149 protein-coding genes, 5 tRNA genes and 5 pseudogenes are annotated in these 163,440 nt (G+C 58.9%); 71 read left to right on the top strand and 88 right to left on the bottom strand.

Annotated features, from left to right (window positions below; genetic code table 11):
* Positions 1-407: 407 nt before the first annotated feature.
* Positions 408-1,214 (bottom strand): sulfite exporter TauE/SafE family protein, encoded by an 807-nt coding sequence (locus ABIE32_RS12985; RefSeq protein WP_429016688.1) that lies wholly within the window; start codon positions 1,212-1,214, stop codon positions 408-410.
* A gap of 106 nt (positions 1,215-1,320) precedes the next feature.
* Here ABIE32_RS12985 and ABIE32_RS12980 point away from each other — a divergent pair, with 106 nt between their 5' ends.
* Positions 1,321-2,106 carry an AraC family transcriptional regulator gene (locus ABIE32_RS12980; protein ID WP_429016686.1) on the top strand — a complete coding sequence of 262 codons (786 nt, stop codon included), beginning with the start codon at positions 1,321-1,323 and terminating at the stop codon, positions 2,104-2,106.
* Positions 2,107-2,136: 30 nt separating this feature from the next.
* On the opposite strand, the gene ABIE32_RS12975 is transcribed toward ABIE32_RS12980, so the two are convergent.
* A complete protein-coding gene (locus ABIE32_RS12975) occupies positions 2,137-2,796 on the bottom strand; it encodes a siderophore-interacting protein (RefSeq protein ID WP_429016684.1) in 660 nt (219 codons plus the stop codon).
* Between the two features lie 219 nt (positions 2,797-3,015).
* Here ABIE32_RS12975 and ABIE32_RS12970 point away from each other — a divergent pair, with 219 nt between their 5' ends.
* Both ABIE32_RS12970 and ABIE32_RS12965 read left to right on the top strand, forming a co-directional pair.
* Positions 3,016-3,678 carry a TetR/AcrR family transcriptional regulator gene (locus tag ABIE32_RS12970; protein WP_429016683.1) on the top strand — a complete coding sequence of 221 codons (663 nt, stop codon included), beginning with the start codon at positions 3,016-3,018 and terminating at the stop codon, positions 3,676-3,678.
* Positions 3,679-3,766: 88 nt separating this feature from the next.
* Positions 3,767-4,156, top strand: a complete 390-nt coding sequence (locus ABIE32_RS12965) for a nuclear transport factor 2 family protein (RefSeq protein ID WP_429016681.1) — start codon at positions 3,767-3,769, stop codon at positions 4,154-4,156.
* Positions 4,157-4,241: 85 nt separating this feature from the next.
* Here the strand turns inward: ABIE32_RS12965 and ABIE32_RS12960 are convergent, their stop codons facing one another.
* Positions 4,242-4,763: an IclR family transcriptional regulator domain-containing protein gene (locus ABIE32_RS12960; protein ID WP_429016680.1), complete on the bottom strand. Its 522-nt coding sequence runs from the start codon at positions 4,761-4,763 to the stop codon at positions 4,242-4,244.
* A gap of 276 nt (positions 4,764-5,039) precedes the next feature.
* Between ABIE32_RS12960 and ABIE32_RS12955 the strand changes: the two genes are divergently transcribed.
* The gene (locus ABIE32_RS12955) at positions 5,040-5,399 is read left to right on the top strand and encodes a PRC-barrel domain-containing protein (RefSeq protein ID WP_429016678.1); all 360 of its coding nucleotides are present in this window, start codon (positions 5,040-5,042) and stop codon (positions 5,397-5,399) included.
* A 244-nt stretch (positions 5,400-5,643) separates the two neighbouring features.
* On the opposite strand, the gene ABIE32_RS12950 is transcribed toward ABIE32_RS12955, so the two are convergent.
* Together ABIE32_RS12950 and ABIE32_RS12945 are read right to left on the bottom strand one after the other, a co-directional pair.
* A complete protein-coding gene (locus ABIE32_RS12950; protein ID WP_224149564.1) occupies positions 5,644-5,793 on the bottom strand; it encodes a hypothetical protein in 150 nt (49 codons plus the stop codon).
* 116 nt (positions 5,794-5,909) lie between these two features.
* The gene (locus tag ABIE32_RS12945) at positions 5,910-6,380 is read right to left on the bottom strand and encodes a CopD family protein (protein WP_224149563.1); all 471 of its coding nucleotides are present in this window, start codon (positions 6,378-6,380) and stop codon (positions 5,910-5,912) included.
* Positions 6,381-6,861: 481 nt separating this feature from the next.
* On the opposite strand from ABIE32_RS12945, the gene ABIE32_RS12940 reads away from it, so the two are divergent.
* Positions 6,862-7,734 carry a hypothetical protein gene (locus ABIE32_RS12940; RefSeq protein ID WP_429016676.1) on the top strand — a complete coding sequence of 291 codons (873 nt, stop codon included), beginning with the start codon at positions 6,862-6,864 and terminating at the stop codon, positions 7,732-7,734.
* Between the two features lie 70 nt (positions 7,735-7,804).
* On the opposite strand, the gene ABIE32_RS12935 is transcribed toward ABIE32_RS12940, so the two are convergent.
* Positions 7,805-8,302, bottom strand: a complete 498-nt coding sequence (locus ABIE32_RS12935; RefSeq protein ID WP_429016675.1) for a flavodoxin family protein — start codon at positions 8,300-8,302, stop codon at positions 7,805-7,807.
* Positions 8,303-8,428: 126 nt separating this feature from the next.
* On the opposite strand from ABIE32_RS12935, the gene ABIE32_RS12930 reads away from it, so the two are divergent.
* Positions 8,429-8,854: a PaaI family thioesterase gene (locus ABIE32_RS12930; RefSeq protein ID WP_224149560.1), complete on the top strand. Its 426-nt coding sequence runs from the start codon at positions 8,429-8,431 to the stop codon at positions 8,852-8,854.
* A 73-nt stretch (positions 8,855-8,927) separates the two neighbouring features.
* Here the strand turns inward: ABIE32_RS12930 and ABIE32_RS12925 are convergent, their stop codons facing one another.
* Both ABIE32_RS12925 and ABIE32_RS12920 read right to left on the bottom strand, forming a co-directional pair.
* Complete coding sequence (locus ABIE32_RS12925) at positions 8,928-9,716, bottom strand: enoyl-CoA hydratase/isomerase family protein (protein ID WP_429016672.1); 789 nt, start codon at positions 9,714-9,716, stop codon at positions 8,928-8,930.
* A 40-nt stretch (positions 9,717-9,756) separates the two neighbouring features.
* Positions 9,757-10,680, bottom strand: a complete 924-nt coding sequence (locus tag ABIE32_RS12920; RefSeq protein WP_429016701.1) for a Bug family tripartite tricarboxylate transporter substrate binding protein — start codon at positions 10,678-10,680, stop codon at positions 9,757-9,759.
* Positions 10,681-11,272: 592 nt separating this feature from the next.
* Between ABIE32_RS12920 and ABIE32_RS12915 the strand changes: the two genes are divergently transcribed.
* Entirely contained in the window at positions 11,273-12,067 is a 795-nt protein-coding gene (locus ABIE32_RS12915) for a crotonase/enoyl-CoA hydratase family protein (protein WP_395026040.1), read from the top strand.
* A 305-nt stretch (positions 12,068-12,372) separates the two neighbouring features.
* Here ABIE32_RS12915 and ABIE32_RS12910 read toward each other — a convergent pair whose 3' ends face one another.
* Both ABIE32_RS12910 and lexA read right to left on the bottom strand, forming a co-directional pair.
* A complete protein-coding gene (locus ABIE32_RS12910; RefSeq protein WP_429016669.1) occupies positions 12,373-12,909 on the bottom strand; it encodes a hypothetical protein in 537 nt (178 codons plus the stop codon).
* Between the two features lie 128 nt (positions 12,910-13,037).
* On the bottom strand, positions 13,038-13,766 hold the full coding sequence (lexA, locus tag ABIE32_RS12905; RefSeq protein ID WP_224149557.1) for a transcriptional repressor LexA: 729 nt from the start codon (positions 13,764-13,766) through the stop codon (positions 13,038-13,040).
* Positions 13,767-13,881: 115 nt separating this feature from the next.
* On the opposite strand from lexA, the gene ABIE32_RS12900 reads away from it, so the two are divergent.
* Both ABIE32_RS12900 and gloA2 read left to right on the top strand, forming a co-directional pair.
* A complete protein-coding gene (locus ABIE32_RS12900; protein ID WP_429016667.1) occupies positions 13,882-14,880 on the top strand; it encodes an asparaginase in 999 nt (332 codons plus the stop codon).
* Positions 14,881-14,891: 11 nt separating this feature from the next.
* The gene (gene gloA2 / locus ABIE32_RS12895; protein ID WP_429016665.1) at positions 14,892-15,350 is read left to right on the top strand and encodes an SMU1112c/YaeR family gloxylase I-like metalloprotein; all 459 of its coding nucleotides are present in this window, start codon (positions 14,892-14,894) and stop codon (positions 15,348-15,350) included.
* Between the two features lie 93 nt (positions 15,351-15,443).
* Here the strand turns inward: gloA2 and ABIE32_RS12890 are convergent, their stop codons facing one another.
* The 8 genes from ABIE32_RS12890 to ABIE32_RS12855 form a co-directional block, all read right to left on the bottom strand.
* Positions 15,444-15,686: a hypothetical protein gene (locus ABIE32_RS12890; protein WP_429016663.1), complete on the bottom strand. Its 243-nt coding sequence runs from the start codon at positions 15,684-15,686 to the stop codon at positions 15,444-15,446.
* Between the two features lie 259 nt (positions 15,687-15,945).
* Entirely contained in the window at positions 15,946-16,602 is a 657-nt protein-coding gene (gene adk, locus ABIE32_RS12885; RefSeq protein WP_429016661.1) for an adenylate kinase, read from the bottom strand.
* 251 nt (positions 16,603-16,853) lie between these two features.
* Positions 16,854-17,654 (bottom strand): 3-deoxy-manno-octulosonate cytidylyltransferase, encoded by an 801-nt coding sequence (gene kdsB / locus ABIE32_RS12880; protein WP_429016660.1) that lies wholly within the window; start codon positions 17,652-17,654, stop codon positions 16,854-16,856.
* 99 nt (positions 17,655-17,753) lie between these two features.
* Positions 17,754-18,386 (bottom strand): hypothetical protein, encoded by a 633-nt coding sequence (locus ABIE32_RS12875; protein ID WP_429016658.1) that lies wholly within the window; start codon positions 18,384-18,386, stop codon positions 17,754-17,756.
* A gap of 205 nt (positions 18,387-18,591) precedes the next feature.
* The gene (locus ABIE32_RS12870) at positions 18,592-18,801 is read right to left on the bottom strand and encodes a Trm112 family protein (RefSeq protein WP_429016655.1); all 210 of its coding nucleotides are present in this window, start codon (positions 18,799-18,801) and stop codon (positions 18,592-18,594) included.
* A gap of 8 nt (positions 18,802-18,809) precedes the next feature.
* The gene (gene lpxK / locus ABIE32_RS12865) at positions 18,810-19,934 is read right to left on the bottom strand and encodes a tetraacyldisaccharide 4'-kinase (protein WP_429016653.1); all 1,125 of its coding nucleotides are present in this window, start codon (positions 19,932-19,934) and stop codon (positions 18,810-18,812) included.
* Positions 19,935-19,988: 54 nt separating this feature from the next.
* Positions 19,989-20,408, bottom strand: a complete 420-nt coding sequence (locus tag ABIE32_RS12860; RefSeq protein ID WP_224149547.1) for an ExbD/TolR family protein — start codon at positions 20,406-20,408, stop codon at positions 19,989-19,991.
* Positions 20,409-20,426: 18 nt separating this feature from the next.
* Positions 20,427-21,047 (bottom strand): MotA/TolQ/ExbB proton channel family protein, encoded by a 621-nt coding sequence (locus ABIE32_RS12855; RefSeq protein WP_224149546.1) that lies wholly within the window; start codon positions 21,045-21,047, stop codon positions 20,427-20,429.
* Between ABIE32_RS12855 and ABIE32_RS12850 the strand changes: the two genes are divergently transcribed.
* The 3 genes from ABIE32_RS12850 (at position 21,037) to ABIE32_RS12840 (ending at position 23,794) form a co-directional block, all read left to right on the top strand.
* The gene (locus tag ABIE32_RS12850; RefSeq protein WP_429016650.1) at positions 21,037-21,339 is read left to right on the top strand and encodes a hypothetical protein; all 303 of its coding nucleotides are present in this window, start codon (positions 21,037-21,039) and stop codon (positions 21,337-21,339) included. The two genes, ABIE32_RS12855 and ABIE32_RS12850, sit on opposite strands and share 11 nt — an antisense overlap.
* 264 nt (positions 21,340-21,603) lie before the next feature.
* Positions 21,604-22,941 (top strand): exodeoxyribonuclease VII large subunit, encoded by a 1,338-nt coding sequence (gene xseA / locus ABIE32_RS12845; RefSeq protein WP_429016648.1) that lies wholly within the window; start codon positions 21,604-21,606, stop codon positions 22,939-22,941.
* Positions 22,942-23,212: 271 nt separating this feature from the next.
* On the top strand, positions 23,213-23,794 hold the full coding sequence (locus ABIE32_RS12840) for a superoxide dismutase (protein ID WP_429016646.1): 582 nt from the start codon (positions 23,213-23,215) through the stop codon (positions 23,792-23,794).
* A gap of 94 nt (positions 23,795-23,888) precedes the next feature.
* Here the strand turns inward: ABIE32_RS12840 and ABIE32_RS12835 are convergent, their stop codons facing one another.
* Positions 23,889-24,797: a LysR family transcriptional regulator gene (locus ABIE32_RS12835; RefSeq protein ID WP_224149542.1), complete on the bottom strand. Its 909-nt coding sequence runs from the start codon at positions 24,795-24,797 to the stop codon at positions 23,889-23,891.
* 96 nt (positions 24,798-24,893) lie between these two features.
* On the opposite strand from ABIE32_RS12835, the gene ABIE32_RS12830 reads away from it, so the two are divergent.
* Positions 24,894-25,910, top strand: a complete 1,017-nt coding sequence (locus tag ABIE32_RS12830) for an aldo/keto reductase (protein ID WP_429016644.1) — start codon at positions 24,894-24,896, stop codon at positions 25,908-25,910.
* 21 nt (positions 25,911-25,931) lie between these two features.
* Here ABIE32_RS12830 and arfB read toward each other — a convergent pair whose 3' ends face one another.
* Entirely contained in the window at positions 25,932-26,348 is a 417-nt protein-coding gene (arfB, locus tag ABIE32_RS12825) for an alternative ribosome rescue aminoacyl-tRNA hydrolase ArfB (RefSeq protein ID WP_224149540.1), read from the bottom strand.
* A gap of 338 nt (positions 26,349-26,686) precedes the next feature.
* Here arfB and ABIE32_RS12820 point away from each other — a divergent pair, with 338 nt between their 5' ends.
* On the top strand, positions 26,687-28,918 hold the full coding sequence (locus tag ABIE32_RS12820; protein WP_429016642.1) for an NADP-dependent isocitrate dehydrogenase: 2,232 nt from the start codon (positions 26,687-26,689) through the stop codon (positions 28,916-28,918).
* Between the two features lie 233 nt (positions 28,919-29,151).
* Here the strand turns inward: ABIE32_RS12820 and ABIE32_RS12815 are convergent, their stop codons facing one another.
* Positions 29,152-29,628, bottom strand: coding sequence for a DUF192 domain-containing protein (locus ABIE32_RS12815; RefSeq protein ID WP_429016640.1), 477 nt, complete (start codon positions 29,626-29,628; stop codon positions 29,152-29,154).
* Between the two features lie 213 nt (positions 29,629-29,841).
* Between ABIE32_RS12815 and icd the strand changes: the two genes are divergently transcribed.
* Complete coding sequence (icd, locus tag ABIE32_RS12810) at positions 29,842-31,098, top strand: NADP-dependent isocitrate dehydrogenase (RefSeq protein WP_429016637.1); 1,257 nt, start codon at positions 29,842-29,844, stop codon at positions 31,096-31,098.
* 323 nt (positions 31,099-31,421) lie between these two features.
* Here icd and ABIE32_RS12805 read toward each other — a convergent pair whose 3' ends face one another.
* From ABIE32_RS12805 to ABIE32_RS12795, 3 genes are all read right to left on the bottom strand, one after another.
* Positions 31,422-31,619, bottom strand: a complete 198-nt coding sequence (locus tag ABIE32_RS12805) for a CsbD family protein (RefSeq protein ID WP_224149536.1) — start codon at positions 31,617-31,619, stop codon at positions 31,422-31,424.
* A 142-nt stretch (positions 31,620-31,761) separates the two neighbouring features.
* On the bottom strand, positions 31,762-32,991 hold the full coding sequence (locus ABIE32_RS12800) for a GNAT family N-acetyltransferase (RefSeq protein ID WP_429016635.1): 1,230 nt from the start codon (positions 32,989-32,991) through the stop codon (positions 31,762-31,764).
* A gap of 46 nt (positions 32,992-33,037) precedes the next feature.
* Complete coding sequence (locus tag ABIE32_RS12795; protein WP_429016633.1) at positions 33,038-34,105, bottom strand: threonine aldolase family protein; 1,068 nt, start codon at positions 34,103-34,105, stop codon at positions 33,038-33,040.
* 235 nt (positions 34,106-34,340) lie between these two features.
* On the opposite strand from ABIE32_RS12795, the gene ABIE32_RS12790 reads away from it, so the two are divergent.
* Positions 34,341-35,996, top strand: coding sequence for an NAD+ synthase (locus tag ABIE32_RS12790; RefSeq protein ID WP_429016631.1), 1,656 nt, complete (start codon positions 34,341-34,343; stop codon positions 35,994-35,996).
* Between the two features lie 103 nt (positions 35,997-36,099).
* A complete protein-coding gene (gene glnK / locus ABIE32_RS12785) occupies positions 36,100-36,438 on the top strand; it encodes a P-II family nitrogen regulator (RefSeq protein ID WP_224149532.1) in 339 nt (112 codons plus the stop codon).
* Between the two features lie 168 nt (positions 36,439-36,606).
* Here glnK and ABIE32_RS12780 read toward each other — a convergent pair whose 3' ends face one another.
* Positions 36,607-37,236, bottom strand: a complete 630-nt coding sequence (locus ABIE32_RS12780) for a helix-turn-helix domain-containing protein (protein WP_429016629.1) — start codon at positions 37,234-37,236, stop codon at positions 36,607-36,609.
* A 206-nt stretch (positions 37,237-37,442) separates the two neighbouring features.
* Between ABIE32_RS12780 and ABIE32_RS12775 the strand changes: the two genes are divergently transcribed.
* Positions 37,443-38,390: an ornithine cyclodeaminase family protein gene (locus ABIE32_RS12775; RefSeq protein ID WP_429016627.1), complete on the top strand. Its 948-nt coding sequence runs from the start codon at positions 37,443-37,445 to the stop codon at positions 38,388-38,390.
* A gap of 117 nt (positions 38,391-38,507) precedes the next feature.
* Complete coding sequence (locus ABIE32_RS12770; RefSeq protein WP_224149529.1) at positions 38,508-39,803, top strand: MFS transporter; 1,296 nt, start codon at positions 38,508-38,510, stop codon at positions 39,801-39,803.
* Between the two features lie 229 nt (positions 39,804-40,032).
* Here ABIE32_RS12770 and ABIE32_RS12765 read toward each other — a convergent pair whose 3' ends face one another.
* The 6 genes from ABIE32_RS12765 to ABIE32_RS12740 form a co-directional block, all read right to left on the bottom strand.
* A complete protein-coding gene (locus tag ABIE32_RS12765; protein ID WP_429016625.1) occupies positions 40,033-40,626 on the bottom strand; it encodes a TIGR00730 family Rossman fold protein in 594 nt (197 codons plus the stop codon).
* Positions 40,627-40,628: 2 nt separating this feature from the next.
* Positions 40,629-41,102 carry a diacylglycerol kinase gene (locus ABIE32_RS12760; protein WP_317986705.1) on the bottom strand — a complete coding sequence of 158 codons (474 nt, stop codon included), beginning with the start codon at positions 41,100-41,102 and terminating at the stop codon, positions 40,629-40,631.
* A gap of 235 nt (positions 41,103-41,337) precedes the next feature.
* Positions 41,338-41,886: an RDD family protein gene (locus ABIE32_RS12755; protein ID WP_429016622.1), complete on the bottom strand. Its 549-nt coding sequence runs from the start codon at positions 41,884-41,886 to the stop codon at positions 41,338-41,340.
* A gap of 10 nt (positions 41,887-41,896) precedes the next feature.
* Entirely contained in the window at positions 41,897-42,832 is a 936-nt protein-coding gene (locus ABIE32_RS12750) for a DUF3106 domain-containing protein (protein WP_224149526.1), read from the bottom strand.
* Positions 42,829-43,278 carry a DUF3619 family protein gene (locus tag ABIE32_RS12745; RefSeq protein WP_224149525.1) on the bottom strand — a complete coding sequence of 150 codons (450 nt, stop codon included), beginning with the start codon at positions 43,276-43,278 and terminating at the stop codon, positions 42,829-42,831. The genes ABIE32_RS12750 and ABIE32_RS12745 overlap by 4 nt, the downstream gene beginning before the upstream one ends.
* Positions 43,275-43,841, bottom strand: coding sequence for an RNA polymerase sigma factor (locus tag ABIE32_RS12740; protein WP_224149524.1), 567 nt, complete (start codon positions 43,839-43,841; stop codon positions 43,275-43,277). The genes ABIE32_RS12745 and ABIE32_RS12740 overlap by 4 nt, the downstream gene beginning before the upstream one ends.
* A gap of 309 nt (positions 43,842-44,150) precedes the next feature.
* Here ABIE32_RS12740 and ABIE32_RS12735 point away from each other — a divergent pair, with 309 nt between their 5' ends.
* The 6 genes from ABIE32_RS12735 to ABIE32_RS12710 all read left to right on the top strand — a co-directional run bounded on the left by ABIE32_RS12735 (position 44,151) and on the right by ABIE32_RS12710 (position 52,773).
* Positions 44,151-45,944, top strand: coding sequence for an acetolactate synthase 3 catalytic subunit (locus ABIE32_RS12735; RefSeq protein WP_429016619.1), 1,794 nt, complete (start codon positions 44,151-44,153; stop codon positions 45,942-45,944).
* A 143-nt stretch (positions 45,945-46,087) separates the two neighbouring features.
* Positions 46,088-46,579 (top strand): acetolactate synthase small subunit, encoded by a 492-nt coding sequence (gene ilvN / locus ABIE32_RS12730; RefSeq protein WP_184707821.1) that lies wholly within the window; start codon positions 46,088-46,090, stop codon positions 46,577-46,579.
* A 354-nt stretch (positions 46,580-46,933) separates the two neighbouring features.
* A complete protein-coding gene (ilvC, locus tag ABIE32_RS12725) occupies positions 46,934-47,950 on the top strand; it encodes a ketol-acid reductoisomerase (protein ID WP_224149522.1) in 1,017 nt (338 codons plus the stop codon).
* 315 nt (positions 47,951-48,265) lie between these two features.
* Complete coding sequence (gene pssA / locus ABIE32_RS12720; RefSeq protein WP_224149521.1) at positions 48,266-49,153, top strand: CDP-diacylglycerol--serine O-phosphatidyltransferase; 888 nt, start codon at positions 48,266-48,268, stop codon at positions 49,151-49,153.
* Between the two features lie 223 nt (positions 49,154-49,376).
* The gene (leuA, locus tag ABIE32_RS12715) at positions 49,377-51,116 is read left to right on the top strand and encodes a 2-isopropylmalate synthase (protein WP_429016617.1); all 1,740 of its coding nucleotides are present in this window, start codon (positions 49,377-49,379) and stop codon (positions 51,114-51,116) included.
* 118 nt (positions 51,117-51,234) lie between these two features.
* Entirely contained in the window at positions 51,235-52,773 is a 1,539-nt protein-coding gene (locus ABIE32_RS12710) for a 2-isopropylmalate synthase (protein ID WP_429016615.1), read from the top strand.
* Between the two features lie 17 nt (positions 52,774-52,790).
* Here ABIE32_RS12710 and ABIE32_RS12705 read toward each other — a convergent pair whose 3' ends face one another.
* Positions 52,791-52,970, bottom strand: a complete 180-nt coding sequence (locus ABIE32_RS12705) for a hypothetical protein (protein ID WP_224152867.1) — start codon at positions 52,968-52,970, stop codon at positions 52,791-52,793.
* On the opposite strand from ABIE32_RS12705, the gene ABIE32_RS12700 reads away from it, so the two are divergent.
* Positions 52,891-54,102: a serine hydrolase gene (locus tag ABIE32_RS12700; RefSeq protein ID WP_429016613.1), complete on the top strand. Its 1,212-nt coding sequence runs from the start codon at positions 52,891-52,893 to the stop codon at positions 54,100-54,102. The genes ABIE32_RS12705 and ABIE32_RS12700 overlap by 80 nt on opposite strands.
* Before the next feature lie 110 nt (positions 54,103-54,212).
* On the opposite strand, the gene ABIE32_RS12695 is transcribed toward ABIE32_RS12700, so the two are convergent.
* From ABIE32_RS12695 to ABIE32_RS12660, 8 genes are all read right to left on the bottom strand, one after another.
* Positions 54,213-55,010 (bottom strand): IclR family transcriptional regulator, encoded by a 798-nt coding sequence (locus ABIE32_RS12695; RefSeq protein ID WP_224149517.1) that lies wholly within the window; start codon positions 55,008-55,010, stop codon positions 54,213-54,215.
* Between the two features lie 63 nt (positions 55,011-55,073).
* Positions 55,074-55,835 (bottom strand): arginyltransferase, encoded by a 762-nt coding sequence (locus ABIE32_RS12690; protein WP_429016612.1) that lies wholly within the window; start codon positions 55,833-55,835, stop codon positions 55,074-55,076.
* Positions 55,828-56,616, bottom strand: a complete 789-nt coding sequence (aat, locus tag ABIE32_RS12685; protein WP_429016610.1) for a leucyl/phenylalanyl-tRNA--protein transferase — start codon at positions 56,614-56,616, stop codon at positions 55,828-55,830. Before aat ends, ABIE32_RS12690 begins: the two co-directional genes overlap by 8 nt.
* 136 nt (positions 56,617-56,752) lie before the next feature.
* A tRNA-Asn gene (locus ABIE32_RS12680) sits at positions 56,753-56,828 on the bottom strand.
* 54 nt (positions 56,829-56,882) lie between these two features.
* Positions 56,883-56,958 (bottom strand) — tRNA-Asn (locus tag ABIE32_RS12675).
* Positions 56,959-57,007: 49 nt separating this feature from the next.
* Positions 57,008-57,083, bottom strand: a tRNA-Asn gene (locus ABIE32_RS12670).
* Between the two features lie 48 nt (positions 57,084-57,131).
* Positions 57,132-57,207 (bottom strand) — tRNA-Asn (locus tag ABIE32_RS12665).
* A 49-nt stretch (positions 57,208-57,256) separates the two neighbouring features.
* Positions 57,257-57,724 carry a YbaN family protein gene (locus ABIE32_RS12660; RefSeq protein ID WP_429016608.1) on the bottom strand — a complete coding sequence of 156 codons (468 nt, stop codon included), beginning with the start codon at positions 57,722-57,724 and terminating at the stop codon, positions 57,257-57,259.
* A gap of 107 nt (positions 57,725-57,831) precedes the next feature.
* Between ABIE32_RS12660 and def the strand changes: the two genes are divergently transcribed.
* The gene (gene def, locus ABIE32_RS12655) at positions 57,832-58,371 is read left to right on the top strand and encodes a peptide deformylase (RefSeq protein WP_429016606.1); all 540 of its coding nucleotides are present in this window, start codon (positions 57,832-57,834) and stop codon (positions 58,369-58,371) included.
* 67 nt (positions 58,372-58,438) lie between these two features.
* On the opposite strand, the gene ABIE32_RS12650 is transcribed toward def, so the two are convergent.
* Together ABIE32_RS12650 and map are read right to left on the bottom strand one after the other, a co-directional pair.
* Positions 58,439-61,042 (bottom strand): [protein-PII] uridylyltransferase, encoded by a 2,604-nt coding sequence (locus tag ABIE32_RS12650; RefSeq protein WP_429016605.1) that lies wholly within the window; start codon positions 61,040-61,042, stop codon positions 58,439-58,441.
* A 167-nt stretch (positions 61,043-61,209) separates the two neighbouring features.
* On the bottom strand, positions 61,210-62,025 hold the full coding sequence (gene map, locus ABIE32_RS12645; protein ID WP_224149511.1) for a type I methionyl aminopeptidase: 816 nt from the start codon (positions 62,023-62,025) through the stop codon (positions 61,210-61,212).
* A gap of 180 nt (positions 62,026-62,205) precedes the next feature.
* Between map and purL the strand changes: the two genes are divergently transcribed.
* The 6 genes from purL to ABIE32_RS12615 all read left to right on the top strand — a co-directional run bounded on the left by purL (position 62,206) and on the right by ABIE32_RS12615 (position 77,595).
* Positions 62,206-66,228, top strand: a complete 4,023-nt coding sequence (purL, locus tag ABIE32_RS12640; RefSeq protein ID WP_429016603.1) for a phosphoribosylformylglycinamidine synthase — start codon at positions 62,206-62,208, stop codon at positions 66,226-66,228.
* A gap of 994 nt (positions 66,229-67,222) precedes the next feature.
* Positions 67,223-71,983 (top strand): PAS domain S-box protein, encoded by a 4,761-nt coding sequence (locus tag ABIE32_RS12635; protein WP_429016601.1) that lies wholly within the window; start codon positions 67,223-67,225, stop codon positions 71,981-71,983.
* Positions 71,980-72,888 carry a GGDEF domain-containing response regulator gene (locus ABIE32_RS12630; protein ID WP_224149508.1) on the top strand — a complete coding sequence of 303 codons (909 nt, stop codon included), beginning with the start codon at positions 71,980-71,982 and terminating at the stop codon, positions 72,886-72,888. The genes ABIE32_RS12635 and ABIE32_RS12630 overlap by 4 nt, the downstream gene beginning before the upstream one ends.
* A 182-nt stretch (positions 72,889-73,070) precedes the next feature.
* The gene (locus ABIE32_RS12625; RefSeq protein WP_429016599.1) at positions 73,071-75,293 is read left to right on the top strand and encodes a 3-hydroxybutyrate oligomer hydrolase family protein; all 2,223 of its coding nucleotides are present in this window, start codon (positions 73,071-73,073) and stop codon (positions 75,291-75,293) included.
* Between the two features lie 450 nt (positions 75,294-75,743).
* Positions 75,744-76,745: a DUF808 domain-containing protein gene (locus ABIE32_RS12620; protein WP_429016597.1), complete on the top strand. Its 1,002-nt coding sequence runs from the start codon at positions 75,744-75,746 to the stop codon at positions 76,743-76,745.
* 238 nt (positions 76,746-76,983) lie between these two features.
* Positions 76,984-77,595, top strand: a complete 612-nt coding sequence (locus ABIE32_RS12615; protein ID WP_377779645.1) for an OmpW/AlkL family protein — start codon at positions 76,984-76,986, stop codon at positions 77,593-77,595.
* A gap of 111 nt (positions 77,596-77,706) precedes the next feature.
* On the opposite strand, the gene ABIE32_RS12610 is transcribed toward ABIE32_RS12615, so the two are convergent.
* Positions 77,707-78,984: an O-acetylhomoserine aminocarboxypropyltransferase/cysteine synthase family protein gene (locus ABIE32_RS12610; RefSeq protein ID WP_224149505.1), complete on the bottom strand. Its 1,278-nt coding sequence runs from the start codon at positions 78,982-78,984 to the stop codon at positions 77,707-77,709.
* A gap of 145 nt (positions 78,985-79,129) precedes the next feature.
* Positions 79,130-80,248: a YeiH family protein gene (locus tag ABIE32_RS12605; protein ID WP_429016594.1), complete on the bottom strand. Its 1,119-nt coding sequence runs from the start codon at positions 80,246-80,248 to the stop codon at positions 79,130-79,132.
* A gap of 218 nt (positions 80,249-80,466) precedes the next feature.
* Here ABIE32_RS12605 and ABIE32_RS12600 point away from each other — a divergent pair, with 218 nt between their 5' ends.
* Entirely contained in the window at positions 80,467-81,366 is a 900-nt protein-coding gene (locus ABIE32_RS12600) for a LysR family transcriptional regulator (RefSeq protein ID WP_429016592.1), read from the top strand.
* A 125-nt stretch (positions 81,367-81,491) separates the two neighbouring features.
* On the opposite strand, the gene ABIE32_RS12595 is transcribed toward ABIE32_RS12600, so the two are convergent.
* From ABIE32_RS12595 to cyoA, 7 genes are all read right to left on the bottom strand, one after another.
* The gene (locus ABIE32_RS12595; RefSeq protein ID WP_429016590.1) at positions 81,492-82,034 is read right to left on the bottom strand and encodes a response regulator transcription factor; all 543 of its coding nucleotides are present in this window, start codon (positions 82,032-82,034) and stop codon (positions 81,492-81,494) included.
* Complete coding sequence (locus tag ABIE32_RS12590; protein ID WP_429016589.1) at positions 81,997-83,373, bottom strand: ATP-binding protein; 1,377 nt, start codon at positions 83,371-83,373, stop codon at positions 81,997-81,999. The genes ABIE32_RS12595 and ABIE32_RS12590 overlap by 38 nt, the downstream gene beginning before the upstream one ends.
* Positions 83,374-83,552: 179 nt before the next feature.
* Positions 83,553-84,329, bottom strand: a complete 777-nt coding sequence (locus ABIE32_RS12585) for an SURF1 family protein (RefSeq protein ID WP_429016698.1) — start codon at positions 84,327-84,329, stop codon at positions 83,553-83,555.
* Between the two features lie 69 nt (positions 84,330-84,398).
* Entirely contained in the window at positions 84,399-84,818 is a 420-nt protein-coding gene (gene cyoD / locus ABIE32_RS12580) for a cytochrome o ubiquinol oxidase subunit IV (protein WP_224149499.1), read from the bottom strand.
* The gene (cyoC, locus tag ABIE32_RS12575) at positions 84,819-85,442 is read right to left on the bottom strand and encodes a cytochrome o ubiquinol oxidase subunit III (RefSeq protein ID WP_184707881.1); all 624 of its coding nucleotides are present in this window, start codon (positions 85,440-85,442) and stop codon (positions 84,819-84,821) included.
* Entirely contained in the window at positions 85,435-87,438 is a 2,004-nt protein-coding gene (cyoB, locus tag ABIE32_RS12570) for a cytochrome o ubiquinol oxidase subunit I (RefSeq protein ID WP_224149497.1), read from the bottom strand. Before cyoB ends, cyoC begins: the two co-directional genes overlap by 8 nt.
* A 29-nt stretch (positions 87,439-87,467) precedes the next feature.
* Complete coding sequence (gene cyoA / locus ABIE32_RS12565) at positions 87,468-88,523, bottom strand: ubiquinol oxidase subunit II (RefSeq protein ID WP_429016587.1); 1,056 nt, start codon at positions 88,521-88,523, stop codon at positions 87,468-87,470.
* Between the two features lie 186 nt (positions 88,524-88,709).
* Here cyoA and ABIE32_RS12560 point away from each other — a divergent pair, with 186 nt between their 5' ends.
* Positions 88,710-90,059: an MFS transporter gene (locus tag ABIE32_RS12560; protein WP_224149495.1), complete on the top strand. Its 1,350-nt coding sequence runs from the start codon at positions 88,710-88,712 to the stop codon at positions 90,057-90,059.
* Between the two features lie 131 nt (positions 90,060-90,190).
* Here ABIE32_RS12560 and ABIE32_RS12555 read toward each other — a convergent pair whose 3' ends face one another.
* Positions 90,191-92,203 carry a peptidase U32 family protein gene (locus ABIE32_RS12555; protein WP_429016585.1) on the bottom strand — a complete coding sequence of 671 codons (2,013 nt, stop codon included), beginning with the start codon at positions 92,201-92,203 and terminating at the stop codon, positions 90,191-90,193.
* 270 nt (positions 92,204-92,473) lie between these two features.
* On the opposite strand from ABIE32_RS12555, the gene ABIE32_RS12550 reads away from it, so the two are divergent.
* The 3 genes from ABIE32_RS12550 (at position 92,474) to ABIE32_RS12540 (ending at position 95,799) form a co-directional block, all read left to right on the top strand.
* Positions 92,474-92,728: a hypothetical protein gene (locus ABIE32_RS12550; RefSeq protein WP_224149493.1), complete on the top strand. Its 255-nt coding sequence runs from the start codon at positions 92,474-92,476 to the stop codon at positions 92,726-92,728.
* Positions 92,729-92,907: 179 nt separating this feature from the next.
* Positions 92,908-94,362 carry a tRNA adenosine(34) deaminase TadA gene (gene tadA, locus ABIE32_RS12545; RefSeq protein WP_429016584.1) on the top strand — a complete coding sequence of 485 codons (1,455 nt, stop codon included), beginning with the start codon at positions 92,908-92,910 and terminating at the stop codon, positions 94,360-94,362.
* A 189-nt stretch (positions 94,363-94,551) separates the two neighbouring features.
* On the top strand, positions 94,552-95,799 hold the full coding sequence (locus tag ABIE32_RS12540) for a PLP-dependent transferase (protein ID WP_224149491.1): 1,248 nt from the start codon (positions 94,552-94,554) through the stop codon (positions 95,797-95,799).
* Between the two features lie 64 nt (positions 95,800-95,863).
* On the opposite strand, the gene ABIE32_RS12535 is transcribed toward ABIE32_RS12540, so the two are convergent.
* Entirely contained in the window at positions 95,864-96,457 is a 594-nt protein-coding gene (locus ABIE32_RS12535; protein WP_429016583.1) for an arylesterase, read from the bottom strand.
* A gap of 97 nt (positions 96,458-96,554) precedes the next feature.
* Here ABIE32_RS12535 and ABIE32_RS12530 point away from each other — a divergent pair, with 97 nt between their 5' ends.
* From ABIE32_RS12530 to ABIE32_RS12510, 5 genes are all read left to right on the top strand, one after another.
* Positions 96,555-97,274: an ABC transporter ATP-binding protein gene (locus ABIE32_RS12530; protein ID WP_224149489.1), complete on the top strand. Its 720-nt coding sequence runs from the start codon at positions 96,555-96,557 to the stop codon at positions 97,272-97,274.
* A gap of 129 nt (positions 97,275-97,403) precedes the next feature.
* Positions 97,404-98,000: a phosphatase PAP2 family protein gene (locus tag ABIE32_RS12525; protein WP_224149488.1), complete on the top strand. Its 597-nt coding sequence runs from the start codon at positions 97,404-97,406 to the stop codon at positions 97,998-98,000.
* A gap of 3 nt (positions 98,001-98,003) precedes the next feature.
* On the top strand, positions 98,004-99,653 hold the full coding sequence (locus ABIE32_RS12520; protein WP_429016578.1) for an ArnT family glycosyltransferase: 1,650 nt from the start codon (positions 98,004-98,006) through the stop codon (positions 99,651-99,653).
* A gap of 105 nt (positions 99,654-99,758) precedes the next feature.
* Complete coding sequence (locus tag ABIE32_RS12515) at positions 99,759-100,316, top strand: NADPH-dependent FMN reductase (protein ID WP_224149486.1); 558 nt, start codon at positions 99,759-99,761, stop codon at positions 100,314-100,316.
* Positions 100,317-100,431: 115 nt separating this feature from the next.
* The gene (locus ABIE32_RS12510) at positions 100,432-101,100 is read left to right on the top strand and encodes an alpha/beta hydrolase (protein WP_224149485.1); all 669 of its coding nucleotides are present in this window, start codon (positions 100,432-100,434) and stop codon (positions 101,098-101,100) included.
* Between the two features lie 10 nt (positions 101,101-101,110).
* Here ABIE32_RS12510 and ABIE32_RS12505 read toward each other — a convergent pair whose 3' ends face one another.
* From ABIE32_RS12505 to ABIE32_RS12485, 5 genes are all read right to left on the bottom strand, one after another.
* Entirely contained in the window at positions 101,111-101,947 is an 837-nt protein-coding gene (locus ABIE32_RS12505; RefSeq protein ID WP_224149484.1) for a zinc-dependent peptidase, read from the bottom strand.
* A gap of 3 nt (positions 101,948-101,950) precedes the next feature.
* The gene (locus ABIE32_RS12500) at positions 101,951-102,811 is read right to left on the bottom strand and encodes a UDP-2,3-diacylglucosamine diphosphatase (protein ID WP_429016576.1); all 861 of its coding nucleotides are present in this window, start codon (positions 102,809-102,811) and stop codon (positions 101,951-101,953) included.
* A 31-nt stretch (positions 102,812-102,842) separates the two neighbouring features.
* A complete protein-coding gene (locus ABIE32_RS12495) occupies positions 102,843-103,349 on the bottom strand; it encodes a peptidylprolyl isomerase (RefSeq protein WP_224149482.1) in 507 nt (168 codons plus the stop codon).
* 71 nt (positions 103,350-103,420) lie between these two features.
* Entirely contained in the window at positions 103,421-103,984 is a 564-nt protein-coding gene (locus ABIE32_RS12490; RefSeq protein ID WP_429016695.1) for a peptidylprolyl isomerase, read from the bottom strand.
* A 158-nt stretch (positions 103,985-104,142) separates the two neighbouring features.
* On the bottom strand, positions 104,143-104,730 hold the full coding sequence (locus ABIE32_RS12485) for a tetratricopeptide repeat protein (protein WP_429016574.1): 588 nt from the start codon (positions 104,728-104,730) through the stop codon (positions 104,143-104,145).
* A gap of 220 nt (positions 104,731-104,950) precedes the next feature.
* Here ABIE32_RS12485 and cysS point away from each other — a divergent pair, with 220 nt between their 5' ends.
* The 6 genes from cysS (at position 104,951) to ABIE32_RS12455 (ending at position 110,630) form a co-directional block, all read left to right on the top strand.
* Positions 104,951-106,336: a cysteine--tRNA ligase gene (gene cysS / locus ABIE32_RS12480; RefSeq protein WP_429016573.1), complete on the top strand. Its 1,386-nt coding sequence runs from the start codon at positions 104,951-104,953 to the stop codon at positions 106,334-106,336.
* A 61-nt stretch (positions 106,337-106,397) separates the two neighbouring features.
* Positions 106,398-107,048, top strand: a complete 651-nt coding sequence (locus ABIE32_RS12475; RefSeq protein ID WP_429016572.1) for a DNA-3-methyladenine glycosylase family protein — start codon at positions 106,398-106,400, stop codon at positions 107,046-107,048.
* A 79-nt stretch (positions 107,049-107,127) separates the two neighbouring features.
* Positions 107,128-108,102, top strand: coding sequence for an acetyl-CoA carboxylase carboxyltransferase subunit alpha (locus ABIE32_RS12470; RefSeq protein WP_224149478.1), 975 nt, complete (start codon positions 107,128-107,130; stop codon positions 108,100-108,102).
* Between the two features lie 72 nt (positions 108,103-108,174).
* A complete protein-coding gene (gene tilS / locus ABIE32_RS12465; protein WP_429016571.1) occupies positions 108,175-109,155 on the top strand; it encodes a tRNA lysidine(34) synthetase TilS in 981 nt (326 codons plus the stop codon).
* A gap of 77 nt (positions 109,156-109,232) precedes the next feature.
* Positions 109,233-110,513 carry an aspartate kinase gene (locus tag ABIE32_RS12460; RefSeq protein ID WP_224149476.1) on the top strand — a complete coding sequence of 427 codons (1,281 nt, stop codon included), beginning with the start codon at positions 109,233-109,235 and terminating at the stop codon, positions 110,511-110,513.
* A gap of 24 nt (positions 110,514-110,537) precedes the next feature.
* Positions 110,538-110,630, top strand: a tRNA-Ser gene (locus ABIE32_RS12455).
* A 162-nt stretch (positions 110,631-110,792) separates the two neighbouring features.
* On the opposite strand, the gene ABIE32_RS12450 is transcribed toward ABIE32_RS12455, so the two are convergent.
* On the bottom strand, positions 110,793-111,953 hold the full coding sequence (locus tag ABIE32_RS12450) for an IS30 family transposase (RefSeq protein WP_429016568.1): 1,161 nt from the start codon (positions 111,951-111,953) through the stop codon (positions 110,793-110,795).
* A gap of 151 nt (positions 111,954-112,104) precedes the next feature.
* Here ABIE32_RS12450 and ABIE32_RS12445 point away from each other — a divergent pair.
* Together ABIE32_RS12445 and ABIE32_RS12440 are read left to right on the top strand one after the other, a co-directional pair.
* A pseudogene (locus tag ABIE32_RS12445) lies at positions 112,105-113,200 on the top strand (IS3 family transposase).
* Between the two features lie 30 nt (positions 113,201-113,230).
* Positions 113,231-113,332 (top strand): annotated as a pseudogene (locus ABIE32_RS12440) (IS3 family transposase); the annotation flags it as partial.
* A gap of 53 nt (positions 113,333-113,385) precedes the next feature.
* Here the strand turns inward: ABIE32_RS12440 and ABIE32_RS12435 are convergent.
* The 5 genes from ABIE32_RS12435 to ABIE32_RS12415 form a co-directional block, all read right to left on the bottom strand.
* Positions 113,386-114,771, bottom strand: coding sequence for an Ig-like domain-containing protein (locus ABIE32_RS12435; protein WP_429016567.1), 1,386 nt, complete (start codon positions 114,769-114,771; stop codon positions 113,386-113,388).
* Between the two features lie 765 nt (positions 114,772-115,536).
* Complete coding sequence (locus ABIE32_RS12430; protein WP_429016564.1) at positions 115,537-116,922, bottom strand: IPTL-CTERM sorting domain-containing protein; 1,386 nt, start codon at positions 116,920-116,922, stop codon at positions 115,537-115,539.
* A 216-nt stretch (positions 116,923-117,138) separates the two neighbouring features.
* Positions 117,139-118,071 (bottom strand): IS5 family transposase, encoded by a 933-nt coding sequence (locus ABIE32_RS12425; RefSeq protein ID WP_429016561.1) that lies wholly within the window; start codon positions 118,069-118,071, stop codon positions 117,139-117,141.
* Between the two features lie 9 nt (positions 118,072-118,080).
* Positions 118,081-118,410 carry a GlcG/HbpS family heme-binding protein gene (locus ABIE32_RS12420; RefSeq protein ID WP_429016559.1) on the bottom strand — a complete coding sequence of 110 codons (330 nt, stop codon included), beginning with the start codon at positions 118,408-118,410 and terminating at the stop codon, positions 118,081-118,083.
* Positions 118,403-119,179: an SDR family oxidoreductase gene (locus ABIE32_RS12415; RefSeq protein WP_429016557.1), complete on the bottom strand. Its 777-nt coding sequence runs from the start codon at positions 119,177-119,179 to the stop codon at positions 118,403-118,405. Before ABIE32_RS12415 ends, ABIE32_RS12420 begins: the two co-directional genes overlap by 8 nt.
* 80 nt (positions 119,180-119,259) lie before the next feature.
* On the opposite strand from ABIE32_RS12415, the gene ABIE32_RS12410 reads away from it, so the two are divergent.
* Entirely contained in the window at positions 119,260-120,165 is a 906-nt protein-coding gene (locus tag ABIE32_RS12410; RefSeq protein ID WP_429016554.1) for a LysR family transcriptional regulator, read from the top strand.
* A pseudogene (locus ABIE32_RS12405) lies at positions 120,164-120,409 on the top strand (IS3 family transposase); the annotation flags it as partial. The gene ABIE32_RS12410 and the pseudogene ABIE32_RS12405, both read left to right, overlap by 2 nt.
* A 180-nt stretch (positions 120,410-120,589) precedes the next feature.
* On the opposite strand, the gene ABIE32_RS12400 reads toward ABIE32_RS12405, so the two are convergent.
* Together ABIE32_RS12400 and ABIE32_RS12395 are read right to left on the bottom strand one after the other, a co-directional pair.
* On the bottom strand, positions 120,590-121,426 hold the full coding sequence (locus tag ABIE32_RS12400) for a hypothetical protein (protein WP_429016551.1): 837 nt from the start codon (positions 121,424-121,426) through the stop codon (positions 120,590-120,592).
* A gap of 782 nt (positions 121,427-122,208) precedes the next feature.
* The gene (locus ABIE32_RS12395; protein ID WP_429016550.1) at positions 122,209-122,688 is read right to left on the bottom strand and encodes a hypothetical protein; all 480 of its coding nucleotides are present in this window, start codon (positions 122,686-122,688) and stop codon (positions 122,209-122,211) included.
* Positions 122,689-125,221: 2,533 nt separating this feature from the next.
* Between ABIE32_RS12395 and ABIE32_RS12390 the strand changes: the two genes are divergently transcribed.
* The gene (locus ABIE32_RS12390; RefSeq protein ID WP_429016548.1) at positions 125,222-126,121 is read left to right on the top strand and encodes a hypothetical protein; all 900 of its coding nucleotides are present in this window, start codon (positions 125,222-125,224) and stop codon (positions 126,119-126,121) included.
* A 43-nt stretch (positions 126,122-126,164) separates the two neighbouring features.
* Here ABIE32_RS12390 and ABIE32_RS12385 read toward each other — a convergent pair whose 3' ends face one another.
* From ABIE32_RS12385 to ABIE32_RS12375, 3 genes are all read right to left on the bottom strand, one after another.
* Positions 126,165-126,818, bottom strand: a complete 654-nt coding sequence (locus tag ABIE32_RS12385) for an inovirus Gp2 family protein (RefSeq protein WP_429016545.1) — start codon at positions 126,816-126,818, stop codon at positions 126,165-126,167.
* Positions 126,819-127,294: 476 nt separating this feature from the next.
* Positions 127,295-128,890, bottom strand: a complete 1,596-nt coding sequence (locus ABIE32_RS12380; protein WP_429016543.1) for a YfjI family protein — start codon at positions 128,888-128,890, stop codon at positions 127,295-127,297.
* A gap of 209 nt (positions 128,891-129,099) precedes the next feature.
* Positions 129,100-129,585 (bottom strand): AlpA family phage regulatory protein, encoded by a 486-nt coding sequence (locus tag ABIE32_RS12375; RefSeq protein WP_429016541.1) that lies wholly within the window; start codon positions 129,583-129,585, stop codon positions 129,100-129,102.
* A 145-nt stretch (positions 129,586-129,730) separates the two neighbouring features.
* Between ABIE32_RS12375 and ABIE32_RS12370 the strand changes: the two genes are divergently transcribed.
* The 5 genes from ABIE32_RS12370 to ABIE32_RS12350 all read left to right on the top strand — a co-directional run bounded on the left by ABIE32_RS12370 (position 129,731) and on the right by ABIE32_RS12350 (position 134,322).
* A complete protein-coding gene (locus tag ABIE32_RS12370; protein ID WP_429016538.1) occupies positions 129,731-130,054 on the top strand; it encodes a hypothetical protein in 324 nt (107 codons plus the stop codon).
* Positions 130,055-130,069: 15 nt separating this feature from the next.
* Positions 130,070-131,065, top strand: coding sequence for a DUF932 domain-containing protein (locus ABIE32_RS12365; RefSeq protein ID WP_429016535.1), 996 nt, complete (start codon positions 130,070-130,072; stop codon positions 131,063-131,065).
* A gap of 218 nt (positions 131,066-131,283) precedes the next feature.
* Positions 131,284-132,297: a YqaJ viral recombinase family protein gene (locus tag ABIE32_RS12360; protein ID WP_429016534.1), complete on the top strand. Its 1,014-nt coding sequence runs from the start codon at positions 131,284-131,286 to the stop codon at positions 132,295-132,297.
* Positions 132,298-132,506: 209 nt separating this feature from the next.
* Positions 132,507-133,646, top strand: a complete 1,140-nt coding sequence (locus ABIE32_RS12355; RefSeq protein ID WP_429016533.1) for a phage capsid protein — start codon at positions 132,507-132,509, stop codon at positions 133,644-133,646.
* Complete coding sequence (locus ABIE32_RS12350; protein ID WP_429016530.1) at positions 133,639-134,322, top strand: hypothetical protein; 684 nt, start codon at positions 133,639-133,641, stop codon at positions 134,320-134,322. The genes ABIE32_RS12355 and ABIE32_RS12350 overlap by 8 nt, the downstream gene beginning before the upstream one ends.
* Before the next feature lie 84 nt (positions 134,323-134,406).
* Here ABIE32_RS12350 and ABIE32_RS12345 read toward each other — a convergent pair whose 3' ends face one another.
* Entirely contained in the window at positions 134,407-134,670 is a 264-nt protein-coding gene (locus ABIE32_RS12345) for a helix-turn-helix domain-containing protein (protein ID WP_021027136.1), read from the bottom strand.
* 129 nt (positions 134,671-134,799) lie between these two features.
* On the opposite strand from ABIE32_RS12345, the gene ABIE32_RS12340 reads away from it, so the two are divergent.
* The 4 genes from ABIE32_RS12340 (at position 134,800) to ABIE32_RS12325 (ending at position 138,423) form a co-directional block, all read left to right on the top strand.
* Positions 134,800-135,105: a hypothetical protein gene (locus ABIE32_RS12340; protein ID WP_429016527.1), complete on the top strand. Its 306-nt coding sequence runs from the start codon at positions 134,800-134,802 to the stop codon at positions 135,103-135,105.
* 363 nt (positions 135,106-135,468) lie between these two features.
* Positions 135,469-136,317 carry a DUF2628 domain-containing protein gene (locus ABIE32_RS12335; protein ID WP_429016524.1) on the top strand — a complete coding sequence of 283 codons (849 nt, stop codon included), beginning with the start codon at positions 135,469-135,471 and terminating at the stop codon, positions 136,315-136,317.
* Between the two features lie 166 nt (positions 136,318-136,483).
* On the top strand, positions 136,484-137,497 hold the full coding sequence (locus ABIE32_RS12330; RefSeq protein WP_429016521.1) for a hypothetical protein: 1,014 nt from the start codon (positions 136,484-136,486) through the stop codon (positions 137,495-137,497).
* Between the two features lie 92 nt (positions 137,498-137,589).
* The gene (locus tag ABIE32_RS12325) at positions 137,590-138,423 is read left to right on the top strand and encodes a hypothetical protein (RefSeq protein ID WP_429016518.1); all 834 of its coding nucleotides are present in this window, start codon (positions 137,590-137,592) and stop codon (positions 138,421-138,423) included.
* Positions 138,424-138,627: 204 nt separating this feature from the next.
* Here the strand turns inward: ABIE32_RS12325 and ABIE32_RS12320 are convergent, their stop codons facing one another.
* The 7 genes from ABIE32_RS12320 to ABIE32_RS12290 form a co-directional block, all read right to left on the bottom strand.
* Positions 138,628-139,989 carry an HdeD family acid-resistance protein gene (locus ABIE32_RS12320; RefSeq protein ID WP_429016516.1) on the bottom strand — a complete coding sequence of 454 codons (1,362 nt, stop codon included), beginning with the start codon at positions 139,987-139,989 and terminating at the stop codon, positions 138,628-138,630.
* A 227-nt stretch (positions 139,990-140,216) separates the two neighbouring features.
* A complete protein-coding gene (locus tag ABIE32_RS12315; protein WP_429016514.1) occupies positions 140,217-141,596 on the bottom strand; it encodes an LssY C-terminal domain-containing protein in 1,380 nt (459 codons plus the stop codon).
* A complete protein-coding gene (locus ABIE32_RS12310; RefSeq protein ID WP_429016511.1) occupies positions 141,589-142,737 on the bottom strand; it encodes a hypothetical protein in 1,149 nt (382 codons plus the stop codon). Before ABIE32_RS12310 ends, ABIE32_RS12315 begins: the two co-directional genes overlap by 8 nt.
* A gap of 133 nt (positions 142,738-142,870) precedes the next feature.
* Complete coding sequence (locus tag ABIE32_RS12305) at positions 142,871-143,287, bottom strand: hypothetical protein (protein WP_429016508.1); 417 nt, start codon at positions 143,285-143,287, stop codon at positions 142,871-142,873.
* 112 nt (positions 143,288-143,399) lie between these two features.
* Positions 143,400-143,834: a lysozyme inhibitor LprI family protein gene (locus tag ABIE32_RS12300; protein ID WP_429016505.1), complete on the bottom strand. Its 435-nt coding sequence runs from the start codon at positions 143,832-143,834 to the stop codon at positions 143,400-143,402.
* A 23-nt stretch (positions 143,835-143,857) separates the two neighbouring features.
* Positions 143,858-144,451 carry a hypothetical protein gene (locus tag ABIE32_RS12295; protein ID WP_429016503.1) on the bottom strand — a complete coding sequence of 198 codons (594 nt, stop codon included), beginning with the start codon at positions 144,449-144,451 and terminating at the stop codon, positions 143,858-143,860.
* An 11-nt stretch (positions 144,452-144,462) separates the two neighbouring features.
* A complete protein-coding gene (locus ABIE32_RS12290; protein ID WP_429016500.1) occupies positions 144,463-144,966 on the bottom strand; it encodes a DUF3011 domain-containing protein in 504 nt (167 codons plus the stop codon).
* A 760-nt stretch (positions 144,967-145,726) separates the two neighbouring features.
* Between ABIE32_RS12290 and ABIE32_RS12285 the strand changes: the two genes are divergently transcribed.
* Positions 145,727-146,065, top strand: a complete 339-nt coding sequence (locus ABIE32_RS12285) for a hypothetical protein (RefSeq protein WP_429016498.1) — start codon at positions 145,727-145,729, stop codon at positions 146,063-146,065.
* A gap of 396 nt (positions 146,066-146,461) precedes the next feature.
* Here ABIE32_RS12285 and ABIE32_RS12280 read toward each other — a convergent pair whose 3' ends face one another.
* Complete coding sequence (locus ABIE32_RS12280; RefSeq protein ID WP_429016496.1) at positions 146,462-147,118, bottom strand: phosphatase PAP2 family protein; 657 nt, start codon at positions 147,116-147,118, stop codon at positions 146,462-146,464.
* 137 nt (positions 147,119-147,255) lie between these two features.
* Positions 147,256-148,121: pseudogene (locus tag ABIE32_RS12275) on the bottom strand (IS5 family transposase).
* A 230-nt stretch (positions 148,122-148,351) separates the two neighbouring features.
* On the opposite strand from ABIE32_RS12275, the gene ABIE32_RS12270 reads away from it, so the two are divergent.
* The 4 genes from ABIE32_RS12270 to ABIE32_RS12255 all read left to right on the top strand — a co-directional run bounded on the left by ABIE32_RS12270 (position 148,352) and on the right by ABIE32_RS12255 (position 153,090).
* Positions 148,352-149,725, top strand: coding sequence for an aspartate aminotransferase family protein (locus tag ABIE32_RS12270; RefSeq protein ID WP_429016493.1), 1,374 nt, complete (start codon positions 148,352-148,354; stop codon positions 149,723-149,725).
* A gap of 83 nt (positions 149,726-149,808) precedes the next feature.
* Positions 149,809-150,876: a GNAT family N-acetyltransferase gene (locus tag ABIE32_RS12265; RefSeq protein ID WP_429016692.1), complete on the top strand. Its 1,068-nt coding sequence runs from the start codon at positions 149,809-149,811 to the stop codon at positions 150,874-150,876.
* Positions 150,873-151,781, top strand: coding sequence for a hypothetical protein (locus ABIE32_RS12260; protein ID WP_429016490.1), 909 nt, complete (start codon positions 150,873-150,875; stop codon positions 151,779-151,781). Before ABIE32_RS12265 ends, ABIE32_RS12260 begins: the two co-directional genes overlap by 4 nt.
* 22 nt (positions 151,782-151,803) lie before the next feature.
* Positions 151,804-153,090, top strand: coding sequence for a class I SAM-dependent methyltransferase (locus ABIE32_RS12255; protein ID WP_429016487.1), 1,287 nt, complete (start codon positions 151,804-151,806; stop codon positions 153,088-153,090).
* On the opposite strand, the gene ABIE32_RS12250 is transcribed toward ABIE32_RS12255, so the two are convergent.
* The 9 genes from ABIE32_RS12250 to ABIE32_RS12210 are packed head-to-tail and all read right to left on the bottom strand — an operon-like array spanning position 153,026 to position 161,022.
* Positions 153,026-154,258: a DegT/DnrJ/EryC1/StrS family aminotransferase gene (locus ABIE32_RS12250; RefSeq protein ID WP_429016485.1), complete on the bottom strand. Its 1,233-nt coding sequence runs from the start codon at positions 154,256-154,258 to the stop codon at positions 153,026-153,028. The two genes, ABIE32_RS12255 and ABIE32_RS12250, sit on opposite strands and share 65 nt — an antisense overlap.
* Positions 154,259-154,261: 3 nt before the next feature.
* Positions 154,262-154,693, bottom strand: a complete 432-nt coding sequence (locus ABIE32_RS12245) for a DMT family transporter (protein WP_429016483.1) — start codon at positions 154,691-154,693, stop codon at positions 154,262-154,264.
* Complete coding sequence (locus tag ABIE32_RS12240) at positions 154,690-155,064, bottom strand: hypothetical protein (RefSeq protein ID WP_429016480.1); 375 nt, start codon at positions 155,062-155,064, stop codon at positions 154,690-154,692. The genes ABIE32_RS12245 and ABIE32_RS12240 overlap by 4 nt, the downstream gene beginning before the upstream one ends.
* Complete coding sequence (locus ABIE32_RS12235) at positions 155,054-155,980, bottom strand: alpha/beta hydrolase (RefSeq protein ID WP_429016478.1); 927 nt, start codon at positions 155,978-155,980, stop codon at positions 155,054-155,056. Before ABIE32_RS12235 ends, ABIE32_RS12240 begins: the two co-directional genes overlap by 11 nt.
* Entirely contained in the window at positions 155,977-156,675 is a 699-nt protein-coding gene (locus ABIE32_RS12230) for an MtnX-like HAD-IB family phosphatase (RefSeq protein WP_429016476.1), read from the bottom strand. The genes ABIE32_RS12235 and ABIE32_RS12230 overlap by 4 nt, the downstream gene beginning before the upstream one ends.
* A complete protein-coding gene (locus ABIE32_RS12225; RefSeq protein WP_429016473.1) occupies positions 156,668-157,621 on the bottom strand; it encodes an efflux RND transporter periplasmic adaptor subunit in 954 nt (317 codons plus the stop codon). Before ABIE32_RS12225 ends, ABIE32_RS12230 begins: the two co-directional genes overlap by 8 nt.
* Positions 157,618-158,394: an ABC transporter ATP-binding protein gene (locus ABIE32_RS12220; protein ID WP_429016470.1), complete on the bottom strand. Its 777-nt coding sequence runs from the start codon at positions 158,392-158,394 to the stop codon at positions 157,618-157,620. The genes ABIE32_RS12225 and ABIE32_RS12220 overlap by 4 nt, the downstream gene beginning before the upstream one ends.
* A 22-nt stretch (positions 158,395-158,416) precedes the next feature.
* Positions 158,417-159,562, bottom strand: coding sequence for an ABC transporter permease (locus ABIE32_RS12215; RefSeq protein WP_429016467.1), 1,146 nt, complete (start codon positions 159,560-159,562; stop codon positions 158,417-158,419).
* A complete protein-coding gene (locus ABIE32_RS12210) occupies positions 159,559-161,022 on the bottom strand; it encodes a TolC family protein (RefSeq protein WP_429016465.1) in 1,464 nt (487 codons plus the stop codon). The genes ABIE32_RS12215 and ABIE32_RS12210 overlap by 4 nt, the downstream gene beginning before the upstream one ends.
* A gap of 268 nt (positions 161,023-161,290) precedes the next feature.
* Here ABIE32_RS12210 and ABIE32_RS12205 point away from each other — a divergent pair, with 268 nt between their 5' ends.
* The 3 genes and pseudogenes from ABIE32_RS12205 to ABIE32_RS12195 all read left to right on the top strand — a co-directional run.
* The gene (locus ABIE32_RS12205; RefSeq protein WP_429016691.1) at positions 161,291-162,016 is read left to right on the top strand and encodes a response regulator; all 726 of its coding nucleotides are present in this window, start codon (positions 161,291-161,293) and stop codon (positions 162,014-162,016) included.
* Entirely contained in the window at positions 162,001-163,167 is a 1,167-nt protein-coding gene (locus ABIE32_RS12200; RefSeq protein ID WP_429016463.1) for a sensor histidine kinase, read from the top strand. The genes ABIE32_RS12205 and ABIE32_RS12200 overlap by 16 nt, the downstream gene beginning before the upstream one ends.
* Positions 163,168-163,321: 154 nt before the next feature.
* Positions 163,322-163,440, top strand: a pseudogene (locus ABIE32_RS12195) (IS5/IS1182 family transposase); the annotation flags it as partial.

The raw sequence follows: 163,440 nt of genomic DNA, 5'->3' as shown, positions 1-163,440 counted from the left end.
ACCGAGCTGGGCACGCCCCAAACGGTGGCCGTGGCATAACTACGTCTGGGGTTTGGGGAGACTCAGTCCCAAACCGATTTATGCAACAAGGCCACTTGACAGAACCAAGAAAGGTGTCAACCCAATTCAGGACGGGTCACATACGTCAGAAAGGGGGGCTTGGAACGAAGAAAAGCCCGCCAGAGGCGGGCCAAAGTCTGTCCATGAAGAGACTCCAGTATAGAGGATGGCTCTGCGTTTGTATCATCGATAGTTACAAACAATACGGGGGAGAAGATGGGTGAATCGGCGGCTCTTGGGAAATTGGGGTAAGTCCGGCGCTTAGCGAGACGGCGGAGGCTCCTTCAGCAAAGGTGGCGCAGCAGACGGGTCTGCCTCCATAGACTGATTGGCTGTGGCACACCGAGCTAGCTTGCCAGCATCACCAGGAGAACCGTGCATAGCAAGGCAACATAGACCTTGGCGTGGATGCCGTCGGGAATCTTGCCGATCCATAGCGAGCCCAGCCGAATGCCAACCCACGATCCCAGTACCAAAGCCATGCATGCACGCACATCGATGTAACCGACATGCCATGCTCCCAGCGCAGCTGCACGCCATGCGAGCAATGCATAGGTGGCCGAGCCAACGATGGCCATCGGCAGCGACAGTGGATTGGCGGCAGCTGTTGCTGCCGTCATGCTGGCACCGCGGCGGCGCATCAGCGGAACCGTCATCACGCTTCCGCCCACACCCAGAAACGCCGCGATTGCGCCAATCGACAGGCCGGCCATGGCCGCTACGGATTTTTCCAGAGGGCGAATCTGTAGTGCGGCACCCCGGGTGAAGCCGGGGCGAAGGAGGCTGTCGAGAATGGTCAGCCCTAGATAAATGATGAACGCCCAGCGCACCCAGCTACCGCTCAGCATAAGCGCGGCAATGGCGCCGGGCACCGCGCCAAGGGCGATGTAGCCCATGAGTGGGCGCACCTGCCTCCATGGCACGGTGCGTGCCTTGTGGTGCCGCAGCGTAGCCATTCCAGCCCCGAAAACCATCACACAGGTAGAGGTGGCGACGGCGACATGCATGGCGGCCCGGCCCATTTCGCTATCGGCGCCATACACAGCCAAGAGTACCGAGTACAGGACAGGAACGACGACAAAGCCGCCTCCAAAACCAAACAAGACGGTAGTAACGCCAGCGAGCACACCAAAAAACAAGATCAGAAAATACATGGGAGGCAGTCATCGAGATGTTGCAAAGCTCCACGATAGAAAGAAGTGGTTTGGCTGGCATTCGATAATGAGTCAATGACCCTTGCTTTTAGGCCAGACTGTTCCGATGCACAACATTCCTCTTGATTCCGTGGATGCAGTGGCGCGGCCTTTGCTGGCCATTGGCACTGACTATCCGCCCGGCACGCTGCTGGACACCCATACCCATCGTCGTGCGCAGGTGCTCTATGGGATGTCAGGGTTGATGGAGGTGGAAACCGACGATGGCGCGTGGGTCATTCCCCCCTACAGCGGGGTATGGATTCCTGCGGGCAAGCGGCATCGGGTACGTATGCAGGGCGTCAGCACGCGCAGCCTCTATATCGAACCTGGTGCCGCTCCGAGAGCGGGCGCGCATTGCGAGGCCCTGGTGATCACTCCGCTGCTGCATCAGCTGCTCCTGGCATCGCTTGCCATGCCTGCACTCTATGACGAGCAGGGGCGAGACGGCGCATTGGCCCAACTGCTTTTGCACGAGGTGCGTCTGGCGCAGACCATGCCGCTATATACACCGATTCCACAGGATGGGGCGCTTGCCGGGCTGTGCAAGGCGTTCCTGAAATCTCCGTGCATTCAGGTGGCGCCGCAGGAATGGGCAGATCAGTTGCACAAGAGCTTGCGCACTTTCACGAGGCTGTTCAGGCTGCAGACCGGAATGAGCTTTGGTGCCTGGAGGCAGCAGGCATGTTTGCTTGCTGCTCTGCCCAGGTTGACGGCGGGGCAATCGGTTACGCAGGTAGCACTTGATCTGGGTTACGACAGTCCCAGTGCGTTTTCGACCATGTTCCGCAAGCGGCTCGGGCGGGTGCCGAGCGATTTCATCCGGTCGGCACCTTCAGACCCGAATCCGTGAGCTCCAGGGGGGCGGGCGGCGTCGCTGCGGCTATGCGTCTCGGTGATCGGCCTCTCCGGCTTTCCAGTATCCCTTGGCGCTGAGGCAGTGGCGAGGAATGTCCCGCTCCTGCAGGTAGTGCATTTTCAGTCTCCGGATGGCAGCCGATTCTCCCGCTATCCAGATATAACCGGCCCCTGTCGGCAATGGGCGGTGCAACAGCGACTGGCACAGGGAGAGGCCGTGCTCCGCTTGTGCTTGGATCCATTGGGTGCGCAGTTTGGCCGGGCTGTCGATTGGCTGCTGATCTTCCGGCGAAGACACCTCCGCATAGATCTTTACGTTGATATCAGCGGGCAATCGGCTGGCAATGCTCTGAATGCCGGGCAGGGCGGTTGCGTCTCCCGCCAGCATGACCCAGCTTGCATTGCCAGGCAGAAGGAACCCGCCGCTGCGTGGCCCCGCAATCCCCAGGTGTTCGCCAACCGATGCGTGAGAGGCCCAGGCAGAGGCGGGGCCGGAGTCGGCATCTGCGCCATGCAGTACAAAATCCAGATCCAGGGTGCCCGCTGCGAAATCAATGCTTCGCACGGTATAGGCGCGCCCCTCGCCAGAAGGAAGAAAGACCTTGACCCAGGCCGCAGGGTCGTTGATGCCCTCGGTGTCGAGAAGCTCGGCCATTCCTTCGCCACCCACCGTGATTCGTTGCATATGTGGCGTAATGGAATGGACGGCCTGCACAATTCCCAGGGCTTTTTTGGTGTGTGGCTTGGAAACAGTCTCAAGCATGGCGTACTCCTGCATGCGAGAGGTTGTTGTCGGTGGCATGGATGCGGTTCAGCATCGATTACTCCAAATATGAGCATTTGCTCGATATATGAAATAATATGAGTGATAGCTCATGTTGAAAACTCGCGTTTGGAGAGCGCCATGCCTGACTTGCCGCAACCCCGGCGTATTCCTCGCCAGAGCCGTTCTCGCGCCTTGGTGGATTCCATTCTGGAGGCAACGGCTCGCGTTTTGAGCGAACGTGGCTATGCTGGAACCAACACGAATCTGGTCGCCGAGCGCGCAGGTGTTAGCGTAGGTTCCGTGTACCAGTACTTCCCGAACAAGGATTCGCTGATCACCGCACTGCATGAGCGGCATGCTGTAGAAATGCACGCGGCAATGGAGACAGTGCTGGCAAGGACGCCATCGCTGGGTCTGCGAGCGCAGTTGGCCGCCATCGTGCGCGCATGGGTGGCAGCTCATCAGGTGGCGCCAGAGCTGCATCGCGTGCTGGAGAAGGAGTTTCCATTCTTCGATGCACCGTCGGACCAGAGCCCCGCCGATCAAAGCATTCACAAGCGCGTTCGCCAGTTGCTGGAAGACCACCGGAACGAGTTGGTGCCGCAGGATCTGCATCTCGCAACCTGGATAATTCTGCAGAGCATGGAATCACTGATCCATGCTGCGGTCATTCCGCCAGGCGCCCCACATCCGATCGAGAAGACCGAGCAGGCCATCATCGACATGCTGGCTGGCTACCTCCATGGCAGCAGCAGGGAGCGGCCTAGGCTCAAGTCACCTGACTCTTGCAGGGACGCCTAGCATCCTGGCCGAGCCCATGGCCAAGGCATACCGGCGGAGATCTTCATGTCTGCATGCAATGGATGTGCCGGTGCTGTATTCTTTGGCAATGAGTGAAAAACGAGAGAAGAACATCCAGCTGGCCCATGCAGTGCTGGACTGGAACCGAACCTACCTACGGCACGATGCATCACTGACCGAGGCGATGGTCAGTCAGTGCTTTGGGGAGGATTTCATTGTCGAACCCAATGGCAGACACTACCAGGCCAACCCCAGCAACTACCTGGAGTTCCTCAATGGAATGCGGGCGTCGATGGCAGGGATCGAGTACCAGATCATTCACACCGTGGCCGACGATGACGCGGTGGCGTTCGATATGGCTGTGCAGATTGCCCATACCGACGGACGCCAGGAGCATTTCATTGCAATGCTGTTGATGCGGTTCGACGACAAGGGCAAGGTTGCGCTCTGGAAAGAGACATACCTGCCGCGTGTATAGCTCCGGGCAGCGGGTGTATGAAAGAAGGCGCCTCCGGCTTCATGGCCGGGGCGCCTTTTTCCTTTTCGGCACTGTCGTCCGGGTATCAACGAAAGAGCACGCTGGCGCGATGGTGGCCTAGCCGGCGAGAAACCTCTTCACTGCAAGCCTTGGCTGCGGCGGCCTCCTTGCCCTCCCAGTCGGTATCGAAAGAGCGGGTGCGACCCATCAGCGTGATACCCAGAACAATGTTGCCCGAGTAGTCGAAGACGGGCGCCGCGAAGGACGACACGCCGGGCGTCGGGTTGTTGATGGTGCGAGAAGTGCCGTGCTTGCGGATTTCGCTCACCACCGTTTGCAACTCGTCCCGGTCAATCGAGGCCGCAATATCGGGCCCCAGGCGCCGTTCATCTTCCAGCAGCGATTCCTCGATGAGCTTGGCGGGCAGGTAGGCTGCAAAAAGGCGCCCCGTCGCGGTGCCTGCCAGCGACATGACGGTTCCCGTGCGGATGTTGGTGTGAATCGTCGAGCTATGGTTCAAGGACGTGGCAACGCTCGAAGCAGCATTCAACTCCCAAGCGGGCAGGAAGACGATGGCGCATGCAAAGACCTTTCTGTCCCAAATCACCGCGTTTGTGGTGGGCGAGCGGAAAATTCTCTAGTGAAAGAGCGGCTGGAGCAGCGCCGCCCGATTCCAGCCGCCTGTTTGGAAACGTATGTATGTGTAGCAGGTCTTGACCGTTGCGCGGCATGTCCTACCCGTGTGCAACAGGCTCGACTACCCCGCCGTGCCACACAGGCACGTAGCATGGATACTAGGGCAAAGCAATGGTTTTGACTGCAGCGGCCGCAAGGCCCGCAATGCTTTGTCTTTTGTTCAACGCTTCCCAAAAAGGAGGACAACATGGATACCGTTCACACCGCATCCAGCGTCATCTCTTCGGACAAGGTTCATGGCACGAACGTGTTCAATCCCAATGGAGAAAAGCTGGGCTCGATTGCGTCTCTGGTGCTTGACAAGCTTTCAGGCAAGGTTCGCTACGCCGTCATGGAGTTTGGTGGTTTTCTGGGCATGGGCACCGATGTCTACCCACTGCCCTGGGAAACCCTGAAGTACGACACCGACCTGGGTGGCTATGTGGTGACCTTGACGCGCGAGCAACTGGAAGGCGCGCCGCGTTATGGGCGAGAGACGACGCAGGACTACTCTGATGAATACGGCCGCAAGGTGCACGATTACTACGGCGTGCCCTGGATCTACTGATCTGACGTCCATCGCCCATTTCGGCAGAGCGCAAGCCACCTTCGGGTGGCTTATTCATGGGTATCGCTTTCTGCGGTGTAGATCCTATTTTGATAGCGGTCTGCGCAGATCAGTCAAGCGCCCAAAGCTTGAAACAATGATTTTTGCAGTGGAGGCGTACCCGGAAAAACGCCGCGCAAGAGGGCGCGGCGTAGGGGGACAGGCAAGAGGTCAGGCTTTTGCAGGACGAGGGACGCCAGCGCCTTCAATGCTTGCTGTGCTGCTGTGCCAGCACACGCCTTGCCTTCTCGAAGGTCTTGCGGATGTCCGTATTGTCTTTGTTGGTGTAACGCAGACTTTTTTCGCCCGGCTTGGCAAGCAAGGGGCGGCTTGGCATGGTGAGCATCGGTGTCATAGGGCCTCCTGAGGGAATAGGCTGCAATGCCTACTGTCACCTATCAGGAACGGCTTGCCCATCAGTATTTGCCGCAATCCGGGCTGGGACTGCACCTACAGCGTATGAAAAGGCTCTCAAAAAGGGAGTCGTAAAGTCACAACAATCACAGTACCGAGGGCGAGGTTCAAGGCCACCCATTTGCGGATCTGGTCCATGGCCTTGCCTCCAGCCGGCCAGTCCTTGGCGTCCACGGCGGCGTTGAGCCGCTTGAACAGTGCAAATCGGATATGGCCGAACACCGCCATCATCACAAGTCCCAGCACCGCCATCACAATCCACGATACCGGCATGGGTGCCTTGGCGCCAGCCTGTGCGGCCATCTGGTGCACCAGCCCAATCATGCCCAGACCGCTGACCAGAATCAGCACGATGGCAATCAGAACGGCGGCAAAAAAGCGCTGCAGCACATCGCGCATCAGCGGCAGGCGCTGGGGCGGCGGCAACTGCGCTGCTGCAGGCCGAAGAAAGAAATGGGCGAATGCCATGCCACCCAGCCAGACGATGAGGGCGAGCAGGTGAAGCGTTTTGAGAATGATGTAGATCATAGGGGGCGGTATAGGAATAGGAGGACGGACGTTGGCCTGTATCGTACCTGCCTTGTCTGTTGAGCTGTTGATCGTTTAGTCATGCAGGCTGTCTACAGTCCCAGGCGAAAACAGGGCGGACGAGGGCAGAACCTGTCTGGCCAAAGACCACGCTGCATCGTGCGACATGGTTGCGGGCATTTGCTGGCGCTCTGGCTGGCTGCTACCATGCGCCGCATGTTGTCTTCTGCCTCCACGCACTGCCTGCACGCGCCAGTTGCCCTGCCTGGAGGCGCCGTGCTGCGCGGGATGAATTACAAGCCCGTCGCACATTCCCCCGCCCGGCGATAACCCCCACACTTATTTGCGCAAACGCAGTATCGCCGGGCTTCTATCCCGCGCGATCGCGGCTGCTCGCCTGCCAGGCGCCCGGCCATGGAACAAGCTCGTGACCACGCGCTGCGCCGTCACACGGAAGGGGAAGACCGTCATGGACCAATCCATGGAATTTACCAAGCAGTTTCTACGCTCCAAGAGCCCTTGTGCAATGGGTTTTCGCTGGTTCGTGCGCAACATCGAAGATGGCGTGAGTTACCAGAAGGCGCTGGACACCCTGGTGGCCGCTGGCCGCGTGGACGATGCGCTATGGCTGTTGAACAATTTTGGCCCCACCAATGCCGTGCTGCAACTGGACCGGCTGGAGGCCGATGCCATCGTGTTTGCCGGTAGCGTGCAGGTGCGTGGTGGCGTGGAGGTGGATGGTGCGGTGCACGTAGGCCGATCCCTGCAGGCGGGGGGAGGCGTGCGCTGTGGCCGCGATCTGGTGGTGGGTGAGGACATTCGCGCGGGTGCCAACATCTTTGCGGGGGGCAGGCTGCAGTGCGGCGGCCATCTGCGCACCGATTGGGGCGTGGATGTGCAGCAGGGCGTGACTGTCGGCGGCGATCTGCGCGTGGCCTGGGATCTGGTGGCGCATGGTGCGATCAGCGTGCGCGGCTCGGCCATGGTCGGGCAGGATGTGATTGCAAGCGACAGCCTCCATTGCGAGAAAAACCTGCGGGTGGGCGGGCATCTGACCGGGGCGGGCCCTCTGCGCGCGGGTCATGGTATTGCAGTGGGCGGCGCGATTGAAGGGGTGTCGCATATTGATGCCGGCTGGGGTATTCGTGCGGGCGAACACATCCACGCCAGTGGCGCCATCAAGGCCGGGGAGAGCCTGGCCGCAGGTGACGCCATCTGCGCAGGCGATGGTTACGGCGTGTTTGCAGGTCTCAATGTGCAGGAGGACAGCTGGGAAGTGAGCGGCCAGGTCTGGGCGCCCAGTCCGCCCGCGCGCTTGCGCAGTGGGCTCTGGATCGGCCCCAGCCTGCTGTGAATCTGAGCGGAAACTGCCTGTAGCGATAGATGGATGTACGCAGGCTGCTATGGAAAATGTAGAAGCCGGCTCAGAAAACGCCAAGCGCCAGGCCTGCCGCCAGCGCGGCGCCGAGTTCGCGGCAGCGCTGCAGATCGGTATCGGGAATGTACTTGGCGGCCAGTATCGCTTCGGGCGTCTGTGCATGGGTACAGATGATCAACGGCTCGGCCACCGGCTTGAGCCGCCAGCCTGTGGCGATGCGCTCGATCTGGCGCGCGGCGCCGTGGCCATCGCTGCCCGCGCACACCAGGCTTGCATAGGCACGGCCATTGATGCGATCGAGCACCGGGTAGTAACAGCGGTCAAAGAAATCCTTCATCATGCCGCTCATCGCTGCCAGATTCTCCGGCGTGGCAAACACATAGGCATTGGCGGCCAGCACATCGGAGGGCTGGGTGGCCTGCGCGTGCAGCAGGCGCACATCCACGCCGCCTTCTGCCAGAGCACCGTCGCACGCGGCCTGCGCCATCTGAAGCGTGCCCTGGGTGAGGGTGTGGTAGACGATGAGCAATTGAGGAGCAGCCATGGCGCAAGCATAGCGGCAAAGCTGGCGCCGGCATGGCCCGTGCCTTGTCATGTGCACGACGCGGTGTTGCCGTCTGCGTGGTAGCGCATGGTAGATTGGCCCTCTCATTCCTTCGGACCGACTTCCATGAGCGAAATGTTTGACCGCGTTGCCGCCAGTTTTCATGCCCAGGGGCTGATGCACACCCTGGGGGCCAGTCTTCGGCAGGTGAGCGATGGGGAGGTGCAGATTGCGTTGCCCTATAGCAAGGCCCTGTCGCAGCAGCACGGTTTCTTGCATGCGGGTGCGGTGACCAGTGTGGTTGACAGCGCCGCTGGCTACGCGGCACTTACCAAGGCGCCTGCGGGGTACGAGGTGGTCACCGCCGAATTCAAGATCAATCTGCTGCGCCCGGCCATTGGCGAGCACTTTGTGGCGGTGGGCAAGGTGCAGAACGCTGGCAAGCTGCTGACCGTGTGCACCGGCGAATTGCTCGCCTACACCGCAGACATCGACGCCGCACCCAAGGTGGTGGCGCTGATGCAGGCAACCATCGTGAACGTCAAATACTGAGCTCGATAGAAAAAAGGCTGCTGGCGCTTATCTGTCAAACGCCAGTAGCTATTGTTTTCATAGTGATTGAGGCTCAGTCCTGCCACTGGTACAGCGGGGGCTGTTTGCTGACAAAGCGCTGGATGGCCTCCTGGTGAAAGGCGCTTTCGCGGCACAGCGTCTGGGCCAGCGCCTCCTGCTGGAACACCTCGGCGCGCTGGCTCTCAAAGGCATGGTTCATCACGCGCTTGGTGTAGCCAATGGCTTCGGTAGGTGCACTGGCAAAGCGCTCCGCAAAGGCAATGGCATCGGCCAGCACATCCTCGCTCGTCACCCGGTAGGCCATGCCCAGTTGTCGCGCCTCTTCGGCACCCACCACGCGGGCGGTAAAGGCCAGTTCCTTGGCGGTCTGCAAGCCCACCAGGCGCGGCAGCAGGTGCATGGCGCCCAGGTCCGGCACGAAACCGATCTTGGCAAATACGCAGCAGAACTTGGCGCTGGGCGCAGCCAGCACGAAATCGCCTGCCAGGGCCAGCGACAGGCCCGCACCAAAGGCGCTGCCCTGCACGGCGGTGATGACCGGTTTTTCCAGATCGAGCAGCTCGTCAAACCAGCGGTGCAGGCCCAGCATGCGGTTGCGGCTGTCAAACACATCCTGCTTGCCTGCCACCGTGGCCTGCATGCTCTTGATATCGCCACCTGCGCAGAAATGGCCGCCCGCGCCGGTCAACACCACGGCCTTGATGGCGCGGTCGTCACGGATCTGGGGTATGAGGCGGGTGAACTCCTCGCGCATGCTCTGGTCGAGTGCATTGCGGGCTTCGGGGCGGTTCATGGTCAGCACGGCGGTACTGCCGTGCATGGTGAGGGTCAAGGATGTCATGGCGTGGCTTGGAGAGAAAAAACGGCTGTGGTGTGCAGGCTCATTCCGCCTTGATGTCGAGGCGCTTAGCAACGGGAATCCAGCGCTCGCGCTCGGCGGTGATGAACTGGCCCCATTCTGTGGCGCTTCCGGCAATCGGCTGGGCACCTATGCGACGCAGCTTCTCCTGCACATCGGGCTTGGCCAGCGACTGGTTGACAGCTTGGTTCATCCGGTCGATGGCGGCCTGCGGTGTGCCCTGGCGTGCCACCAGGCCGAACCAGGCACTTGCCTCGGTACCCGCAAAGCCCAGCTCGGCCAGTGTGGGCACATTCGGTATCTGCGGAAACCGCTGGTTATCCAGCACCGCCAGCGGCACAATGCGGCCGCTGATGGCCTGCTGCATCGACGAGGGCAGGGCGTCGAACATGATGTCCACATTGCCGCCCATCATGCTGGTGATGGCCGGGGCGCTGCCCGCAAACGGCACATGCGTTACCTTGAAGCCCATGCGGTCGCTAGCAAATTCGCCTGCCAGATGGGTGATGTTGCCGCTGCTGGCCGATCCCATGGTGAGCGTCTTTCCCTCTTTTTGCGCCTGCTGGGCCCTGGCGATCAACCCCTTGGCGTCTTGCACACCCAGATCCTTGCGGGTGACGAGCAACAGCGGCGCCTTGCCCAGGCCCGCCACGGGTACAAAATCCTTGGCCGGGTCGTAGCTCATCTTGGCGTAGATGGCGCTGTTGATGACGAGCGGGGCGTTCGAGCCGACGAAAAACGTCTGGCCATCGGCGGGGGCTCGCAGCACGGTTTCTGCAGCAATCATGCCGGCAGCGCCGCCTTTGTTCTCGATGACGATGGGCTGGCCGCTTGCCTGCCCCGCGTCGTGGGCCACAATGCGGGAAATCTGGTCGGCTGCGCCGCCTGCTGGGTAGGGCACCACCCATCGCAGCGGAGCGTCGGCGGCCTGGCTGTGCAGCGCCATTGTGGCAGTGGCTGCGCCTGCCGCAAGGCAGAAAGCACGGTGCAGAAAGTGACGCCGTGAACGGCTACGGAAATGGTTTTGGGGCACAGTGGTTGTCTCCTGTTTGCCATGAATCAAGTAGCGATGGCAGTGGTCTGCTCTGTAGGATGTAAGAACGTGTTTACGATCTCCTCGCGCCGCGACAGTGGGCTTGCGGGATGGGCTGCTAGGCGCAATACCGCAGCAATGGCCCCGCTATTGCGAGGATTTGCAACAACGCAGACCGCCCCTAGCCGGGCGCCCCTAACCGGGCGTCCCCAAGCCCACTGTCCCTCTGGGTTGGAATGAAATCGGGCGATTTCTGCGCGCTGACCCTTGCTTGCACCCCGGTGCAAGCTGCGGCCCATCGCTTCGAACTCATCCCGATTGCACTCCAACGCGGCTGCGTAGAGATCGTAAACACGTTCTAAGGGCAGCAACGGCTGCTGCACCTGCAATCACACTAGGTCGTTTTGTCAGTCGCGTCCAATATCAAATTGCTCTCAGCTGATATGTGCTGCAACAGTGGCTTTGCCCGTATGCTTGCTGGCAAACGATGCATGAGGAGCAAGCCATGAGCGCATTCTTGAAGTACGAACAATCCGGCCATGTGGTCACCCTGACCATGTGCCAGCCCGAGCGTCGCAATCCGTTGACTGGCAACACGGCGGTGGAGGAATTTCTCGCCGCCATCGAGAAGATCCGGGCCGACAGCACGGTGCGTGCCGTGATCCTGACGGGCGAGGGCCCGGCGTTCTCGTCTGGTGGTGATATCAAGACCATGCAGGAGCAGTCGTTTGGCGACGTGGACGGCATGCGCATCCGCGAGGACTACCGCCAGGGCATCCAGCGCCTGCCGCTGGCGCTGTTCAATCTGGAGGTACCGACGATTGCCGCCGTGAACGGCCCTGCTGTGGGCGCGGGCCTTGATCTGACCTGCATGTGCGACCTGCGTGTGGCGTCGGACAAGGCCAAGTTTGCCGAGAGCTTTGTGAAGGTGGGCATCATTCCGGGCGACGGTGGCGCCTGGCTGCTGCCGCGCGTGATCGGCATGTCGCGTGCAGCCGAGTTGTCGCTGACCGGCCGCATGATCGACGCTGCTACCGCGCTGCAATGGGGACTGGTGTCACAGGTGGTACCGCATGACGAATTGATGCAGGCCGCCCGTGCGCTGGCCGAAGAGATTGCAGCCAACCCGCCGCAGGTCACCCGCATGACGAAAAAGCTCATGCGCGAAGGCATGCACCAAAGCCTGGCATCCATTCTGGAGCTATCTGCAGCCTACCAGGCGCTGGCCCACCAGACCGCAGATCACCGCGAAGCGGTCAGCGCCTTTCTGGAAAAGCGCAAGCCGGATTTCAAGGGTTGAAGCAGCCTGCCAACCATACAGACATAAAAAAGAACAGATGGCCGCGCAATGCGGCCATCTGTTCTTGGACACCCTCTGGTTGAGCAAGCCTGGAGACCGAGGCAAACGGTCAGAGGCCCGTAGACCTTGGCACCGAAGCGGGTAACGCAGCAATTGCGATACCCGCCTGGGAGGAAAGCGCAGCACGGATGAGAATCGAGAGCGCGGCGCCTGCGTCTCTTGGTGCCAACCTGCCCAGCCTGTCATGGACGGTTGTAGACGATGGCAGGTAGCGAAAGGTGGCTGCCGGTAGCGCTTGAGGCTTCTCAGCAGTGCTGACGCTCCAGCCGTTCCAGTCGCTCCAATTCTGCGCAGATATCAGCCATCGAGCCGGTCATCGCCCAGCGCATGCCACGCTCGCGCTGCAGGCTGGCAGGCTTGGCCCAGTAGCGTTTGATGGAGGCATCATTGGCGGCCTGGGCGCTGCAGCGTTGCACCGACAGAAAGATATCGCTGGCGGCCACTGCAGTTGTCTGGGTGCGGCGACGGCTGGCGGGTTTGCGCGGCAGGCGGATACGGTCAATAGGGCGATCAACAGGGCCTTGCACCGGAGCGACAGGTTTGTCGTCCGGGGCGTCCAGCAGGCTCATCTGTCCCGTGGTGCTGCGCTGGGCGGCAGACGATGCAGACAGAAAGCAGTGCACCTGGGCTGCATGCTGGCCATCATTGGCTGCACCACGGTGGGCCTTGCGACCACGGCGCACTGGCAGAGTGGACAGGGTGCGGCTGACCATGTGGAAGATGGGCGAGCCAGCGACGAGAGAAAAGGGCGCGAGGGCGCGCAATGCTGCAGCGACGAGCATAGGAACTCCTTGTGTACGGGAACGACAGCAGGATTGCTCATGGCAGACGCCGGCCTCAGGGCAGTGAGATGGTTCCCACGGCGCCCGCTACCTGAAGCTGGGTCACATTTTTACGGCAGACGTGCTGTCTACATCAGCATCGTGTTGCGTATCAAGCCAACGGCGATGCCTTCAATCTCGAAGGGCTCGCCGGGCTGCACGACGATGGGCAGGTAGTCGGGGTTTTCAGCCAGCAGCTCGATCCCGTCCTTGGTGCGCTGCAGGCGCTTGACGGTGACATCGTCTCCCAGCCGGGCCACGATGATCTGGCCGTTTCGCGCTTCGCGTGTGGATTTGACAGCGAGCAGGTCGCCATCCATGATGCCCGCATCACGCATGGACATGCCGCGCACCTTGAGCAGGTAATCGGGCTGTTGTTGGAACAGGCTGCCTTCCACGCTGTAGGTCTGGTCGACATGCTCCTGCGCCAGAATGGGCGAGCCTGCCGAAACCCGGCCAATCAGGGGCAGCGACAGTGGCGCCAACTCCTGCACGATACGGCCCACACTCGCTGCCATGCTGGAAACCCCTGCGGAGAGGCCGGCCAGCGGCGAAGAAAACCGCGTGCCGCGCGCCGCATTGATGGAGCGCACCGTGTCATTATTGAGGCGGATGCCGCGCGAGGTACCGCTGACCAGTTCGATCACTCCCTTGCGGGCCAAGGCCTTCAAATGGTCTTCTGCCGAGTTGGCGGATTTGAAGCCCAGTTTGCTGGCGATTTCGGCACGGGTAGGGGGAGCACCGGTGCGCGAGATGGCAGTCTGGATCAGGTCCAGAATTTCTTGTTGGCGCGCGGTCAGTTTGGGGTGGTCTCGCATAAGATCTCCGTGTGATCTGTGGTGCCAGGTGCACTGCCAGTGGGCTGTGCATTCAAACACCTGTACATCAATCCAGTACCTGTATTTTTAACCAGTTTTTTCGGAGAGGCAAGCCTTGCAGCAAAAAATTTTGATCCTGGGCACTGGCGGAACCATTGCAGGTATGGCGGAAGATGCCGAGCACCCTGGTAAATACCGTGCGGCGCAGCTCTCCATCGGGGCCTTGGCGGCAGCGATCCCTGGCATTGAAAAGGCTGCTGGTGGCAGCCTGGATGCGCAGCAGCTTGCGCAAATCGATAGCAAGGACATGGACGACACGGTATGGCTGGCGCTGTTGCATGCATGCGACAAGGCACTGAACGACGATGCCGTGGCAGGCATCGTCATCACCCATGGTACGGACACGCTGGAGGAAACCGCATGGTTTCTGCACAGTTGTCTGGGGCGCCTGCCCAAGCCTGTGGTGCTGACATGCGCCATGCGACCGGCCAATGCCCTGATGCCGGACGGCCCCCAAAACCTCAAGGATGCCGTGCTTGCCGCAGCCGCACGCACTGCCGCCGGTGCGCCCTTGCTGACAGAGGTGGTTGCCATCACGGGTGGCGGCGAGTTGCACAGCGCCCAATGGCTGCAAAAAGCGCATCCTCACCGGTTGATGGCCTTCTCATCAGGTGAGCAGGGGGCTATCGGCTGGGTGGGGAGTGAGGGGGTGCGCCTGCGCGACGGCCAGGTGCCCGGCGGCTTGACGACTGCCAGGGCATCTCTCGCTGTGCCCAGCTTGCCTGCGCCAGAGGCCTGGCCTTGGGTAGAAATCATCACCAGCCACGCAGGCGCGCGAGCTGCTGCTGTGGATGCCCTGCTGGCGCAGGGTGTACAGGGCCTGGTGGTGGCAACCACCGGGGACGGCACGGTGCACGAAGCGTTGCAACCAGCCCTGGCGCGTGCCCGCAGCCAGGGCGTGCCCGTGTGGCTCAGCAGCCGCTGCAGTGAAGGCGTGATCAGCGGCGGCAGGCTGCCGGTGCATGCCGACCTGGGGGCAGAGCTTGCCGTGGCACTCAACCCTTACAAAGCACGCGTCAGCCTGCAACTGGCCTTGCTGGGCGCTTTGCGTTGATGAGGATTGCTATGAAAAAAGAAGCTGTTGGCGCTTGTTCCTTGGGCGCTGCAAGCCAATTTTCAGTAAATAACAGCAATCCTCTGGGGGCCAGCGGCCTGCACCATGTGGCCCTGATTGCATCGGACTATGCCCGCTCCAAGGCGTTCTATACCCATACCCTGGGTTGCACGGTGATTGCCGAGGAATACCGCGCTGCCCGTGATTCCTGGAAGCTGGATCTTGCCGTGCCCGGCGGCGGGCAACTGGAGCTTTTCTCGTTCCCATCGCCGCCACCGCGCGTGTCCCGGCCCGAGGCCTGCGGCCTGCGCCACCTCGCCATTGCCGTGCAGGCGGTGGAGGCTGCGCACACTTATCTGGTTTCGCAAGGTGTGATGTGCGAAGAGATTCGTCTGGACGAGGTGACAGGCAAGCGGTTTTTCTTTTTCAGCGATCCCGATGGCTTGCCGTTGGAGATATACCAGGCGTGATTGGGGGCTTCTGGCCATCAGCATGAACCAGGCAGACCTGCTTTCGAGAATTTTCGGGGAAGGATGCTGGCGTGCAATGGTTCGCCGGGCCGGTCAATCCGCCTGAGGGGCGGCGCGTCCATCGCGCACTGCCGCAACCACAATACCTACGGCGCAGGCTGCAAACAGCAATCCGGTCGGGATGCCGCCAATGGAGGTCATCAACCAGCCGTAGATTTCGGAGAGCAGGCCGATGATGCGGTTGCCGCTGTGCGTGCCCAGCTTGTTGCCGATGAAAGCGTTGAAAGACAGCACTGCAAAGACCAGTGCCAAAAAGGCGGTGACGATCCACTTCATGGGATTCTTTCCTCGTTTATTGGAATGAGAGCTTTTGGGAGGGAGATATCTGCCCTTGACTTGAATCAAGAGCGAGCAGCACCCATTACAGCAGGAAACCGTGCGGTGCTGTAGCTTTGCCGTGCGGCTGTTGCGTCGATGCCGCTTTTGGGCAAGAAAAAAGCCACTATCAAAAAGATAGTGGCTTGCGCTTGCTGCATGGGCGTGAAAGGCTTGAAAACCTCTCATCGCCGTGCAGTGAAGGGCAGATAGGCGGGTATCAGGCTTGCAGCGCTGCAATGGCGCGCTGGGTGATTTCCTCGACGCTGCCCAGGCCGCTGATGGCGCGGTACTTGGGAGCGGCGGCTGGGTCCTGCTGGGCCCAGTTGCTGTAGTAATCGACCAGCGGGCGGGTCTGGTTGCTGTAGACATCGAGGCGCTTCTTGACGGTTTCTTCCTTGTCGTCGTCGCGCTGCACCAGGTCTTCGCCGGTCACGTCGTCCTTGCCAGCCACCTTGGGAGGGTTGAACGTGGTGTGGTAGGTGCGGCCCGATGCAGGGTGGCTGCGGCGGCCGCTCATGCGTTCGATGATGGCATCGAACGGTACATCGATCTCCAGCACATAGTCGAGCTTGACACCGGCCGCCTTCATGGCATCTGCCTGGGGAATGGTGCGGGGAAAGCCGTCAAACAGAAAACCGTTGGCGCAGTCGGGCTGGGCGATGCGGTCCTTGACCAGGTTGATGATCAACTCGTCGCTGACCAGTTGACCTGCATCCATCACCGCCTTGGCTTGCACGCCCAGCGGGGTGCCGGCCTTGACGGCGGCACGCAGCATGTCGCCGGTGGAGATTTGGGGAATACCGTATTTTTGGCAGATGAACGCGGCTTGCGTGCCTTTGCCGGCCCCGGGCGCTCCCAACAGAATCAGTTTCATGACGGTCCTTGGAAATTAGAAAACTTGCACGGCAAAAGCGGGCCGCCAAGCCCGCTTTTACACAAAAAAACTGGGCTTGAGCATATCACGCATCAGGGGATTGTCACCAAAATGCAAGCTAATGTAGTGTCTCCGAATGTGCAATGTTACCCTGCCTTGAAACGGGTTCTCAGCATGCACCGTCTTGCTTACGAGGCGCTTGCATCCGGGGTGTCTGGTGCTGCGGGTTGTCCGCAAGGGCTGGCGCCCGATCACATCTGGGAGGCAAAGAACTGGCGTACGCGCACCAGGTCTTCGGGGGTGTCGACACCTGCTCCGGGTTGCCCCTGCGTGGTGTGCACGGCAATGCGGTAGCCGTGCCAGAGGGCGCGCAATTGTTCCAGCGCTTCGATCTGCTCGGTCGGCGCCTGGGCCAGCGTGGGAAAGAGTTGCAGGAAACTGGCACGGTAGCTGTACAGGCCCATATGGTGCAGCGGGGCGAAGCCGGGTGTACCGGTGGCATTGGGGTTCTTCCACCAACTGGCATTGACGTGCTCGCGTCCCCAGGGGATGGGCGCGCGGCTGAAATAGGCTGCAAGGCCCTTGGCATCCAGCACCACTTTGACCACGTTGGGGTTGAGCAGCGATTCCAGATCCGCCACGGGGTGGGCCACGGTGCCCATGCTGGCTTCGGGGCGGTCGGTCAGCAGCTGTGCGACGGCATCGATCAGTCCGGGTGCGATCAATGGCTCGTCGCCCTGCACGTTGACGACGATGTCGTCCCCCGTGAGGCCGAGCCGTTGGCAGGCTTCGGCCAGCCGGTCGCTGCCACTGGGGTGGTCTGCGGATGTGGGCACGGCCTGCACGCCATGTTCCTTGCAGGCTTCCAGAATGCGTGCATCGTCGGCGGCCACCACCACGCGCTGGGCATTGCTTTGCTGCGCGCGCTGGGCCACCCGCACCACCATGGGCAGACCGCCAATATCAGCCAGAGGCTTGCCGGGCAGGCGCGATGACGCCATGCGCGAGGGAATCAGAACGGTGAAAGGCGCAGGTGTGGAGACGGTTGCCATGGTGTGCCGGGTTGGAGAGGAGCAAAACAAAAAGGGTTGCACCCGACGGATGCAACCCAGAGGCGAAAGGCCATTGTAGCGACGGAGGCAGCGCTCCTGTCAGGGAATGATTGCCGGCGTCGGCGCATTGCTCGCGGGCACGCTCACGGCATCGGGTGCCAGCAGGATCTTTTCGACCGCGCGCAGCTTTTTGGCCTCGATGGCCTCGCGCAGGCGCGGCAGCAAAGCCACCAGTCCTTCATAACCCTGGGCTTTTTCCAGGGCCAGTTGCAGGCGGAAACCCTTGAGCCCGAGCTCGCTCACCAACTGGCTGGCGACTGGATAGGCTTTCATGTAGCGGTCTGTCGGGTCGCTGACCTGTGCTGGTGCAATGGTGTGGCGTGCTGCCTGCTGGCGCTCTTCAGCCAAGGAGGGCGAAGGGGCCGCAGAGGCAGGGGCAACGGGCTCATGGGCGGCACCGGGTGCTTCGGATGGATGGTTGAGCCAGCCACCCACTTCACCCGCCTGGGCCGGACGCAGCAGTTCCAGCAGGCCCTGTTGGATCAGCAGCTTGATATCTTCCAGCAGTTGCAGGCGGCCCGTGTTGCCGGGGAGCAGCTCAATGACCTGTTCGACGCTTTTGTTGCCATCGAACAGGATGAAAGCTGTACGCATGCGCGGAGGCAGGGCTGGGTCGCGTGCCCGTAGCGCCTCAAGGCCCTTGTCGGTCTTTTTCAGGATGAGGGTTTGCATGGCAATTCGCTGTCGGTGAAAAAGCCATCCCGCCATCAGTGGGCGGTTGGATGTGTCACGAAAATGTCAACGAATTGTGACCAACTGAAAGAAACTGTGTATTAGGGATTTTCCGGGGCCACGCTCCCGCATGGGTGCAGGCCGTTGATTGGCCTATGAAACAGCAGTGGCAAGTGCCTGCTTGCCAGGGGGCGGTGAACGCGGGTCAGACGCTTTCGCCAGGGGTTGCTGCGATGGCATCGATCTCATCGTCGGTCAGCGGGCGGGCTTCCACCTCCAGCATCACGGGAATGCCGTCGTGCACCGGGTAGGCCAGGCGGGCGCTGCGCGATACCAGCTCCTGGCGTTCGCGGTCATAGCGCAAGGGGCCTTTGGTGACCGGGCACACCAGCAGTTCGAGCAGTTTCGGGTCCATAACGGCAATCAATCCTTCTGTGGTTGGGGGGTGTGCGGAGCGGTTGGCAAGGCCAGCAGGCGCTCATGCACGTGCTGGGCAAAGGCGGGAGCAATCGCCACCTGCAGTGGCACAGCCAGGGCCTGCGGCGCGATATGCCACAACTTGCCTGCGTCCTTTTCGGTGCACAGCAACACGGGCTCCTCCATTGTATGTGCTGCACCGGCTGCTGCGGAATCTGCCAGCCCCAGCCGGGTCAGCAGTTGGGGGTCGGTCAGGTCGGCATGGTCGGGCAGGGCGTCGCTGCGCTCCTGCGACAGTCCGGCCGCATGCAGCATGGCAAAGAACTCCTGCGGGTAGGCAATGGCGGCCACTGCGCGGATGCGGCGCCCGCGCAGACTGGCCAGGGGAATGTGGCGGCCGTCCTTGGCAATGGCGAAATCGGCCAACTGGCGCTCTACAGGCCAGGCTGCAGCACCGCTGCGCAACAGATTGGCGGGTGGTTCGCCTGCATACAGGGCGATATCGAGCGGGCGTGGCCAGGGCTCGCGCAGCGGGCCGGCCGGCAGTTGCCAGCCGTTGCCCACGCCCTGGCGGTTGAATACGGCAATCTCCAGATCTCGCGCCAGAGCCAGGTGTTGCAGGCCATCGTCGCAGATGAGTACATCAATATCTTTATGTGCCGAAAGTGCTGCCTGCGCTGCATCTGCTCGTTTTTTTGCTACAAAAACAGGAACAGTGGTGCAGCTGGCAATCAGCAGGGGTTCATCGCCCATCTCGCGCGGATCGCTGAGCGCGGTCACTTCCAGCGCAGCAGGGTTGCCCGAGGTGGTTCGCCCATAACCGCGCGATATGACGGCCGGTCGCCAGCCCCTGGCCTGCAAGGCCTGCACCAACTCAATGGTGACGGGCGTCTTGCCCGAGCCGCCCGCGATCACATTGCCCACCACCACGGTTGGCACGGGCGCATGCCAGCTTTTGAGCACGCCCGTCCGGTAGAGGCTGCGGCGCAGGCCGCCCAGGCCGGCATGGATCCATGAGAGTGGCAGCAGTGCGCAAGCCAGCAGTCCCTTGCGCTGCCAGGCATCGGTGATGCGGGCAGAGAGGGGGCGGCTGGACAGGGGCTGGGATGCGTGTGGCGGGGGGGCAGTCATGCAGGCTGCATGCTAGCACTGCAGGGCTTCGTTGCTGAAGACCTGCAGCGCCGTTTATTTGCCTGCCGCCGATTGGGTGGCAAAGGTGACCTGGTTCAGGCCCACACGGCGTGCGGCCTCCATCACGGAGACGACCGCCTGGTGGGGCGCCATGGCGTCGGCGCTGATGATGATCACGCTGTCCTTGCCGGCAGTGGCAGCACTGCGCAGGGCGGCTGCCATATCGGCCACGGTCTTGCCTTCCAGAGCGGTCTTGTTGACGGCATAGCGGCCATCAGCCGCCACGGCCACAATGATTTCCTTGGGGCGGTCGCGCAACTGCTCGGCATTGGCGATGGGCAAGGTGAGCTGCAGCTCGGTGAACTTGCTGTAGGTGGTCGAGAGCATCAGAAAGATGAGGATCACCAGCAGCACATCGATGAAGGGGATCAGGTTGATCTCCGGCTCTTCCTTGGTGCGGGGGCGAAAGTTCATGCGCGGCTCCTGACGCGATCAGCCGCGGCGCAGCTTGTTCAGGTGGCGCAGGAACTGTTCAGCCGACAGCTCCAGCGTCAGGAGGTAGCCATCGACGCGGCTGCGGAAATAGCGCCAGAAAATCAGCGCAGGAATGGCGACGATCAAGCCGAAGGCCGTGTTGTACAGCGCGATCGAGATACCGTGGGCCAGCAGGGTGGGGTTGTTGCCGCCGCCGCTTTGCGAGCCGAAGATTTCGATCATGCCGATCACGGTTCCCAGTAGTCCTAAAAGAGGAGCAGCTGACGCAATGGTGGCAAGCGCCGTGAGGTATTTCTCGAGGTTCTGTGCAGCACGGCGGCCTGCGCTTTCCATGGTGGCGCGCAGATCGGCTTCGGAGATGCGGGGCTCGCTGTTGATGGCGCGCAAGCCGCTGGCCAGCACTTCGCCCAGGGCCGAATTCTGTCCCAGCTGGTTCACCACTTCCGCGCTGGGCACGCTGGTGGAGGAGACGGAAATCGCCTCCTGCAGCAGATTGGGGGGAGCTACCTTGGCCGTCTTCAGTGCCAGAAACCGTTCAACAATCAGCGCCAGGGCCAGGATGGAGCAGGCGATCAGCGGCCAAATCGGCCAGCCTGCGGCTTGAATAATGGAAAACAAAATCTCTCTCCGCTCGTTCTTTTCAGCAATGCATTATGGCGCAACGTGGCTTGCTGTCAGCCTAAAATCATGGCGGACGCGGCCTGTAGCCAACAGGGTACGGGCATTGGTGGCGCCAGGGGCCAAGTCTTCCACAGAATGTGTGGATAACTTTGTGGGCAATCTGTCATCAGCCGGAAAAATTGCTGAAAGCACGGGGTTTTTCTTAGATTGCTTAAAAAATAAGCTGATAAAAATATATATAAATCAATTGGTTGTACCTGTATTCGGCGCTTTGCGCTACAGACTATGACGGTGAGATGACGCACCCTGGCGCTTTGCCTGCTGTGGACTACTGCCCTGGCTCCTGTGCGGAACTGGATGGCAGGTCGTCTGGACGGGGGCCGGAAGGGCGGGCGTCGAAGAAGTTGCGAACAAAACCAACCGTGATGGCGTGCAATGTTGCTTTTTGGCGCTGGATGGTGGTGGCCGGGCCGATCTTTCTGTGTGGTATCGGTGAATATGCTATTGAAAATGTAGCTGTTTGCGCCTGTTGATTGGGCGCTAGAGGCAATTTATGAATGATTTCGACACCTCTCCCACCGCTGCTCCCCGCATCTGGGAAGTGGGCGCATTGTGCCGTGCGGTGGGCGATGCCTTGTCAGCCCGCTTCAACCCGGTGGCGGTGCGGGGAGAGCTGAGCGGCTTTTCACGGGCGGCCAGCGGCCACTGCTACTTCAATCTCAAGGATGTGAACGGCCAGATCCGCTGCGCCATGTTCAAGCGTGCGGCACAGTCGCTTGGATTTACCCCGCGCGATGGCGAACTGGTGGAAGTGGTGGGAAAGCTCGGCGTGTATGAACAACGCGGCGACCTGCAACTGGTGGTGGAGGACATGCGCCGTGCCGGGCAGGGCGCCTTGTTCGAGCAGTTTCTTCGCCTCAAGGCGCAGCTGGAAGCCGAAGGCCTGTTCGATGCGGCCCGCAAGCGCCCGCTGCCGTTGATGCCGCGCGGCGTTGGCATCGTCACCTCGCTGGGTGCGGCAGCGCTGCATGATGTGGTGACTGCCTTGCGCCGCCGTGTGCCGCAACTGCCTGTGGTGCTGGTGCCTGCGTTGGTGCAAGGGGGGCAGGCGGCTCCATCGATGGTGGATGCGCTACAGAAACTGTACCGGCTGGCAGATACGCAGATTGCGCTGGATGCAGGCTTGACGGATGAGGTTCCGGCAGCGGCCATCGACACCATCCTGCTGGTGCGCGGCGGCGGATCGCTGGAAGACTTGTGGGCTTTCAACGACGAGCAACTGGCGCGCACCATTGTGCAAAGCCCGGTGCCGCTCATCAGCGGCGTGGGGCACGAGACGGATTTCACCATCGCAGACTTCTGTGCCGACCTGCGCGCACCCACGCCAACGGCGGCAGCCGAGTTGGTGTGCCAGCCCCGGGACGTGTGGCTGGGCGCGCTTGATCTGGTACAGGAGCGCCTGGACGACGCGGTCGAGCGGCATATTGACCGCCAATTGCAGCGCCTGGACATGGCTGCACGCCAGATCGCCCGGCCCTCAGGCCTGGTGCACCGCCAGCAGCAGGGGCTCGATCGCAGCGCGCAGCGCCTGCAGGCAGCGGTGCAAAGCCAGCTGCATGGGCAGGACAAGCGCGTGCAGCATCTGGCCAGCACTTTTCCGGTGAGCGTGGCTCGCAGTCTGGAGCGGCAGGAACAGCATGTCGAACGCCTGGGGGCGCGGCTGGAGTTGCTCAATCCCAGGCAGGTACTCTCGCGCGGCTATGCACTGCTCACCGGCATGGATGGCCAGGTCATCCATTCAGTAACGCAGGCGACACCGGGCAAGGCCATGCATGCGGAACTGGCCGATGGCAGTGTGGATGTAGTGGCTACCCAGCGCTTGTTGGTGTGAGTGTGGGGCTGCCGGCTTTGTCGTGTAACGGTGCAGGCCAGATCCGAACGAGGCATGCCTGTGTTTGGGTGTGGTGGATTGTCGGCAACCGCTGACCCCATGCTGCCATGTCTGCATGCTATGGTGGCCATATGAATTTCTGTTGAACCCTATTGGTCATCAGGTCGATTTTCCTTTCTACAATCGACCGATGCCAGCGAAAGCGCGGCGCCCTTTGCGGAGCGCACGCTGCTGCCCATTTTGCAACCATACCAACCACGAGGAAACGACGATGGAACGCACTCTGCCACCCCTGCCTTATGCGCTTGACGCCCTGGCCCCTGCCTACAGCAAGGAAACCATGGAGTACCACTATGGCAAGCACCACAACGCTTATGTGGTGAACCTGAACAACCTGCAAAAGGGCACCGAGTTCGAAAACATGGAACTGGAAGACGTGGTCAAGAAGTCTTCCGGCGGTATCTACAACAACGCAGCCCAGATCTGGAACCACACCTTTTTCTGGAACTGCATGACCCCCAATGGCGGCGGTGTTCCAAGCGGCGCGCTGGCAGATGCCATCAACAAGAAGTGGGGCAGCTTCGACGAGTTCAAGAAGGCCTTCCAGGCATCGGCCGTGGGCAATTTCGGCTCGGGCTGGACCTGGCTGGTCAAGAAGGCTGACGGCTCGGTCGACATCGTCAACACTGGTGCCGCAGGCACGCCGCTGACCACTGCGGACAAGGCCCTGCTGACGGTGGACGTGTGGGAACACGCCTACTACATCGACTACCGCAACCTGCGTCCCAAGTTTGTCGAGACCTTCCTGGCAAGCCTGGTGAACTGGAAGTTTGCCGAAGCCAATTTCGCCTGATCCTCCGGCGCACAGCGGTTTGCTTTCCGGCAAGCACGAACGCCTCCGCAAGGAGGCGTTTTCTTTTTGCCCCTTTCAATGACGGGCAGGCGCTTCAGGACGATGCCTGCAGCAGGCGTATCAGCTCGCGCAGTGCAGCGGGCACATGGCGGCGGCTTGAATAGTAGAGGTAAAACCCCTCGGTCTGCGGACACCAGTCCTGCAGGACGCATTCCAGCCGGCCCGACGACAGTGCTTCGCCCACCATGCCGTCATAGACATAGGCCAGACCCATGCCGTCCAGTGCGGCCTGCAGAACCAGTTGGTCGTCGTCCAGCGTCAAGGGGCCGTTCACCGGGACTTCCATGGACTGCCCTTTTTTGGCGAACTCCCATGCGTAGGGGGCGCTGCCGGGAAAGCGGCGGTTGATGCAGGCATGTGCCGCCAGGTCGCGTGGGTGCTTGGGGCGACCATGGAGATCAAGGTAGGCGGGCGTGGCCACCACCAGAAAGCGGGGTGCAGGCCGCAGCGGCAGTGCCACCATGTCTGCTGCCACACGCCCGCCGAAGCGGATGCCGGCATCAAACCCGTCCCGCACAATATCCACCATGCGGTCGTCCGTGACGATCTCAAGCAGCACCTTGGGGCAGCGCGCGTGGAACGCCGCCAGCAGCGGCGCCAGCACCAGACGGGCCGCCTGCCTGGGAACATTGAGCCGCAGCGTACCCGATGGCGTGCCCCCCAGCTCGCGCACCTCGCGCAGCGCTCCCTGGATGTCCTGCAGCGCGGGGGAGAGCCGCTGCAGCAGCAGTTGCCCCGCATCGGTTGGCGTCACGCTGCGCGTCGTTCGGTTGAGCAGGCGCGTGCCCAGCACTTCTTCGACCTGCCGAAGGCTGTGGCTGAGGGCCGATGGCGTCACCCCCAACTGGCGCGCCGCCTTGCTGAAGCTGCACAGCTGGGCCACCCGCACGAAGGCGGCAAGGGCGTCGAGGCTGGCTTCGCCGGTCTCCGAGAGATTTTTCATTTGTGAATTTTGCTCAATGATTCATTAAATATTGTATGGATTATCAAATACAGTCTGCTGTCGCACACTGGGTCCGTTTCATTGAAAGGATCTGAAATGCAAATGAGGAAACTGGGCTCACAGGGTTTGCAGGTGTCGGCAGTCGGGCTGGGATGCATGGGTATGAGTTTTGCGTATGGCGATGCCGACGACGCGCAGTCCATTGCCACCTTGCACCGTGCGCTCGATCTCGGTGTGAATTTCTGGGACACGGCAGAGGTGTACGGGCCATTCACCAATGAGCAGCTCATTGGCCGGGCGCTGCAATCGCTCAAAGGGCGCCGCGATGAAGTCGTGGTGGCCACCAAGTTCGGCTTTGACATTGCCCCCGAGACGCCGCAGCAGCGCGGGGCGCAGCGCATGGTGGGGGTGAACAGCCGCCCCGCGCATATCCGTGCGGTTGTCGAAGCGTCGCTTGAGCGGCTGGGGATCGAGGCCATCGATCTGCTCTACCAGCACCGGGTCGATCCGGCTGTTCCGATAGAAGAGGTGGTTGGCACCATGGGCGACTTGGTGCGGCAGGGCAAGGTGCGCTTTCTGGGTCTGTCGGAGGTGTCGGCGGCCACGCTGCGCAAGGCGCATGCCGTGCACCCCATCTCGGCCGTGCAGTCGGAGTATTCGCTCTGGAGCCGCGAGCCTGAGGCGGAGGTGCTGTCCGCATGCGCCGAACTGGGCATCGGCTTTGTGCCCTACAGCCCCTTGGGGCGCGGCGCGCTGACCGGCAAGCTGCCTGCGCCGGGCGAGTTGTCCGAGGATGATTTCCGTCGCAGCCTGCCACGGTTTCAGGCCGAGGCCTGGGGTGCGAACCAGTCGCTGGTGGCCACCTTGCAGCGCATGGCGGCAGAGCGCGGCCTCACTGCAGCGCAGCTGGCTCTGGCATGGGTGCTGGCGCAGTCGCCATCCATCGTGCCGATTCCCGGCGCGCGGCGTGAGCAGCACCTGCGCGAAAACGCGCTCGCGGCCGACGTAGCGCTCAGCGATGCGGAGCTGCGCGAGATTGGCGCTGCGATGGACCCTGCGCGCGTACGGGGTGGCCGGTACACCGAAGCGGCGTTGGCCCTGGTGGACCGCTGAGCTTCGGGTGCGTTCTAGGTTCTAGTCCACGACCTTGCCGCGCAGCGCCTTCACATTGGCGCGCAGGCTTTTACCCTGCAGGCGGCGCTGCTGCGATCCCCAGGTGGGCTTGGTGGCGCGGCGCTTGCGGGGCACGGCAGCAGCCTGCGCGACCAGGGCGTTGAGGCGCTGCAGGGCATCCCACAGGTTGTGTTCCTGCGTGCGGTACTGCTGGGCCTTGATGACGATCACGCCTTCGGTCGTGATGCGGCTGTCGCTCAGGGCCAGCAGGCGTTGTTGCACGTCCTCGGGCAGGCGCGATGCCCGGATGTCAAAGCGCAGGTGCACGGCGCTGCTCACCTTGTTGACGTTCTGTCCCCCTGGCCCCTGGGCACGCACGGCGGTCCACTGCACATCGGACTCGAGCAGCTCCAGTGCAGCGGGGCGTGGGTTGGTCATGGTGGGTGTGTCGTTGTGGGGATTCACAAATGTGCAGCAGGCAGCGTGCATTATGAAGGCGGCGTGGTTTGTGACAGCACAGGAGGGGCACACACGGGCGCCTTGGGCGATCAATTCGCTGGGTCAACTCTTGTATAAGACTTAAAAACCAGCGACAATCCTTTCCTGTTGAATTCCGTATTGTGATATTGCATTGCGCCATTTATGGGATTACCCAGAGCTGGTTGCGGTGCGCGTCATAAGATGGCTTCACGCGGGCGTTTACGTATATAGAGGCAGACGAGACCACTGCCTTCAGCAGCAACGCTCCCCTGAACTTTTGCCACTTGAAAGACCAGATGACTACCCAGCAACCCACCATCATCTACACCCTGACCGACGAAGCGCCTCGCCTGGCGACCGCGTCGTTCCTGCCCATCGTGCGCAGCTTCGCGGGCGCGGCAGGCATCAATGTGGCCGAGAGTGATATTTCGCTGGCAGCCCGCATTCTCGGTGAGTTCCCTGAGTTCCTGACCGAGGTACAACGCGTTCCCAACAACCTGGCGGACCTGGGCAAGCTGACGCTGACGCCAGACGCCAACATCATCAAGCTGCCCAACATCTCGGCATCGGTGGGCCAGTTGCAGGAAGCCATCAAGGAGCTGCAGGACAAGGGTTACAAGCTGCCCGACTATCCTGAGAACCCCGGCACGCCGGAAGAAAAGGACATCAAGGCGCGTTACAGCAAGTGCATCGGCTCGGCCGTGAACCCCGTGCTGCGTGAAGGCAATTCGGACCGTCGCGCGCCTGCCGCCGTCAAGAACTACGCCAAGAAGCACCCCCACTCGATGGGTGAATGGAAGCAGTGGTCGCAGACCCATGTCTCGCACATGGAAGAGGGTGATTTCTACCACGGCGAAAAGTCCATGACCCTGGACAAGGCCCGCGATGTGAAGATGGTGCTGGAGACGAAGTCCGGCAAGACCATCGTGCTCAAGGACAAGGTCAAGCTGCAGGATGCAGAAGTGATCGATTCCATGTTCATGAGCAAGAAGGCCCTGCTGGCTTTCTACGAGCGCGAGATCGAAGACTGCCGCGAATCGGGCATCCTGTTCTCGCTGCACGTCAAGGCGACGATGATGAAGGTGTCCCACCCCATCGTGTTCGGCCACTGCGTCAAGATCTTCTACAAGGAAGCTTTCGAGAAGCACGGCAAGCTGTTCGACGAGCTGGGCGTGAACGTGAACAACGGCATGGCCGATCTGTACGCCAAGATCGACACGCTGCCCGCGTCGCAGCGCGACGAGATCATCCGCGACCTGCACAAGTGCCAGGAGCACCGTCCGCGTCTGGCCATGGTCGACTCGGCCAAGGGCATCACCAACTTCCATTCGCCCAATGATGTGATCGTGGATGCCTCGATGCCTGCCATGATCCGCGGCGGCGGCAAGATGTGGGCTGCCGATGGCAAGCCCTACGATTGCAAGGCCGTGATGCCTGAATCGACCTTTGCCCGTATCTACCAGGAAGTGATCAACTTCTGCAAGTGGCACGGCAACTTCGACCCCCGCACCATGGGCACCGTGCCCAACGTGGGCCTGATGGCGCAAAAGGCCGAGGAATACGGTTCGCACGACAAGACCTTCGAAATCTCCGAAGACGGCGTGGCCAACATTGTGGACATCGCCACCGGCGAAGTGCTGATGAGCCAGAACGTGGAAGCAGGCGATATCTGGCGCATGTGCCAGGTCAAGGACGCACCGATCCGCGACTGGGTGAAGCTGGCCGTCACGCGTGCCCGCAACTCCGGCATGCCTGCCGTGTTCTGGCTCGACCCCTACCGTCCGCACGAGTCCGAGCTGATCCAGAAGGTCAACAAGTACCTCAAGGAACACGACACCAGCGGCCTGGAAATCTACATCCTGTCGCAAGTGCGCGCCATGCGCTACACGCTGGAGCGCGCCGCCCGTGGCCTGGACACCATCTCGGTGACCGGCAACATCCTGCGCGACTACCTGACCGACCTGTTCCCGATCCTGGAGCTGGGCACCTCGGCCAAGATGCTGTCTGTCGTGCCTCTGATGCAGGGCGGTGGCCTGTACGAAACCGGCGCCGGTGGCTCCGCGCCCAAGCACGTGGAGCAACTGGTGGAAGAAAACCACCTGCGTTGGGATTCGCTGGGCGAGTTCCTGGCGCTGGCTGTGTCGTTCGAAGAGCTGGGCATCAAGAACAACAACAACCGCGCCAAACTGCTGGCCAAGACCCTGGACGAGGCTACCGGCAAGCTGCTGGACCTGGACAAGTCGCCATCGCGCCGCACCGGCGAGTTGGACAACCGTGGTTCGCAGTTCTACATCGCGCTGTACTGGGCCCAGGCGCTGGCCGCCCAGACCGAAGACAAGGAGCTGGCTGCCAAGTTTGCGCCTATCGCCCAGCAACTGGCCGATGGCGAAGCCAAGATCGTTGCCGAGCTGAAGGCCGTGCAGGGCAAGGCCGTGGACATCGGCGGTTACTACCAGCCCGATACCGCCAAGCTGGACGCCGTGATGCGCCCCAGCGCCACTTTCAACAAGGTGGTTGCGGAAATCTGAGACCTGTGAATAAGGTCTGACAAGCCCCGTGTCCTGCACAAGGCAGGGGCCTCCATAAAAAAACCGCAGTTTTCGGACTGCGGTTTTTTTATGCACTCAGCCATTGAAGTGGGTAAATTGTTTCTTTTTGCTATATTTTTATAGCAATTGACGCTCTACCATCAGGCGCTACAGGTATTTCATCTATGGGTATGCGGAGGCTGGCGCCCGCCAAACTTGCAGTGCCCGAGCCCTTACTGGCTGAACGGCTTGCCCCGCAGCTGCGCGCCTTCGGCAATACCCTTTTGCTTGAACCAGCCCTGGTTCATCTCCAGCACGTAACGCACGGGCTTGCGCGAGCAGTGCGAGTCTTCGGTCATGGGCTGCATGTCGGCGAGGTTGACGATGGTGCCGTCGTCGGCCACAAAGGCGGCGGTCAGTGGCAGCAAGGTGTTCTTCATCCAGAAGCACTGCATGGCGGGCTGTTCGAACACGAACAACATGCCTTCGGCGGCAGGCATTTCCTTGCGATGCATCAAGCCCACTTCGCGCTGGCGAGGGGTCTGGGCTACCTGGGCATGGATGCGGTGCATGCCGGCCGACAACTCGGTACGCTGCAGATTCATCTGCGGCTCGCCAGCCGTCTGGGCCGTGGCGGAAAGGCTGATCGCCGACAGGCCCAGGGCCAGGGCGACGGTGGAGGTGCGGGCAAGAAAATTCAGGCAGGACATAGGGAAACAGGGCCTTCTCAAAAAACGGGCAGCGCAAGGCGCCGTGGGGGTTTTATACACGATCTGGCTGCATCGTTGAACGAGATGCGCAGGCCCGATGTGCGCGACAGCAGAGGCTGCCATTGTCGATAGAATCCTTCGCAGCAACGCCGCTGCATGTACGCCATGGCATGCAGCGCTTCACGGTTCCTGATGATTCTGGAGAGAGGTTCCATGTCTTACCAACACATCCGCCTGCCTGACGGCGGCCAGCCCATCACTGCGCGCGAGGGCCATGCGCTGCAGGTGCCGGCGCAGCCCATCATTCCGTTCATCGAAGGCGATGGCGTGGGCCGTGATGTCACCCCGGTGATGCGCAAGGTGGTCGACGCTGCAGTGGCCAAGGCCTATGGCGAAGCCCGCCGCATTGCATGGATGGAGGTGTTTGCAGGCGAGAAGGCGACGCAGGTGTACGGTGCAGACCAATGGATGCCGCAGGAGACGCTGGACGCCATCGGCCAGTACCTCGTTGCCATCAAGGGCCCGCTGAACACGCCGGTGGGCGGCGGCATCCGTTCGCTCAACGTCACCTTGCGCCAGACGCTGGATCTCTACGTCTGCCTGCGCCCGGTGCGCTATTTTGCGGGCGTACCGTCGCCGGTGCGCGAGCCCGAGAAGACCGATATGGTCATCTTCCGCGAGAACTCGGAGGATATCTACGCTGGCATCGAGTTTGCCGCAGGCTCGGACGTAGCCGTCAAGCTGATCGAGTTCCTGCGCAAGGAGGTGGGTAGCCAGAAGATCCGTTTTCCCGAGACCTCGGGCATCGGCATCAAACCCGTCTCGCGCGAAGGCAGCGAGCGCCTGGTGCGCAAGGCCATCCAGTACGCCATCGACCATGACAAGCCCAGCGTCACCCTGGTGCACAAGGGCAATATCATGAAATTCACTGAAGGGGCCTTCCGCGACTGGGGCTATGCACTGGCGCAGAAGGAGTTCGGTGCCGAGCCCATCGACGGCGGCCCCTGGCTGCGGCTGAAGAACCCCAAAAACGGCAAGGAGATCATCGTCAAGGACGTGATTGCCGATGCCTTCCTGCAGCAGGTGCTGCTGCGCCCGGCCGATTACTCGGTGATCGCCACCTTGAATCTGAATGGCGACTACATCTCGGACGCGGTGGCGGCGCAGGTTGGCGGCATCGGCATTGCGCCGGGCGCCAATATGTCGGACAGCGTCGCCGTGTTCGAAGCGACCCACGGTACGGCGCCCAAGTATGCGGGCAAGGACTATGTGAACCCCGGTTCGATGATTCTGTCGGCCGAGATGATGCTGCGCCACATCGGCTGGACCGAAGCTGCCGATCTCATCATCCGCTCGATGGAGGCCACCATCGAGTCCAAGCGCGTGACCTATGACTTTGCCCGTCTGATGGATGGCGCCACGCAGGTGAGTACCTCGCGTTTTGGCGATGAGATGATTGCCAATATGTGAGGGATGGGGGCAGCGAGCGCCATCGCCATGTGCCCCTGTGAGCCAGCTTGAAGAACCAAAGGCGCCCGCACACGCAGCGGGCGCCTTTCTTTTGCGCTCTGCCAGCGCCAGGGTATGCAAGCGCTGCTGTATGGCATGCCTGCCCGAGGCTCGGTGGCACCACAGATGCGGGCAAAAAAATGCCAGCACTGAGGCTGGCCAAGGAGGGGTTCTGTGAAAACCGATGAAGGCATGATGCCCGAAATCGGCAGGGCAGTGCAGCCAAATTTGTTTAAGTTGGTGACTATCGTTTGCTTGGCTGTTACAAGCGCGGAGGCTGACTATCAGAGGTTCTTTTTCACTTCCTTGACGGCATCCTTGGCGGCCTGCTTCACATCGCCTGCGGCCTTCTGCAGTTCACCTTCGGTCTCCAGTGCCTTGCCTTTGGCAATCTGCTCTGGGCTGTTGATGGCCTTGCCAATGCCAGCCTGTGCTTCGCCCGCCAAATCCTTGATCTTGCCGACCACTTGATCCTTGTTCATGCAAACTCCTTCAGATGCGTTGGGGATGGATTGCATTGTGGGTTGGCGGGGGCGCAGGCCATGTCAGCCATGCCAACACATGGCTGTGCGGGATGGCCGACATCGTTAAAACTAATTACAAATGGGGCGGGTGCGGAGCCTTTCACGCGGGTGGCGAATCGCTCTTGAGCGGGCTGTGGCTCTGCAGCACTTGCTGGTAGGCCTGCAGGTGGACGGATTCCTGCTGCAGGTAATGGGCAATGGCGCGGGCAAACTGCGGCTCGGCCACCCAGTGCGCGCTGGGCGTTGAGAGTGGCAACAGCGCGCGTGCCATCTTGTGCTCGCCCTGGGCGCCGCCTTCAAAGTGAAGATAGCCATTGGCAATGCACCATTCGAGCGGCTGGTAGTAGCAGGCCTCGAAATGCAGGTTGTCCACGCGCTCGATGGCTCCCCAGTAGCGGCCATAGGCGGTAGGCTCCAGCGGCCCGCTGGTGCAGCCTTGCAGCCCGCTGATGGCGACCAGGCTGCAGGCGATGGCCCGGTTGTCGCGTTCGGCGACGAACAGCAGCCAATGCTCGGGCATGGCATTGCGCATCGCTTCAAAGAAGGCGGGGGTCAGGTAGGGCGCGTTGCCGTGTTCCAAGTAGGTTCGCTCATAGCATTCGTAGAAGAATGCCCAGTCGGCGGCAGTGATCTGGCGGCCCGTTGCGTGGCGGAACGTTACGCCGGCGTCGCGCACCTTGCGCCGCTCCTGGCGGATTTTCTTGCGCTTTTCCTGCTGCAGCTCCGCCAGAAAGTCGTCGAAATCGGCATAGGGCGCAGCGCCGTCATTTTGCGCGTTGCGTGCATGGCGGTTGTGCCAGTGGAACTGCACGGTCTCGCGCTGCATCAGGCCTGCCTGCTGCGCGGCCTGCAGATCGGCGGCATCGGCAAACAGCAGGTGCAGGGAAGACAGGCCTTGCTCGCGGCACCAGGCAGTCGCCGCGTGCAGCAACGTGGCACGCAGCGCAGGGCGTACCACCAGCAAGCGGCTGCCGGGTACCGGGGTGAAGGGCACCGCAGCCACGGCCTTGGGGTAGTAGTGCAGGCCGTGGTCGGCATAGGCCCGCGCCCAGGCGAAGTCAAACACGTACTCGCCGTAGGAGTGGGTTTTGGCGTACAGCGGGCAGGCGGCTACGAGGGCGTCACCTTCCCACAGAGTGATGTGGCAGGGCTGCCAGCCTGTTTCCGTCGTGGCGCTGCCGCTGTCCTCCAGCGCCTGCAGATAGGCGTGGCGCATGAAGGGGGTGGGCCGGGCCTGCAGGGCCAGCAGGCCATCCCAGGCGGCGGCATCCACATCGGCCATCCGGTGCAGCACTTTCAGTTGCAGGGAAGCGGGCGAAGAAAGGGTCATGGCCCGATTGTGGCGGCTGTGCCGTGCCTGCGCCGGGGTGCGGAAATCAGGCGAGGCGCCGCACCAGGTCTGCCAGCGCCTGTACCTCGTCGCTGGTGGACGACCACGATGCAACAAAGCGCACCACCATCTCGTCGGTCGCCAGGGCCATGCCGGGCGGAACGCTGGTGTCGTACCAGTCGGCGCAGCGCACGCCGTGGGAGACCAGTTGTGCATGCAGCGCGCGCGGCAGAATGGCAAACACCTCGTTGGCCTCGGCGGGCCAGGCCAGGCGCGCCGCCTGGGTTGCCATCAGGGCATCGGCCAGGCTGCGCGCAGAGGCATTGGCCTGGCGGGCCAACTGCAGCCAATGGCCGTCCTGCAGCCAGGCGCAGTATTGCGCTCCGATCAGCCGGCTTTTGGACACCAGTTGCCCGGCGCGTTTCTGGCGGATGCGGAAATGCTCGGCCAGCGCCTCGTCAAAAAACACTACGGCTTCGGCCATCAGCGCGCCATTTTTCGAGGCCCCCAGGCTGAGCACATCCACCCCTGCCTTGCAGGTGATGTCCGCCGGGTGACAGCCCAGGGCGGCCACCGCATTGGCCAGGCGTGCACCGTCCATGTGCAGGCGCAGGCCCTTGGCGTGGGCGCTGGCGGCAAGGGCGGCCACCTCGTGCGGCCGGTAGACCAAGCCGTTTTCCGACACCTGCGAAATGCTCACTGCGCTGGGCAGCATGTTGTGCGGCGGGCTGGCCGGGTAGCTGGCCAGAAAGCGGTCCAGATCGTCAGCCAGAACCTTGCCGCTGCCGGTGGCGAGCGGCAGGAGGCGGGCGCCGCCGGTAAACCATTCGGGCGCACTGTTCTCATCTACCGCGATATGGGCCATGTCGTGGCAGACCACCGCGTTCCAGGGCTGGGCGATGGTAGAGAGCGCCAGGCAGTTGGCGGCGGTGCCGGTGGCGACGAAAAAGGCTTTCAGTGGTGTGTCGAAGGCCTCACACAGCATCTGCTCGGCGCGCGCGCACCAGTCGTCGTTGCCATAGGCGGACTGGATGCCGCTCGCGGCCTGCACCAGGGTCTGCAGGATGGCCGGGGAGACGCCGGCCTGGTTGTCGCTGCCAAAGTTCATTGTCATCAGGGGTTTGCTGGGGAAGGCTGTGATTTTGCCTGGGTAAACCCATTTCGGGGTGCACCTGCCTGACAGGCCTGCCTTGGCTGATTTGCCTGACTGCAGCCAACGAGCCAGGTTGCGACTGGTTTTCGCGCTAGACTCATAGAACATATCAATGCTCTCATCGCGCCGCAACGCGAATGCGGCGGCGCGGAGACAGGCAGGCACGTTATTCGCTGCACCAGGTTCATAAAGCACCATGTCCAACTTTTCCATCGCCAGCGCCCAGCTCAATTTCGTTGTGGGCGATATGCAGGGCAACGCCCGCAAGATCATTGACGCGGCAGCCGAGGCCGTGGCCCAGGGTGCGCAGCTGTTGCTGACACCCGAGCTGGCCATTTGCGGTTATGCGGCCGAAGACCTGTTCCAACGCCCCTCGTTCCTGGCTGCCTGTGAAGTGGCGCTGCAGACGGTGGTGGATGCCTCCAGCCAGTGGCCGGAGCTGACGATCGTCGTGGGCCACCCCAAGGCCGCCCTGCATGCACCGCATGGCCGCTGCTACAACGTCGCCAGCGTGGTGCGCGGCGGCCAGCTGCTGGCCAGCTACCGCAAGCAGCTGCTGCCCAATTACCGCGAGTTCGACGAGACGCGCTATTTTGTCGAAGGCGCGCAGACCTGCGTGTTCGATGTGGCGGGCACCCAGGTGGGCCTGCTGATCTGCGAAGACGCCTGGGCCAGCCAGCCCGCACGCGCTGCCAGGGCTGCAGGCGCGCAGGTGCTGGTGGTCATCAATGCATCGCCCTTCCAGATGGACAAGGTAGGCCAGCGCGAGCAGGTGGTGGCCGAGCGTGTGCGCGAAACCGGTTTGCCGCTGGTGTACACGCACCTGGTCGGCGGGCAGGACGAACTGGTGTTTGACGGCCATTCGTTTGCGATGAATGCCGATGGCAGCGTGGCGGCACGCGCGCCGGGTTTTGACGAAAAACTGCTGCTCACCTACGTCGATACTTCAGGGCCTGCTATCAAATTGTCTGGTGAAATCGCTCCGCAGGGCGATACCAACCAGCAGTTGTGGCATGCACTGGTGCTGGCGGTGCGTGATTACCTGGGCAAGAGCGGCTTCCCCGGTGCGGTGCTGGGCCTGTCCGGCGGCATTGATTCGGCGCTGGTGCTGGCCATTGCGGTGGATGCCATCGGCGCGGACAAGGTGCGCACGGTGATGATGCCTTCTCCCTATACCGCCGACATCAGCTGGATCGATGCGTGCGACATGGCCAAGCGGCTGGGCGTGCAGTACGAAGAGATTTCGATCGCGCCGATGTTCGAGAGCTTCAAGGCGGCGCTGGCGCAGGATTTTGCGGGTCGCCCCGAGGACACGACCGAGGAAAACCTGCAGGCGCGCATTCGCGGCACCTTGCTGATGGCGCTGTCCAACAAGTTCGGCTCCATCGTTCTGACCACCGGCAACAAGAGCGAAATGGCCACTGGCTACTGCACCCTGTATGGCGACATGGCAGGCGGCTTTGCCGTGATCCGCGATGTGCTCAAGACCCGCGTGTTCGAGCTGGCACGCTGGCGCAATGCGAACGACCCCTTCGGCACGGGGCGCGAGCCGATTCCTGAGCGCATCATCACCCGCCCGCCCAGCGCCGAACTGCGTCCCGATCAGAAGGACCAGGACAGCCTGCCACCTTACGAGGTGCTCGATGCGATCATCGTGCGCTACATGGAGCAGGACGCCGATATCGACAGCATCGTGGCCGCAGGCTATGCGCGCGCCGATGTGGAGCGCGTGGTGCGCCTCATCCGCGTCAACGAATACAAGCGCCGTCAGGCTGCCGTGGGGCCGCGCCTGTCGGCACGGGGCTTTGGTCGCGACTGGCGCTACCCGATCACGAACGGTTTTCGCGGGTGAATCTGCCTGCCCATGTGGGCGCGGAGTTCTTGACGCACAATAGCTGCAGTTGCCGTGTGGCCGTGACACGCGGTGTATGTTTGGCCGATCCGAGGAGTGACCTATGAAAATGATTACCGCCGTTATCAAACCCTTCAAGCTGGACGAGGTGCGTGAGGCCTTGGCCGATGTGGGCGTGACGGGTTTGACGGTCAGCGAAGTCAAGGGTTTTGGCCGCCAGAAGGGCCATACCGAGCTGTACCGTGGCGCGGAGTACGTGGTCGATTTTCTGCCCAAGGTCAAGATCGAAGTGGCCGTGAAGGACGAGGACGTGGACCGCTGTGTCGACGCCATCGTGAATGCTGCCCGCACCGGCAAGATTGGCGACGGCAAGATTTTTGTGACCGAAGTCGAGCGCGTGATCCGCATCCGCACCGGCGATATGGACGAGGCTGCGGTCTGATGCGCATGCGCAACTGACCCTTTGGCTGCACCGTGAAGTGAAAGGCGCCTTGCTTGCAAGGCGCTTTTTTGTTGGCGGATGCTATGAAAATAGAAGTGCTTAGCGCTTACTTCGTGCACTCTTCAGATCAGTCTTTATCTGAAAATGGCGCGGGCCGGGCGCCTGCAGCTATGGTTTGATGGTGATGTGAGAGCAGATCCACAGCACCTGCGCGTCCTCGTCGCCGCCGGAGATGCAGGCATGGCCCATGGCGCTGTCGAAGTAACAGGAGTCACCGGCCGCCAGCTCCAGTGGCGCATAGCAGTCGGTATGGATCACCACCTTGCCGTGCAGCACGTAGACCATCTCCTCCCCGTCGTGGCTCAGCAGTTGTGGGAACTCCGTGCGCTCTCGCGCCTTGATGGTGGTGAGCAGGGGAATGAAGCGCTTGTCCGCCAGATCGGCATGCAGCAATTCGTATGCATACTGCGGCGTGCGGTGCGCGAGGCCGTCGCCCGCGCGCGTCACACTGCGGCGCGCCCGAAGCGCAGGCTGTTGCACAGGGCTGAACAGCTCGCCCACATCGACCTCCAGTCCCCGCGCCAGTGCCGCGATCTTTTCGTAGGTGGGCGAGAGCTGGCCGTGCTCCACCTTCGACAGCGCCGAGGCCGAGATGCCGCAGCGCTGGCTGAGTTGCTGCAAGGTCAGCCCCGCATTGCGCCGCAGCAGGCGCAGCTTGTGGGCCAGCACATCGGTGGTGGCGTCGGCATTGGCACTGCCTTGGGGTGGGGCAGGGGTGGCGGTCGTGGAATGGGGCATGTCTCGTGTTCTTCTGGGCGCCAGCAAGTGTAGGGCCCGGCACGCGCCTTTGGAGCGCAGGCGCAGGCCATCTATCTTTCCGTTCACAGGGGTAAACCCTAGGAAAAAACCGGTGCCGCTCGGGAAAACCCGTGAACAATTCTACATAAAATTTCCTATACGAAATTTATTCCTCTTTAGTAGATTTTTGAAGCACCCGTACCCGCATGCAGATACTTGACCAGACCACCACCGTACAGCACCTGCCTTTTGGGCCCTTGATCGACAGCCTGGAGCAGATGTTCATCGAAGGCTGCGAAGTGCCGCTGCGCCACAACCACAAGATTGCGGGCAGCACGCCTGCTGAAGATGGCATCGTGCTGCTGATGCCTGCATGGCAGAGTGGCAAGCGCATCGGCATCAAGACCGTTTCCATCTTCCCGGGCAACCAGGCCAAGGGCCTGCCGGGGCTGCATTCGGTGTTCATCCTGTACGACGCGACCACCGGCGTGCCGCTGGCGGTGCTGGACGGCGACACGATCACCTCGCGCCGCACGGTGGCCGCATCGGCATTGGCGGCGCGCTGGCTCAGCCGCTCTGATGCGCGCAAGCTGCTGGTGGTGGGCACGGGCCGCGTCGCCAGCCTGCTGCCCGGCGCCTACCGCTGCGTGCGTGACATCACTCGCGTGCAGGTGTGGGATATTCGCCCGGAGGCGGCGCAAGCCATGGTGGAGTGCCTGCAGGGGCAGGGGGTGGACGCCAGTGTGGCGACTGATCTGGAGCAGGCGGCACGCGCGGCGGACATCATCAGCTGCGCTACCTTGTCCACGGCGCCCCTGATTCGCGGCGAGTGGCTGCAGCCGGGCACGCACCTGGATCTGATCGGCGGTTTTACGCCTGCCATGCGCGAGAGTGACGATGCCTGCTTTGCGCGCGGCACGGTGTTTGTCGATACCAGCGAAGCGCTGATGAAATCGGGCGATATTCTGGAGCCGATTGCCAGCGGTGCCTGGGAGGCGGCGCGCCTGGCCGCTACCCTGGAAGACCTGTGCCGAGGCAAGCACGCTGGCCGCAGCAGCGCAGAAGAAATCACGGTCTACAAGGCTGTAGGCACGGCGCTCGAAGATGTGGCCGCGGCATCGCTCGCCTATGACGCGTTCATGGCAACTGCCTGATTACGCCCACCATCGTTTCATGATTTTCTGACATCCTTTCTGCCCGTGCAGCCGCCCTCCAAGGGGTTGCGCGGGCGGCTTGGGCTGTTTTCTACAACCTCATCCCCCCCTCTTTTCATGAGCCCAACCCCAACCATGCCCGCGGCGAGCGCGGCCACGAACAAGCGCGTACTGATGGCCAGCCTCATGGGCAGCTCCATCGAGTGGTTCGACTACTTCCTGTATGCCACTACGGCTGCACTGGTGTTCAGCAAGGTGTTTTTTCCCACCAGCGACCCGGTCGTCGGGCTGATGCTGTCGTACCTGACGTTTTCGCTGACTTTCTTCATCCGTCCGCTGGGCGGCTTCATCTTCTCGCACATCGGTGATCGCATCGGGCGCAAGAAGACCCTGGTAATCACCCTGTCGCTGATGGGGGGTGCCACGGTGCTCATCGGCCTGCTGCCCGGCTATGACCAGATTGGCATCTGGGCGCCCATCCTGCTGATCGTGCTGCGGCTGATCCAGGGCCTGGGCATCGGCGGAGAGTGGGGCGGTGCCTTGCTGCTGGCCTACGAATACGCGCCGCAAAACCGCAAGGGCCTGTTCGGTAGCGTGCCGCAGATGGGTGTGACCATCGGCATGCTGCTCGCAACCCTGGCCATCACGGTGATGAGCACCTTGCCGGATGAGCAGTTCCTCGCCTGGGGCTGGCGCGTGCCTTTCCTGCTGAGCGCGGTGCTGGTGTTCCTGGGTCTGTGGATTCGCAAGGGCATTGACGAGACGCCCGCCTTCAAGCAGGCCAAGGCCAGCGGCAATGTGGCCAAGATGCCGCTCGTGGAAACCCTGCGCTACCACTGGCGCGCCGTGCTGGTGGCGGTGGCGATCAAGTTCGTCGAAACGGCGCCGTTCTACATCTTCTCGACCTTCATCGTCAGCTATGCCACCAGCAGCCTGGGCTTTGACCGTATCTCGGTGCTCAATGCCGTGACGCTGGCCACCCTGGTGACGACCCTGATGATCCCGATCATGGGTCGCATCTCCGACACGGTGGGCCGCAAGCGCATGTTTGTGGCGGGCACGGTCATCATGGCGGTGTTCACCTTCCCGTACTTCATGCTGCTGGAGCAACGCACCACCGCGACCCTGGTAATTGCCACCGTCATCGGCCTGGGCCTCGTGTGGGCGCCGATCACTGCCGTGCTGGGAACCCTGTTCTCGGAGATTTTCTCGACCCGCGTGCGCTACACCGGCATCACTTTGGGCTACCAGATCGGCGCAGCCCTGGCGGGCGGCACGGCTCCGCTGCTGGCCACCTGGCTGCTCAAGACCTATGACGGCTCGTGGGTGCCCGTGGCCTGGTACATCGTTGGCACGGCGGTGATTTCACTGATCGGCATCGCCTTTGCCAAGACCGTGGCAGACAACGACTGACACCTTGGTACGCGTCCGGGCGCGGCCCGGACGCAAAAAGGCGACTGCTGGTAAGAGCAGTCGCCTTTTTTTTGTCACTTGTTTGCTATCAACACGGAACCGATATGCGCCGTCGGGTATTGGTATTCAGATTAAAAGTAATCTGCAGTTAAACGGTGGCTTGCGCTCTGTGCTCATATTTTTGATGGCCGTTTGATCGGTACCGAAAACGGCCCGGCAGGCTACGCGTTCAGATCACGTCCCGCAGAGCATCCTTCTGGCGCGAGAGACCGGCTTCTTCCACCAGCCGGGCCAGCAGTGTGGTGTGGTCGTTTCCGCTTTGCACCAGGCCCATCTGCCACTCGTCCATGAAGCCCTGGCCCACGCACTGCTGCAGAAACTGCAGCATGCCGTCGTAATAGCCTTGGGTGTTGAGGATGCCGATGGGCTTGTCGTGGTAGCCCAGCTGGCGCCAGGTCCAGATCTCGTACAGCTCTTCAAACGTGCCGATGCCACCGGGGATGGCAACAAAGGCGTTGCTGCGCTCTGCCATCATCGCCTTGCGCTCGTGCATGGTGGTCACCACGTGCAATTCGTCGCACAGTTCGTTGGCCAGTTCGCGATCGACCAGCGCCTTGGGAATGACGCCGACCACCCGGCCGCCCGCCTCGCGGGTGGCGCGCGCCACCATGCCCATCAGCCCCGATTTGCCGCCGCCATAGACCAGTTGGCCTCCGTGGCGGCCAATCCAGGTGCCCACGGCCTCTGCCGTGGCAGCAAAGGCCTCATCCTTGCCTGGGCGCGAGCCGCAGTACACACACATCGAAAAAGTAGGGGAAGTCATCGTCATTTCAACCATCTTTCATACAGCGCCGCCAGCCATACGGCGGCGCACAATACCAGGGCCAGAAACACGGCAGCACTGCCCATGTCCTTGGCCTTTTTGGACAGCAGGTGCCATTCGGGGCCAAAGCGGTCAATGGCCGCTTCAATGGCGCTGTTGAGCAATTCGGTGATCAGCACCAGAAACACGGGCAGGATCAGCAGTGCCCATTCGCGCCAGTCCCTTGCCAGCCAGCAGGCGGCAGGCAGCAGCACCAGAGCCAGCAAGGCTTCCATGCGGAAGGCCTTTTCCCCCCAGCCAGCGCGCAGGCCCTGCAGGGAGTAACCGGCTGCATGCCTCAACCGGCTGAAACCGCTGCGCGCCTTGTGGGGGTTGATCTGCAGGAAGGCCTCTGAGGCCGGGTCCTGGTGCGCTTGCTGCGCCTGTTGCGTCGGAGCGGATTCTTGCCGGGGGCGTGGTGCAAGCGGTTCGGTCATGGAGCTGGCCAATGGTGAGCGGGGTGAGATCTGGGAGCAGGCTATCTGCGTGTGACCCAGGCAAGGGGGCAGCGCAAGCCGTCACTATAACCATATTGCACTGCAGCAGGCCGGGGAAGCGATGCAGGAATGGGTTCACAGTATGCCTGTATTTGCTATTAAAAAAATAGCTTATGGCGCATGACTGCCTTGCGGCGGACATAGTTTTCTGCCCAGGCGCGCCGATGCAGCCCGCTCAAGCCTTGTTGCGCGTCGCGGGGGGCTCGCTGCTGATCAGGCGTGTACCAGCCAATGCGTCATGCCAGAACTGTTTTTGCGGGTGCAGGCGGCTGGCCAGGGCCCAGACGGCGATCCAGCCTGTCAACAGCACCAGAACCTCTGTCACCGGAAGGTGGAACGGTAGGGTAGCGACCAGTGGTGGCAGAAACCACAGCCAGCTGCAGGCATAGCGCACGAGCGCGCGGCGCTGGCTCAATGGCTGGCCCATGGCGTCCACCACACGGATGTGCCAGGTCTTCATCGCCAAGGTCTGGCCTTTGTACCAAAACCACACAAAGTAGATGCCGAAGATGATGAAAAGGAACAACTGCAGCCCGTGCCGGTTGTCCAGTGCATTGCGGGTCTGGCTCAGGGTGCTGTAGAGATAGCCCGAGATAAAGACCACGCCGAACATCAGCATGCCTTCATACAGCCAGCATGCCATGCGCCTTCGGAGGGTGGGTGCCTGCAAAAGGGGGACTGTGCCAGGCTGATCGGGGGCAGTGGTGGCGTGTGAGGAAGGCATGGTGCCGGTGTCAGGCAGGCGGATGGACCGGGCTATCGCCCAGGCGCGACTGTGGCTCACCGGCGGGTGCAACCGGGGCCGGGCGGCTGTCCAGTGGCGGCAGGGGCGATGAGGTGACTGGCGAAGGCACCTGCACCGGCGCGGTCTCTGCCGGGGGGGTTGTCGCTGGAGGAGGCGTGATGCTGGTGGGGCTCACACCGCCTGGGCCGGGCACGTTGTTGGGGTTTGCAGAAGGGCCTTGCAGCGGGCCGACCTCTACAGGGGTCACCACGCCGCGCGACTGCACGCGAATCTCGGGCGGCGGCAGAATCTTGGGTGGGTTGGCGCGGTTAGGGTTGACCGCTGCAGCCGGTACCTTGACCAGGCGTCCGCTGGTCTTGCTGTTGGGGCGCAGGGCCAGGGCAACGCCTCCGGGGCGCAGGGCGCCGCCCTGGGCCAGCCGTTTGCGCTCGCGGGCGCTCAGGGCCTGGTAATCCTCCCAGAGCTGGCGCTTTTCCTCGGCAGACAGATTGCTGGTGTTGGAGTAGTTCAAGCGCGCCTGGCTCTGGTCCACCAGGCTGAACTTGGCCCATTCCTTCATGTGTTCGCCGATGCGGTACTGCTCGTCGGGCGAGAAGTCGTCAAAACTATCGGCAATCAGGAGCCAGCGGCGCTTTTGCTGCTCCGTCAGCCAGGACCATTGCTCCTGCAGCGGAGCCAGTGTGGTCTGCTGGTCGGTATCGAGACTGTCCCAGTTGGGGCCTTCATTACGTGGTGTAACGGTGCGCGTATTGCCGCCGGCACTGACCAGATCGCTGGGCGCGCTACCGTACACATTGCGGGCCTGGGTGCTGGCGTAGATACCAGTTACAGCAAAAGCAGCCAGCAAAATGCTGGCTGCGAGAGTGGGGAGGGAGGAGGTGGGCGCCTTGGCGGCCACCTCGTCAAAGTCGTGATCGTGTCTCAATGCTTGTCGGTGGGCTGCTTTTGTTGGGCAGCGATCTTCAGATACTGGGTAAAACCAGGATCAGTATAGGCGGTTGGCGGCAATTCGTCAGCCAACAGGGTGGCGTCGTACTCGGCCATTTCTGTCGCGCCTTCGTCTGCCTGCACGCCATTGAAGAAAGTCAGGCCAGCCACCATGGCGCTCAGGGGAACCGCAGACACCACCGCTCGCCACCAGTTGCGTTTGCCGGAAGAGGCAGCCGCAGCGGCAGATTCCTGCTCGGGGTGACGGGCAATTGCCGGGGTGGCTACCACCTTGCGACGCGCCAGTGCCTGTTCACGCGCAGCGCGCAGGCGCTCGGTGATGTCATAGTCCAGATCGGCCTCGGCTTCGCTCAGCCGGGCGGTGACGCGGCGGGCAAAGATTTCGGCGTGGGCAACTTGTTGGGCGGTGTTTGGGCGGTTCATAGCACGATTCCTTTGGCCTTGAGCACTTTGCTCAAGGTTTGGATGGCTCGGAAGCAATGGGTTTTCACGCTGCCTTCCGAGCAACCCATGGCCGCTGCAGTCTCTGCAATGTCCATCTCTTCCCAATAACGCATCAAAAACGCTTCGCGTTGACGCGCGGGCAACTCTTGTATCTCTTTTTCTATCAATGCAAGTGTTTGTTTGCGGTTGGTGTGGTCTTCGGCGCTCTGTTCGGACTCGCCCTGCTGGGCGTTGTAGGTCTCCAGGAGGTCGAAATCGCCGCCTTCATCGTCAGGGCCCTCGAAGGCGCTCATATTGGTAAAGAGCGCGTTGCGGGTCTTCTGGCGGCGAAACCAATCCAGCGTACTGTTGGACAGGATACGCTGGAACAGCATGGGCAGTTCGGTAATGGGTTTGTCGCCGTAATGTTCAGCCAGCTTCATCATGCTGTCCTGCACGATGTCGAGGGCCGCTTCTTCGTCGCGCACATGAAAAAGCGAGCGCTTGAAAGCTCGCTTTTCAACGCTTTTCAGAAAATCGGACAGTTCTCGTTCTGTTGCCAAATCGTACCCAACACCATGGTTATTCGCGCAATCAGGTGGTTTATACCTGGGTAAACCCTGCCTGTGTGGCAAAAAACACCGCGCTAAACGCAGGATTATCGCATCGTATGCAATTTTTTTCTGCGCTTTGTCGCAAACCAATGTTGCAGTGCGATAATGTTTTCAAGTCACATCAAGGCAAAAGGGTCACGGTCCGGCGTCGCAAGCATCTCGCCCATGTCCGTTGGCCTCAAGTTCCGAGCAGGCTCCACAAGAGCTGGGCAAGGGGCACCAGAGGTTTTTCGTTAGAGAAATTCGCAAAGGTTGATCATGGAAATGTCCAAGGCCGAACAAAACTCGGCACAAGCGGCCAATCAGTCCGCACAAAAAGCACAAGATCTCATGGGCGCCGAAGTGCTGGTCAAGGCACTGCAGGCAGAAGGCGTTCAGCAGCTGTGGGGATACCCCGGCGGCGCCGTTCTGTACATCTACGACGCGCTCTACAAACAAGACACCATCAACCACGTATTGGTTCGCCACGAGCAGGCTGCCGTGCACGCCGCTGACGGCTATGCACGGGCCACAGGCGAAGTGGGTGTGGCGCTGGTCACATCCGGCCCGGGCCTGACCAATGCGGTGACGGGCATTGCCACCGCCTACACCGACAGCATTCCCATCGTGGTGATCTCGGGGCAGACCTCGACCACGGCCATCGGCTCCGATGCGTTCCAGGAATGCGACACCGTCGGTATCACCCGTCCCATCGTCAAGCACAACTTCCTCGTGAAGGATGTGCGCGATCTGGCGATGACGATGAAAAAGGCCTTCCACATTGCCCGCACCGGCCGACCAGGCCCGGTGGTGGTTGATATTCCCAAGGATGTGTCCTTCAAGAAGGTGGCGTACAGCGGCTATCCACAAACCGTGGAAATGCGCTCGTACAACCCAGTCAAGAAGGGTCACAGCGGCCAGATTCGCAAGGCACTGCAGTTGCTGCTGGCTGCCAAGCGCCCCTATATCTATACCGGCGGCGGCGTACTGCTGAGCGGTGCTGAGCAGGAGTTGCGTACGCTTGTCGACTTGCTGGGCTACCCCGTCACCCACACCCTGTTGGGGCTGGGCGCCTATCCGGCCAGCGACAAGAAATACCTGGGCATGCTGGGCATGCACGGCACGATCGAAGCCAACAACACCATGCAGAACTGCGATGTGTTGCTGGCGGTGGGTGCGCGCTTTGATGACCGCGTGATCGGCAATCCCAAGCACTTCATGTCGGTGGCCGACCGCAAGATCATCCATATCGACATCGATCCATCGTCCATTTCCAAGCGCGTCAAGGTCGATGTGCCTATCGTGGGCGACTGCAAGGAAGTGCTGACCGAGCTCATTGCCATGGTTCGCGAAGCCCAGACCAAGCCTGATGCCGCCGCGCTGGAAGCCTGGTGGAAGACGATTGAAGGCTGGCGCAGCCGCGACTGCCTGCGCTACGACCGCGACAACAAGGAAGTCATCAAGCCGCAGTACGTGGTCGAAACCCTGTGGAACATGACCCAGGGTGCGGACTGCTACATCACCTCCGACGTAGGCCAGCACCAGATGTGGGCTGCGCAGTACTACCGTTTTGAGGAATCGCGCCGCTGGATCAACTCGGGCGGCCTGGGTACCATGGGCGTCGGCATTCCGTACGCCATGGGCATCAAGCTGGCCAAGCCCGATGCCGAAGTGTTCTGCATCACCGGCGAAGGCTCGGTGCAGATGAATATCCAGGAGCTGGCCACCTGCCGCCAGTACGAGACGCCGATCATCATCTGCGCGCTCAACAACCGCTTCCTGGGCATGGTGCGCCAGTGGCAGGAGATCGAATACTCCGGTCGCTACAGCCACAGCTACATGGATTCGCTGCCCGACTTCGTGAAGCTGGCCGAGGCCTTTGGTCACGCCGGCATTCTGGTCGAAAAGCCCGAAGACGTGGAGCCCGCGCTGCGCGAAGCACGCCGCATTGCGCGTGAGGAGCGCAAGAGCGTGTTCATCGACTTCCGCACGGACCCGACTGAAAACGTCTTCCCCATGGTGCAGGCCGGTAAGGGTATTACCGAAATGCTGCTGGGCGCTGAAGATCTATAGGAAATTTGCATATTGGCGCACGCCTACAGTGCGCCGTTAGCTCATTTTTTTATAGCTTATCCCCTTATTGACGAATCTATTGACTGCCGAGCCCTGCACTTACCGGTGCAGGGGGAGGGCAGCGAAAAGAGGAATCTCATCGCATGAAACACATCATTGCGGTTCTCCTGGAGAACGAACCAGGCGCCTTGTCGCGCGTGGTGGGCCTGTTCTCAGCCCGTGGCTACAACATCGAGTCGCTCACCGTGGCGCCGACCGAAGACGCATCGCTCTCGCGCATGACGATCACCACGGCGGGCTCGGACGACGTGATCGAGCAGATCACCAAGCACCTCAACCGCCTGATCGAGGTGGTGAAGGTGGTCGACCTGACCGAGGGCGCCTACACCGAGCGTGAGCTCATGATGGTGAAGGTGCGCGCTGTGGGTAAGGAGCGTGAGGAGATGAAGCGCATGGCGGACATCTTCCGCGGCCGCATCATCGACGTGACCGAGAAGAGCTACACCATCGAGATGACCGGCGACCAATCCAAGAACGATGCGTTCCTCAGCGCGATTGACCGCTCGGCCATTCTCGAAACCGTCCGTACTGGTGCCAGCGGCATCGGTCGTGGCGAACGCATCTTGCGCGTGTAATGCGCTGGTGGCACCGGCTGCGGCGCCATTCCCGCCAGATCGCGGGCATGGGGTTGTTGCTGGTGGGGCTTGTGCTGGTGGTGGCATGGGTGCAGACGGATGACCCGGATTGCAGCTTGCACCAAGACCTTTTCACGCAGCAGCGCCTGTGTGATGGCGCCTCTGGCGAGCCCGACGAAAACGCTTCACAGCGTACCAACCCCTGGCTAGTACTCATAGTAGGATTGGGCGCTTTTGTAGCGGGAGCTTATTTGCTGGCTTCAGGAAACACCGCAAGGCCCCCTGACGATGCAGATTCTTGACAAGTGGTTGTTTGAATTTCTGATTTTTTGACTGATACCAACGGAGCGAAGCATGAAAGTTTTTTACGACAAGGATTGTGATCTGTCCCTCATCAAGGGCAAGACTGTCGCCATCATCGGCTATGGCTCGCAAGGCCACGCCCACGCACAGAACCTGAACGACAGCGGCGTGAAGGTCATCGTCGGCCTGCGCAAGGGCGGCGCTTCGTGGCCCAAGGCCGAAAAGGCCGGCCTGACCGTGATGGAAGTCAATGATGCGGTCAAGGCTGCTGACGTGGTCATGATCCTGCTGCCTGACGAAGACATTGCCAAGGTCTACACCGAAAACGTCAAGGACAACATCAAGCAAGGCGCTTCGCTGGTGTTCGCCCACGGCTTCAACGTGCACTACAACCAGGTCGTGCCCCGCGCGGATCTGGATGTGTGGATGGTCGCTCCCAAGGCCCCTGGCCATACCGTGCGCAACACCTACACCCAGGGCGGCGGCGTGCCACACCTGATCGCTGTGCACCAGGACAAGTCCGGCAAGGCCCGTGACCTGGCGCTGTCGTACGCCATGGCCAACGGTGGCGGCAAGGCCGGCATCATCGAAACCGACTTCAAGGAAGAAACCGAGACAGACCTGTTCGGCGAGCAGGCCGTGCTGTGCGGCGGCGCGGTTGAACTGGTGAAGATGGGCTTCGAAACCCTGGTGGAAGCTGGCTACGCGCCCGAAATGGCCTACTTCGAGTGCCTGCACGAGCTCAAGCTGATCGTGGATCTGATCTACGAAGGCGGCATCGCCAACATGAACTACTCGGTGTCGAACAACGCCGAGTACGGCGAATACGTGACCGGCCCTGAAGTGATCAACGAAGAATCGCGCAAAGCCATGCGCAATGCCTTGAAGCGCATTCAGGACGGCGAATACGCCAAGATGTTCATCTCGGAAGGCCGCCTGGGCTACCCCAGCATGACCGCCCGCCGCCGCAACACCGCCGATCACCAGATCGAAAAGGTGGGTGGCCAGCTGCGTGCGATGATGCCCTGGATCGCCAAGAACAAGCTGGTGGATCAGACCCGTAACTGATCGGTGTATGGCTGTGGCCGCATAGGCGGCTGCAGTCTGTGCTCCCAAAGGACTGCTTCGGCAGTCCTTTTTTATTGCGAGGCGTGGTGGACGCGAAAGCGCCCTCTGACGGCTGGTTGCGTGCGCGATGAAGCCTGGGGGCATTGAGCGGCAGGTCTCCTGCCTGCGCATACGCTGGCGCGGTGTTTTCCTGGGCCGGACGCCATACCGGTAAAGGTACACTGTGAACCTTGCGTTACAAGGCGCTGGCCTTGTCGAGAACTATAAAATGAATAGCTGATTGCGCTGTTGTAGCAAGCGCTGGAGTTCAATTGAATGCTGGATAACAACGAAACCAAGCCCAGGCAGGGCGCAGAAGGCCCGGCCGCTGCGCAACGCAGGTGGCGCAAAGGCATTTATGTGCTGCCCAACTCCTTCACCCTGGCGGCGCTGTTTGGTGGGTTCTACGCCATTGTGATGGCGATGAACGGCCGCTTTGAAGCCGCTGCCGTGGGCGTATTCTGCGCCATGGTGCTCGACAGCCTGGACGGCCGCGTGGCCCGTATGACGCACACCCAGAGCGCTTTTGGCGAGCAGATGGATTCGCTCTCGGACATGGTGTCCTTCGGCGCGGCGCCTGCACTCATCGCCTACGAGTGGGCATTGCGCCCGCTGGGCCGCTGGGGCTGGATTGCGGCATTCGTCTACTGCTCGTGCGCCGCACTGCGTCTGGCGCGCTTCAACGTCAATACGGGCGTGGTGGACAAGCGCTACTTCCAGGGCATGCCTTCGCCGGCGGCTGCGGCCCTGGTGGCGGGCTTCATCTGGCTGACCAGCGCGCTGCTGGTGTCGCACCGCGATGTGCCGATCTTTGGCGAGGTGATCGCCTTGTTCGGCGGCCACCCTGCGAGCCGTGAAGACCTGTCGTGGATCATGTTCGCAATCACTCTGTTTGCGGGCCTGACCATGGTGACGAACATCCCGTACTACAGCTTCAAGGATGCGGGCATGGCAAAGAGCGTGCCGTTCATCTCGCTGGTGGTGGTGGTGCTGGTGCTGGCGCTGGTGAGCATCGAGCCTGCGACCATGCTGTTCCTCATCTTCGTGGCCTACTCCGTCTCGGGCTACATCATCTATGCATGGCGCCGCGCCAAGGGCCAGCAGGTCTCGATTGTGGCCACTTCGACCGACGAGCCTGACGAGCGCGGCCTGCACCACGATTGAAGAATCTGTTGCACAGGCCGAAAAACCTGTGTTAGAGTAGCCCACATGCAAAACCTGTCCCTAGCTCTACTACTAATGTCCAACGGGCAGGTAGAGTAGCGCGCACAGTTTTCACCCTACATCCATCGGCCCGTTTGCACCAGCAACGGGCCGATTCTGTTTTTGCAGGTTGCTGGTTTCCACCCCCCGAACTTTTTGTTTCGATGAGAAAGACCAGACAACCATGTTGAAGAACCCCGCCAGCAAGTACCGCGCCTTTCCAGCCGTTCAGTTGCAAGACCGCACCTGGCCCGATGCCCAGATCACCCAGGCGCCCATCTGGCTGTCCACCGATCTGCGCGACGGCAACCAGGCCCTGATCGAGCCCATGGACCTGGCGCGCAAGCTGCGGATGTTCGACATGCTGGTCAAGATCGGCTTCAAGGAGATCGAGGTCGGCTTTCCAGCCTCGTCGCAGATCGAATTCGATTTCGTGCGCCAGTTGATCGAGGAAAAGCGGATTCCCGCCGATGTGACGATCCAGGTCATGACCCCGGCCCGCCCCGAGCTCATCACCCGCACCGTCGAAGCCCTGCAAGGCGCTCCGCGCGCCATCGTTCACATCTACAACGCGGTGGCTCCGGTGTGGCGCAAGGTGGTGTTTGGCATGAGCGTGCCCGAGGTGATGGACCTCGTGCAATCGCAGGTAGCCCACTTGAAGGCCTTGACCGACGCCCAGCCCGGCACCGAATGGATCTTGCAGTATTCGCCCGAGACTTTCTCGCTGGCGGAGCTGGATGTGTCGCTGCAGGCCTGCGAAACCGCGATCGCCGCTTGGGGTGCGGGCCGCGACATCATCCTGAACCTGCCCACCACGGTGGAAAACACCACCCCCAATGTGTTTGCAGACCAGATCGAGTGGATGGTGCGCCAGTTCAAGGAGCGCCCGGAAGTCGTGGTGTCCGTGCACCCGCACAACGACCGTGGCACTGGCACCGCCAGCGCCGAAATGGCGCTGCTGGCAGGGGCACACCGTGTGGAAGGGTGCCTGTTCGGCAATGGCGAACGCACCGGCAACCTCGACATCGTCAACGTGGCGCTCAACATGTATGTGCAAGGTGTGTCGCCCGGGCTTGATTTCTCGGATATCGACGCGGTCCGTGCCGAGGTCGAGCACTGCAACCAATTGCCCGTACCTGCCCGCCATCCTTACGCAGGTGATCTGGTCTATACCTCGTTCTCGGGCTCGCACCAGGACGCCATCAAGAAAGCCTTTGCAGCGCGCAACGAAGGCGATGTGTGGGAGATGCCGTACCTGCCAATCGACCCCAAGGACCTGGGGCGCAGCTACGAGGCAGTGATCCGCGTCAACAGCCAGTCGGGCAAGGGCGGTATCTCGTATCTGCTCGAAGAGGAATACGGACTCACCATGCCGCGCCGCCTGCAGATCGAGTTCAGCCAGGTGGTGCAGCGCGCCATGGATGTGGCGGGCACCGAGTTCACGGCGCCAGACCTGTGGCGGATCTTTGAGCGCGAATACCAGCTGGACGCCAACTATGCCGTCGCCCAATGCCGCGTGGAGCCTGCGGGCAGCAACGATGGTGAGGTGCGGGTGTCCGGCAAGGTACAGATTGCGGGCCAGTCCATTTCGCTGCAAGGACAGGGCAACGGACCTATCGACGCCTTTGTCCACGCCATCAGCAGCGCCACTGGTGTGCCGGTGCGGGTGCTGGATTACAGCGAGCATGCTATGCATTCCGTAGCTAATGGCGCTTTCGGAGTAGGTGCCGGAGGCCAAAATGGTGCCAACGCCAAGGCTGCAGCCTATGTGGAGTTGCGGGTGAATGAGAGCCAGACCCTGTACGGCGCAGGCATGGACAGCAACATCACCCAGGCGGCCTTCCGTGCCGTGATGAGCGCCCTGGCTCGCAGCGGTGCTGTCACCCGCGTGAATACGCCAGCGGGCGACACGGTTGCCGCGTAAGCAAATGCAGGCAAAGCACGTACACTGTCAGGTTGAGCCCGGCTGCGACGTGCTGCGCATTGAATAACAGAGGTGGCGCCACAAGCGCTGCCTGCAAACCCATGCCATGGAGAACACGATGAGCGATCAACTGATTATTTTTGACACCACCTTGCGTGACGGCGAACAGTCGCCTGGCGCGTCGATGACCAAGGACGAGAAGCTGCGCATTGCCCGCCAGCTTGAACGCCTGAAGGTGGATGTGATCGAGGCGGGCTTTGCAGCCAGCTCCAATGGTGATTTCGACTGTGTGCAGAGCATTGCGTCGATCATCAAGGATTCCACCGTGTGCTCGCTGGCCCGTGCCAACGACCGTGACATTGCCCGCGCTGCAGAGGCGCTCAAGCCTGCCAACCGCGCGCGTATCCACACCTTCATTGCAACCAGCCCGCTGCACATGGAGAAAAAGCTGCGCATGTCGCCTGACGAGGTGTTCGAGCAGGCCAAGATGTCGGTGCGCTTTGCCCGCAATCTGGTGGGCGATATCGAATTCAGCCCGGAAGACGGCTACCGCAGCGACCCTGATTTTCTCTGCCGCGTGATCGAGGCGGTGATTGCCGAAGGCGCTACTACCATCAACGTGCCTGACACCGTGGGCTACGCCATTCCTGAGCTGTACGGCAACTTCATCAAGAACCTGCGCGAGCGCATTCCCAACAGCGACAAGGCGGTCTGGTCGGTGCATTGCCACAATGACCTGGGCATGGCGGTCGCCAATTCGCTGGCAGGCGTCAAGATTGGCGGCGCGCGCCAGGTGGAATGCACCATCAATGGCCTGGGCGAGCGCGCGGGCAATTGCTCGCTTGAAGAAGTAGTGATGGCCGTCAAGACGCGCCGTGACTACTTTGGGCTGGATGTCAATATCGATACCCAACATATTGTTGCTGCCAGCAAGATGGTAAGCCAGACCACCGGCTTTGTCGTGCAGCCCAACAAGGCCGTGGTGGGCGCCAATGCGTTTGCCCACGCCTCCGGCATTCACCAGGATGGCGTTCTGAAGGCACGCGACACCTACGAAATCATGCGCGCGGAAGACGTGGGCTGGAGCGCCAACAAGATCGTGCTGGGCAAGCTGTCGGGCCGCAATGCCTTCAAGCAGCGCCTGCAGGAGCTGGGCGTGGTGATGGAGAGCGAGAGCGACATCAATGCCGCCTTTGCCCGCTTCAAGGATCTGGCGGACCGCAAGAGCGAGATCTTCGACGAGGATATCCTTGCGCTGGTCAATACCGAAGGCGGTCACAGCAACCACGAGGCTTTCCGCTTTGTTTCGCTGGCCCAGGCAAGCGAGACCGGTGAGCAGCCCAAGGCGACTGTGGTGCTGATGGTCCACGGCAAGGAGGTCAAGGGCGAATCCACGGGTAACGGCCCGGTGGATGCCTCAATGAAGGCCATCGAGTCGCAGGCCAAGAGTGGCGCCGAAATGGTGCTCTATGCGGTCAACGCCATCAGTGGTTCCACCGAGAGTCAGGGCGAGGTGACCGTGCGCTTGCAGCAGGGCGGCCGTATCGTCAATGGTGTGGGCGCTGACCCGGATATTGTGGTCGCGTCAGCGAAAGCTTACATCGCTGCGCTAAACAAGTTACAAAATCCTACAGAGAAGGTAGCTGCACAAGGATAAGGCTTCGGAATATAATTTCACTTAAATAATTGAAGAATCGCGTAAGTCAATGATATTGCGCGATTTTTTAAATTTCGAATTTCATCCTCAGCTATCGTTTTTGTAGGGAGCAGAATAATGGCGCCATCCAACCGCAGTGTTTTGCGTCGTTTTTCACACATTTTTGCAATCTGTGCGTTGGCAATTGGTGTCGGCATGCCGCATGCCTACGCCGCTACCAAAAAGAAAGCTGCCCCTGCCAAGGCCCATGTCGAAGCCAAGGCTGGCAAGAAGCAAGCTGCTGCTGTCCAAAAGGGTGAGCGCAATGGCCGCGCGCACAAAGAGGTAGTTGCCTCCAAGGGTGCTTCCAAAAAGGTAGCAGACAAACCGGCGGGCAAGGGTGCCAAGGGCAAGACGGTAGTAGCCAAGGCTGGCAAGGCGGAAAAGGCCGAAAAGGCCGAAAAGGCCGACAAGGGTGGCAGGCGCCATGCGCGCGCCGCTGCAGCAGCGGCGGCAGCACTGGTGGCGGTAGAAGCTGCTCCAGCTCGCCAGTCCTTCGGCCAGATGGCCGGACTGCACGATGTCATGGACCCATTGGCACTCAAGTCCAGCGTAGCGCTGGTGCTGGACCAGGACACGCATGAAGTGCTGCTGTCCAAGAACGACCATGCGGTGCTGCCGATTGCCTCGCTCACCAAGCTGATGACGGGTCTGATCATTTCCCAGGCCAATTTGCCGATGGATGAAGAGATCACCATCACGCAGGACGATGTGGACACCGAAAAGCACAGCAGCTCGCGCCTGCGTGTTGGCACCACCTTGATGCGCGGCGAGTTGCTGCATCTGGCGCTGATGTCCAGCGAAAACCGCGCTGCCCATGCACTGGGCCGCACGTTCCCCGGTGGCATGCCGACGTTCGTGGGCCAGATGAACATGAAGGCCAAGATGCTGGGCATGGCCGATACCCGCTATGTGGAGCCTACCGGGCTGTCCAGTTCCAACCAATCCAGCGCGCATGATCTGGCGACCCTGGTGAATGTGGCGCACTCCGATCCCTTGCTGCGCGAGCTGACCACCTCGCCCTCGTACCAGGTCGAAGTGGGTGCGCGCACCGTGCAGTTCAACAATACCAACCGCCTGGTTCACAACCCGGATTGGAACATCGGCCTGCAAAAGACGGGCTATATCTCGGAGGCGGGCCGCTGCCTGGTGCTGCAGGCCCAGGTATCCGGCCGCAAGCTGATCATGGTGTTCCTGGATTCGGCAGGCCGCTTCAGTCGTCTGGCGGATGCCGAGCGCGTGCGCCACTGGGTGGAAGGCTCGGGCGGGCGGCTGCTGGCCAAGCACTGATTGCTGCGGATTGCCCATGGATTGCCTATACGCCGGCAATCCACTGCTCAAAAAAACCTGCCAGCGGCAGGTTTTTTTATGGAGAGGACGAGAGAGGCGGTGCTGGAGATTCAGCGGGTCGCCGCCGATTTACGCTCTTCGAAGCCCAGCGCGGCAGAGATTTCGGTGGCAGTAGCCTGCAGCTTGCTCGTCCAGTTGTCGTCCAGCCGGTCTGCAGGGGCTGAGACGGACAGGCCAGCAACCAGGCGGCCCTGGTCGTCGTAAATGCCTGCTGCCATGCAGCGCACGCCCAGCTCCAGCTCCTCGTTGTCACGCGCGAGGCCATATTGGCGGGTTTTGGAGAGCTCGCGCTCCAGCACGGCGAGATTGGTAATGCTGTTCTTGGTGTTGCCGGCCAGACCCGTGCGCATGGCGTAGGCGCGAACGCGCTCGGGCTCTTCGGCCGCCAGAAAGAGCTTGCCGGTGGAGGTGAGGTGCAGCGGTGCATGGCCGCCGATGGCGCGCACCACCTGCATGCCCGAACGCTCGGAAAAGCTGCGCTCTACGTACACGATCTCGTCGCCCTGGCGCATGCTCAGGTTGATGGCCTGCTGCGTGGCCAGATGCAGGCGGCGCATCGGCAGCAGGGCCACTTCGCGCACATTGATGCGGGCCTTCACAAGGTTGCCCAGCTCCAAGAGGCGCATGCCCAGGCGGTAGCTGCCCGATTCGGGTCGGTCCACAAAGCGGCCGATGGTCAGGTCATTGAGGATGCGGTGTGTCGTGGATGGGTGCAGGCCGGTGATTTCGCTCAGCTCTTTCAGCGACACCGCCTCCTCGCGCGAGGCGAGTACATCCAGCAGTGTGAACATGCGCTCTAGCACTTGCACGCTGGGTTTGGCGGCGGTGTCGTGTTGTGGTTTGGTCATGCGTCGGGTGGCGGTGTAAGGGCAAAGGCAAAAATAGAATGCAGCGCCTGATGGACAGGCGCATCAAGCTGCAGAATGTATAGCAAAACGGGCAGATTGCCAGCGCTGGTCCACATAGACCTCATAGGGCTGGTAGTCGGCCTTGTATTGCATCTTGCGGCTTTCCTCGATCCAGTAGCCCAGGTACAGGTAGGGCAGACCCATGGTGCGGCACTGTGCAATCTGCCACAGCACGTTGTAGGTGCCGTAGCTGGTGAGGGGTTCGGGTTCGTAGAAGGTGTAGACGGCGGAGAGCCCGTCGTTGAGGATGTCGATGATCGACACCATCTTGAGCGCGCCGGGCTGCTGGGGTTCGGTACTGGGCGCCCGGAACTCCACCAGGCGGCTGTTGACGCGGCTTTGCAGCATGAACTGCGAGTACTGCTCGACACTGTCCTCGTCCATGCCGCCGCCCGTGTGGCGTGCAGCCTGGTAGCGCAGGTACAGCTCGTAGTGTTCGCGCAGAAAGCCCAGGGGGAGTACGCGAACTTCGAGACTCTGGTGCTGCTTGAGGGCGCGGCGCTGGTGGCGCTTGGGCTTGAAGTCAAGCGCCGCTACGCGCAGTGGCACGCAGGCCTGACAGCCGTCGCAGTAGGGGCGGTAGGTGAACAGGCCGCTGCGGCGAAAGCCCTGCTGGATCAGCTCCGAATACACATCGTTCTGAATCGCATGGCTGGGCGTGGCCACCTGCGAGCGCGCCATGCGCTCGCTCAGGTAGCTGCATGGGTAGGGTGCCGTTGCATAGAACTGCAGGGAATGCAACGGAAGTTCGTTGAGCCTACTCATCCGTATGTGCCGTATGTGGAAATGTCGTTTCAGATAGTGGGATTATGTCAGCCCAATCGCTTGCTGCAAACTCCCAGCGCATTGCAGGCTGCTGTGTCTGCTCTGCGACGTGGGCCACGAATTGCGCACGGGGGATTTCCGCCGCTCCCATGAAGGCCAGATGGCCGGTGTTCTGCTGGCAATCGATCATTGTCACACCTTCGCGCCGGCACAGCGCCACCAGTGCGGCAAGGGCGATCTTGGAGCCATTGCTGATGGTGGTGAACATGGATTCGCCAAATACGGCGTGGCCTATGGCTACGCAGTACAGTCCTGCCATCAGCTCTCCATTCATCCATACCTCGACGCTGTGGGCAAAGCCGTCGCGGTGGAGTTGGGTGTAGGCAGCCTGGATGTCGTCCACGATCCAGGTGCCGTTCTGCCCGTCCCTGCTGATCTGGCTGCAGGCGCGGATCACGGCCGGGAAATCGCTGTCTATGCGCAGTGCAAAACCCGGCGTTGCCATGGCCTTGCGGATGGCTTGCCTGAGCGAGCGGTGCAGGCGAAAGTGCGCGGGCTGCAGCACCATGCGCGGATCGGTGGACCACCAGAGGATCGGTGAATCTCCGCTGAACCAGGGAAAGATGCCATGCCGGTAAGCGCGCTGCAGATGGCGGCTGTCAAGCCTGCCGCCAGCGGCCAGCAGGCCGGGATGGGGGGTGTTGGCTCCCCAGGCTTGCTCCACTGGGGGGAAGGGGTCGTCTGGCTCCAGCCAGGGCAGTGGCGGCAAGGGGCGCGGCACGTTGGCAGTCTCTCGATGAAAAAATCTCACTGCATTGTGCGGGAAATCGGCCTCGGGTACAGCCTTGGATTGGCTTTTGAATGGCGCACAGCCCACAAAGAAAAAACCCATATGCCATGGCATATGGGTTTTGATCTGGCTCCTCAACCTGGGCTCGAACCAGGGACCTACGGATTAACAGTCCGGCGCTCTACCAACTGAGCTATTGAGGAATATTGGTACAAATTTTTGGCGGCAGCCTTGTGCAATTGCAAGGTGCCCTGTCTTGGCTCCTCAACCTGGGCTCGAACCAGGGACCTACGGATTAACAGTCCGGCGCTCTACCAACTGAGCTATTGAGGAATATGTCGGTTTGACAGTGTGCCCTGAGCGATTGCAGGGCGTTGTGTGATGGCTCCTCAACCTGGGCTCGAACCAGGGACCTACGGATTAACAGTCCGGCGCTCTACCAACTGAGCTATTGAGGAATATCGGTCAACAAGGCTTTGTTCGATTGCAAAGCCGAAAAAATTCTTTGGCTCCTCAACCTGGGCTCGAACCAGGGACCTACGGATTAACAGTCCGGCGCTCTACCAACTGAGCTATTGAGGAACAAGACCGCAATTATAGAACGAATTTCAGACTTCAAAAAGTGAAGCAGTCATTTTTTGGGATTTCGGGCCTGGGCTTCGTCGCTGGTCGGTTCCGGCCTGCACCACAGCCATGCAAGAACGCAGGCCATGCAGCCGATGGACAAGGCCTTGGCCCACACCGGTGCGGGTACCGCCAGCATGATGAGGGCGCAGACCGCCATGGTGGCCGTGGCGCTCCATTTGGCCCGGCGGCTCACAAAGCCGCCTGCAGCCCAGTTGCGCAGCATGCCGCCAAACAGCCTGTGCCGCCACAGCCAGCCATGCAGGCGTTCCGAGCTGCGCGCGGCGCAGGCCCCGGCAATCAGGATGAATACGGTTGTGGGCAGCCCTGGAATAAAGATACCCACAATGCCCATGCACAGGCTGGCCACCGCGCCAAGCAGCAGCAGCCATCGCAGCAGCGGGCTGCGGATAGGGCAGTACACAGGAGGCGCATTGCCATGCAGGGGCGGGGCGGGCGCACGGGGCTCGGGCATGGCGCCATTGTGCATCTGCCAGCAAGACAATGTGCAGATGCCGGGCAAGTGATATTGGGAGAGAGGGTGCGCCACCGAGCCGGTACGCACTGCGCTACCATGCCGACATGGCAATTCATCCAATCTTGAAAATGGGCGATGCGCGGCTTTTGCGCACGGCGCAGCCCGTCGCTGCATTCGACACCGACGCGCTGCACCAACTGGTGCAGGACCTGCTCGATACCATGCGCGCTGCGCAGGGGGCTGGACTGGCGGCGCCGCAGATTGGGGTTGACCAGCAGGTGGTGTTTTTTGGCTCCAGCGAGCGCAACCCGCGCTACCCCGATCGCCCCCTGGTGCCGCCAACGGTGCTGATCAACCCGGTCATCACACCCTTGTCGGATGAAGAGGCCAGTGACTGGGAGGGATGTCTGTCCGTGCCCGGCATGCGAGGGCTGGTGCCGCGCTGGCAGAAGATCCGCTACACCGGTTTCGACCAGTATGGGGATTCGATCGACCGCGTGGCCGAGGGCTTCCATGCCCGTGTGGTGCAGCATGAGTGCGATCACCTGTGGGGCAAGCTCTATCCCATGCGGATGCGCGACTTCACGCAGTTCGGTTTTACCGAGGTGCTGTTTCCCGATATCAGCGCGGCCGAAGACGATTAATCAAAAATAATAGCAATCGGCGCTTGATGGAAAAGCCCAGGAACTGGTTTTTATAGCCAGTAACTGCTTACGCCGGAGCGGCCAGTGCCCACAGCAGTTCGGTTTCGATGGCAATCTGGCTCACATTGTTCTGCAACTCCGGGCCTTGCAGCAGAAAGCTGTCTTCCACCCGCTCCCCCAGGGTGCTGATCTTGGCCAGCTCCACGCTCAGCTGGTGGCGGGCCAGGACGCGTGCCACGGTGTACAAAAGGCCTGCACGGTCGGCGGCAGAAATGGACAGCAGCCAGCGCTGGCCTTTGTCATCGGGCCGCAGCAGCACGCGCGGCGCAACCGGAAAGCTCTTGACGCGGCGTGAAACGCGGCGCTGCACCGGCTCGGGCAGTGGCTTGGCTTCCGCCAGCGTGCGGCTCAGTTCACTCTCCACCAGATTGATCAGCTCACGGTAGCTTTGCGGTGCATTGGTGGCGATCACCTGGAAGGTGTCGAGCGCATAGCGGTTGAGCGCTGTGTGCACCCGGGCATCCAGGATCGAGAAGCCGGCGCGGTCGAAGTAGCCGCAGATGCGGGCGAACAGGTCGGGCTGGTCGGGCGCATACACCATGACCTGCAGGCCTTCGCCAGCGAGCGATTGGCGGGCGCGCACGATGGGCGTGCTGCTCCCCACATGGCGTGAGAGGTGGCGGGTGTGCCATGCAATGTCGGCTGCCTCCTGTCGCATGAAGTAATCCACCCCCAGGGTGTCCCACAGGGCCTTGTGCGACTCGTGTGGCTGGGCCGAGAGCGCGAGCATCACCAGGGCTTCGCGCTTGCGGATTTCGGCCTGCGCCGCCAGGTCGGGCGCCCGCCCGCCCAGCATGCGCAGGGTGGCGCGGTACAGGTCTTCCAGCAGCTTGCCCTTCCAGCCGTTCCACACCTTGGGGCTGGTGCCGCGTATGTCGGCTACGGTCAGCAGGTAGAGGGCCGTGAGGTAGCGTTCGTTGTGCACGCGCTTGGCAAAGGCTGCTATCACCTCGGGATCGGACGTGTCCTGCTTTTGCGCCACCTGGCTCATGGTGAGGTGCTCGCGCACTAAAAACTCCACCAACAGGGCGTCTTCCCTGGCAACCCGGTGGTCGCGGCAGAAGCGCTTGACCTCGGCGGCGCCAATTTCCGAATGGTCGCCGCCGCGCCCTTTGCCGATGTCGTGAAACAGCGCTGCCAGATACAGAATCCACGGCTTGTCCCAGCCCGCAGCCAGTTGTGAGCAATAGGGGTACTCATGGGCATGCTCTGCCATGAAGAAACGCCGCACATTGCGCAGCACCATCAGGATATGCTGATCGACGGTGTAGACATGGAACAGGTCGTGCTGCATTTGCCCCACGATGCGGCGGAAGGGCCACAGGTAGCGGCCGAGCACCGAGGTCTGGTTCATCAGACGCATGGCATGGGTGATGCCCTGCGGTTGCTGCAGGATCTGCATGAAGGTGGCGCGGTTGACGGGATCCTGGCGGAAACCGGCTGTCATCACCCGGCGTGCATGGTAGAGCGCGCGGAAGGTGCGGGCCGACAGATCGGTGAGGCCTGGCTCTGTTTCATATAGCAGGAAAGTGCGCAGGATGGCGTGCGGGTTGCGCAGATACACTTCGTCGTCGGCGACTTCAATGAGGCCTGCCTTCTCGTAAAACTCATCATCGATGCGGCGCAGCGCGTGGCTGCCCGGGTGCAGGCGCTCGTCGATGTTGAGCAGCAGAATCTGCGTCAATTGAGCCACCGCCTTGGCCGCCCAGTAATAGCGCTTCATCAGCTCCTCGCTGGCGCGCTTGGGGAAACGGTGTCCGGCCGGTGTTTCCGTCTTGAAGCCGAAGGATTCGGCCACCGGTGTCTGCAGGTCGAACACCAGGCGGTCTTCGCGTCGCCGGGCCACAATGTGCAGCCGCGCGCGGATGAGGCAGATCAGGTCTTCATTGCGCTGCAGGTTGCGCACTTCGTAGATGGTGGCCAAGCCCTTGCCGGCGAGCGCCTTCCAGCTGTCGCCCAGGCCCGTGGCACGGCCCAGCCAGATGATGGTCTGCAGATCGCGCAGGCCGCCGGGTGATTCCTTGCAGTTGGGCTCCAGGGAATAGGCGGTGTTTTCGTACTTGTTGTGGCGCTGCTGCATCTCCAGCACCTTGGCCACCACAAAGGCATCCGGGCTGATGGCCTGGTCCAGCGCGCTCTGGAACTGCCTGTACAGCGGCGCAGAGCCGGCGATGCGGCGCGACTCCAGCATCGCTGTCTGCACGGTGACGTCGGCCCTGGCTTCCGTGATGCACTGCACCACGGTGCGCACACTGGAGCCGATTTCCAGTCCCGCATCCCAGCATGACCCGATGAAATGCTCGATTCTGGTGCGCAAGGGGGCCTCATGCTCCAGATCGGTGCCATCGGGCAGCAGCACCAGCACATCGATATCGGAATGCGGAAACAGCTTGCCCCGGCCAAAGCCGCCTACGGCGACGAGGCTGAGGTGGTCAGGCAGGCCGGCCAGATGCCACAGGTCGCGCAGCAGGTCATCGGCCAGGTTCGACAGCTTGCGCAGCTGCGTCTGGATGCCGCGCGTGCTGCTGCCTCCGGCCATGATGGCCTCGAACAGGGTGGCGCGCCGGGCCTGGTACTGCTCACGCAGCTGCGGAATGCGGGGATCGTTCATGGTGCAAGTCAAAGCGGTCCATGGCAGTGTGCCATAGCGGAAAACCAGTGATTCCCATAAGCATGTGCTGTGCCAGCCTTCATCTGCTGCCGCCAGAGCCCGATGGCAAAGAAAAAGGCGGCATGCTGTGCGCAGTGCCGCCTGGGTGAGAGCGCAGGGTTAACCGCTCAGCATTTGGTCGTCTTGACGAAGTCGGGCAGCGCGGGGGAGCCATCAGACAGGGTCAGCACCTCGTAGCCGGTGTCGGTCACCAGCACTTCCACTTCCCACTGGGCGGAGAGGCTGTGGTCCTTGGTGATCACGGTCCAGCCGTCGTTGCCCAGGTCCTTGATGTCCTTCTTGCCGAGGTTGAGCATGGGCTCGATGGTGAAGATCATGCCGGTCTTCAGTTCCACGCCTGTACCTGGACGGCCATAGTGCAGCACCTGGGGCTCGTCGTGGAAGACCTTGCCGATGCCGTGGCCGCAGTATTCGCGCACCACCGACAGGCCGTGGCCTTCGGCAAACTTCTGGATCGCGTGGCCGACATCGCCCAGGTGTGCGCCGTTCCTGACCTGCACGATACCGTGCCACATGGCCTCGAAGGTGAGCTGGCATAGGCGTTTGCCGGCGATGGTGCCCTCGCCGATGATGAACATGCGGCTGTTGTCGCCAAAGTAGCCCTCTGGCGTGATGATGGTCACGTCCACGTTGACGATATCGCCCTTCTTGAGGGGCTTGTCATTGGGAATGCCGTGGCATACCACATGGTTGACCGAGGTGCAGACGTAGGCGGGGTAGGGTGTCATGCCGGGGGGCTGGTAGCCCAGGCAGGCGGATTTGGTGCCTTGCTTTTCCATGGCTTCGGCGCACAGCAGGTCGATCTGCTTGGTGGTGATGCCTGGCTGGATGTGGGGGGTGATGTAGTCCAAAACCTCCGAGGCCAGGCGGCCTGCGATGCGCATCTGTGCAATGTCTTCTTCGGTATTGATTTTGATGGTCATAGCCCATGATTATCCCACTGCACCCATTGGCCTGTTGACCATGCGGCTACGTACCCTGTCAACGCACAGTAAAATCCCGGGTTAACCCCGCCCTTGCATCCGTTGCTGCAGCCAGCCTGTGGTGCGAGCAAGGCGCATGTGTGCTTTCCTCCATCCTCCTAGTCCCACATAGGCTGCCACGTGACACTGCACCTGACCCAGCTAGCCGGCGGTAACGCCCTGAGCTCCTTCCGCGCCCAACAACTGCTGACCGCATTGACGGCAATCCATCCAAAAATAACGGGCATTGCTGCCCGTTTTGTACATCTGGTGGCCACCAATCAGCCCTTGGCTGGTGCAGATGCACAGCGCGTGGCGGCCCTGCTGACCTATGGCGACCCCTACGCAGGCAATGACGAAGGCCTGGCTTTTGTCGTTACGCCGCGCCTGGGTACGATCTCGCCCTGGGCGTCGAAGGCGACCGATATCGCGCGCAACTGCGGCCTGGACGTGTTCCGCGTGGAGCGCATCACCGAATACCGGGTAAGCCTCAAATCCGGCCTGCTGGGCGGCGCGCCAGAGCTGAATGCAGAGCAATCCGGCCAGATCGCCGCGCTGCTGCATGACCGCATGACCGAATCGGTCTTTGCCACCCGCGCCGAAGCCGAGCAACTGTTTTCTGCGCTGCAGGCGCAGCCCATGGAGTTTGTGGATGTGCTGGGTGGCGGCGCTGCCGCGCTGGAGGCTGCCAACAAGCAATGGGGCCTGGCCCTGGCCGATGACGAGATCGAGTACCTGGTCAAGGCCTTCAATGGCCTGGGACGCAACCCTACCGATGTGGAACTGATGATGTTCGCTCAGGCGAACTCCGAGCACTGCCGCCACAAGATCTTCAACGCCAGTTTCACCATCGATGGCGTGGCGCAGGAGAAATCGCTCTTTGGCATGATCCGCAACACCGAGCAGGTCTCGCCCCAGCACACCATCGTGGCCTATGCCGACAATGCCTCCATCATGGAAGGCCACGCTGTCGAGCGTTTTGTGGCGAAATTCGATGCAAGTGCCGGAACAGAAGTTGCACCAAGCTATCAAAAAAATAGCGCCATCAACCATGTGCTGATGAAGGTGGAAACGCACAACCACCCGACGGCCATCTCTCCCTTCCCAGGCGCCTCGACCGGTGCAGGCGGCGAGATCCGCGACGAAGGCGCCACCGGCCGGGGCTCCAAGCCCAAGGCGGGTCTGACCGGTTTTACCGTCTCCAAGCTCTGGGGCAGCGAAGTGGGCAAGCCCGAGCACATTGCCAGCCCGCTGCAGATCATGATTGAAGGCCCGCTGGGTGGCGCTGCATTCAACAACGAGTTCGGTCGTCCCAACCTGACGGGTTATTTCCGCGAGTACGAGCAGCAGGTGGGTGACATCACCCGCGGCTATCACAAGCCCATCATGATCGCGGGCGGCCTGGGCATCATCGATTCCGAGCTGACCAAGAAGATTGAATTTCCCGCAGGTACGCTGCTGATCCAGCTGGGTGGCCCCGGCATGCGCATCGGCATGGGCGGCGGCGCAGCCAGTTCCATGGCCAGCGGCACGAACGCTGCCGAGCTAGATTTTGATTCGGTGCAGCGTGGCAACCCGGAGATCGAGCGCCGTGCGCAGGAAGTCATCAACCATTGCTGGCAGCAAGGCGCGGGCAACCCGATCCTGGCGATTCACGACGTGGGTGCCGGCGGCCTCTCCAACGCCTTCCCCGAGCTGACCAACGATGCGGGCCGTGGCGCGCGCTTTGACCTGCGGGCCGTCAAGCTGGAGGAGTCTGGCCTCGCCCCCAAGGAAATCTGGTCCAACGAAAGCCAGGAACGCTACGTGTTGGCCATCGCGCCTGAGTCGCTGGCACAGTTCACGGCGTTCTGTGAGCGCGAGCGCTGCCCGTTTGCCGTGATCGGCACCGCCACCGGTGAGCGCCAACTGGTGTTGGAGGACACGGCTGTCGCGTCGGGAGACCAGAAGTTCCCCGTGGACATGCCCATGGATGTGTTGCTGGGCAAGCCGCCCAAGATGAACAAGGATGTGGCCACCGTCACGCGTGAGCTGCCTGCCATCGACCTGACCGGCGTGCCGCTGGAGAAGGCGGTGATCGATGTGCTGGCCCACCCCACCGTGGCCTCCAAGCGCTTTCTGATCACCATTGGTGACCGCACAGTGGGCGGCCTCACCCACCGCGACCAGATGGTCGGCCCCTGGCAGGTGCCCGTGGCCGATGTGGCCGTGACCCTGGCAGACTTCAAGGGCTTTGCAGGTGAGGCCATGGCCATGGGCGAGCGCACGCCGCTGGCGGCCATCAATGCCCCGGCCTCGGGCCGCATGGCTGTGGCAGAAGCCATCACCAATATGCTGGCGGCGCCCATTGCACTCTCCAAGGTCAAGATGTCGGCCAACTGGATGGCGGCCTGCGGCGAAGCAGGCGAAGACGCCGCGCTGTATGCAACGGTCAAGGCCGTGGGCATGGAGCTGTGCCCGCAGCTGAACATCTCCATTCCTGTGGGCAAGGATTCGCTGTCCATGCGCACGCAGTGGAGCGAGGGTGGCGAGGTGAAGAAAGTCACCTCGCCTGTGAGCCTGATCATCACCGGCTTTGCTTCGATCGACGATGTGCGCGGCACGCTCACGCCACAGCTTGACGCTGATGAGGACGACAGCACACTGGTGCTGGTGGACCTGGGCCGGGGCAAGATGCGCATGGGTGGCTCCATTCTGGGCCAGGTGCTGGGGCAAAGCGGCAATGAGACCCCCGATCTCGACGATGCCAAGGACCTGATTGCCATGGTGGACGCCGTGAATGCGTTGCGTGCCAAGGGCCAGATACTGGCCTACCACGACAAGGGCGACGGTGGCCTGCTGGCGACCGTGGCCGAGATGGCTTTTGCTGGCCATGTGGGTGTGGCGCTGAATGTGGACATGCTGGTCACCGAAGGAGACGGTATCTCCGACAGCCGCATGGACAGTGGCGAAGGCAAGAACTGGGGCACCCAGGTGTCGGGACGCCGCGAAGACCTGACCTTGCGTGCGCTCTTCAACGAGGAGCTGGGCGCCGTGCTCCAGATCCGCACCGGTGACCGCGACGAGGTTCTGCAGATTCTGCGCGAACACGGCCTGGCCACCTGCAGCCATATCATCGGCAAGACCCGGCCCGAGTCGTCCACCATGGACATGGGCAAGGGCGAACTGCAGGTCTGGCGGGATGCCAAGAAGGTATTTGGCGCAACGCTCTCCGATCTGCACCAGGTCTGGGACGCAGTGAGCTGGAAGATCGTCCAGCAGCGTGACAACCCCGCCAGCGCCGACAGCGAACATGCCGCAGCCGGTGAACCTGCCGACCCAGGCATGCACGTTCAGCTTTCGTTCGATCCGCAGGACAACGTGGCAGCACCTTTCCTCAACGTGGCGGCCAAGCCTCGCGTGGCAGTGCTGCGCGAGCAGGGCGTGAACTCGCATGTGGAAATGGCCTATGCATTTGCCGAGGCAGGCTTTGATGCGGTGGATGTGCACATGACGGACCTGCAGACGGGCCGCGCACAGCTCAAGGACTTTGCGGGCGTGGTGGCCTGCGGCGGCTTCAGCTACGGCGACACCCTGGGTGCCGGTATTGGCTGGGCACGCTCCATCACCTTCAATGATCGCCTGTCCGAGCAGTTCCAGCAGTTCTTCGGTCGCACGGATACCTTCGGTCTGGGCGTTTGCAACGGCTGCCAGATGTTTGCCGAGTTGGCAGACATCATTCCCGGCGCGCAGGACTGGCCACGCTTCACGCAGAACCAGAGCAACCGCTTTGAAGCACGCCTGTCGATGGTCGAGGTGCTGGAGTCGCCCTCCATCTTCCTGCAAGGCATGGCTGGCAGCCGTCTGCCGATTGCCGTGGCACACGGCGAGGGCTATGCCAACTTCAGGTTCCGCGGCAATGAAGCGCAGGTGGTCAAGGCCATGCTTTTTGTGGACAACCATGGCCAGCCTACCGAGCAGTACCCGTTCAACCCGAACGGCTCGGCTGGCGGCCTGACTGCCGTCACCACCGCCGACGGACGCTTCACGGCCATGATGCCGCACCCCGAGCGTGTGTTCCGCAATGTGCAGATGAGCTGGGTGGACTACGAGAAGGTGGGCGGCAAGTCTGAATTCAGCCCCTGGATGCGCGTCTGGCGCAATGCGCGCAAGTGGCTGGGTTGAGGCCCTAGGCTGGTTCGGCAATCGATACCGCAGTGCATCTGCTGCTGCGGTATCGGTTGCTGTCAATTTTCCGGCCAGAGGCCCGCTTTGGCCGCCAGTTTTATGAACGTACCAGTGATTCCTCTGCACTTCAAGTGCGGTGGATGAAGCGAAAGCTCGGATCGGTTCGTGCCTGACAGCACTCCCTTTCATCCAATAGCCGTTTCCTCCAGGGAATCGCCTACCTCATGGGCAGCCAACTGCTGCGTTTGCCTCAAGAACGTGTTTACGATCTCCTCGCACCGCGATAGCGGCTTTGCAGGGCGCTCCTGACCGGGCACCCCCAAACCCACTGTCCCTATGGGGTGGAGTGAAATCGGGCGATTTCTGCATGCTAGCCCTTGCTTTCACCCCGGTGCAAGCTGCGGACCCTCGCTTCGAACTCATTCCGACTGCACTCCAACGCGGCTGCGTAGAGATCGTAAACACGTTCTAGCATTGTGCGAGTCTGTCGTGTCGCTCCCCCAGGCCCAATCTTTCTTGAGGGGCATGGATATCAGCCCTTCGCTTCTGTTTCCGTCCCCGCTCCTGTTTTCCCGTAGGTTCTTGAGGTGGTCTCAAACCTAATGAATGCCACTGCCGGTGCTTTCGAGCGTTGGGAGGAAGGGCTCTGGGTGTCTCGCAGGTCGACGCCATTTCCGCTCTGGCGACACAAAGTGGCAATGCGTTGCAATGCTGCGCGAATGAAAGCGTAGAAGAGGGGAATTTAGGTATCCACATCACTTGTCAGGCGGGAACCCGGGCGTCATTGTCTGCATCTCCAAAGGCTTGAATGTGGTATCGATACCAAAAATTACCTTTTTTAAAATTCTTCATAAATTGCGCGCCTGATAGTGTATATATATGTATCAAATCGCGCTATAAATTCACATATTCGGTGGAGAGATGCATGAAGGCGGTGATGCGCTGCTGTCGCTGGCTCGCGGCTATTTCACTGTTATCCAGGAGTTGATGCATGCACGAAGATTTTCCAGAAATCCCTTCGGGCCTGCTGGACCGATGGCACGGGCTGTTGCGGAACTATGCCGATCTGTTGCACTTGTCCGTAGCGCGGGTACTGCGTCTGCAGCATGGGGTCTGGCATTTGATGTCGGCTGCAGGCCCGGCAGCCGATCGCCTGGAGAACGGTCCGGTGGTCACGAAGGAGCCGCCGTTCGCGGGCGAATTGGTGGTCGCCCAGAGGCTGGTATGTCGGGAATCATTGAGCGATGCTACTTTCATCTTGAAACATCAAGACCGTGAGCGCATCGCGCAGAGCTACCTTGGCATACCGGTCTACTGGCCCAGCGGCAGTCTGTTCGGTGTTCTGGATGCGCTCAACGATGCTCCCAGGGTGTTCACCGACGCCGAGCGGCGTCTGTTGGTGCAGATCCGCGATGACATCGAGGATCACCTTGTGCTGCTGCATGGCAACCGCGCAGACCTGGTAACCAACCACGAGACGCGCGAGCGCCTGCAGGCCAGTGAGGAGCGATTTCGCCTGCTGGTGGAAAACGCTGGCGACGACTATTTTCTGCATGATGACCAGGGCCGTTTCATCGACGTGAATGAGCGCGCCTGCCGCAGCCTGGGCTATTCGCAGGCCGAGCTGCTCACCATGGAAGTGGGTGATGTGGCCTTCGGCGTGACGGCGGATCAGCGGCACCAGCTGTTCCGGGACGCCTCGCCGGGCAGCTCCCAGGTGGTCAAAAGCCACCATCGCCGCAAGGACGGCAGCATGTTTCCGGTCGAGGTGGTGATCACCTGCGTGGAAATCGATGGGCGCAAGCTGTTCATGGGGCTGGCGCGCGACATCACCGAGCGCGAGCGGGCAGAGCGGATGGTGCGCGAGGTCAATGCCGACCTGGAGCGCCGCGTCGCCTTGCGTACCGCGGAGCTGCAGGATCTCTCGGGCAAGCTGCAAGGGGTGTTGAACAGCGCGGCGGACATCATCTTTGTGAAGGATCTGGGCGGGCGTTACCTGCTGTTCAATCCAGCGGGCGAGCGCTTCCTGGGGCGCAGTGCGGACGAGGTGATCGGCTGCACCGATTCGGATTTGTTTCCACCAGAAATGGCTGCGGTCTTCATGCGTGCAACCCAGCAGGTGCTGCAGGCGCAGGACAGTCTGACGTTGGAAGAAAAGGTGCTTTCGGCGCAGGGTGTGCGCACCATGCTGACGACCCGCAGCCCATTGCGTGACGAGCATGGCCGTATTCACGCGGTGATGGGCGTGGCCCATGACATTACCGAGCGAAAGCAGGTGGAGCTGGAGCTGCAGTTGCAGCGCCAGCGCATGGCCCTGGCGATCGACGTGGGGGCTCTGGGGGTGTTGGACGTCAACCTGGACACCGATGCGGTGCTCTGCAATGCGCAGGGATTGGAGATTCTTGGCCTGCAGGGGGGCGATGGGTTGGCGCTGGGGCTTGTGAACCGGCTCATTCATGTGCAGGACCGGACCGCCTGGGACAACCACCTGAATGAGGTTCGCTCGGGGGCAGGCCCGCAGCGGGTGCAACTGCGTGTCGTCCAGCCGGATGGCGCCGTGCGCTGGGTGTCGGCTGCCGCGCGTTTTGTGGCTGGTCAGGGGCAGGTTTCTGATCGATTGGTGTGCGTCATGGTGGATGTGACCGAAAGCCATCAGGCCGAACGCAAGCTCAAGAACAGCTTTGAGAGCCTGCAGCAGGCCGAGCGTCTGTCGCGCATGGGCTCCTGGACCCTGGACATTCAACGGCAGGTTTTCGCGGTCTCCGACATGCTGCGGGAGATCGTGGGATTTTCCTGCGATGAAGAGGTATCGCTCAGCCGTCTTACTTCGGTGATGTCGGAAGAGAACTATCAGAAAGTCAAGGCCGGGCTGGAAGACTGTGTTGCCAATGGCAGCGCGTTTACGATGGCGTTTGAGCACTACCGTACCGATGGCAGCACCTTTGCTGCTGAAGTGCGGGCACAGGGTATCCGGGACGACAGCGGCCAGGTGGTAAGCGTGACGGGTACCGTGCAGGATGTGAGCGAACGCGAAGAAGCGCGTGCGCAACTGGCCTCGCTGGCGGATCGCCTGCCCAGCGGCGCGCTCTATCAACTGAGCTATGTCAACCCCGAGCTGGGTCTTGCTGGCCCCGTCGATGGAGGAGATCTGCATCTCAATTACATCAGCGGGGGTATCGAAGCACTGATTGGCATCTCGGCGCAACAGCTACAGGAGAATCCTGGCCTGCTGTTCAACGCGGTGCACGAGGAGGATCGGGCTCCATTTTTGAGTGCCTCGCGCGACGCCAGTGCGACCCATAGCCTGTTTGAGTGCGACTTTCGCTTGCGCCGACCGGATGGCTCGCTGATCTGGCTGCGTATCCGCTCGGCACCGCGCAAGGTCAAGGGTGGCTGGATATGGGACGGCATCATCCTCGACATCACGCGCCAGCATGAAGTGGAGTCGGCGCTGCGCCAGGCCAAGGATGCGGCAGAGCGGGCAGAGCGGGCCAAGGCTGACTTTCTGGCCAACATGAGCCATGAAATCCGCACGCCGATGAATTCGGTGTTGGGCATGACGCGATTGGCGCTGCAGACTGATCTGTCACCACGCCAGAAGAACTATCTCGAGAAGATCGATATTTCCACCCGTGCGCTGCTGGCCATCATCAACGACATTCTGGATTTTTCGAAGATAGAAGCCGGTGGATTCGAACTCGATGATACGGACTTTGCCCTGGAGCAGGTGCTCGAAGCGGTCTCGAACGCCACCTCGCTGCGTGCCGACGAAAAGGGGTTGGAGGTTGTCTATGCAATAGCGCCGGACGTACCACGCGCCTTCCGTGGCGATCCGCTGCGCCTGTCGCAGGTGCTGATCAACCTGGTGGGCAATGCCGTCAAGTTCACCGATGCCGGGGAGGTAGTCGTGTCCGCCAATGTGCTGGAGTCGCGCGAAGATGGCAGCGATCTGGTGCAGTTCAGTGTGCGTGATACCGGTATTGGCCTGAGCCAGGAGGCGCTGGGTCGCCTCTTCGTGCCTTTCCACCAGGCAGATGGCGGAATCTCGCGCCGTTATGGAGGAACGGGCCTGGGCCTGACCATCTGCAAGCAGCTGGTGGAGAAGATGAGCGGAGGCATCCGTGCGGAAAGCGAGCCAGGGCGAGGCAGCCTGTTCTCGTTCACGGTGGCCCTTGGGCTACCGTCGAGCGACATGGCGCTGCGTGCCAAGTCGCTGCATGGCTATCGTGTGCTGGTGGTGGATGACAACGCCACATCGCGCGAAAGCCTGGGAGGCATGATCAGCAGTTTCGGCATGCAGGCCGACTGTGTCGATTCCGGGTTGCATGCGCTGGCGCGCATAGAAGCGGTGGCGCAGGAGGGTAAATCCTATGACCTCGTGCTGATGGACTGGCAGATGCCCGAGATGGACGGCATTGAAGCCACGCGCCGCATACGGCAGGAAAGGGGGCAGGAGCACGTGCCTGCGGTGCTGATGGTCACGGCGTACGGACGCGACGAAATACTGAACCAGGTCACATTGGCGGATTTGCAAGGAATTCTGGTCAAACCGGTGACTGAGTCTGTGATGTTCGATACCGTGCAGGATGTGTTGGCAGGTCCGCGCATGCATGCCCAGCATTTCAGTACTTCAAGGCAGGTGCGCAGCGTGCTCACGCCATCGATGCGCCGCATGCTCAATGGCAAACAGGTATTGGTCGTGGACGACAACGCGCTCAATCTCGAAGTGGCTACCGATTTCCTCGTATTGGCGGGCGTGCAGGTGGACACGGCTGTCAATGGTCTGCAGGCCATCCGTCGGCTGGAGATGAAGGCCTATGACGCCGTGCTGATGGATATGCATATGCCGGAGATGGATGGCGTGACCGCCACGCGCGAAATCCGCCGCAATCCTGCCTGGCAGGCGTTGCCCATCATCGCGCTGACAGCGCAGGCACGCACCGAGGACCGTGAAGCGACGATTCGAGCGGGCATGACTTCGCACCTGTCCAAGCCGATCGAGGAGCATCTGCTCTACCAGACCTTGGTCGATATTTTCACCGGCGATCACTCCCACGTCGGCAAGTTGGCGCGCTCGCAAGGATCGGGCGGAGAAATTGTGTCTATCCGCCATGCGTTGTCGCAGCAAGGGCCCGTGGATTTTGATGCAGCGCTGCACCGGATGGGCGACAACCCCGAACGCATGCGGCGCCTGTTGCATGGTTTCCTGCGTGACTTTGCCGATGTGCCGCAGCGGCTCGATGCTGCGGTGGCTGCGCAGGACCACAAAAATCTGGAGGCGCTGGCCCATCTGGTCAAGGGTGCAGCAGGCTACGTGCAGGCCAAGGCGCTGACCCATTCGGCAGACGCATTGGAGCGGCAGGCCGGCCGTGGAGATGCCGCTGCCATGGAGCGCCTGGCTTTTACCTTCCGCGCCGACCTGACTGCTGTGCTCGAAGCCATCGGTGATCGCCTCAAGCGATTGGCCGATGCGGCTGCCAAGCAATTCCAGCCAGTGGCAGGCACCGATGCTCAGAAGACACTGGCCCTGATCGACAAGGCCGAGCCATTGATGCGCAGGGGCGACTATGCCGCCACAGCGCTGTTGACCGATCTGGCCCATGAACTGCAAGGCCACCCTGCATCCGCCAAGCTCGAAGAGGCGCGGGTGCTATACGAGGATATTGAATTGATCGATGCATTGACGGCCATGGGGCAGTTGCGCCAGCTATTGGGCCTCGCGAAAGATGCCGCAGTGGAGGATCAGGGATGAGTACGGTCAACCTGCCCACGGTGTTGATCGTGGATGATGAGCGTATCAATCGCACGGCGCTTGCCGAACTGCTCAAGGACGAATGCCGGGTAGTCTTGGCCAAGGACGGCGTCTCCGCGCTGCAGCGCGTGGCGGAGGAACAGGTCAGCCTGATCCTGCTCGATGCCTCAATGCCTGATATGGACGGATACGAGGTATTGCGACGCCTCAAATCCAATGAAAAGACCGCCAACATCGGTGTGATCTTCGTGACTGGCCAGATCGAGGAGGCGCATGAGGAGCGCGGCCTGCTACTGGGAGCGCTGGACTACATCGCCAAGCCTGTGCGGCCGCTCCTGGTCAAGGCGCGCGTGCGAAACCACCTGGAACTGGCCCGCCAACGCGAAGAGCTGGAGCGCCTGTCCTTGCAGGACGCGCTGACCGGCATCAGCAACCGTCGCGCTTTCAACCAGGCTTTCATGCGGGCCTGCGGCAATACGGTGCGCAATGGCACGCCGCTGGGTCTGGCGATGATCGATGTGGACTATTTCAAGCGCTTCAACGACCTCTATGGCCATGGTGCCGGTGACGACGTGCTGCGCCGCGTGGCGCAGACCCTGGGCAAGGCGGCGCAGCGGCCTTATGACATGATCGCGCGCTACGGCGGGGAGGAGTTCGTGCTGATGCTGCCTTCCAGCATTGCGTTGCAGTTGGTGCTGAACCGGCTGTGTGAGGCCGTACAGGCGCTGGCCATTCCCCATGAGCAGTCGGAGGTCAGTCCCATGCTCACCATCAGTTGCGGTGGAGTGGTGGCCGGGCATGACAGCGCCAGGCGGCCCGAGCAATTGCTTGAACGCTGCGATGAAATCCTCTATCAGGCCAAGAATGCAGGCCGCAACCGAGCCATCGTCCACGACCTCCATTGAGTGGTGCTCGGCAATCGGCTCTGTGGCAAGGCTTGAAAACCAGTAAGTAGTTTCACGTTATTGGTGTTTCACCTAGCCTGTGGGCCTTGTCGGTTGGAGGCACTGTCGTTAGTGTTGCGGGGCTGGTGTGCATCGCCACATACGCGGTACATCGGCGGCCTACAACAAACAGAGGAGACGACATGGACCGAACAAGGTGCGCGGGCGCAATGCGTCGTAGCATGCGCTGGACGATGACTGTATTGGCGGGCGCGGCGCTGGCAGCATGTGGTGGAGGTGGTGGTTCATCGGCCAGGAACGAATTGCCGCAGGGCATCACGGAAATCAGCCAGACAAGCTATCCGGCCACGACGGCAGGGGCCGGCAGCACCGCAGCGATGCAGGACCTGTTGACGGGCGGCATTGGCAAGACCGGGCTGGGGGCGGCTGCAGCGCCCGCATATGCCGACCCGGCCAATCCGACGGTGGCGGAGCTGCGGCGCAATGCCCTGTTCTCCAACTACCGGGGAATTCTGGATTACACCGCAGGCGGTGGTTATGGCTCCTTGTATGGCCCCAACATTACCGCAGACGGTGCGGTGACAACCGGTGAAGGTCTGATCCCTGGCAGTGAATACCTGGCGGTGCTGGACAACGGAACTGGCCGCAAGCAGACCGTGATTGCGGTGATGGTGCCTGACAGCTTCAGTGCATCCAGGCCTTGCCTGGTGCTGGGTCCTTCGTCTGGTTCGCGCGGCGTCTATGGCGCCATTGGCACGGCCGGTGAGTGGGGTTTGAAGAAGGGCTGCGCCGTGGCGCTGACCGATGCAGGCAAGGGTGTGGGACTGCACAATCTGGCCGACGACACGGTGAACAAGGTCGATGGCTCCCGCGCTGCACGCAAGGATGCCGGTGCCTTGTCCTTCTTCGCGGCCAACCTGACCGATGCCGCGCGTGCCGCGTACAACGCGGCCTTTCCCAACCGCATCGCCATCAAGCATGCGCATTCGCAGCAGAATCCCGAGAAGGACTGGGGCGGCGATACGCTGGCGGCTGGCCATTACGCGATGTACGTGCTCAATGCCAAGTACGGCACCAAGGATGATCCTGTGCCTTTCGACAGGAACAACACGGTAGTGATTGCGGGTTCTGCATCCAATGGTGGCGCAGCAGTCCTCCGGGCAGCAGAGTTGGACGGCGACGGTTTTGTGGACGGAGTCGTTGCAAGCGAGCCGGTGACGCAGATCCCGGCAGGAAAGCCCATCTATGTGAGGCAAGGCACGGAGAGCGAAAACGTCACGTCATACAACATGGGTGGAACCGCGCTGGCCGAGTACACCACCTGGGGCAATATCTACCAGCCTTGCGCCGCCCTGGCTGACGCTGCAGCACTCTCGGAGACATCAATCTTCAATTACATCGGCCTTGTGGCAATGAAGACGCGGGCCGAAGCGCGCTGCGAAGGGCTGGCTGCCAAAGGCCTGGTGACAGGCGCTACCACGGCAGAACGCGCGGCAGACGCCTTGAGCAAACTGCACGCCAAGGGCTGGACCAAAGAGCATGACCAGATGCACAACGCCCACTATGGGCTGGGCAATGGTCCGATCCTTTCTGCCATGTACACCATGGCGTACGGGCGCTTCGGTGCAGATGCCAATCTGTGCAACACCAGCTTTGCAGCTGCCAGTGCAACCGGCGAGGTGATGGCTGCCACGCCTCCAGCACTGGCGCAGAGTGCGGCGGTGGCCAACGGCACAGCCAATGGCTCGCCTGCGACCGTGGTGTACAACGATTCGGTCGGGGGGGCTCGTTCATGGCTGATGACGGTGTCGCCGTCGACCGGCAAGGCGGACCTGGGGCTGGACAACGCACTGTGCCAATATGCTCTTGCATCGGGGCAGGATCCGGTGACAGGCAAGTCCCTGTCTGCTGCCAGTGTGCCCACTCAAGCCCAAAGCGATGCGGTGCGTGCAGGCATGCAGGAAGTGAAAGTGACCGGCAATCTGCGCGGCAAGCCCACCATCATCGTGGCAGGGCGCAGCGATGCGCTGATTCCGGTGAATGTGAATGCGCGCGCCTACACAGCGTTGAACGGTGGTGTCGAAGGGGCGCAGAGCAAGCTGCGCTACATCGAAGTGACGAATGCCCAGCACTTTGATGCCTTCCTGCCGTTTGCGGGGTTTGATACGCGGTTTGTGCCACTGCATACCTACTTCAACCAGGCCATGGATGCCGTGTGGGCCAACGTGACCAAGGGTGCTGCTTTGCCTGCCAGCCAGGTGGTGCGTACCACGCCGCGAGGCGGTACACCTGGTGCAGCCAATCCGATTGCTGCAAGCAATGTGCCACCGCTCAAGGCCACGCCGGGGGCAGGGGACACGATCACGGTGACGGGATCGATTCCCATGGTGACCTTGCCGAACTGAACCGGCGTCTCGACTGGACTACGGTGAAGCGCAAAGGCTTCTGCTCCTCCAGTCTGTAGAGATCGGATGCCAAAAACAAAGTCCCGCCAGCTTGCGCTGCGGGACTAGTTTTTTGAAAGTGTGATGGCTTCGCGGTAGATCGGAGCTAAATGGCTCTAAGACGAATTCTCACCTGCCAGCAACACACATGGAAAAATCAGAAACGGGCAGGGGCACGCTTGCGGTCACGTTCATCTTCAGGCCATACAGCAAACACGGTATTCATTTCACTTCCTTTCACCTGATTGGTGGAGATGGGTGTTCAACGGGTGGGCAGGCGTGTTGGTTGACGGGGCTTGTATAAAGTTTTGTGAATACTGTTCAACAAAACGTACAGAGCTGCGGGATTTGTGAATGCAGCGATGGCCGAAATGGCTATGATTTGCCACCTTTTCATACACGGAGTCTTGAATGGCTGGTGCTGGACTATTGATGCTGCTGGACGATATCGCCACGCTGCTGGACGATGTTGCCCTGATGACGAAAACGGCAGCCGGCAAGAGCACGGCCATCCTCGATGATGTGGCCACGCAGACCAAAGTAGCCGTGCAAAAAACGGCGGGTGTGCTGGGGGACGATCTGGCGCTCAATGCCGAGCAGGTGACCGGCGTCAAGGCAAACCGCGAACTGCCCGTGGTGTGGGCTGTAGCCAAGGGCTCCCTGTGGAACAAGGCCATTCTGGTACCGGCAGCCTTGCTGATCAGTGCCTTTGCGCCTTGGCTGATCACACCACTCTTGATGGTCGGTGGGGCTTTCCTGTGCTTTGAAGGTGTCGAGAAAATTCTGGACATCTTCCACAAGCAGAAAAAACACGATGTGAAGACGGTGCTGGCCGATTCTGCCGAGGCGCAGAAGACCGGTGTTGCACCTTCGTCCGTGCGTGCTGCGCACGAAAAGCAGATGGACCCGCAGGAGTATGAGAAGCAGAAGGTCAAGGGCGCGGTCCGCACCGACTTCATTCTGTCTGCAGAGATCATGGCCATCGCATTGGGCACGGTGTCGACCAAACCCATCTGGGAGCAGGCTGCCGTATTGGTCACCGTGGCGATTGCCATCACCGTGTTTGTCTATGGCCTGGTGGCCGGCATCGTGCGGATGGACGATGTGGGTAGCTGGCTGATGGCCAAGAAGAGCGCTGCAGCGCAGGCCTTTGGCCGCGGCATGATCGCGTTCACGCCGTGGCTGATGCGCGGGCTGTCCATTGTCGGAACGGCTGCCATGTTCATGGTGGGTGGCAGCCTGCTGGTGCACGGTATCGGCCCGATCGAGCACTGGATCAAGGACAGCATCGAACCATTGGGTGGGGTCGCCGCAGTTGTCGGTCCTACCTTGGTGCATGTGGTGGTTGGCGCCATCATTGGCGGCGTGGTGGTGCTGTGCATGGAGGGGTGGCACAAGCTGCGCGGTCACTGACGCGAGCGCGAACCCTGGGTTCACGATGATACGGCCGGGGATTCCCGGCCGTTTTTGATGGTGCCGGGCATGAGGCCTGATCTGTGTCAAAGCAGCCAATGCGAGAATTGGTGATCATCTATTGCCATGGAAACGCCCCATTTCGGCAGCGGACTTTTTCTCCGGGGTGCTGCCGGTGCACGGGGCTTTCAGTCAATTCTCAATCCATGCGACATAAGTCGCAGCGAAGGCAATGATGATGAAGAAAGCAATGATGGCAGCGTTGGCTGTTTGTGCGCTGACGGCCGGCACGGCCATGGCGCAGCAGGCTGAAGGGCCCTGGATGGTGCGCGTGCGTGCCGTCAATCTGGACAGCGCCAACAAGGACTCCACCGGGCTTGGCCTGTCGATCAATGACAAGACCATTCCCGAGTTGGATGTGTCTTACTTCTTCACTCCCAATATCGCAGCAGAGCTGGTGCTGACATACCCACAGAAGCATGATCTGCGCTCCAACGGCGCAAAGATCGGTTCGCTCAAGCACCTGCCTCCTACACTGCTGGCGCAGTATCACTTCACCGGCATGGGCGCGTTCAAGCCTTATGTGGGCGCGGGTATCAACTACACGCGCTTTTCGAATGTGCGCTTTGACCCCGCCGTACAGGCGGCGCTCGATCCGTCGATCAAGAAGAACAGTTTTGGCCCAGCCATGCAGGTGGGCTTTGACTACATGCTCGACAAGAACTGGTCGATCAACTTTGATGTGAAAAAGGTCTACATCAAGACCGATGTCAGCTCGGCTGGCAAAAAGGTTGGATCGTTCAAGGTGGATCCCTGGCTCGTGGGTGTGGGCGTAGGCTATCGCTTCTGACCATCACCTTTATTTCCATGCAAAAGGCATGCCATCATTGGCATGCCTTTTTACTATGGAAAATGTAGCTGAATGCGCTCTGCAGTTGAGCGCTACAGGTTTCCTTGAGTCTTAGACTTGGGCGAGCGCCTGCTGCAGATCAGCCAGCAGGTCGTCGATATGTTCGATGCCGACCGACAGGCGCACCATGCCTTCGGTCACGCCAGCCTTTGCCAGTTCAGCCGCATCAAGCTGTCGGTGGGTCGTGGATGCGGGGTGCGTGGCCAGCGATTTGGCATCGCCGATGTTCACGAGGCGGGTGAACAGCTGCAGCGCATCGAGAAAGCGCGCACCGGCGGCTCGTCCCTCGTCGCCCTTGAGGCTGAATGACAGAATGCCCGAGGCGCGGCCACCCGATTGCTTCTGCACGATGGCGTGGTCCGGATGGTCTTTCAGGCCTGCGTAGCGCACCCATTCCACCTTGGGATGGTTTTGCAGGGCCTCGGCAATTTTCTGGGTGTTCTCGCAGATGCGGTCCATGCGCAGTGCCAGGGTTTCGATGCCCTGCAGGATCTGGAAGGCATTCTGCGGCGAGATGGCTGCCCCCATATTGCGCAGCGGCACCACGCGGGCGCGACCGATGAAGGCCGCAGGGCCCAGGGCCTCGGTATAGACCACGCCGTGGTAGCTCACGTCTGGCTCGTTCAGGCGCTTGAAGCGGGCCTTGTGCTCTGCCCAGGGGAACTTGCCGCTGTCCACGATGGCGCCACCCACGCTGGTGCCATGGCCGCCCAGGTACTTGGTGAGCGAGTGCACGACGATGTCGGCGCCAAATTCAAATGGCCGCAGCAGATAGGGGGAGGGTACGGTGTTGTCCACGATCAGTGGTACGCCATGCTTGTGGGCCACATCGGCCAGAGCGCGAATGTCGGTCACATTGCCCAGCGGGTTGCCGATGGATTCGATGAAGACGGCCTTGGTCTTGTCGTCGATCAACTTGTCAAAGCTGGCGGGATCGCGCGGGTCGGCAAAGCGCACTTCAATGCCCTGCTGCGGGAACGTGTGTGCGAACAGGTTGTAGGTGCCGCCATAGAGCGTGCTGGCGCTGATGATGTTGTCGCCCGCCTCGGCCAGGGTCTGTATGGCGGCGGTGATGGCCGCCATGCCCGATGCCACGGCCAGTGCGGCAATGCCGCCTTCCAAGGCCGCCACGCGCTTTTCCAGCACGTCGGTGGTCGGGTTCATGATGCGGGTGTAGATATTGCCTGGAACCTTCAGGTCGAACAGGTCGGCGCCATGCTGGGCACTGTCGAACGCGTAGGCTACCGTCTGGTAAATGGGCACGGCCACAGCCTTGGTCGTGGGATCGGGCGAATAGCCGGCGTGGACGGCAAGGGTTTCAATGCGCATGGCGGGTGGCTCCAGAATCGTTTTGGCAAAAGCAATGGTTGTAACAGCTTTGCCCAGGCGGGCAAATACATTGTTCGCATTTGCTTATGAAGCCATTGGTTCCATGTATGTGTGGAGCGATGCCATGGCTGCATGAAGCAACGTGCTACAGCCAGCTGTTGAGTGCCAGGCCTGCGCCCACCAGCCAGACAAACAGGATGAGGGCCAACAGCAGCGGCTTGACACCCGCCGCCTTGACGGCGCGCACATGGGTGGTGAGCCCCAGAGCCGCCATGGCCATGGTGAGCAGAACGTTGTCCAACTGGACACCTGCGGTGAGCGCCGCCTGTGGGATGATGCCCAGCGAATGGATTCCTGCAACCGCTATGAATCCCAGAGCAAACCAGGGAATGGTGATGCGCGCCAGCAATGGTTTTTTCTCGGTATCTGCAGTGCTGCCGATGCTGGGCTTGCCTGGTGCTGCTGGCGCTACCGACTCGTGCCGGGCCAGCCAGGCTGACAGAATGATGAGAAACGGTGCCAGCATCATCACCCGTACCATCTTGGCCACCACGGCCATGTCCGCAGCGCTGCTGCTGATGGCTTCGCCTGCAGCCACCACCTGCGCAACCTCGTGTACCGTAGAGCCTACCCACAGACCATAGGTGGATTCGGGCAATGGCAGCCATTGCGCCGCCAGATTCCACTGGTAAAAGGCGGGGTAGAGAAAGGTGCCAATGGTGCCGAACACCACCACGGTGGCAACGGCAACCGCCACATCGTCGGCACGCGCCTTGGCCACGGGGGCCGTGGCCAGAACAGCGGCAGCGCCGCAGATTGAGCTGCCCGCGCCCACGAGTATGGCCGTGCGTGGATCCAGTCCCAGCCAGCGCTTGCCCAGCCATTGGGCCAGGACAAAGGTGCTGGTCAGCACGATGGCGTCGATGAGCACGCCATGGATGCCCAGCGCGCCAATGTCCTGAAATGTCAGCCGCAGCCCGTAGAGGATGATGCCCAGGCGCAGCAGTTTCTGTTTGGAAAGACCTACGCCAGCATCGGCGGGCGCCTGTACCCAGCCATAGACGGTGTTACCGATCAGCATGCCGATCACGATGGCGATCGTGAGTGCAGACAAGCCCTTGCTGCTGAACCAGGGCAGGGCTGCAAGGTCGCTGGCAACCCAGGTGATGGCTCCACACAGCAGCAGGCCGGGAACCAGTTGTTTGCCGGCGGACAACCACGAATGGCTGCCGACTGGGGAGAGGGAGGAAGTGGCTTGTGACATGAAATGGGGCGAGGCCAGTACTGTCTCAAGATGACCCGAGCAGGCACCGCCAGAGCGGGAATGTCGCCACTATAGAAATTTTTCTTATATTCGTATAACTAATTGTTTATGTATCATCTACCTATAAAATAGGTAGTTGTCACAAAAATAAACCGTTGCTTTGGTTCATTGTGGTGGTACGTAACGGTGTCTGATCCCTGTTCACCTGCGAGGAATCCATGCTTCACCTCAGCCTGCGCCAATGGGAAGTGTTTTGCGCCATCGCCCAAAGCGGCAGCACAGTGGCTGCGGCGAATGCCGTGGGGCTCTCACAATCGGCAGTCAGTGCGGCCTTGCAGCAGCTTGAAACCGGCATGGGCGCCCAGTTGTTTGCGCGTACGGGCAAGCGTCTTGTCCTGAACGACCTGGGCCGCAGCCTGTGGCCCGAGGCACAGGCGCTGCTGGAGCAGGCACAGTTGCTGGAGCAGGCGACGCGGGCCACGGCCCCAGCCGCCCCTGTGCAACTGCGGCTGGCGGCCAGCACCACCATTGCCAACCATGTGCTGCCGCCCATCCTGGCAGGCTTCATGCAGCGCTATGAGCAGGTTCGGTTTGATGTGGTGATCGGCAATACGCGCGAGGTGGCGCAGTCGGTCACAGATGCGCGGGTGGACCTGGGCTTCATCGAGGGAGCCAGTCACTGGACAGAGCTGGAAGTGCAGCCCTGGCGCGACGACGAACTGGTGCTGATTGCTGCTGCGGGCGATACGCTGGTGCAACACGCCCGGCAGGCGCCCCTCTCGGTACAGGAGCTGCGCGCCTGCCGCTGGCTGCTGCGCGAAGAGGGCTCGGGCACGCGCGAGGCGGTGGAGTTTGCCGTGCTGTCGCACCTGCATGAATGGCCGGTGGTGGCAGTGCTGGGGAGCTCGGAGGCGATTTGCACGGCCGTGGCGCGCGGTGCAGGCATCAGCTGCCTCTCGCGGGTGATTGCGCAGCCCTGGGTGGACCGGGGAGAGCTGGCGATACTGGCGACCGAGCTGCCTGCCATGCAGCGGCCGTTTTCTCTGCTGCAGCGTCGTGGCAAAAAGCGCTCGCCCGTGCTTCAGGCTCTGGTGCAAGCCTGCCTGGATGCCGCGTGATGCTATGAATTACAGAGCTACTAGCGCTTTGCGTTGCCCAGTCTTATGAGGTTTTTTATCTAGAGTCCAATAGCAGAAAGCGCAGCACGCTATGATTTTTGATAGCAGCTTCTAGCACTGCAGCGCTACCGCACATGCTGCTTTTCCAGCTTGCGTGCCAGCGTGCGCCGGTGCATGCCCAGGCGCCGTGCGGTTTCCGAGATGTTGAAGCCGGTCTCGGCGAGGGTTTCGTGGATTTTTTCCCACTCCAGCGTCTTGATCGACGTGGTTGCCTGGGGCAGATCGACCTCGGTCGTGCCTTCAATGCGGCTGAATGCGGCTTCGATATCGTCGGTGTTCGACGGCTTGGCCAGGTAGTGGCAGGCGCCCAGCTTGATGGCTTCCACCGCCGTGGCAATGCTGGCATAGCCGGTCAGCACCACGATCAACGCATCGGGATTCTGCGCATGCAGCAACTGCACGCACGAGAGGCCCGACGAATTGCCGGCCAGCTTCAGATCCATCACCGCATACTGGGGCTGCTCGGTCTGCAGCAGGACCTGCACCTCATCGGCGCTGCTGGCGTGCAGCACGCGGTAGCCGCGGCGCTCAAACGAGCGGCGCAGGGTGCGGGCAAAAGCTGCATCGTCTTCAACCAGCAGTAACAGGCGTTCTTGCGTTTGCGTCATGGTGTTGTTCGTCATGCAGGGCAATGGCAGCCAGCGGCAGGCGGATACGTACCAGAGCGCCGCCGCCCAGATGCTGCTCCCGGTTACGGGCTTCGATATGGCCGCCCAGCGAGCGGGCAACATTCATCACCAGAAACAGGCCCAGACCGCTGCCAGGCCGCCCCTTGGTGGATTGGTATGGCTTGCCCAGCTGGGCAAGGATGTCGCTGCGAAAACCCGGGCCACTGTCGGTCACCACCAGCTCCAGCAGGGCGTGGCCGTCCTCGTCGTCCGATCCATCTGCCGGGCAGGTGGCCCACAGTTGCACAAAGCCGGGCGATGCCTCCAGTGCATTGTCCAGTACATTGAAAATCATCTGTTGCAGCGCGGTATCCGAGATGATGGGCACATCGCGCGCCAGCTGTTTGCGGAACTCGAAATTGGCGGGCTGGCGGTGGCTGCGCCACTGTTCCACCACCCGGTCCAGAAAGCGCACCAGGCTGGTTGTCTGTGGCGCATCGCCCCGCGTCTCGCCGGCAGACAGCAGTACCCCGGTGACGATGGACTTGCAGCGCTGCACCTGTTGCTCCATCTCGTGCAGGTCGTCCATCAACTCGCTGTCCTGGGAAATGGCTGGCATGCGCTGCCAGTCGCCCAGGATGACGGCCAGCGTGGACAGCGGCGTGCCCAGCTCATGCGCGGCGCCGCTCGCCAGCAGGCCCATGCGCACGATGTGCTCTTCTTCGGCGGCACGCTGGCGCAGGTCGGCCAGGCGCGCATCGCGCAATTGCAGATTGGCCATGATGCGGTTGATGAACGCCACCAGCAAAGTGGCATTGAGCCCAAAGCTGATCAGCAGGCCGATCAGGTACAGCGTGTGCATGGAGCCGCCCCGGTTCGACATGATCTGCAGCGGAAGGGAGAAGAACGCCAGCGCCACTGCACAGCATGCTGTGACCCCGACAATCGCCCAGGCATAGAAGGGCTTGAGCAGCACGGCCCCCAAGGTGACCTGCAGCAGGAACAGCGTAATGAAGGGGTTGTTGGCGCCACCACTCAGGTACAGCTGCATGCTGAGCGCGGATACATCGGCCAGCAGCGCCACAAACAGGTCTGCTGACGATATATCGTGCTGGCGCCAGCGCAGCCACCAGATGCAGGCGAGGTTGATGATGACCAGCCCCGCCAGAACGGAGAGCATCTCGGTGAGCGGCAAATGGATATCCAGGCCCCAGTGCACCAGCGAGATGGTGACCACCTGGCCCACTACGGCCAGCCAGCGCAGTTGTATGAGCAACTGCATGTTCTGGCGGTCGGTGGTATGGGTGACGCGGAAAAGGGAGTCTGCAGGAAATGACACCCGTCAATTGTGCCTGAGCCCCGGTGTCACAGTTGCCGCCCAGGCGGCCGCACCATGAAACGCCGCTGCATTTCGTCCCGGTGCAATAAAAAAGAGAGCGGCATGCGCTCTCTTTGATGGACTTTCAATGCATTTATGCCCGAAATGCAGCAAGCTGCAGCGTGGCATGCTATGAATTTTTAATCCACGCCTCCATGGCCGCTGTCAGCACGCCGCTGGTGGCGCACCACCAGCCACGCGGCACCCGCCACCATCAGGGCCAGGCCATACCAGGTCAGGGCATAGACAAGGTGGTTGTTGGTAAAGCGGATCTGCGTGAGCCCGGTCTGCGGCCATTGCTGGCTTTGCAGATCTGCGTTGCTGCTGCGTTTGGTCTCGCCCACCACGGTGGGGCCGTCGTCCGGCAGGCCTGCATCGACAAAGAACGGGGCCGCCTGCGCCAGTCCGCGCGCCTGTGCAATCGCCTGCACGTCGCGTGAGTACCAGCGGTTGCCTGCCGGATCATTGCTGCGCAGAAAGCCTCCTTTGGGCTCGGTGGCGCGCAGAAGACCGGTGACGGTGACGTTGCCAGTCGGTGTTGCTGCTGCCAACTGCGCCGCATCGCTCCAGTTGCTGCGCAGGCCGTCAGGCACGAAACCGCGGTTGACGAGCACCTGAGTGCCGTCAGGCTGCTGCAGCGGTGTCATCACCCAAAAACCTGCACCCAGTGCGGTGGTGGCCTGCGTCAGCACGGTCTGGGCTGGCAGCCATTGGCCATGCAGGGTAGTGGGCTGGTATTCCTGCGCCTTGGCATCCAGCCGGGGCCAGGTGGATGGCGCAGGGGGGGGCTGGGGCGCGCTATGGACGCGGCGTTCCACCCGGTCGATCAGATCGAGCTTCCATTGCAGGCGGTAAACCTGCCAGGTGCCCAATGCGCAAAAGCCTAAAAACAAGGCGATGCCTACACATGCAAGCATCGCCTGGAAGAGGGCGGAACGCGGGGGCTTTACATCCGCGTTCCGTTGCGTTTCGTTGGTCAAAACAGCTCAGTGGTTGGCGTGGTCCTGTGCAGGTTGCGTAGCAGCTGCAGGCGCCGTGTGCTTGTGGCCAGGCATCATGTTGGCATTCATGTGGTACATGACCCACAAGGTACCAGCCAGCGTCACTGCCACGAACACGATGGTGAAGATGGTGGACATCAAGGTCCAGCCGCCTTCGATCTTGCCGTTCATGTGCAGGAAATAGACCATGTGAACGATGATCTGCACCACAGCGAAGAAGGCAATCACCACCACGGTGGTGGTGCGGTTCTCGAACACGTCGCCCATCACCACGGCAAAGGGGATTGCTGTCAGGATGATCGAGAGGAAAAAACCGATCATGTAGCCCGAGAAGGTGCTGTGCGGGCCATCGTCATGACCGTGGTCATCGTGGCCGTGTGCTGCGTGATTGTGTTGTGCGCTCATTTACAGCACTCCCATCAAATATACGAAGGAGAAGACGCCGATCCAGACCACGTCCAGAAAGTGCCAGAACATCGACAGGCACATCAGGCGGCGGTTGTTTTCATGGGTCAGGCCATGCTTGCCAATCTGCAGTAACAAAACCACCAGCCACACCAGGCCGAAAGTCACGTGCAGACCGTGGGTGCCCACCAGTGCAAAGAAGGCCGACATGGCAGCGCTGCTTTGCGGGCCGGCGCCCACATGGATCAGGTGGTGGAACTCATACAGTTCCACACCCAGGAAGCCTGCACCGAAGAGGGCGGTGATGATCAGCCAGGTGATCGTGCCCTTGACCGAGCCCTTCTGCTTGGCCAGCATGGCGAAGCCGAAGGTAATGGACGACAGCAGCAGCAAGGCCGTGTTGATCGCCACCAGGGTCAGGTCAAACAGCTCGGCGCCGCCAGGGCCGCCAGCATAGTTGCGGCCCAGGGCGCCATAGGTGGCAAACAGGGCTGCAAAGATGAGGCAGTCGCTCATCAGGTAGAGCCAGAAGCCCAGAGCAGTGCCGTTTTCGACGTGCGGTTCTTCCTTGAGGAAGTAGTCGCGGGTACCGGTCGCGCCGGCGAGGGTATTGTGATTAGACATGGCGGGCCAACAGTTGGGTACGGGCTTCTTCGGTGACTTCCACCTGCGCTGCAGGGATGTAGTAGTCACGCTTGTAGTTGAAGGTGTGGATGATCGAGGCCAGCACGATACCGGCAAAGCTCAGGCCAGCCAGCCACCACATGTGCCAGATCATGGCAAAGCCAAAGACCAGGGCGATCATCGAGATCACGAAGCCGGCGCCGGTGTTCTTGGGCATGTGGATTTCCACGAAGCCGTCGAGCTTGCGCTTGAAACCGTGCTTCTTCATATCCCACCAGGCATCGCTGTCATGCACGGCTGGCGTGAAGGCAAAGTTGTACTGGGGAGGAGGCGAGGAGGTGGCCCATTCCAGGGTACGGCCGTTCCAGCAGTCACCGGTCACATCACGCAGCTGGTCACGCTTGAGGTAGCTGACGAACAACTGGATGAAGAAGCAGGCGATGCCCAGTGCGATCAGCACGGCGCCGAAAGCAGCGATGATGAACCAGATCTGCAGCGAAGTGTCTTCGTAGTGGTTGACGCGGCGGGTCACACCCATCAGGCCCAGCACATACAGCGGCGTGAAGGCAACCCAGAAGCCAACGAACCAGAACCAGAACGATGCCTTGCCCCAGAACTCGTCGAGGCGATAGCCGAACGCCTTGGGATACCAGTAGTTGATGCCGGCGAACACGGCAAACACCACGCCGCCAATGATCACGTTGTGGAAGTGGGCGATCAGGAACAGCGAGTTGTGCAGCACGAAGTCAGCAGGAGGAACGGCCAGCAGAACGCCGGTCATGCCGCCGATGGTGAAGGTCAGCATGAAGCCCACGGTCCACAGCATGGGAACGGTGAAGCGGATGCGGCCGCGGTACATGGTGAACAGCCAGTTGAAGATCTTGGCGCCGGTCGGGATCGAGATGATCATCGTGGTGATGCCGAAGAACGAGTTCACGCTGGCGCCAGAACCCATGGTGAAGAAGTGGTGCAGCCACACCAGCCAGGACAGGATGGTGATACACACGGTGGCGTACACCATCGAGGTGTAACCGAACAGGCGCTTGCGCGAGAAGGTAGCGACGATTTCGGAGAACACGCCAAAAGCGGGCAGGATCAGGATGTAGACCTCTGGGTGGCCCCAGATCCAGATCAGGTTCACGTACAGCATGGGGTTGCCGCCCAGCTCGTTGGTGAAGAAGTTGGTGCCGACATAGCGGTCCAGGGTCATCAGCACCAGCACGGCGGTCAGGATCGGGAACGAAGCCACGATCAGGGCGTTGGTGCACAGCGAGGTCCAGGTGAAGATGGGCATCTTCATCAGGTTCATGCCAGGGGCGCGCATCTTGATGATGGTCACGATCAGGTTGATACCCGAGAGCGTGGTGCCCACACCGGCAATCTGCAATGCCCAGATGTAGTAATCCAGACCCACGCCAGGGTGGTATTCACCCAGGCCCGACAGTGCCAGCCAGCCCAGCGTGGAGAACTCACCCACGAACAGCGAAGCCATCACCAGCACGGCGCCAGAGGTGGTCATCCAGAAGCTGAAGTTGTTCAGGAACGGGAAGGCCACGTCACGTGCACCAATCTGCAGCGGCACCAGATAGTTCATCAGGCCCGTCACGAAAGGCATGGCCACGAAGAAGATCATGATCACGCCGTGGGCGGTGAAGATCTGGTCGTAGTGGTGCGGGGGCAGGTAGCCCATGGCATCACCGGCAGCCAGGGCCTGCTGGCCGCGCATCATCACGGCGTCGGCAAAGCCGCGCAGGAACATGACGAGGCCCAGGATCATGTACATGATGCCGATGTTCTTGTGGTCGATGGAACAGATCCAGTTCTTCCACAGCGGGCCCCAGAGCTTGAACTTGGTGATACCGGCAACGACGACGAGGCCGCCCAGGACCACGGCGATAAAGGTCCACAACACGATGGGCTCATGCACCATCGGTATGTCATTCCATGTCAGCCGCCCGAGAAGCGGGTCATGGCTTGCGTTAGTAGCTACGGACATATTGAGTCTCTTTGAAAATTCGCGATGGGTTATTGCGCCACGGTGGGGGTGATCTCGTCCACACGCAGGGCTGCCACCACTTGCGTGGCATTGGCGGCCGTGCACACGTCATCCTGCGGCAGCAGCGAAACGCTCTTGCCTGCCTTGGTGCGGGCATTGATATTGGCCATGGCGTCCTTGGCCATCATGTCGTCCATGCACATCTTGCCCGCTTCCACGCAGCGGTTGACGATGGCGTGGTAGAGGGTGCTGTCCACATTGCCGAACAGGCGAACGGGATCGCGCTCGCTGGGCTTTTCCAGCTTCACGTACTCAGCGCGGTCGAGGGTGGCGCCTTCGGTCTTGGCCTTCTGTACCCAGGCGTTGAAGTCGCCGTCGGCGAGGCCGTGGAACTTGAAGGTCATGCCGGCAAAGCCCGCACCGCTGTAGTGCGAGCTCATACCCTTGTACACGCCAGGCTTGTTGATCACGGCGTTGAGCTGCGTCTGCATTGAAGGCATGGCATAGATCATGCCGGCCAGATCAGGCACATAGAACGCATTCATCGTGGTAGTGGCGGTCAGCTTGAAGCGGATCGGACGGTCCACGGGAGCCGCCAGTTCGTTGATGGTGGCGATGCCTTGCTCGGGGTAGATGAACAGCCACTTCCAGTCCATGGCGACTACTTCCACCTCCAGCGGCTTGACATCGGCCGGAACGGGGCGGTTGGCGTCCACGCGGTCCAGCGGACGGTAGGGGTCGAGCTTGTGGGTGTAGATCCAGGTGATGGAGCCCAGCGCGATGATGATCAAGAGCGGCACCGACCAGATCACCAGCTCCAGGGTCGTGGAGTGGTGCCATTCGGGGTCGTAATCAGCGGGCTCGTTCGATTCGCGGTACTTGAAGGCAAACAGCAGGATCAGCACCATGACCGGAACGATGATGATCAGCATCAGCAAGGTGGCGATGATCACCAGATTGCCGGACTGGGCAGCAACATCCCCGGCGGGGTTGAGCACAACGGTATTGCAGCCCGCAAGGCTGGCGGCGGCTAGTAACGCCGCGACGAGCCGCGAAGGCCCGCGAAGTTTTTTGAGATCAGGCATGCGAAAAGGCACGGCAAGCGCGCTTAGGTAGAAACATGGATTGCAAAATCCCGCCAAATGTAAATGCTAGAGGCAGGCCTGTCGATTGGACATTTTGTCCTACGTCCTCTCAAAAAGTACCCTGCTAGGCTCCTGAATGGGTACGATCGTAACAGGCCTGTTACAGCTTGAGGAAGGAGCTTTTGTATGAGTAGTCTCGGTTACGCAGCATCTCCTGTCGGCAGCAATCACAGCGCTGATCAACATACACGGTCCGCTGTGCATGATGACGTCACACCTGGCGAAATTGCGGTCGGCGTTATTATCGGCCGTTCGTCGGAGTATTTCGACTTTTTCGTATTTGGCATAGCGTCGGTATTGGTCTTTCCGACAGTCTTCTTTCCTCACTTTTCCAGGCTGAATGGCACGCTGCTGTCGTTTGCTATATTTTCTATAGCTTTCCTCGCCCGTCCCGTGGGAACTGCCATCTCGATGGCCATCCAGCGTCGCTGGGGGCGTGCTGCCAAGATGACCATCGCCCTGTTTCTGTTGGGCGTTGCAACGGTTGGTATCGCATTTTTACCCGGGTATGAATCGATAGGTCGAACGGCCATCGTGCTGCTGGCCCTGTTCCGCTTCGCCCAGGGCCTGGCACTGGGTGGTTCGTGGGATGGCCTCCCATCGCTGCTGGCCATGACCGCGCCAACCGACAAGCGCGGCTGGTACGCAATGATCGGCCAGTTGGGCGCTCCGTTGGGCTTTGTGATTGCGGCAGGCCTCTTTGCCTACCTGTACGGCACCCTGAGCGAGAGCGAGTTCCTCAGCTGGGGCTGGCGCTATCCCTTCTTTGTGGCGTTTGCACTGAACGTGGTGGCGCTGTTTGCTCGTCTGCAGCTCGTGCTGGGTCGCACCTACACCCAGGCCATGCAGGAACGCGAGCTGGAGCCCGTGAGCGTCACCCGCCTGATCGATGAAGAAGGGGGCCACGTTGCCATCGGCGCCTTTGCCGCCCTGGCCAGCTTTGCGCTGTTCCATCTGGTGACGGTGTTCCCGTTGTCGTGGATTTTGCTGTACTCCGACCAGTCGATTACCGAGGTGCTGCTGGTGCAGATGGTGGGTGCTGTATGTGCAGCGTTCGCCATCGTGGCATCGGGCAAGCTGGCCGACCGTTTTGGCCGCCGCAATACCCTGGGTGCCATGGCCGTGCTGATCGGTCTGTTCAGCCTGGCAACACCAATGCTGTTGTCGAGCGGCGTCATCGGCCATGACATCTTCATCATTGTCGGCTTTGTGCTGCTGGGCCTGTCCTATGGTCAGTCCTCCGGTACCGTGACTGCCAACTTCTCGCCTCAGTACCGCTACACGGGGGCTGCCCTGTCGACCGATATGGCCTGGCTGGTAGGGGCTGCTTTCGCGCCTGTGGTGGCACTGGGGCTCTCTGCCAAGTTCGGTTTGATCGCAGTGAGCCTGTATCTGCTGTCTGGTGCCGTCTGCACACTGGTAGCCCTGGGCATCAACCGTGCGCTGGAGTCGAGGGAACCCTCCAGTGCTGATTGAGCGTCGATCCGGTTTTATCAGGGAATGGTCTATTGAAGACTGGAGCCGTGGATTGACCTGACGGTCTCCGCCTTGGTAGAAAAAGAGCTGCTTGAAGGCAGCTCTTTCTTTTTATGGATGGGGCAGGGGCTTCAGCTTTGTACTGCTGCGGGCCGTGTGCGGTAGAACTGCATCGGAAACTCCTGCATCTCCTTGAAGTGCTGGTTCATCACCGATTTCTTCATCTTGCCCACCACATGCATCTCGCAGGGCTTGCAGTCAAAACGCAGCGTGAGCTTTTCCTTGCCGTTGATGAGCTGCAGCGGCTCGGCCTTGATGGTTCCCTTGACGCCGATCACGCCCTTGGCCTGCTTGGGGCACAGGCTCATCGAGAAGCGCACGCAGTGCTTGGTGATCATCAGTGAGACTTCGCCTTCCTCTTCCTTGCTCTCGTAGGCGGCGTCGATCACCTTCACACCATGCTTCACATAGAAGTCGTGTGCCTTGTGGTTGAATACGTTGGCCAGGTAGGTGAGGGTGTCTTCAGGGAAAGGAGCAGGCGGCTCCACAGGCTCGGCACGCGGCAGGCGCACGAAGCCCTTGGCACGGGCTTCTTCCAGTGCGGCCACGGCATCGCGGCGCAGGTGGTTGAGCGCCGAGGCTGGCACGAACCAGGGCTGCGAAAGCTGCAGGCTGATGTCGTGCACGGCAAAGACCGTGGCGCCAAAGCGGCCCAGTTGCTCACGCAGCGAGATTTCGGCCTTGACGGTATCGGTAGCTGCCTGATGGACTTGGGCGATGGTGGCACTGCCGGTGAACCCGTCCTCATCGGTCAGCTGCAGGGCAAAGCCGTCGGCAGTTTCACGCAGCTCTGCCCACAGGCCGATGCGGCGGTCGCTGGATTTTTTGTCCAGCGTGCGTATCCAGTCCATGTCGCGGTTGCGGTTGATCTCCAGGCCTTTGCGCAGGTCCTTGAACTCGGCGATCTCATTCTTGGGAAACACGCGCCAGATGCCTTTCTTGGCGTTAACGCATTCGGCGCGGTTTATGTGCACGCCCACCAGTTCCTTTTGCAGGTCGTAGTAGCACAGGCCGTCGCCGTTGTGGAGCACGGCGGTCTTGTCGCTCACTTCCAGCTCAAACCATTTGTCACCCGCCTGGCCCGCTTGCGTCACCCAGCCGATGGCACGGCCCGGCGTCTTGGGCGTGTCGAAAGCGCCAATGTCGTCCTTGCGGCCGTTGACGAAGTAATCGGTGAACTCGCGGTTGAAGTTCTGGTCCGGGTCGGGCTCGAAACTGAAGGTGGTGCGCCCCGAGGACGAGCGCGCGAGCGGTGCGTCGGAGAACTCGCGCTCTTCGATGATTTCGTCGAGCAGCTTGCGGTAGTGGGCGGTGATGTTTTTCACATAGCCCATGTCCTTGTAGCGGCCCTCAATCTTGAAGCTGCGCACGCCTGCATCAATGAGTGCGCGCAGGTTGTCGCTCTGGTTGTTGTCCTTCATCGACAGTACGTGTTTCTCGTGGGCGATGATGCGGCCGCTGCCGTCCAGCACTTCGTAGGGCAGGCGGCAAGCCTGGTTGCAGTCGCCACGGTTGGCGCTGCGGCCCGTATGGGCGTGGCTGATGAAGCACTGGCCCGAATAGGCCACGCACAGTGCGCCGTGCACAAAGAATTCAATGGTGGTGCGCGCCGGATCAGTGGCCGCACGCACGGCGGCAATCTGTCGCAGATCCAGCTCGCGCGCCACCACGATCTGCGACAGGCCTGCGTCCTGCAGAAATCGGGCTTTCTCTGGGGTGCGGATGTCCGACTGCGTGGACGCATGTAGCTGAATAGGCGGCAAATCGAGCTCCAGCAGTCCCATGTCCTGGATGATGAGCGCATCGGCTCCAGCGTTGTAGATCTGCCAGGCCATCTGACGGGCAGCTTCCAGTTCGTCGTCGCGCAAAATGGTGTTGAGCGTGATGAAGATGCGGCTGCCAAAGCGATGGGCGTGGGTGATCAGCCGTTCCAGCTCACGGATATCGTTGCCGGCAGTTGCGCGCGCGCCAAAGGCGGGGCCGCCGATGTAGACGGCATCGGCGCCATGGTTGACGGCTTCAATACCGATATCGGCGTCGCGGGCCGGGGAGAGCAGTTCGAGCTGGTGGGGCAGGAGGGACATAGGGGCGCTGTGGTACTTGCTTCGTGTCTGTAGGATGGCCTGCAGCCCAATGCCGCAGCGATCCTTCTGCCATTGACGACAGGGCGTCTGCGATATCTGGGTGAAGCAAGTGGTTGATTTTTGTCAATTTTAACCGGATTGACGCCTGATTCAGGTTCAGTGGCTTCGCGGGGCGTGCGCTTCACTGGTGGTACGCGCAGGTGCCGGTCGGAGGATGCTCGGCCTTGCCGCGCGATAATCGCGCCATCACAACCGGTTGTAGAGGGACGTATGCGCGCTGTTTTTGGTCTCGTCGGTATCCTGGTGGTCATGGCCATTGTTGCCATCCTGATGAAGCAGAATCTGCAGGCCACCCGAAGCACCAGTGGAGCGAGTGCTCCGGCGACGGTGGAGGGTGTCAAGGTGCCGCAGGTCGATACCAGCAAGAATGTGCGGGAGCAGAGCCAGCAGATTCAGCAGCAGGTGCAGACGGAGCTGAACCAGGCCTTGCAGCAGGGCGCAGACCGCGCAAAGGATGCGGAATGAAAATGGCCTTCTGCGTTTTCCCTTAAATTGATGATCGCTATTTTTTGTGAGTGCGTGCAGTGGGCTTTGAGGCGTTTCTGTCATAACTTCGGCGTCTGAAAGTTTGTTCAACTGCAATCGGTGCGATGTCCATTTCAGATGATGGGCATGGTGCACCCCTATCCAACTGCCTCCAACCCATGACAGCGGATTCCATTCCCCCTTTTGAAGACGATGCGCACTGGATGCGTGCAGCGCTGCAGCAGGCGCAGGCGGCTGCGCAGGCTGGCGAAGTGCCGGTGGGCGCTGTGGTGGTGCAAGGTGGGGTCATCATCGGTCGTGGGTGCAATCGGCCTGTCGGTCTGCACGACCCCAGCGCCCATGCAGAAATCCAGGCGCTGCGCGATGCGGCGCAGCATGCGGGCAACTACCGGCTCGAAGATTGCACGCTCTATGTGACGCTGGAGCCCTGTGCCATGTGCGCCGGCGCCATCCTGAACGCACGCGTGGCCCGAGTGGTGTGGGGTGCTGCGGAGCCCCGCACCGGGGCGGCTGGCTCGGTGATCAACCTGTTTGCCAATGCCCAGCTCAACCACCATACGCAAACCACTGCGGGGGTGCTGGCCGAAGACGCGGCTGCCTTGCTGACCGGATTTTTCGCGGAACGCCGGCAGGCACAGCAAGTGGCAGCCCGGGCTGCACACCCCTTGCGCGACGATGCGCTTCGTGTGGATGAAAAGATCTTCCACGCCGATTGTGACTGCGCAAGTAGCTCCTGTTTTTATAGTGATTGGCCGCCACTGGCGGGTTTGCGCCTGCATGTCAAGGACAGCCACGCGAATGGCGCTGACGCACCGGCCGCCATGCGCTGGCTGATGCTGTCCGCCAGCCCGGCCCACCAGGGGCTTTTTCGCCCACTGGCTCAGGCCCTGGCAGCTTTGGGTGACCGCGTGGTGGTGCCGGACTGGATTGGCCTGGGCCGCAGCGACAGGCCCAAAAAGGATGCGGGAGTGAATGACGCCTTGCACCTGGCGACGCTGCAGGCGCTGGTCGAGCACTTGCAACTGCAGCCCGATATGCTGCCGGATGCGCGGCCAGATGCACAGCCAGAAGCTCCGGCAAAGCTGGTGATTGCCGCACACGGAGATGCGTCCCGTCTGGGCCTGGCGCTGTACCGACTGCTCGCGCAGGCAGGTGTGCCGCTTGCGCGTATGGGGCTGTGGCTCATCAACCCCGCACTGCCGCGCCATGCCACACCGGCCTACCGCCAATGGCTGGAGCAGGTGCAGCGCAAACCTGCCTTGGATGTAGCGCAAGCACTACAGAGCAGTGCATTGGATGGGCTGCCTGCTGCAGATATCGCGCAATGGCAGGCGCAGTTCCCTGACCGGGGGCATCGTGCCGGGCTGCGTGTCTGGGCGCGTGATGCCCAGGCATGGGTGGATGCGGAGGCGGGCAGCATGAATGCTCCGCTGGAGCTGCCCGACGCCAGTCTGGTGAGCGCAGGCGAGAGCGCCCAATGGTGGCCGTGGCCTGTGCTGGCGTCGTTGGAGACAGTTCCGCGCCTGTGTTCAGGTGGAGATTGGCTGCCGTTGCAAAATCCGCAGGCATTGCTGGAGCACGCCGCTTTTTTCCGTTCCACACTGCAGCAGTGATGACAATGTGACTGTGCTTGCCCGCCTGGGCGTGCCATCGCGTCTGCCCTGCTGCACAATGGCTGCTGACCAGAAGTTGTAGCGTTTTGCGCAGATGGTGCTCGGGCCTGGCATGGTTCGCATGAAGATGCCCGTTGTCGTCCCTTGTCCGCGCAGGCCCTCATTGTTTTTGCTTCCACACGTTTTGCCATGACCGAGCCTCGTACACCAGCCCCATCGGCACTGACCGACCTGATTCACCATCCTTACGCGCCGACCGCGCCTTTTTCTGCGCCCCAGCCGGGTGTGTTCAAGGCATCGAGCATCTTTTTCCCCAATGTGCAGGCCATGCGCAGCTGGGACTGGAAAGACAAGAGTGCCTTCACCTATGGTCTGCATGGCACGCCCACTGCCTACATTCTGGAAGAGCGCATTGCTGCGCTGGAAGGCGGCAAGCACTGCCTGCTGGTGACAAGCGGCCTCGCCGCGATTTCTGTGGTGGGCCTTGCCATGCTCCGTGCGGGCGACCATGTGCTGTTGCCCGACAACGTCTATGGCCCGAGCAAGGGCTTTGCCGAAAGCGAGTTGGCGCGTTACGGCGTGAGCGTGGGCTATTACCAGCCGCTCAATGTGGCGCACTGTGCCAGCCAGATCCAGCCCAATACCCGCCTGGTCTGGCTCGAAGCCGCAGGCTCGGTGAGCATGGAGTTTCCTGACCTCCGTGCCCTGGTGCAGCTGTGCAGAGACAAAGGTATTCCTACTGCTATCGACAACACCTGGGGTGCTGGCCTCGCCTTCAATGTGTTTGATCTGGACGGCGATGGCTCTCACCGTCTGGGTGTCGATATCTCAGCACACGCCCTCACCAAATACCCCAGTGGCGGCGGCGATGTGCTGATGGGCTCCATCACCTCGCGCGATCCGGCCATCCATCGCCGCCTGCAGGCCACGCATATGCACATGGGTTTTGGTGTGGGCGTCAATGATGTGGAAACGATTCTGCGCAGCCTGCCTAGCATGTCCCTGCGCTACTACGCGCACGATGCGGCGGCGCGCCAGTTGGCCAGCTTCATGGCGCAGCAGACGGCAGTGGTGCAGGTGTTGCATCCTGCCTTGGAGGGCTCGCCCGGTCATGCGTACTGGAAGGCGCAGTGCGGCGGAAAAAACGGTCCGCATGGGCTCGAAGGCGCTGCGGCGGGTCTTTTCAGCGTGGTGATCGATCCGCGCTACACCCAACAGCAGATTGATCTGTTCTGCGAAAGCCTGCGCTGGTTCAAGCTGGCGTACAGCTGGGGTGGCCCCATCAGCCTGGTGGTGCCCTACAAGATCGGCAGCATGCGTTCGCTGCCGGAAGAGAGCTTGAAGCCAGGCACGGTAGTGCGCTTCTCGATTGGGCTGGAAGACGCGGCAGACCTACAGGCAGACCTGGCGCAGGCGCTGCAGAAGGCGTTCGGCTGAGCGAAGCGTGAAGCGGTGTAGCGCCTGTTGTTCAGGTTTTTGAAGTCAAAACCTGTTCTGCACGCTACATCAGCTTTTGCAGCTGAGGCCACACATTGGCCAGCAAGGTCGGGTGGGCGCTCGCGAGTGGGTGGATGCGGTCGGCCTGAAAGTTCTTGCCGGCATCGGGTACATCGGCCACGCCTTGCAGCAAGAAGGGAACGAGGCCGGTCTTTTTGTCTGCAGCCAGTGTGGTGAAGACCTTGGCGAAATCGGCGGTATACCGTGCACCGTAGTTGGGCGGCACCTGCATGCCCAGCAACAGCACCTTGGCGCCCGATTGCTGCGCGCCGTCCACCATCGCAGCCAGATTGGCCTGCGTGCTGGTCAGGGGCAGGCCGCGCAGGGCGTCGTTGGCGCCCAGTTCAATCACTACGATCTTCGGCTGGTGCTGCTTGAGAAGGCCTGCCAGGCGAGCGCGGCCACCAGAGCTTGTATCTCCGCTGATGCTGGCGTTCACCACCTGGTAGGCCGGGTTTTTCTGCTGTGCGAGCCGGCTCTGCAGCAGCGCCACCCAGCCGCTTCCACGGGCGATGCCGTACTCTGCACTGATGGAGTCTCCGACGACCAGAATCGTCGCTGGCGCAGATGGCTGGGCGTCTGCGACTGTAAAACCCATAGCAGCCCAGGACATCAGGGGTACCGTTACGATGGTACGAACGAAGCGCCGCCTGCCAAGGCGCGTGCCGAAACTGGATGGAGAAAAGCTGTTTTTCATGAATGACGCATTGCTTTCGCAGACACAGGGAGTCGCCACGGTGCTTGAGGCCCGCCGATTGGGTAAATCGGTCACCGATTCCACCGGCACCTTGACGATCCTGCACGATGTGGACTTTAGTATCGCACGGGGTGAAACCGTCGCCATCGTGGGTGCATCGGGCTCGGGCAAGAGCACCTTGCTGTCCTTGCTGGCCGGCCTCGATACACCGACGACGGGCACGGTGATGGTGGGCGGAGAAGACCTGTTCGCGCTGGATGAAGACGAGCGGGCGGCGCTGCGCGCGCGCAGCATGGGTTTTGTGTTTCAGAACTTCCAGCTGATGGGCAACCTGACGGCCATCGAGAATGTGATGCTGCCACTGGAGTTGGCGGGCAGGCGCGATGCGCGCAAGCTGGCCGCGCAGATGCTGGAGCGCGTAGGTCTGGGCCAGCGCCTGTCGCATTATCCCAAGCTGCTTTCGGGTGGCGAACAGCAGCGTGTGGCGCTGGCGCGGGCATTTGTGGTGGAGCCTGCGGTCTTGCTGGCCGACGAACCGACGGGTAGCCTGGATTTTGCCACTGGCGAGTCCGTGATGCGGCTGATCATGGATCTGAATCGGGAGTTCGGCACCACCTTGATGATGGTCACGCACGACCGCAGCATCGCCGCGCAATGCAACCGCGCCATCACGATTGCTGCGGGTGCTGTGGTGCAGGACAGCAGTACGGTTCTCTAACCGCTTTCCACTGGATATTTCTTGCATTAAGACATCGGTAAGTTCATGACGCCACAGTGCCTTCCTGCGGAAAGCGCTGCTGCCGGGTGAATGCCCATCCAGGGCGGCCTTCTGCCTCAGAGGGCTGCAATGGAAGAGATGAATCTGCACTGGTTTGCGTGGATGGCAGGAGGTGTTGCGCCAACAGCCTGGGTGCTGGTGGTTGCCAGATGGCTGGGTACCTATGGCGTGCTGCTGGCAGCCGCTGTGTTGGTATGGGATTGGTGGAAGTACCCAGCAAATCGCCTTTACGTGGTGGGTAGCCTGGTATGCTGCGCCGCCGCCGTATTGCTGGCGCACCGCCTGGCGCTATGGATCGGCCATCCTCGCCCATTTGTCATGGGGCTCAGCCCTGCCTATATTGACCATGCAGCCCGTGGTTCCCTGCCCAGTGCCCATGCAAGTGCGCTCTTTACCATCGGTTTTTGTCTGTTGGGACTGCGGCAGTTGCGCCTTGCAGGTGCGGCAATCCTGATAACCGGCCTGGCTGTGAGCTGGGGCAGGGTGTACTGCGGTGTGCATTTTCCACTGGACATTGCCGCTGGAGCGGTGCTCGGTTTCACATTGGCTGGCATTTACGGATGGGTGTGGCGACATGCAAATCCTGCGCTGCTGGGGCAGGGAGGCGAGGGGCTGCAGAGCCATGCGCCACTTGTGCAATCTTCGATGCCAGCCTCTGCGGAATAGGCCATGGACAGCCTCTTTACGACGCGGGCGCTGCCTGCCCGCTTTGCATGGACCACTGAGACCAGGATGGGCTTGTGGATCGGCGTCTGGCTGTTTGCTCTGGCCTGGGTGCGGCCGCTCAGCGATCCGGATGAAGGGCGTTATGCCGTAGCTGCTTTGGAGATGCTCCGCAGAGGTGATTGGATAACGCCTTCGCTCAATGGCTTGCCTTTCTTTCACAAGCCTCCGCTTTACTATTGGCTTGCAGCGCTGGGCTTTCAGGTTGCAGGCGTGCATGAATGGGTGGCACGCCTGCCTTCCTTGCTTGGCGCCTGGGTGGCTGCCATGGCCTTGTTTACCTTGCTCAAGCGCTGCGCAAACCAGTCTGTTGCTATTGCAGCGACTGTGGTGCTGGTCACCATGCCTTATGCCTATCTGGCGGCGCAATACGCCAACATGGACATGCTGTTGGCGGGATGCATGACGGCATGCATAGGCTGCGCAGCCGTTGCCACGCTGCAAGCGCGCAACGGAGCCGGTCGGCGGCTCTGGATGGGCTGGTTGGTGGGCGCCGGTATCTGGGCTGCATTGGGTTTTCTCGCCAAAGGTCTCATTGCCCTGGTGCTGCCGGGCATGGTATGGGCCATTTGGCTCGTATGGGAGAGGCGCTGGCGCCAATGGTGGCTGCCACTGCATGCGGCTGCATGGTTGCCGGTACTGTTGATTGCGGGGCCCTGGGTGTGGTTGGCACAGCAGCGCCATGGTGGCTTTTTTCACTACTTTTTTGTTACCCAGCACTTCCAGCGCTACACCGGTACCACCTTCAACAACCCGCAGCCCTGGTGGTTTTATGGCGCCGTGATTGCATTGGCCGCCTTGCCCTGGACTGGGTGGGCGCTGGCTGCCGGCTGGCGCTGCTGGAGGCGCGGACGCGGGATGGCCCGGAGCCGCGTCGTGGGTCTATCTGCAGCGGTGCACGGTACCCAGTCCGCCATGTCTCCATCCGCTGCTGTCCGTAGCCTGGATAGGCTCATGCTGGTGTGGTTTGCCGTCGTGGTGGTGTTTTTCTCCGTGCCGAACAGCAAGATTGTGGGGTATGCGCTTCCAGCATTGCCGCCCTTGGCCTACGCCGTAGTACGTGTGGTGCAGGCTGCTGGCTGGCAGCGGCATGCACGGCCTGTTGCTGGCTTGGCTGCCATGCTCTGTGTGGCGCTGAGCCTGGTTTTGGGAACCGTGGCTGTTCCTGCCAAAGCCCGGTGGCGCACCCTGGGCGCCTTGCCGGTGCAGGCGGCGGACCGGTTGGTGATGCTGGAGCACCTGTATTACGAGGTTCCCTTTTACCTGCCAGCCATGCAGCCGCCTCTGGTGATCGACGATTGGAAGGTTGGCGAGGGTAGTCAGGCAGACAACTGGAAGAAGGAGTTGACGGATGCTGCTGAATTCGATCCGCAGCAGGGCAGCACGGTGCTGCTGGATGCACGGGCATTGCAGGCCTACGCATGCGCCCATCCGCAGCAGCGCCTGTGGGTCTTCGGCACGGCAGAGGCTGTGCAGCGGCAGTGGCGATCCTTGCATGATGAGTCGGCGGCCATGCTCCTGGGCGGCACGCTGGTGTGGCGGATGGACGGTGGCAGGGCATGCACCGGTCTGCAGAGAGGGGGCATCAGCGGCTGAGGTGAAGCCGGTCGCTCTGCTCGCTTTTGCCTACACGGCGGGTCACAAACAAGGGGTATAACCACAAGACTTCACCCTCTGCATGTCTGGAAAGTGAGAATGACCGTGGAAAAACTGAAAATCGGCGTGATCGTTGGCAGCAACAGCAAGGCATCGATCAACCAGCAACTGGCGCATGGCCTTGTGAATCTGTCAAAAGACAAAGCGGATTTCGAGTTTCTCGATCTGAGTGCTTTGCCTTTCTACAACCGGGACAGCGATGCTGATAGCTACCCGGCTGCGTTCACGGCATTCAAAGACAAGGTCCGCAGCAAGAACGGCATCTTGTTGGTAACGCCGGAACACAATCGTTCTGTGCCGGCATATCTGAAGAACGCGCTCGATGGTGCAAGCCGCCCCTATGGTGCCAGCGCCTGGGCAGGCATTCCTGCGGGCGTTATCGGTACATCGCCTGGCGGCCCTGGTACTGCGATGGCGCAGCAGCATTTGCGCAATATCCTGGTTTTTCTCGATATGCCAGCCATGGCGCAGCCAGAGGGCTTCATCCGCTGGACGGACGGCCTGGTGGATGCGCAGGGGCAGGTCGCAGCTGCGAGCAGGGATTTTCTGGGCAGCTACATGGACAAGTTCCTGGCCTGGGTGGCGCTGCACCAGAAAAAATAAGAGCCTGCAATGGATGAGCGGTGGCTGCTGATACCATGCAGCCACTTTTTTGCGTCTGCGTCACTGCTTTGACGCGGTGCCTTCCCGGGAACTTTGCGATTGCTGGATACCTGTCATGCTGAACTTGCCACTCTCCCACCTGTATCGCGCGGCCGATCCTTCGGTACCTCAACCATGGCTGCTGGTGCTGATGCACGGTGTGGGCAGCAATGAGCAGGACCTGTTTGGCCTGGCAGACTTCGTGCCGCAGGCCTTCCACGTACTCAGCCTGCGCGCGCCCTACACGATGGCTGAGCAGATGTACGCCTGGTTCCAGTTCGGCGTCAATCCTGATGGCAGTCGCACCATTGATGCAGCGCAGGAGCGCGCCAGCCGTGCGCTGGTGGAACAGACCTGCCGTGAAGCCTGTGCTCAGCTGCAGGTGCCTGCGGAGCGGGTGGTTGTGGGAGGCTTCAGCCAGGGGGGCATCATGTCCCTGTCCGTGCTGCTGACGCAGCCCGCGTTGCTCAAAGCGGTTCTGGTATGGCACAGCCGCCTGTTGCCGGAGATTGCCGGTGAGGAGGTTGCCGCAGCCGCACTGGCCGGGCACCATGCATGGGTGAGCCATGGCAGTGCCGACAACGTTATCCCCTTGCAGCAGGCCCATGCCATTCGCGCACATCTGCAGGCCACACCGGTGGATCTGGTCTACCGTGAGTACCCTTGCCAGCACAATCTGCACCCAGCGGAACTGCAGGACAGCATGCAGTGGCTCCGCTCGCTGGCGGAAGGGGTAGCACCTTGAGGTGAGGCGCCTATGAGGGACGTGGTGGCTCGGGCCAGTGAAAGAGGCCTGCGAGCATGCGATCGAGCTGCGGCCACTCCTGACCAAAGCGTACGCGGTTGACAAAGAATGCCTCGCAGGCCACTGCAAAAAATTCGGCAGGGGCCGTGGCGCCATAGGCGTCGAGCCAGGGTGCTGGTTCGCCAAAACGCTCGGCCTTGGTGATGGCTTGGCGAAAATGCTCAAAGGCCTGGGTCCAGGTCAGCTCCCAGGCCTTGCGCGCCTCTGCTGCCGCGGGGATGCCCAAAAAACCGGCAGGCAGGGCCGGATAGCCATCCGCGCCACCATTGCGCATGTCGATCTTGTGGCAGAACTCGTGAATCACGACACTGGTGCCACGCTCTGCCTGCATGGCAGGGTTCTGGTCGATGGCCGCCCAGCTGAGGGTGACGGGGCCGCGTTCCATGGCTTCACCTTCGAGCATCATGCGGCGCTGCGATACCAGTCCTGCGTCTTCATGTACGTCGCGGGTTGCCACCATGGTACCGGGGTGTACAACGATGCCGACAAAATCGTCATAAAGCGCGATGGCCCGGCTGGCGTCGCCACGGTACAGCAAAGGCACACAGGCCTGCGCTGCAATGGTCAAGGCCATGCGGTCGTCCACCACCAGGCCATTCGCACCCGAAAATCGCTTGTTGTGCAGGAACAAGGCGCTGAGCGCTCGCAGTTTGGACTTCTCTTCCAGCGACAGGGCCTGCAAGAAAGGATGGCGCTGCAGCACATGCAGCCAGAGGGATGAGGGAATCTCGGGCACGGGGCGCACCCGTGCGCGCAGCTTCAACCAGGTGCGTCGCCACCAGCCCATCGCTTAGTTCGGGCGCCCTGGCGGGTGCGCCAGATAGTCCGCCAGAGGCAGGCGTTGCATGCCGGATGCATCGATACGCAGCACCTCAGCGCGTGCGAGTGCCGGCTCCAGGTCCGTGTCCCAATCGGTCAGAACCACTCGCTGGTGGGAAGCATTCAGTGAGTGAACCGCTGGGCGGTGGGTATGGCCGTGGATCAGGGTCGAGGCGTTTGCACGCTGCAGCCATTCCAATGCTGCAGCATGGTCGACATCGGCGGTGATGACTTCGCGCATTTTTCGCGCCTCGCTCTCGCTGCGCATGCTGCCGGCCAACTGGCGCCGTTGCGCCAGGGGCTGGGCCAGCAGTTGCTGCTGCCAGGCAGGGCTGCGGGCCAGCGTGCGAAAGCGCTGGTAATCTGCGTCTTCCACGCACAGCGCGTCGCCGTGGCTCAGCAGCCAGCGTTGGCCCGCAAAGTCCAGGCAAGTGGGGTCGGCCAGCAATTGCATGCCGCTGCGCTGGGAAAAATGTGAGCCCACCAGAAAATCACGGTTGCCATGAATGAAAAAAAGAGAGCGCTTGGCGCTTGCCTGGTGAAGGATTGAGGCACACCGGGCTTCAAAACTGCCCAGCTCATCCAGTGCGTCATCGCCCACCCAAGCCTCAAAGAGATCGCCCAGCATGAAGATCGCGTCTGCCGTGCTGGCTTGCAGATACTGCTGCCAGCTGGCATTGGTCGCTGGAAGCTGGGGCTGCAGATGCAGGTCGGAGATGAACTCGACGCTGCACCATGAAGAAGGCGCCACCAGGTGCCCGATAGCCGTTTGCGCCAGCGCAGCACGCACGGCGGCAGCGCTTGCGGAGGGCGAAGGGGGAGAACTATCCATGCTTGCCTGGCGGAGTGACCGGGATCCTGATTTACAGGGCAACGGCCTTTTCGATCACGATTTCGTCCTTGGGCACGTCTTGGTGCATGCCCTTGGAGCCGGTCTTCACGCCCTTCATCTTGTCAACCAGGTCGTTGCCCTTGACCACCTTGCCGAACACGGCGTAGCCCCAGCCGCTGGGCGTGGGCGAGGTGTGGTTCAGGAAATCGTTCTTGGCCACGTTGATGAAGAACTGGGCAGTAGCCGAGTGTGGATCGCTGGTGCGGGCCATGGCGATGGTGTACTGGTCGTTCTTGAGGCCGTTCTGGGCTTCGTTCTGGATGGGAGCTTGCGTAGGCTTTTGGTCCATGCCGGAGGCAAAGCCGCCGCCCTGAATCATGAAACCGTTGATCACACGGTGAAAGATCGTGCCGTCATAGTGGCCGCTCTTGACGTAGGCCAGAAAGTTCTCGGCAGATTTTGGGGCCTTGTCTGCGTCCAACTCCAGCGTGATCACGCCGTAGTCCTTGATGTGCAGTTCGACTTGGGGATTGCTCATGGTATGGTTTCCTATAAGAGAGAAGGGGGGAGGGGACAGGCCGCAGGATGCAACCTGTGCAAACCTGTACGTTACTTGACGATGGTGGCCGATTTGATGACGACCGGAGCCTTGGGCACATTCTGGTGCGGGCCCGCGTTGCCTGTCTCCACTGCCTTGATCTTGTCCACCACGTCGGTGCCGCTGATCACCTTGCCAAATACAGCGTAGCCATGGCCGTCGGGGCTGGGTGCATTGAGCATGTCATTGTTCTTCACGTTGATGAAGAACTGCGAGGTGGCTGAATCCGGATTGCCGGTGCGCGCCATGGCAATGGTGTAGGTGTCGTTCTTCAGTCCGTTCGATGCTTCGAGCGGAATCGGTGCGCGTGTGGGCTTTTGCTGCATCTCCGGCGTGAAACCGCCGCCCTGGATCATGAAGCCGTTGATGACCCGGTGAAAGACGGTACCGTCATAGAACTTGTCATTGACGTACTGCACAAAGTTGGCCACGGTCTTGGGGGCCTTTTCCGCATTCAGCTCGACCACGATGTCTCCCATGGAGGTCGCGATCTTTACCTTGGGATTGTCTGCAGCCTGCGCATGGCTGGCCAAGAACAAGGTGCTTGCCAACACCACGCCGCCTGCGCGGGCCATGATGGAGAGGGTTTGCCGTTTGTTGGGCATCTGTATCCTTTCAAGGGTCAGTGAAGAACGCTACAGGCGCCGACAGCGCAGCACCATGCAAACATGGTTGAACAGGCCTGCGTTGCATCGACATAAGGGCAATGTCCGCAGGATTCAAGCTGGAACAGCTATTTTTTTGTTGCGGGAGCCGTCGCGGGCGCGATGGCTCCCGCGGCATTGGCCGGTTGAGCGCGCGTCACCAGAAGGCGCAATGCGCTGATCTTGGGCTGCAGCCGCGTCTGCTCTGCTGGAGCCAGGGTTCCAGCCTGGCTCAGCGCTTTTTCTGCAAGTCGGATGTAGATATCGCCCAGATTTTCATAGGCTGTAGCGTAACCGGGGTTGGCGCGGATGGCGTCTTGCAGCGCGCGGCTCGCCTTTTCCAGTTCGTTGCCCTGTGCGTAGAGCACGGCCAGGTTGTTATAGGGCTCGGGCAGTTCGGGGTATTCCTGCACCAGCTTTTCAAAGGTGGCGGTCGCCTGCGCGGCATGACCTTCATTCATATGGGCCACACCTTGTAGAAAGCGCCATTGTGGATCACGCGGCGCATCCTTGATCTTGGCGTCCAGTTGTTCCAGCGCAAGTGCCGACTGGCCGGACTGGATCAGCTTTTCCACGGCTGAATACTGGTCGGCATGGGCCACGCCGGCGCACAGGGCCAGCGCCAGAACCGCAGCGCGGGGCAGCACGAAGGAGGGAATGCAACTGACTAACTTCATAGGTTTCAAGCGCGGAGCACGCGCAATCTGGAGCCTGCAGGCTTATACTGCAGCGCATTGTAGCTGAGGGGCGCCGCGCCTCCGGCCCACCGCTGGCAACGGTTTGCTGCCGCACAGACATGGGTATCGGCTACCATAAAATGCCGGGCCAGGGGCGTTTCCTGAGGCGCCACGGATTGCCGCCTGGCAATCTTTCCAACCATTATCACGCTAGTTTTTCATGAGTCTGCGTATCTATAACACGCTATCGCGTGCGCTGGAGTCCTTTACCCCGATGGAGCCGGGCCATGTCCGCATGTATGTCTGCGGAATGACCGTGTATGACCTGTGTCATCTGGGGCATGCTCGCTCGATGGTGGCGTTTGATGTGGTGCAGCGCTGGTTGCGGGCCAGTGGCTACCAGGTGACCTATGTGCGCAACGTCACTGATATTGAGGACAAGATCATCAAGCGTGCGATCGAGAATGGCGAAACCATCCGAAGTCTGACTGATCGCATGATCGACGCGCTGCACCAGGATGCTGACGCGCTGGGCATCGAGCGCCCCACGCATGAGCCGCGTGCCACCGAGTATGTGCCGCAGATGCTCACCATCATCAATCAGCTGGAGGAAAAGGGGCTGGCCTACCGTGCGGGCAATGGCGATGTGAACTATTCCGTGCGAAAGTTTCCCGGCTACGGCAAGCTGTCGGGCAAGTCGCTGGACGAGCTGCAGGCGGGCGAGCGCGTCGCGGTGCAGGACGGCAAGGACGACCCGCTGGATTTTGTGCTGTGGAAAAGCGCCAAGCCCACCGAGCCTGACGAGGCCAAGTGGCCCAGCAGTTATGGCGTGGGCCGTCCAGGCTGGCATATCGAATGCTCCGCCATGAGCTGCGCACTGCTGGGCGAGACCTTTGACATTCACGGGGGCGGGGCGGATCTGCAGTTCCCACACCACGAAAACGAAATTGCGCAGAGCGAAGGCGCGCATGGCAAGCAGTTGGCGCGGTTGTGGATGCATAACGGCTTCATCAACGTGGACAACGAGAAGATGTCCAAGTCGCTGGGCAATTTCTTCACCATTCGTGATGTGCTCAAGGAATATGACGCCGAGACAGTGCGTTTCTTCATCGTGCGCAGTCACTATCGTAGCCCGCTCAACTACAGCGATGTGCACCTGGACGATGCCCGCAGTGCCTTGAAGCGGCTTTACACGGCGCTGAGTCTGGTGCCTGCGGTAGAGGCGCAGATCGATTGGGCCAATACCCATGCGGCGCGCTTCCAGGCCGCCATGAATGAGGACTTTGGCACGCCAGAGGCCGTTGCGGTGCTGTTTGAGCTGGCCGCCGAGGTCAACCGCAGCAAGTCCCCCGAGGTGGCTGGCCTGCTCAAGGCATTGGGCGGCACCCTGGGCTTGCTGCAGGCGGATCCTGCGGCATTTTTGCAGGCTGGCGCCATGGTGGATGCGGCCTATGTTGAAGAGCAGATCGCATTGCGCGCGGCTGCCAAGGCCTCCAAAAACTACGCAGAATCGGACCGCATCCGGGCAGACCTGCTTGCCAAAGGCGTGGAGTTGAAGGACTCTGCCCAGGGTACGACCTGGACCGTGGTGCAGGCAGTGTCTTGATGAGCTGCCGCAGTTTGACTGAAAACTTCGGTTTGCCAACGGCTGAAGAGCGCTGGTAGCTATGGCTGGTATAGCAAACAAGCCGCTGTCGGCGGATGACTGGTCGGCTGCCTGCAAACATCTGGCGCGCAAGGACCGGGTGTTGCGGCGGTTGATTCCCGAGTACGCGGGCCAACTGCTGCGCCGCGATGCAGACGGTTTTGCCCTGCTGGTGCGCAGCGTAGTGTGGCAGCAGCTGTCCGAATCGGCCGCGCAGCAGCTGTGGAAGCGTTATCTGGCGCTACCGGGCGCTTGCACTGCGCACGGGCTGCTCTCCACTAGCGACGAGGCGCTCAAGGCCATTCGCTTGCCGCAGCGCAAGATCAGCTACCTGAAAGACCTCGCGCAATGGTTTGCAGCCTCTCCCAAGGATGCCTTGAGCTGGGTGGGGGATGACGACGATGCCGTGGCTGGCACCTTGCTGGGGCTGCGGGGTATCGGGCGCTGGAATGCGGAGATGTTCCTGATTTTCCACCTGGGTCGGCCGAATGTGCTGCCGCTGGATGATGCGGCCCTTCAGGCGGGAATCAGTACACATTATTTTTCGGGAGACCCGGTCAGCCGTAGCGATGTGCGCGAGGTGGCGCAAGCCTGGCAGCCGTGGAGCAGCGTGGGTGCCTGGTTGATCTGGCGCTCTCAGAATGCCATGCCGATGGCCTTGAATACGGATTGACTGGCGGTGGCCGCGTGCGGTTACACTGTCGGTCGTTTAGAGGCTGGCTGCCTGGCAGTTGCCCTCGAGGAGAATCATTTTGGCGAAAAGAACATTCCTGGATTTCGAGCAACCGATTGCGGAGCTGGAAACCAAAATTGATGAACTGCGCTATGTGCAGAGTGAGAGCGCAGTCGATATCTCGGAAGAAATCGACCAGCTGAGCAAGAAAAGCCAGCAACTGACCAAGGACATCTACAGCGAGCTCTCGCCGTGGCAGATCACCAAGATTGCCCGCCACCCCGAGCGCCCCTATACGCTGGATTACGTCGGTGAAATCTTCACCGATTTCATCGAAATGCATGGTGACCGCCACTTTGCGGACGATCAGTCCATTGTGGGGGGGCTCGCGCGCTTCAATGGCAACCCCTGCATGGTGGTGGGCCACCAGAAGGGGCGCGACACCAAGGAGCGCACCCTGCGCAACTTCGGCATGAGCAAGCCCGAGGGCTACCGCAAGGCGCTGCGTCTGATGAAGACCGCCGAGAAGTTCAAGCTGCCGGTGTTCACCTTTGTCGACACGCCTGGCGCTTATCCCGGGATTGACGCGGAAGAACGCGGCCAGTCCGAAGCCATTGGCCGCAACATCTTTGAGATGGCGCAACTGGAAGTGCCGATCATCTCCACCATCATCGGTGAAGGTGGCTCGGGCGGCGCCCTGGGAATTTCGGTGGCCGATCAAGTGCTGATGCTGCAGTACTCGGTGTATTCGACCATCAGCCCCGAAGGCTGTGCATCCATCCTGTGGAAGACCAGCGAAAAGGCCCAGGAAGCGGCCGATGCCATGGGCATTACCGCACACCGCCTCAAGGCTTTGGGTCTGGTGGACAAGATCATCCATGAACCCGTGGGTGGCGCGCACCGCGACCACAAGCAGATGGCAGCCTTGCTCAAGCGTGGCCTGAGCGATGCATACCGCCAACTGGCCGATCTGAAGACCAAGGATCTGCTGGATCGCCGCTATGAACGCCTGCAAAGCTATGGCCGATTCACAGACACCAAGGCAGAGAATTGATGCTGCCCGCGCGTATGTACGGCATGCAAAAAGCCTCCCGATGTGGAGGCTTTTTGCTATGGGAGGCCAGCCATGGCTGAGGCGCGTATCCTGTCGGTGTTGAGGGGCTGGCAGCCTGCTTTGCCACTGGCGGTTGCCTACAGCGGTGGTGCAGATTCAACCGCGTTGCTGTGGGCATGTGCGCAGCGATTTCCAGGCCAGGTGGTCGCCTTTCACATCAACCATGGGTTGCAGGCTGCGGCTACTGATTTTGAAGCGCACTGCCAGCAACAGTGTGCGGCCTGGGGCATTCCACTGCATATCGCCAAGGTGGCCGCGCACCATGCCCCCGGACAAAGCCCGGAGGATGCGGCCCGGATCGCACGCTACAAGGCTTTGGAACAGTTGGCGCAAGCGGCTATTATGCAGAGTGCTATAAAAACAATAGTATTGGCACAGCATGCGGACGACCAGGTGGAAACCGTGGTGCTGGCACTGTCGCGTGGTGCCGGTGTTGCCGGGCTGGCAGGCATGCGGCCCGCCTGGGAGCGGAACGGTCTACGTTGGGAGCGGCCTTATCTGGCAACAGGGAGTGCGCAAATGGGTGGTGCGCAAATCCGTGCCGATCTGCGGGCGCTTGACATCGGCTGGGTGGAAGACCCGACCAATGCCGATCAGGACCTGACCCGTAATCGCATCCGCGCCCAGGTGTCGCCGGCACTGGTGCGGGCGTTTCCACAGTTTGCCAGTACTTTGGCGCGAAGCGCTGCCAATGCTGCGCAGGCGGCAGAACTGTTGGATGAATTGGCGCAACTGGATTCCCAGGCAACAGGCAGCCCGCCATCCATCAAGGCGCTGCAGGCCTTGTCTGTGGCGCGCATGGGCAATGTACTGCGTTACTGGCTGCGCACTGTATATGGCCAAACCCCCAGCGCGGCGCAGCTTGCGCAACTGGTGCAGCAGTTGCAGCATTGCACCACACGCGGCCATCAAATCCATCTAAAAGTGGGGCGTGGAACCGTAGAACGCCGGGGTGGGGTGATCGATTGGTACAATCCGTCGGTTTTGGTCTGACTAATGTACGAATCCGACGGCGTGCCAAAACACTTTGCATCAACGCCGAGTTTCGTGTTTCGTCATCGTGATATTCAATGGCACTGATCGTTCATAAGTACGGCGGCACATCGATGGGCTCCACGGAGCGTATCCGCAATGTCGCCAAACGCGTCGCCAAGTGGGCTCGGGCTGGCCACCAGATGGTGGTGGTGCCTAGCGCCATGAGTGGCGAAACCAACCGCCTGCTGGGCCTGGCCAGTGAACTGGCCCCCAGCCGAGCGGACAAATCCTATTATCGCGAGCTCGATATGCTGGCTGCGACTGGTGAGCAGGCATCGTCCGCCTTGCTGGCCATTGCGCTGCAGGCCGAAGGCGTGCCTTCCGTCAGCTACACCGGCTGGCAGGTACCTGTTCGCACCGACGACAGCTATACCAAGGCGCGCATTGAATCGATTGACGACAAGCGTGTGCGGGCTGACCTCGATGCTGGCCGTGTGGTGATCGTCACAGGTTTCCAGGGGATCGATCCTACTGGCAACATCACCACACTGGGACGCGGCGGCTCCGATACGTCTGCCGTGGCGGTTGCCGCTGCCCTGAAAGCGGCCGAATGCCTGATCTATACCGACGTTGATGGCGTCTACACGACCGATCCTCGCGTAGTGCCTGCGGCCCAGCGCCTCAAGACCGTCAGCTTTGAAGAAATGCTCGAGATGGCGAGCCTGGGCTCCAAGGTGCTGCAGATCCGTTCGGTGGAATTTGCTGGCAAGTACAAAGTGCCCATGCGTGTGCTGTCAAGCTTCACGCCCTGGGATATTGCATTGGACGAAGAGGCCAAGTCGGGCACTCTGATCACTTTTGAGGAAGACGAAAAGATGGAAAAGGCCGTCGTATCCGGCATCGCTTTCAACCGCAGCGAAGCCAAAATCTCTGTACGCGGTGTACCCGACACCCCTGGTATCGCCTACCAGATCCTGGGGCCTGTCGCCGAGGCCAACATCGATGTGGACGTGATCCTGCAGAACATCGGCAAAGACGGCAAGACCGACTTCAGCTTCACCGTGAGCCAGGGTGATTACAACCGCACGATGGAGCTGCTGCGTGAAGTGGTTCTGCCCAAGCTGGGTGCCGACGAAGTCATCGGCAACTCCAACATCTGCAAGGTAAGCATCGTCGGCATCGGCATGCGCAGCCACGTGGGTGTGGCATCGACCATGTTCCGCGCACTGAGCGAAGAGGGTATCAACATCCAGATGATCTCCACCTCCGAAATCAAGACCTCGGTCGTGATCGATGAGAAGTACCTCGAGCTGGCTGTGCGCGCACTGCATACCGCTTTCGGTTTGGATTCTGCCGAAGTTTCCAAAATGGCCTGATTTTCAGGTTACAATAGCTGTATTGGAAACGTGACCGAGTGGCCGAAGGTGCTCCCCTGCTAAGGGAGTATGGGGTGTAGAGCCTCATCGAGGGTTCGAATCCCTCCGTTTCCGCCAAAATGGCTTAAAAATCAATGATTTGTGAGATGATTTGATTTTTGTACCACTTAAAGTACCACAAAGAGCAAAGGCTGCAGACTTCGGTTTGCAGCCTTTTGTTTTTCCGGCTGAGCCCATGTGAGATGTTGAGTGGACATATGTCGCCTTTGGACTGTGGATTCAACCGGTCGATGCAACACATTCGTTAAACATCTCAGCCGGGGTTCTGTACCCCAAGGTCTTCCTGGGCCGCTCATTCAATTTTCTCGCAATCGCATCCAGCTCGTCTTGCGAGTAGCCCGAGACGTCAATGCCCTTGGGAAGGTACTGTCTCAGTAGGCCATTGGTGTTCTCGTTCGTTCCGCGCTGCCATGGGTTTTGCGGATCGCAGAAGTACACCTGGATGTCAGTGGCCACGGTGAAGCGTTTGTGGCCCGCCATTTCCGATCCCCGATCCCAGGTCAAGGAACGGTAGAGCTCTTGTGGCAAGGTCCGTGCATGCCTGGCCAGCGCCGCAGCAACGGTGTAGGAGTCTTTGTCCACCAACTTGACCAGCATCACGTAGCGCGTCTGACGCTCCACCAGCGTCGCAATCTGGCTGTAGGCATCGCCGAACAACAGGTCACCCTCCCAGTGCCCTGGCACTGCCCGATCCTCGATGCAGGCTGGCCGCTCGCTGATGGGCACGGCATCGACGATCCGCCCATGGATGGGGGTCTTCTGGGTGTAGTGGCGTGAGCGACGCATCCCCCTGGTGCGCCGCAAGTGCTCCAGCAGTTCTTTCTTCAAGGCCCCGCGGGTTTGGACGAATAGCGTGCGGTAGATGGCTTCGTGAGACACCTGCAAATCCTTGTCGTCCGGGTAAGTTCGTTTGAGCCACCCCGCTATTTGTTCGGGTGACCACTGGCTCTGCAATTTAACCGCCACGATGTGAGCCAGCGCTGGGTTGCTGGCCAACTTGCACGTCTTTGGGCGGCGTGCTCGCTCCCAGGCTGCCTCATCGGCTTTCGCTGCCCGGTAGCACGTCTTGCCGCCATTGCGCAGGAGTTCACGGCTGATGGTGGACGCTGCGCGTTGCAAACGCCTGGCTACACATCGGATGGATTCACCTGCGGCCAGACTGCGCGATATCTCCTCGCGCTCGGCCAGAGACAGGGCCAAGCGCGCTCGGCGTCTTGCGGGGGGCCGGATGCCACCCGTGGCACTCAGGATGGTGTGAATGGAGGTGTGCGGTCGGTCAAACAGCTTGCCGATTTCGTGCAAGGTATCGCCAGCTTTCCAACGATCCCACATCAGGGCCTTCTGCGCTTCGGTGTAGTAAATCCGCGGTCTTTGCTTCATGCCAGCACTCCTTCCGCCAGAGGCGGTCATTGTGTTGCATCGACCGGTTGAATCCACAACTGCCACTAGTCAGGTAGACAAATCCCAGCTGAAGTCCCCTCGATTTCCTGAACCACCCAGAAGTAGAGAATCCCCCCAACGGAGTCTCTACATGAAGAAATCTAGATTCAGTGAAGCCCAGATAGTCGGCATCCTCAAGGAGGTCGAACTCGGTGCCAAGGTCAACGAGACGTGCAGAAAGCACGGCATCAGCGAGCCAACCTACTACAAGTGGAAGAGCCAGTTCTCGGGCATGACGGTCTCGCACTTGGCCCAACTGCGCCAGTTGCAGGACGAGAACGCCAAACTCAAACGCATGTACGCTGACTTGGCGTTGATGAACCACGCGCTCAAGGACGTCGTTGAGCGAAAGCTCTAACCCCGGAGCGTCGCGAGATGGTCGTTCAAGCCTTAGTGGCCGAGCACGGCATGAGCCAGCGCCGTGCCTGCCAGGCCAGTGGTATCGCCCGCTCCACGCTGCGCTATCGGCCTGTTGCACGCGACGACTCCGGGGTCATCACCTTCATCCAGAACTACATCGCACTGAACCCGCGCCACGGCTTCGGGCTGCTGTACGACAGTGCCCGCCACCAGGGCAAGCCTTGGGGAAAGACCGTGCTCTGGCGCGTGTACTGCGAGCTGCGGCTGAATTTACCGCGGCGAGGTAAGAAACGGCTGCCAGCGCGCATCAAACAACCGCTACAGGCTGCAGGCTGGCCCGACCAGGGGTGGAGCTGCGACTTCATGGCCGATGCACTATGGTCGGGACGGCGCTTCAGGACATTCAACGTCATCGACGAGTTCAATCGTGAGGGTCTGCGCATCGAGGTCGATACCAGCCTGCCTGCTGCGCGTGTCATCCGAGCTTTGAACGAGTTGGTGGAAGTGCGAGGTGCGCCGGTATCGATTCGCCTGGACAACGGGCCCGAGTTCATCGCCGATGCATTAGCGAAATGGGCGCAGACCAAGGGCATTGCCCTTAACCATACCCAGCCTGGAAAGCCCACGCAGAACGCCTATGTCGAACGATTCAACAAGAACTACCGTACCGAGGTACTCGATTGCTACGTATTCGACAACCTGCAGGAGGTACGGACATAACGGCCGACTGGCTGTACCGCTACAACCACCATCGACCTCACAAAGCCCTCGGCCGAATCCCACCTGTCGAGTACCGTGTCAAACTGTTCCCCAACCTCTACTTCTGACTGGCTCAGGAAATCGAGGAGACTTCAAACAATCACGAACGCATCAAAACAAAATTAAATGGGCTGAGTCCTGTGCAATACAGAACCCAGCCCAGGTATCCTCGAGTTGTCTTTCAGACCGTCCAACTTTAGAGGGCGCAGTTCATGCCATAACGGCGCCGGGGAGGCTCTTTTTTGTTTGAAGATTACCTTTGACGTTTACGGATGAAGCCAATGCCTAACATTGCCACCAGAGAAGTCAAACCGATCAATGTCCATTCACCAAGCATAGGCACTGGAGTTGCAGTCGAACCACTTCCATCACCTTGCACATTGAAGGTAAGTACTGCATCATCACACAGTGTGCTGTTGGGTGCGGGCAGACAGACGCGAACTGTTGCAGTGTCTGCTCCAGTGTAATTGGAGCTTGGAGTGTATGTAAATGCGCCAGTTGCTGGGTCCAAGGTCAGTTGGCCTTGTAGAGGAGGGGTCACCACCTGGAACACAGAGGTTGGAGGAACTTGGCCTCCAGTACCTGCATTTCCTGTTACTGGCGTGTTTATCTTGGTTGTATAGCTCGCATCATTGATGACTGGAGGCATTGGTGGAGCACCATTTACTGTAATAGTCGCAGTCGCCACAGCACATCGCGGAACAGTAACCTGGGTGCAGACCTGGTACTTGAATGTATCTGTGCCAGTGAAGTTTGCATTTGATGTATATACAGCATTGCCAGAGCCATCAATGGACACGGTGCCGTTGGTCGGCTGTATTGTGATGATCGGAGTGTTTAGGTTCACACTTCCGGGCTGGCTAGTGGAATCATTGGCGCGCAAATCTACAGTTACAGGCGCTGCTGGTGTCGTGGTTCCTACGTCATCAACGGCGATCACAGTGGCAGGAGGAAGACCAAAAAAGAAAAGCTCACCACCGCTATTACTGTTTGCTGTGCTTACAACCCGAACAGAACATATGTTGGCATCGCGGATAGTGATTCCAAACAACTCGTTGGGAGAACTAGCATCAAGACTCGCAGTGGTTGCGCCCCAGCTAGTGCCTGGTGTGACAGTAGGAATAGTAGAAGAAGGGGTAGACACACGCAGCAGGTCAAAACCGCTTGCATCAATTGGCTGATTGGCGCAATTCAAGAATGAAACATTAATCGTTTCTCGAAGATCTAAATCTTGTACAAAAAGGGTTGTGCCAACAGGAAGAGCCTTGGGAAATGTATATTGAATATTTCCCCTGCGAATGTTCACCGCGCTAACACTAGCGGGAGCACTGATGCCCGCAGGCATCCCACCACCAAAAGACCACACCGGACAGTTTTGCCACTGCTCCGGTGCAGGAGAAACATCTGCAGTAAGTTGAAATGTGTCGCCATTAAACGTACCTGCAAGTGTTGTTGTTGCGGGAGTGTTCTCTGACCCGCAGCCTGTGCTAGCGGATGTAGACGTATTAAATTGCCATCCATTAAAGTAATTTGAATTCGGTGCGACTTGGATTGTGGCCGCATGCGCAGCTATCCCTAACCCATTAATCAGTGCCAAACTGACGCCTTTGCTAACCAATACAGCGTGAAATTTCTTCATAATTCCCTTAGTTGAAAATAGTTATCGTCGAATTTTAATTAAATATTATATCTAATGAATTGGTGGGGTGGTTTGAACCTGACTATTTTTGACAATTCATTATTTTGTTTGCTGGTAAGTGTTGGTCATTGCAATTTTCTTGGATAATTTGTAGAAGTTATGCCAGCATAGGCTTTTAATACCTATATATAGTCTACTCACTCGGATACAGAAAATGCCTTGATGGCGCCCATGCGCCGGGCCCTGAGGTCAGCGCGAAGCACATCATTGATGAGCATCTGCTAACCTGCGCCCTGGGCCTTGAATGCTTCTACAACGTCACGATCTATCGGACGGTGGTGGACACCTTCGCATAGGTCACTGCCTGCAAGGCGTTCAGGCTTACGCGCGGCGATCTGCTTGGGCGTATGCACAGCGCCGACTTGGCTTCGGTGAGCGCTTCGCGCAGGCCGAGGAGGCTTTCGCCTGCATCAGCCTCGATGGCCTTGGCTACCTTGTTGGTATCAAGGCCCTAGAGTTGCTTCAGGGTCTTCATTCTCATTTCCTTTCGGTCTCGCCTGAGTGATGTTTTCCTTTTCCGACTTGGCATACACAGCTACCAGCAACACAATTTCGTCAGTGGTCAGGTTGAAGTAGCTCACTCACACACGCCGTGCTTGCCTTTGCCAGCCACCGACCAACGCACCTTGCGGGCTCCATCAGCGCCGAGGATCGCATCAAAAGGCTGCCCTGGCGCCACTATGGCACTGGGCAGGATCTTGAGGTTTAGGTCTGACGCCTACGGATGCGGCTAATGCCAAACAATGCAACCAGAGAAGTTAAGCTGAACAGGCTCCACTCTCCAAGTGTGGGGACTGGCGCTGGATTGCTTTGTGCTGGAGGCGTTACGCTGGAGGTCACTACAACCGTCACCTTGGCAGTAGCGCATGCCGGTGCAGGGTAAGTGCCTTGTGCGGTGCAGATCTGGTATTCAAAGGTATCGGTGCCGGTAAACCCTGCCGCCGGGGTGTAGGTGGCTGTGCCATCGGCGTTGTAGACGACCATGCCGTGTGCAGGTGCGGAAACCGCTGTTGCAGGGCCGGCCAGTGGCGCATTGGCGGGATCGGTCGATGCATCGTTGGCCAGAATGCCGACCGTCACTGGTGTATCGACCTTCGTGGTGGCAGAGTCGGCCGTGGCGGTTACGCCCAGCACGTTCACGCTCACCGTGGCCGTTTTGCACTGGGTAGGGGCGGTCTGCACGCACACCTGGTAGGTGAACGTATCGGTCCCCGAAAATCCTGCGTTGGGTGTGTAGACCACCTTGCCGGAACCATCGATGGTGACCGTGCCATTCGCAGGCGGCTGCGTAATGGTGGGCGGCGCGAGGGTTGCCGGTGGCGAAGAGGTGGTGTCATTGGCACGCACATCAATGGTGACAGGCTGGCCCTGCACGGTGTTGCTGGTGTCGGCAACTGGGTTGGGTGTGGGCGGAATGCCCAGCATCAAGTCAATGGTGGAATGCCTTGGCAGTCCCAGTTCCTTGGCCCGGATTTCGCAGACATCGGTAGCCTTCACGACCAGACCTGCTGTGGTGCCACCAAGAGGACCAGTGGTGGGGCTTGCCAGCTTCCAGAAGGAATCGGTGGCGCCCGCCACCGGAGGGGTCTGCACCGGATTGTTGGCCGTGGCGATCTGCAGGTATTCGACCAGGCTGGCATCCACCTGCGTGCCGTCACAACGGTAGAAGCGATACTCCATGGCGTCGGCTGAGTCGAAGTCATGGCTGAACAGGGTCGTTCCCACCACCATCGGCGCCTGGAACTTCATCGAGATATCGCCGCCACCCACTTCCCACACATTGCCCGGGTCCGTCGGAAGCCCGATATTGGCCGGCAGATCGGTAGAGCTCATGAGCGCAGTACTTTGTCCGCTGCCCCAGGTTGCCCAGACGGTGGGGGCTGTGCCCACGGTGTTGATCGTGAACGGAGTCCCACCAATCGTTGCATTGATCGGGGTGCCCGCTGTGGGGGTGGGAACGGCCGTCACAAACTTGGCCATTTTCCAGCCGGTGAAATACTGGGAATTGGCAGCTACCGGGGTTTCTGCATGGGCCGCAGCACTCACTAGCATTGCTGCACACAGTACCCGGGTTCTTGGTATTTTCTTCATTTTGCTTTCCTCTTGGGATTCAATTGAATTGAGTCAATAGTAGGTGCCTAGAAATGGATTTTCGTGATTGATGTACTTAATTGACTTTTTGTTGCCGGAAAAAAACATATGGCTTAGAAAGCTCAGCATTTTCCCCGCCTCTTTAGTCTTATGTGCCGTATGGGCCTTGTTGCATAAATCGGTCTGAGGCTGAGTCTCCCCAAACCCCAGACGTAGTTATGCCAGGGCCACCGTCTGGGGCGTGCCCAGCTCGGTGAAGCGATTGAGGATGGATGCCCGAATGCCCGGCTCGACTACTTGTCGCTCAAACGTCCTGGACATCACCTTCTCACCCAAGCGCTTGAAGCAATTCATCTTCGTCTCCACCAGTGATCTGCGGTGGTAGCCGCTCCAGCGTTTCCAGATGGCACGACCCAATTGCTTGCATGCCTTGACTGCCTCATTGCGATGGGTGAATGCCAGTCCTTTGCGCAGCCTTGCTCCTTTTCGCGGCGGGATAACGGGGATGACTCCCCGCCTGTGACAAGCCTCATGCACGTCCTGCGTGTCATACGCTCCATCACCCGTGAGGCTGACCACAGTTTCATGGCTGGGGATTTGATTCAGTAACTCGGCACCCACTGGCGAGTCACCGACTTCATTGGTGGTCACAACGATGGCCCGGATCTGCATAGTGTCGGCATCAATACCCAGATGCACCTTGCGCCATTGACGGCGCCGCTCTGCACCATGCTTCTTGGTTTTCCACTCGCCTTCGCCCAGGAACTTGATGCCCGTGGAGTCAGCGAGCATGTGCAGGCCCTGGCTGCTTGGACGGTAGTGCACTAGAACATCCAGACTCTTTTGCCTACAGCACACCGTGCTGTAGTCGGGCGTAGCCCAAGGCAGGCCCATCAATTTGAGTAACGACTGCACCAAGCCCAAGGTTTGCCGCAGAGGCAAGCCGAACAGACATTTGATGGTCAGGCAAAACTGGATAGCAGCATCTGAGAAGATGCGATTGCGGCCACGCTTGCCGCTTGGAGGGGCCAACCACTGCAGTCCAAAGTCCAGCCAGATGGTCAAGTCGCCTCGGGCCTTCAATGCTGCGTTGTACGCCTTCCAGTTTGTGGTGCGGTAACGCTTGCGCCCCCAGCTCGATTCACTCATCTGGCGAGCCTACCGCACTGCAGAGCTGGAGTTGTGCAACAACGCCCCTGCCATTAGTAAGAGCCCACCCGAATGGATATGGTCGAAATGCCTGAGCGGCTGTCCAGGCTCCCACGGGACACTGAGCGCCTCGCTTGGCATTTGAAACATCACCGAGGTGCGCGCTTTGGCAATAGACAACTCGTTCGATGCCAGCCAGGCACTGTCCATGCGCGAAAATGTGACCAAGTTGGCGCCTGTATCTAGGATCGCGAAGACTGCATTCAGACCGCGATCTCTGGCCGCGACGCGGCCCCGTGCCACGATGTGATCTGCTTTTTCGAGTGACACATTAGGCATTTTGTGACCACTCGGTCGTTTGCCATTGCTTGGCGGCATCAATCGTCGAAAGAGGGCGCATGGTGCGGTACAGATGCTGTTCGGCGGGGATGATCTCCACCATTGCATCGATCATCTCCTGTGGGTCCGCCTGATCAACTAGGCTGCCGCTAAAGTCCGGCATTGGCACGACCGCGGTTTCGGCGTCATACCACTGCACGTAGCTCTCGGCTCCAGTGTCATTGAATCCGGTACCAAAGACACCCGGATTTACAGTGGCGACCTTAATGCCATAGGGCGCGAGTTCAGCTTTCATAGAGCCTGCTATACCTTCAATCGCGTGCTTCGTAGCACAGTAAACTCCGAGAAACGGCACTACCAAGATACCACCCATCGACGAGGTCCAAACAATCTTGCCGGCCTTGCGGGCCACCATCTTCGGAACAATGGCCTGAACCAATTCCAGGTGGCCGAACAGGTTGATGTCGAACGACTCACGCACCCGTTGCATGGGGATATCGACGACGGAGCCACCTTCCATGATGCCCGCATTCAGGACCAAGACGTCGGGATCGAAGGATCCTGCTCTAGCAATGTCGATCTTGTCGAGCAGGTTTAGCTTGATGACTTCGAGGATGACTCCTGCTTCTGCGGCATCGGCGCGCAAGGTGCGAACTTGCGGCCATGTTTCGGCGGTGGCTGTGACCTTATGCCCGAGACGTGCGAGTTCGATAGCTGCGCCTCGGCCGAAGCCGGAACTAGCTCCGGTGATCAAGATTTTTTGAGGCATGCATATTCCTTTGGTAGTGGTTCGCTGCAGTATATTGATCGTCCACTATCTAAACAATCACACCAATCTGGGATGTCACGATGAACAGAGCTCACCAATTGAGATTCGGCGATATGTTCGCGCTCGCTGTGTTCCTCGCAGTCGCGGATCACAAAAGCTTTCGATCGGCGGCAATTGCACTGGAAGTCACACCATCGGCGGTCAGTCATTCTGTAAAGGCGCTAGAGCGACAGTTAGGGGTGCGACTGCTCAACCGCACGACGCGTAGCATGGCGTTGACCGTGGCAGGCGCGCACTTTGCAACGCAACTTCGCCCGGCTCTGGCGTCTATTGAGGAAGCGGTTCGTGTCGTCGGGGATTTGGGCGACACTCCTAGTGGAACGATTCGAATAAATGCGAGCGAAGGTGCCATTCAGATCGTGCTACGGCCTATCCTTGCGAGCTTCTTGCAGAAGTACCCGCAAGTTCAACTAGACATCGTTAACGATGGCCGCCTGAGTGACGTGATTGATGAAGGATTTGATGCCGGTATCCGGCTGAAGGAAGCCGTTCCGAAAGACATGATTGCAGTTCAGGTCTCGGATGACATTCGCTTTCTTGCAGTCGCGTCGCCCGCTTACTTTGCAACCTATGGCAAGCCCACTGCACCTCGGAACTTACTCGATCATGAGTGCATTCGGTTTCGTTTCGACAGCGGCTCGATCTATCGTTGGGAGTTTGAACGCGAGGGAAAGAAGGAAGCCATCGACGTCAAGGGGCGGCTTACGTTGACCGATCAGAAATTGATGGTTGAAGCGGCAACCGATGGCATCGGCATTGCATTCGTGCCCGACCATCTAACTTACGATGGTCTAAAAAGCGGTCGCCTGCAAACAGTTTTGGAGGAATGGTGTCCCGCGTATCCCGGCCTCTGTCTCTATTACTCGGGCCACCGTCATGTATCTAGTGCTTTGCTTGCTTTGATCTCCACCATTCGCCGAAGTTAACCTAGTCAGCAGCATGAGTCGACGCGGCAACTGCCATGACAATGCTGTGGCGGAGAGCTTCTTTCAACTGCTCAAACGCGAACGCATCCGACGTCGTATCTATACGACCCGCAGCGACGCGCGAGCGGATATCTTTAACTACATCGAGATGTTCTACAACTCGCAGCGCCGTCATTCGTCGGCCTCAGGGCTATCGCCCATCGAGTTTGAACAGCGCCATTCCCAACGGCTCAAGAGTGTCTAGCCAAGTCGGGGCGATTCACACAGGCCTCACAGCGGCATTGGTCGAATTGCCCCGATGGCCAGGCTCAAATCTGCAAACAACCTCTTGACAGTTCACAGCTAGTGGCGACTCAGGAGGGCAGTAGAGTCCCTTCAATCAGTGGGTGTTTGCCTGCCCTGGCACAGACCAAGGTCCTACACATCAAGACTGCTTAACACCCTTGCGCCGACGTGCCATAAAGGCCGCTAATCCCAGAATGCCTACAGAGGCGGCGCCGCCAGCCCAAGGACCCAACGGCACCGATGCAGCTACAGTAGACGGTGGCGTTGGCGGGGCTGCGTCATCAAGACAAACCCTGGCTACGCCGCTTCCCTTCATGGTCACTTTCATCGAGTTGATCCACTGGCTCGCCGATATTTTCACTTTGCCAGAGCTACTAAGGTCCGGCGCGGATATGACCGTACCGCCCTCCTGATCTAGATGGCCGGGACCAAATGCAGTACTCACCGGCAGCAGCGGCGTTTGCACGATATCGGCACTTGTGAATGCATACGCGGTACCGTCTAACGACACCGAGAAGGCATCACGAACAGGGTTGCCCCACGAAGGCTCCATCGAAGTCAAGTCTACGGTGATTGAACTCGCAAGAATCGGATGGTTAAAGGTGTAGGTGCAGGAAGTCATCGAGATGTCGGGCATATTTCCAAGGCCAACACCGTCAAAGCCATCTGGATAGAAGCCGGGGAGGAGCACCGAACTCATCGGGTTGGTAATCCCTTTGACTGTATCATTATCACAGCCGGTCACGGTGACCGCCCCGTAAGTGCCGGGAAGTGCGAGGCATTGATTAGCAGCAAAAGCCGCCTGTGTCATGGGCAGCGAAAGGCCCACCCAAACAACGTATTTTGATAACTTAAGCTTTAGCACCTTACCACCTCCATCGCAGCCATCACAGCGGTTGCATTTTGGGTGATGATAGTTTGCTTCTCTTTGCAACAACGTTAACAATATTATCGGGCTGCTTTTATTCAGACTCATCCGTATATTCCTTAACGTGGGGAGGGGCTTTGCACGTGGAAACCGTCTCCTATGCTGGGTGATGCAATGTCAACAAGGAGAACGGAAATGACGAATTGGATGCGCCGAAGGCACGTTATACCTTGGAGTTCAAACTGAAGGCGATACGGCTATTCGAAGGCGGCCAGCTCATAGCGGCGGTGAGCGGCAATAGCTAACACTGGCTCCAGTCCAGAGCGCCTGTTGTGTTGCTTGTGGGCCGCATCCTTACGATTGCTGGCAGGAGTTCAAGGCTGAAGAAGCAGGACAAGCAAACCAGAAACGACCTGTAGAATTAAGTCTAAATAGTCTGGTTTTGTCCCGTTCTTGTCTCGTTTGTGTTTTTAAGCTGCTTCTTTGCTTGATTCTATTGCAGAATTTTGGTCCCCAACAGGAGTCGAACCTGATTTTGGCCTATTTTGACTGAATTGCACTGATAATTCATACAGTTTTCACTGTAGGAAAACAGTTAAATACCGCCTAATTCGGCCTTCGTGTCCCAGCTTTCCGCTGAAATGTAACCGTCCAATTTGCGGCGCTCAGTTCCCTTGTCGGCATGGTCGAACCAGCGGCTGTATACACGGTAGAACATTTCGACCGAATGCCCCATTTGCCGGCTGCCCACGCGGGCTTGATGCCACCTTCAGGCAGATGGTCGCAAAGGTGTGGCGCGTCTGCCGTCACGCTGGCGCATGCTGGATACCACGCATTGTGGGCCTCCACCACTTATCAAGCGGGGCTCAGTCCATGTGAACGACTGCCCGTCAATCCCCCACAAACACCACGCCACCGGCCAACTGGGTCAGCTTGCGCTGGTGCTCTAGCACGCGCAGGGTGCGGCTTGTCAGTTCAATCTCTCGGGCTGCTGATATTTTGGTGCCTTTCATCTTGCCCCGGGTGAGGGTCGCATCCACTAGCTCCGAGCCCGCGCGCAGGTCAACATTGGTCCATTTCAGGGCCAGCATTTCTGATGGGCGCATGCCGCTGAAAAATGAGAACTCGTAAAAGTCCCGGCCTCGGTCGCTGCCGAACTTGGTCAGAAGGTGTTCAACCTCCTCCTGAGTGAAGGGGTCAGGCCCAAGCTTTTGATGCTTGCGTATGAGAACCTGCAGGTGCGCGGCGCTTGTGTTGGTCTCGTGATTTTGGCGGCAAGGGTCGAAGGCCCATCTAGCGGCTTCGATGGGGCTTGCCGAATGCCTACGCATGCGATACAGGCTGAGGAAAAAGGAGATTTGCTTTGCCATGATTGGCCTCCATTCAATAGCCCAGTAGGGAGGGTTAATCAATGGCCGCAGGGCAGGCCTTCGCCTGGTGCCGGCTCGCGTTCTACGGGGAGCCGCAGCTTCCGCAGCGCTTTGGCGGGGTATGGGTGGGTTCAGTCATGGTGGGCTCCAGAAAATAAAAAAACCACTCATGTGGTGGGCCGCTTGGATGGTGCTAGTTCCTTGAGGGGGAGTCGAGCGCCGATAGGAGTCGGTTTTAGGTTTCCACAGTAGTTAACAGAATATGACTGCTATAGACATCTTCTTCTGGCATGGCGCTATTGCAGTGAGCAGTAATTTGCGAAATACTTGATACTCGAATTGCTAAGGTAGCCTTGATAGGCATTCACCATGACCGATGATCACAGATTCAAGGTACTTTTACCGCGTACACGTCACGCATTAGAGCGGAATGGCGTGGATTCGGCTGAAAAAATCAAAGCCATATATCCTGTTGGACTGTTGCGACTAAGAGGCTTTGGTTGGAGCGCACTTCGGGATGTCGAATCCGCCTTCTTTCCGGGCGAAAAATACGAACCTACTAGCTACCGCAGAGTTGGAAGACCGCTCAAAACAGCTAATGAGGATTTTTTGCGATCCCTATTTCTACAGAATACAAGCATATATAGATAGCTTCAAATTTCGCTGGTCCAGGTGCGTCTGCCCTCTCTCCCACACTTGGTTAGCCCTCAGGGGCCCGGCACCCTTTAAAAAAAGCCCACTCACCAGTGGGCTTTTTCTTTTTCTCAGGGCTCATACTCGCTGAACCCCCTCCGCTTTAGGAAGAGGTGGAAGCCTACCTTGTACCGAAGACCCAATGTTATATAGAAAAAAATTTCAGCGTACCTGTTTAGAGCAACCAATGCTTTGTAGCAGAGGGCTAGGTTGGCGAAGACAAGAGGTATTCGAGAGAAAAAGCCTCTGATGGCATGGTCTTGAAGAAAAAAGCCGCTTGCTCAACGAAGAGCTGCTCATGCAACTGACCCGGGTAGGTCATATGGGGAGGGAGGCACACGAGCGCGACACGAAGCTGCACTAGCTAACAAACTGTTTCGCTTGCTGCAAAGCAACCAAGCGATGGTATTTTTCGGAAGTTTTACGAATATCGATAGCCACAGCAGGCACATATAGCGACTGACTTTCCGCCTCGTTGAGCGATGAGTGGATGGCTAGGCATGGTGAGCATTAGGGAAGCTGCTTGCTGCATGGCGAACCCCTTTTTTCATTGATGGCTCTATGATCATTCTGCTCAGTGGTGTATACGTGTAGGTGATATCTGATGAGTGTCAATAAATATTAATAACTTTCATATTTTCACATAGTTTGAAACGCTGAAAAAATCCTTTGAGTTCTCCATGATCTTGCCCGGATACGCTCCGAGGGGGTACATGGCTGAGAAAGAACAAGAGGGCGTGAAGTTGGCCTTGGGTCTACTGACTAAATGCAAGACCTCGCTGAACATCCTCACGCATCTGCTGCCTTCTCTCTTCAACCGATACCCTGGAACACTAGGTTCGCTAGTTCTCAGGCAATGATCTGCACAACCCTGCATATGTGCCGACAGTAGCGAGGCGAAGAACTATCTGCTGAACCTCTATGGCCAGTTCCGGGACTGTACCGACGACCGCCTGTGGCTCTCTATGACCAGCAGGGTACTGTGACAGCTTCACGGGTTTGTGCAGTGGTGCGCTACTGCGCCAAGGAACTGGGTGTAACCCAGTTTTTTTATCGACCGCCTGATGGAGTGCGTGCAGGGTGAGGACGAGTACAAAGGCCAGAAGGCATTTGTAGACGAGCTGACAGCCATTGCCCGCGACTGACTACTCGAGCGCTGCGGGATGAACCAGGTCTCCGGTTAATGCATCTGGCCAAGCTGTAGGCCCGCTACAAGCGACGCAGGCGAGGAGTGCGGCTATATATTGGGCATACCGTCGAAGGACAGGGCATCGTCGTGGTCCTCTTGTGTGTAAAGACCGAGAGTGGGCAACTTCAGCGCACCTTGCACCAGCAACAGCGTGTAGCCATTGCGCACTATTATCAACTCGGCCGGGTCAACGCCGTAGGTGTTTTAGTCGAGAGAGTATGTGTTTGGCGTGTAAGAGATGAAAATCAGGGTCACGCGGCCCGCGCCGATAGCTATGTCGGCGTGTTCGACTGGGAGGACTGCAAGCACGAGCGGCTTCCCCGAAGCGTAGCACAGTCACTCGACCACGCCGTCGACCAATGCGCTTCCACAGGATGAGGGTTGTCAGGGTTGATGGCGAGGGGCGTTGACATGGTTCTGCTTCATTGTCGATAACCGCTTGGTCGGGTTCGATGGCTAACATCGAATTTTACTTTAAAGTTGGCCTACACTGATATTCTTGGCTCCAAGCGCTCCCATATACCTATCACGCTGGCCGGTACGCGTAAAATGGAAGTAGTTTTGGATGCCAGATTTTTTATTGCCAGCTGTCTGATGCTCATGGTAAATAAAGATATCAGTCATTGAAGTTTTATTTATTATCTTATGAATATGCTGATTTACAAAAAATTCTGTGATCCATTGCCAGAAAGAACCTCGCTGCAGCGAGCGAATGTTGGTAGCCTCCTAATCGAGGAGGTATTTCAATATATGGTCGTGCCTCCATGTGGTGAATCGGTGCCTGTTGCTCAGAGTGACTCTTTTTCTGAGATTAAAAATGTCGATCCGTATGCAGAAGATCCATACGATCAACTCGTGCAAGTCAAACACCAATTCAATAGTCTTTGTATAGAGTTTATGCAATTCAATGTCTTTACCTCCAAGGAGTTGAATGCAATTGTTCAGAAGGAGGATAGGGTAGCTGTATTGCAAGAAATATTGACAACTCGTCCCGTTGTTGAGTCTGGAATATTTCGAAGCTTTAGCTTCTCAAAAGGCTATGCTTTGCGATTAAGTAGAGAGACTTTACTGCTTATTGGTGGATATCGGGAGGTTATTTTGGAGGGGCGGTTACCTCCAAATAAGCAAGTATGGTTGATATTTACCAAGAAAAACTTTTCTATTTTAAGGAAAATATATACCAATATTGGAAAAATGCATGCACTGGTGAAGTACTTTGAGGGAATTCAAATTGCATCGGATTTTAATAGTAAAAAACCGGTTAAGCATGATAAAACGATGTACTTGGGCGAGGTGAAGGAAATTTTGCTGGATCTTTTGGAAGCGCAATCGAAAAATCAAGAAAAAAAATTCAATACAATTCGAGCTGCGCTTGAAGGTGTTCAAGATGAATTTAGTTCTCGCTACGAGAATCTAAAAGCAACCAGGGAATATGAAAGCGATCAGCTTTATTTCGATGTTCAACATCTTGTTCGTCGAGTTCAAACATGGCAAAGAGATGATGCAGTTTTTAAGAAGGCCGCATCCAAGTATATTAACTTAAAGCACTGATTCTTCAGTGCTTTACCAGATCCATGCGTTCAAAAGTGTAGGGTTATATTCTGCTGCATCCAAAAGAATGAAATCCTTGTCCATCTTGCTTGGTATTCATTTTGCAGGTATAGCTTGCCCGGGAAAACGCATCATTGTGGGACTGTCTGTCATCTTTTTTGATCATATAAGTAGGATTTTCCGGGATGTGAATCAAGCCTGCTAAGTCATCTATTACAACTCCCAATGCGCTGGCCCAGGCTTTGTGAACACGGCTGTACATGTTGTCTTTTTTGAGACTGAATTCTCCGATATAGGCGTATGCATCATGATTGAGTAGAAGGGTGATGTGATAGTGAACTCGGCCTGTGGTACTTACCTCTCGCCCCCATGTATATCGTAAGTCTGTATCATGCACACGATGACCTAGCTTTCTGCTTCTGTTTTGAGCGCTCTGGATCTGAGAGCGAAGGGAAGCAAAGAATCGATTCATTAGGGTATTGTCAGCAAGTGCATCGCTGAAATAATTTTCTGGAATATGAAGATCAAATCTCATCATGCATACGCGTGAATATTGACCCAGTGCCTTCTCAAAACAATCCAGTGTTCTGGATAAGTGCTCTTTAATCAATGGGCCATGGTTTGTTTGTACTGGATGTCCTTGAAAAGTGGGCTCATTGTGCAGGTGGTGGTTTGTGTTGGATGGGTTACGCTTCATGATGGACTCCATGGTTGTTTGGGGACATACGTTTTGAAGAGGTCTATAAAACTCAATATTTTTCATTTTTGAGGTTTTAGTCTTTCTACCTCATTCATCCGATGGGGACATTGGCGTGATGGACTAAGTACTTTAATGTGTTATTGATTTGAATATAGTTTTGTTTTTTAATGTCATGGCTTATTGGTGTCTTTATTTGCCGGTGATTTTATTAATGATGATTCTATTAATATTACTTAAACATACATGATGGTGAAGAATGTGGTCGTGGTTATAGGTGGGTGCTCTTCGGTTTTTAAAGAATTTTAAGAAGTTTTATTTTTGAAAATTACTCTTGAAAATAATCATTTCTGGCATGGCTATCACCATCCATAAACTTCTTCATTTGATGCTGAGGGCGAGAGTGAGGCTTGTACATCGTCAAAAAAAGGCTGCTACACCTGCGACATAGCAGGTGTAGCAGCCTTTTCATGCAATCAGACATGAAGCGGGATCAGTGCAACACTAACCGTGTTGCTCTGTAGCACATCATTCCAGACATCCTCAGTGGGGAGGGCCAGTATTTGGCGAGGAAGACTCCCATGAAACCCCATTGTATTGAGGACAACAGTGTTGGTGTGACGGCCACTATGGTGCCGTTCAGTGCGAACTAAGTTTTGTGCCTCCAAAATTCCCAAAGCTGCATTCAACTCCACAATTGAGCGGCAGCCATAGGGCCCATGGCGAAGTAGCCAAGTTCTGTTGATGCCAAAATGAGGCGATTTTTGATGGCTTTTCCAAAGAAATTCATAAACCTTTTGGGCATTCATGTGAGCGATTGTTATTGGGTCTTTAAAGCCAAATATCTTCTTGAACTCAGCGATGTAAACTTTACATAACTCAGCCGCAAACTTCACTGTGTCGGCACTGATATCCCCTTCGAGGCCACAGAAGCAATGCAGCACGGCAGCAATGCGGGACAAATTATTTGAGATCTTGGAGGCGAAATCTCGGATGTCTGCAAAAATGCCATTTTTTCCCAAAGAAGATTCCACCTCAGCGTAGAAATTCTTCCAAACCTTTTCGGCTTCTGGCGAGAAGTGCACTAGCTTCTTATCGGTGTCATCATTGTTATGGGTACGTTGCAAGAGCTCCGTCGCTCGGGATTGAAGCCATGTGAGGTATTCCTTATTTTTCGAAAGCTGACCCTCTGAAATTGCAAAATTGCCAAAACGTGTTCCTTGTGTCGACTCAGGTTCGGTAATGAGAAATCGGGCAAAGAAACCAGAGGCCCGTGCGCCGTCATCTTTGCGGTTTACCAGACGCTCCAGCATCTTTTTCTGAATCATTGCAGAGATTGTCAAGCGAGCTCCACGAACGATAAAGCTTGGCTTGGTAGACCGGTCTACATGCACATCCTCTCCATCCCAGAGCTTGTTCGCTCTCAGCAGAAAAGGCAAATTGGCCTTTTCAAAAAGAATACCGCCTTCGCTGGAACTAAGGACTGCATTGGGTGAGGTTTTGGCAAGGCTTTCGAGCAAAGCAGGCATGGTGGCATCCTCGAACAGCAGGCGCAGCAAAGAGGAGGGGCCTGGCTGGTTTTTGTAGTGCGCGAACAGCTTATCCTTGCACATACTCAATGCCTTTTCATCACTCTCGAAAGCTGCTTTGTCAAGAGCGCGTTGCAAACCCTTCAATTGGGATTTCCACAGGTCGTACTCAACCTTGCGCATCGCATCACTTTGTTGAGTGGTGTCCTCGTTCACCTTCTGCTCGAAATCCGACAAGACGCGCATAAGCTGAGAGTCCGTGGATGTTTTGCGCTCCCCCGATTCAGCGATGGTTAACACAAAAAGACTGGTCGGGCTGCGGCAGCTGCCTGGGCATTCGACATCAAAGAGACCTTGGGTACAGCTTGCAGCCATAGCCAGGGCGGAACTGAAGACCATTCCCGTTGGCGACTGGACTTGGGACTGTATGGCATGGATCGCTTGCTTAAATGACGCTATTGAGTTAGTGATTTTTTCTGGCTCTTCGATATAAATGCAGGCGTCGCTTATGGTGGCTGCTGGAGATATGTAGTAATTTTTCATAATTTTGGGGTGAGAAAGTGTAAGGGGGATATATCTGGGGGTACCAGAGACTCCTTATGAGTCTCTGGTGCGTTCTCGAACTGGACTGGGAATTGGTTAAGAGCGCCTTAGATGTTCCATGAATTGGTATTGCATGGTGTAAAGATGGAAGGCATGTGGTACCAATTCACTTTTTTGAGATTGAGTCATAGATCTTTTGTTTTAGTCCATTAATGGATGCGGCACTTTTGTACCCAGTCCATTACTTCAGTCTCAATCCAGCCAACTGAGCGCAAGCCCAGCCGGACACGTTTGGGAAAAGTGGGATCAAAGCATGGGCTCGACGGGTCGTATTTCGCAAAAAGCGTGCTGTGAGCAAGGCCCGTCATTTCTTTGACCTTTTGCATACGCACGACACGGAAGGGGCGGCTATCTTGGGAATGTTGGTTCACGATGAACTCCGTTGGTTGTTGTTGACGAAGCGGAGTATCGGGATACATGGGCAGCACAGGGATACCCGTGTACCAATCAAAAATTGATAGGGTGCCGTGCATCGTGTAACTTATTAATTTAGGTGCCGTAGTAGATACTTTGATTGCCCACTTTTTAGTAGCAAAAAACTCGCTGGATATACAGCTCAAAATTAACGTCTCAACCTGCACATGGAGCAGCGGTCGTGCCTTCGTCTCCAGCCACTCCAGTCCTTTCGATTCCAAAACTTTTCAGTCATATATTCCTGACGTGATGCGGTAGCGGTTTGCTGTAAAGCGAGCTGTTCCGCATTGATTTCATCTCACTTCCATCCCATCAGCGCCCCTGGCCTCCAAGCCCGGGGCGCTTTTCTTTATGTCAGGAATTTCTATGTCTATCCAATGTCCCCATTGCCACTCTCTGAATGTGCGCGCCAAGGGCGTTGCCAAGGAGCTGGGCCAGCGTGTGGGTTCTGCCGCAGGTACAGCCACGGGTATCGCCGGGGCCATGCAAGGCGCCACCACTGGCGCATCTGTCGGGTTTGTGGCCGGCCCCGTAGGTGGAGTTCTCGGCTCCTTGCTCGGCGCCATCATCGGTGGTGTGCTCGGCGGCACCGTGGGTCACGAAGTCGGTGGTCGTATCGGCGAGCAGATCGACGAGACCTATCTGGACAACTACGAGTGCCAAAGCTGCGGCAATTCGTTCAAGGTTTGATGCAAGGAGATCACCATGTCCCATCTCGTCGAAACCATGGCCTATGCAGGCCAGACCCCCTGGCACCAACTGGGCAACCACCTGCCTCGCAAACAGTCCCTCGATGTCTGGGCGCAAGCCGCAGGCATGCAGTGGCAGATCCTCGAAACACCGGTGCGCTATCTGGCGGCTGACAGCTCGGATGCATCTTCTGCCATGTATGCCGAACCCATGGAGTTCCCAGACCAGAAGGTGCTCTACCGCAGTGACACCAAGGCACCACTTTCAGTGGTCAGCAACCGCTACCAGGTGGTGCAGCCCCGCGATGTACTGGAGTTCTACCGAGATCTCACGGAAGTCGCGGGTTATGAGCTCGAGACAGCCGGTGTGCTCAAGGCCGGTCGCAAGTTCTGGGCTTTGGCGCGAACCGGAAAGTCAGCTGCCCTGAAAGGCGATGACGTCGTCCATGGCTATCTGCTCTTGGCAACCTCCTGTGACGGCACCCTGGCCACGGTCGCCATGCCCACCACCGTGCGGGTAGTCTGCAACAACACCCTGGCGATTGCCCTGCAGGGAGCAACCAACGCCGTGAAGGTCTCCCATTCCACCCGCTTCGATGCCCAGGCGGTCAAACGCCAATTGGGCATTGCAGTGGGTCAATGGGATTCCTTCATGTACCAGATGCGCACCCTGGCAGAACGCAAGGTCAAGAGCCACGAGGCCATGAACTTCTTCCTGAAAGTGCTGTGTGCAGCAGACAAACCAGGATCCAGTGGAGCAGGGCAGTCTACGGTGCTGACCAACGAGCGCGCCATGCAGAAGGCGCAGATGCTCTTTGACGGCCACGGGCGCGGTGCCACCCTGTCCGCAGCCCAGGGCACGGCCTGGGGTTTGCTGTGCTCGATCACCGAGTACGTGGACCACGAACGCCGGGCCCGCAGCCAGGACAACCGCCTGGACAGTGCCTGGTTCGGTGTGGGAGCTGCCGTCAAGCAGCGTGCACTCGAACACGCCCTGCAACTAGTGGCCTGAATTCACAGGCTTGCGGCGCGCACTTCGCCCTTCGGCCTTCTCCCTCTGTCCCTTCCTTTCTCATTCAAAGCTTTCCAACGTCATAGGCCCTCACCAGTGCGGTGAGGGCTTTGTGCTTTGGGCTTTTGAGATTTTGGGGCAGGGGATTGGAGAAGGCGGGCAGTCGCTTGCATTGGTCTTTCATTGTCTATTTCTTTACTCATTTCATTGGAGGCACCATGCCGACACCTATTTCAATACCTACACTAGCCTCACAGGCCAGACGCCCCGCGCTGCGCCTCGTTTCTACCCGGGACATGCCGCGTGAGACCTGGCTGGATGTGCGCCGCCAAGGCATCGGCAGCTCCGATGCTGCGGCGGCCGTAGGGCTCAACCCCTACCAGTCCCAACTCGAGTTATGGATGCACAAGACCGGCAAGGGCCATCTCCTCCCAGTTGTGGATCCCAACGACGAAACCAGCCCCATGTACTGGGGCAGCTTGCTCGAACCCATCGTCGCAGCCCACTACACCAAGCGCACCGGCAACAAGGTGCGCCGGGTCAATGCCGTACTGGGTCATCCCCAGGTTCCCTGGATGCTCGCCAATATTGACCGGGAAGTGGTGGGAGCTTCTGATGTCCAGATCCTGGAATGCAAGACCGCAGGCATCAACGGCGCCAAGCTCTGGAAGGAAGGCGTTCCGGAATACATCCAGCTGCAGGTCATGCACCAATTGGCAGTCACAGGAAAGCAGGCTGCCGATGTGGCAGTGCTGATCTGCGGGCAGGAGTTGCAGATCCACCGGATCGAGCGGGACGAGGCCATGATCGCCCAGTTGATGGCCTTGGAGGCGCAGTTCTGGGAGAGGGTGCAGTCCGGCCAGGCGCCCGATGCCGATGCGTCGGACAGCACGGCAGTTGCGCTGCGCAGCCTGTATTCGCAAGACAGTGGCGACACCGTGGACCTGTCCGTGGACGGGAGTGCTTGCAGCGCATTCGCCAAGCTGCTGCACGTCCGCAAACTCCTGCAGGACTGGGAGGCGCAGGAGGCATTGCTGAAACACCAGATTCAGCAGCGCATGGGAGCGGCATCGTATGCCACGTTCCCTGGCGGCTCGGTGAGCTGGAAGCGCTCCAAGGACGGCAAGGCCTTCAATACCGCTGCATTCGAGAAAGACCATCCGGAGCTGGCCAAGGCCTATACCAGCGCCAAAGCCGGATCACGGAGATTCCTGCTGCAGGAGTCGGGCTGAGCTTGCTGCTCAGGCCAGCACCCTGCAATCACCAGCCACTAATAAGCGTACGTCAATCCCAGATCACCGATCAGGACTCAAGCCATCCAACCATCCATTCATTTACCTAACAACCCATTTATCAACCTATTTGTCAACCTATTTGTCAATCGACTAGCCCCTTGCTTCTTCTCTGGAGCAAGGGGCTTTTGCATTTCTGGAGAAACACCATGATCAAAGGACTGATGATGACGCCCCCTGTGGTGGGGCGCATCTCCATCGGCAAGGTCATCGAGCGCAATGGCAAGCGATTGCCGGAGAAAGATGACGAATTCACCATCACCACCCAGGTCCAAAGCCGCAGGGGCTGGGTACTGCATCCGATGGATGCCATTCTGCGCGCGGAGATCACCGATCGGGCATTGATGACAACGGGCGTGGAGGTCACGGAGCTGCAGGCTCTACCTCCTGAGTTCGATGGTGCAACGCAGCAACCGAAACAGACATTGCAGGACAAGCTCGTCAGGCGGGCCAGGGCAGCCAATGTTTCCCAACCTACAAAGAGAGATCGCGAGCAAGACATCAACCCGGCGCAAAAGACTATGGCGCAGGCTGTCAGCCCGAACGATGGCAATGCGCCGGCCCATGCCCATACTGCCAAACCCAAGCTGCGCAGCATCCCCATCCGTGTCCTCTTCAACGACCCGGCACTGAACCTTCGGGCCAACTACACTTTGTTCGACCGGGCCACTGCACGGCCCCTCTGTGTGGGAGATGGACAGACCTGCAAGCGCACGACAGCCAAGGGTATCGAAGCTAGCCCTTGCGAAGGCCCGGACCTATGTGCGCTCGCCATTGAAGGCGGTTGCAAGCCGTTTGGGCGATTCCACATGCGCATTGACCACCCGGACAACCAGGCCGACGCCATGAGCACCTTTGTGCTGCGCACTACCGGGATCAATTCCCTGCGGACCTTGATGACCCGCATGCAGTACCTGCAAGCGGCTAGTGGTGGATTGCTGGCATCTCTCCCACTAGAACTGCGCCTGCGCGCCAAATCCACGGCCATGTCACACCGGACGCCGATCTACTACGTGGACCTGGGTATCCGCAATGGAATGCCCTTCGACGCAGCCATCAGCCAAGCGGCACAGGCTGCGGAATATGCGCAGAAGGTCGGCCACGACCAGGAAGCGTTGGAGCAAGCTGCCAGAGAAGGCTATGCGCTGGGACTGTTTGAGGAACTGGAGCAGGAAGCGACGGAAATCGTTCAGGAGTTCTATCCGCAGGCAGCAGAACCTACAGGGCAGGGGAGACATATGAAGGAGATGCGTCAACCCGAGAGAGGGAGAGGCAAGCAGCATGGCTGACTCTGCAGGCAAGGCGCTCATCCATTGCTACATGCATGGCATCCGGTTTGATGGTCCGTGGGAGTACCGGGTGACAAGCCCGTCGGGGCGTAAGCGCTGGAGCTACATGTTTCCGGATACAGATCGCGGCAGCGTATCGGATCCGGAAGGACTGGAATGGTGCCTGAGGCGCAGTGTGGCAGTGATGACGCAACGGCCTCTTCGCAGCATTGCTGTCTCTCTGCCATTGAGCACGTACGCAGATCACCACCATGGGTGGAAAGCGCTGTTTCCGACATGCGAGATCCGGAGTTTCAAGGCCATCGGAACCGAGTCGATGAACTGTCTAGGAACTGTTCTGGAGCATGGTGGCTGCGCACTGCTCAAGCTGATATTGCATCGCAGGCACTATGGCCAGTTGGAGGAAACCGCTTGTTGGGTCTGGGTGGTAGGTGTGGAGATGATGGCGTTGCCTGCAACGACAGGGGGAAACACACCCCGGTCAATCCATGCCATCAGGGCTGCACTGGTCATCAGTCATGCGTGGAGCGCGCCATGGGGTAGCGGGTTTGGCGCTCGTGTGTCATGGGATGCGCTTGGGCAATGCATTCTCTGCTCTGTGGACGGAGAGCGTTTGCAAGGCCAATGTGCGGAGGTTGTGACGATCGTGCCGAAACACTCTCAACATGTGACCTGAGAGAAGAAAAGGATGAACCCGGCTAGCGCCGGGTTCATCCTTTCTGATTCTCTTTTTTCTTTTGCGAACTTAGCAATGCTCGTGCTACCGGTGCGTCTCCGGCGGCTTGATCAATGTCCAGGCCTTCACATCCAGTGCCTGAGCGATGCGCTCAATATTGGCCAGCGACACATTCCAACGAGATCGCTCCACAGCCGACACGTAAGTTCTGTCCAATTCGCACTCCAGCGCCAGGCGCTCCTGCGACCAGCCTTTCTCGACACGTTTGAGACGCACCCAGTACGCAAATACATCGCGCAGGTTGTCGGGATCAGGAAGATGAGTAGGGGGAGTGGGTTTGGCAGACACTCTCCCAGCATCTGTTTCTGATACATTTACATCTACGGAGTTTGCTTCACATATTGATGCAGGAAGAAACCCAATCCGGCATCAGCGGGGCATCTCCCCGTACTGAATACCAAGAAAAGGAGTGCGCGCATGCGCTTGGAGCGTCTGTTGCCTTGGGTGTTGATGCCCAATATCGCCATAGCAGGTGGTGGAGGGGGAGGCATCGTCCTGGGACTGATCATCTTTCTGCCTATCCTGGTATGGGGTTTCATCAAGCTTTGGAAGTTCTGGTTCCAGATGATCTTTGGAGGCTTGAGTCGCGCACAGCCCCAGCAAGGCGGCTCGCACCCTGTCTTCCAGCCCATGGCGCAAGCGACCAAAGACTGTCCTTATTGCGCAGAACCTATTCTGGCCAAGGCCAGGAAGTGCAAGCACTGCGGCTCTGATTTGAGTTGATCATGAGTCGGGGCACCGATCTGACGGGACGATCAGCAACAGCCTTTGGCTTTCCATCTGTGAGTTGCCGGATCCCATCTTCATTGCCAGTCTCATCACCGGCGCATTCCCTCTGAACCACCCCTGACAGGCCGCTGAATAGATGCGCTGCTTGTTTCAGTCTTGGCCTTCGTGCGTTTTGATTGGATGAGTTTGCTTCACTTTTAGGGCTGTAGAGGCCAGACCGCTGCGGGTTATGTCCTTCTACGGTGCCACCAATAACGACAAGAGGAAGAGTCACAAATGCAAGAGAAATACAACGTTGTCCTGAGCGGACGACACCCTTCATCAGATGCGAACCAAGTGACGCAAAAGCTTGCGTCCTTGTTCAAGTGCACCCCCGAGCAGGCAGGGCGCTTGCTGTCGCAACCATCCTGTGTGGTCAAGAAGGATGTGACGGCAGATGTTGCTGGCAGGTACAAGCGGGCCATTGAGAGCACGGGCGCCCAATCCATCATCCAGTTAGTTCCTCAGGAAGCACCGTTGGACTTTGATGTGGTGCCTGCTATCGCGGCTGTTCCTGTTTCGGTATTTCCATCGGCATCGCCGTCCGTTTCTGCTGTTGGAGTTGGAGTGCCGATTCCTTCTGGACTCACTGCTGACGCCATACAAGCACCCGCAGCGGTATCCATTCCTGCATCTGCTCCTGTGGCACCTCCCGCTGACATCCCTGCGCCGACCGTACAACCGCGATCTGCAACAGCTTCATCGCTGTCGCGCCAGGAGGCCATCCAGATCTTTGTTGGCAAGAACCATGGCTACTTCGAGGGCAAATGGAAGGAGGCGGCGCAGCGCAAGCACCAACTGTCCTGGAACTGGGCTGCCTTTTTTGTCGGCTTTGGTTGGATGGGGTACCGCAAGATGTATCTCTATTCCTGGATCTTCATTGGCGTAGTCGTTGCTGAACTGATTGCAGAACTTGCCATTGGCGTTCCCAGCTCCATTGCGAGCAGCATCAACCTCGGTATTGCGATTGGTTTTGGCCTGAAGGGCAATGCCTGGTACCAGCAGCATGTGAATCAGCGGGTGGACCAGATCCTCGCATCGCACGCGCCTGAACAGGCCCGCATCGAACTGGCCCGGCAGGGTGGCACCAACATCGGTGCAGCCGTCGGCTTTGTGGCCGCGCTGCTTGTCTTGCTCGGAATGATCGGCGTCATTGCGGAAGGTTGACCCCCTTGATCCAGTAAACCGCCCTGGTGGATCGGATCAACCGGTGCGACTTCCATGGTTCCCCGATTCCCATCTTCCGTAGTACGTTGGATCCGCCGGGCTCCTTTGACCACCAATATCCATCTCTGAATCCTCCATGAAACAGACAACATGCGCCGCCATACTCATGACCGTAGCCCTGGCGGGATGCACGGACCGTGCAAGAGATCGCGTCTCTTCTTTGGTCGAGCGCGCCCAATCAGCCTTTGGATCCGAGGACACCAAAGAGCCAGCGCCAGCGTCAGCGACGCCGGATTTGCTCACCCAGCTGATCTCCTGGGATGCCATCGGCATGAACCTGACGTATGTGCAGAAGAGAGCAGGGCCCGCTATTCGGTCCGAAGACCACCGGCATCACTACATGGTCCAAGGCTGCCAATTGGTGCTGAGGAGCGATCAACAGGACAAAGCCATACGCTCGGTCCAGGTGGCACTCTCGCCGGGGTGTGATGTGGATGTTGGTGGATTGTTGGGCATGACGCAGCGGCAAACACTCAATGCACTGAGCTTTAGGGCGTTTGAAGATGCCATGGGCTCAGGGCAGTACCTGGCGGACTGTCTTCGGGACTGCGGCAACGCCTATATTCCCAATGTCTACCTGGTCGCGCAAGGGAGCAGGGCATTGCAGTTCAGGCAGATGATGATCACTGCTGAATTGGCAACGGATCCGGCCATGGAGGCAGCAGGGCGGTGGGCTGATGCCATGGTGGCGAAGGAATCCGAAGACTGGGTGGTGAGAGATCTGGGATTCAACTGCCAGCCTCAGAAGCACCGCGATGTGGCAGCGCAGGCGCTGCGCACTGTCAAACCCGATTTCTTCAGCTTTGGGGATGAGTTGGAGTTCCCCAAATGTCCAGCGGCAGAGGTGGCATCAAATGATGAACCGAAAGTAGGAACATCGACTGTTTCGACTGTTTCGACTGGCATGGTTATGGTCCCGCAGCCAGCAGGCCGGTGCGACATGGACTACGACAAGCGGCTACGCGCTGCAGGCCTGAAAGCGAACGAGGTTTCCATCCATGGACCCGAGGACGAAGACTTCAAGGGCTATGGGTGCGCCTACCGCATCACGCCTGCGCCAGGCAATGCGGTACCGCCGGGATCGACGGTGACCTATCGAAGTGCATGGGAGGCCGGATGAGTCTCAAGCATGCCAGCTATCCCTTTCGGACGTCTCTCTATGGCTTCTCTTCATGGACCACAGCAGTGGCCCCGTTCACCTCTCACACATCTATGAAAAATCTCTCCCTCGTTGTGGCTTGCTCCACCATTGCTCTTTCTGCTTGCAGCAAGAGCCCCGTTGACATCGTCAAGTCCAGCTATATCGATGGTGCTCGTACCACGACAGTTGCCAACGGCCTGGGCAAGCGGCCACTGTGCAAAAGTACCCATTGGGATAGCTTCAAGGACGAAAAGGGCCGCGCGGTGGTGCAGTACAAGTGCAGCATCGCAGATGGCAATGACTTCTTGAAGGAGAGGAGAGATGACTACCTGGAGCGCACAACCAAAGATGCGGAGATTGCTTTGAAGCGTGCGGTGAGGGAGCGTGACAACATCGTGCAACGAATTGAAGAAGACTACCCCGACTCCCGGCGAAACATTGAGCGTTTGCAAAGGGGGATCGAGAGGTTTCGGGCAATGCCCAAACAGGGGCTGACCGAGAGGGAACAAATTGATGCTCGCTTGTCTCAGATCCAGGAAATAGAACGAGTTCTGGGTGAGAGGCGGCGTGATGCTCAGCGTGAGCTGGAGTCCTCGGAGCGAGACATCGTGAGTGCCCAGAAGAGGAACGATCCCGAGACCTTGAAGAAAGAGGCGTTTGCACGGCACCCTGTTTACAAGGAGGCTTCAGAGATCTTTCAGTGGATCGTGAATGGGGAGGGGCGGGCAGTGCTCACCTATGGTGAGATTCAGGCGGTGAATGCCAATGGTCAGGAGCAGACGCTGATGAAATACAACCAACCGGGGGCAATGCTCGATCTAGCGACGCAGGCGCAGGAGAGCAAGATCCTGGATTACATGCGCGGGATTGGTCTGGCTTCATTCACGGGAGCATTGAGAGAGTAATTTGTCTGCCTCAACTGCGGGATGACACTTTCTGCGGTCGTTGTACAAAAGGTTTAGATTGCGTTAACTGGCAGGAATTGGCTGATCTGCGAAGCTCGTCTACCTGACCAGGGACAGTCCACCCAGATCGATTAACTTCTCCACGGTGAGCTGGATTTATGCAACACCTCAATTGGAACTAACGATTTTGAAAACTGTCGTCCATTATCTAAATTTATTAGATCGCCACGATTCTATTATATTCGAAATTAATATAGCTGCCCCTCTTGCTATTCTGGCCCATCCAAAAGGTCGCGGATCAGCAAGCATACTCAATGCACGTGCATAATCGAGGGTTAGCCCAGGGGTCCAAGCCATCGTGACTGCGCGCTTTCTTATTTGCGCAGCAACCCATAACTCAGGTGTGACTAATATCCTCAATAGGCTCAACCATCCCGCGCGCGGGCCATGCAAGCGAAAAACAGCACCATCTATTGCAGCTTCAAGTGCATTCGAAACCGAGCTTGAACAATTTCTATGAGTCAGATTATAAATTTTCTTCAATTTATAATTTTCCCAGAATTCTTTCAATTTTGATGGGTCATAATTTCTTATTTTCACTTGAACAGTGGATGGACACCAAGCTTTGGACTCGGTCGCATAGTCTGGTTGAAATACCCCGGGAACATCATTTTCAGCAGTTGCTCGCAATATACGCCCAAATTCGTCAGGAGAGCGATCTATCTCCACACCTGGGTAAAGACTAATATAGATTCCCTCTGGTGATTCAAGTGCCGCATGTCCTGTAGAGATGACACCATTGACATCGACAGCAGCAATATATCGATCAATGAGCGGGTAGGACTGCGTTGGTGCTTTGGATGATCCTGTTGGAGTCCACACATGAACTACCAGTGCATGTTCGTTGTCGCAAGGAGGACCATTCCATTCCTTTTTTTCAATTTTTCCGACTCCTTCAGAAAAATTAATTCCACTTGAATTAATATTATTTCCCGCATTTGATATCGATACCCTATCAAGGCGCCGAACACGCGAAGAGAGTGTTAGAAGATGAATTCCTCCAAATATTAGAAAAATTCCCAACCCATACGGCAACGTCCCCACATAATGAGTAGGGTAGGGTTGAAAGAAAAATATTGCAATCAATATCTCAAAGATACCCCATAGCAATGCAACCTTCCATCGCCTATAGCGAACTATCCATGAAGATATGCATTGCAATACGCCATCGAGCATAAACAATGCACCCAAAAGCATGGATAGCAAAAAATTGCCATTATGAGATCCAGCAAAAATAAGAATTGATGCCAAAACAACTATAGAGCCTTTGAAATAACGTAACATACGCTGGCCACCAACGCCTGTCCAAGCAACTGCAAGGGTCGCAAGTCCCTCGATCAGAAATAGCCATGCAAAAAACTGTATGGGGAAATAAATTGCGTTATCTAGGGCGTCAATAAAAATGGCAATGCCGGCAATCACCCAAATTAATCCTATGATTCGTATAGCGTTTGCACGCTTTTGAAGATATTCAACACCCAATAGCAAGAAAATCAGCTGAACCATTTTCAAATTCCTTTAATGAAGATGATATATTATTGAAATTTAATTAATTCAAGAGCGATTTAAAGAAATTTAAATAGTGGTAGCTCTGATGCCATAGAAGATTGTTAGACAATTTAAGAAGCAGGTTATAATTGATCCCACTGCTTCACTTTTCGTATTAAGGTTTACTCGAAGATTTCCATGCTGCCGGGCATTTCATAGCCAGCCAATGGTAAAAATCTAGCCGTTCACTGGCTTTGGCAATGACGCCGTGAGTTTGGTGGCCTTGCAGGATCGCAGTCGTCCGGATGCCATTGAAAGAACTCAGCATCCTGCATGGCCCGCGGGCTTTGTGCTACGAAGAGAACCAATCGCCGCCCATCGGTAAAGTAGGGATCCGCCATTAAATTGGTTCTGGGTTCCTGAGGGCTTGCTTCGCCTACTCCAGCTGAATAGCCCCAGCGTGCCACGTTGCTGGTCATTAGCATGTCTTGCAATAGGTAGTCGCGGGCTTCGTCGACATCGGGGTCGATCACATGTGTGGTCAGCGTCGGTGAGTGAGTCGTGATTTTCACGCCGATGTCGCGACTGATCTGTCCTACCCAGACAGGTGTGGCATTCACTTGTAGAGGCGTCAACCAAAGGCGCAGGTGGTTGCGTTGCGATATGTTCGCTCGTGCACGCTGCATGGCGAAATCCTGTGGGCGACCATCGAAGTGCAGCGCGCTAACTGGGGCGTTACGATAGCTACCCCCAAAAGCGAACACACTGACCATGCGGCTGACACTCGATGCATTAATGGTTTCGGTGAAATCCCAACCTGCACGCACCAATGCCACCAGTACATCGTGTTCAGATCCCACCATAACCAGATTGAGTGGGTCACCTTGCTCGCTGCCCTGAGCATTGGTTGTGCAGCAAGGCAGCTTCTGTAGCTCAGCTCCCAGCAAACTCAGGCCTACTTGGGTCTGACGCTCCGGTGCATAGAGCTTTTCAACATCGATTGCTTGATAGTCAAAACCGCCACTAAGCTGTTCTCTAGCAAAATCGAAACGCAACACATGGCGTGCGCCCAGCAGTTCGACGTTGATCAGCTTAATGCCTCGCGTGAGATTGGTGTAGACAAAACCGCTCACGGTCTTTCCGGGCGGCACATGTACCTTGACTTGGCGCTCTGTCAGGTCTCGCTCAATCTGCGTAGCAGCAGCGCTGCTGGAGCCGGAATGAAAGAGATAGGCTGCTTCGCGCGCTGAGTAAAAGTCACGGTCCAAGAAAGCCGGCATGAACCAGTATGGGAGCGCACTGCGGTTTTCTATTTTGACCCAAACAGGCTGCAAGCCATGCGCAGCCATGGGTAATCCGAAACTAGCAGCGCTTTCCTCGTCACGCAGCGCCGCCACGCTGACTGTTACCTGATTGCGCGTTATTGCCTGACTGTTCGCCCGGTCTAGGTAACTACTTTCCGCTTGCTGTCGACCTATGGACGAGGCGCGTGATTCGCTTGTTGCGCTCTTACTCAAGCCGCTGCATCCAGAAAGCATGGAAATGGCAATCGCTGCAAACATGGCGTGCAGTACAGTGCCCGGACTATGCATCCATCGGGTACCGGTAGCATCTTTTTTAGTCATGAGTCTTGGAGGCATGATGAGAGATAACTTGTAGGCTTGCCAGCACCAAATCTACTCGGGGAACATCGTCGATAAACAAGGCACCTGCGACAGGAATCTGCTTGGACAGCGGCATGGCCATGGCCCAGTGATCTGCATTGACATAACCCAGCAACACGCTGCCTGGCACAATTGCATCTGTTGCAAGAAGCTGGCCGTCATTGAGGATATCCGTATGCGACAACATGGCATAAGAACTTCGCAATGGATACGAAACACGCTCTGCACGAGGGGCTGCAACTATTGAATAGAAGGGCAGATGCAGCTTCGTATGATGGGATTGCCACCATGCGTGCCGGACATCACGACTCAACGAATGAATGCTGGATCCATCGCCGCTATCACAACCAGGTAGCGGCACATATTCCAGCAGATTCGTGGATAAATTGTTTGTTTCGTCGGCCAATTGGCTGCCCCCAACTGCACCGGCATAGCTGACGACTGCGGCCATGTTGCGCTTAATTACGGGGTGCCGAACAAGTGCTTCCAATACATCGGGTAAGCCCTTGGAATAACCAAATACGATCCAGGGTCGTGGGTCCGGACTAGCGTCACTGAGCTGCTGCGCGATTAGATCTGCATTGTGCTCGCTGGAACCCCGGCCTTCAATCAACAGAATTCGGGAGTCAAAACCTTCGGCGCGAAGTGCCTCTACCGTGTCGCTAAACGGTATGAACTTCGGGCCCACACAGCCAGCAAGCAAGCCTGGAACAAATGCAAGCCGGTATTTTCCTGCCAACACAGATGACGCATCGCTTTTGATAGATTTTCGCGTGGCTGACGATGCCACAGAGGTTACGCCTGACGGCTCCCCAGGCAAGTGCAGTAGGATATCCGGGCAACTACTCCTATTGGGTAGCCGTTTGCAGAACTCGCTGCGAAATTCAGCGCGCATGTCACGCACGCCCACGCCAGCAAGCTTCAAATGGTGCTCAGATGTGGAAGAAGCCACGTGCGGCAACGCCGTTGTGCACGAGGTCAAAACAATAGTGCTCGCAACCTGCAGAATCAATCCAACAGGGTGCAGCCATGGGGTTGCCTTGATACGCGTAATAAACTTAAAGCTTTTTTCTCGCATCAGCACCACAGCGTTATCTTTCACAACATCACGTCTTCCAAGCGGGTCCTGTGAGCACGCTCAAGCTAACAGGTGCGGCCCCATCCAACTGAAAGCTAGTTTCACGCCTGAACAAACCTGAAAGACGAGATCCTCTTAAAAGCTGCGGATCACTCTACTACTTGGTCTTGGCCGGAGCCACCACAGGCGGGCGCGGACGCACACTATCGTCTGTGTAGCAGTTACCGGTGGGCGTGTAGCGCACAACCTTTCGGTCCTGGATGTAGAACAGGTTGTTGCATACGAGTCGGTTTTCAGAGCATGTCATGAAGGCGCTGTAATTGGTGTGTTTGCCATGGTGTCCTCCCACACTGGCAAAACACTGCTCAGATTTCTCGCTATTCGCGTAGTTGCGAATCTCCATCCCACTGTCCGTGAAGGTCTTGTAGACAGGCATCGATAAGAAAACTGGATGGGTATCAAGCGCCTCAACAGGCACACCTTCCCAGGCAGCGAGATCTTGCTGGCGAACCGTAGCGCATCCAAGCAGCGAAGCCGCAGCTGTACAGACAAGAAGCGTTTGAGCAAAAGTCATGAGATTTCCTTTGTCATGCCCATATGGGTTGGGCAATTCACGTTAAAAATGTAGTGCACAAGCTGTGGCCTGAAAGAGCACTGCAGCGCCCCATCGGGGTGATGCAGCATGATCAACGCCCTGCTCGCGGCAAAGCGCATTGCATAGCCTCTTGTTCGCCAGCTCCTCTACCGCAGGCTAAGTGGTTTTGCAATTCCATCACTCGGGTGCGAGTCAACTCCGTCAGACAAGCATTGACTTGCATAGCATGGCTGCTACCTCCCGCCGAACGAACAGCAGCGAAGCTGCATTCCGAATCGCGGAAACCCAGCCATTTACGCTGAGCATCAATCAGCAATGTCTTGGTCGATGAGTCGTCCTTCAAACGATCCTGCATACGGCGATAAAGTGCGTTGAGTTCGCTGTCTGCGAGCTTCAGAGCACCCGCCGCACACTCATTGAGTTGCGATTGGGTTTGCGCCTTTTCAAAGCATATGTCGTCAGAAGCATGTACAGCCGATGCGACGAAGAACGTCATCAGTGCAAACACAGGCCAGGTTTTTTGCATGGCAATTCTCCAGAGAAAAGAGATCAAATCAGCGTGTCAAACAAGCGGAATATCCAGGACAGTTGATAAGCCAACGCCAAGGCGACAAACGTCACGTGAAAGGTCTTCGAACGCGTTCGCGCTGCCACAATACAAAAGACTATGAGGATAGGCGTACGTACCATATATTCACCTGCGAAGCGAGAAAAATGCTGCTCACCTTTGATCAGGGTATCGATCACATCAAACACGCTGGTGGTGGCCAGCAGCCCGAAGAACCAGGCACGGCGCGCAAGAAAAAAATCCTCATAGCTCTTGTAGTCCTGCAGGCTGTCCGGGAAAAGGAGCGCGCATTGCAGAAATAGCAAGATGGCATAGCCAATAACAAATAAATAGGTTCCGAATGTCCAGGCGTCAATCTGAAATAGAGCGAACTCCCACCACCAGAAATGCACCAGCGATAATAGAACAGAGACCACCCATGCCAGATGCACCGGATACAGAAAATGCTGACCGGGGTGTTGCACGATACGGGCTACCCCAGAGAGCAGGCGTGTGACGCCCAAGCCAATCACCATACCCATAACGGTGCGGATGTGTGGGTAAATATCGTGTGCTAAAAGTGCCTGTTGCTGCATGCCGCAGTCTATTAACGCATCTCTATCTGGCCGGGCTCTGGAGGGGCATCAGGGTCATCTACCAGACAGCCGCTACCATGGCATCCGTTGTACCCACTGCCTGATCGTTTTTTGTGATGGCTATCTGAGGAAACAGCCCCTTCAATAAGAGCTCCAAGCACCAGACCACCGATCATAAGACCGGCATCTCTGCCTTTATCATCATAGCGCCGAGCACCTTCATCGTAAGTATCGCCGCGACCATGGTGGTAGCCAGCCACATCGGCAAAGGTCGCAGCGCATCCTTCATTCACCCATATGTAACCGCTGCGCGGGTTGTAGCCCCAAGTACGGTTCAGAATGCATGAACTACTGGAGATCTGGTGGATAAGCTGCGGACGTGACAGTCCAGGGGCGGAACACTCGGAGTATTGGTAATCGCGTGACCGACACTCTACCGTCGACTGAGCTATGGTGTCGGTTGAATACAAAAGCGGACCTAAGATGATAGCCGTTGAGATAAATAAACTTCGCATAAATCAATCCTTTAAAGAAAAAAGCAGCCAATCACACACCACGTCATACTGCAAATTTGACTTTTCATCATAACACTGCACCATATTTGCAAAAAAATAGTGATATGAAGCTCTGTGAAATCAGAAATTTCTCAGAAAATAGACGCTTCAACATATGAAAGCATTCCTCCTAGAATGCGTTATAACTGTTGAATTTTGGATGAGACTCTTTAAAAAACTTAATGAATCATAGTTTTTTTAAATTGCAACCGACTCTTGAATGCCGTCTTTCAATGGAGAGGTCCTTTTCAATGCGAGAGATCTGGGTGCATCATAGGGGCATTCTCATAAATGCAAGTGCCAATTGATATTTTTCAAATAAGCTGGTTAGCTCAAGATGAGCAAAGTGCATAGAATGGAGAGCTGACCATACATCAACAAAGGGGTTAGGCACGAGCGTACACCCAAAAAACAAATTGCGCAACTAAAATCACGAGAATTTCTACGAATCAAAGTGAACAGTTGAGCTTGGTTGCTGCTAGTTTGATCTGTTTATTGCACCCTTGACTTCACATCTGGCATGTTGAATTCATTGTTGGGCTTAAGCAGTAGCGAGTACTGGCTGCTTTGAATGTGTTGATATATGCCGACTCATAAGAGCGCCGTGAGGCATGAGCGCCGCAAGATATTATGAGCATTTTTCTGGTGAAAGCGAGATAGTCTTTTATCAACCATTGTATTGCCTCAAGGCAAGGCCCCATTGTGAGATTGGATTCTGATTGTGCTTACTCGTGAGCACTGCCGCCTTTGCAGCTTCAAACAATATGAATCACAGGTCGCTTTAAGGCAGGTAACTGGTGCTCTATTGCAGAAAATGTTTGCGCTAGCTATACACGAAGCAGTACGCCAGACTGGTTTACATCAATATTTTGAAAGAAGCACAGCCAGAACCAGCAAGCCCATGGATACCAGCAGAAAGGCCCTGGGGGCGCCTGCTGGGACGGTTGCTGTCACACATGGTTTTTGCATAAATAAATTTGCTCTCGTTGTGGATGGTTCTGAGAAAGATTTGCGCCATTTACTGTTGGTAATATTCTATCTTCAAGACTATCTCTTATGAAAGAGATTTTTTATGCAGTAGCGAAAAATTATGACATAATGCATCAATATGTTGGGAGGGGTCACTGCTGATGAAAAGATTATCATTAACAAAATAGATTAAGGATATGTGCCTGCGCAAATAGTTTATCCTTTTAATTAATACAGCTAGAACTGTTCTTCTATACGGGGTGCGATGCTCTGCAGTGGATCACCCACTTTATCCATTTTGCGCTTGCGAAAGGCTAAAGCGGGCGAGTCAGACTTGGGGATGCTGTTCAGGGTAATTATCTGCTGAATTTACTTCATTGGCATGTCGATTGCATTTCGGTGTTTTGATAGAAATTCTATATATGTGTAACCTGATCCTGATTTTTTTTACCTTGAACACTGCCTCGACGGGGGATTCAAAAATCCATTAGCTTTTACATTTATATGGTGCATCTACAGTACTTCGGAATCGATTGGCCAGCAGTGATGCAATAAAATTCATCGACCCAAATAATAATGCGATAATACTTCCCAATATAATGCCTCCTATGATATCTATAGGGAAATGAAGACCAGTATAAACACGCCCCCAACTAGTCATTAGTGCGCATATAATGATCCACCCGCCGGTCCACCTAATATTGGTGCGTAAAAGGTAAATAAACCCCAGCGACCATAATACCGTTGCGTGTGCGCTAGGAAATGACCCGCGCGCCGAATGAGTTACATATGCAGGGCTAAGTCCTAGCATAAATGGACGGGGATGATTAATATAATCTGCAAGGGAGTGCGCAGCCACAGCAGCCAGGCCACTGACAAGAATGGCAAAAAAAATATAGCTAGACCTTGATGATTTACCCCATATTGACCCAATAGCACCTGCATATGCAAGCCATCCTCCATATTTGGCTAGAAAGCAAGCAATAGTCAGAGTTAGAAGATTAGGGTGATATCCTCCAGCAATAAATTCAAATACCTTGTGATTAAAATTAACTATCGAGGCATTTTGAATTTTTCTAAATATTTCAAACCATTCCGAAGAGGCGTCTATAAACATATTTTTCCCGATAGAGAATTTTTTCAATATTATCTTATTTTTTATAAAAAATCCATATGAAAATTCATATATGGTTCATATAAAGTCCATATAAAAAATCTTCGATCATTGCGGGTTTAGTAGATTTATTTAAATATCACGGTGTTTTGGATTAGCGCTGTTTCTTAAATCGAATTTAGGCCGATTCCCCTCCTACCCCAGAAGGAGTTATGGCATGCGCACAGTCTGGGTGAACCCAGGCTGGTGGACCTGTTCAGTGTCGATGCCCGTATCTGCAGCTCAGTCACCTGCTGCTCGAAGTTCCGAGTCATCACGCGCTCGCCCAATCTCTTGAAGCATCTCGTCTTGGTCTCTACAAGGCTGCTTCGGTGATAGCCGCTCCATTTCTTCCAGATGCAGCTGCCTAGCCTGCGCGTGGCTCTCAAGATTTCGTTTCTCGTCTGTGCCCCAGTCTTGCAATCTGCCCAGGGCTTGGCTGTCTTGCGTGTGGGGATGATCGCCGCAGCCTGACGACTGGCGATGGCCTCGTGGCAAGCCTTGGTGTCATAGGCTCCATCGGCGCTCACCGAATGCAGCGGCTCGTCCTCAGGAATCTGCGCCAGCAACTGCGGCAGCATCGGTGCGCCAATAGCGTTGTCCGCGATCTCGAGGGCACGAATCTCCAAAGTCTGAGCATCGATGCCCAGGTGCACCTTGCGCCGCTGCCGGTGATAGTCAGCCCCGTGCTTCTTCGTCTTTCACGTGTCTTCGCCTAGCATTTTCACGCCAGTGCTGCCTATCAGCAGGTGCAGCCCCGTGGTGCTGCGACAGGGTGCTCTGTAGTCGGGCATGCGCCAGTCCAGGCGTGCCAGCTTGATCAGACTCTCGGACGGGCCCGTTGCTTGGCGCAGGCTCATTCCAAACATGCGCTTCAAGGTCAGGTGGAACTGGATCGCAGCGTCGCTGAACACAGGAGGCCAACTACTGGCACGAGCCTGCCATTGGAGGTCGACATCGAGTCAGACCATCAACGAATCCGGCGCTTGAGCACCTCGTTGTACTCACCCCCATTCGTCGTGCTGGCCTGCCCCCTGGTCAGGGGCAGTCCAAACACCACGGCAGTCAGGTCTATCAGAAAGAAGACCCATCAACGCTTGCTTTTATGGGAAGTCTCTGTAATGCAACAACGCCTCTTATCTCCACAATCCCTCCAAAAACGCTCGATAGAGCAACAAGATTGGGCTCTCAAACTGCGAGGCTTCAAACTGGAGTCTTTCTGCCGTGACCCTCGATACCGCCCAATTGCTGGCTGACGAAGCAAAGTATTGCTCGTTTGGCGACACTGTCCACTACGTCAATCCACCCAAGATATTTACCGGCTGCGACGGCAGCTACATGTATGACGACGCCGGCATACCGTATCTGGACTTGCAGATGTGGTATTCGGCCGTGAATTTTGGCTACAAGAATAAACGTCTTGAAGACAGGATGATCGAGCAGCTTAGGGAGCTGCCGCAGGTCGCAAGCCAGTATTTGCATCCCACCAAAATCGAGCTTGCCAAATTCATTGCACAGGATGCCGAAAAAAAATGGGGCAAGCAAGGCCGTGTGCATTTCAATGTTGGCGGTGCACAGGCCATCGAAGACTCCCTCAAGGTGGTTCGCAACGCCAGCAACGGCAAGAGCCTGATGTTCGCCTTTGAGGGTGGTTACCACGGCCGTACGCTGGGCGCCTCGGCGATCACCTCAAGCTATCGCTATCGCCGTCGCTTTGGCCACTTTGCCGAGCGTGCGCAGTTCATTCCTTTCCCTTATCCGTTTCGTCGCCCCAAGGGCATGACAGCTGAAGAGTATTCAGAGCAGATTGTGCGTGACTTTGCACGCAAGTTCGAGAATGAATACCACGCTGTATGGGATCCTAAGACCAGTCAATGCGAATATGCGGCCTTCTACGTGGAGCCGATCCAGGGGACAGGCGGTTATGTCATTCCACCGCCTAACTTCTTTAAGGGCCTCAAGAAGGTGCTTGACGATCATGGCGTGCTCATGGTCGTTGATGAGATTCAGATGGGGTTCTGGCGTACCGGTACCCTGTGGTCAGTTGAAAACTTTGGAATCACGCCTGATGTGCTGGTGTTTGCCAAGGCTTTGACCAACGGCCTGAATGCACTGTCGGGTTTGTGGGCACGCGAGGAACTCGTCAACCCCACAGTATTCCCCCCTGGTTCCACACATTCCACATTCGCATCGAATCCGTTGGGGACGGCGCTCGGCCTCGAAGTGATGAAGATGACGCACGAGGTCGACTTTGGCAGGCAGGTGCGTGAATCGGGAGCCTATTTTCTCGAGGGCCTGAAGGAGCTGCAGAAGCACCACAAGGAAATCGGTGATGTGGATGGCTTGGGCCTTGCATTGCGTGCCGAGATCTGTACCGAAGACGGCTTCACGCCTAACAAGGCGTTGCTTGACAAGATGGTCGATATTGGCCTCGAAGGCGGGCTGGAATACAAGGGACAAAAGCGAGGGCTGGTGCTGGATGTGGGCGGCTACTACAAGAACGTAATCACTTTTGCGCCGTCGTTGATGATTTCGCGCGGCGAAATCGATGAGGCGATGGTGCTGCTGGACCAGTTGATCACCAGGGCTAAGATGTAAGCGTTTTCTCATTCCCTTTCTCCCAGAGGGAGAAAGGGAATGGGGCGCGGTATCTGAAATTCGCAGTGGACACAACGGACGAGTTGAATTCAAGAAGCTACCGTAACCAGTTGGAGCCTTCGGCGCTGATCGGGCAATTTGCCGCACATCCGCCCGAAGGTTTCGTTGTGCTTGCCGATTGGCCAGCTCCCGCGTTTACCGCGCCATTCGATCTACTGACCACGGTGGACAACACAATCAAGGCTAGGCTGCGGAAGCTGCCTCTCGGGTTGTGGATCACCTCCCACCTGAAGCCCTCAACAGATTTTGTGGGCACCACGCTCAGCGAATACGCACCCATGCCATTGGGTGTCGATGCAGCTTTGCTTGCTGCTCAATTGCGAGGGCGGGCGGGGAAGCGCTTGCTCACCATCGTGAAAGATCTACCGCTGGGCTCGCCATTGTTATCGGCCGAAGAGAACGCATTTTCGACGGCATTGATTGCGCGGTTGCTGCAGGTGGGCTTTATTTTGGTGGAAGGTCAGGCACTGGCTTATGTAGCTATCAATTTTGCAAGCATTGATGAGTATCTGCGGCGCCAATCCAAAAGTCGCCGCCAGAATTTAAGGCGTAAGTTGAGAAGCCGGGAAACCCTTCAGATATTGCGAATTCCAACAGGTGATGCCTTTGCAAGTGATGAGCTTGTGGACGCGTACTACACGCTGTTCGACGCAGTCTACGCCCAAAGCGAAATTCACTTCGACAAGCTCACGCATTCATTCCTGGCTGCGGTATTGCGTGATGCATCGAACGGTGGCCTCGTGTTCGAATACCGAGGGGTAGATGATGGCGTGCTGCTGGGCTGGAATCTGTGCTTTGAGCATGAGGGCCGTCTCATCGACAAGTACATTGGCCTCTCATACCCCCGAGCGCGTGAAGCCAACTTGTATTTCGTGAGCTGGATGGTTAATCTGGAATATGCAATCGAACGCGGTCTCACTCACTACGTGGCGGGCTGGACTGACCCCGAGGTGAAGGCTCAGCTAGGAGCCAGTTTCACATTGACGCAGCACGCGGTGTTCATCCGCAATCCCTTGTTGCGAGCACTGGGCCGCAAGCTCTCGGTGTACTTCGAGAGCGACAGTCAATGGGGCAAGGAGTCTGCCGCATGACGCCGCTGGTGCTCGATGTAGATGGCTCTGTCGGTTCGCTCGACAATGAAATTCGCCTTCCGCTACACGATTGGCAAGAAGCTATCCGCTTTGGCTCTACGCTTAGGCGTTACGAAGTATTTCGTACTCAGGTGGAGCAACGGCTTCCTGCGCAATATGGGACTGTTTTCACAGGCAGCGGAGATTTTCATCATCTGAGCTGGCTACTAATTGAGCGCTGCATCACGCTGAACGCCTTCAATGCGAGAAGACAATTGCGCGTGGTGGTACTGGACAACCATCCGGACAATATGTTGTTCCCTTGGGGTGTGCACTGCGGCTCGTGGGTGCGACGCATTGCACTGCATCCCGCTGTATCGCATGTTCACGTGGTAGGTATCACATCGCAAGATATCGGTCCAAACCATGCATGGGAAAACTATGCTGCGCCGCTGCGTGCGGGCCGGCTTACCTACTGGAGCAGCGGCGTAGATGTTGCATGGGCAACTCGCAAAGGCCTTGCTCAAGCATTTCGCAGCTTCGAAAGCGTGCAGTCACTCAGTGAGTCTATGTCGCAGATGCTCCTGAAAGCACCTTTGCCCACCTATCTCAGCATTGACAAGGATGTATTTGCGCGTGACGTGGCAGTAACCAATTGGGACCAGGGGCAGATGCGGGAGGATGATGCTGCGCAAATCATTGAGACCCTAGAGGGGCAGATCGTTGGCAGCGATGTCACTGGTGATATCTCTTCCTGGCGTTACGCCACATGGTGGAAGCGTCTAATGAGTTCAGGCGACGGACAGGATACGCAGGTGGAAGCCGCAGCACTTGCCATTGCACAGTCGGGGCAGCATCTGCTCAATGAACGGCTAGCGGAGCGCATCGCGCGCTGTCATATTGTGCCGCTAGCGTCCAATATGTAGTTTCAGATGGAGATCGCTCACCATGCTCGATGACCTGATAGCTTGTATGCTGCAACGCGCCTTCGCGCCATTGGTGAAAACCGGTCGGATTGAAGTGGTGATGCCGACTGGCAAGGTGCTTGCATTTGGCGATGAAGGATACCCTGAGGCGCGCATCCGCTTCACCGATCAGCGCGCAGTGTTTCATCTGCTCCGCGATCCGGATCTGAACTTTGGCGAGATGTACATGCAAGGGCGACTCCTTGTCGAGAAGGGCTCTATCTACGATGTGCTCGAACTCCTGCTGCGCCATGCCAAGCATGTTCCGGACAGCAAGATGGTGCAGTTTCTCGATACCGTGCGCATGAAGCTCATCCCCATCTGGCAGAACAATCTGCGCAGCAAGTCGCGTGCGAACGTGGCGCACCACTACGACCTGAACGACCGGCTCTATCAACTGTTTCTGGACGAAGACCGGCAGTATTCATGTGCCTATTTCGAAAACGGCAATGAGAGTTTGGAGGCAGCCCAGCTCGCCAAGAAGCGACATATCGCCGCCAAGCTATTGCTGGACCGGGAGCAGCGCGTTCTCGATATCGGCTGTGGCTGGGGTGGCATGGCGCGCTATCTGGCAGAAATCGGGGACGTGGGATATGTGAAGGGTGTGACTCTGTCTACTGAGCAGCTTGAAGGCGCCAAGCAACGCGCGTTGCAAACGCCGGTGGCTGGCAGGCTGGAATACAGTCTTGAAGACTACCGTGATGTACAAGGTACTTTCGACCGTATCGTCAGCGTGGGCATGTTCGAACATGTGGGTTCACGCTTTCATGATGCGTTCTTCAGGCAGTGCTTCGACCTGCTTGCCGAGGACGGAGTGATGCTGCTGCATTTCATCGGTAACTTTGAAGCCCCGGCGTTCAATAATCCATGGATCGAGCGTTACATTTTCCCAGGGGGTAATCTGCCATCCATGTCGGAGTTCACTCAGTCCATCGAGCGTTCAGGCCTGCTGGTAAGCGATATGGAAGTGCTGCGCCTGCACTACGCGAGCACGCTGCGCATCTGGCGAGCGCGCTTTCTTGCGCGGCGCGACGAAGCAAAGGCCCTTTACGATGAGCGCTTTTGCAAGATGTGGGAGTTCTATCTTTCGATGTCTGAGACGGCATTTCGGTATCAGGACATCGCAGTCTTTCAGGTGCAACTCGTTCGCAATCAAGAAGCGGTGCCGCTCACACGCAACTATGTGAGGTTGCGCGAAGAGGCTCTCAAGGCTCGCGAGCGACTGTCTCCGAGATATGCCCACATAGTCGATCAAACTGTGCATCTGTAAGCCACTCGCTGTTGCTCACAGAGACGAGGCGCTGCGCCCAGTTGCGAGCGATCATCACGCTGTCGGAGAAGTCTCGGCCCAATAAAGGGGCGTAGCGCTCATAGTCGGAGATGATGTTGACGAATGGCAGTGAAAGGCCTAGGTTTGAAGCCCAGTGCTCACGCATCAGCGCATCTCGTGATGTTTGATGGGGCATACGAACCAGAATCACCGGCCAGGTACCTTGCGCGTTGGGTGTCGGGTCGTGAATGACTTCAATGCCCGGGATAAGCGAAAGTTGCGCAACCCGTCTTTCAGCGCGTTGCTGTGCCTTATGCAGATGCATAGTCAGCCGTTTGAGAGCGCGTACACCAACACGCCTGCGCCAGGTGCCCAGTTTGTGCTGCGGAATGACGGTATTGAAATCATCGCCCGCTGCGCCAATCCAGTCATTCCTGGCAAGGCTTTTGCGTAGCGGTGCACCATATACCCGGTCCAGCGCGGATGGCCGATAGGCCGCAGCATATCCCAATAGCTCTGCACTGCGCAGCAATTCCCAGCCAAGGCTGTAGCCTACCGTGCGGTGGTGCATGGCGTACAGGCTGCTGCGTATGGCAGCGTCTCGCGCCACGAGCACGCCACCTTCATAAGTTGTCAGCCCTTTGCCGACCGCGAGGCTGAAAAGGCCAACGTCGCCTTGCATTCCCACAGACTGACCATTGATACGTGCGCCTAGTGCCTGCGCTGCATCTTCGATCACATAAGCGCCTGCCAGGCGCGCGAAATGCAGTGCCATCTGCACATCAGCCACGCGGCCGCATAGATGGGTGGGCACAATGGCGAGCGTGCGCTCGCTGCAGAGGCCTCGCAGCATGTGCTCATCCATGTCGAGTATGCCGGGGCTCAGGTCGCACAGGCGTGGCTGCAGACCACATTGCGAAATTGCAATGACGACCAGCGGACATGTATACGCAGGAACGATGACTTCACGCCGCGTTGGCGATAGCCTCTGCAGCGTGCGTAGCGCTACCATGAGTGCCGAAGTGCCAGAGCATTCGAGCTGGGCCTCAGGCACTTCAAGCCATGTAGCCAACGCGTCGGCCAGGTTTGCATCACCCCATGGCAGCAGGTCTGCTGGGCACAGGGGCAGGCCCGCTGTGGGAGGGACAGTGACGCGCCCGACTTGCATGATTCAGTGGCTGCTCGCGATGCGTGCCGCGCTGGCTGTGCCACTTTGGTGTTCTTCGAGCGGATCATCGGCCTCACTGAGCGCAAGGCAGATGATGCCAGCGATGATGAACAGGCAGCCCACAATTTGTGGTCCGCCAATTTGTTCTCCAAACAGAATATTCGAGAGTGCCAACACGGAGATGATTTCCAGGTGCGAGGCGGCGAATGCCGGGCCGATAGGGGCCCGTTTGAGCAGGCTCATCCAGGTAAAGAACGCGCCAATGTATCCGACGAATGCACCGTAGATCCAAGGCTGGCCAAACACGCGCAGCAGCCATGCGGACGAGAATTCCAACGGTAGCGCCGCATTGCCGGCCTGCTTGAAACTGAGTTGAGCCAGCGTGTCGAACGCCATGAGCACCAGAAAGCCGATGAGGTAGAAGCGCTTGTTCATCCTGTGAGTCCCACCACGGCTACGCCGACGGAGACCAGCACGATGCCTGCAACGCGCAGCGGAGCAAGCCGCTCCTTGAACAATATACGGCCCGCGATCATGATCGCCACGATGTTGATGGAGCCCAGTAGTACGCCGTCAGACAGCGGAACGAGCGACAGGAACGCAAGCCACAGGACGAATTCCGCCACGTAGCAGCTCATGCCAATCCACAGCCATGGCCTGATGAGCATGAAGCGCCAGCGCGCCGTGCCACCGAGTTCATGCGGGGGCTGGCTCGCCGCAGCCTTGAATGCGAGCTGGCCACCGCTGTCAACCAGAACGTTGAGCATCCAAAGCGTGATGACCAAAGGCGAGAGATCACTGCTCATGGCTTCTCGGCTCCGGCATTTGCCGTGTGGCAATACGTGCGAGGAAATCGTTGATGCGCGCGATCACCGCGCGGCGCTCACGATCGATGGTGATCATGTGGTAGCAGTTGTCGAGCAGCACCAGATCAACCCGGGCGTTGACCGCACCGCGTGCAATATCGTGTGCATTGGAGACCGAGGAGATGTCATCCTCATTGGCATGGATCACCAGGCAGGGCGAGCGCAAATCCTTCAAGTGCGCCTGCACATCGGTGGAAAGTGCGCGCAGTTCGATGATGGACCACCACGGATTGCCAGGCAGACCGGCCGCCGCGCTGTCGCCGCTGTGCATCTGCTCGACGATGCGGGCCCGCAATGCCTCGTCCTTGATGCCATAGGGCGGTGCTTCCATGAATACGCGCCTGCGGCCAATGCCGAGTTGGCGAAACAGGGGCAGCAGAAACGCGAGCTTGGTGTAGGTCGGAATGCTCCAGCCGTCGTAACGGAAGGTCGTCGACAGTGCACACACCCCTGCCACCTTGTCAGCGTGTCTTTCCGCAATGGCGAGCGAGAGCAGTGCACCCATTGACAATCCTCCCACCACGACTTGATCGACATGCTCTGCAAACCGCTTCAGCCCCGACTCGACGCTGGCTAGCCAGTCCTGCCAGCGTGTCTCGACCAGATCGTCCATAGTGCCGCAATGGCCTGCGAGCTGTACCGCGTACACAGTGTAGCCCTGGCGATTGAGACCTTTGCCCAGTACGCGCATTTCGGCAGGTGTGCCTGTGAGGCCGTGCACCAGCAGTACGCCGGTTCGTGCCGCGGAGCCGAAGCCGGGCATCACAAATTCATGTGGTGTGAGGCACAGCGCTTCAAGCGCAGCGTGTCCAGTACTTTGCTGTTGCATTGCCTGGAAGCCGTCCGAGACATTCATGCCGCCGTCTCCAGCCCGAGCGTGACTTTCTCCAAAAGGGCCGTGGCGTCGGCAAAGGTCGTGAACGGCGCATGCGAGATGCCGTGCTTCTCGCAATACGCGATGAGCTTGTGTTTGGCGAGCACAAAGTCTGCCGTGTGAGATACACAGAAGTCGGAAGTACTGTCGCCCACGTAGAGCACGCGTCCATGCAGCCTCTGCTGTTCGGCCAGGCGCTCGCACTTGCAGTTGCCGCTGGCGCGTTGGCAGTGGGCGCTTGCCCAGGGAGAGTCGAGGTGCCAGCGGCGCTCGCTCACCCGAACGAGGCGGTTGGCAATGACTTCGAGGTGGTCTAGACCATGGCGCGCAAGCACATGGCGGATGGCATAGTCGATGCCATCGCTGACCACCTGTATCCCAATAGCGTGCGAGTTCGCCACGGCCACAAAGCCCGCAAATGCCGGGTCTATTTCAATGGTGTCCAGGTGTGCTCGCAGCTCGTCCTCGCTCATGTCGAGCAAGGCCACCTGGCCCTTCATGCATTCGCGGGAACCAATCTCTCCGCGCTCCCATTGCGCTTCCAGCTCTTGCCAACCTGGCATGCCGAAACGTGTGAGCAGGGTGTCGGTCACATCGAGCAAACTGATTGTGCCATCGAAGTCGGACTGCACCAGCCAGCCAGGATGAGTGGAGAAAAACTCGATTTGCTTATTCATGAAAAGTCACTCTCACGTTCTGGCCCATACGGGCACCCGTCGGTGGTTGATTGAAGCTCAGCACGCACTCGATGACGCGGATCGGCCCGCGCTGGGTATCTTCCTGCAGATGGGCAACCCCAAATACCGGGCTGATGCGCTGTACCTTGGCTTCCGGTAGCGCGATGGCCATTGCTCCGGTGTCTCCGTCAATAGCTACGGTGGCGCGCATGCCTTCATGCACGGCGCCCGCAAAGCTCTCGTTGAGCTCTGCCCGGACGATGAGAGGTGACTGTGGCAGCAGCGTGATCACTGGTTGCGAAGGGCCCGCCTGACTGCCTGCGTGGGTACGCAGGCGCACGATGGTGCCAGCCTCAGGTGCATTCAGTTCGAAACGTTTGCGCGTCGAGCGCAATTGTTCTACCTTGGCCAACGCCACCTGCACTTCGGCCCGTGCGACATCGGCTTCGGACTCTGCATCTCGCAACTGTTGCGCGGCTTCATCCAAGCTGTGCGCATCCGCGGCCCCTTCGCGGACAGCGGTCTGCCAGCGTGTGAGCATGGCCTGGAGTTGGGGCAGCCGCGCGGCCTTTGCCTTCTGGCGAGCCTGGGCAAGCTTCCATTCCGATTCGGCTACGGAGAGGTCGGCGCGTGAGGCATCATCTGCCATACGCAGAAGCAACTGGCCGCGCTGCACGCGCTGGCCTTCTCGGATTGGAAGTTGCTGAACCATGCCCTCAACGCCGGGACCGAGCTCAAGCAGGCCTCCTTCAACGTCGATCTTGCCGCGTGCTACGGCGACCGGGCCGTTTTGTGGTTGTGCAGCGGCGGCAGCATGTGCGGTACCGGTTGCTCCGGGGAAGTCACCTGCATTGCCGGAGGGAGAGCACCCGGACACGAGCGCCGCCACGGCTATTGCCGAGGTTGCGAAGCCGATGAACGCGGTCGACCTTTGGGTTTTCTTCATTGCTGGGTTCCTTGGTCATCACCGGAGGGCGAGCTCTGGCGCCAATCGTTGCGAATGGCACCGTCTTCCATGGCAAGCACGCGGTCTGCGTGGCGCACCAGGCGTGGGTCATGGCTCACGCACAGCACGGTGGTGCCGTGCGCGCGTGCTGTGCGATGCAGGATGTCGATCACACGCTGGCCGCTTTCGGCATCCAACGCACTGGTGGGCTCATCGGCGAATAGCAGTTGCGGCTGCTTGGCCATGGCGCGAGCGATTGCCACACGCTGCTTCTCCCCGCCGGAGAGTTCAGCTGGCCGCATATGGGAACGGTGTGACAGGCCCACATCGTCAAGGGCCTGCTGCGCGCGCTTTCGGGTCTCCAGGGTGCGGATACCCATATAACCGAGCGGTAGCTGGACTTGCTCCAACGCAGTCAGTGCTGGAAACAGGTTGAAGCCCTGGAATACGAAGCCGGTGTGGGCCAGGCGAAAACGCTCCAACTCGCGTGTGCTCATGCGTTCCAGATCCTGTCCCAGCGCAAAGGCTTTGCCGCCGTCAGGTGTGAGCAGTCCTGACATCAATGACAACAGGGTGCTTTTGCCGCAGCCCGAAGGCCCGGAGATCAAGGACAGCTCACCGGGGTACAGATCTATCGACAGGCTTTGCAGCACATGTACGCGTACCATGCCGGAGAGATAGGATTTCTTGAGATCGACAGCGCGCAGGCTGGGTTGCGCCTGAGCTGTTGCCGCAGCCTTGGTGAAACCCGGGTCTTGCGGTGTGGTTTGCATTGAGTGCATTGGCTTCACCGGGTTACCTCAACAAGGCGGCCGGATCTGCCCGCAATAAACCGCGGATGGCTCCCAACCCAGAAAACAAGGCCAGCACTGCAATTAACACTGCGCATGCCAGCATGGCCTGTAAATTGAGTGCGACAGGTACCCGGTACACGCGTGCCAGAGCCAGCAACGCGACACTTGCCAGTATGGCAAGCACCATGCCGGCGGCACCGATCCAGAATGCCTGTTCCACCACTACCCGGCCTAATGCGCTGCGGCTCACGCCCAATGCATTGAGGACTGCGTACTCACGGGATGACCCGGCTACCACTGTTCTGAGTGATTGACTGGTGACCACCGCACCGACCAGGCACACCACGATCGCCATGAACAGTACGCCAGCACCCGCGCCGGTGTTGAACATCCAGTACATTTGCGAGCGGTGCGCAAAGGCCTTGGCGGTCCAGGTTTCATGCGGGCCAAAGCTGCGGGCTTCGCTGTTGAGGCGCTGCTGCACCTGCCTCGCATCCACCCCCGGCCGCGTGCGTGCCACCAGGTATGTATTGCCTTGACCTTCTGGCACGCTTGCAATTTCGCGCACGGTGGAGAGCGACGCTATGACATTCACGCCTCCCAACCCTCTCAGGCCGTCAACTGCCGCTGCGATACGGACCTTGTGATTGTTGATCCAGGCCACATCACCCTCTCTGGAGGCCAGCGAGGTCAGATCTGCACGGTCAATGATTACAGCTCCGGGTTCGCGTAGCAATTGCCGTTGCCAGGGGGCGAGAACACGGTCGAACATCATGGCATCAGCGGCAGTGGAAATGCCGGAGAGATACACCGAGACGCCCCCCATGGCCTCTGCGTCGGGACTATTGGCCCGCCAGTCACCATCCAGCCAGATATAGGGTTCAACCGCAGAGATTGCACCGTCCATGCGCAGGCGCATTTCCACATCGGGCCCGATAGCGCGCCCGTAGTTCACGCTTTGTGTTCCGGGGTAGCCGACCCACAGATCTGCCGATGTTGCATTCACATAGATGGAGGCGGTGCTGAAAATACCCAGAACCAGTGCAGCCTGCATCACCAGCAGCACGCCGGCAAAGCCCACGGCAAACACAGAGGGTACAAAACGACGCCATTCGTAGACCAAGGTTTTGCGAGCCAGCGCGATCATGGAGTCTGCCCTTGTGTGGGTGCCGGTGCCACAGTCGCAGGCATTGTTGCTGAGGCGGTTTCTCCGGCTTGCGCGGGCAAAGGGGCGCCTCCAAGCGCCTTGAAAAGGGAGACATAGGCCAGCGCCTGCGCTCCGAGGGAAATACCTTGCTCGCTGGCATTTTGCAGCGTTGCGCGCTGCTCCGCGATCAGGCTGTATTCGCTAGCCAGACCCAGCTGCTTGCGTCGCTGCAGCACTTGATTGCGCGCAGCCAGCAGATTTTGCACTGTGGCCTGGGACTGCAGACGCTCTGTTTGGGCATTGAATCCTCCAAGCGCTGTCTCTACTTCCGCCAGGCCGTCCAACACACTCTGTCGATAGGCCTTTACGGCACCATCCATGGCGGCCTCATCGGCACTGACCTGTGCACGCCTGCGTCCCCAGTCAAACAGCGGAATATCGATTACAGGTCCCACCATGGGCATTTGGTCTGACCGTGTACGCAAGTTCTGCGTGATGTTGTACGAGTAAAGCAGCGAGCCACCCAAAGCAAAGCGTGGATACAGCGCCGAGCGCGATAGTCCCAATTTGGCTGCTGCCTGTTCCACCCGCGCCTGGGCCAGTTGGATCGGTGCGCGCATGCGCAACATTTCTGCAGGCAGCACCTGCAAGCGCAATGTGCGGGTGTCGGGCAGATTGGCTGTCGCATCCGGATCTAGCCAATGCGAGTCTGGTGCCTGCCTGCCCATTAGGGCGGCCAGCGCATGAGCGGCACGAACCTGTGACTCTTTGAGCGTGGCGCGCTGTGCGCGGGCCTGCGTTAGTTCCAGTTGTGCCTGGTGCAGCGCATCTGAACTGCCGATACGCTGCTGCAGGCGTACTTCCGATAAGGTTACCAGCCGCTCGTCCAGTGCAATACGCTCTTCGAGTAGGGCTCGCTGGCGCTGGGCCACACGGATATCGAGATAGCGCTGCACGACATTGGCGATCAATTCAACGCGGACCTGGTGCAACTGGGCCTGTACGCCCATCAGTTCGCCATAGGCCGCGAGCTTGCTGGACTCCATCGCGCCAAACAGGCCCAGGTCCCAGCTCATGTCAATGCTGGCGTGGAAGTAGGAATCCACTGCCGCAATGTCTTGTAAGGTGCGTATGCCGGCGGTGAACTGGGGTTGGTAGGCAGTGGAAGCCACGCCCAACAGAATGCGCTGCGCCTTGAGCTGATCCAATGTTTCGCCCAGGGTCATGTTATGCGTCAGGGCCTCGTCGACCAGAGCGTTCAGCGCAGGGTCAGCCAGCCGCAGCCACCAGTGCTGCAGCTCGGCCACTGTCACTGCCTGAGCATCAGGTCGTGCAGATGGCGCTTGTAGCCAGCCAGTGGGTGTGCTGTGGTCTAGTTCGGGCTGGGACGGCGAGGCGCAACCAGCCATCAGGCTTGCAATGCCGATGCCCAATAACGCACTGGAGAGTTTGAATTTCACGATGAAGACACGGCGCAACGCGATGTGCGAAATTTCCTGCATCGCATTGGGCCGTCGCAAGCTTGCGCTAGATTGCAGGATTTATGGAGGAAGCGTGGAGACGCAGATGCAGGCCATAATGTTTAGCAACACCATGACTTGCGCCAATGCCGTTCAGGCAAAATTTTTGTGGATGGGCATGACCACAGTGATTCCCAATCCTTGCAGGTTCTGGCGCGATTCCCAGCGTTCGCTGGATGTGATGCTGTATGCATACAGACCGTCTGCCATGAAATTGATCCATGATTCCGTTTCAGTGCCACTGGTGCTTGTCGTCGAGGACGAGCCGGGCATTTCCACCATTCTTGCGGCCTATCTGGAGCGTGATGGCCTGCGCGTTCAGTTGGCGCAAGACGGGGATGAAGCCGTGCAATTGTTCCGTCAGTTCCAGCCGGACCTTGTGTTGCTTGACATTCATCTGCCCCATGTGGACGGCATTGATGTGCTGCGCTCCATTCGTGACCAAGGACAGACCCCGGTCATCATGGTCACAGCGCTTGCCGACGATGTCGATAAGCTGGTTGCGCTGCGCTTGGGTGCGGATGACTATGTGGTCAAACCGTTCAATCCTGCTGAGGTCGTTGCTCGTGTGCGTGCCGTACTGCGGCGCAGCCAGCCGCGCGGTGAGCCTCGGGGCGCAGCACCCATTCGTGTGGGTGCCCTGGAGATCAACGAGCAGGACCACATCGCTGTGGTGTATGACAGCAAGGGACGCCCTAAGCCGTTGTCGCTGACGTTGACTGAGTTTCGCTTGCTCTCGTTGCTGGCGTCTCAGCCCAAGCGATGCTTTTCGCGCTCCCACCTGATTGACAATTGTCTTCCTGAGAGTGATGCCCTCGAGAGGGTGATCGACTCGCACCTGTCCAAGTTGCGGCGCAAACTGCAGTTGGCAGGGCAGGAGAGCCTGATTGAAACCGTCCGCGGTATTGGCTACCGGCTATGGCCCGAAGCCTGAATCGCATCTGGGTGCGCTTTGGCCTGTGGATTGCCGCCACAGTGCTGAGCACAATGGCGTTGCTGTCGGCGTCCACCTGGGCTTTTTCCAGTCTCCAGTATTACCAGTTCTACCATGCGCTTCCCGAGGCTGTGCGCGAGGAACTGGATGATCTGGTTGCACGCGATCTGGACGACAGCCCAAGGGCCATGCAGATCTATGGACAGTATTGGCGTGGAGACATTTTTTTTGGCGAACAGCTCTCCCTGCTCATCGGCCTGATTGTTTGTCTGCCTTTCGGACTGGCAGTGGGTTTTTGGGTATCCCGGTATGTCACACGGCCTCTGGCTTCAATCGTGGAGGTGGCGCAACGTGTGGAGCAGGGTGACTTCTCGGCGCGGGCCGTCGCCGATGGCGCCCATGGCGAAATGGGGGAAGTGGTACAGACTTTCAACAAGATGATCGACTCGTTGCGCGATCTGGAGGACGAAAGACTTGCAACGGCAGCCTCCATCTCCCACGAGCTACGCACCCCGATCACCGTGCTCAAGGCGCGGCTGCATGCGTTGTGTGATGGGGTGATCCGTGTGGATGATGCCGAGTTGCAGACGCTGCTTTCGCAAACCGAGCACCTAGGCCGCTTGGTTGACGATCTGCATACGCTTTCGATGGCCGAGGTGGATCAATTGTCGTTGGAGCAGGAACGATTGAATCTCGGGCTTTTGGTGGCTGATACCCTTGCCCAATTTCAACCCAAGCTCCAAGCATATGGAATGACGTTGGAGTTAGTCCTGCATGCTGAAGGTGCAGCAGGAGACATTTGTGCAGACCCGGTGCGCATGCGGCAAATTACCTCCAATCTCGTGAGTAATGCGATTCGCTACGGAGCTAGCGGCCACTGGTTGGGAGTGAGTGTGTCCCCGGTGGTTGATGAAAACGGAGCTGGCTGGGTGGAGCTGAGAATCAGCGACGCTGGGCCGGGCCTGCCCAAGGAGTTGCAGGCTCACCCGTTTCAGCGCTTTGCCTTGGCGCCTGGAAAAAGGCGCCGAGAAGGTTCAGGCCTGGGCTTGTCCATTGTTCGCGTATTGACTGAAGCGCAAGGAGGACATATAGCAGCGGATGTCTCGCCACGCGGTGGTGCACGCTTCACACTCTGGTTCGCACGCGCTTGAACGGCTTTGACAATATGGCTGGAAACGCTTTCCTATATTGGATCTGAGATGAAAAATGTGTTGAAGTCGAGGTCAACCGTTGCGTGATGCCTTTTTTATGTACAGATTGGCTTTGTTGCACAAATCCGGGCCGCAGTGGTAGTAGGCTCGGATGATGAGTGAGACGAACTGGGGTCGACGCAAGTACCGCACCACAAACTGGAAGGCGTACAACGCAGCACTGAAGGCTAGAGGCGACTTGAGCATCTGGCTGGATAAAGACATGCAGTGGCT

Origin of the sequence: Comamonas sp. 4034, assembly GCF_050434545.1 — a bacterium.
Classification (GTDB): Bacteria; Pseudomonadota; Gammaproteobacteria; order Burkholderiales; family Burkholderiaceae_C; genus Comamonas; species Comamonas odontotermitis.
This window is presented reverse-complemented; position numbering and strand designations above follow the sequence as displayed.

Coding starts and splice junctions, on each gene's coding strand:
- ABIE32_RS12805 (WP_224149536.1), bottom strand. CDS start 31,619: ATGAACAAGGATCAAGTGGTCGGCAAGATCAAGGATTTGGCGGGCGAA.
- ABIE32_RS12395 (WP_429016550.1), bottom strand. CDS start 122,688: ATGGCAAAGCAAATCTCCTTTTTCCTCAGCCTGTATCGCATGCGTAGG.
- ABIE32_RS12230 (WP_429016476.1), bottom strand. CDS start 156,675: ATGAATAAGCAAATCGAGTTTTTCTCCACTCATCCTGGCTGGCTGGTG.
- ABIE32_RS12705 (WP_224152867.1), bottom strand. CDS start 52,970: ATGCCGACACCAATTGCCAACGCACAGATTGCAAAAATGTGTGAAAAA.
- ABIE32_RS12425 (WP_429016561.1), bottom strand. CDS start 118,071: ATGAGTGAATCGAGCTGGGGGCGCAAGCGTTACCGCACCACAAACTGG.
- ABIE32_RS12650 (WP_429016605.1), bottom strand. CDS start 61,042: ATGAACGATCCCCGCATTCCGCAGCTGCGTGAGCAGTACCAGGCCCGG.
- ABIE32_RS12320 (WP_429016516.1), bottom strand. CDS start 139,989: ATGGTTCAGCTGATTTTCTTGCTATTGGGTGTTGAATATCTTCAAAAG.
- ABIE32_RS12840 (WP_429016646.1), top strand. CDS start 23,213: ATGGAACGCACTCTGCCACCCCTGCCTTATGCGCTTGACGCCCTGGCC.
- ABIE32_RS12205 (WP_429016691.1), top strand. CDS start 161,291: ATGAAATTGATCCATGATTCCGTTTCAGTGCCACTGGTGCTTGTCGTC.
- ABIE32_RS12560 (WP_224149495.1), top strand. CDS start 88,710: ATGAGTAGTCTCGGTTACGCAGCATCTCCTGTCGGCAGCAATCACAGC.
- ABIE32_RS12870 (WP_429016655.1), bottom strand. CDS start 18,801: ATGGACCCGAAACTGCTCGAACTGCTGGTGTGCCCGGTCACCAAAGGC.
- ABIE32_RS12430 (WP_429016564.1), bottom strand. CDS start 116,922: ATGAAGAAAATACCAAGAACCCGGGTACTGTGTGCAGCAATGCTAGTG.
- ABIE32_RS12695 (WP_224149517.1), bottom strand. CDS start 55,010: ATGACCAAACCACAACACGACACCGCCGCCAAACCCAGCGTGCAAGTG.
- ABIE32_RS12400 (WP_429016551.1), bottom strand. CDS start 121,426: ATGAGTCTGAATAAAAGCAGCCCGATAATATTGTTAACGTTGTTGCAA.
- ABIE32_RS12325 (WP_429016518.1), top strand. CDS start 137,590: ATGAAAAATCTCTCCCTCGTTGTGGCTTGCTCCACCATTGCTCTTTCT.
- ABIE32_RS12850 (WP_429016650.1), top strand. CDS start 21,037: ATGGAAAACAAAATCTCTCTCCGCTCGTTCTTTTCAGCAATGCATTAT.
- ABIE32_RS12875 (WP_429016658.1), bottom strand. CDS start 18,386: ATGCAAACCCTCATCCTGAAAAAGACCGACAAGGGCCTTGAGGCGCTA.
- lpxK (WP_429016653.1), bottom strand. CDS start 19,934: ATGACTGCCCCCCCGCCACACGCATCCCAGCCCCTGTCCAGCCGCCCC.
- ABIE32_RS12690 (WP_429016612.1), bottom strand. CDS start 55,835: ATGAGTAGGCTCAACGAACTTCCGTTGCATTCCCTGCAGTTCTATGCA.
- ABIE32_RS12745 (WP_224149525.1), bottom strand. CDS start 43,278: ATGAACCGCCCAAACACCGCCCAACAAGTTGCCCACGCCGAAATCTTT.
- kdsB (WP_429016660.1), bottom strand. CDS start 17,654: ATGGCAACCGTCTCCACACCTGCGCCTTTCACCGTTCTGATTCCCTCG.
- ABIE32_RS12360 (WP_429016534.1), top strand. CDS start 131,284: ATGCCGACACCTATTTCAATACCTACACTAGCCTCACAGGCCAGACGC.
- ABIE32_RS12955 (WP_429016678.1), top strand. CDS start 5,040: ATGGATACCGTTCACACCGCATCCAGCGTCATCTCTTCGGACAAGGTT.
- ABIE32_RS12220 (WP_429016470.1), bottom strand. CDS start 158,394: ATGCAAACCACACCGCAAGACCCGGGTTTCACCAAGGCTGCGGCAACA.
- ABIE32_RS12215 (WP_429016467.1), bottom strand. CDS start 159,562: ATGATCGCGCTGGCTCGCAAAACCTTGGTCTACGAATGGCGTCGTTTT.
- ABIE32_RS12600 (WP_429016592.1), top strand. CDS start 80,467: ATGCTTCACCTCAGCCTGCGCCAATGGGAAGTGTTTTGCGCCATCGCC.
- ABIE32_RS12660 (WP_429016608.1), bottom strand. CDS start 57,724: ATGCCCGAGCCCCGTGCGCCCGCCCCGCCCCTGCATGGCAATGCGCCT.
- ABIE32_RS12775 (WP_429016627.1), top strand. CDS start 37,443: ATGCAGATACTTGACCAGACCACCACCGTACAGCACCTGCCTTTTGGG.
- ABIE32_RS12500 (WP_429016576.1), bottom strand. CDS start 102,811: ATGGATAGTTCTCCCCCTTCGCCCTCCGCAAGCGCTGCCGCCGTGCGT.
- ABIE32_RS12965 (WP_429016681.1), top strand. CDS start 3,767: ATGAGTGAAAAACGAGAGAAGAACATCCAGCTGGCCCATGCAGTGCTG.
- ABIE32_RS12920 (WP_429016701.1), bottom strand. CDS start 10,680: ATGGCGCTGCACAGCCAGGCCGCCGACGCTCCGCTGCGATGGGTGGTG.
- ABIE32_RS12940 (WP_429016676.1), top strand. CDS start 6,862: ATGGAATTTACCAAGCAGTTTCTACGCTCCAAGAGCCCTTGTGCAATG.
- ABIE32_RS12800 (WP_429016635.1), bottom strand. CDS start 32,991: ATGACCCTTTCTTCGCCCGCTTCCCTGCAACTGAAAGTGCTGCACCGG.
- ABIE32_RS12635 (WP_429016601.1), top strand. CDS start 67,223: ATGCACGAAGATTTTCCAGAAATCCCTTCGGGCCTGCTGGACCGATGG.
- ABIE32_RS12630 (WP_224149508.1), top strand. CDS start 71,980: ATGAGTACGGTCAACCTGCCCACGGTGTTGATCGTGGATGATGAGCGT.
- ABIE32_RS12835 (WP_224149542.1), bottom strand. CDS start 24,797: ATGAAAAATCTCTCGGAGACCGGCGAAGCCAGCCTCGACGCCCTTGCC.
- ABIE32_RS12910 (WP_429016669.1), bottom strand. CDS start 12,909: ATGCTCGTCGCTGCAGCATTGCGCGCCCTCGCGCCCTTTTCTCTCGTC.
- ABIE32_RS12475 (WP_429016572.1), top strand. CDS start 106,398: ATGGCTGGTATAGCAAACAAGCCGCTGTCGGCGGATGACTGGTCGGCT.
- icd (WP_429016637.1), top strand. CDS start 29,842: ATGTCTTACCAACACATCCGCCTGCCTGACGGCGGCCAGCCCATCACT.
- ABIE32_RS12495 (WP_224149482.1), bottom strand. CDS start 103,349: ATGAGCAATCCCCAAGTCGAACTGCACATCAAGGACTACGGCGTGATC.
- ABIE32_RS12760 (WP_317986705.1), bottom strand. CDS start 41,102: ATGACCGAACCGCTTGCACCACGCCCCCGGCAAGAATCCGCTCCGACG.
- ABIE32_RS12525 (WP_224149488.1), top strand. CDS start 97,404: ATGGAAGAGATGAATCTGCACTGGTTTGCGTGGATGGCAGGAGGTGTT.
- ABIE32_RS12980 (WP_429016686.1), top strand. CDS start 1,321: ATGCACAACATTCCTCTTGATTCCGTGGATGCAGTGGCGCGGCCTTTG.
- ilvC (WP_224149522.1), top strand. CDS start 46,934: ATGAAAGTTTTTTACGACAAGGATTGTGATCTGTCCCTCATCAAGGGC.
- ABIE32_RS12485 (WP_429016574.1), bottom strand. CDS start 104,730: ATGAAGTTAGTCAGTTGCATTCCCTCCTTCGTGCTGCCCCGCGCTGCG.
- ABIE32_RS12200 (WP_429016463.1), top strand. CDS start 162,001: ATGGCCCGAAGCCTGAATCGCATCTGGGTGCGCTTTGGCCTGTGGATT.
- ABIE32_RS12970 (WP_429016683.1), top strand. CDS start 3,016: ATGCCTGACTTGCCGCAACCCCGGCGTATTCCTCGCCAGAGCCGTTCT.
- ABIE32_RS12245 (WP_429016483.1), bottom strand. CDS start 154,693: ATGAACAAGCGCTTCTACCTCATCGGCTTTCTGGTGCTCATGGCGTTC.
- ABIE32_RS12820 (WP_429016642.1), top strand. CDS start 26,687: ATGACTACCCAGCAACCCACCATCATCTACACCCTGACCGACGAAGCG.
- ABIE32_RS12710 (WP_429016615.1), top strand. CDS start 51,235: ATGAGCGATCAACTGATTATTTTTGACACCACCTTGCGTGACGGCGAA.
- leuA (WP_429016617.1), top strand. CDS start 49,377: ATGTTGAAGAACCCCGCCAGCAAGTACCGCGCCTTTCCAGCCGTTCAG.
- ABIE32_RS12290 (WP_429016500.1), bottom strand. CDS start 144,966: ATGCGAAGTTTATTTATCTCAACGGCTATCATCTTAGGTCCGCTTTTG.
- ABIE32_RS12250 (WP_429016485.1), bottom strand. CDS start 154,258: ATGCAAGTCGGGCGCGTCACTGTCCCTCCCACAGCGGGCCTGCCCCTG.
- ABIE32_RS12935 (WP_429016675.1), bottom strand. CDS start 8,302: ATGGCTGCTCCTCAATTGCTCATCGTCTACCACACCCTCACCCAGGGC.
- ABIE32_RS12350 (WP_429016530.1), top strand. CDS start 133,639: ATGGCTGACTCTGCAGGCAAGGCGCTCATCCATTGCTACATGCATGGC.
- ABIE32_RS12420 (WP_429016559.1), bottom strand. CDS start 118,410: ATGCCTAATGTGTCACTCGAAAAAGCAGATCACATCGTGGCACGGGGC.
- ABIE32_RS12930 (WP_224149560.1), top strand. CDS start 8,429: ATGAGCGAAATGTTTGACCGCGTTGCCGCCAGTTTTCATGCCCAGGGG.
- map (WP_224149511.1), bottom strand. CDS start 62,025: ATGACCATCAAAATCAATACCGAAGAAGACATTGCACAGATGCGCATC.
- ABIE32_RS12975 (WP_429016684.1), bottom strand. CDS start 2,796: ATGCAACGAATCACGGTGGGTGGCGAAGGAATGGCCGAGCTTCTCGAC.
- ABIE32_RS12615 (WP_377779645.1), top strand. CDS start 76,984: ATGAAGAAAGCAATGATGGCAGCGTTGGCTGTTTGTGCGCTGACGGCC.
- ABIE32_RS12530 (WP_224149489.1), top strand. CDS start 96,555: ATGAATGACGCATTGCTTTCGCAGACACAGGGAGTCGCCACGGTGCTT.
- ABIE32_RS12860 (WP_224149547.1), bottom strand. CDS start 20,408: ATGAACTTTCGCCCCCGCACCAAGGAAGAGCCGGAGATCAACCTGATC.
- ABIE32_RS12925 (WP_429016672.1), bottom strand. CDS start 9,716: ATGACATCCTTGACCCTCACCATGCACGGCAGTACCGCCGTGCTGACC.
- ABIE32_RS12260 (WP_429016490.1), top strand. CDS start 150,873: ATGACGCCGCTGGTGCTCGATGTAGATGGCTCTGTCGGTTCGCTCGAC.
- ABIE32_RS12555 (WP_429016585.1), bottom strand. CDS start 92,203: ATGTCCCTCCTGCCCCACCAGCTCGAACTGCTCTCCCCGGCCCGCGAC.
- ABIE32_RS12595 (WP_429016590.1), bottom strand. CDS start 82,034: ATGACGCAAACGCAAGAACGCCTGTTACTGCTGGTTGAAGACGATGCA.
- ABIE32_RS12380 (WP_429016543.1), bottom strand. CDS start 128,890: ATGAAAAATTACTACATATCTCCAGCAGCCACCATAAGCGACGCCTGC.
- ABIE32_RS12340 (WP_429016527.1), top strand. CDS start 134,800: ATGCGCTTGGAGCGTCTGTTGCCTTGGGTGTTGATGCCCAATATCGCC.
- ABIE32_RS12815 (WP_429016640.1), bottom strand. CDS start 29,628: ATGTCCTGCCTGAATTTTCTTGCCCGCACCTCCACCGTCGCCCTGGCC.
- ABIE32_RS12435 (WP_429016567.1), bottom strand. CDS start 114,771: ATGAAGAAATTTCACGCTGTATTGGTTAGCAAAGGCGTCAGTTTGGCA.
- cyoB (WP_224149497.1), bottom strand. CDS start 87,438: ATGTCCGTAGCTACTAACGCAAGCCATGACCCGCTTCTCGGGCGGCTG.
- ABIE32_RS12985 (WP_429016688.1), bottom strand. CDS start 1,214: ATGTATTTTCTGATCTTGTTTTTTGGTGTGCTCGCTGGCGTTACTACC.
- tadA (WP_429016584.1), top strand. CDS start 92,908: ATGACAGCGGATTCCATTCCCCCTTTTGAAGACGATGCGCACTGGATG.
- ABIE32_RS12755 (WP_429016622.1), bottom strand. CDS start 41,886: ATGCCTTCCTCACACGCCACCACTGCCCCCGATCAGCCTGGCACAGTC.
- ABIE32_RS12620 (WP_429016597.1), top strand. CDS start 75,744: ATGGCTGGTGCTGGACTATTGATGCTGCTGGACGATATCGCCACGCTG.
- lexA (WP_224149557.1), bottom strand. CDS start 13,766: ATGCGAGACCACCCCAAACTGACCGCGCGCCAACAAGAAATTCTGGAC.
- ABIE32_RS12355 (WP_429016533.1), top strand. CDS start 132,507: ATGATCAAAGGACTGATGATGACGCCCCCTGTGGTGGGGCGCATCTCC.
- ABIE32_RS12535 (WP_429016583.1), bottom strand. CDS start 96,457: ATGGGTTTTACAGTCGCAGACGCCCAGCCATCTGCGCCAGCGACGATT.
- ABIE32_RS12780 (WP_429016629.1), bottom strand. CDS start 37,236: ATGCCCCATTCCACGACCGCCACCCCTGCCCCACCCCAAGGCAGTGCC.
- cyoC (WP_184707881.1), bottom strand. CDS start 85,442: ATGTCTAATCACAATACCCTCGCCGGCGCGACCGGTACCCGCGACTAC.
- ilvN (WP_184707821.1), top strand. CDS start 46,088: ATGAAACACATCATTGCGGTTCTCCTGGAGAACGAACCAGGCGCCTTG.
- ABIE32_RS12890 (WP_429016663.1), bottom strand. CDS start 15,686: ATGAAGTGGATCGTCACCGCCTTTTTGGCACTGGTCTTTGCAGTGCTG.
- ABIE32_RS12520 (WP_429016578.1), top strand. CDS start 98,004: ATGGACAGCCTCTTTACGACGCGGGCGCTGCCTGCCCGCTTTGCATGG.
- glnK (WP_224149532.1), top strand. CDS start 36,100: ATGAAAATGATTACCGCCGTTATCAAACCCTTCAAGCTGGACGAGGTG.
- ABIE32_RS12390 (WP_429016548.1), top strand. CDS start 125,222: ATGCTGATTTACAAAAAATTCTGTGATCCATTGCCAGAAAGAACCTCG.
- ABIE32_RS12410 (WP_429016554.1), top strand. CDS start 119,260: ATGAACAGAGCTCACCAATTGAGATTCGGCGATATGTTCGCGCTCGCT.
- ABIE32_RS12305 (WP_429016508.1), bottom strand. CDS start 143,287: ATGACTTTTGCTCAAACGCTTCTTGTCTGTACAGCTGCGGCTTCGCTG.
- pssA (WP_224149521.1), top strand. CDS start 48,266: ATGCTGGATAACAACGAAACCAAGCCCAGGCAGGGCGCAGAAGGCCCG.
- xseA (WP_429016648.1), top strand. CDS start 21,604: ATGAATGATTTCGACACCTCTCCCACCGCTGCTCCCCGCATCTGGGAA.
- ABIE32_RS12510 (WP_224149485.1), top strand. CDS start 100,432: ATGCTGAACTTGCCACTCTCCCACCTGTATCGCGCGGCCGATCCTTCG.
- ABIE32_RS12370 (WP_429016538.1), top strand. CDS start 129,731: ATGTCTATCCAATGTCCCCATTGCCACTCTCTGAATGTGCGCGCCAAG.
- ABIE32_RS12610 (WP_224149505.1), bottom strand. CDS start 78,984: ATGCGCATTGAAACCCTTGCCGTCCACGCCGGCTATTCGCCCGATCCC.
- ABIE32_RS12700 (WP_429016613.1), top strand. CDS start 52,891: ATGGCGCCATCCAACCGCAGTGTTTTGCGTCGTTTTTCACACATTTTT.
- ABIE32_RS12385 (WP_429016545.1), bottom strand. CDS start 126,818: ATGAAGCGTAACCCATCCAACACAAACCACCACCTGCACAATGAGCCC.
- ABIE32_RS12490 (WP_429016695.1), bottom strand. CDS start 103,984: ATGGCCCGCGCAGGCGGCGTGGTGTTGGCAAGCACCTTGTTCTTGGCC.
- ABIE32_RS12240 (WP_429016480.1), bottom strand. CDS start 155,064: ATGAGCAGTGATCTCTCGCCTTTGGTCATCACGCTTTGGATGCTCAAC.
- ABIE32_RS12795 (WP_429016633.1), bottom strand. CDS start 34,105: ATGACAATGAACTTTGGCAGCGACAACCAGGCCGGCGTCTCCCCGGCC.
- cyoD (WP_224149499.1), bottom strand. CDS start 84,818: ATGAGCGCACAACACAATCACGCAGCACACGGCCACGATGACCACGGT.
- arfB (WP_224149540.1), bottom strand. CDS start 26,348: ATGACCAACCCACGCCCCGCTGCACTGGAGCTGCTCGAGTCCGATGTG.
- ABIE32_RS12625 (WP_429016599.1), top strand. CDS start 73,071: ATGGACCGAACAAGGTGCGCGGGCGCAATGCGTCGTAGCATGCGCTGG.
- ABIE32_RS12945 (WP_224149563.1), bottom strand. CDS start 6,380: ATGATCTACATCATTCTCAAAACGCTTCACCTGCTCGCCCTCATCGTC.
- ABIE32_RS12295 (WP_429016503.1), bottom strand. CDS start 144,451: ATGCAGCAACAGGCACTTTTAGCACACGATATTTACCCACACATCCGC.
- gloA2 (WP_429016665.1), top strand. CDS start 14,892: ATGAAAAAAGAAGCTGTTGGCGCTTGTTCCTTGGGCGCTGCAAGCCAA.
- ABIE32_RS12765 (WP_429016625.1), bottom strand. CDS start 40,626: ATGACTTCCCCTACTTTTTCGATGTGTGTGTACTGCGGCTCGCGCCCA.
- ABIE32_RS12330 (WP_429016521.1), top strand. CDS start 136,484: ATGACCGTAGCCCTGGCGGGATGCACGGACCGTGCAAGAGATCGCGTC.
- ABIE32_RS12735 (WP_429016619.1), top strand. CDS start 44,151: ATGGAAATGTCCAAGGCCGAACAAAACTCGGCACAAGCGGCCAATCAG.
- ABIE32_RS12365 (WP_429016535.1), top strand. CDS start 130,070: ATGTCCCATCTCGTCGAAACCATGGCCTATGCAGGCCAGACCCCCTGG.
- ABIE32_RS12255 (WP_429016487.1), top strand. CDS start 151,804: ATGCTCGATGACCTGATAGCTTGTATGCTGCAACGCGCCTTCGCGCCA.
- tilS (WP_429016571.1), top strand. CDS start 108,175: ATGGCTGAGGCGCGTATCCTGTCGGTGTTGAGGGGCTGGCAGCCTGCT.
- ABIE32_RS12770 (WP_224149529.1), top strand. CDS start 38,508: ATGAGCCCAACCCCAACCATGCCCGCGGCGAGCGCGGCCACGAACAAG.
- ABIE32_RS12790 (WP_429016631.1), top strand. CDS start 34,341: ATGTCCAACTTTTCCATCGCCAGCGCCCAGCTCAATTTCGTTGTGGGC.
- adk (WP_429016661.1), bottom strand. CDS start 16,602: ATGAAACTGATTCTGTTGGGAGCGCCCGGGGCCGGCAAAGGCACGCAA.
- ABIE32_RS12605 (WP_429016594.1), bottom strand. CDS start 80,248: ATGTCACAAGCCACTTCCTCCCTCTCCCCAGTCGGCAGCCATTCGTGG.
- ABIE32_RS12950 (WP_224149564.1), bottom strand. CDS start 5,793: ATGACACCGATGCTCACCATGCCAAGCCGCCCCTTGCTTGCCAAGCCG.
- ABIE32_RS12830 (WP_429016644.1), top strand. CDS start 24,894: ATGCAAATGAGGAAACTGGGCTCACAGGGTTTGCAGGTGTCGGCAGTC.
- cysS (WP_429016573.1), top strand. CDS start 104,951: ATGAGTCTGCGTATCTATAACACGCTATCGCGTGCGCTGGAGTCCTTT.
- ABIE32_RS12460 (WP_224149476.1), top strand. CDS start 109,233: ATGGCACTGATCGTTCATAAGTACGGCGGCACATCGATGGGCTCCACG.
- ABIE32_RS12315 (WP_429016514.1), bottom strand. CDS start 141,596: ATGACTAAAAAAGATGCTACCGGTACCCGATGGATGCATAGTCCGGGC.
- ABIE32_RS12550 (WP_224149493.1), top strand. CDS start 92,474: ATGCGCGCTGTTTTTGGTCTCGTCGGTATCCTGGTGGTCATGGCCATT.
- ABIE32_RS12450 (WP_429016568.1), bottom strand. CDS start 111,953: ATGAAGCAAAGACCGCGGATTTACTACACCGAAGCGCAGAAGGCCCTG.
- ABIE32_RS12300 (WP_429016505.1), bottom strand. CDS start 143,834: ATGCAAAAAACCTGGCCTGTGTTTGCACTGATGACGTTCTTCGTCGCA.
- ABIE32_RS12415 (WP_429016557.1), bottom strand. CDS start 119,179: ATGCCTCAAAAAATCTTGATCACCGGAGCTAGTTCCGGCTTCGGCCGA.
- ABIE32_RS12235 (WP_429016478.1), bottom strand. CDS start 155,980: ATGAATGTCTCGGACGGCTTCCAGGCAATGCAACAGCAAAGTACTGGA.
- ABIE32_RS12915 (WP_395026040.1), top strand. CDS start 11,273: ATGAGCGCATTCTTGAAGTACGAACAATCCGGCCATGTGGTCACCCTG.
- ABIE32_RS12540 (WP_224149491.1), top strand. CDS start 94,552: ATGACCGAGCCTCGTACACCAGCCCCATCGGCACTGACCGACCTGATT.
- ABIE32_RS12585 (WP_429016698.1), bottom strand. CDS start 84,329: ATGCTTGCATGTGTAGGCATCGCCTTGTTTTTAGGCTTTTGCGCATTG.
- ABIE32_RS12225 (WP_429016473.1), bottom strand. CDS start 157,621: ATGAAGAAAACCCAAAGGTCGACCGCGTTCATCGGCTTCGCAACCTCG.
- def (WP_429016606.1), top strand. CDS start 57,832: ATGGCAATTCATCCAATCTTGAAAATGGGCGATGCGCGGCTTTTGCGC.
- cyoA (WP_429016587.1), bottom strand. CDS start 88,523: ATGCCTGATCTCAAAAAACTTCGCGGGCCTTCGCGGCTCGTCGCGGCG.
- ABIE32_RS12505 (WP_224149484.1), bottom strand. CDS start 101,947: ATGGGCTGGTGGCGACGCACCTGGTTGAAGCTGCGCGCACGGGTGCGC.